Here is a 230,686-nt window from a genome sequence, read left to right as displayed (position 1 = left end):
CGGCGGCGAGCACGTCGTCTGCTGTGTGCATGCGGCGGGTGATGCGTTGATACTGCGCGTTATCGAGGGTGTCCAAGCTGATGTTGACGCTGTCGAGACCGGCTTGGCACAGCTCGTCCAGCAAAGGCGGGAGCAGGAGGCCGTTGGTGGTCAGCGTTACCTGACGCACGCCGGAAACTGCCTTCAGCGCGCGGATAAAATCCGTACAGCCCCGGCGGACAAGCGGTTCGCCGCCTGTGACCTTGAACCGGTCAATGCCCAGCGCCGCCGCCGCACGTGCGACGCGCAGCAGCTCCTCATACCGAAGCAGAGCGCTGTGCGCGGAAAGCGGGATGCCTCCGGCTGGCATACAGTAGCGGCAGCGCAGGTTGCACCGGTCGGTAATGGATAAGCGCAGGTAGTTAATCTCGCGGCCGAGCGCGTCACGCATGGCTGTTGTCCGCAAAGCGGAAATCTCCGCTCTTGCCGCCCTGCTTTTTCAGCAGATGGATGTCCGAGATCACCATGCGCTTGTCGATCGCCTTACACATATCGTAAATGGTGAGCAGCGCGGTGGAAGCGCCGGTCAGGGCTTCCATTTCCACACCGGTCGGGCCGGCGCAACGCACGGTGCAGACAGCCTGGATGCTCCGTTCTTCTTCCAAAAACGTAAATGCGATTTCGCATTTGGTAAGGTTCAGCCGGTGGCACAGCGGAATAAGGTCGGCGGTGTGTTTAGCAGCCATGATGCCCGCCACCTGTGCTACGCCAAGCACATTGCCTTTTTGGGATGTGCCGCTTTGAACAGCTGAAAAGCATTCCGCGCTCATGCGGATGCGTCCAGAGGCGGAAGCCGTGCGCACAGAGGACTGCTTCGCGCTTACATCCACCATCACGGCATTGCCGTTTGCATCAATATGGGTAAAAGCCATAACGTCCTCCTGTTTCCCACGATGAAGCCGATGCGTCATATGCCCTTGCCGAAGCCGCAGTTCGGGAAATGGCAGTCCGCACAGTTCAGGCACAGCCCACCATGCCCCAGACCGGCGAGCCAGTCTGCAGTGACAGGCATGTCTGCCAGCAGACGAGGCAGGACCAGATCGAAGATGGTACGCTTTGCGTACATCACGCACCCCGGCAGGCCGCAGACCGGATGCCCGTCCGGCAGATAGGAAACAAGGAACATCGCGCCCGGCAGCACGGGTGCGCCGTAGCTGATCACTTTCGCGCCCGCATTCCGTATGGCAAGCGGAGTGCGGTCGTCCGGATCGACGCTCATGCCGCCGGTACAGAGAATCAGCTCCACGCCGCTGGCCGCCATCTGACAGATTGCGTCCGTGATCTGTCCCGCGTTGTCGCTGCAAACCGTATGTGCGGTCATTTTACAGCCGTATTCGGCCATTTTCCGCACGAGCACCGGCGTGAATGCATCCTGAATCAGGCCATGATATACCTCGTTTCCAGTTGTGACCACGCCGAAAGAACGGGGACGGAATGGAAGCAGTCGGAGGAGCGGTTCGTCTCCGGTTGTTCGTGCAGCCCGCTCCATTTTTTCTTTTTCGATCACAAGAGGGATCACACGCATGCCGCACAGCTTGTCGCCCGCCTTGACGGGAAAGCCCGAGGCGCGCGTGGCGATTATCATTTCGCCCAGCGCATTGACCGCGCGCAGGCGCTCGATATCGACCAGCAGCAGGCCGTCGGCTTCAGCGATCAGCTCGATTTTCCCCTCTTTAGGAGGGGTGGCGCGCATATGCGCGTTTTGACAGATTGCACGCAGGATATCCGCTGCATCGTTTTCGTGCAGCATGGTTTCGTTATTTTCCCAAATATAGATATGCTCCTTGCCGACGCTGAGGAGGATAGGGATATCCTCCTCGCGGATGATATGACCCTTGCGGAACACCGCGTCCTTTGTGATGCCAGGGATAATCTGGGTGATATCATGGCAGAGCACCTGCCCGACCGCGTCCTGCGTGCGTATCAATTTCATAGGGAAAGCCTCCTGCGGTAAGCTGCGGACTGCTCACAAAAGCGTCCAGCGGCATTTGTATAACACGATTATACCATACTGCAATCTATTTCGGCAACAAATAAGGAATAGAAAAGCGCAGGGCGTTTTTGTCGCACCTTTCGTTATATTAATTAATATATAACGAAAGGTATGCAAAACGGGTGGGCCGTTGCGTTTGAACAGGGGACATGCTATAATGATGGCATATTGGCGGATGGAGGAAAACCTAATGGCGGAGCGGATTCGGGTGAAAGCAAGCCTGCGCCTTGTGCGGGAGGGAAAGCTTTTCGGGCCGGGCGCGGCGCAGTTGCTCGAGGGCGTCGCGGAACTGGGATCCCTGCGGCGCAGCGCCGCACGCATGGAGATGAGCTACAACAAGGCATGGAGCGTGGTACATGCTTGCGAGGAGCAGCTTGGCTTTGCGCTGTTGGAGCGCCGCATCGGCGGAGCGGGGGGCGGCGGCGCGTCGCTGACTGAAAAAGGACGCGCGCTTCTGGCGCGGTACCGTGCGTTCGACAGACAGGCACATGAGATGCTCGACCAGATGGCGCAGGAATATTTTACGGATCTGTTGGGGCAGGAGTGAACTGGAATGTTAAAGCGTGAAGTGCGGCCGTGGGTGCTGGTGCGGGGAGCAGGAGATCTGGCAACCGGAGTGATCGTTCGCCTGTACCGCTGCGGCTTCAGGGTGATCACGACTGAATGTGCGGACCCTTCCGCGATTCGGCGCAAGGCGGCGCTGTGCGAGGCTGTTTGGCGGGGGACATCCAAGGTGGAGGGCGTGCGCTGCCGCTGCGTTTCTGATGTGGCGCAGGCGGCAGCGGTATCCCGCACGGGCGAAGTGCCGCTGCTGGTGGATGAACGCGCGGCTTGCATCGGGGTGCTGCGGCCCGCCGCAGTGGTGGATGCCATTTTGGCCAAACACAATTTGGGTACCGACCGGAGCCTGGCTCAAATCACGATTGGCATTGGCCCAGGCTTTACTGCGGGCGAGGATGTGGACGCAGTGGTGGAGACCATGCGGGGACACCATCTGGGGCGTGTGATTCGGCAGGGTGCGGCAATACCAGATACGGGTGTGCCGGGGGCGATTGCGGGTTATACGGTGGAACGGGTCATTCACGCGCCGGCGGCAGGGCGGATGCGCTTTGTTAAGGATGAAACTGGTGCGGCAGTGGATATCGGCGCGATTGTCCGCGCGGGGCAGACCATCGCCCGTATTGGAGAAACGCCGGTTTCCGCGACGATAAACGGCGTTCTGCGCGGCCTGATTCGGGAGGGCTATCCGGTATCGGCGGGGCTGAAGATCGCGGATATCGACCCACGGCCGGAACAGGCGGCCTATTGCGATACCATATCGGATAAGGCGCGTGCAATCGGCGGCGGCGTGGTGGAAGCGCTTCTCGAGCTATCCGGAGAAAAGGGGATCGAGTTACTGTAAGCAACGACAAAAACGGGCTGGTATCAGCCCGTTTTTTAGGTCAAGGGAAGCAGCCAGTCGATGAAGTGGGCAGGGGTGTCGTGTAGACTTCCCATGCGGCAGTCCAGGCCGTCAGAGGAAAGCGCCTGCAAAATTTCCTTCGCCTGCGGCCGAACACCGGTAAGATCCGACTGATTTAGGAAGACGCGCAGCTTGTCAGGGGGAAGTCCGACCGCGGCGACGGTTTCCCGAATGCAGGATATCATGGTCTGCGGACCGATCCGCTGGCTGGGAGCCTGCGCCCAGACGGGGTGGAGCTGGTAACGGTGTACCGCTGCCCCGACCGGTCGCCCAAGCGCGGACAGGCCGGCAACAATCAGGCAAAGGCTGGTTTGCGGCGGGAGTACCGGTTCATCCGGACGGTGCAGCTTGAGCGGTAAGCCGTGCGCGCCGTCCGCTTCGCAAAGCGTAATATCGGAAGCGCGGATGGATTGCTGCAGCAAGGCAGCGGGAAGCGCCCCCATTTTCCCGTCTGTAGAACGCGTACCCGCACAGGTAACTCCGGTCCGGCGAAGCTGTTCCTGAAGCTGGATGGGGGGGGGATCGAGCAGCAGGCTGCGGCACAGCGGCGGACGGACTGGAAACATATGGGTCGTGGTGGTCAGCAGGACAGCACGGTGGGAGAGGGCGCGTGCCAGATGAAGCAGGGCGGTCGTTTTCCCGCCGGCCCCTACGGCGGCAATTACGAAAGGCGACATGGGTGTCACTCCTTTCAGGTTTCGCTGCGCCAAAGCAGAATATAACCAGTGGTTCCCGCAAGGTAAATTGCCTCGGTATCCGTATCCAGCAGCGCGCGGCAGTCAGTTTCGGCGGAAAACTGGACGCAGGTGCCGCAGGACGAACTGAGCGTGCGCGGGACTGGCAGCATCCGGACGGGAATATCCGCGTTTTGCAGGGCTTGGAAGCTTAAAAGAGCGCTCAGGTGGGTGTAGAACGTCGCAATATATCGATTCATGGCAGTTTAGTCAGCAGAAGAGAGAATTCATCATCCGCAACCTCGCGAATCTCTACCGCATAACCGCTGTGACCGGCAAAGCGGGAAATATTTTCGACCGCGCAGCGGTCGTCCACCAGCACCTCAAGTTGGTCGGGCGCGCTCCGGCTGACTTCCTTCTGCACCATGACCACCGGCATGGGGCAGGAATATCCTCTTGCATCAACCATTGTTTTTTTCCTCCTTGTGCAGATTCACGACGGATATGATAAACAGCAGGATCAGGCCGATCAGTATCCCGATCTGTCCGGGCGTTCCCACACCTCCAGCGACAAAGGCGCCGCCCGTCATGGCATCCGCGTTGCCGGCCATGCCGAAATTGTGGGAGAGCGCCGCGCCGGTCAGCATGCCGAATACGGTAACCGCGCTGTCCCCGTTGCCTTCTCCGGCCAAAATGAGCTGGCGGAGCGGGCATCCGCCCAGAAGAACAGCGCCCCAGCCGACCGCTGCCATCCCGAGCAGGTTCCACAGATAATCATGATGGGCAATCGGCTGCACGGCAAGCGTGGGATGGAATCCGCCCAGCAGCAGGTTGCCGATCAGCACGGTGGCGAAGATCGCCGCAAAGCCGCTCACTAAATGGAAGTCGCGGAACAGGAATATGTCGCGGATGCCGCCTGCCATACACAGCCGGCTTTTCTGCGCCAGCCCGCCGACGATCAGCCCGCCGGCGAGGGAAACCAGCCAGTAGGCATGGCTCGCGCCCGGCCCTTCCTCGGAGAAGCGCAGCACAGAAGGTACGGCAAGCAGAAGGACAAGAAGGGCGGCCATAAAACAGGGCAGGACGAAGCCGTTAGACCGCTTTACTTTATAGGCGCGGCCCAGGGAAAATCCTTTTTTCAGGCACAACACACCGATGCCGATGCCGAGCGCGAAGCCGGCAAAGCCGGAAACGGCGGTAAGGTCGCCCCCGGCCAGCCGAAGCACCATGCGGAGCGGGCAGCCGAGGAAAGCGAGCGCTCCGACCATGACAATCATACCCAGTACAAAGCGCAGCGCGGGCGCGGAACCGGCGCGCGCCTCGAATTCACGGCCGGCCGTGGCGGACAGGAGCGCGCCCAGTACGAGCCCGATTATTTCCGGGCGTATGTATTGGACCTTTGCGGCGCTGTGCATACCAAGCCCGCCCGCGATATCACGCAGGAAGCAGGCGATGCAGAAGCCCATATTGGCGGGATTGCCTGCTGCGGTAAGCCCCAGCGCAGCGAGGCCGGTGATAAAACCGGCCAGAAGGATGAGACGGTGGTGTTTGCTCATAGGGAATCTCCTTTAATAAAATGAGGTCGAAATTTTACTTTTGCTGCAGGCTGTGCTACACTGGTCAAAACAGAGCCCTGTACAGAGAGGGCAATGGAGGGATGCCGATGAGAACCATATATCTGGATCATGCCGCGACGTCGTTCCCCAAACCGCCGGCGGTAGGGAAACGGATGCAGGAATATGTGGAAACCGTGGGCGCGACGGTCAACCGGTCGTCCTATGGCGCCGCGCAGGAGGCGGGTATGGTCGCGCTGCGCCTGCGGCAAAGGCTGGGTGCGCTGTTCTCTTTTCCCGACCCTGCGCATGTGGTGCTGACGCCCGGCAATACTTGGGGGCTGAATATGCTGCTGCACGGCGCGCTGCGCCCGGGCGATCACTGTCTGGTTTCCGCGATGGAGCACAACGCGGTCATGCGTCCGCTACAGCAGATGTCGCAGCACGGCGTGCGGTTTGAGCGCGTGCCGTGCGACGCGGAGGGATGCCTTGACCTGCGGGCGCTGGAGCGGATGCTGCGGCCGGATACGAGGCTGGTGCTGCTTTGCCACGCCTCCAACGTTTCCGGCACGGTGCAGGACGCCGAAAGGGCGGGACAGGTCTGCGCTGCGCATGGTGTTCCGTTTGCGCTGGATGCCGCGCAGACGGCCGGACACCTGCCGATTGATTTCGGCAGGCTGGGGCTTGCGGCGCTATCCGTTCCCGGGCATAAGGGCCTGATGGGGCCGCAGGGCATCGGGGCGCTGATTCTGCGGCCGGATTTCGCGGCGGCTCTGGAACCATTTGTTTCCGGTGGGACGGGAAGCGCGTCAGACAGCGAGGAACAGCCAAGTTATATGCCCGACCGGTTTGAGTCGGGAACACCGAATGTGCCGGGGATTTACGGCTGGGAAGCGGCGCTGGAATACCTGCAGGGCGTTACGGTGGAGACGGTCGCCGCACATGACAGGGTGCTGGCCGAACAGTTCCTGGACGGCTTGCAGAGAGTGCCGGGCGTCGTGCTGTACGGCCCCCGAACCGCCGCGGGGCGGGTAGGGGTATTCAGCCTAGATTTCCCTGGAAAAGATAATGCGGAAGCGGCGTACCGGCTGGAGTGCGAATATGGAATTTTGACACGCTGCGGTTTGCACTGTGCGCCGTCCGCTCATAAAACGCTTGGCACGTTCCCAAGAGGAAGCGTGCGGCTGTCTTTCGGTTGGTTCACGACCGAAGAAGAGGTCGGGCGTGCGCTGGAAGCCATTGCCGCGGTCAGCGCAGGATGATTCTTGCGCCTCCGGTATAGTCGGCCGCTTTGCCGATACGCTGCGCGCTGGGTACGGATGGCCGCAACTCGTCCCAAAGCGCGTCCGCGTCCGCCGGATCGACGGCGATCAGCAGCCCGCCGGAGGTCTGCGGGTCATACAGCAGGTCCTGTACAGCCAGCTCGGTCTGTCCCGCATCGACAAAGGGCTGGGCAAAGGTGCGGTTGCGATACATCCCTTCCGGCAGGATGCCGGTGCGCGCCAGCGCGAGGGCTTCGGGCAGCAGGTCGAACCCTTTTGCGTCAAGCGTCAGCGCAACCCCGCTTGCCTGCGCCATTTCAACCGCATGGCCGAGAAGGCCGAAGCCGGTTACATCCGTGCAGGCATGGACGCGATACCGCACCATGATATCGCGCGCGGCTTTGTTCAGGGTTGCCATCAGGCGATAGGCCTGCGCGAGCGCGGCAGGGGGACAAAGCTCCGCTTTGGCGGCGGTAGTGAGGACGCCGGTTCCGAGGGGCTTGGTCAGAAACATAATATCCCCCGGCCTTGCCCCTGCGTTTGTCAGCAGCCGCTCGGGATGGACAAAGCCAGTGACGGACAGGCCGTATTTTGGCTCCTCATCCAAAATACTGTGTCCGCCGGTGATGAGCGCGCCGGCTTCATATACCTTGCCATAGCCGCCCCTGAGAAGCGCATGGACCGCGCTCTGGGGCATCTTCTCCGGTATACAGAGCAGGTTAAGCGCGAGCTTTGGTTCGCCGCCCATGGCGTAAATGTCAGACAGGGCGTTGGCGGCCGCAATCTGGCCAAACAGAAACGGATCGTCCGCAATGGGTGGAAAAAAGTCCACGGTCTGCACCAGCGCAAGCTCGTCCGACAGCCGGTAAACCGAGGCGTCATCGCTTTTGTCAAAGCCCACCAGCAGATCAGGATCGCGGTGGACCTCTATGCCGTCGAGCAACTGTGCCAAAATACCGGCGCCGACCTTGGCGCCGCAGCCTGCGCAACGAGTAAGTTTGGTCCATTTAATATTTTCTTCCATAGCGGCAGCTCCTTGCTTTGCAGAAAAAAAGCGATTGAAAGCGTGCTTCAATCGCGGTGCCTGCGTGCGTTATCCTAATCAAAAGATAACATGGATGGGGGAAAAGGTCAAGAAAAGAAATGTCTGGACCGTTCCCGAAACGGGTTTTCTGCCGCCTTTCAAGGCGTCGACGTTTTACGGTATATGCCTTTTCAGAAAAGCGGTTTCATGGTATACTGGAAACAAATGATGGAATGATGAGGAATGTTTTATGGTTTCATATGCGCTTACCTGCTGTTCGACAGCAGATCTGCCCGCCGAATTCTTTCGGATGAGGCAGGTACCCTTCGCCAGCTTTCATTTTCAGTTGGAGGGGGAAGATTACCTGGACGATCTCGGCAAAACCATACCCTATGAGGAGTATTTTGCAAAAATAGCCGCGGGGGCGCAGCCCACCACGGCGCAGGTAAATGTGGAGGAATACAAGCGGCTGTTCGAACCGCTGCTGCAGGAGGGGAAAGACATCCTGCATCTGTCATTTTCTAGCGGACTGTCAGGCTCCTGCGCGTCCGCCTGTATTGCGGCCGAAGAAATGCGGGAGAAATATCCGGAACGGAAGATTTATGTGGTGGATACGCTGGCGGCATCCTCCGGCTATGGGCTGCTGGTGGATGCGGCCTGCGATAAGCGCGACGCGGGTATGTCGCTTGATGAATTGCACACATGGGTGGAACAGAACAAGCTCCGGCTCCACCACTGGTTTTTTGCGACCGACCTGACCAGCTTTAAGCGCGGTGGCCGAATTTCGCCCGCTGCAGCAACCTTTGGCACGCTGCTGGGGATTTGTCCGCTGCTCAACGTGGATTTTGAGGGCCGTCTGGTTCCTCGGAAGAAAATACGGGGCAAAAAAGCGGTCGTTTCCGAAATTGTTAAAATGATGGAGCAGCATGCGGAAAATGGACTGGATTACAGCGGAAAATGCTTTATTTCGCAGTCCGCATGCATGGAAGATGCGCGCGCGGTAGCGGATATGGTAGAGGCGCGATTCCCGCATCTGAACGGCAGGGTCTCCATAAACAGTATCGGCACAGTAATCGGTGCGCATACCGGCCCAGGGACGGTTGCGCTGTTTTTCTGGGGAGATGAGCGGGACGACTGAAATGGAAAAAGCAGGGAGGATGGTAGCACCATCTCCCTGCTTTTTTAATCTCTGCGGCCGGACGGCGTTCTGGTAGGGGCAAGCACATAAACATGCGTCGCGCCCATTTCGCGCAGCAGCTTGACCGCCGCGGCAGCCGTCGAACCGGTTGTGATAATATCGTCTACAAGGACAACGGATTTACCGGAAAGGTCGATGCCGGCGCGTATCCACAGAGCGCGTTTCGCGTTCTTCTCCCGCGCCGCCGCGTCCTTTCGGCCAGACTGCTTGGGGGTAAACGGCCGCTTCCACAGCGTGGCGGCACAGGAAAGCGAAAACGGGGCGGCGATCCGCTGCGCGAGCAGCTCCGCCTGGTTATAGCCGCGCTGGTACCAGTGGAGCACACCGATGGGGATAAATGTGACAAGATCAGGCATCCAGGTGTCCAGTCGCTCCGCTAAGACCGGCAGGGTCTGCGCGGCGAACCAGTCTGCATAGTGCTGGCGGTGCTTGAATTTGAAACGCTTGACCGCGTCCGCGACCGCACCGGTGTAAAGAAGCGGTGCGGCGGCATCATCGGCTCCGTCGATCTGGAACCGCTCGGTGCATCGGTACTGCTCCCGCACGGCCTTTGCGCAGGCAGGACAAAGCATGGCGGCTTTCCCAGCGTCAGCATCCAAGGTTTTGCAGCAAAGTACACAGGTTTTTGTAAAAATAAGACCCATAACACCCCTCCGATCAAAGGATAAAGGACTGACTCCGAAGAGACAGCCCTTTTTATCTTATCCAAGCAGCTTTTTCAGGCGCTCTGCCGCCTCAACCGTTCGCTGCTGGTCGCCGAACGCGGTCAGGCGGAAGAAACCGTCGCCGTTCTTGCCAAAGCCGGCGCCGGGCGTGCCGACCACATGGGCGTGTTCCAGCAGGTAGTCAAAGAACGTCCAGCTATCCATGCTATTCGGGCATTTCAGCCAGAGATATGGGCTGTTTTTACCGCCCGTGTACCAGATGCCGAGCGAATCGAGCGTTTCGCTGAGCACTTTGGCATTCTGCTTATAATAGCCGAGCGTTTCCCGAATCTGCTGCATGCCCGCTTCGGTAAAGCAGGCCGCCGCACCTTTCTGTACGATATAGGGTACGCCGTTGAATTTTGTGGTCTGGCGGCGCAGCCACATTTTGTTGAGTTTTCCATCAGCCAAAGCCTTAGGGACGATCGTCCAGCCACAGCGCGTTCCGGTGAAGCCGGCCATTTTGGAGAACGAACAGAACTCGACCGCACAGGTTTTGGCACCCTCGATCTCATAAATGGAGCGGGGGAGACCGGTGTCTTCGATAAAGCATTCGTAAGCCGCATCATATAGGATAACAGCATGCTGCGCGTTGGCGTACTCCACCCATGCCTGAAGTCCGGCACGGTCATATGCGGCGCCGGTCGGGTTGTTCGGGGAGCAGATATAGATGATATCACACGCTGTGCCGGCATCCGGCAGCGGGAGGAAGCCGTTTCCCGCGTTGGCGTCCGCAAAAATCACCTTGCGGCCGGCCATGACATTGGTATCGACATAGACGGGATAGACCGGATCGGGAACCAGGACGGTATTATCTGCGCTGAACAGGTCGAGGATATTGCCGAGATCACTTTTTGCGCCGTCCGAAATAAAGATTTCATCGGTATCAAGCGAAACGCCATGCGTCCGGTAATAGCCGGCCAGCGCTTCGTGCAGAAAGCTGTAGCCCTGCTCGTCGCCATAGCCGTGGAAGGTTTCCTGCCGGGCCTGATCCTCGACCGCCGCGTGCAGCGCGTCGATCACAGCAGGAACCAGGGGACGGGTTACATCTCCGATGGACAGCTTGATCACATCCGCTTCCGGATGGGCGGCCTGAAATTCGCGCTGCTTTTTGGCTACGGTGGAAAACAGATAGCTCTGCGCGATATTGTCAAAATTTTGATTAATCTGCATGTTTTTTGCTCCTTTCCAGCGATGCTGCAACAAACGCCTTGAACAGCGGATGCGCGCGGTTGGGGCGGGACTTGAATTCGGGGTGGAACTGTACGCCGATATAGAACGGATGGTTTGGGATCTCGACTGTTTCAACCAGCTCGCCGGTGGGCGAGGTGCCTGTAATCAGCATACCCTGTTTTTCGATCTGCTCACGGAAATTATTATTGAATTCATAACGGTGGCGGTGGCGCTCGGAAATCATTTCCGTGCCATAGGCCGCAGACATGATGGTGTCCGGACGAATTTTACATGGATAAGCGCCCAGACGCATCGTACCGCCTTTTTTGGAAACGCCCTGCTGACTTTCCATCAGGTCGATGACCGGATGCGTGGAATCCGGATCAAACTCGCTCGAATTAGCGTCTTCAAAGCCCAGCACGTTGCGCGCATAGCTCATGACCGCAATCTGCATGCCCAGACAGATGCCGAAATAGGGGATGCCCTGTGTGCGCGCATAATTGGCGGCGCAGATCATGCCCTCAATGCCGCGCGGGCCGAAGCCGCCGGGGAGGATGACGCCGTCGACCTCGCCGAGCAGCTTGTCCACGGTCGAGTCGTTGATCTCCTCCGAATCCACCCATTCAATATCGACAAAGCATTCATTTTCATAGCCACCGTGCTGCAGGGCTTCCGCAACGGACAGGTATGCGTCGTGCAGCTTAACGTATTTGCCGACCAGCGCGATCCGGACATGCGCCTTGCGCGCTGCGATGCGCTCGAGCATGGCGACCCACTCGCTCATGTCGCCCTTGGGCGCGCCGATGGCCAGCTCGCGGCAGACGATATCGGACAGGTGGCTTTCCTCCAGCATCATGGGCGCCTGATACAGTACGGGAAGCGTACGGTTTTCAATTACGCAGTCCTCCGGCACGGTGCAGAACATGGAGATCTTCCTTTTGATGTCGTCATCCATAGGCTGATCGACGCGCGCTACGATAATATCCGGGGAAATGCCGAGGCCGCGCAGCTCCTTGACCGAATGCTGGGTGGGCTTGCTTTTCGGCTCGTTCGAGCCGGAGATGTAGGGGACGAGCGTTACATGGATAAACAGGCAGTTGCGGCGGCCGACCTCGGTCGCGACTTGGCGGATCGCCTCAAGGAACGGCTGGGATTCGATATCGCCGGTTGTACCTCCGATCTCGGTGATGACAACGTCGGCCGAGGTCTTCTTGCCGACCGAATAAATGAAAGACTTGATCTCATTGGTAATATGGGGGATGACCTGCACGGTTTCGCCCAGGTATTCCCCGGCGCGCTCCTTGTTGAGCACGTTCCAGTAGACCTTGCCGGTGGTCAGGTTGGAGAATTTGTTCAAGTCCTCGTCGATAAAGCGTTCATAGTGGCCGAGGTCGAGATCGGTTTCCGCACCATCGTCCGTTACATAGACCTCGCCATGCTGGAACGGGCTCATCGTACCCGGGTCGACGTTGATGTAGGGGTCGAGCTTCTGCGCGGCCACCTTGAGGCCGCGGCTTTTCAGCAGGCGTCCCAGCGACGCGGCCGTGATGCCCTTGCCCAGACCAGAAACAACGCCGCCGGTTACGAAGATGTACTTTGTCATATCTCGATTTCCCCCTCAAAAATTGTGGTTGCCGCGCCCGTCATGAACACGGTTTCGTCGGTATATTGAATGTTCAGATCACCGCCGCGCAGGCGGACGGTGATATCGCTGCCTTTTTCCGCGCGCCCTGTAAGGCAGGCCGCGACGCCCACGGCGCACGCGCCGGTGCCGCAGGCCCAAGTTTCGCCCGAGCCGCGCTCCCACACGCGCATTTTCAGGCTGCCATCGGATTGGATATTGACAAATTCCGTGTTGATGCGCGCAGGGAAGAGCGGGTGATGCTCGAATTTGGGTCCGGTCCGCGCGAGGTCGAGACTATCGATATCCTCGGACAGGAAGATTACGCAGTGCGGATTGCCCATGGAGACACAGGTGACGTGATAAACCCTTTCATCCACCACAAGCGGCGCGCCGACGACGGAATCGCCTTCGAAATCGGCCGGTATATCGCGCGGCAGGAGAATGGCGGCGCCCATATCCACGCGGACAGACTGAACCCTGCCGTCCCGAACGTCGAGTTCGAGCCTTTTGACACCGGAAAGCGTATCAACCGTGACCGCTGTCCGTCCGTTTACCATGCCGTTGTCATACAGGTATTTGCCGACGCAGCGGATGCCGTTTCCGCACATCCGGCCCTCCGAACCGTCCGCGTTGAAAATCCGCATCTGCGCGTCTGCCCGGTCGGATGGAGATATCAGGATGATACCATCGCCACCGATGCCGAAATGCGGCTCGCTCAGCCGGATGGAAAGCGCCTCCGGATCGGGTACAGCCTGGTCGAAGCAGTTGAAATAAATATAATGATTGCCGCAGCCGTGCATTTTGGTAAAAGACAGCTTCACGCGGTTTCCCCTCCTTGAAGATCATTTTTCGAGGCGTGCATACGCGTTTCACGCACCGCAACCCATATGTAATTTAGTATAGCATAATTCCTTTCCGATTTCTCTACCCAATTGAAAAAAACCGGAAAAATTTTGTCGTATCCCGAAGGCTGGTTTTGGGTGGTATCATACAAAAAATGAAGAAATCGGACAATGCGACGGAAAGGGAAGAAGCGGGCGCTTTGCGGATTCTGAAAAATACGGACCGCCCGCGCGTAAGATACCTGTACAGATTAAACAAAGAGGAAAAAGACGAGGAGGAGGCCTTGACAAGCCGGAAGCATGCGGATTATAATTCTTTTGTAAACAGCAGAACGCGCTGTGGGAAACCATCCCCGCAGCGCTTGTTTTATATGGTTATATGGGCAGCAAATAACAGGCTGATTATTTATTGTTATCACGAAAAATCTATATCAGAGTAGTAAGGAGCGATATGTGTATGAACACGGCAAGGAACGTCCCCGAGCTTTTTGGCAGCATGGTCTTTAACGAGACCGTGATGAAGGAGCGTCTTCCGAAGGATGTTTACCGCAAGCTCAAAAAGACCATGCGGGAAGGGACTGCGATCGATGCGGACGTTGCCGCCGTTGTGGCGACAGCGATGAAAGACTGGGCGCTCTCCAAGGGCGCAACGCACTATACCCACTGGTTCCAGCCGCTCAACGGCATTTCGGCCGAAAAGCATGATTCCTTTATCTCTCCGACGGACGACGGCGGCGTGATGATGGAGTTTTCCGGCAAGGAACTGATCAAGGGCGAGCCGGACGCGTCTTCGTTCCCCTCTGGCGGCCTGCGCGCGACCTTCGAGGCGCGTGGCTACACGGCCTGGGATCCGACGAGCTACGCCTTTGTCAAGGATGGCTCGCTGTATATCCCGACTGCGTTCTGTTCGTATACGGGTGAGATACTCGATAAAAAGACGCCGCTGCTGCGCTCGATGGAAGCGATCAGCGCACAGGCCTGCCGCGTGCTGAAGCTGTTCGGCAAGGAGGTCCGCCACGTCACAACGACGGTCGGGCCGGAGCAGGAATACTTTTTGATCGATAAACGGGACTACGCCAAGCGCAAGGACCTGATTTTCACCGGCCGCACGCTGTTCGGGGCAAAGCCGCCGAAGGGACAGGAGATGGAGGACCACTACTTCGGCTCCATCCGCCCGCGTGTGGCGGCGTTCATGCAGGAACTGGACGAAGAACTGTGGAAGCTCGGCATCTTTTCCAAGACCAAGCATAACGAGGTCGCGCCCTGCCAGCACGAGATGGCGCCGGTGTTTACCACAGCCAATATTGCGACCGACCATAACCAACTCACCATGGAGGTCATGAAGCGGGTCGCGCAGAAGCATAATTTTATCTGCCTGCTGCATGAAAAACCGTTCGAGGGCGTCAACGGCTCGGGCAAGCACAACAACTGGTCGCTTTCCACGGATACGGGCGAAAACCTGCTCGAGCCCGGCAGGACGCCGAGCGAAAACGCGCAGTTCCTGCTGTTCCTGACTGCGGTTATCAAGGCTGTGGACGAATATCAGGACCTGCTGCGCATCTCGGTTGCGTCCGCGGGCAACGACCACCGCTTGGGCGCGAACGAAGCGCCTCCCGCCATCGTTTCCATGTTCATTGGCGACGAACTGCAGGCAATCCTGGATGCGATTGAGTCGGATGCGGACTATACGGATATGACCAAGACCAAGATGGATCTCGGCGTATCCGCGCTGCCGGACATTCCGAAGGATACAACCGACCGCAACCGCACCTCCCCGTTCGCCTTTACCGGAAACAAGTTTGAATTCCGCATGCTGGGCTCGGCGATCAACATTGCCTGCCCCAATATCATGATTAATACTGCGGTCGCGGAGGAGCTGCGCCTGTTTGCGGATGAGCTTGAAAGCGCCGCCGACTTTGAGAGCGCGCTACATGAGCTGATTAAGCGCGAGATCAAGGCTCACAAGCGAATTATTTTCAACGGCAACGGCTATGACGACGCTTGGATTACAGAAGCGGAAAAGCGCGGCCTGCTCAACCTGAAGTCGACTGCCGAGGCGCTGCCGCACTACACGGATGAGAAAAACATCCGCCTGTTTGCAACGCATGGCGTTTATACCCGCATCGAGATGGAATCCCGCGAAGAGGCGCTGCTGGAGGAATATTATAAGACGCTGCATATCGAAGCGCTGACAATGGCCGATATGGCGCGGGAAGAGATACTCCCCGCCTGCACGACGTTCCAGAATGAGTTGGCGCAAACGGCAAGGAACAAAAAAGAGGTCGGCGTATCCAATACGATGGAGGTTGACCTGCTGCGCAAGGTCTGTGGGTTGACAGAGGAGTTGTACAGAAAATGCGGCGAATTGAGCGACGCCATTGCACAGGCGCCGCAGGCCGATGCCAAGCGCCTGTCGAATTACTATCATGATATGGTCATCCCGATCATGAACGCAGTGCGTCAGCCTGCGGACGATCTGGAGCTGCTGGTTGGCAAGAAATACTGGCCGTTCCCGACGTATTCCGATATCCTGTTTTACGTCTAAAGTTACAACAAAACAGTACGCATTGCCGGCCGGCGGTGCGTACTGTTTTACTTTGGAGAGCGGCGCGCTTGTGTTTTTTTCACGATTGTATTATAATGATACATATTTTGCATGCGGGAGAATGGTATTGCGATGAAACGGATAGCTGCGCTGCTTGCGGCGCTTTTGTGCCTGTCAGGGTGCTCCGGCAGCGGAAACGTCTGCAGCACGGATTTTTTTGCCATGGACACGTTTATGTCCATAGCGGTATGCGGGGAAGGCGCGGGGGATTCCGAAGCGGCGCAGGAACTGGCAACGGAGCTGGAACAGCGTGTAAACGTACTGGAACCGGCGCTTTCCCGCACAAGAGAGGACAGCGACCTTTACCGTTTGAACCACGCGGAGGGGGCGGTCTGCACGGTGGCTGAGGATACCTATGCGGCAATCGCTGATGCGGTGGAGTACGCGAAGCTGACCGGCGGCGCGTTTGACCCAACGATGGCTGCGCTGACCGATCTGTGGGGTATCAATACGGAGGACGCCAGGGTACCGTCCCAGAATGAGATCGAGCAGGCGCTGTCCGGCGTAGGCTATGAGAATATCGAGCTTCTAGGAGACGGACGAGTGCGCCTGCTGAACGGTGCGCAGCTTGACCTTGGCGGCATTGGCAAAGGGTTTGCAACGGACGAGGTTAAGGCGGCTTGGGAACAACGGGACCGTTCGGGGACATGGAGCGTGCTGGCCCGTCTCGGTGGCAATGTTGGGGCGTTCGGCGAGAATCCCGACCGCGACGGAGGGAACTGGGTTGTCGGTATTGCAGATCCGGATAACAGCGCGGATTATTTGGCAACGGTCGCGGTAAAAGACCTGTCGGTTGTCACCTCGGGCGACTATGAGCGCTATTTTGAGCAGGATGGGAAACGGTACCACCATATTTTTGACCCCGCTACTGGTTATCCGGCGGAAAGCGGCCTGCGCAGCGTGACCGTGATCGACGAAAGCTCTACCCGTGCGGATGCGCTGACGACCGCGCTGTTTGTCATGGGGCTTGAGGAGGGAATGATGTTTTGCGCCGAAAATCAGATCGCTGCTGTTTTCATCACAGCGGACCGGCAGGTTTACACGACGCAGCAGGTCGGCGAGCTCTGTACCTTTTCGTTTTTAGGTGAGGAAAAAGGGTATACCTATGCGCAGTAGAATGAAGTGGGGAGACGCCGTGATTATCGGCGCGGTGCTGCTGGTGGCGGCCGCGCTGGCCGCTGTGCTGGCAATGCAGGCGGTGGGCGACCGGCTTTATGCGGAGGTCTGGAAAGACGGCAGTCTGGTGGAGCGGGTCGCACTGGAGGAACAGACCGACCGGACGATTGAGCTTGATGGACATAATACAGTGGTATTGCTTGGCAAAACGGCAAAAATGCAGTATGCGGATTGCCGCGACCAGGTCTGCGTCAGGACCGGAACATTAACGCGTGCCGGCCAGGTGGCGGTCTGTCTCCCGAACCGCGTTGTGCTGAAAATCACAGGCGGGCAGAGCGATATTGACGCGATCGTAAGTTAGAGGGGAGTGTGCGGAAGGATGAAAGCGAAAAAGGTATCGTTCTGCGGCCTGCTGACCGCGCTCGCGATCGTACTGTCGCTGGCCGAGCGGCTGTTTCCACTGGATGCGGTCGTGCCGGTACCCGGCGTCAAGCTCGGCCTTGCAAACGTGGTGACCCTGTTTGCGCTGACAAGACTTTCGGTGCGGGACGCGTTTTTTATTTTGGTATGCCGCGTGACGATTTCCTCGGTACTGATGGGGAGCGTGACCGCGTTTCTGTTTTCCCTGCTTGGGGGGCTGCTTTCCTTGGTTGCCATGTACCTGCTGCTGCGGCTGGAAGGGCGGTTCTGCTCTCTGCTGGGTGTCAGTGTGGCCGGGGCGGCGGCACATAATATCGGGCAGGTGCTTGCGGCAATATTCTGGATGCAGACAGCGGCAGTTGCGGCGTATCTGCCTTTCCTGCTGGTGATGAGCGTCCCGCTTGGGCTTGTGACCGGCCTGACTTGTTCCGTTGTGCTTGCGCATATGAAAAAAATCGAGTTTCATGTATAAATTTTTTTGCATCCTCCTATACTATGAGCAAATATAAAGGAGGAAATGCAATGAAAAAGCTTGTTGCGTTACTGGCCATGATGACAATGCTGATTGGCTGCGGCTGCTCCAATACGTCCGACGACCAAAATAAAGACGATGCGGATAATACGGTTACGGACAGCCAGAATGATCAAAACGACACGATGGATAACAGCATTGGAAATGATGCGGATAGAGTCGGAGACGACATAGTCGATGGCGTGGACGACGCGGGCAACGCCATCAAAGACGGCGCCGAGGATGTCGGCGATGCACTGACCGGAAACGATAACAATAACAACAACGGCGCGGCTGTGGATAATGGGACCGGCGTAACGACCTCCCCCAATCCGTAATCGCAAATAAATAAAGCTGCAGACTCAATGTCTGCAGCTTTATTTATTTCTCCTTTAAATCTGTGAGGTGAAAACCTGATAGCCCTGCCTGCTCAAGTCGTCAAGCAGACGCTTGGCGTGCTCAACGCCGCCGACCTCGCAGACGACTTGGATGATCGCTTCGCCGATATCCAGATCAGCCTGCACTCGGTCATGCTGGAACAGAATGATGTTGGCGTTCTGCTCGGCCACCAGATGTGCAAAACGTTCGAGCGCGCCGGGTACGTCTGGCATCAGCACCGAGAATTTCAACTGGCGGCAGCGAGTGACAAGCCCCTTTTCCACGATCTTATGGATGAAAGACACATCAATATTGCCGCCGGAAAGCACGCAGACGACCTTTTTGCCCTTGACATCCACCTTGTTGTTGAGTACGGCCGCCAGGGGCGCCGCGCCGGAGGTTTCCACGACCTGCTTGCAGCGTTCAAGCAGCAGGAGTACGGTGGAAGCAATCTCCTCATCGGAGACCGTGACAACACGGTCGACATATTGCTGAATATACCGGAACGTGTTTTCACCGGGACACTTGACCGCGATACCGTCCGCGATGGTCCGGACCGTATCCGATGGCTGGAGCGTACCCGCGCGGAAAGAATTGGCGATGGCCGGCGCGCCCTCTGCTTGTACACCGACAATCTGGATGCGCGGATTGATCTGCTTGGCGCAGGCCGCGATACCGGAGATCAGCCCGCCGCCGCCCGCAGGGACAAAAATGATATCGACGAACGGAAGATCGCGCAGAATCTCGAGTGCGATCGTACCCTGACCGGCCATAACATCCTCGTCGTCAAACGGATGGATGAACTCGGCTCCGGTTTCCTCGCAGATCTCACAGGCCTTGGCATAGGCTTCGTCATAGATATTGCCGGCAAGCACAACTTCAGCGCCGTAGCCCTGCGTCGCGGACACCTTTGCAATCGGTGTGGAACGGGGCATGACGATGGTAGACTTTACGCCGACCGAACTGGCTGCGAACGCGACGCCCTGCGCGTGATTGCCTGCGGACGAGGCGACGACCGCATGGAGGTCGCCCTCGGCGTAGCGCTTCATAATCTTGTTGTATGCGCCGCGCACCTTGAATGAACCGGTTTTCTGCTGGTTCTCGTACTTCAGATAGACTTCCGCGCCGCTCATGGCAGAAAAGGTGCCGGAAGTGGACAGCGGGATGTTATGGATCACATTCTTCAGGCGGTCGGCCGCCGCTTCGAAATCTTTCAGCTCTAACATAATATCTTTCTCCGATTTAGCGTGATGAACTTATCATAGCACTTTTGCTTCGGGATTGCAAGCGGAAATCCGAGGATGCGCGTCTGTTTTGCCCGATAAAATGGGGAAGAACGAGGGGGGGATGATCTTTTTATTGCCAGAAAGGTCCGGCTTTGCTATACTTAAAGAAGATCGTATAGTGGAGGATAATGTCATGGATGAGCAGAGCAAGGGGTTCCGCGGCGTCGTTTTCGGTGGGTTTAAGCGGGAAGACGTGCTGCGATACATAGAGGAAACAGATACCAGGTACTTTTCGGAAACCGAGGAGCTTCGCCGGCAGCTGGCGGAGGCGCAGGCCGCGATGGGGGAGTTGCGCGGGCAAAATGAAAAGCTGACGGAGAAAAACGCGGAGCTGCTGGAACGGCTAGGGCAGATGACGCTGGATACCGATAAAATCAGAGCGAAGCTCGATGAGATCGAAAAGGGCTTTACCCTGCAGACGACCGAAATCGAAGCACAGAACGCGCGGGCGGAATCGCTTGCGGCGGAAAATGACCGCCTGACTGCGGAAAATACCAAGCTGGCGCAGAAATGCGGGGAGTACGATGCCTCCAAGGAGAAAATCGCAGAGATGGAGCTTTCGGCTTACCGGCGGGCGAAGCAGATCGAGGAGGATGCCAAAAGCGAGCTGCAAAAGCTGCGCCGCCAGTCGCTTGAGATGATCGAGCAGGTCAAACGCCAGCTCGATACGGCGAAAGAGAACTATCGGACGGTTTTGGCGCGCAGTCAGCAGGAATCGGCGGAAATGGCGCGCAAAGCGGGGGAAGTGCTGGGAGAGATCGACCGCATTACGGCCGCGCTTGGAAAGAGCGAAGCGGACAAAAGCAAATCCGGCCTGCGCGATGTACTGAGTAATCTGCGGATCAAGACGGAGGAATGAGCAATGGCGCACTATGACCTGAAAACAGAGGAGCTAAAGCAGATGGCTTCCAAGCTCCGTGCCGGCGATACGGTCTCCCTAACCGGAACAGTGTATACCGCCCGTGATGCGGCGCACAAAAAAATCGTCGCGGCTATGGATGCGGGAGAAGCGCTCCCGTTTGCGTTAGAGGGAGCGGCAATCTACTACGCGGGGCCAACGCCGGCCAAGCCGGGGCAGGTGATCGGTTCGGTCGGACCGACAACATCGGGCCGTATGGATCCCTTTGCGCCGCGACTTCTGGATGCGGGCCTTTCCTGCATGATCGGCAAGGGCATACGCTGCCAAGCAGTGCAGGATGCGATGGCGCGCAACGGAGCGGTGTATATGGTCGCGATCGGCGGCGCGGGCGCGGCCAAGGCGGCGTCTATCAAAAGGGTGGAAGTGATCGCCTATGAGGAACTGGGCTGCGAATCGGTCAAGCGGCTGACGGTGGAAAACTTCAGCGCGATTGTTTCACAGGACTGCGTCGGCGGTAACCTCTATACGGAAGGCGTTGCAAAATATAAAAAATAGCGCGTGGCGCGGAGCGCTGCGGATTCATAAAATCCCCCCGGCGGGCATACGCTGTGCTGAGAAGCATGGAAGCGGTCCGAGGGGGGATTTTTTTTGAAGCTGGGCTTTCGTCACACAGCATTTCAGGCGGTGTGTACGGTTATCGTGCTTTGCTTTGCGCTGGTGTTGCTGCAGCGCGGCGACACAAACGCGGTGTTTGGGGAGCAGAACGGCGTCAGGCTGCCGATCCTGATGTACCATAGCATTTTAAAAGACAGCGCCCGTCAGGGGAAATATGTCGTTTCGCCATCCGTGCTGGCAGAGGACCTGGATGCGTTACAAAAACGGGGCTACGAGACAGTTACGGTTTCCGACCTGCTCGCCTATGTACATAAAGGTGAGCCACTGCCGGAAAAGCCTGTGATGATCACGTTTGACGACGGGTATTATAACAATTATGTTTACGCATATCCGCTGCTGCAGCAGCGGAACATGCGGGCGGTCGTTTCGATCATAGGCTGCCAGACCGACCAGTATACGGAAAGCGGCGTGGAAAACGCCTACTGGTCGCATTTGACGATCGACAGGCTGCGCGAAATGCAGGATGTTTTTGAGGTGCAGAACCATTCCTGGAACCTGCACGAATACGGGGAGCGCCGCGGCTGCCTGCGCAGGCGGGGGGAGGACCAGACCACCTATGAAAGCCTGCTGCGGGAGGATACCGGTCAGACACAGGAACTGTTATCCGAGAATGGGCTGCCGGAGCCGCAGTGCTATACCTATCCGTTTGGCGCATGCTCGGATGAAAGCGAGCAGGTGCTGCGCGAAATGGGGTTTCTATGTACGCTCGGATGTGAGGAACGGATGAATTTGGTTACAGGCGATCCATCATGCCTGTATGAAATGGGGCGGTATAATCGTGCGTCAGGGGAAAGCACAGAAAGCTATCTCAAAAGGGCGTTGGGAGAGTGAAGGGATGGGAGCGATGCGTTTTTCCGAGCTGCATTGCAGGGAAGTGATCAACCTGTGCGATGGAGCGCGTTTGGGGGAAGTATGCGATCTAGTGTTCGATCCGGTCTGCGGACAGATCACGGCGATCGTTGTCCCAGGGCAAGGCGGCATCATGAGCCTGTTTTCGCGCGACGACTGTGTGATCCCCTGGAACTGCATCGAAACGCTGGGAGAGGATTATATCCTGGTCCGCTGGAAAAAATAAGCGGGAGCGCATGGAAAGATGCGTGGGGATAAGCGTATAGACCGTATTGCTTTTGGAAAAAATAAGCGAAAATCAGTAAATAATGTTTGACATTGGATGCGTACAGCGCTATACTATTAGAGCATGAATTCGCACATCCTGTGATGAAAGCGGCCGGTGACGGGCCGAACGGCCTGTTGCCGCTGTCAGATGATCAGGGATGGAGGAAACAACCAAGGAGGAAAATGAAAATGGCAGTAATCTCTATGAAGCAGCTTTTGGAGGCCGGTGTACACTTCGGCCACCAGACCCGCCGCTGGAACCCGAAGATGGCGACCTACATCTTCACCGAGCGCAATGGTATCTATATCATTGACCTGCAGAAAACTGTAAAGAAACTTGAGGAAGCATACTTCTTCGTGCGCGATATGGCCGCTGCGGGCGAGTCTATCCTGTTTGTCGGCACCAAGAAGCAGGCGCAGGACGCGATCAAGGAAGAGGCGGAGCGTTGCGGCCAGTTCTATGTCAATGCGCGCTGGCTGGGCGGCATGCTGACCAACTTCAAGACTATGCGTACCCGTATCGCGCGTCTGAACCAGTTGCAGAAGATGCAGGCGGACGGCACGTTCGACCTGTTGCCGAAGAAGGAAGTCATCAAGCTCCAGCTCGAAATCGCCAAGCTCGAAAAGTACCTGGGCGGCGTTAAGGAAATGAAGAAGCTGCCGGGCGCGCTGTTCGTGGTCGACTCCCGCAAGGAGAAGAACGCGATTGCCGAGGCTCGCAAGCTGGGTATCCCGATCGTTGCGATCGTTGACACCAACTGCGATCCGGACGAGATCGACTATGTCATCCCAGGCAACGACGACGCCATCCGCGCGATCAAGCTGATCTCCCAGACCATGGCGAACGCCGTTTTGGAAGGCAAGCAGGGCGAGCAGCTTGAGGTTGAAGCAAAGGCGGAAGAGACTGAAGCGGCTTCCGCGCAGGCATAAGCATAACTGCATAGAAATTAGTGAGTTGTTCGTAGGGCGCGACGACCCGGCGCGCCGAGGTCGTCGCGCCCTACGGTTTTGTTTTGAAATAGAATGATGGAGGAATATAAAAATGGCTTTTACTGCTGCTGACGTAAAAAAGCTCCGCGAAATGACCAACGTGGGTATGATGGACTGCAAGAAGGCGCTGACCGAGTCTGACGGCGATTTTGACAAGGCGATCGAGCTCCTGCGCGAAAAGGGCTTGGCCAAGGCTGCCAAGAAGGCGGACCGCATCGCGGCCGAGGGTGTTGTCTGCGCGACCGTATGCGATAAGTACGGCGTGGGCGCGATTATCGAGGTAAACTCGGAAACCGACTTTGTTGCCAAGAACGCGGACTTCCAGCAGTTCGTTGCTGATCTGGCTGGCGTTGTGACCAGGGAGGCGCCCGCTGATGTGGAAGCGCTGAAGACCTGCAAGATGGGCGACCTGACCGTTCAGGAAGCCCTGCAGGAGAAGGTACTGACGATTGGTGAGAACATCCAGATCCGCCGCTTTGAGCGCTTTGACGAATCCACGGTCAACGTAGCCTATAACCATATGGGCGGCGTGATCGGCGTGCTGGTCGGCCTACAGGTTTCGGACAATCTGAAAGATAATGCGACTGTTAAGGAGCTGGGTAAGGACATCGGCATGCAGGCGGCTGCGATGAACCCGTCCTTTATGGATAAGTCCCAGGTGGACGAGGCGACTCTGGCCAAGGAGAAAGAAATCCTGTTGGCGCAGGCGCTTGAAGAGAATAAGACCGCTGCCAAGCCGAAGCCGGAGCAGATTATTCACAAGATGGTCGAGGGCCGTATCGGCAAGTACTATGAGGAGAACTGCCTCCTGCAGCAGGCATTTGTCAAGGAGAACAAGGTTTCTGTAGAACAGCATATCGCGGCTGTGGCCAAGGAGCTCGGCGGCGAGATCAAGCTGGCCAAGTGCGTGCGCTTTGAAAAGGGCGAGGGTATTGAAAAGAAGCAGGACGACTTCGCGGCGGAAGTCGCTTCCATGGCCAAGTAAGCTATAATGCGAAAAAAGGACGCAGGGTAAGCACCCTGTGTCCTTTTTATTGCAATGCCTGCTTTTTCTTCCGATACAGCAGTTCGCCGACCAGTGCGGCCAGACAAAGCCCGCCAAAGGAGAGCAATAGGACCAATGCGCCGGTCCTTGCCCAGAAAGCTTCCGGCAGGATGAGGATGATTTCATCCAGGCGCGCGTCGAATACCCAGTTGGTCTTGCCGGGAAAAAAGACCTGGTGGAAAACAGTAAACATGCTGTTGAAATCGCAGAACGCCCAAATCGCAGTGATAAGGTAAACAACGCCCATGGCGGCAGCCGACCAAAATGCAGGCCCGCGCCCGCGGAACCGGTAAAACCGGAGCCCGCAGCGGTGGCCAAGCAGCGCAAGCAAAACCAACGCGGCGGCTGAGCCGCCCAGCAGGACAAAGTCCTGCTGGAACAATATCTTACAGTCCGCAAAATGTGCTTGGCCATCCTCCGACCAGGCGAGGTCGCCCGTGCCGAATGGGGCGTCGAACACCAGATAATCCATGACCTCATCATAAGCCTCACGGATCGTCTGCTCGCTCCAGCCAGTCCGCTCGGTGAGCTGAAGCAAGTGGATTTGCTGATAATAGAACGGGCGGCACAGGATAGGGAAAGCGATTGCGGCAGACAGAAAGAATACCGCCAATACAACTGACAGCAGGATAGACAGGGATTTTGATGGTTTCATTGTTTTGTTGCTCCTTGTGGATAGGATGAAAGGGCGATACAGACCTGTGAAGGCAAATAAAAGAGCCACATGCCAAAATGCGTGCAGGACGGGAAGATCCCCAGATTCCATGCGCCGACGCAGAGGTCGCAGCAGACAAACAAAAGCAGCCCGCAGGCAAACAGACGATGCTTCCGGCCGCAGGACCGCAGAAGCACACCTTCCCATGCGTTGACAGCCAGGTTGGAAAAATAGAAGACCGAAAGCGCGGAAAGCGTATCGATACCGAAAAAGAACGCCGACAAAGGCAGTATGCGGAATGGAAGCGATGCAAAGCACAGCCTGCCCCGCAGTCGGTACAGGCGAATACTGTAGATAAACTGCACGATGCAGAAAAGCGATACGCCGAACAGATAATTCCGGTTTTGGACCAATAAAAACCAATCGGCGGCGGCGGTAAATAGCAGGGCGAGTACGACAAGCCTCCCATCCTGACAGGAATGGTTGAGCAGGGCGGCGGAAAAGCAGAGCAGTATGGAAACGTATTTGATCCAAGTGCTGTCGGCCAACGCCGTAAGGTCAAGAACCAGAAAGCAGGCGTACAGCAGGCAGACGAGCGGCAGGAATATGCGAGGGAAAACGCGCTTCATGGAACATCTCCTTTCCGGAAATAATACTATGCCAATATTCTGCGTCTGTCAAGCGAGCAGACATACAGACTGCGGAGAAAAGGCCGCCGCTTTTACTTGCATTTGGCGTAGATATTCGGTACAATAAGAGCAGAATGTAAAAGGAGCCCGCTTTATGGAACTTCATTATGATATCACCAAGCAGGACTATATCGACTTCAATTTGAATTACTATACCAATAACGCAGTCGTACAGCGCAGTATCCTGACGACGCGGATCGCTTCCGCAGTGATCGTCGCGCTGGGCGGCACGGCGCTGATGTATTGGCTCAAGGTGCTGAGCGTGGTATCCGTTGTCGGATATTTGGCGCTTGCGGCGGTCTGTTTTTTCGGCACGCCGTGGTATATGAAGCGGAAGGTTGTAAAAAATGTGGAGCGCATCCTGCAAAGGGCCAACAACAAGCAGCTTTGCGGACCCAAAACATTGACCCTGCGGGAAAATGAATTCGAGCTTGCGGGGGAAAACGAGGATACGACCTATCAATATGAAGCGGTCCAGCGCACAGCGTCGGATGCTGCCCATTACTATATTTTCGTAGATGAATTTTCCGCGGTCATCGTGCCTTTTTCTGCTTTTACGGACGAGGGACAGAAACGGGATTTTTATGAGCGGATCACGGCTCATATCACTGACGAGGCGCTCAAATGTTAAACAAGCTCCCTATATAGGGAGCTTTGACATTAAATATGGGAACTACTTGGAAGAGGCGGTCGTCTAACCAGTAAACTGAAAGAATGGGAGGGATTTCAAGTGAAAAAACGGATAATGGCCTGGGTGCTTGCGTTGTGCATGGGGGTGCCAGTATGCGCCGGTGCAGCGCAGGAGCAGGAGGTGTACGGCTACCCGACAGAGGATGCTCTGCGGAAACTGCCAAAAACGGTCACGCGCGGCGACTTTCTGGAAGCGCTTGCGTCGGCGTCCGGCGAGGACGTGTCAGACAGCGCGTGGATCGACATGGAGGAATACTTCACCGACGGCGTGGAAGCATCCGACGAGGTCAAGTGGACGTTTGCAAAATGGATCCTGAACGGAGCGGCGCAGGACGGGGAAAAAGCGGTGCTGCGCTTGGACGACCTGATCACGCGGCAGGAAGCGGCGGCGCTGCTCGGACGGTATTTGGATTATCGATACACCGCGCTCCCCGCGGGCTGCGGCACCGGTTCGCCCGACCCGTATAATATTGCGGAATGGGCGCAGAACGGTGTGAGCAAGTGCTGGATGTACGGTGTGATCGATATGTCGGATGAAAGTAATGTCAGCTATCCGGATGGCACGACATCCAGCGCATTGGATTTCCGGCCGAATGATCTGGTTGCCGGCAGCGAGGCGGCGCAGTGGATTGCAAACGCAAATGCGCTTGATATGAGCGCGGTCGCCGCACCGGAGAAGCCGGGTTTCGCTGACGCCCTTATCCGTGCGGTGGATGCGGAGGGCAACTGGTCGCTGTCGCCTTATTCCATCCGGATGTGCCTGGCCATGCTGGCGAATGGTACGAAGGGGGAAACGCAGCGGGAGCTGCTCGATGCCTTGCAGATCGAGGATCTGGAGGCGTTTAACCAGACTGTGAAAGAGCAGCTTGCGACCTATGACGGCTACGCGCGCATTATGTCGCTCGAAACCGCCAATTCCCTTTGGATCAATCAAAGCTGGTTTGACGGGGCGGGCGAGTTCCTGCCGGACTATGCGCGCGAAATGGACGAATATTTCCGCGCCGTGGTGGAGGAGGTCACAAATGCGGACTCGGTCGAACGGGTCAACGCCTGGGCGGACGAGAAAACGCATGGCAAGATCCCGACCATCCTGACCGAGGACAACCGCGAGTTTGTCACCGCGCTGATCAACGCGGTGTACTTCAAGGCCGCTTGGGAAAAAGAGTTTTCCCCCGCACATACGGAAAAGGCGGACTTTACGAATGCGGATGGTACGGCCGGCACGGTAGACATGATGCACCAGACCGATGTCTTCGGCTATTATTCCACCCCGGGTGTGGAAGCGCTCAGGATGGATTACCGCAAATACGCGGTGGACAATTGGGAGGGCGACAACTGGAAATACTTCCGCGACGCGGATTTCAGCATGTACCTGATTAAAGCGGACGATGAGCTGGACGTGCAGAACCTGCTGGATAACGCGGAATTTACCTATAGTGACGTACGGGCCTCCATACCCAGATTCAAGGTGGAGTACGGCGCACCGTTGGACGAAGCGCTGCAGGCGCTCGGTGTGCGGACAGCGTATGAGCCGGAAAAAGCGGATCTGACCGCGATGCTCGACCCCTCCGAACTGCCGGCCAGGCAGCATTTCCTGGACACGGTGGTACACAAAACATACGTCGCAGTGGATGAAAAAGGCACGGAAGCCGCGGCGGTGACCGCCGCGATGGATGGTGCGGGCGCGGCGCTGCCGTCCCGCCCCGAACTGGTGCGCACGTTCACCGCGGATGAGCCGTTCTGGTTTGTTATCCGTGATAACGCAAATGGCGAGATTTTGTTTGTCGGCCGCTACGAAACGGCGAATTAACGGTTGACAAAGCAAGGCTTGGGGTATAATATAAATGTATTCATAAGCAAAAGCGATGACGGAAATCCCGTAAGTATCTAACAAGCGTCTGGCAGAGAGCGGACGACGCGGCTGAAAGCGTCCGCAGGCGCGGAGAAAGCGGCACCGATTCCCGAGCCCCGCGGCGGAAAAGCGCAGTATGCCGCGGCGTGTCGTCCTCGTTACGGACTCCAGAGCGGTAAGCCCGAAAACGGGCTTGCAAGCAGGGTGGAACCGTGGGTTTATGCTCACCCCTGATTTTATGTCGGGGGTGGGCTTTTTCGTTCTCCCCCCAAAATACAAAAGGAGGAACACTGTTATGTCCGAAGAAAACAAGTACACGTTTGAAAATCCGGAATACCGCGACACCTACCGTCATACGGTATCCCATATCCTTGCGCAGGCGGTCAAGCGCCTGTATCCCGAGGTCAAGCTTGCCATCGGCCCGTCGATCGAAAACGGCTTCTACTACGATTTCGACGCACCGTTCTCCTTTACGCAGGAGAATTTGGACGCGCTCGAGGCCGAGATGAAGAAGATCTGCAAGGAGAAGCTGCCGCTCGAACGCTTCGAGCTGCCGCGCGCCGAGGCGCGCAAGCTGATGGAGGAAAAGGACGAGCCATATAAGGTGCAGCTCATCGACGACCTACCTGAGGACGCGACCATCTCGTTCTACAAACAGGGTGAGTTCACCGACCTGTGTGCCGGCCCGCATCTGGATACCACCGGCCGCGTCAAGGGAAACGGCATTAAGCTGATGAGCGTCACCGGCGCATACTGGCGCGGCGACAGCAAAAATAAGATGCTTCAGCGTATCTACGGCACAGCTTTCCCCAAGAAGGACGAACTGGATGCCTACCTGAACATGCTGGAGGAGGCCAAGAAGCGCGATCACCGCCGTCTGGGCAAGGAACTTGGCCTGTTCATGCTGACTGAGGAAGGCCCGGGCTTCCCGTTCTTCCTGCCGGGCGGCATGACGCTCAAGAATACCCTGATCGACTACTGGCGCGAGGTACACAAGAAGTACGGCTATGTCGAGGTTTCCACGCCGGTCATCCTCAGCCGCAAGCTTTGGGAGCGTTCGGGCCACTGGGAGCACTACAAGAACAATATGTACACCACGGTCATTGACGACGAGGACTTTGCCATCAAGCCCATGAACTGCCCGGGCGGTATGCTGGTCTACAAGTCCCAGCCGCACTCCTACCGCGAACTACCGTTGCGCGTGGGCGAGCTTGGCCTTGTCCATCGCCACGAGCTGTCCGGTGCGCTGCACGGCCTGTTCCGCGTACGCTGCTTCACGCAGGACGATGCGCATATCTTCATGACGCCAGACCAGATGAAGGATGAGATTAAAAACACAGTCAAGCTGTTCGACGAGGTGTACTCGGTGTTCGGCCTGAGCTATAAGATCGAGCTGTCCACCATGCCGGAGGACCACATCGGCACGGTCGAACAGTGGGAACACAACCAGGATATCCTCAAGGAAGCCATCACCGAGATGGGCAAGGACTATGTGGTCAACGAGGGCGACGGCGCGTTCTACGGCCCCAAGCTGGACTTCCATCTGGCCGACTCGCTCGGCCGCACTTGGCAGTGTGGCACGATTCAGCTGGACTCCCAGCTTCCCGAGCGGTTTGAGCTGGAGTATATCGGCGCGGACGGCGAAAAGCACCGCCCGATTATGATCCACCGCGTGGTGCTTGGCTCGATCGAGCGCTTCATCGGCGTCATCACCGAGCACTTTGCAGGCGCGTTCCCCACCTGGCTCGCTCCGGAGCAGGTGCGCGTCATGCCCATGACCGACCGCAATATCCCCTGCGCGCAGGAGGTCGTGGGGCAGCTCACCGAAGCGGGCTTCCGCGTGAGCATGGATGACCGCAACGAGAAGATCGGCTACAAGATCCGCGAGGCGCAGGTGCATAAGGTGCCGTATATGGTCGTTATCGGTGACAAGGACGAGGAGAAAGGCATCATTTCAGTGCGCGAGCGCAAAACCGGCGAGACCACGCCGATGGAGCTGGTGGAGTTCATCGAAAAGCTGTCCTATGAGGTGAAAGAAAAGCTGCGGTAATCCACTGAAAGGGGATAGGGCTATGAAAAAGCTGGCTGCCACTTGTTTTGCAGTATTGTTGATGACGTTTGCCGCAGGGGCGGCAAACGTCGGCACGATCGACAACGCCTATCCGGGCGACACGGAAGCGCAGGCGCAGATGCTGTACGACCTCGGCCTGTTTCGAGGGACGGAAAAGGGGTTTGAGCTGGAACAGCCCATGACGCGCGCAGAGGCGGCTGTGATGCTGACGCGCTTCCTCGGCGCAGAGCAGACCGCGCTGGAAGGAGCGTGGACGCACCCCTTTACCGATGTACCCGAATGGGCGGCCCCCTATATTGCCTGGCTGTATCAAAGCGGTCTGACGCGCGGCGTATCCGCAACCAGATACGGAGCGGAGGAAAGCGTGACCTATGGGCAGTACTGCACATTTCTTGCGCGCGCCTCAACGGATGAGGAAAACTATGACTTTCTGGGGCTTTACGGCATAGATGAGGAGGGCAACTGCGACAGGGCGGGGTTTGTCCGCGGGGACGCGGTATCGTTGTCCGCACGCCTGCTGGGAGAATACTATCTCAAATGCGAGGACACAAACGGCATTACAGTCGCGCAGAAGCTGATCGACCGCAGCGTATTCTCCTTGGAGCAGTTCAAGAAGGCGGCGTGGGACGTTTTGCCGCGCGCATACATGCAGGATACATTACACGGATTCAATGATATGGATTACCGCCTGTCCTGTGTGATTGCGGGCGTGCCGGTGGTGCGTTGTGCGGATGCTGAAATCGATGTAATTTATTATTACGAATCCTCCTTGAATCAACTGTATGGCGAGAAAGCGTCGGAAGGGCAGAACTATGTATGCTTCCGTCTCGATGAGGAGACGCTGGAAGCGGAAGAGCTGCTGCGCGGTCCGGAGGGCAGCACGGCGAAAATCATGGGATACGCGGGAGAGACAGACTACCTCCTGTTCCGCGAGCCGGAGGGGGATACGGTCTATGCGGTCCGCGGCGCGGAGACTGAAGCGGTGCTTTCTCTGACAAAGGAAGAAGGGAGCGACGCATTGCTGTCCTGCCTGCAGGGGGATGATGGCTGTGTGTTCCAGGCCGGTGAGCATAAATTCTACCGTTTGGACGAAAACGGCGCCAGCGCCTTGCCGCTTGCAGCAGGGGATCGGCTGTCCGTTGTCCTGAGCAGCGGCCTGCTGCTGACGGAAAATATCACGGCCGAACACACGGTGATCTCGGGCTGGAGCTGGGACGGTGAGCCGGCCGGAAGCTACACGGTAGAAAACCTATATCCCCTGCCGAAAGATGCGGCACAGAGGACAGAGGAAGAATTGGCTTACTGGCAGGGCGAGAATGCGCCGAAGCTCTTGTCAGATAACGGCTCCTGCGCCTGGGGTACGGCGGGGCTGTATCGGGCAGAGGATGGCAAGCTGCTGCAGATCACAGACAAGCCGGTATATGACTGTGAGATCGACCCCGCAGACGGCAGCTATGTGCTGTTGGCCTCGCCGGCAGACGAACGCCCAGGGTATTATGGTGCAGGTGTTTTTACGCTGGCGGGTACCGAAGCGATACGCATTGCGGCGGACGGTACGGAAACCGTGCTGCTGGCGAACCAGCCCGCGCATGGACTGACCTTTGACCGGATCACCTGTGCGGAGGCGGGTGTGGTGCGTGTACAGTACACCTATGTGATGGGGATGGCGGATTACCACTCCTACGAATATGCGATTGAGAACGGCCGGCTGCGCGCGCTGGTCAACACGCCGGGCATGGGATTTTCCGGCTATACGGAAGAGGAATGCGCGGTCGAGCAGGCACGGCTGGACGCGCTCGGCGTCGGGGTCAACTCATAGTCTGGCGCATCGGGGGTAAAGGATGAAAAAGTTTTTTGTACGCGATACGCTTCTTGGGGGGCGGCGGTAGGGCTTAGTTCCCCTGTTCCAGAGCGCGGATCGCGTCGGAACGCTTGAAAACTTTCACGTGGTAAAGCTGGCCGGCTTCCAGCGGGCCGAAGGTGAAGCGGCCGAGCTCGTCGGTATACAGTGCGCTCACAGGCGTGGCGGGCGCGTCTGCGCGGTAAAAGGTTACAAGCGCTTCCTCAACCGGTTTCCCGTTCTGATCCACTACTGTCCCGACAACCGCGGGACGCTGATCCAGATATAGGGATACTGTGGTATCGACGACCTCATGAGCCGCAGGCTTGACATAAAAGGACTGAGAAAGGTTCATAGTGATTACCCCTTTGTTTGATACATAAGAATCTATTGTTATTTTATGAAATCTATTTGGAAAAGGTGAGGGAATACAATTATGGCAGAACAGAAGAAGCTGGTCAGCGAGATCACATCCATGGATGTGGATTTTGCGCAGTGGTACACCGATATCGTGAAAAAAGCGGAGATGATCGACTATTCCTCGGTCAAGGGCTGCGTTATTATGCGCCCGTACGCGCAGGCGCTGTGGGAAAACATCCAGCAGGCGCTGGACGGTATGTTCAAAGAGACCGGACATGAAAATGTCGCGATGCCGATTTTTATACCGGAAAGCCTGCTGCAGAAGGAAAAAGACCATGTTGAAGGCTTTGCGCCCGAGGTGGCTTGGGTCACGCATGGCGGCTCGGAAAAGCTGGAAGAGCGTCTTTGCGTCCGTCCGACGTCGGAAACGCTGTTCTGCGAGCATTACGCGAAAATCGTTCGCTCCTGGCGCGACCTGCCAAAGCTGTATAACCAGTGGTGCAGCGTGGTCCGGTGGGAAAAAACCACCCGTCCGTTCCTGCGCAGCCGGGAATTCTGGTGGCAGGAAGGGCATACTGTCCATGCAACGGCGGAAGAAGCGATGGAGGAGACCCTCCGTATGCTGAATATTTACGCCAGGTTTGCGGAGGAATGGCTCGCTATTCCGGTCATCAAGGGGGAGAAAACTGAAAAGGAACGCTTTGCGGGCGCAGAGAAAACCTACACCATCGAGGCCATGATGCATGACTGCAAGGCGCTGCAGTCCGGCACCTCGCACTACTTCGGCGACGGATTTGCGCGCGCGTTCGGAATGCAGTACACGGATAAGAACAATACACTCCAATATATGTACCAGACCTCATGGGGCATGTCTACGCGCATGATCGGCGCGATTATTATGACACATGGCGACAACGAAGGTCTCGTACTGCCGCCCCGTATTGCGCCGACACAGCTTGTTGTCATTCCGGTGGCAAGCCATAAGCCGGGCGTGACCGAAAAGGCGCAGGAGATTTATGAAATGGTAAAAGCAGCTGGTGTGCGCGCAAAGATCGACCTGTCCGAAAACAGCCCCGGTTGGAAGTTCGCCGAGTACGAGATGAAGGGCGTGCCGCTCCGGCTGGAGGTCGGACCGCGCGATATCGCAAACGGGCAGTGTGTTTTGGTACGCCGTGACAACCGTGAAAAGACCGTTGTGAAATTTGAAAAGCTGACGGAAAAAATTCCGGCGCTGCTGCAGGAAATTCAGGATGCCCTGTTCCAGAAGGCGCTGAAAAACCGTGAGGAGCACACCTATACCGCGAAGACGCTTGACGAGATGAAGTCGATCCTCACCGAGCATACGGGCTTTATCAAATCCATGTGGTGCGGCGACCTAGCCTGCGAGGAAAAGATCAAGGAGGAAACCGGTATGCCGAGCCGCTGCATGCCGTTCGAGCAGGAGCATATCGCGGACGTATGTCCGGTATGCGGGAAACCGGCGCATAAAATGGTCGTTTGGGGTATTGCGTACTAAAGATTCGGTGGAAGGAGGGATGCTTGGGTGAGCTGGCAGGAAAACTTGATAGAGAACGGCTTGCCCAGCATCGCGCTGACCGCACTGTTTATCGCGGCCACAAGTATTGTGACGCTGGTCTGCGTGCGGGTGGTTAACCGGATTATGCTCCGGCTGATCGACCGGCAGAAGCAGGTCAGCAGCGGCAACGCGACGATATTGGCGTTCTGCCGGTATCTTGCGATCGCAGCCTTATATTTCACAGGTTTTGCGGTGATCGTTTCCAACATACCGGCGCTCAGCGCGGGTATGAACAAGCTGATGGCCGCGGGCGGCGTGCTCGCGGTGGTCGGCGGTCTGGCATCGCAGGAGGCGCTGGGCAGCATAGTCAGCGGGATGATGATTCTGGCGTTCAAACCGTTTGTGATTGGAGACGTGGTGCGCTGTGTGGATAACGACATTTCCGGTGTGGTCGAGGAGATCACCCTGCACCACACCGCTATCCGCACCTACGAAAACAAGCGCGTGATCGTGCCGAACAGCGTGATGAACAATTCGATTATCGAAAATGCGGACTATGGCGACAGCCGCGTCTGCGCATTCCTCGAAATCGGTGTAACCTATGAATCCGATATCGCCCGCGCAAAGGAGCTGCTCGCGCAGGAGATCGCCCGCCAGCCGGACTTCCTTGATGTGCGTACGCCCGAACAGGTTGCGGCCGGCGTGTCGCTGGTACAGGTGGTCGTTTTGACGCTGGCGGAATCCGCAGTCACGCTGCGCGCGTCGCTTTGGGCCAAGGACAACGGTACTGCGTTCAGTCTGAAATGCACGGTGCAGGAAAATATCAAGAAAATCTACGAGCAGGAAGGAATCGAAATCGCCTATCCTCATGTGGTCGTCGTGCAGAAAGGAAAAGGCAGTCCGTAAAAATTCACGCAGTACAAGCAGCAAAATAGCAGAAAGGGGGCATATCGCTATGATGTGGCCCTTTTTATTTTGTTGCAATGCGACTTCCATTTCTTTTTGAATAAAAAATGAATTTTGGAGGGAGGGCTTGATTTTTCCTTTCCATGGTATTATCATTACAGTGTTGGCACTCGAAGTGTTAGAGTGCTAACATCATTTCATCAATAGAGGTGCATCGATCATGGCAAAGAAACAATTTAAGGCGGAGTCCAAGCGCCTGTTGGACTTAATGATCAATTCGATTTATACACATAAAGAAATTTTCCTGCGGGAGCTGATTTCCAACGCTTCGGATGCAACGGATAAGCTTTACTATAACGCAATGAAAGATGGCAAGACCGGCATCACGCGCGACAGCTTACCGATCGAGCTGACGCTTGACAAGGAAAACCGTCGCTTTGTGATTGAAGACCACGGTTGCGGCATGACAGCGGAGGAGCTGGAAAGCAACCTGGGTACGATCGCCCGTTCCGGCTCGCTTGCTTTTAAGAAAGAGAACCAGGATCAGGCGGATATTGATATTATCGGCCAGTTCGGCGTTGGCTTCTATGCGGCATTTATGGTCGCAAGCCATGTTGAGGTTGTATCCCGTGCGATCGGCAGCGACCAGGCAAACCGTTGGGAATCCGACGGCACGGCTGGCTATACCGTAACGCCGTGTGAAAAAGAGGAAAACGGCACCCGTATTACGCTTACAATCAAGGAAAATACGGAAAACGAAACCTATGACGAATTCCTGGAACCATACAGGATACAAGCATTGGTAAAGAAGTATTCGGATTATATTCGGTATCCGATCAAGATGGACATGATACGCTCCCGTATGAAGGAAAAGCCGGCGGATGCAGGGGAGGATTACCAGCCGGAATGGGAGGAATACACGGAAAACACAACCCTTAACTCCATGGTCCCGATTTGGAAAAAGTCCAAAAAGGATTTGACGGAGGAGGAATACAATTCGTTTTATACTTCCAAATTTTACGATTACCAGCCCCCGCTCTGCCATATCCATTCCAGCGTGGAGGGAGCGGTGACCTATACGGCGATGCTGTTCATCCCTGCGCACGCGCCGATGGATTACTATACCAAGGACTATGAGAAAGGGCTGCAGCTTTATTCCAATGGCGTTCTGATCATGGATAAGTGCGCCGACCTGCTGCCCGACCATTTCAGCTTTGTGCGCGGTATGGTGGATACAGCGGATCTTTCGCTCAATATTTCCCGTGAGATGCTGCAGCACGACCGTCACCTGAAAGCGATTGCGCAGAGCATTGAGAAGAAAATCAAGAGCGAGCTGCTCAAAATGCAGAAAGACCAACGCGAGGAATATGAAAAGTTCTGGAAGGCATTTGGACGCCAGATTAAATATGGTGCATATGTGGACTACGGCGCGCATAAGGACTTACTGCAGGATCTTCTGATTTACCATTCCTCCACCGAAGATAAGCTGGTCACGTTGGAGGAATATGTTTCCCGCATGAAAGAGGAACAGAAATATATCTACTATGCCTGCGGGGAAACGATCGATAAGATCAAACTGCTGCCGGCGATGGAGACGCTGCGCGACAAGGGCTATGAGGTTCTGTGCCTGGATGATAACATCGATGAGTTCTGCATAAAAATGCTGGCAAGCTATCAGGAGAAAGAATTCAAGTCGATCGCTGACGCGGATCTCGGACTGGAGAGCGAAGATGAAAAGGCGGAAATCAAAAAGCTGACCGAGGAGAATGAGACGCTTTTGGCTGCGTTGGGAACAGCACTGGAGGGTAAGGTAAAGAAAGTGGAATTAACCGGCCGCCTGAAAAGTCATCCGTGCTGCCTGCGCGCGGAAGGGCCTGTGACCTTGGAGATGGAAAAGGTACTCAACCAGCAGGCGCTCGACGATAGCCAGCGCGTACACGCGGAGCGCATTTTGGAGCTGAACGCGGAGCATCCGGTTTTCAAAAAGCTTTGCGAGCTGCAGCAGCAAAACTCGGATAAAGTTGCGGTCTACGCGGAAATACTCTATACGCAGGCGCTTCTGATCGAGGGCCTGCCGGTTGATGATCCGGTGTCCTATGCCAACGCGGTGTGCGGTTTAATTTCATAAATTAGAGGAGAGGGTATGCCTGGATGAAAAAGCTGCTTTGGATCGTCAACCCGCATGCGGGACGCGGCGCGATCGCTGGCAAGGTCGTCGATTGCGTGAGTACGTTCCAGAAAGCGGGCTATGACGTTACCCTCTATGCCACGCAGGGGACGAAAGATGCAACCCGCGTTGCGCGGGAAAGGGCGGCGGAGTTTGACCGCATTGTCTGTGCGGGCGGGGATGGAACGCTCAACGAAGTGGTCACCGGCCTGATGGAAGCGCAGACCCGCCCGCCGCTTGGTTATATCCCTGCGGGTACGACAAACGATTTTGCACTCAGTCTGGGCATACCCAAATCTCCGGTGGAGGCGGCGGCTGTCGCAGCCAGCGACAATTTGCAAGCGCTCGATATCGGGATGTTCAACGAACGGTATTTCAACTATATCGCGGCGTTCGGCGTGTTTACCGAGGTATCCTACGCAACGCCGCAGCAGACTAAAAACGTCTTTGGCCGCGCAGCGTATATCATAGAAGGTGTCAAATCACTGACCAGCATCAGGGAACACCATATGTGTGTGAACAGCGCGGAAATGACGGTAGAGGACGATTTTATTTTCGGCATGGTGTCCAATACCGTCTCCGTCGGGGGCTTCAAAACAATTTCAACGGATGATGTGGCGCTGGACGATGGCTTGTATGAGGTGCTTTTGGTCTATCCGGTAGAAAACCCCATGGAGCTTCAGTGGCTTGCCAATGACCTGCTGACGGGAAATGTGGACTCCAGCCGCTTTGTGTATTTCCGGACGTCGCAGATCACGTTTGATGCGAAGAACGATGTCCTGTGGACGCTGGACGGGGAGTTTGGCGGCGCGGTAAAGCACGCGGACATTACAAACTTCAGTCGGGCGATCACATTTATCGCCGGCGATACAAAAAATCTTGAAAACGCAGAGGAAGCCTGATATAATAACAAAAGGGAATGAAGTTCTCCCTTGGCGCATACTGCCTGAACCGCTTGAAAAAGCTGATGACTTCTGCACGAAAAAACGTGCGGGGCATCAGCTTTTTTTATGCTCCGCCAAAAATGGAGGTAAAAGTTAATGTTAACAAGTTTGGCGTATGTGTTCCTGTTGGGGATGCTGCTCGGATGGGTGTTTAGCCGGATCGGCCTGCCAAGCCTGCTCGGTATGCTGGTTACAGGCATCCTGCTCGGCCCCTGTGTACTCAACCTATTAGACCCTGCGCTGCTGGGAATCAGCGCCGACCTGCGGCAGCTCGCGCTGATCATCATCCTGACAAGGGCTGGACTGTCGCTGAATATCGCGGATTTGAAACGCGTGGGGCGGCCGGCCGTGCTTATGTGCTTTGTGCCGGCCTGCTTTGAGATATGTGGCATGGTGCTGCTGGCGCCGAAGATGCTGGGGATTACTGCTCTGGAAGCAGCGGTCATGGGAGCGGTAATTGCGGCGGTATCGCCCGCGGTTATTGTACCTAAAATGCTCCGGCTGATGGAGGAAGGCTATGGGACAGCCAAAAGCATACCGCAGATGATTCTCGCGGGTGCATCGGTGGACGATGTCTTTGTCATTGTGCTATTTACCGCTTTCACAGGCATTTCCCAAGGAGATACGGTTGCCGTGATGGATTTCTTACAGGTCCCGCTGTCGATCCTGCTCGGCATAGCGTGCGGCGCAGCGCTGGGGCACCTGCTTGCATTGCTTTTTCGAAAAAAGCATATGCGCGATACGGCAAAGGTGCTGATAATCCTGAGCGCCGCATTCCTGCTGGTGGCATTGGAAAACCGTGTGAAAGGCATTGTTCCGTTTTCCGGCCTGATCGCTGTTATGTGCCTTGGCATCTTGCTGCAGCGTAACAGGCCTGAAGTCGCGGTGCGTCTGTCGGCCAAGTTTTCCAGGCTATGGGTCGCGGCAGAGGTGCTTTTGTTTGTGCTGGTGGGTGCCGCTGTCGATATCCGCTATGCAGCGCAGGCTGGCCCTGCCGTTGTATTACTGCTATGTTGTGTGCTTTTATTCCGGATGGCCGGCGTATTCTGCTGTATGCTGGGAACTGTGCTGAACGCAAAGGAGAGGCTGTTCTGTATGATAGCTTATATGCCGAAGGCAACGGTGCAGGCCGCGATCGGCGCCGTGCCGCTTTCTATGGGCCTGGCGTGCGGACAGATTGTTTTGACCGTCGCGGTGCTGTCGATCCTGATAACCGCCCCGCTCGGCGCATTTGGCGTTGAGCGCACATATAAGGTTTTGCTGCGAAAAAAATAAATGGAAAGGAGCGGGCACCAGTCGGCATCCGCTCCTTTCCATCGGGAAATCGAGATCAGCAGCACTTTCTCTGGAAAGATTTGCAGTCAGTACACTGATCGACCGTCGGGTTGGCCTCATGCGTGCCTACGGTGATGCAGTCCAGCGCGCAATACTCTGCACCGTCACTGTGATTGGCGCACTGATTGACAGTGCAGCGGATTGCCTTGTTGCAGTTTGAACGATCCATAAGAAAGACCTCCTTTTTTGATTTCCCCATTAGTCTCTCCGATCACGGGCGAAATATACATTGACAAAATCGAGCAAACTGGGGTATACTTTTTTCAAGGACTTCCTTTCCCGAAAGCATGCGCTGCCGGGCGAGCGTCTGCATAAAATCAGTGTCTGCTGTCAAAGATTCGATCTGCGATGAAAGAGCGAAAAACCATAAAACGGGCGTTCTGTGTCGTGTGGATGCAGGACGTTTTTTGTTGCAGGAGGAATAAAATGGAAAACCGTATTGCGATTTTGGGCATTATTGTCGAGGACCGCGAATCCAGCGGCGAAGTCAACGCCCTGCTTCACGAATATGGTGCCTCGATCATTGGGCGCATGGGGCTTCCGCATTATCGTGAAAGCTGTTCGATTATTACGATCGTGATGGACAGCACGATCGATACGATCAACGCACTGTGCGGCAAGCTGGGCCGGCTGAAGCATGTTCAGGTCAAATCCATGATGGCAAAATAAGGAGAGAATGGAAATGAAACGTATTTTATCCGGTTTAGTGGCGTCAGTGATGGCGTTATCCCTGCTTGCGGGCTGTGGACAGGGCGATACGGCGCTGCAGGAGCCTGAGCAGCAGCAAACAGCGACGGTGGAAGCTGGTTACGAAGACGGGGTAAGTATCCGCGTCGCCGCCTTGAAAGGACCTACAGCCATGGGGCTGGTTCAGATGATGAAGGATAACGAGGGGGACGAGACACATTACCAGTTCGATCTCTATACCTCTGCGGACGAGATCGTCCCGTTGATCGGTAAAGACGAGGTGGACATCGCGCTTATCCCGACCAATCTGGCGGCAACCCTGTACCAGAGGACCGAGGGCGGCGTGCAGGTGTTGGACGTCAACGCCGGAAACGTATTATACGCGGTTTCTCACGACGAAGCCCTGAATACGCTTGAGGGCTTAGCGGGCAGGACCATTTATATGACCGGCAAGGGGACTACGCCGGAGTGGACGCTGCGTTACCTGCTTGACAAAAGCGGTATCGAGGAAAGCGATTTGACGATTGCATTCAAAAGCGAGGCGACCGAGGTGGTATCCGCACTGTCGCAGGATGCAGAAGCGGTCGGCATCCTGCCGCAGCCTTTCGCAACCGTTGCATTGATGCAGGATCAGGAACTATCAATTAATTTCCCGCTGGAAGACGCATGGAAAACGTACAGCCCGAATGGGCAGGGGATCGCGACCGGCGTCACGGTCGTCCGCAAGGCGTTTGCGGATGAGCATCCTGCGGCGGTGGCGCAGTTCGTGCAGGATCATCAGCAGTCTGTTGAAACGGTTGTTTCCGATCCGGAGGCAGGCGCGCAGTTGATCGAAGCATACGGTATCGTCAAGGCGCCAGTAGCACAGCTCGTGTTGACCAATTTCAACCCTGTGGCGGCAGCGTCGGGACAGGAGATGAAGGGCTGGGTTTCGGATTATCTGGAAATGCTTTACGGGATCGCGCCGGACGCGGTAGGGGGAACGCTGCCCGATGAAGGTTTCTACTATTTGGGCTAAGCGCTGGTTTCGCATCGGTGTGACCGCGCTTTTCTGGCTGGCTGTTTGGCAGGCGGCGGCTGTGCTTTTGCCCAAGCTGTTATTTGCAGGTCCCGTACCGACGGTGCGGAGCCTGCTTTCCCTATTGCGGAACAGTGAATTCTGGTTTTCGATCGCGCATTCGTTGGGGAAAATCGCGTCGGGTTTTTTGCTGGCCTTTAGCACAGGCTGTCTGCTTGCCATCGCCTGCCGCCGGATGCCGGTTCTCCGTATGCTGCTCGGGCCGCTGATACAGGTGATGAAAAGCCTTCCGGTGGCGTGTTTCATCGTGGTGGCGCTGATTTGGGTTCGTTCGGAATGGATTTCCGTCTTAACCGCATTTTTTGTTGTTTTTCCCGCTGTATACATCAATTTGGGCGAGGGTCTGCAGCAGACCGATCAGGGGATGCTGGAAATGGCGCAGCTTTTTCATTTGACGCCAGCCAAACGCCTGCGGGCCGTGTGGCTGCCCGCCTGTCTGCCGTATTTGCTGTCCGCCTGCCGTGTATCCGTCGGTATGGCGCTGAAGGCTGGCGTTGCGGGTGAAATCATCGGGCTTCCGCGCTGGTCGATTGGGGAGCAGCTTTATTTATCCAAGCTCTATCTAAATACGGCGGATTTGTTTGCGTGGTCGCTGGTGATCATCCTGCTCAGCCTGGCGCTGGAGCGGCTGCTGGTTTTCGCGCTTGCCACTGTGCAAAGGAAATGGGGGATCGCCGCATGATGCTGCGGATAGAGCATATTGATAAGGCGTTTGACGGAAACGCGGTGCTTCATGACCTGTGCTGGACGCTCGGGCCAGGGGAGTGCTGGCAGGTAACCGGCGCTTCCGGCATTGGAAAAACAACGCTTCTGCGGCTGATGATGGGGCTGGAGCAACCCGATAGCGGAAAGCGGATCATACCAGCTGCGGTTCGCTTTTGCCCAGTGTTTCAGGAGGACCGTCTGGTCGAAAATTGGAGTGCTTTGCAGAACGTAGCGCTGGTCTGCGACGACAGTCCATCCGCGTTCCGCATTCTGAACACGCTGCTTCCCGACAGTGCTCTGGAACAGCCGGTCTGTACGCTTTCCGGCGGGATGCGTCGACGGGTCGCGCTGGCACGGGCGCTTGCGGCGCAGGGAGATATCCTGGTGCTTGATGAACCGTTTGCCGGTCTGGACGCGCAGACCCTCTGGCATGCGGCAGAAGCGTTGCGCCGGTACCGGAGGGGGCGCGCGGTTGTTCTGGTTTCCCACGAGACCGAAAAGCTGTTTCCAGATTGGCACACATTGTCGTTGTGAAACGGTTTTCAGCGTGGCAAAAACCAGCGTGATATGTTATATTAAAACAATGGAAAACACCGCCGGCCAGGGCGGGCAAGAGGTGCGAATAGTATGCAAAAAGGCGATCAGGCCAAGCTGAAGCTGTTATTGACCGGTATTGCGGCGCGGCTGACAAAAAACAGGGATTACTTTGTGCGGGCAGACTGCATATTCCTATCTGGGAAAAAGAAATTTGACGCCAGCCTGGCACGGGCGGAGACAGGCTATACGCTCCGCTTCCAAGGGACGGAGACGGCGGTCGACTCCGTGGCTTTCTGTGCTTTTTTCTCCCAGCAGGCGGAGAAATTCGACGAAGCACGTTTGTCCTACACCGAACGCGGTACCGTCGTGTCGCTGACGGTAGACGCGCGCGGCGTACAGATGAAGCAGGCGGAGCGGGAAGCGACAACCGAAGAGCAGGCGACTGCGGCGAATCCCCTGCTGGACAGCGGTCGGCAGTATTTGATCCGCGTTGACCATGCAGCGCCGCTTTTACGGGAAATAGGCATCCTCACAGCAGACGGAAAGCTCAAAAACGATATGATCCGTAAATATAACCAGATAGACCACTATGTTGAACTGGTTGCCCCCATGTTCGAAAAAGACGACGGGGAGGAAATCGTCCTTCTGGACTGCGCCTGCGGAAAATCTTATCTCAGCTTTGTGATGAATTATTACCTGCACAATGTGCTGCGGCGGCGGTGCCGCGTGATCGGCGTTGACATTAATGAGCATGTTATTGAAGAAAGCAGGGCAATGGCAAAGCGGCTCGGTTATCATAATATGGTATTCCAGTGCGCGGATCTGAGAGCCTACCAGCCGCCGAAGAATGTAACGGCGGTGATTTCACTGCATGCGTGCGATATCGCGACCGACCTTGCATTGGCGACCGCGATACGCGCGCGGGCAAGATATATTGCCTGTGTGCCGTGCTGCCACAAGGAATTGCTGGATCAGTACCGTCTGCCCGACCTCGCCCCCCTGACCAAACACGGGGTATTCAAAGCACGATTCAACGATGTTTTGACCGATAGTATGCGCGCGCTCAAACTGGAGGCGGAGGGCTACCGCGTTTCTGTGGTTGAATATATTTCGCCGCTCGATACGCCGAAAAACCTGCTGATACGCGCGGTACGCACAGGGAAAGAGAATCCCAGGGCAAGGCAGGAATATGACGCTGTGCGGCGGCGGCTTGGCACGACCTCCGAGCTGGACCGCCGCTGCATGGATATGGATCAGGAGTTCTTTGTCACAGACGAGGATTTGGTGCAGTAACACACGGCGTACCTTTGAATAGACTGGTATTGAAGTCTCTTCAATCACTATTTGGAGGTAATATACATGGCTGATAAAGTCTGCTGCCCCGGCCCGATCTGCGGCAATGGTAATAATAACGTTGCCGGCGGTATCCGTGAGGCGGTTTGTGTTCACACCAGTAAAGTTTATGATTCCTGCCGCAGCAAGGAATGCCTGCGCGATATTCGGGTATATCTGTGCCGCGATGCGCAGGAACTGCTTAATTCCGGCGGCATCGTATCGGTGAAGCCGCGTTCCGCAGAGCTGCTTTGCGTCAAGATCGATGTGGAGAAGGTGCAGTTCAACCGCGGGTTCTACACGATTGATATTCGATTCTTCTATAAGATCGAGTGCGAAGTCAGCTGCCTGGTCGGACGCCCCCGCATCATCGATGGTCTGTCCGTCTTTGATAAGCGCGTTGTTCTGTTCGGCGGCGAGGGCGGCGCACGCATTTTCTCGTCCCGTTTTGTAGAGGATGGCATGGATGTCCAGCTCTGTCCGGACAGCAACAAACCGACCGCGGTGGTGGAGGTTGTTGACCCGATCCTGCTGGACGCCCGCGTCGTAGCGCCGGAGGTTTCCTGCAACTGCTGCTGCTGTGCATTGAACGAAGTGCCGCGCGCGATCGGCGGCTGCTTCCAGGGCGACGATCTTGTTCTGGGTACCGATGGCTACCAGCTGTTCATTACGCTGGGCCAGTTCTCGATCATTCGTCTGGAACGTGATATCCAACTGCTGATGCCGGCTTACGATATCTGCCTGCCGCGCCGCGATTGCTCGAACAGCGGTGCTGGTGAAGCGCAGGATCCGTGTGCGATCTTTGCGAACTTTGAGTTCCCGATCGATGAATTCTTCCCGCCCAAGCAGGAGTTTTCGGACTGCATGACCGGCAATGTCGGCGGCGGCAACGCCTGCGGAAGCTGCGGCTGCGGGAATAAGAATTCCTCTAAGTGCTGCAACTGAGTAAAATGGAAAAACCTGCTGGGATGCTCCCAGCAGGTTTTTTTCATATGCTGCGGTGTATATGCATATAATTCGGTAACGACAGAATGAAAAGAGGCGGGAACACCTTATGGATGAGGAACGCAGTTTCGTATATACGCTGATATTGGGTGTCTGCATGCTGCTGTGCCTGCTGATGATCGGCAGGATGCTGCTTGGTCACCCTGCCGATCAAATAGAGACAAAGGAGCCGGAAAATCCGGCTCCGGCGCCGCAAACAGAAGAAGAGGAGGATCTCCAGATGAAAATGCAGCTCAGCGAGGATGACCTGTGTACGATGATCGTGCAGGCGCTTCCGTTTTCACCGGACGGCATCACTGCAAAAATCAGCAAGGATGGAATCGTATCCCTGGGGGCGTCCGTGCAGAAGCAGAGCCTGGTGGACAGCGGGCTTGCAACAGGGGGGATGAGAACGGCGGTATTGTTTCTGCCAGACCCCTGCAAGGTGTATAGCGTTTGGAATATATCCGCGGAATCAGGCAGTATAAAGCTGGACTGCGCCACGATGGAAATTGCCGGGATTGTTTTACCAGAGGAAACCGCAGCAAAGATATCCGAGCAAATAGCGGACAGCCTGAACCGTCAGCTCATGACATGGGGGATAGAACCGAAAGCAATCCGTTTTGCGGATGGAGCCATTTCCCTGGAGGCATAGAAAAAGCCTTTCGCTGTATACAGCGAAAGGCTTTTGATCAATCGAAAATCACTCGTCCGCCGCCCTGGAAACGGGACGCATAGTTACCGGAGAGAGATTCATACTTTACCACATCGCCTGTGTGGGGGGAGTGGATAAACGTATCGTCTCCCACATAGATGCCGACATGGCTGATGGAAGAAGCGCTGCTCCCAAAGAACACCAGATCGCCGGGCAACAGCTCCTCACGGGAAACATGCGTTGTGGCGTTAAACTGGGACTGCGCCACCCGGGGGATGGATCCTACCGTATTGTTAAATACATAGGAGGTAAAGCCGGAGCAGTCAAAACCGCTGGGAGAACTTCCGCCGTAAACATAGGGCGTCCCGAGGAACTGGGCTGCGTATTCCAGAACCTCAGCCCGCGCTTCACTTGTTCCGGTATAGGAAACAACGTTGGAATCTGGGGTGACCGGAGCCTTGTTCTCTGCCGGAGCCGGCGTCTGCACTGCGGCAAACGTTATGTAATCCGGATGGACGTATCCGTTTTTGCCATTACAGGACACCTTATACCATCCCTGGTATACGCCAGTCACAGAAACGGCGGTACTGTTGGACAGGGAGGCAAGAACCGAGGAGGAGGTGTTGGGCTGTTCGCGGAGGTTGACGGTCGTATCGCAGACGATATGGCCGGTCCCTAAATTAAAGTCGCTGGTCAGCGTACCGGTCAGGTATTCGCCACTGACATAACCCTCGCGGCCATTTACAACGACCTTGAACCAACTGTTGCTGTTGTTGACCACGGCAAGCACCGTATCCTGCGGCAGGGTTGCAATAATGTTTCCCTCAGGGGCCTCACGGAGATACAGGGCGTCCGCCTTGACCTTTGCGGGATACAATGCGAAAGCGTTCGGCAGAAGCATTGAAGCCGCTAAAGCGGCCGAGACAGCGATCCGAATCAGTTTTTTTGGTGAATTCATGGATAAGCTCCTTCGTTTTACCATGCTTCGGCTTTTACTTGCTGTTGAGCGCACGTCCGAGCCAAATCGAGGCGATATCCATCGCCGCCCACAGGCTATCTTTTTCGGTTTTTTTCACAATACGCTCTTTCATGCGGACATTGGGGTTTGTCTGCTGGAGCTGTACGGAAACGCGCTTTGCGACAGGAAGCCCTTTGACCTCGCCGGCATCCAAGATCTGCATCATAATGATGTGAGAGTCGCTCATGGAACCATAGTAAATGATATTCTCCTTGCGCATCAGCGGATGGCCTTTATATTCCAGAAGATCGTTCTTCTTGGCGGTGGTAGGCATAGATATGCACTCCTTAATAGTTACAAAGTGATTACAGTCTCAGGTTACATTACGGAAACAGTATATCATGTATGCCTGGATTTGTCAAATTAAATTTAAGTTTCCTTGGAAAAGTGACCGATTTTATGCTATAATACAGAAAAAATATACCAATTTACCCAGTAGGAGTGCTGTATGAAATTTGCTTTTTTTACGTTGGGCTGCAAAGTAAATCTGTTTGAGACGCAAGCGTTACAGCAGCTTGCACAAGAACGTGGGCATGAAATTGTGGAAAATGGTGCTGACGCTGTCATTGTTAACACCTGCACGGTCACCTCGGTATCGGACCACAAAAATATCCGTGCTTTTCATAAGCTGCGCAAGGAAAATCCGCATGCCGTGATTGCCGCGTGCGGCTGTTTTGCGCAGATCGATCCGGAGCGCATCCGAAAAACAGAGGAGGTCGATATCATATGCGGCACGCGCGACCGAGCCGCGGTGATCGGCCTGTGTGAAAATGCGGTTCTCCATTTGCCGCCGGCAGGAGAGGAACGGGACGGACAGGGCTGCTTTGAATATCTGCCTGCCGGTGTGCCGGATGGGCGCACACGGGCCTTGCTGAAGATCGAAGACGGCTGCGACAATTTCTGCGCCTACTGCATTATTCCCTATGCTCGCGGCAGGGTACGCTCCATGGTGCCGGAGCAGGCTCTGCAGGAAGCCGCCCGCCTTTTGCGGGAGGGCGTGCATGAAATCGTCCTGACAGGGATCGAGATCGCCTCTTATGGCCGCGACCTGGTTCCGCCGGTGTCCCTGACCGATCTGCTGTGCCGGCTTCTGGCCGCCAATCCCGCGATGCGTTTCCGCTTGGGTTCTCTCGACCCACGCATTGTTGACAGGGAGTTTTGCGAGCGGTCAGCAGGATTTTCCAACCTTGCACGCCATTTTCACTTGTCCCTGCAAAGCGGGTGCGACAGTGTACTGCAGCGTATGGGAAGGAAATACACAACGGAAGCGTATTATGATAAAGTACAACTGCTGAAAAAATATTTTCCGGACTGCTCGGTGACTACCGACCTGATCGTTGGTTTTCCCAGGGAGACCGAAGAGGAGTTCGCACAAACGCTTGCGTTTTTGGAAAAATGCGCGTTTTCCGCAGTACATGTGTTCCCGTTTTCGATCCGCGAAAAGACGCGCGCCGCCCGAATGGACGGGCAGCTGCCGAAAGCGGTGAAGGCGGAACGAGCCGCGCGTGCTAAAAAGGCTGCGGCTGCGCTCACAGAGAAATACCTTGGACGGTTTGTGGGGAAAACGCTGGAGGTCCTGCCGGAACACTGTGTGGGCGGACGCTGGATGTCGCATGGACAATATGGCTTTCCTATCTATATAGAGGGGGGAGGGATTTGCAAGAATACGCCGGTAGCCGTAGAGGTGCGGGGGCTGTTTCGGGACGGACTGCTGGGAAAAATTTCTGACGCCGTGTAACCAACGCGCTGCTTCCTCCATAGTATGAAGTGAAATCTTTGATAGGAGGAAATAACTTATGTGTTCTTCTAATTCTCTTTGGGGCGAAAACAACTGGTGGTGGATCATTATCGTGGTCATCCTGATCTGGATCTGCTGCTGCCAGAACAATAATGGATACAGCGATATGAACAACTGCGGAAACAACTGCGGTTGCTGCTGCTGAACCTGCCACGACATATAAGGGAATAGGGCCTGCGCGGCGCCGTTTCATAAACGGCGCCGTTTGCCTGTTTTGTGGGGTGAAAAAAATTTTAATAAAAATTGAAAAATCCTCTTGCCAAAACGGGAAAATTGGGGTAATATAAATAAGCGCTGTTCGTGAGGACAGCAAAACGAGGATTTTTTCTTTGGAGGAATACCGATTATGACCGCAGGCGAATTTCGTAATGGCGTTACTTTTGAAATGGACGGTCAGGTGCAGCAGGTTATCGAGTTCCAGCATGTAAAGCCGGGCAAGGGTGCTGCTTTTGTTCGCGTCAAGATGAAGAACGTGATCACCGGCGCTGTCACCGAGCGTTCTTTCAATCCGACTGATAAATATGAAACCGCATATGTAGAGCGCCGCGATATGCAGTATCTCTATAACGAGGGCGACCTTTACTACTTCATGGATAATGAAACCTACGAGCAGATCCCGATTGGTAAGGACACGCTCGGTGATGATTTTCGTTTTGTCAAGGAAAATGAAAATGTCAAGGTTTGCTCTTATAAAGGCAGCGTGTTTGCGGTAGAAGCCCCGCTGTTCGTCGAGTTAGAGATCACCGAAACCGATCCGGGCTTCAAGGGAAACACGGCAACCAATACGCTCAAGCCCGCAGTGGTTGAAACCGGCGCTACGGTGCAGGTTCCGCTGTTCATCGAACAGGGCGAACGCATCAAGATTGATACCCGTACAGGCGAGTATCTCGAGCGCTGCAAGAACTGATTGCACAAGCGAATACGGACGGTACGCTTACCGTCCTTTCTATGGACATTTAGCTCAGCTGGAAGAGCATCCGCTTGACGTGCGGAAGGTCGGCGGTTCGAACCCGTCAATGTCCACCATAAAAGCCGTTTCTTCAGAAACGGCTTTTCTTTGTAAATAAGGGAAAAGGAAGCGCGGCGTGCCGCGCTTCCTTTTTATGTTGTTTTGATATCTCTTTTTTTCAGCCAAAGCAGGCTGGCAGTAAGACCCAGGAGCAGGTAAAAGCACGAGCTGATAAGGAATGCCGCCGCACTGCAGTCCATTGGCTCGGTCGGATGGTGGGAACACATCCCAAGACTGAGCAGAGAAAAAGGAAAGTACACGCCGAAGCCTTTGACCAGCGCGGGTAATCCGCAAAATCCACCAAGGATGCCTGCGGCAACGGGAACGGCAAACGACCGGATGACCAGCGCAACGCAAAGCAGCAGCGCCGCCTGCACCGTGAGCGCCCACCAGCCGCGGAATACCCAGTAGACAAGCGCAAATGGAACAGGGGCGGTCAGCCCTGCAAGCTTACCGCTAATCAGGAACAGTATACCGATGAAAAGTTGCGTGAGCAGCGTCAAAAAGGATACGACGGAAAGCTTGGAAACCAGCATGACGCTGATAGGGATCGGCTGGGTCATCACGGTGTTCCAGTTGCGGTTGAGGTGTTCCAGACGGCAGACGTAAGCGCAGTAGACGCCGGTCAGGGCAGGAGCGAACAGCGCGCAGTAAAACAGGGCGTGCTGTGTCCAGAGCGAATACCATTGGTCCGTGAGCAGACCCAGGTTATTCAAATAATTCGCCGTACCCAATCCTGCGGACACGATGGGGAGAATGATAAGCGCGAGCCAGATAAACGAGTGATGCAGCTTGCAAAATTCTGCATAGATTGTGCGTAACAGCATGGTTTAGACCTCCTTCCGGATAAAAAGCACGCGGCCAACCCCATAAATCACCAGAAAATATGCGATCAGGCAAAGAAAGCCGCTGAGATTGAAATCGATGAAGTAATAGTCTGAGATACGGGTCGATGCGTCCCACGCCATGCCGGTGTTATACAGGAGCGCGTAATACGCCCATACGAAAGCCTTTTGAAAGCTGGGCGGGAAAAACAGGGAGAACAGTCCGATAAACGAGCCGATCAGCCCGACGATCATGCCGATCATCTGATTTTGGATCTGCAAAGACAGGACAAGCTGTAAGAGCAGGATCGCCAGGGTTGTGACCAAACTGGAGAAAAAATATTCCGTCAGCTTTGTCACCGGTGGGTTTCCGGCAAAACCGCTGCAGATGCCGAACAGCAGGACGACCGCCATTTGCACGGCGAGAAAACCGGTCATGTATGCAGCACCGCAGATCAGCTTCGCGTCGAACAGCGAACCGGTTGGCTGCACGGTTTCAAGCAGCTTGAGGGTTTGCCCCTTATGCTCAATATCAGCCAGACGGGAGGCAACCACGGCCGCGATTACAGGCGTCATCATTGCGTTGAGCATGGGGAAATTATATAGGATCATCGCCCAGCCCTGCTGCAGCTCCCGCTCCGACAGCGCGCGGAGGCTGTACAGCCCCCAGGCGAGCTGCGCCGCCAGCATAACCAGCAGAGGGAGCCATATCCGGCGGCGCCTGCATTTGAAAAACTCCATTTTGAGCGCTTTCATAAGCTTGCCGCCCCCTCCGTCAGTTCCAGGAAAATATCCTCCAGGTTTTTGCGGCGTTCTTCAATACGGAGCACGCCAATCCCGCTGTCAGTCAGCAGGGCGACGCAGTGCGCGACTTCTTCGTTTTCCAGCGGCGGCAGAATAATCTCGTCGGCGTCCAAGTCATTAATTACGCCGTCATGGGTCAGGATCGCCTGCGCCAGCGGGTTGTTAAGCGTACGAAGCGCCAGATGATGTTCGCTTTTCTCGTGGAGACGGTCGATCGTATTTTGGTAGACTAGGGCGCCATCCGCAATTACACCCACATGGGTCGCCATCTGATCGATCTCGCTGAGCAGGTGGCTGGATACCAGCACGGTCATGCCAAAGCGGCGCGGCAGGTCGCAGATCAGCTCACGCATTTCCTGAATCCCCGCAGGATCCAGACCGTTGGTTGGCTCGTCGAGTATCAGCAGGCGGGGATGCGCAAGCAGTGCGGCGGCCAATCCGAGCCGCTGCTTCATACCGAGGGAGTAATGTGCGACCTGCTTGTCCTTTTGGCTGGTCAGGCGAACGATTTCGAGCGCCTCGCGAATATTCTGTTCCGGAACCTTCCGCAGCGTCTGCAGGATCTTCAGATTTTCCTCGCCGGTCAAATGGCCATAATAAGAAGGGGATTCGATCAGGGAACCAATATCCTTTAAGATATCCAGTCGGTTTTTCGCATTCATCCGTTTGCCGAATACGTCTATTTCGCCGCCGGTAGGATGCGCCAGGCCGAGGATCATTTTCAAGGTGGTGGACTTTCCGGCGCCGTTGGGGCCGAGAAAGCCGTATATCGCGCCCTCTGGCACCTGCATGTGCAGGTCCTTGACGCGCAGCGCACCGCCATAGCTCTTACAAAGCCCTTTTGTTTCAACCAGATTTTGCGTCATAGGGGAACACTCCATTTCTCTTTTTGTTATATTACAATGATACGATGAGAAGATTACAATTAGATGAAGCCTACCTTACAATTACCTTACTTTTTTACAAATAGACCGAAATATGTGTTATCATAGCTGGGGTGATGCAATATGCGGGATATTTATAGCTGCAAAATATTAATTGTGGATGACGAGGCGGCGCTCTGCAATATGATAAAGGAGATTTTAATGCAGGCGGGCTTCCTCGCGGTATATACCGCGCAAAGCTGTACGGAGGCGCGGCGGGCGGTGGGCGATATCAGGCCGGAGGCGATCCTGCTGGATGTGATGCTGCCGGACGGCGATGGCTTTTCGCTGCTGCAGGAGCTGCGGCAGGAAAGAGATATCCCTATTCTGTTCCTTTCCGCACGCGATGCGGATGCGGATCGTCTGCACGGACTCGGTTTAGGGGCGGATGATTATATCGCCAAGCCTTTTCTTCCGCAGGAACTGGTGCTGCGGCTGACCGCGGTGCTCCGGCGTTCCTATGCCGCAAATCTGCAAAATGCGGGGGAGTGTCTATCGCTGGGGGAAACGGTTGTGGATTGGGGCAGCGGGCTGGTGCTTCGTGACGCGAACTCCACGCCGCTGACCGCAAAGGAATACGCGCTGTTGCGCAAGCTCGCGGATAATCGGGGCAATATTGTTACCATAGACGCGCTGTGCCGCGCCGTGTGGGACGAGGAAAATTTTGGATACGAAAATACGCTTATGGTGCATATCCGCCGGCTGCGGGAAAAAATTGAAGATAATCCCTCCAAGCCGCGCTGGCTGCTGACGGTGCGCGGCCTTGGGTACAAGCTCACACGGGAGGATAGGCAATGAAGGGTCTTGGCAGGATACTCGGACGGTATGTAGGCGCGGCAATCGGCGTGGGGCTGTTTTTGTTGATCTTGAATCTAGGTGTGATGCTGGGCTTCATTTTGCATTGTTCGGATGAGAAACCCAGACCGGAGGACCGCGTCGAGGTCATCGCTGACGGGATTGAGCGTCAGACGGACGGATGCTTTGCTGTTTCCGCAGAAGCGCGTCGGGCAATGGAGGAGCGTTATGCTTGGGCAATGCAACTTGACGACAGTGGCGCTGTTGTTTGGAGCGACCGCATGCCGGAAAACCTGCCCCGGCAGTATACGGCGGGAGAGATTGCCTCCTTTTCCCGCTGGTACCTGAAGGATTATCCGGTTTATGTTTGGTCGGATGAGGATGGATTGCTGGTACTTGCCAGTGAGCCGGGCAGCGAGTGGAAATACCTGATGCGGGCCTCCGCCTATACGATCGAGCAATTGTCGGTATGGGCGCCCAGCGTACTGGCGCTGAACCTGCTGGTCGCGCTAGCGCTTGCGTTGCTGCTTGGTTGGCGCATGTACCGCGCCGCCGCGCCGCTTGCGGAGGGCATCGGCGCGCTGGCAAAGGGGGAGGGAACGCAGCTTGCTGAACGAGGTGTGCTGGGACAGCTTTCCGCCGACTTGAATCGGGTCTCCCGCCAGCTTTCCACGCAGCGGACGATGCTGCAGAAGCGCGACCGGACACGTACCGAGTGGATCGCAGGCGTTTCGCACGATATCCGCACCCCGTTGTCCCTGGTACAGGGGAATGCGGCGCAGTTGGAAAGCAGCGGAGTGCTGCCGGAGGAGGCGCGGCGCAAAGCGCGCATCATCCGTGAACAGAGCCAGCGGATTGGTCGCCTGGTGAGCGATCTGAACCTGGCCTCCAAACTGGAATACGAGCTGCAACCACTGCACCAGGGAAGTTTTCGGCCAGCGGCGATGCTACGCGCAGCGGCGGCCGAACTGCTCAATATGCTGTCAGACGATCGGGTATCGCTGGAGGTGGATATCCCATCCGAGGCCGGCGCCTTGACGGTGACAGGAGACGAAACGCTGCTCCGGCGTGCGGTGGATAATTTATTGCGCAACAGCGTCTTTCACAACACTGGAAGCGTTCATATCAAGCTGTCCCTTTCCGTTTCTGCGCAGTCCTGGTCGGTCTCGGTTGCCGATAACGGTGCCGGTCTTCCGCAGGCGGCACTGGCGCAGATGCGGCGCCCCGCTGGGGAGCAGCTGCCGCAGCACGGCCTTGGGATTGTGCTGGTGCGCCAGATCACCCGCGCACACGGAGGCAAGGCGCGGTTTGTCAATACCCAGCCGGGGCTGTTGGCGACGCTCAGCTTTCCGCGGAAAGGGTGACCTGAACCATGACAAAAACCGTCAAATTCAGCCGGCTGTTTTTGTGGAATATTTTTGGCTGTGTACCTCTTTTCCTACTATATATGGTATGCTATAATTATTTTTGCTACTAAATAATATGAGTGAGGAAAAATGATGGTACGCGTTATCAAAAAGGATCACACCAAAGAAGCATTCAATATACAAAAGGTTGTTATTGCCGTTAATAAATCGGCAAACCGTGTGCTGTATACCTTCACGGAGGATGAGCTCAAAGCGATCTGCGGCCATGTGGAAGGATACATCCGAGATCACGGCATGACAGAGGTGCAGATTTGGCAGATGCACAATATTGTGGAGGCTGCGCTGGAGGCCGTGCGGCCGGAAGTCGCCAAAAGCTATCGCGATTACCGCAACTACAAGCAGGACTTTGTCGGCATGCTGGATAGTGTGTATCAGAAGAGCCAGTCCATCATGTATATCGGGGACAAGGAGAACTCCAATACGGATTCCGCGCTGGTCTCCACCAAGCGCAGCCTGATTTTCAACCAGCTCAATAAGGAGCTGTACCAGAAGTTTTTCATGAATACGGAGGAGCTGCAGGCCTGCCGAGACGGTTATATTTATATTCACGATATGTCCGCGCGCCGCGATACGATGAACTGCTGCCTGTTTGACGTAGAACATGTACTCAAAGGCGGCTTTGAAATGGGAAACCTGTGGTATAACGAACCGAAAACGCTCAACGTGGCGTTCGATGTGATCGGGGACATCGTGCTGTCCGCTGCCAGTCAGCAATATGGCGGCTTTACCGTACCCTCGGTCGATCTTTTGCTGGAACCGTACGCGGAACGCAGCTACAACCTGCTGACTGAAAAATACAGCCGCTTGGGGCTGGCTGCGGATGCAGTCGAAAAAGAGGTCATGGCGGATATACTGAATGATTTCGAACAGGGGTTCCAGGGCTGGGAGTACAAATTCAACACGGTGGCCTCCAGTCGCGGCGACTATCCGTTCATCACGATGACCATGGGTACCGGTACGGGCCGGTTTGCTAAGCTCGCTTCGATCACAATGCTGCATGTCCGCCGGAAAGGGCAGGGAAAAAAGGGGCAGAAAAAGCCGGTGCTGTTCCCTAAAATCGTTTTTCTTTACGATGAGGAGCTGCACGGCCCCGACAAACCGCTGGAGGATGTGTTTGAGGCGGGGATATTATGCTCCTCCAAGGCCATGTATCCGGACTGGCTCTCGCTTTCGGGGGAAGGGTATGTTCCCAGCATGTATCAAAAATACGGCGCAATCGTCAGCCCGATGGGGTGCCGCGCTTTCCTTTCCCCGTGGTATGAGCGCGGCGGCATGAAGCCGGCGGATGAAGAGGATAAGCCGGTATTCATCGGCCGTTGGAATATCGGCGCGGTATCACTGCATTTGCCGATGATTTACGCCAGAGCGCAGCAGGAGAATCGCCCATTCCATGAGGTGCTGGACTACTATCTCGAACTGATCCGTAAGCTGCATATCCGCACATATGCGTACCTGGGGGAGATGCGCGCCTCCACCAACCCGCTGGCCTACTGCGAGGGCGGCTTTTATGGCGGCCATCTCAAGCCGTCGGACAAGATCAAGCCCATCATGAAAACCGCGACTGCCTCGTTCGGTATCACCGCGCTCAATGAGCTGCAGGAGCTGTATAACGGAAAATCCCTAGTGGAGGACGGCGCTTTTGCGCTCGAAACCCTGGAATACATCAACCGGAGGGTCAATCAGTTCAAGGAGGAGGACGGAAACCTCTACGCGATTTACGGAACGCCCGCCGAAAGCCTTTGCGGACTTCAGGTAGAGCAATTTCGGAAAAAGTATGGTATAATCGAAGGGGTGTCCGATCGGCCTTATGTGTCCAACAGCTTCCACTGCCATGTGACCGAAGAACTGACCCCGATCGAAAAACAGGACTTGGAGGGACGCTTCTGGAACCTGTGCAACGGCGGCAAGATCCAGTATGTAAAATACCCGATCGATTATAATCTGGAGGCTATCCGCACACTGGTGCGCCGCGCGATGCGTCTGGGATATTATGAAGGCGTCAACCTGTCCCTGTCCTACTGCGACGACTGCGGACACGAGGAGCTGGCGATGGATGTATGCCCCAAGTGCGGCAGCCGCAACCTGACCAAGATCGACCGTATGAACGGATATCTTTCCTATTCACGCGTCAAGGGCGACACCCGCCTGAACGACGCAAAAATGGCGGAGATCGCGGAAAGGAAAAGCATGTAATGCGCTACCACAACATCACAAAGGACGATATGCTCAATGGAGAGGGCCTGCGCGTCGTGCTGTGGGTCGCTGGCTGCGGCCATGCATGCCCCGGCTGCCATAATCCGGTGACGTGGGACGCGCAGGGAGGCATTCCGTTCGATCAGGCGGCAAAAAACGAGCTGTTTGCCGAGTTGGAAAAGGATTATGTTTCGGGCGCCACTTTTTCGGGCGGCGATCCGCTTTTTCCGGTGAACCGTGATACGGTGGGGGCGCTGTGCCGCGAGATCCGGCGGCGTTTTCCGAAAAAAACCATCTGGCTGTATACGGGCTATCAGTGGGAGGAAATCGAGAACCTGCCATTTTTGGACGCGGTAGATGTTGTCGTGGACGGACGCTTTGTGCAGGAGCGGGCGGATCCGCAGCTCCATTGGCGAGGAAGCGCCAATCAGCGGTTGATCGATGTACGGCGGTCGCTGACGCAGCGTGTTCCCGCTTTGCTGAAAGAAAACACATAGAGAGGAAGAACGAGCAGATATGCAGAAAATCGCGAAATTTCACAAGGTATCGGAGAAACAATTTATCGATGACTGGTGCGCAGAAACCGGCTGTTCGGTATCCGAGGCAAGAATGGTCTACCAGAAAATCCGTCTGCCGCGCCGCGCGACCGTAGGCTCTGCGGGGTATGATTTCTTTGCGCCCGAAGCCTTTTCGCTCGTGCCGCATGAAACCATAAAAATCCCCACCGGTATCCGCGCGGAAATCGCGGAAGGATGGGTCCTGCAAATCTATCCCCGTTCGGGCCTGGGGTTCAAATACCGCCTGCAGATGGATAATACGGTGGGAATCATTGACAGCGATTACTTCACGGCAAAAAATGAAGGACATATCTTTATCAAAATGACCAATTCCAACCGACAGGGGAAGACGCTCTCCATCGTGGGGGGAGAAGGGTTCGCACAGGGGATTTTCCTGCCTTTCGGCATAACCGAAGACGATGACGCGGACGGAGAACGCACCGGAGGCTTTGGCAGCACAACAAAATAACAGAGGGACCGCCGGCTGGCGGTCCCTTTTTTGTCACCATCTCCGGATACGCTGCTTATACTGATGACAGGAGCGTGATGTGCAATGTTCTGCCGTGGGCAAGCGATCGGTTTGGCGTTGATCAGTTTGGGACTTGGCCTGCTTGTCGGCAGCATATGTCCGTCCGGCCTGCTGCTGTGGCTGCTGGCGCTCGCATTGATCGCGGCAGGCGTGTTTTTGTTTCAATGCTGATAACTGGGGAGGTGGAGGCATGAAAGTGGTCATTTGGAAAAGCCCGAAATATCTGCGCGGTATTCTTTGCAAGCTGTTCCATATTACATGAGGGAAAAGCAGAGGCAGAAAAGCCTCTGCTTTTTTCATATTCAGCAAAAAGGGAACATATCGTTAAACAGGAGCAGCAGTGAAACAAAGGAGGCAGCATCAATGGAACTGAATCAAACAAGCATCTGCTACTATGACAAAAGGCTTGCAGGGATTTCCTCCTGCACCGAGTCTTCCGACTCGATCGTTCCGGATACCTTTCCGGACATCGGAAGGGTCATTTGCGCGTATGGAACGGCAGCGGTCAAGGACCGCACACCGCAGAACGGACGTCTGCTGATTTCCGGTGCCGTGCAGACGACCATATTGTACCAGCCGGAAAACGCGGAAGGGCTGCGCAGGCTGTCCGTTCCCATCAGCTTTGCCTATATAGAGGAGTGTGACGGGCTGGATGCGGATGCCGTCTGTTATGTATCGTGCCGTGTTGCGGCGGTGGACGCAGTGCCGGTCAACAGCCGGAAACTGAACGTCAGCGCTCAGCTCTGCTTTGAGGTGGAATGCTATTGCAAGGCTGATTGTCAGGTTACAGAGGGCGTTGAGCTGCCGCAGATACAGATGCTGCGCACGCCCCATACAGTTACCGTTGTACAGCAGGCGCATAGCTGCCCGATTACGATTTTGGAAGACGTGACGCTGCAGGATGCGAACGACCTACAGCTCCTGCATACGGCCTGCACGCTGAAAAGCACGGAATGCCGCGCGATGCGTGGGAAAGTTGTGCTGAAAGGCGAGGCAGTCCTGCAATGCCTTGCGCTGCAGGAGGATGATGCGGTTCGCGTGCTTTCAAACAGCACGCCGTTTACGCAGATATTGGAGATCCCAGACCTGGAAGAGAGCGATCCGGTATCGGTCCGTTTGGCGGCGCACGAGGTCGACTGCCGTTTGGAGTCGGATGGGCTGCTTTCGTATACGATATCGGCGGAGGCCGCTTTCACGGTGCGCGGCACCAAAAGCATCCAGCAGATCGACGACATGTATATCCCTGGGAAAACGTTGCAGATCCAAGAGGAAAAGGCGGCGCTCCATTCTATGCCGCCGCTGACGCCGTTTGCCGCGGAGGTGAATGAAACACTGCAGACCGCGCAGCATGTGTCCCATATCATACACGCCGGCGCTGTCTGCTGCGGGGCGAAGAGAAATACCACGACCAATACGCTGCAGCTCACGGTGGCGGTGCAGGTTTTATATCTGAACGATGAACAGCAGCTTTCTGCGTTGCAGCGCACGCTGCCCTTGACCGCCTCCTGTACCGCTATGGGCGAGCTGTCCCAGATCGAACTGAATGCCCGCGCCGCAGCAGCAGGCGAAACCGGACTGCTTCTATCAGTGGCGGTATCCGGTATGGCAGCGCTGGAGGAGCGCTGCGTGTTCCGCAATATCACCGCATTAGAGGAAAGTGAAGCCCCAAAAAACAACGATGGTGTTACATTGGTGCTGCGTTACATCGATCAGGAGCAGGCGCTTTGGGAAGTAGCCAAAAGCTGCGGCACGACCATGGAAGCAATCCGACGGGCAAATGATTTACCGCCGGATGCGGTCAGCGCGTCGAAAACCATGCTCCTGATTCCGATACAGGCTTGAAAGGCAGGGATATTATGGAAAATCAAATTTATAATCAAATCAGCGCCCGCACCGGCGGCGATATTTATATCGGCGTGGTCGGACCGGTACGCACCGGCAAATCGACGCTGATTAAGCGTTTTATGGAGACCATGGTCCTGCCGGGCATGGATAACGTCTATAAACGCGAACGCGCGCGCGATGAACTGCCGCAATCGGGTACCGGACGGACGATCATGACCGCGGAACCGAAATTCGTTCCGGAGGAGGCGGCGGAGATCGCCCTTCCGGACGGAGGCTCCTGTCGGGTCCGCCTGGTAGACTGCGTCGGTTATCTGGTCGATGGCGCGCTGGGCAGCATGGAGGACGACGCGCCGCGCATGGTATCCACACCGTGGCGGGAGGAAGCGATGACGCTGGCTGAGGCGGCCGAGGTCGGCACGCATAAGGTGATCGGAGAGCATTCGACGATCGGCCTTGTCGTTACGACCGACGGAAGCTTTACAGAGATACCGAGGGAAAGCTATGAACCGGCTGAGCGGCGGGTGATCGAGGAGCTGACCCAGATGGGCAAGCCGTTTGTCGTTTTGGTGAATTCCGCTGACCCGCGCGGTGAAACAGCGCAGACAGTCTGCAGTACGCTCAGGGAGCGGTACCAGGTTGAACCGGTCGCAGTCAACTGCATGGAACTGGACGACAAGGGGATCGCGGATATCCTGCAGCAGGTGCTGTATGAATTTCCGGTGAAAGAGATCGGATTTGTTCTGCCGAGATATATCGGCGCCCTGCCTGACGGACACCCCGTACAATCCAGCGTTTACCGCTCCATCCGCTCCTCGGCGCGTGCAGGACAGAGGATGCGCGATGTCCGCGCCATGTGCGGGGCGATTGCGGAAAATGATTATATCGGAAGGGTGGATATCGACCAGCTCGCGTTGGGTACCGGCGCGGCGCGCCTTAAGGTGGATATTCCGGAAAGCGTGTTCTACAGTATCGTTGGGGAACAGACCGGTATCCATATTGGGGATGCGGCCGACCTGATTTCCGTACTCGATGATTTCTCCAAGGTCAAGCAGCAGTATGAGCGTCTGCGAGGTGCGCTGGATCAGGTATATCAGACCGGCTATGGAATTGTCATGCCGTCGGTTGACGAGCTTTCCCTGGAGGCACCGGAGATCGTCCGGCAGGGAGGGCGGTACGGCGTCCGTCTGCGTGCGTCCGCCCCCTCGATCCATCTGATGCGCGCCAATATCAAAGCCGAGGTCAACCCAATCGTAGGAACGGAGAAACAGTCCGAAGAATTGGTGCATTATCTGCTCAGTGAATTTGAAGAGCAGCCGGAAAAAATCTGGGACACCAATATTTTCGGGAAATCCCTCAACGAGCTGGTGCGGGAGGAATTATCGCATAAGCTCAGCCGCATGCCGGATGATGCACGCGGGAAAATACGGGAAACGCTGGAAAAAATCATTAACGAAAGCGCAGGCGGTTTGATCTGCATTATCCTGTAAGTCATGTTGGAAAAAGCGCGCCCTCAGGAGAGGGCGCGCTTTTTCTGTCAAACCCCTTATAAGGCAGGGCAGAAGCCTTGCCAATCGCTATATATTGTGTTATGATAAATCCGTATGAATATCGACACCTTGGAGGGAGTTTGTTGGACAAGCATGTTTTTGTCATCAATGGCAGCGGAGGCGTTGGGAAAGACACTGTCTGCGTGGCGGCGGCCCGATTTTGGAAAGCGGAAAACATCTCGTCAATCACTCCGATCCTGGATGTCGCGTACGCGGCCGGATGGGACGGACGGAAAACGCCGGAAGCGCGCCGCTTCCTGTCCCGCTTAAAAGAGGTATGCACGGAATTCAACGATCTGCCGTTCTCCTATTGTATGGAGCGGTACCACCGCTTTCTGCAGGGAGACGCCCAAATCCTGTTTGTCCATATTCGGGAGCCGGAGGAAATCGACCGATTCCGGTCGGCTGTTGGGGAAAGCTGCTCCACAATTCTGGTGCGGCGCCCTGCCTTGGAGCAGGCGCGCGGCGCTTTGGGAAACCGTTCGGATGACGGCGTACTGGAATATTCCTACGATGGTGTTTTCCAGAATGACGGCGACTTGGACGGCCTGCCTGAAAAGGTGCATGTTTTTTTTCGTGCCTTTTTCGGGAGATAAGCGCGCATTTTTATTACAGTTTGGTTGAATCGGTTGACAATCCCGTGCGGGACACGGTATAGTGAAGCGTACCAATAACCGGCCTGGTACGGTTAATGCCCATCAGGATAGAGAACAGAAAGGAATACGAGTATGAGCGAAGAAAAAAAGCAGCAGAACATGCCGGTCCAGAAAGGCGGCGCACACGTCGCCAAAAGCGGCTCCAACGTATCCACGGTTTCCGCGCAGGGGGGAAGCGCGGGGGCTGACAGCGAGGCGTCGGGCATGCCGAAACGCAACAAATATGCCGATAAAATGAATCAGAAAAAGAGCAGGCTCAACAAAGGCATGCGCATTGGCATCGGCGTTGCGGTGGTGGTGCTTCTGATCGCACTGGGCATCTTCCTTGTTCTGAAGTCCCGCAATGCGGGGACGGAGGAAACGGTTACGCAAACAGCGACCGCCAGCCGGGGCATGCTGGAAACCTACATAGAGGGAAGCGGTAGCACCGCCGCCAAAAAGCGCGAGGAGCTTGGCAGAGATTTGAAGGGAACGGTCAGCGAGGTTCTGGTAGAGGTAGGGGATGAGGTCAAAAAAGGGGACAAGCTTGTTGTCGTCAACCCGACCGAAACCCGCAAGGAGCTGGAAACTGCAGAGGATGAGCTGGCAGACGCACGCCGTGGTGTCACTGATGCGCAGGCCGAGGTGACCAAGGCGCAGAACGCGGTCAGCACGGCCCAGAAGCGGATCGGCAAGCTGGCAATCACCGCGCCGTTTACCGGAAAGATTATTCCGGTCACTGACTCGGAGGGTAAAAGCACGACCTACCATGTCGGGCAGCAGCTCAGCGAAGGGGAGATCGTCGGCTATATGGTCGACGACAGCAAAATGAAGCTTTCGCTGTATTTCAGCGCGGCGTATGCGAACGATATCAAAAGCGGACAGACTGCGACGGTTTCTGTTCCGTCCGCGATGAGTTCGGTCTCGGGTACGGTTTCCGCGGTCGAAAGCGCGCAGAAGGTTTCTGCAGAAGGCGTCAAGCTGTTCCGTGTCGTCATTTCCATGGATAATCCCGGAACGCTCACCAAGGACATGATGGCGACCGCGACGATATCCACCAGCTCCGCGGGAGAGGTTTATCCGGCCGAATCCGGAACGCTGGAATACAGCCGCGAGGAAGCGGTGACCGTGCAGACCGGCGGTGAGATCAAAACGCTCAATGGTCTGGATTACTACAGCTACAGCAGCGGCGCCACGATTATGACCTTGACGAGCGACAGCGCACAGGACGAACTGAAAAATGCGCAGAATACCGTGGTGACCGCACGCAACGGCGTGACAAACGCGCAGAAGCAGGTCCAGGCAAAGCAGGAGCGGATCACGGAGCTGAAAAAGCTGATCGCGGATTCCACCATCAAATCGCCGATCGACGGCGTGGTCGTCAGCCTGAACGCGTATACGGAGCAGGATGTCGGCGGCACCGAGCCGCTCGTCGTGGTCGCGGACCTGAACGATATCATTGTAAACGCGGATATCATGTCCACCGACGTTTCCGCCGTACAGCCCGGCCAGCCCGCGGTGATGACCATGTATACAAACGACGGCACGCTGACGCTGACCGGTACCGTGGAGTCGATCGCGCTGGAACCGACTCAGAACAACAATGGCGGCCAGGGCAGCATGGCGACGTTCCCCGCTGTAATTGCCATTGATCCGATTGAGGGACAGTCCATTTCCATCGGCATGGGCGTGGAATATCAGATCACGACCGCATCCTCCTCAGATTGTCTGATGGTCCCATCCTCCGCGATCGTATACGCCGAAGAAGGCGCAGCGGTTTTTGCCAAGCCGCTGGTTGATGAAAACGGCGAGGAGATTCCGTTCAGCGAAACGCTGCCTATTCCGGAGGGGACGGAGGGCATCCCGCCCGAATTCCAGCTCGTTCCGGTTGAAACGGGTATTTCCGATTCCTCCAATACCGAGATCCTGTGGGGGATCGAGGAAGGGACGACGGTGTATCTGTCCGGCCCGCAGGACCTGTACGCTGAAATGGGTATGGGCGTAGCCGTAGGCTAAAGGAGGGCGCGATGTTTGGAAAGAACAAACCGCCCATTGCCGAGCAGCAGACGGATTATTCTTCCGACCTGCTGATCGATGTGCGGCAGATGAGCAAGATTTATAATGAAGGCAAGGAGAACGAAGTACGTGCGCTTGATAATATATCCCTGACCGTGCCGTGGGGGGAGTTCCTTTGCATCCTTGGGCAGTCCGGCTCGGGAAAATCCACGCTGATGAATATTCTGGGCTGCCTGGATATTCCGACCTATGGGACCTATTACCTGAACGGCCAGGCGGTCAGCGACATGAAGCCCTCTGTACTTTCCGGTATCCGCAACCGTGAGATCGGATTCATTTTCCAGGGCTTCAACCTGATTCCCGCGTTGACAGCGCTGGAAAACGTGGAGCTGCCGCTGATCTACCGCGGCCTTGGACGGGAGGAGCGACACCAGCTCGCGGTGGATGCGCTGACATCGGTAGGGCTGGAAAAACGCATGTCACACCGTCCGGGGGAAATGTCCGGCGGCCAGCAGCAGCGTGTTGCGATTGCGCGGGCTGTTGCGGCAAAGCCGCCGATCATCATGGCGGACGAGCCAACCGGCAATCTGGATTCCGCCTCCGGTCTGGATATCATGCAGAAGCTTACCGCGCTCAACGAGCAGGGTACGTCCATTATCCTTATCACGCACGATAACCATTTGGCGCAGATGGCGCGGCGGATCGTAACGATTCAGGACGGCCGCATCATTTCCGACGAAGCGGGAAGGGGAGGGCTTGACGAATGAACTGGCTCCAAACCGTACGCATGGCGTTCAAGTCCATCCTGAACAATAAGGTCCGCTCTATCCTGACCATGCTGGGCATCATTATCGGCGTGGCCTCGGTCATCGCAATCGTGTCCTCCATTCAGGGTACGAGTAAGTTGCAGCGCCTGCAATACGAAGCAATGGGTGTCAACCGTATCGATGTATTCGGTTACGGCGGACGCAGCAAGGACTGGAAGGATTTCGAGGAATATCTGGATACCGAGCTGGCGGACAAGGTTTCCGCCTGGTCGCCGCAGATCCAATACTATGACTGGCAGAGCGACGGCGTCCAATACCGGACGAAAAAGCTTTCCAACGATTCCGATAACAACGGCTGGACTAATATGTATTTCGGCAACGAGCATTACGGAGAGGTGAGTAACCTCACAATTTCAGCCGGACGCGACCTGTCCAAAGCGGATTGCGATAACCGCGCAAAGGTCTGCGTTATTGGCGAAACGCTACGCAAATACTTTTTCGGTGCTATGAGTCCGATTGGTCAGGAACTGCGTATCGGTGGCAAAAGCTTTGAAATCGTCGGTGTGTACAAGGGGAAATTCAGCGGCAAGCTCAATACGCAGGATCAGATGCTGGTTATGCCATATACCCTGCAAAGCTCCATGATGAGTACAAGCTATTTCGACAGCAAAAATTATATTATCAAAGCAGCCGCCACCGAGGATATCGCAGAGCTTACCGAAACGCTGCTTCCGGAGTATATGCAGAGCCGGTGCGAATCCTTTTCCGCCTACTCAGACAGCCAGTATCAGGAGCAGCAGGAGGCGTCTTCCAACCTGCTCGCGCTGCTTGGCGGCGGTGTGGCGGGCATTTCGCTTCTGGTCGGCGGCATCGGCATTATGAATATCATGCTGGTTTCTGTTACGGAGCGCACGCGCGAAATCGGTATTCGTATGGCGATCGGTGCGCGGAAACGCGATATTATCGGTCAGTTTCTGGTGGAGGCGGCTGTCGTATCCTGTTGCGGCGGCGTGATCGGTATTATCGTCGGCTGTTTCCTGTCGGCCATATTGGGCAATTTCATGGTCGCGCGGCAGATGGCGCAGAACACCTATCTACCATCGATCGAGCACTTTACGGTACTGCCGTCGATTGGTCTGATTCTGGGGGCGTTCCTGTTCTCTGCATTGCTCGGCATTATATTCGGCCTGTATCCGGCCAACAAGGCATCCAACCTGCAGCCGGTTGACGCGCTGCGCACCCAGTAAAGAAAGGAAAAGGTAGGAATGAAAAAAAGATTACTCAGCCTGTGTCTGGCATTTCTTTTTGCGATCACCCCTGCTTCGGCATCGTTTACCGACATCACGGACAGCAAGCTTTCGCAGACCGTCTCCGTCTTGGACGCGTTAGGGATCATGCAGGGGGTGGGGGGAAACCGGTTTGATCCAAACAGCGCGCTGACAAGAGCGCAGTTCTGTAAGCTGGCGGTGACCGCGCTGGGCGTTTCCGATGTAAGCGCCTATGGCAGCTATACGATCTTTCCGGACGTTAAAAGCTCACATTGGGCCGCGCAATATATCAATGCCGCAGTGCGCCATCCTGATCTGAAAGAATACTCCATTATCCGCGGCTATGCGGACGGCACCTTTGGTCCGGACAAGACTGTTAACTTCGGAGAAGTCTGCACCATGCTGCTGCGTATGCTGGGCTATACGGAGGCCGACATCGGCCCGTTTTGGCCGGCGGACTATATCGCCCGCGCGCAGTCCCTCGGCCTGACGGAAAACGTATCGCTTACCAACGCCACAGCGGCCGTGAAGCGCGGCGATGCGGCGACCCTGCTACTCAATACGCTGGGGACAGAACTGAAAGGCGATAACTCCGGCATGCTGCTGAATAAGATATCCTCTTCCACCATTGAAAACTGTATTTTGCTGGCGACCAGCGAAACGGATTCCTCGCTGGCACCCAATGAAGCGATTTTCTATGAAAACGGCTCTCTGAATGAGTCCCCGCGCAAGACCGCGGGTACGCTGGACAAAAGCCTGATCGGCGTTTACGGAACGATCGTGATCGGCAAGGAAGGGGATAAGGTCGCGGTAGGCGTCGTTCCCAACAATAATAAGATCGAGAGCTACACTGTAACGAGCGCGGCGGCCGACAGTATCTCGACCAGCACGCAGACCCTCCGCCCCAACCGAGACACTGATCTCTATGTTGCACGGGAGAAAAAGCTGGATAAGTTTTCAAATATGTGGGCGGGGATTCAGCATGGCGACACCCTGACGCTCTACTACGACGAGTATGGCGCGCTGCAGCTGATGGCGGTCCTGCCGTCCGCGACCTCGTCCAGCGACACCTCTTTCGTTTACGGCCTTGCGACCTCCGTCAATATTCCGGAGGGATATCAGATCATCAAGAACGGCGCGGTGATCGACCGCTCCAGGATTAAAAAATACGATGTGGTTACGCTCGATCCCGCAAATCGCCAGGCGGTCGTTTCGGATGCCAAGATCAGCGGATGCTACACTAAGGGCGAGCCGTCTTTCGCCTATCCACAGACGGTAGAGCTGTTCGGCGGGCAGTCCTATTCGATCTCCGACCGCGCGGCTGCCTCGTTCGAGGATATCAAGCTCAAGGATTATATCACGCTGCTGTTCAGCGAAGCGGGCGATGTCATCGCCGCCTATCCGAAAAACATGGTCAGCGCGGACATGCAGGGGATCGTTACCGCAGTAGATGGGAAAAAGGTGACGGTCGTACTGACCAATGGGTTGACCCTGCATATCCAGGCCGAAGCGGAGAGCCTGGACGAACTGATGGGCCGCTTGGTTTCGGTCGGACAGTCCTCTAACGGTTCGGCGTATCTGACAAAAAGAGCGCTTACCGGCAGGGTATCCGGAAACTGGTCGATTGCAGATGGCAAGATCGGAAATTCCGTGGTATCGCCCAAGGTTCGGATTTATGAAGAGGTTGCGCCGGGCGCGCCCTTGTCAGCAATCGCCCAGTCGGATATCGATCTGGCTTCGGTGTCGTCCAGTCAGATCCGTTATACGGTGATCGACAACGCGGGTACTGTAACCAACATTATTTTAGGCGACGTAACCGGCGATAGCTGGATTTATGGTATCGGCTCCGGCTCCAGCCGCGGCGAGGATGACAACAAGGAATACTATGCCGGTATCAAGTATTGGGACGGCTCAAAAACCGTATCCGAGGAATATCGGGTAGACACTCTGCCGGGCGGCTTGAACGGGAGTGCGATCGGCATACCAAAGGGGTATAAAAACGGGAGCAGCGCTGTGAACCGCTCGTTCTCAACGCTTCCGCTCAAACTGGTCGATACGGTATCGATTTCCGCGTTTGACGGGGCTACCGGCGTTCGGACCAGGGACGGGTATTACAATCTGACGGATGATATCGGTGTTTATGTATCTGACCGCAGGGAATTTATTTCCCTGCAAAATGCAAAAGCCAATTATACGAATTTCCGCCTGTACGCAAATAAAAATGCGGAGGATGGCGGGAAAATCCGCATGATTATCGCATCTTAAGGGAAAAGGCTAAAGGTCATCACTTTATAGCCGGTTAGCATCCCGTTTCAAAGCTGGATAAAAAGGCTCCGCCACATTGGCGGAGCCTTTTCCGATAGACGGTTATTTTTTACGATTGTACAGTTCTGCCACAATTCCAATAATAATGGATAGCAGATAGATACCGCCCCAAATCGCCCAGCCGTAATGGCCGTGTCCATACGGCGCTCCCGCAGGATTAGGGCCAAACACAATGCCGGCGAGCAAACCAAGTGCAAAGGCAATCAGCGTGACAAATGAAAACCGATGCTTGCCGAAAAGAGAAGGGACAGCAGAAATTGCCATTGCAATCCAGAACAGATTGCTGCTGAGCAGCCAGCCATAAAGGTAACTATTGCTTCCGGATAGTTTTGCAGATACCAGCCAACCAAGCAGGCTGACATTGGACCGGTCGCACCAGATTAAACGGCCAATCAGATAGACCGTGAGATACGCGCAGACAACGATCAAGGCCGAAACCAGGTTCTCTTTCCGTCTCTTCCTTTTGTCTGCTCGTTTCCTCTCGTCTTCCATCCTGAAAAGAGTATAAAACTGTTCAACAGCAGATGAATTGGCAGCATTTCCTGTATCGAGCAGCATATCGACTGTTGTGCCGAATAGCTCTGCTAATTTGAACAGGTTCTCTGTGTTAGGGGCTGACTGGTCTGCTTCCCATTTGGTGACGGCCTGACGGCTTACGCCGATCAGATCAGCGACCTTCTCCTGTGACATTCCCGTATTTTGCCTGCAGGTTTTGATCCTTTCTCCCACTGTCATAGAAAACACCTCTTTTCAATCAAGAGTATACCGGAAATTATTGTTTTTGGCTACAACTATATGGCAACTGGCGGTTGCATCGCAAATTTTTTGGGGGAGTGTTGTTGCTTTAATAAATGCCCCTATAGGTCGTCAGCTTTGGCGGTTTTTGTTGACATTAGGCTGGGAAAGCGGTATAATATACGCGATAGAAAATGCGATGACGAAACGAGTTTTCCAACGGAGTGATCCAAAGAGAGAGGGATCTGGTGCAACCCCTTGTTCAGTCCGGAAAACGGCCACTTCCGAGCAGCCTGTAAAAAACAGGCCGGTCAGGTTCCCGATATCGAACCGCTGAGATGCGTTTTACAGCGCAGATCAGGGTGGTACCGTGGAAGCATGCTTTCGCCCCTGACAGGATTGGGCGGAGGCTTTTTTTATTTGTCATATTAAATTTTGGAGGATAAATGTTATGCAGTACAGAGGCTTGAACGAGCTGCGCGAAATGTATCTGAAGTTTTTTGAAACCAAGGGACATCTGCGCTTGCCGAGCTTTTCGCTCATTCCGCAGAACGACCCGTCGCTTCTGCTGATCAATTCCGGTATGGCGCCGATGAAGCCCTTTTTCACCGGCGAGCAGGAGCCGCCGCGCCATCGTGTGACGACCTGCCAGAAGTGCATTCGAACAGGCGATATTGAGAACGTCGGCAAGACTGCGCGGCACGGCACGTTTTTTGAAATGTTAGGCAATTTCTCTTTTGGCGATTATTTCAAAAAAGAAGCGATTTCCTGGAGCTGGGAATTCCTGACCAGTCCGGAGTGGGTCGGCATTGATCCGGAGCTTTTGTATCCGTCCATCTATGTGGATGATGACGAGGCGTTTGAAATCTGGAACAAGGATATCGGCATTCCGGCGGAGCGGATTTTCCGCTTCGGCAAGGAAGACAATTTCTGGGAGCATGGCTCCGGCCCGTGCGGTCCCTGCTCGGAAATCTACTACGACCGCGGACCAGAGTTCGGCTGCGGCAAGCCCGGCTGCACGGTCGGCTGTGACTGCGACCGGTATATGGAGGTTTGGAACAATGTATTTTCCCAGTTCGATAATGACGGACAGGGGAATTACACCGAATTAAAGCAGAAGAATATCGATACCGGCATGGGGCTGGAACGCCTGGCTTGCGTGGTGCAGGGGGTAGGTTCCCTGTTTGACGTGGATACCGTGCGGAATATCACCAATAAGGTATCCGAGATCGCTGGGAAGCATTATGGGGAAAGCGAGAAAACTGATATTTCCCTCCGTGTGGTCACCGACCATATTCGCTCGACCGTTATGATGATCTGCGACGGTGTTATCCCCTCCAACGAGGGGCGCGGCTATGTGCTGCGGCGCCTGTTGCGGCGGGCAGCGCGCCATGGCAAGCTGCTCGGTATCGACCGGCCGTTCCTGTCCGAGGTGGCGACCACTGTTATTGAGGAATCCGGCGGCGCTTATTCGGAGTTGGTCGAAAAACAGAAATATATCCACAAGGTAATTGAAAACGAGGAGGCAAGCTTCAACAAAACCATTGACAGCGGCCTGTCTATTCTGAACGAACGCATTGCGGCGGCAAACAGCAAGGAATTGCCCGCAGCGGACGCATTCCAGCTTTATGACACCTATGGCTTCCCGATCGATCTGACGCTTGAGATTCTGGAAGAACAGGGGATGACCACCGACCGCGCGGAATTTGACCGCCTGATGAACGAGCAGCGCGAGCGCGCCCGCGAGGACCGAAAAAAAATGGGCGACCTTGGCTGGCAGAGCGAGGATCTTGGCTTGGACAAGGCGATCAAAACCCGTTTTGACGGTTATGAAACACTGGGAGAAAGCGCCAAGGTGCTGGCGATCGTCAATGAGGGCGAACCGTCCGGAGCGGCGGCAAAGGGCGAAAAGATTACGGCCGTGCTCGATCATACGCCGTTTTATGCGGAAATGGGCGGTCAGATCGGCGACCACGGCGTACTAATCGGCAAAAACGGCGTGATGACCGTGTCTGACGTGCAGAAGACCAAAGACGGCAAGTATATGCACATCGGTACAGTTACCGAGGGCGCGCTCTCCGTGGACGACGAGGTGGAGGCCAAGGTGGACGCGGAATACCGTCAGGCGATCTGCCGTGCGCATACCTCGACTCATCTGCTCCAAAAAGCGCTTCGCAAGGTGCTGGGCGATCATGTGGAGCAGGCAGGCTCCTACACTGCAAACGATCACCTGCGTTTTGATTTTACGCATTTCGCGGCATTGACAGCGGACGAACTGCAGCAGGTGGAGACGCTGGTCAATGACGCGATCCTTGCCGGCTATCCGGTGGTCACGGAAGAAATGTCCATTGACGAGGCGAAGAAAAAGGGCGCGATGGCGCTGTTCGGTGAAAAGTATGGCGCGGTTGTGCGTGTTGTTCAGGCCGGCGATTCGATTGAGCTTTGCGGCGGTACGCATTTGGATAACACAGCTAAGGCGGGTATGTTCAAAATTATTGGAGAAGCTTCCGTTGCGGCCGGTGTACGCCGCATTGAAGCCGTGACCGGCAGAGCGGTGCTGGATTTCCTCAATGAGCGCCAGCATATATTGAACGAAACCGCAGCCGCGCTCAAAACTTCCCCGAACGAGTTGGCGGCCAAGGTAGAACAGACCATGGCTGACCTGCGCACGATGGCCAAAAAGCTGGAAAAGCTCAACGGAAAGCTTGCCTCGATGCAGATGGTCGACCTGTTCAACGTATCGCGTGATGTCAAGGGCGTCAACGTGGTCGCAACCAAGCTGGAAGACGCTTCAGCGGATGTGCTGCGTACGATGGGCGACGGTATTAAGGAAAAAGCGCCGAACATGGTCGCTGTACTGTCCTCGGTCAACGACGGCAAGGTAAGCTTGCTGTGCGTCTGCGGCGCGGAAGCGGTCAAAAAGGGAGCGCATGCGGGTAAGATTGTCAAGGAAGTCGCCAAGATCGTTGGCGGCGGCGGCGGCGGGCGTCCGGACAGTGCAACTGCGGGCGGAAAGCAGCCAGAAAAACTGGAGGAAGCGCTCGAAGCGGTCAATAACATTGTTGACGCGCTGTTGTAAAGTCGGTATACTGGTATCAGAAAGGAGAGGTCGTCATGAGCGATTGTCTGTTCTGTAAAATTATTTCCGGGGATATCCCTTCCAAAAAGGTCTATGAGGACGAGCTGTGCTATGCCTTTTATGATATCGATCCCCAGGCGCCGACGCATTTCCTCGTGATTCCCAAGCAGCATATCCGCTCCGCTGCGGAGGTGGATGATTCCAACAGCGCGGTAGTTGCCCACTGTTTTGAGGTGATCGCAAAAGTCGCGAAGGAACAGGGCATGGAAAGCTTCCGCATCGTATCCAATATCGGAGAACAGGCAGGGCAAAGCGTGTTCCACCTGCACTTCCATGTGCTTTCCGGCCGCGATATGACTTGGCCGCCGGGCTGATACAGCAGTTGCAAAGAAGTGGCACGACCGTGCCACTTCTTTTTTGAAACAGAAAAGCCGGAAGGGGATTTTTATGCTGGAGCGTCCGCTGATTTATTTGGTGCCGGCAATTGCGGCGGCTCTTTTCTGCGCGGTTTGCCTTGACTGGGCTCCCAGTCCGATGGTTTCGCTGCTTTTGCTAGCCGTGTTTTTGCTGCTCGCCGGTATATTCATCTACCGGAACAAGGCGTTTGCGCTGTTTGGCATGCTGGCCGCAGCGCATCTGGCTTTCTGCGGCTTCTCGATTTATAACCTGTATATTGTCGAGCCAATCCGGCATCTGAATGGACAAAGCCTGGATATCCAGGCTGTTTTGTTGGAAGATCCAGACGTTTATGAGGACAGCCAGCGTGCTCTGCTTTCCGTCACCCATAACGGAGAGGTGGAGCAGACGTTCCGTACCTTTTGCTACCTTCCGCTGACCGATACCCCGCTCTATGCAGGGGATCATATTGTGGTCAACGTTGGATTTTATTTGCCGGGCACTGCCGAGGGATTTGACCGTGCGGTATATCAGGCATCTAACCGCTGTTTTATTGCGTCCTCTTATAACCAAACGGAGGAAGACACGCCCGTCCGGTTTGAGATGACCGGTACCGAACGGGACACGCCGCGCTTTCTGCCGCAGCGGATTGCCCGCTACTGCAAGCAGGCGATTGCGGGCGCACTTCCGGAGCGGCCGGCGGGCCTGCTCACAGCACTTTTATTGGGCGACAAATCTGGGATCAGCGATGCGGATGCTCTGGCACTCCGCATCGCTGGACTGAGCCATCTTGTCGCGGTTTCCGGTCTGCATATCGGTTTTTTGGTGGCGTTTTGCTCGTTGTTAGGCCGCAGGATCGGTACGCTGGTTTCGATTCCGTTCATCCTTTTATTTGTGCCGATCGCCGGAGCGAGCCCGTCCGTAATCCGTGCAGCGGTCATGTATTTGGTCACGGCCGGCGCTTTTCTGCTGCGCAAAGAAGCAAGCAGTCTGAATTCCCTGTTTTTAGCACTCGCGCTTTTGCTCATCCTCAATCCTTACGCAATCGCAAGTCTCAGTTTGCAGCTTTCATTTAGCGCCACACTGGGGCTGATCCTGTTGGCCGGCAAAATGCAGCGGCGGATGATGAAGCCGTTCCGGCCTTTTCCGAAAATGGTGTACCGCATCCTGTCCGTAGTTGTCGGATCGGTCTCTTGCACGGTATGTGCGACGATTTTTACCACACCGATTATCCTCAGCGCTTTCGGTTATGTCTCCGTTCTGTCGCTACTCAGCAATCTTTTGGTCGTCGGCGTGACTGCCGTATGTTTTATCGGCGGTTTTCTGGTTTGCCTGACATCGGTGTTCTTCCCATTTTTAGCAACGCTGTTCGCAAAAGCGATCACTCCATTGCTGACCTATATCCTCGATATCTGCAACTGGATTGCAGGCCTGCCGTTCGGCCTGATTAACTGGGCGGACAGCTTTGGTATTGCCGCGCTTGTTTTGTCCTTAGCTGGAATTTTAGCCTGGCTGCTTGCAGGCGCTCATATCAAATGGCGCTATGTTTTGCCTGTTTTCTGCCTTGTGCTGTTTGGCATCACGGCTTCGGGCGCATATTATAACCGGCAGCACTACTCCGTGACTTATCTTCCGTGTGGTAGCGGGCAGGCAATCATTGTATCCGACGCTGTTGACAACATGACGCTTATCGATTGCGCGGGGGACGGAGGATATCGTAATGCTGCGGCATCCGTGCGGGAATGGATGCAGTGGAACGGCTTCCGGCAGGTTGACACACTGGTTTTGACTGCGGTGGATAAGGGGCATGCCCGCGATCTACCTGAACTGCTGCAGCATACGTCGGTCGAACAAATCTTGATTCCGAACGGCTGCAAAGAGACGCAGCACAACAAAGAGTTATTGCAATTGGTTGCGGAGGCGGATGCGGAGATCGTAGAGGATACGGTGCAGTTGGACGCCGCCGCGCCGGTCACGGTTTTTCCTGTCTGTGACGGTAAGCTTGGCGTGCAGATTGGCGGTTATGTTTTAGTGCTGCACAGTCCTACGCAAAAACAGCTTGCGGCATTCTTTGAAACCGAGTCGTATTCCGCACCGGATATTGTACTCTCACAACGGAATATGGAGGATACCGTGCTGCTGCGTCAGCTTATATCAGATACAAACGCGCAGCGGATCATTTTGCAGTCCAGCACAGGGGACGTGCTGCATAAATTTGAGGGAACGCCGATTGAAAGCCCATATTTCACCGGCGAACTGCAGGAACGCTACAAAAAGGAGGGATAGCGCATGGCTGCACCCAGAAAGAACGCGAATAACGGCAAGGCAAAGCTGATCCACGATCTGAAAGAGTGTTCCTTTGCGCCTTTATACATCATAACGGGTGACGAGGACTATATGAAAGCGCATTACCTGCGCCAACTCAAGGAAAAGGTAGTGGATGCTGCCTTTGCAGATTTTAATCTGCTGGAATATGAGGGGAAAGGCCTGACTCCGGAGCAGCTTACCGAGGCGATCGACAGTTATCCGGCCATGTCGGAGAAAAAGTTGATTATTATTACCGACTTTGACCTTTCCAAGCCGCCGGCCGGATTTGGTGATTTACTGCCCGAGATGCTCAGCGATCTGCCGGACTATGTATGCTTGGTGTTTTATTATGACATTTTGGAGGGCAAGCTCGATAAACGGACAAAGCTCTATAAAACGCTTGAGAAAACCGCCTGCATCGCGGAATGCAGCCGTTTGGAGGAGAATGAGCTGGTTGCATGGATTGAGCGGCGGGTCCGGTCGCTTGGCTGCACGATTACCTCGGATAACGCTTCATACCTGATATTCCTGTGCGGAAATTCGATGACCAATCTGGCCGGCGAAATCGATAAGGCGGCCGCGCATACGACAACAGGGGAGATCCGCAAATATAATATCGACGCGGTATGCTCGCCGGTTCTGGACGCGGTTATTTTCGATCTGACGGATGCGATCACGGCGGGTAAATTCGACAGGGCGGTTTCTCTGGTAGGCGAGCTGATTGCGCAAAAAAACAATGAGGTTATGATTTTCACGACCATTACGCGCCACATTCAGCGTCTATACGGCGCTAAGCTGTGTGAGAGCGCAAGGGGAGGGGAGCGGCTGCTGATGGAGCTGATCGGCTCCAAATCGCCGTACTATGCCCGACAGATACAGAATGCCGCGCGCCGCGTTTCACTCGACTGGCTGCGACAGGCGGCGTCTCTTTGCGCGCAGACGGATACCGCGCTGAAAGGGAGCGCTGTCGACCGGCAGAAGCAGATCGAGCTGACCCTGCTTGCGCTTGCATCCGCGCAGAAGGGGGAGCGTGCATGATCCGTATTCGGGAAGCGATCCTTGTAGAGGGACGATATGATATCAATACGCTCAAACAGGTGGTGGATACCGTTGTATTAGAGACCGGCGGCTTCCGTATCTTCCATGACAAGGACCGGCTGAAGCTGCTGCGGCGTATCGCGCAGGCACGCGGGTTGATTGTCCTGACGGATAGCGATGGAGCGGGCTTTGTGATCCGGAATTATCTGAAAGGCGTACTGCCTCGGGATCGCATCAAGCAGGCGTATGTACCGGATGTTTGGGGAAAGGAAAAACGCAAGCGGCACGCTTCCAAAGAGGGCAAACTCGGCGTCGAAGGAATGCGGCCGGATATTCTGTGCGACGCGCTGCGCAGGGCTGGTGCGACCTTTCTGGATGGGGAGGCGCAAAAAGGGAGGGATACCTCCGATAGCCCGATCACGAAAGCGGATTTCTATACATGGGGACTGACCGGTCGGACTGACAGTGCAGCGCGGCGGCAGCGGCTCCTGCAGGAGCTGGCGCTGCCCGCGCATATGACGGCCAACGCACTGCTGGAATTTATCAATGCAGTCGGAACACGGCAGGAAATTGAGGCTATCCTGCAGCATTTTTCTGAAAACCATTGACAAAACCATCCTAATTGACCTATAATAAAAGCGTAAATTAAATCAGTTCTGTTTCAGGGCGGAGTGAAAGTCTCCACCGGCAGTATACAGGGCGTTGTTCCTGATAGTCTGCGAGCCGCAAGGCATGATGGGTGTGAATCCCAACCGACGGTTATAGTCCGGATGAAAGAAACAGGTGTATCTCGGTACGTCTGCAAGCCCTTGGAGATTTCCAAGGGCTTTTTATTTACCCAACCAAACAGAACTCCTTACAAAGGAGACAGAACCATGACAAAAGCAAGCAAGATCACCTATACCGCCGTATTTGCGGCAATCGCTACCGTTCTTATGTATTTTGAATTCCCGATCCCGTTTATGCCGCCGTTTCTCAAAGTGGACCTTTCCGGAGCGGTGGTCCTGATCGGCGCGTTTATTTTTGGAATTGGCCCGGCGATTACCATGATCGGTATCAAGGATCTGATTCATTTAACACAGAGCCAAACGGCCGGTTCGGGAGAATTGGCGGATTTCCTGATGCTTTCCACCCTGGTGATTGTTGCTGTGTTGCTTTATCGCATGCACAAAAGCCGTAAATTTGCGGTTATCGGCTGCGCCGTCGGCGCGGTGGCCATGGCCTGCATGGGGATGCTGACCAACTATTTTCTCATTATTCCGTTTTATGTGAACGGAATGGGGTGGAATCTGGATGCGATATTCCAGATGTGCGCTGCGGTCAATCCTGCGATTGATGGGATGAGTGCATACTTGTTGTTTGGCATATTGCCGTTCAATCTGATTAAGGGGGTAATTTTGACGGTGATTACGATGCTGGCTTACAAAAAGCTTAGCGTATTTATTAAATCCAAACAGATTGACCTGCATCATAAAAGCCAGCAGGTGGGCTGAACCAAAAAGCGCGGAGGGGAGAGGACCTGCCGCGCTTTTTTAATAAATAAAGAAAAAAGGAGTCCCAGTAATGAAAAGAAAACGGATATTGTCCGCTGTCCTGATGTGCGCGGTCGGCGTGGGGATATGCGGCCTATATTGCGGATTGATGCCACGTCGCTATACGGTGTCAACGCCCAAACTCAACGCAGAGGAAAGGCTGCGAATCGTCATGCTTTCCGACCTGCACAGCTATGTTTACGGAAATGACCAGACACCGCTTCTTCGCAGGGTGAAGGAGCTGCAGCCGGATATTATCGCACTATGCGGCGATATTGTTGACGATAAACAACCGCAGGACGGCGCAAAGCTGCTGCTAAAACAGATTACAGAAATCGCGCCATGCTATTATGTATCCGGCAATCATGAATATTGGAGCAGTGAGCCGGAGCAGATATTCCGGATGATAGAGTCCTATGGAATACACGTCTTACATAATGAACGGGAGCGTATAACAGTGGACGGCCGAGAATATGTGATCTGCGGTGTGGATGATCCGGCAGCCTATGGCGACCGCGTGCCAAGCTCATATGGGAATGCAGCGTCCTACCGGAAAGCGCTGCAAAGTTTTGACGACCTGTTCAAGGATGATGCGTTTCATATCCTGCTGGCGCACCGTCCGGAATATATAGAGGAATACGCTGCGCATCCGTTTGATTTAACGCTTTGCGGTCATGCACACGGCGGCCAATGGAGAATCCCGTATATCATGAATGGTCTGATTGCGCCCAATCAAGGCTTTTTTCCGGAATACGCCGGTGGCCAGTATCAAATTGGTGCTATGACGGAAATTGTGGGACGCGGCCTGGTATTGGATTGGAAGCCCCGTGTTTTTAATCCGCCGGAGATTGTCGTCGTTGATATCGCTCCCCAATAGAGAGGGTGCTTTCTAAAAAGAAGATACATACAATTATACAAAAGAAAAGTTTTGTATAATTGAGGGAGGGTGAAAAGAAGCGCATCATGAATAATGCGCTTCCAAATATTCGACTACTGCGGCGACCGCATCCAGGTCATTCTCTCGGACATGGACGTCTGCCGCCTGTAATATCCCATCGTCCGCATTTGCTGGTGCAAAACCCAGATATGCTGCGTGGATCATATCCTCATCATTATAGCTGTCTCCAACGGCGAATATCCGGTCGTGCGGTATTCCGCAGTTTTGTGCGATCGTTTCCAGGGCGGTTCCTTTGTTGACGCCCTGCGCCGTAACCTCCCAAAATGAAGGCATACTTGATGCCATGCAAAACCGATCCTGATATGGCTTCAAAAACGCCTTTACCTGATTCATAAGCGCGGGATCGCCTGTAAAATTGATTTTGCACCAATTTGTAGTATCCGGAAGACGGTTCGAAGAAACCGTCTCGAAATCCAAATGCAGGGTGCGCATATGCTGTTCGGTTACTTCACTTGACTGGCATACCAGGATACGGTCGCCAATAAAAATTTCGCAACCTATTTGTGAAAATTCTAACAAAGTTGTCTGAATCAATTCCTTTGTTTCCACCGGCATGCCGGCGCAGCGCATTACCTGATGCTGTTCGTTTAAAATCAACGACCCGTTGAGAAGGCTGTACGGTGCATTAAACGGAAGCTGCGGCAGGTAGCTGCGGATTGCCCCGGGCGCGCGCCCAGTGGCTAAGGAAAAGCGTCCTCCCTCCTCCGTAAAATACCGCAGTGCGCGTTCATTCCGTTCTGATATCCGTCGGCTGCTGTCAAGTAAGGTGCCATCCATATCACAGGCCAGCAGCATTCCCTCAAATTTATTCATTCCATCTTCTCCAGTTTTGCAATAATATCCGTAAAATAGTCAGGGAGCGGTGCGGAAAAGCACATGACTTCCTCTGTTCGCGGATGCTGTAAGGTAAGGCGCGCGGCATGCAGGCATTGTCCGCCGATATGAGCGAAACGGTCTTTGGCAAGGCCGTACAGCGGATCGCCGATAATCGGATGCCCGACCGATGCCATATGCACGCGGATCTGATGCGTCCGTCCGGTTTCGAGCTGAAAGGCCATATGGGCATAACTGCGGAAACGATGCAACACCTTATAATGGGTCACGGCGTTCCGTCCGCCTTCCATCACAGCCATTTTTTTGCGATCGGTTTTATGGCGTGCAATCGGCTTATCGATGGTCCCGCTGTCCAGTTTAGGGGATCCGATGACGATTGCTTCGTACCCACGAAACGCGGTATGCGCCGCAATCTGTGCCGCGAGGCTTTGATGTGCGGTGTCGTTTTTGGCCACAACCAGCAACCCGCTGGTATCCTTATCGATCCGGTGTACAATGCCGGGACGCAGTTCGCCATTGATACCCGACAGGCTGGTCCCGCAATGGAACATCAGTGCGTTTACCAGAGTGCCGGACCAGTTTCCGGCAGCGGGATGAACGACCATCCCGCGCGGTTTGTTGACGACAATGATGTCTGAATCCTCATATATAATATCCAGCGGGATATCCTCGGGACTCAGGTCTACCTCCCGCACTTCCGGAAGCTGGACCAGGATATCCTCTCCACCCGACAGCTTATAATTCTTTTTTACAGCCTTGCCCGCAATGGTGACAGCCTGTTCCGCAAGCAGGTTCTGCACTGTAGAGCGGGTCAAGCCTGGAATCTGTTCCGCCAAATAGCTGTCGATCCGCTGACCGGATTCCGTATCCGGTACGGATAACCGAAAGTTATTCTTCATGCGCCTGCTCCGAAATTGTCTGTTCGTCCTCTTCTGTGAGCTTTGCAGCTTCTTTCGGCGGCTGTTCTTCTTTCTCTTTGTGCTGGAACATGACATACAGGACGAAAAGCACGCCGCCCGTGCAAATAAAGATGTCCGCGACATTGAATACTGGAAAATGGATCAGACGAAAATCGAATAAATCCACGACAAAACCGTGTATCACACGGTCGATCGCATTACCCACCGCACCTGCGGCAATCAGGACCAGGGACCATTGTCCAAGCTGCGTCTGCATTACTTTTTTTTGCAGCAGAACCAGAATGACCACGGTGATAACGCAAGCCAGCGCAACAAAGATCCATCGGGAATCAAACTGGGAGAACAGGCTGAATGCGGCGCCTCGATTCTCTACATAGGTCAGATGGAATACGTCGCCAATAATCGGTAGGGTGCGCAGATCTTTCAGTTCATTCAGCGCCCAAGATTTAACAAGCTGGTCAATTTCGACCATAATCAGTGCCGCGAAGACAAATAATGGCATACATATTGACTCCTATCATAAAAAGGGAACAGAAAATTCTGTTCCCCTTTCGCTTTCATTTAGCCGACAACCTCGGCGCAGCGCGCGCACAAGGCGGGATGCTTCGCGTTGGCCCCGACTGACTGGGACTGCTTCCAGCAACGCAGGCACTTCTCACCCGCAGCGCGGCCGACTGCAATCTTCAGTCCAGGGAGGTATTCGCTCACCATGCCGCTTCCCTCACCCGCGACAACAGCAAGCTCGGAAACAATGCACAGATCAGCCAAATCCTGGCCGCAGCCAATGAGGAAGGCCGCCGTATCCTGGTTTGCATACACAGTGACATTGGCCTCCAGCGGCTTGCCAATGACTTTTTCATTCCGAGCGCCTTCGAGCGCCTTGTTGACATCATCGCGGAATGCGGTTAGCTTGTTCCACTTTTCACAATCCTCCTCGCTGAACGCCAAGGAATCGTCTACAGCAGGCATTTCATTGTACGCTACGTTGCGGATGTCGTCCTCCTCTGTGTGCGGCATAGCCTGCCAGATTTCGTCCGCAGTGAAGCACAGGATCGGGGAAAGCATGCGCACCAGCGCGCTGAGGATATTATACATTGCGGTCTGGGCCGAACGGCGGCTCAGGCCCGTCGTATCATCACAATACAGGCGGTCCTTGATCACGTCCAGATAGAAATTGGACATATCAACAACGCAGAACTTATGGATTGTATGGAATACCGTGTGGAACTCATAGGAATCGTATCCCTCGCGAACCTTGGCAACCAGTTCGTTCAGTTTCATCAACGCCCACTTGTCAAGCTCCGGCAATTCCGTATACGCAATCTTATCAGTCTGGGGATTAAAGTCAAACAGATTGCCCAAGATATAACGCGCTGTATTGCGAATCTTCAGGTAATTCTGTGACAAATGCCCCAGCATGTCCTTGGAAATACGCATATCCTGCCGGTAATCCGAGGATGCAACCCACAGGCGCATTACATCCGCGCCGTACTGTGCCAGAATATCATCCGGCGAAATGCCGTTGCCGCGCGATTTGGACATTTTCTGCCGTTCCTCGTCCACGATCATACCGTGGGTGATAACCGTCCTATAGGGAGCTTTGCCCTGCGTGGCAATCGACGTCAGCATGGAAGACTGGAACCAGCCGCGGTACTGGTCGTTGCCCTCCAGATATACATCCACCGGTGTCGCCTGATGCTCGCGGTTTTCAATGACTGCGCGCCAGGATGAGCCGGAGTCAAACCAGACATCCATAGTATCGGTTTCTTTTTCAAAATCGCTGCAGCCGCACTCGCATTTGATATTCGATGGAAGAATTTCAGATGCCTGCATATCGAACCAGGCGTTCGATCCCTTGTCACGGAACAGGTCCGCAACAAGCTGAATCGTCCGCTCGTTCACCAGCGGCTTGCCACATTTTTTGCAGGTGAAGATCGGGATCGGCACGCCCCATACGCGCTGGCGGGAAATACACCAATCCGAACGTTCGCGGATCATGGAAGTCATGCGCTCTTCGCCCCAGGCCGGAATCCATTTGATCTGCTCGCATGCCTTGACAGCATCATCCTTGAGTGCATCCACTGAACAGAACCACTGCTCGGTCGTACGGAAAATGATCGGGTTCTTGCAGCGCCAGCAGTGCGGATAGCTGTGTACGATCTCTTCGATTGCCAGCAGCGCGCCGCAGGACTTGAGATCTTCCAAGATGACTGGCGTGGACTTTTCATAATACAGATTTGCGTATTTGCCCGCGTCGGCGGTCGTCATCCCCTTGCCATCAACCGGTACGATGATCGGAATATCGTACTTCTGGCAGACAATGAAGTCATCCGCGCCGAAGCCGGGCGCGGTATGAACGCAGCCAGTACCGGCGTCCAGTGTAACATGGTTACCGCAAATCACAAGACTCTCGCGATCCATGATCGGGTGCTTGGTGTGCATCAGCTCCAAATCGGAGCCCAGCAGCGTACCCAGCACTTCCCAGGAATCAATCCTGGCTGCTTTCATAACGGCTTCGACCAGTTCCTTGGCGAGCACATAAATATCGCCTGACGGAACCTTGACCAGATCATATTCAAACACCGGATTGACCGAGATCGCAAGGTTGCCCGGCAACGTCCAGGTGGTTGTGGTCCAGATCACAAAATAGACATTTTCCAGCCCGCCGGTAATGGAGGCGATTTTGCCGCCCTTGTCATCCGTTACATGAAACTTGACATAAATCGAGGAACAGGGCTCATCCTGATATTCGATTTCCGCTTCAGCCAGCGCAGTTTCATCGTGCGGACACCAGTAGACCGGCTTCATGCCCTTGTAGATGTACCCGCGCTTTGCCATCTCGCCGAAAATCTCAATCTGGGCGGCTTCGTAATCATGTGTCAGCGTCAGGTATGGACGCTCCCAGTCGCCGATTACGCCCAGACGCTTGAACTGCGTCCGCTGCGTGTTCACATGGTTATGCGCAAATTCCTCGCATTTGGAACGGAATTCCGCAGTGGAAACCTTATCACGGTCCATGCCGTATGCCTTGATTGCCTGTCGCTCGATCGGAAGACCGTGCGTATCCCAGCCCGGGATATACGGCGCCTGATACCCCATCATATTGCGGGAGCGCACAATAAAATCCTTTAAGATCTTATTGAGCGCATGGCCCATATGCAAATTGCCATTGGCATAAGGAGGGCCGTCGTGCAGCACAAAAAGCGGCTTGCCTTCGTTCTTTTTCATCATCTCATGATAGATGTCCTGCTTTTCCCAGCCCTCTAAAAAGCCAGGTTCGCGCTTCGGCAAGCCGGCGCGCATCGGGAAATCGGTTTTGGGAAGATTGATCGTCTTATTGTAATCCTGCTGCATGTTGCAGTGTCAGTCCTTTCGCTTTTACTTTACTTCTTTCGGATCGTAATCCGCGCCAAATTTCAGCTCGCCAAAGTCAAATTTGCGTGTCGCATCCGCGATCGGCGCATCAGCCTTTTCCAGCGGAGCCGCTTCCGCACTGGATGGCGCCGCAGCAGCCTGCGGTGCTTTTTCCGATGCCTGCTCGGCTGACGCCGGCTGCGGACGGACTAACTTCTCCCCCTTCGCCAGCTCTACAAGCGCCTTGGCCTGCGCCTGATAAACAGCGGAAACGCGCGCTATGAACTCGATGGTGTTCTTTTTTGCAGCCTCGAGCTTCTGCTCCTCAAGCTGTATCTCGTCCTGCGTGCTTTTCACCTTGTTTTCGGTTTCATTTTTGGCGACGGAAACGATTTCCTCCGCTTCCTTTTTCGCCTTGTCAATCGTATCCTGCGCTATGGTCTGCGCACTCATCAGCGCCCGGCGCATGCCGTCCTCCACACCGCGGTACTCCTCTATTTTATCGACGAGTACTTTCATTTTCGCTTTGAGTGCAGCGTTTTCCTTTTGCATGGAGGCGAATTCTTCGGCGACCCGCTCTAAGAACGTATCGACTGATTTCATGTCGTATCCGCCGAAAACCGCTTTTTCAAAACCAATTTCCTGAATTTCCTGCACCGTCATATAGTTTTCCTCCGTTATATTCTATATCCGCCGTTTTACGGGAAAATGGCCGGGCTTTGCCCGACCACTTCGCTTTCCCCATAAATTACAAGCTGTAAAGCAGCATCAAAACCAACTCAAGGGTAAAAAAAGCGAGCAAAAAAGCAATGTCAATCGGAACGTTTCGCAACGACCGGACCCCGTCCAGCAAATGGCGGAACGGTAATACCAGCGGTTCTGTGACCGTATAAAGGAATTCATATATCTTTGAATCCCTGCCCTGAGCGAACCAAGACATAATTGCCCGCGCGAAAAGCAAAAATTCCAAACATCGAACGATCGACGTGACAAAATTCAAAATAAAAAGATTTATCACAGCGGACCAACCTTAAAAATACATGCCGCTGCTTTCCAGCTCATCGATCAGGTCCCCCATAATATCGACGTTATAGGGCGTGATGATATATGTGCTGTTGGCAACTTTTTTTATTTTCCCCTCATTTGCGTATGCCACGCCGCTCAAAAAATCAACCAGACGACGGGCAACATCCTTATTGGTCTGCTCCAAATTGAGGACAACCGTGCGCTTATCTTTCAAATGGTCTGCGATCTCCGCCGCATTCTCAAAGCGGTCGGGCTTTACAAGAACAACAGCCAGTTGCGTTGTGGCGTTGATATTGACAACTTTATTGCTGCGGCGGGACGAAACCGTGTCGGAAGCGATACTGTCATAAGCGGAAGGCGAGCTGCCCATCACAGGCTCTTCGCTGCGCTTACGGGGCAGTTCCTCCTCGAACTCATCTTCGATTTCCTCGCCCTTTACCCAATCGATAAAGCCTTTGATCGAACCCATACCAAGTTCCTCCTTACGTTTTAAGGCGAGACGATCTGATAAGGCCGCGCGCCAAAGATCGCCGTGCCAATGCGAACCATGTTCGCACCGCACGCAATCGCCGTTTCGAAGTCATTTGTCATACCCATAGACAAATAATCCATATTTACATTATCGTATTTTTTCGTCAAAATGTCAACAAATACTTGGTGCATTTCGGTGAAATAGCTCAAGTTTTTTGATGTTTGGTCAGCGATCGGCGGAATCGCCATCAGGCCGCGGATGTGCAGCGACTTTTTTTCACACAATCTGGAAACCGCGTCATCCAGTTCTTCTAGTAGCAGGCCGCTTTTGGCAGCCTCTCTGCCAATATTGACCTCCAGAAGAATATCCTGTCGGATGCCGCGCTTTTCCGCTTCCCTGGCGATCGCCTCGCCAAGGCGCACCGACCCAACGGACTGGATCAGGGATACTTTGCCGATCAGGTATTTGACCTTATTGGTCTGCAGTGTACCGATAAACTGCAGGTCAGCCCCTGCATAGGCATTCTGCTCGTATTTATCGAGCAGCTCCTGCACCCGATTTTCCCCACAGACGCGGATGCCGCATGCGATAGCGGTGCGCACCCGTTCAGCGTCATTCATTTTGGACGCGGCAACCAAAATAATATCCTTCGGGTCGCGGCCGACTTTTTCCGCTGCGGTGTCGATCCTTTCCTGTACGGCCTGTATCCGGCTGTAAAGCTCGCTTTTTTCCTGTTCTGTCATGTTCTCACCACCATATTATTTTGCAGATTTTTACCGCGGACAATGATTTGATCCTTTGCAACCAGCGCGCCCGCATCCGTTGCGCTCTGCTCCACAACATAATAAGAATCTGTTTCGTACAATTTATGGATCGTTTTGAATTTTTCAACCGAGCCGCTTAAAATGTATACGCCGATTTCATTGCCATCCATGCGCACCGCCTGCTTGGGAACGCGCAGGCCAGTATAGGAGGCGATAATGATCTCTATCGGCTGGCTCCTCATAGAAACCATCTCATTGTCAAAGCTTGTCCCCTCCAGCACGACCAGAGCGGTTTCACTGTTATGCTCCTTGATGATGGAATATACCGATACCGGCGCTTCCATAGAGGCCTGTGTGAAGTTTATACGCAGGTTTTGCCCTTCTGTAAGCCGGTTCGCGTCTTCGGTGGAAACCTCTGAAACAAGATACCAGCTGAATCCCTGAATGATTTTCCCCATGGAAGAGGAATCCGCCTGTACCTTTCCCTGCTGCGTCAGCTCGTGGAATGTGTCGATTGTCAGCTCATCCAGCACTTCCGGCGTCAATATTTGTTCATACCCATCCACATTATCCGAAAAATAGCCGGAAAACGGTGCAGTAAGCTGGCTTGTCTTGCCGGAAAGCTGCGCGTTCAGGCTGTCCCGTTCGGCTGCCAGTGCATCCCGCTCCGCAGTAATTGCAGCGGTATCGATATGCCCTGATTCCCGCCGGAGTGAAAGGGTACGGAGGGAATCCGCAGAAGCGGACAGCGATATCCCCGAACCGCTGCGGACCTGGCCGGCCATCTGCTGCAGGGCAAGCGTAATCAACTGGTCAATCTTTGCCGAATCCGCTTCGTCGTTCGACGATTGCAGCGCGGCATCCAAAAGCTCAATTTTATTTTCCAGAGGCTCCAACTGCCGGCTGATGGCAAGCGCCGCTTCATCCGCATAGATGGTTGCGAGCGGCGCGTCCTTCTGGACGCGCTCCCCGCTGTAAACGATATGTTTGGCCGATTCCCCCGTCCGTCCCTCGATGGGCGCTTCATCGCGGAAAAACCAACCGACTGCGTTAAAGCTGTCGTTGACCGAAACCTGAACGGCCGGCTCGGTTTCCAGCCCGCCGAAATAAGCGGAAAAGATTTCAAAAAACACATAGGCAAAGATAACGGCGCCGGCGATGACAAAGGCGAGCCGGTTTCCATAATTGCGGCGTTTCTTCTTTTTTCGCTGGGGAATTCTTTCTTCTTCCATGCTGAGTCCTCATATGTATTATTCCGCCGGCAGGTGCTCCTCCCTCTGAGTAAACAGATCGACACGCCGCTGCGGAATGATCGTTGATATTGCATGCTTATAGATCATCTGCTGTTTCCCATCGGTTTCCAGTATGACAATAAAATTATCAAATCCACGGATGATTCCGCGCATCTGAAAACCGTTTGTCAGGAAAACCGTTATCGTTTGTCCCTGCTGGCGCAGCACGCTCAGCATCCTGTCCTGCAGATTGATTTCGTTTCGCACAATGATTCCTCCAATAATTTACATTTTCTGGTATCATTGTACACCGAGTTTTTGCAGATAATTTGTCGCATCCTGTAATACGGAAGCAAAGTCCTCGCTATTATTATAATAAATCCAGTGGATGTTGTCATCTCTTTTTAACCAGGTAAGCTGCCGTTTTGCATAATTTCGGCTGCGCTGCTTGAGGAGTGCAACGCATTCCTCGAGCGACTGTAGACCCTCCAGATATCCCAAAAGCTCTTTGTAGCCGATGGCCTGCGCGGCTGTTCCGGTCAGCGCGCCCTGCATCCAGAGGCGTCGTGTCTCCTCCAGCAGTCCGTCTATCAGCATTTGATCGACGCGGCTGTCGATCCGCTGATACAGCGTTTCCCGCCTTGCCGGACAGACGCCGATCTTGGCCGCCCGATACTTTGGCGCGGACCGTTTATGCAGGCGGTTCAATTGCTGGATCGTCATGCCGGTCTGTTCGTACACCTCAAGCGCGCGGATCACGCGCTTGAGGTTATTGGGATGAAGCTTGCCCGCGCTTTCCGGATCAACTGCGGACAGGCAGGCATGTACCGCCGCGTTCCCCTGCTCCCGCGCCATCCTCTGATATTTTTCCCGCACGGAAAGATCGGTTTCGTCGCCGGAAAAAGTGCTGCATTCTATCAGCGCGTCCATATACAGACCGGTTCCGCCCGCGACAATCGGTATCCTGCCGCGCGCCAGAATGTCCTGTGCCGCCGCATCCGCCAATTCCACATAGCGCGCAACGGAAAAAGGCTCGTCAGGCGCACAGATATCCAGCATGTGATGCGGAACGCCCTTCCGCTCCCCTGTGGTCGGCTTGGCTGTGCCGATGTCCATTCCCCTGTATATCTGCATGGAATCGGCTGATATGATCTCGGTATGCAGTTGTTCCGCCAGTGCAACAGAAAGCGCTGTTTTACCGCTCGCGGTAGGGCCGCAGATGCAGATCAGACGGTTTTCCATGGCTTTCTCCCTCATTGATTGACGCGCTTGAAGAGCTTATCCAATTCGTATTTCGTTAGCCGCACGGTGGTTGGGCGCCCGTGCGGGCAAGAGCGGATATTTTCGTCTGCCAGAACACGGTCGCAGAGGTCTTGCAATTCAATCTGCGTCGTTGCCCTGCCAGCCTTGATCGCCGCCTTGCAGGCGACCGTATGGATCAGGTCGTCCAGTTGGTCCGGCACGGTTGCGCGGCTGTTCATCGCCTTTTCAGCCAGCTCGCCGATCACGCTTTGCACGTCTCCGCTGTCCAGATAGGCCGGTACGCTGCGCACGGCAAAGCTGTTTTCACCGAACGGATCGATGGAAAACCCCGCTTTCCGAATATCGCCGAGCCGAGCCTGTATCGCCGCCGCTTCCTCTCCGGTCAACTCCACGATTACCGGCGCAAGCAGCTCCTGCTGCGGCATATCGGTTTCCGCGCGCATTTTATTGAACAGGATGCGTTCATGCGCGGCATGTTTATCGATCAGAATCAATCCATCCTTGTCCTCCGCGATCAGATAGGTCTGAAAGCATTCTCCGATCACACGCGCGCCAGTGTCAAGCGGTTCAAGGCGCGGCTCCTGCGGCGCAGGAGCGGTGGACTGCTGCTCCTGCGCTTCCGGACGCGATTCAGCGGCAGGCGCAGGCTCATGGACCGGATAGGGACGAAATGTGTGCTTCGGCGGGTCTCCCTCCCAGATGCGCGGCGCGGCAGCATAGCCGGTATAGGGGCGCGGCTTCTGCGCACGCGGCGGCACGGAAACCAAAAAGTCTTCCAGTTCAGGCGGTTCTTCGGCAGTGGCCTTGGATACGGGTGCAGTGGAAAAAGAGGGGGCCGGAACCGCGAACCGTTGCTGCTCCTGCGTCAAATGGTCCTCTCTTGGTCTGGCGGGAGCCTCCTTTTCCCTGTGTTCGAGCCGCGGCATATTGTCATTCGCCGAGATCGCGTTTTTGCAGGCAATATAAACTGCCTCAAACACCGGCTTTTCCTGTGAAAACTTTACCTCGGTCTTGGCGGGATGGACGTTTACGTCCACCGCTGCGAGCGGCAGCTCGAGAAACACCGCGCCGGAGGGATATTTGCCGGTGATGATAGCGTTGCGATAGGCTTCCTCCAGCGCGGCCTGCATCAAGCGGCTTTTGACATAACGCCCATTGACAAAGAAATGTTGCATCGATCGGTTGGGCCGTCCTGCGTGCGGCTTCACAATATAGCCGTATACGGTCATGCCGTTGCGTTCGGTTTTCGGCACTTCGATCATATTGGCGGTCATCTCCTTGCCGAATACAGAAAATACCGGCGCAAGAAGCTTACCTTTCCCGTCCGTGGAAAATACCTGTTTTCCGTCCCGAATCAGTGTAAAAGCGATTTCCGGATGGGAGAGCGCGGCATGCTGCACCACGCCAAGGATATAGCCTGCCTCGGTGAAATCCTTTTTGAGGAATTTCATGCGCGCGGGCGTGTTGTAAAACAGGTCGCGCACAACGATTGTTGTGCCTTCCGGACAGCCCGCTTCCTCGTTTGCCTGTATTTCCCCTGCTTCCAGATGCAGATGGAGGCCGGCGAGCGCGCCCCCCTGGCGGGTGAACAGGTCGATGCGCGTGACCGATGAGATCGCCGCGAGCGCCTCTCCGCGGAAGCCCAGCGTGCCGATTGCGGCCAAATCTTCCTCTGTTCGCAGCTTGCTGGTCGCATGTCGGCGGAATGCGATGGGGGCGTCCTCCGCCGACATGCCGCAGCCGTTATCCGCGATGCGCAGATAAGTGATGCCGCCGCTTTCGATTTCCACCGTGATGCGGGTCGAACCCGCGTCGATCGCGTTTTCGATCAGCTCTTTGGCGACGGAGGCCGGTCGTTCGACCACCTCGCCCGCCGCGATCAGGTCGGCCAGATGCGGGGATAATTCATGGATAATTGCCATCGTTACTTCCTTTCAGGATACAAGGTCAAGCATAATAAGACACCCTATCAAACCAGCTTTTTCAACTCATACAGCGCGTTCAGTGCCTCGATCGGGGTCATTGTATCCACCTGAAGCGCGCGCAGCCGTTCGGCGACCGCGTTTCCGGAAAGGCTGTCCATTGTCATTTGCGGCACTTCGTCCTCTTCCGCGACCGCGCGCAGCTCGATTTTGGGCATGGTCGCTTCCAGGTCCGATAGCACGGCCTTGGCGCGCTTGATGACCGCGTTCGGAACACCCGCGAGCTTGGCAACCTCGATGCCATAGCTGTCATCCGCGCCACCGCGCACAATTTTGCGCAGGAATGTGATGTCATCACCGCGCTTTTTGACCGCGATGTTATAATTTTTGACGCCCTTTACCAATTCTTCGAGAACGGTCAGCTCATGGTAATGTGTGGCAAACAGGGCGCGCGCGCCCACCTTTTTCTTGTCAGCGACATATTCGATCACCGCGCGGGCGATGCTCATGCCGTCATAGGTCGAGGTGCCGCGGCCAATCTCGTCCAGAATCAGCAGGCTGGATTTGGTTGCATGCTTCAGGATATCCGCGACCTCGCTCATCTCGACCATAAAGGTGGACTGGCCGCTGGCCAGGTCGTCGGATGCGCCGACGCGTGTGAACACCCGATCGGCCACGCCGATATGCGCGGAGGAGGCGGGCACAAACGAGCCGATCTGCGCCATAATTGTGATCAGCGCGACCTGGCGCATATAGGTCGATTTCCCCGCCATATTGGGGCCGGTGATGATGGCGACACGGTTTTCCCCGCTGTCCAGCACTGTATCATTGGGGATGAATAGGCTGTCCGCCAGCATTTTTTCCACCACCGGATGACGTCCATCCCTGATCTCGATGCGGTCGGTAAAATCCACGATCGGACAGGTGTAGTTGTTGTCGCAGGCTACCTCTGCCAGCGCGCACAGCACATCAAGCGCAGCGACCGCCTGCGCGGTTTTCTGAACGCGATGCACCTCGGCGGCGATCTGTTCGCGGATCGTTACGAAGACCTCGTATTCCAGCGTTGTCAGCCGCTCCTGCGCGCCCAGCACGGTGCTTTCGAGCTGCTTGAGTTCCTCAGTGATATAGCGTTCGCCGTTGGCGAGCGTCTGCTTGCGGATATAATCCTCCGGCACAGCGTCCGCGTTGGATTTGCTGACCTCTATGTAATAGCCGAATACGCGGTTATAGCCGATCTTGAGCTTGCTGATACCGGTCCTTTCACGCTCGCGCTGCTCGATCGCCGCGATCTTCCCCTTGCCGCCGGAGGCGAGGTCGCGCAGGTAATCGATTTCTTCATGGTAGCCAGCACGGATCAGGCCGCCCTCGCGCAGTAGGATGGGAGGCTCGTCCACAATGGAAGTCTCGACCAGCGCGCGGATATCCTCCAGCAGGTCGATGTTGGCCGTCAGCTCCTGCAGCATGGCCTGACCGAACAGCGCCGCCTGCTCCCTGATCGCAGGCAGGCACGCGATCGTGGACGAAAGTGCGCGCAGGTCGCGGCAGTTGGCCGTGCCATATGTCACGCGGCCGATCAGCCGCTCCATGTCGAACACCCTTTTAAGCGCGTCGCCCAGCGCCGTACGGGCGATCAAATCGTCGCACAGCGCCCCGACCGCCTGCTGGCGGCGCACGATTTGAAGCGGGTTGTACAGCGGCTTCTCCAGCCATTGGCGGATAAGGCGCGAGCCCATCGCGGTTCGTGTTTTATCAAGCACCCAGAGCAGCGTCCCTGTTTTTTCCTTGGTGCGCATGGTTTCACAAAGCTCCAGATTGCGGCGCGCGATCAGATCCAGTTCCATATACTGCCCCTGGTGGTATACCTCCAGATGATTGAGCGCGGCAAGGCTTGCCTGCTGGGTCTGCTCCAGATAGTCAAGCAGGCCGCCCAGACATTGTATGGCCCGAGGTAGGGCAGTCAGGCCCGCCGCATCGAAATCCTCTATGCGAAAATAATAGGAGATGCGCTCGGAAGCACGCTGCGCGCCAAAACAATCCTCCGGCATCGGCTCTACCAGCGCTTCCAGCCGTTCCTTCAAAAAAGAAAGCAGCGTTGCGTCAGCCACTGCCATGCCGCCGACCAGTACCTCACGCGGACCGAAGCGTCCCAGCTCGCTGAAAATATGCTGCCAGCTTTCCGAGCCGGTCGCATAGACCTCTCCGGTCGTGATATCCGCAAAGCATACGCCAATACCGCCCTGTTCCGCGTAGATGCAGCCAAGGAAGTTGTTGCGGCTTTCATCCAGCATTGATGCTTCGACGACCGTACCCGGCGTCACCCTGCGGATAATCTCGCGCTTGACCAGTCCTTTTGCCAGCTTGGGGTCCTCCATCTGTTCGCAAATGGCAATGCGGTACCCCTTTCGCACGAGCTTTGCGATATACCCCTCCGCGCTGTGGTACGGCACGCCGCACATGGGCGCGCGCTCCTCCAGGCCGCAGTCACGGCCGGTCAGCGTCAGCTCAAGTTCGCGGGAAACCAGTTTGGCGTCGTCGAAAAACATCTCGTAAAAATCACCCAGACGGTAAAAAAGGATGTAGTCCTTATTTTTGTTTTTGATTTCGAAATACTGCTTCATCATGGGCGTGAGTTCAGCCATTATCGTACCTCTTTCTACAATTTTCGCGCAAACAGGCAGCGAAGCGTTGTCTTTTCGATCTCAGCTTGGATAAATTCCCCAGTTTGGATACCGTCTCCGCATACGCAAACGAGCAGGTTCCCCTCCGTGCGCGCGGTATAGGGATAGTCGGGGCCTTTGGCCATACCGTCCACCAGCAGACGGAGCCGCTTCCCCTGATAGGCAGCCTGCCGTTCCGCGACGATCTCGTCCTGTACGCGGAGCAGCCGTTCAAAGCGCCGCTGTTTTTCCTCCGGCGTCACCGGATCCTCGTACGAGGCCGCCGGCGTGCCGCTTCTCGGGGAGTACAGGAAGGTAAAAAGCAGATCAAACCGCACCTCGTCGACCAGCGCAAGGGTCTGTGCAAAGTCCTGCTCGGTTTCACCCGGGAAGCCGACGATGATATCGCTCGAAAGGGTGATATCAGGCATCTTTTGCCGCGCGTCTTGGATCAGGGTACGATAGCTTTCCGCAGTGTAATGCCGGTTCATGCGGCGCAGAATCTCGTTACTTCCCGACTGGAACGGCAGATGCAACTGCTTTGCCACCTTTTCACAGTCCGCCATGGCGTCGAACAGCCTGGGGCTAGCATCCTTGGGATGGCTGGTCATGAACCGCAGCCAGAAATCGCCGGGTACGGCGTTCAGCCTTCGCAGCAGGCCGGCGAAATCGATATTTAGCCCCAGGTCCTTACCATAGGAGTTGACGTTCTGGCCGAGCAGCGTGATCTCCTTGTATCCCGCGGCGATCAGCTCGCGCAGTTCCCTTTCGATTTCCTCCGGCCGGCGGCTCCGTTCGCGGCCGCGGACATAAGGGACGATACAATAGGTGCAGAAATTATTGCACCCGTACATGATGGACAGCCACGCTTTCGCGCCGCGTGCGCGCAACACAGGCAGGCCCTCCGCGATATCGTCCTCCCCGCCGATATCGAACACGCGCTTTTTTTCCGTCAGCACGCGGTACAGCAGCGACGGGAACCGCCACAGTGCGTGCGTACCGAACAGCAGGCTAACCTGCGGATAGCTTTTTTTGATCTTTTCTACGTTTTTCTCCTGCTGCGCCATACAGCCGCACAGGGCGATGATAACCTCCGGCCGGCGCTTTTTCAGGTGGCTGAGCGCGCCGATATTGCCGAACGCGCGGTCCTCCGCATGCTCGCGTACCGCACAGGTGTTGAACAGGATAAAATCCGCCTCATCGGCATTGTTGGTCATCTCGTAGCCCATTTCGTGCAGCATGCCGCGGATGCGCTCGGTGTCCGCCTCGTTCTGCTGGCAGCCAAAGGTGTGCGTATAGGCGCGCGGGCGTTTGTCTCGGATCAGCCCCGCTACCGCATCGATATAGGTAAATTGTTTATCAAGCTGTTCTTTAGAAACAGTAACTGGAGCGGGCATTTTATGCCTCCTCTTATCGGAATGGGGTGCCGTCAGCCGTAAATACGTTCATGCGGTGATACGCGCTGAACGGGATATCGTACTGCGGCAGATACTGCCGGATCGCCCTTGTCAGGTATTCCGGACTCATGTTATTGTTGCCCGCGGCGGTGGTGACGACGGCGGTCACCTCGTCTCCGCTTTCGGAAACGGTTAAATCGCACATCAGGTCCTTCATATTGACCGTCTTTTCCCCGCGCTTGGAGCGCTTGATGATTTCGACCGACGGGCGACAGAACAGCGCGCGCACTGCGCCGGTAAAGCCTGCGGGAGCCGCATCCTCAAAGCCCCAGGTGATGCGGTACTGCGACCATGCAATCGCGCCGACCTTCATTCCCCCATCCTCGAGGGGGTAAATCTCAATCGCGCGCAATCCCGCGGGGAACACGTCGTTGAGCGCTTCCACCGCGTTTTCTGGAACCACTTCGGAGGTGATATTGAAATCCAGGAATTCACACTCGCCCGAATAACCGGTTGAGAGCGGCAGGGCGACCGACACATAGGCGTGCTGGTTGAAGCCCTCGGTAAACCACAGCGGCATCTGACAGCGCGCCATCGCTCGCTGCATAGTGTGCATCAGGTCGAGGTGGGAAATATACTTTGCCCGCCCCTCCTTGGCAAATTTCATTCTGGCCTTAAACACAGCACTTCCCTCCTTTCAGCAGGGCGTTCGCGCCGCAGCCCGCGCATTTGTGCATGCAGTCGGGCGTGACCGCCGCTTTGCGGGACAGCTCCCATTCGCGCTTGAGGTGCTCCTTGCGTGTGCCGCAGCCGATGTGGTCCCACGGGAACACCTCGTCCAGCGGGCGCTGGCGGGACGCGTAGAACGCAGGGTCAAGTCCGCAGTCGGCAAAGGCTTGCATCCATTTTTCATAGTCAAAGCACTGATCCCAGCTGTCCATCTTGCAGCCGCGCTGCCAAGCGAGGTAAATCGCCTTTCCCTGCCGCCGGTCGCCGCGGGCGATCACGCCCTCAAGCACTGAAGTCTCGGCGTCGTGCCAGTTGTAGGTGACGTTTTTGGTCTTCATGATGACCTTCATATGTGCCTGCTTCTCGCGGAACTGTTCGAGCGTATCCTGCGCGTCCCACTGGAACGGGGTCTGCGGTTTGGGTACAAAACAGGAGGCCGAGGCTGTGATGCGCACGCCGCGCGCACGGTTATTGGTATTCATGCGCCAGCAGTAGGCCACCTTTTTGCAGATTTCCGCGATACCGTCCAGATCCTCATAAGTCTCGGTCGGCAGGCCGATCATGAAGTATAATTTTACATTGTTCCAGCCGCCCTGAAACGCGATTTCACACGCGTGCAGCACGTCCTCCTCGCGGATGTTCTTGTTGATCACGTCGCGCAGGCGCTGGGTACCTGCCTCGCAGGCAAAGGTCAGGCCGCTTTTGCGCGTTTTCTGCACGCGCTGCATCAGTTCGGCGCTGAAGCTGTCCGCCCGCAGCGAGGGCAGCGACAGGCTGATGTGCCGCGGCTCACAGTAGTCGAGCATGCACTCGGTCAGGCCGGACAGGTCGCCGTAGTCGCTGGTGGACAGCGAGGAAAGCGAAATCTCCTCATAGCCCGAGTTTTTGAGCACGGCCTCCGCCTGCTTCAGCAGCACCTCCTTGGACTTGGTGCGCAGCGGCCGGTAGGTATGCCCTGCCTGGCAGAAGCGGCAGCCGCGCGGGCAGCCGCGGAACAGCTCGATCATCGCGCGGTCGAACACGATATCGGTCGAAGGAACAACAAAGGATTCCGGATAGTACATGGTGTCCAGATCACTGACGATGCGTTTTTGCACCAGCGCGGGCGCGCCATGCGTGGGCGTAACGCGGTCGATGGTGCCGTCCTCGTGGTAAGCGACCTCGTATAGCGAAGGAACGTACATGCCCTCGATCTGTGCCGCCTGAATCAGGAAGGTCTGCTTGGTCCAGCCCTCGCGCTTGGCCCTGCGGTACAGGTCGGTGAACTCGAGCATGATCTCCTCGCCGTCGCCGATCATGAACAGGTCGACAAAATCCGCGAGCGGTTCTGGATTGTAAGCACACGGCCCACCGCAGGCGACCATATGTTTCAGCTCCGTGCGGTTTTTCGCCAGCACCGGCACACCGCCGAGGTCGAGCATATTCAAAATATTGGTAAAGGAAAGCTCGTATTGCAGGGTGAACGCGATGATATCAAATTCATAAAGCGGATCGCCGCTTTCCAGACCGTAAAGCGGGATGTCCGCCTGCCGCATTTCCTCCTCCATGTCGATCCACGGCGCGCAGATGCGCTCGCACCAGATTCCTTTCTGGTCGTTGAGCAGGCCGTACAGAATGCGGGAACCCAAGTGAGACATGGCGACTTCATAGGTGTCCGGAAAACAGAAAGCGAACCTGAGGTCTACGTCCTTTTTATTTTTCATCACTGATCCCCATTCGCCGCCGACGTAGCGCGCCGGCTTCTGTACGCGGGACAGGATGGCTTCCATCTTTTTGTGCAAGTCGTTTTCCTCCAAAACAAGATACAGAATCAGTATAACATAAATCGAGCAAAAAGACCATACCATCTTGAATCTGGCATGGTCTTTTTCTTTATTTGATGCCTAAAATGCGGGCCGCGTTGAGTACGGTCAGGATAGTAAGCAGAACATCTGCCGCGATTGCCTGCCACATGCTTGTCACGCCCAGGATGGTGAGCAGGACCAGGATCACTTTGATCGCCAGCACCAGCACCATGTTTTGCAGCGCGATATTGTGCGTTCTGCGGCAGACCCGCATGGCGTCGGAAAGGCGAGTCAGGCTGTTGGTCATAATCAGCACATTGGCGGCGTCCGCGGATTCCTGTGATCCGGCTACACCCATCGCCACACCGACGTCCGCCAGCTTAAGCTCCTCGATATCGTTTACGCCGTCACCCACATAAGCCGCCGTACCGTCCGTTGGGATCGTGCGGAGCAGGAATTCCATTTTCGATGCCTTTTCCTCGGGCAGCAGGCCATAGTGGACCGTATCGATTCCGACTGCGTCCGCGGTCTGCTGGGTAGGCGATTCGGTATCGCCGGTCAAAATGACCGTGCGCAGGACCCCTTGGCTCTTGAGGCCGGAAACCGCCTCCGCCGCTTCCGGACGGACGGTATCCTCAAGCACGATCGCGCCGGCATAATCGCCTTCATAGGCGACATAAACGACCGTGCCGCGGATATCCGGCACGCCCTTTACGCCGCGCGATACCATCAGCCGGCGGTTGCCGACAAGCAGGTTCCGGTTGCCGATGCGCGCGCGCACGCCCCGTCCCGGGAACTCCTCAAATTCGCTGATCTTTTGCGGCACGCTCTGATAAGCGGAAACGACCGCGCGGGCGACCGGATGCTTGGAGAGCTGCTCCGCAGCGGCGGCCAGCGCAAGGATGCTTTCCTGATTAAAATCCTGTGTTCCGTGGATCTCCTTGATACGCAGGTTCCCTTCGGTCAAGGTTCCGGTTTTATCGAAAACAACCATACGCAACTCGGCCATTTTCTCTACCGCTTCACTGCCCTTGACATGGATGCCCTTTTGCGACAGGCGGCCGCTTCCTCCCATAAAACTGAGCGGGACCGAAATTACCAGCGCGGTCGGGCAGCATACCACAAGAATCGTCAGCGCGCGGTAGACCCAATTCTGCATCGGGGTACTGGAATTGAAAAGAGGCGGGATGACCGAAAGGAGTATCGCCAAAACGACAATGACCGGAATAAAGCGCGCCGCGCCATGCATCACACTGTCCTCCAGAGAGGCTTTCCGGCCCGCCCCCTCCTCCTGTACACGCATGATCTGGCTGACCGCGCAGTCCTCAAATTTTGCGGTCGCCCGCAGCAGCAGCAAAGAACCGGTATACAGGCTGCCGGCCAGTACCTTGGCGTTTTTAACCACCGGTGCCGGCTCGCTGTCGCCAGTCAAGACCGTATCATCCACTATGCCTTCGCCGCGCAATACAATGCCGTCAATCGGGATGCGCTCGCCCGTCCGGACCAGAACAAAGTCGTCCACACGGATCTCGGCGGGTGTGACCTGCCGTTCTTCTCCCTGCATATTGACGACCGACGCCCGTTCTGGGATGAAATCAACCTGCTGGGAAAGCGACTTGTGCGTGGAACTGAGCACCAGATCGCTGATCATTTTGCCTACGCCATGCAGGATCAGGACCACGCTCGCTTCCGCGTGCAGCCCAAGCAGGAACGCACCGAACGAAGAAACCAGAATCAGCAGGTATTCGTCAAAATATTTCCCGTGGGTAAAGTTGCGCGCCACATTCGCGGCGATCGGCAGAACCGTGATCAGATAGGCGATCAGATACAGAATGAACGCGACCGTGTCGCTGGTACGCTGCAAAAGCAGCCCTAGCAGCAGGAAAACCACCGCCACTGCCAAACGGACCGAAGTAAAGCGAACATCCATCATAGACATGGGCTGATAAGGCTCCGCGCCGCCGCGTCGCGCGTTTTCCCTGCGCAGGCGGGTCTGCTCCCGCCGCCGCATTCGGGCGTGATACCGCGCGCGTTCGATCAGAGACATGCCCTCTGTCTCATCTGGCTGCTCAGGTTCATTTTGCACCAGAGCAAGGCTTTCATCCAGCGGAGGAAGCGCTTCGGTATTCTCCTCTTCAGCCGTCTCCCTCTCGGGTTCGGGCAGTTCCTCCTCTTCCGCGGCTTCCGGCTGTCCCTCCTCAGGAACGTCCTCTTTCGCTTCCGGCTGCTCCTCGTCCTGCGGCAGTTCTTCCTGCGGCGCCGAATCTGTTTTTTCCTCTGCCTCCTGCGGAGGAGTCTGTGCAGGCGCGGAACCGGCAATCGGCGTCGCTGTCAGCGGCTCTACCGGAAGCTCTGGAAAATCAGAAGCGCTTTCTTCAAGATCGGACAAAATATTTTCCACAAAATCGTCGGGAAAAGCGATCGGCCCTGCGGAAACCTGCGCCAGAAGCTCTTCCGGCGCGCCCATATTCTGCGGCGTTTGCCCTTCTTCACGATTTCCAGCCGGCTGATCCTCCGACCGGTTTTTCTTTTCGTCCATCGTCTATCCCTCCTGTACATGCGCAATGCCCTGTGCCAAAATTGTCTGAATGTGGTCATCGCACAGCGCATAATACACGGTTTTTCCATCTTTCCGGCTCTTTACCAGACGCGCCTGCTTCAAAAAGCGGAGCTGGTGGGAAATCGCGGACTGGCTCATCCCCAACAGCGACGCAATATCACAAACGCATAATTCCTCTATTGCCAGAGCGGTCAGGATGCGCAGCCGTGTTTTATCGGAAAACGCCTTAAAAAAATCTGAAGCGGCCGATGTGATCTCATCTCCCGGCATCGTGCTGCGCGCCTGCCGTACAGCATCCGTATGGACGATATGCTCCTCGCAGCATTCCACCTCGGTTTGATTCTTTCTGACTGCCAACGAAACCCCTCCCGAGACACATAAGTACCTATTAAAGTATAGTATCATTCAAAAGCCAATCTGTCAAGAATACAGCAAAAAACCAGCCCGCCGGAGCATATCCGGCAGGCTGGCCGCCACGGCTTACTTTTCGGTTTTCGGATCAGTCATAACTTCCTTAAATGAAGTTGCCAATCCTGCAAGGCTCTGTATTTCGCTCGGAATAATGATTTTTGTCGCCTTGCCGTCCGCTGCGTTGCTGAACGCTTCCAGCGATTTCAGCTTGATGACCTGTTCGGTTGGAGCAGCGTTGTTTAGGAGGGAAATCGAATCAGCCAGCGCTTTTTGCACGGTCAGCAGGGCTTCCGCCTCGCCTTCCGCTTCCTTGATTTTTGCCAGGCGGTTGGCTTCTGCCGCCAGAACGGTCGCTTCCTTTTCGCCTTCCGCTACCAGAATAGCGGACTGCTTTTTGCCTTCTGCCACCAGGATGGATTCGCGGCGCTCGCGTTCGGCCTTCATCTGCTTTTCCATGGATTCCTGAATTGCCGCCGGCGGGATGATGTTCTTCAGCTCCACACGGTTGACCTTGATGCCCCACGCATCCGTAGCCTCGTCCAGAATCGCGCGCATTTTGGTATTGATGATGTCCCGGCTGGTCAGCGTCTGGTCCAGTTCCAAATCGCCGATAATATTGCGGAGCGTCGTTGCCGTCAGGTTTTCGATCGCTGCCATCGGGCTTTCGATACCGTATGTGAACATCTTCGGGTCCGTAATCTGGAAATAGACAACAGTATCGATCTGCATGGTTACGTTATCCTTCGTGATCACAGGCTGTGGCGGAAAATCGACGACCTGCTCCTTGAGCGTCACCTTGCGGGCGATCCGCTCAAAAAGCGGCACCTTAAAATGCAGGCCTGTGTTCCATGTGCCGCGGTATGTGCCAAGCCGCTCCACGATAAAGGCTTTCGCCTGCGGTACAATAACAATATTGCTGCCCAGAAAAACAATCAGCAGGATCGCCAAAACAATCCAAATCATCGGAACTAAATAAGGCATAGTGTTCTCCTTTACTTAACTGAATCTTTATCCAACCTTTTTACGATCACCTTGACGCCGCGGATTTCCAAAATTTCGACCATTGCGCCCTGCGGGACAAGGGAATCATCCGCGCTGCGTGCAGTCCATATATTTCCCGATATACGGACTGCGCCAGTTTCGCGGATATTGTCAATCCCCTCCGTTACGATAGCAGATTGACCAATGATGCGGTCTGCATTGGTCGCTTCCTTTTTGGTCTTGAGGAAGCGCCGGCAAAACGGACGGACCAGCAGAAGCAAAACCGCGGAGAACAAAACGAAGATGACCAACTGCGCGGACATCTCCAGCCCAATACTCGCGGCGATCAACGCTGCAACGCCGCCGACCGCAAACCAGATTGCCGACAGGTCCAGCGAAAAAGCTTCAACCGCAACGCCGATGATGATAACAGCCACCCAGATATAGAGACTGTCAACGCCAAAAATCATATTTACTATCCCCTCCTTTGCTCCAGTATATCATGACCGGCGGTAAAAGTACAGCAAAAACAAATGAGGGCTGTGTCCGTGCCTATGAAAAAAATACTCCGACTTTAATTGTCGGAGTATTTTTTCAACCGAACGGGAATTTGGATTAATACATGCCGCCCATATCCGGTGCAGCCGGAGCCGGAGCCACAGGTTCCTTCTTATCCGCAACCAGGCTCTCGGTGGTCAGCACCATGGAAGCCACGGACGCCGCGTTCTGCAGCGCGGAGCGGTTAACCTTGGTCGGGTCGACGATACCATTGGTGATCATATCGCCATATGTCTCGGTCGCCGCGTCAAAGCCATAGCCGACCTTGCCGGAATTCTTGACCTTATCGACAACGATTGCGCCTTCAATGCCCGCGTTGATCGCAATCTGTGCCATCGGCGCCTCAAGGCCGCGCGCAACGATCTGCATGCCGGTCTTTTCGTCGCCCTCGGCGGTCTCGGCCAGCGCCTCGACTGCTGCGATCGCATTGACATACGCAACGCCGCCGCCGGCTACGATACCTTCCTCAACAGCCGCGCGGGTCGCGTTGAGGGCGTCCTCGATGCGCAGCTTCTTCTCTTTCATCTCAGTCTCGGTAGCAGCGCCGACCTTGATGACCGCTACGCCGCCCGCCAGTTTCGCCAAGCGCTCCTGCAGCTTCTCACGGTCAAAGTCGGAAGTTGTGCGCTCGATCGCGCCGCGGATCTCGGCTACGCGGTTGGCGATATCCTGCTTGTCGCCCGCGCCATCCACAATCGTAGTGGTTTCCTTGGTGACCTTGATCTGACGCGCAGAACCCAGCATATCCATGGTGGCGTCCTTAAGCTCGATGCCGATCTCTTCGGAGATCACCGTGCCGCCGGTCAAGATCGCGATATCACGCAGCATATCCTTGCGGCGGTCGCCGAAGCCCGGCGCCTTGACCGCAACACAGGTGAACGTGCCGCGCAGGCGGTTAACGATCAGGGTGGACAGCGCCTCGCCCTCGATATCCTCGGCAATAAGCAGCAGCTTCTTGCCGGACTTAACAACCTGCTCCAGAATCGGCAGCAGCTCCTGGATGTTAGACAGCTTCTTGTCCGTAATCAGGACCAGCGCATCGTCCAGATTTGCTTCCATCTTCTCGGTATCCGTGCACATATAGGGGGTGACATAGCCGCGGTCAAACTGCATGCCCTCGACAACCTCGGAATAGGTTTCCGCAGTTTTGGACTCTTCCACCGTGATTACGCCGTCGGTCGAAACCTTTTCCATCGCCTCCGCGATCAGCTGGCCGATCTCGTCATCGCTGGAAGAGATCGCACCGACACGGGCGATATCATTGGAGCCGTCAACCGCCTTGGAATTCTTGGCGATCGCTTCTACCGCCGCATTGACCGCCTTGGAAATGCCGCGACGCATGACCATCGGGTTTGCGCCCGCAGCCACGTTTTTCAGACCCTCTCGCACGAACGCCTGCGCGAGCACGGTCGCGGTGGTGGTGCCGTCGCCCGCCACGTCGTTAGTCTTGGTCGCAACTTCCTTCACAAGCTGCGCGCCCATGTTCTCATAGGGATCGTCAAGCTCGATCTCCTTGGCGATGGTGACGCCGTCGTTGGTGATCAGCGGCGCGCCGTACTTCTTGTCCAGAACAACATTGCGGCCCTTCGGACCGATCGTAACTTTAACGGTATCGGCGAGCTGATCGATGCCGCGCTGCAGCGCCTTGCGCGCGTCCTCGCCGTAAATAAGCTGTTTCGCCATGATAAATTACCTCCTCAAATTACTCTACGATTGCAAGAATATCGCCCTGACGAACGATGATGTAGGTTTCGCCGTCCAGCTTGACCTCTGTGCCGGTGTACTTACTGGTAATGACCTTCTGGCCCTTCTGGACCTCCATTTTGATCTCCTTACCATCGACAACGCCGCCCGGGCCGACCTCGATGATTTCAGCGACCTGCGGCTTTTCCTGCGCAGACGCGGTGAGGATGATGCCGCTGGCAGTGGTCTCCTCCGCCTCGATCATCTTGATAACAACACGATCAGAAAGGGGCTTGAGTTTCATAACGGGTTCCTCCTATAAAAATTAAAGTTGACTGAATCAGGGTTTAGCACTCTTTCGTCCTGAGTGCTAACTCGATTATTATATTACATCAACTCTTTTCGTTGTGCAAGAGTTTTTTTGGAAAAACTGACATAAAATTTATGAATTTTTTGTGAATCACTTTGACCCGTTTTCTCGTTTTTTAGCAGACGAATGCATTGAGTGCTTATAGTACATATGAAGCTCGCATTTGATCATGCCGTTATACAGCTTCCGCCTTTTATCCGCTGGCCGGCTGTAACAGCGCTCAAACAGCGGGTCCGAGCTTAGAATATACTGCTTCATCGGTGATTTCCCTGTTGCGCGTCCGAACGCACGATAGAGCGCTTCCGCCTGCTGCACATCGAGCAGCCGTTCGCCATATGGGGGATTGGCAAACACCACCCCTTCCCCGCTGTAATCGTGCTGCACAGCATCTACCTGCTCAAAAAACACCGTACCCGCAACGCCCGCTTTCCGTGCGTTCTCCATGGAAAGCTGGACGCATGCTGGATCGATATCGCTTCCAACAATCGAAAACCGCGCGCCGCCATCCGTCAGGTCGATGGCCGCTTCGCGAGCCAGCCGCCAGGCGTCTGCGTCAAGGCAACCCCATTTCTCCGCCTCAAATGACCGAAGCAGCCCGGGCGCGCGCCGCTGGGCGATCATCGCCGCTTCAATCGCAATCGTTCCCGAACCGCAGAATGGATCCAGCAGCGGTTCTCGTCCACGCCAGCGTGCCAGCTTGACCATGGCTGCCGCGAGCGTCTCCCGCAACGGCGCGGCGTTGCTGTTTGCGCGATATCCGCGCTTATGCAGCCCCAGGCCGGAGGTATCCAGAAATACCTCCGCTGTATCGCGCATAATGGAAAACTGTATCTGGTATTTCGCGCCGGTTTCCTCGAACCAGGATAGACCATAGGCATGTCCCAAACGTTCCACCACCGCTTTTTTCACGATCCGCTGGCAGTCCGGTATGGAGTGGAGCGCCGAATCCAGGCTGTACCCCTTGACGGGGAAGGACCCGTCCCTCGGAATAAACTGCTCCCAAGGCAGCGCGCGCACACCCTCGAACAGAGCGTCGAAGCTTTTCGCGGAAAACACGCCGAGACGGATCAGGACGCGCTCCGCACAGCGCAGGTTCAGATTGGCCCATGCGAGCGTATTTTCATCTCCCGCAAATAAAACCCTGCCGTTCTCGGCATGCACTTCCTCCAGCTTTCCCCCGAACCGAAGTTCGTCCGCGACGATCCCTTCCAGCCCGAACAGAGTCGGGCAGCACATGGTCAGTTCCATTCGATTCCCTCTTTTCTTCCGAAAAAAAGCCCCTGCCGCTGCCGGGCAGGAGCCGTTCTGTTGTACTTAATCTTATCCGTTCAGGGGTATTTTGTCAAGACGGTCTACCACATACAGACGTTTGGCATCTGTGGCTTTTCGATTCTGCGGGACAGATATCGGATCAGACGTATGCCCAACAGCCGCAGCACAACGACGTATAGAAGCCCTGCGCCGCACACTGTCGCCCCCAGTGCAGCAATATCATTCATGAGGTACTCTTGCAGAACAGAGTAGAAAATCCGCGTCCAGCAAAAAAGGGTAGCGCCGCATAGTAGCGGAACGCCAAAGCGGCGCAGCGGCCGGACCGCGAAGCCGGTATGCCGCTGCAAAATGCAGAAATTGATTAGAAACGCACCCGCGCTGGTCAGCAGCATGGCGAGCAGATAACCGTAAATGCCGAGTGTCGGCCGTGCGCACCAGCGATACATCAGGCAGAGCTGGACCAGCTCCGCGCTGACTGCCGTGACCACATTCAAATGCTGCAGCCCGAGCGCGTTCAACAGGCTGCCGGACGACATCTGGTAGTAACTGACGATTGCGACCGCTCCCAGCAGGGCTACATAACCGGCCGTCAACGGCTGGCCAAAGAAGAACTCGCTCAACTGCGGCGCAAGCGGAATCAGCACCGCTGTAGCAGGCAGCGCAATCAGGCCGACGGTGGAAACCGATCTGCCGATTAACGCCTGCACGCGCTTGATATTCCCGACCGCCTGCGCTGCGGTGACTGCCGGAAGCAGAGCGGTGCAGACTGAGCTGACCAGCGCCACTGGAAGAAGAAGCAGAGGCATCGCCATACCGGAGATTACACCGAGTGCCGAGAGTGCCTGTTCATAGGTCAGTCCGGCCACCATCAGCCGCTGCGGAAGCAGGACCGAACCGGCCGAGCTGATGATATTGCCGACCAAAGCCGATGCGGAAAGCGGCAACGCGATAAAGAAAAACTGCTTGCTTGTCTCTGCGTCGAGTCTTCCGGCGCGCTGACCAGCCGCTATATTTTTCTGGAACAGACGTGTCAGGAACAAAGCGCTGAACACTTCGCTCACCACCATGCCAGCAAAAATCAGCATAGCGATCGTTCCGTAATCCTCTCCCTGGTATTCATATAACAGGATACCGACTGATAAAATCCGGATCAGTTGTTCTCCTACCTCGGAATAGGCGGTAAACTGCATTTGTTCCAGGCCGATAAACAGGGACTTGAAGATATTCTCCACACCGGTCAGCGTGAGGCATAATAGAACGAACGGGAACGCCTTGGCGCACCGGATATCTCCCAGCCATCCGGCCGCGATCCTGTTTCCGAAAAGCAGGATGACCGCCGCGCAGAATGTACATAGTGTAAAAAAAACTGTGAACGCCAGCCGGAGGATCGCACCGATTTTTCCGCGCTCTCCCCTTGCCTCGCTGGCCGCGCTCAGACGGGAGCAGGCCATGGTCACGCCGGAAAGGCAGCCGGCATTGAGTACCAGATAGGCGGAATTGACCAGGCGGTAAACGCCAAGCCCCTCCGCGCCGGCAAAGTGGCTGAGGATAACGCGATAAAGGAATCCCAGCGCCTGCAGCGCCAAATTGCCGCAGGCAAGGATTCCGGCCGCATATAGAATCGTTTTTTTCTGAATCCGCACGGCATGACCCCATTTCACTTTAAGGCTATGCCGAGTTATGCACGGATATGAAAGAAAAAGGCCTTCTCCACATAGGAGAAAGCCTGGTATACCCTTATATCCTTTTGCTCATTTTTTCGCTGTATTCCGCGCGGAACGCAGCAAATGTGCCCTGTTCGAGTGCATCACGGATCTCCTGCATCAAATGGTTATAGAACCACAGGTTATGCATGACCAACAGGCGCTGAGATAGCATTTCACCGCTTTTGAGCAGATGGCGGAGATAAGCACGGCTGAATCTCTGGCAGGTCGGGCACCCGCAGCCTTCCTCGATCGGCCGGTCATCCGTCTGATATTTTGCGTTCATAATGTTTAAAATACCATTATGCGTGAACAGGTGTCCATGCCTTGCGTTTCTGGTCGGCATGACGCAGTCAAAGAAATCAACGCCGCGCGCCACGCCTTCGATAATGTTGGACGGTGTGCCAACCCCCATCAAATAACGCGGCTTGTTTTCCGGCGCATGCGGCAGCACCACATCCAGGATGTGATACATGACCTCGGTGCTTTCGCCCACCGCGAGGCCGCCGATCGCATAGCCGGGCAGGTCAAGCTCTGCAATCGCCTGCATATGCTCGATGCGCAGGTCGTCATAGGTGCCGCCCTGATTGATGCCGAACAGCATCTGCTGCGGATTTACCGTATCCGGCAGGCTGTTGAGCCGCGTAAGCTCTGCCTTACAGCGCCGCAGCCAGCGGGTTGTCCGGTCGATCGAGTCTTTAACATATTCGCGCGGTGCCGGATTTTCAATGCATTCGTCAAACGCCATTGCAATATCCGAGCCGAGGTTCGACTGGATCCGCATGCTTTCCTCCGGCCCCATAAAAATCCTGCGCCCATCGACATGTGAATGGAACGTCACGCCCTCTTCCTTGATTTTGCGTAACGTAGCCAGAGAGAACACCTGAAAGCCGCCGGAATCGGTCAGCATGGGGCCGTCCCAACGCATAAAGCGGTGCAGCCCGCCCATTTGCCTGACGATCTGATCCCCCGGCCGCACATGCAGATGATAGGTGTTGGACAGTTCGATTTGACATCCGAGCGCTTTCAGGTCAAACGCATCAACCGCGCCCTTGATCGCGCCGGCCGTTCCGACATTTTGGAACACCGGTGTCTGCACAACGCCGTGGGCGGTGCAAAATTCCCCTCTTCTGGCGTATCCCTCTGTTTTGAGCAGATTAAAAGTTCCTATTTTCATAATTCCCTCGTTACTTTTCAAGCAGTGGGTCTATTTTACCACAAACCGCCAGCCGTTTCAATGTTGCACCGCAAATAATTCGTTTTTTCTCTCTGAAATGGCTGCTTTGCCGCCTCAAACGCGGCGCTTTGACAAAATTCTATCAGAATTGTATACTATAGCAATTCCCAGGATATTTGATTGGCATCTTTTTGTTAGGTATTGTTTGCGTTTTGACTTGTTTTTTTCATCCGCAGCCCATACAATTACAGTAACAGCAGTTACTGCAGGCTTACCAAAGGAGAATGCTTATGGATCGCTTTACAGGCTATGTCGGCACCTACCATTCCAGCCGCTCGCAGGGGATTTATCGTTTTTTTCTGGACGCCGAATCCGGTAAATTGGCAGGAGAGAACTGCGTTTTAGACGTGCCTGACTCCAAATACCTCGCCATACGCCAAGACGGTTTGCTGGCGTCGGTCGTAGGGCGTGCAGGTAAGGCCGGACTCTGTGTGGCGGATCTGCGCCAGTCTTCCCACCCCTTTCAGGTGGAAGCCCTCACCGAGGGAAGCGCAGGCTGCCATGCGGCGTTCTATCAGACGTATGGGTATACCGCCAATTTTCACGCCGGAACGGTTTCTTTTTACCGGATTGCTGATAAGACACCGGTTTTTCAGTACACAATACCCATAGCGCCCGGCGCGGGCTGCCATCAGGTCCTTTTTCACGCGGATACGCTGCTGGTCCCCTGCATGGAGCTGGACGAGATTCGCATGTTCCATATTCCCGATCACACCCCCTGCGGCACGATCCCCTTTCCGCAGGGCAGCGGCCCGCGGCACGCCGTTTTGGATGAGACATCCCAAGCCCTGTATGTAGCCGCCCAAAAGGATAATTCCCTTTACTGCTTCCATATCTGCGGAAACAGAGAATTCCGCCTATTTCAGCGTGTTCCGCTGCTGGTCTCCCCCGACCCCGCGCGAGACGAAGCCGCCGCGATCCGTCTTTCACCGGACCACCGGTTCCTGTATATCTCGGTGCGCGGCGCAGACCAGATCGTCGTTTTGGAGCGAAGGAACGGCAAACTGCAGGTCATTCAGCGCATTCCCTCCGGAGGCGAACATCCGCGTGATATCGCCCTCTCGCCGGACGGACGCTGGCTGCTCGCGGCAAACCGCTTTTCCGGCGATCTGGTCAGCTTCCCGCGCGACTCTGCCACCGGCCGCCTCGGCGCGGCCTGCGGCCATACAATCATCCACCAAGGCGTCAGTATTGTTTTTGATGCCCAAGAAAGAAAGGAACATGAAAAATGAAGCTTTGTGATATCGGCATTATCGGACTTTCCGTTATGGGCCGTAGCCTTGCGCTCAATATGGCTGACCACGGTTTTTGCGTTGCCGGCTATAACCGTAGCCGTTCGGTCACGGAAGCGGTGGTGCTGGAGCACCCGCATCCCAATCTTATGCCGTTTTATACACTGGAGTCGTTCGTCTCCGCCCTCAAGCGGCCGCGCCGCGTCATGCTGATGATCCAGGCGGGCGCACCGGTCGACGCTGTGATCGATCAGCTCCTCCCTCTGCTGGCCACAGGTGATATTCTTCTGGATGGGGGAAATTCCTTTTTTGAAGACACCCGACGGAGAAGCCGGATGCTTTCCGAAAAAGGCATCCAATACTTTGGCGTTGGCATTTCCGGCGGAGAGGAAGGCGCCCGCCGCGGCCCCTCCATCATGCCGGGCGGCGATGCGGACGCGTATCCCGCGGTGCAGCCTATTCTCGAATCCATCGCGGCGACCGCGGAGCAAATGCCATGCTGTGCCTATATCGGACCGGATGGTGCCGGACATTATGTGAAAATGGTCCACAACGGTATCGAATATGCCGATATGCAGCTTATCGCGGAAAGCTACCTGCTGCTCAAATATTGCGGTGGTTTTTCCAACGCTGCGCTTGCAGAGCTGTATGCGGACTGGAATCAGGGAGAGCTGAAAAGCTTTCTGGTCGGTATCACCGCAGACATTTTTCGGGAGAGGGACGACCTTGCGGACGGCGATCTGATCGACCACATTCTTGACAGCGCGGCTCAAAAAGGCACCGGACGCTGGACAAGTATGGAATCGCTTCGCCAGGGCGTGGATGTTTCCATGATCACAGCGGCGGCAGGCGCGCGCGTCATGTCCAATGCGCTGGAAACCCGCGAAAAGGCGGCTGGTCTGCTTGAGGTGGACGCAGTTCCTCCGGTGCAGGACCGAAAAGCATTTGCCGAACAGATCCGCCGCGCGCTTTATGCCGCGAAGATCGTCGCTTACGCCCAGGGCTTTTCGCTGCTGCGGGACGCTTCCGAACGCTATCACTGGTCACTTGACCTGGGAACGATCGCCGCTATTTTCCGCGCCGGCTGTATCATTCAGGCAGACTTTCTGAACGATATCACCGCCGCATTCCGGCGCGATCCGCTGCTCGGGAACCTCCTGCTCGACCGCTTTTTCCACGAAAAAATTGCCGCAAACCATCAAAGCCTGCGCAGCGCGGCCGCTTCGGGCATCCGGACAGGGCTGCCCCTGCCTGCCATGACAAACGCGCTCTCCTATCTGGATGCGTTCCGTTCCCCGCATACAGGCGCGAACCTCATCCAGGCACAGCGCGACTTCTTCGGCTCGCACACCTATGAGCGCACCGACCGTACCGGAGCATTTCATCACGAATGGAGGAAAACGGAATGAGCAAGGCCTTTACTATTTTTGGCGGCACTGGCGATCTGACCTTCCGCAAACTCCTGCCCGCGCTTTACAACGGAAGCATTTCCGGCGCGGAATCCGAGGATTATCAAATCATTATCATCGGGCGGCGGGAGTATACCACTGAGCAGTACTGTGCGCTTGCCCGTGAATGGGTGCAGAAGTTTGCGCGCCTGCCCTACTCGGATCGCGCGTTCGGGCGATTTGCCTCCCGCATCGCATACTACCGCATGGATTTCTCCGACCCTGCCGCCTATCAGGAGCTGAATGACTATTTCAGCGCGCACGGAATTGAGGAATTTATTTTTTACCTTGCAGTCGCGCCCCGCTTTTTCGGTCTGATCGCCGAAAATCTGGCGTCGGTATCAGGCGCCTCCCGCGGCAAGGTGATTCTGGAAAAGCCGTTCGGTGAAACGCTCGAAGCGGCAAAGGACTTAAACCGCCGGCTGGAAACGATTTTTTCTCCGGACCAGATCTACCGTATCGACCACTACCTCGGCAAGGAAATGGTCCGCAACATTGAAACAATCCGCTTCTCCAATCCGATTTTTACCAACCTGTGGGATGCGCGCTTCATTGAATCCGTGCAGATCTCCGCGCTGGAGGATGTTGGCGTCGAATCCCGCGGCGGCTATTATGACGAAGCCGGCGCCATGAAAGACATGGTGCAAAACCATTTGTTCCAAATTCTCTCTATCGTGGCGATGGAGAGGCCCAGCGATTATATCGGCTCGGATATGCACGCGGAACAGCTCAAGGTTTTGCATGCCCTGCGTCCGGTCGGCCAGGAGCCGATCAAGGATACGCTCGTCCTTGGCCAATATGAGGGCTACCGGCAGGAAAAGCTGGTGGGCGCCCATTCCCAGACAGATACCTACGCTGCTTTACGTCTGTTTATTGACAATGACCGTTGGCGCGGCGCACCCTTCTATATCCGCACAGGGAAAAAGCTGGGCGAGCGGGAGATGAACGTCGTCGTAACATTCCGGCGCCCCCGTCCGGATGTTGCGCATAACGTTCTTGTCATCCGCATACAGCCGACCGAGGGCGTCTATCTGCAGTTCAATATCCAAAAACCGGGCGATACCACTGATATCACCCAGGCAAAGATGGATTTTTGCCAAAGCTGCCTGCTGGAAAACCGCATCAACACACCGGAGGCATATGAACGGCTGATCGGCGCCTGCATCCGCGGCGAACACTTTTGGTTCTCCCAATGGGACCAGATCGAAACCGGCTGGGAATACGTCGAGCAGCTCCGCACCGCATACCGCGAAGCAGGGCTTCCTCTTGTCAGCTATCCTACGGGTTCCTCCGGACCCGTGCAGGCCGACCGGCTGCTCGAGCGGTTTGGCCACGCATGGTTCAAGACCTGATATAAAGAAACAGCGCCGGCAGATGCCGGCGCTGTTTCTTTTCCTTTACCCATTTTAATAGAGAAGCATGGAATCGCCAAACGAGAAAAATCGATATTCCTCGCCAATCGCCTGCCGGTATGCATTCATCACCATCTCCCGCGTGGCGAACGCGGAAATCAGCATCATCAGCGTGCTCTCCGGCAAATGGAAGTTTGTCACAAGGTGATCGACCGCCTTGAACTGGTAGCCCGGGTAAATAAAAATATCCGTCCAGCCCGACTGGGGCCGTACCTGCCCGCTTTCATCCGCGATTGTTTCCAGTGTCCGGCAGGCGGTCGTGCCGACGGCCCAGATCTTACCGCCCGCAGCCCGCGTACCGTTGATCAGGCCAGCGGTTTCCGCATCCATGATATAATATTCGGCGTGCATCACATGGTCGGTGATCTCCTCCTCCTTGACAGGCCGGAACGTCCCCAAGCCAACATGCAGCGTGACAAAGGCGAGCTTTACCCCCTTTTTCCGCAACGCCTCCAGCAGTTCCGGCGTAAAATGGAGGCCTGCCGTGGGCGCAGCGGCCGAGCCGGGCGTTTTGGAATAAACCGTTTGATACCGCTCCGGATCATCCAGCTGTTCCTTGATATACGGCGGCAGCGGCATCGTGCCGAGCTGATCCAGTATTTCCAGGAAAATCCCTTCATGGTGGAATCGGATCAGGCGGTTCCCGTCTGGTTGAACGGCCTCAACCGTGGCGGTGAGCATACCATCCCCAAAGGTCAGCTCCACGCCGGTGCGTGTCTTACGCCCCGGCCGCGTCAGGCACTCCCACAGCCCTTCGCCCTTATCCGTTAGCAGTAGTACCTCGATCGGTGTCGTATGCCCGACCGCATGCCCCATCAGCCGCGCCGGAATCACGCGGGAATTATTGAACACCATACAGTCCCCCGGCTCGACATAGGCCAGCAGGTCGCGAAAATGCCGGTGCGAGACCGACCCGTCCGTCCGATCCAGTACCAACAGACGGGACGCGTCACGCTGTTCCAGCGGATGCTGCGCGATCAACCGCTCTGGAAGATCAAAATAAAAATCGCTTTTTTTCATCATAAAAGCATGGACGCCCGCGCGGAGCGCCCATGCTGCTTTCCTCCTTTACTGTCTGTTCCGCGTTTATCCGGCAACGGAAACGCCGGTAAAATAGAATTTGAGTATTTCTTCATAGTCAAAGCCCTGCTTGGCCATCGCATAGGCGCCCCACTGGCTCATGCCTACGCTGTGGCCCCAGCCGGAGCCCTGAAACGTATAGCTCGCGGCATTCGTAACGGGAACCTGCTCTTCCGCGTCCTCCGTAGTGCGGATCAGAACCGTTTCGTTTTCAAAGCCCACCGAGAAGCCTAACGCCTCCCCTATGTCACGCACCTTATAATAGTTGTTCCCATTGACACGGTAGCCTGTCAGGGAAATCCCCTTCCCGTTCAGCAGGATCGTGGAATCCGAGGGCGTACAGCTTTCGACCGCAGTCGTACCCGGCGCAGCCATTTCACCGCCGACCGTTTGGTAGGCCGCACCTTTGGTCAGCTCGATGCGGTTGTTCCTGCCGTCCCATGCCACATTGAACTGGCTGTCCGTACCATTCAATATGTAGGCGATATCGCGCAGCTTATAGTAGTTGTTGTCATTGATATTATAGCCCTGCGGCTCGACCGGCTTGCCATCCGCGGTTACCTTATGCGTGGATGGGCTGATCTTCAAGCTTGCGCGCTGCGGCAGGACGGCCGCGGCGCCAGAGGTATTGGGCGTGATCGTATACCGGATGCTGTCCAGTCCGAATACTGTGCGCACCTCGTCTTTCTCAATGATCACCTGTTTGCCAGCCGTATCCGTCACAGTCACTTCATTGACGTTGTCCGTCGCGGTCCGCTTGGTGACTTCCACATTTGCCACGGTGCCGATCGTGTATCCGGCGCTTATCAGCTTTTTCTGCACTTCTGCCGCAGTGAGGGTCACGCTCCACGAGCTGTCGTATTCCTCGTAAGGATCGATCTTGCCTTTCAGGTAAGGATAGTCACCACCCCAGACGTTCGCGGCATCCTCGGTCGCGCCGCCATCCGATGAAAAGAAATACCCGATGACCGGCTCCCCCTCATAGGTCAGGTATTCCCCCTTTGTGGCGTCCACCGCCGCATCAGAAGCCGCGGTCGCTTTATTGGCGCCCAGATAGACCTGGCAGTTTGTGGTATTGCAAAGGTCGTACCCGTCGCTTGTATGCTTATGCGTTCCCAGCGCGAAAGACCGTGCGCATACCGCCTGTGCTTTCTGCGCTTCCTCCGGCCATTCCGGATCGATCTCGTACGGAAGAACGCCCTTCACATAATCTTCTAATCCAACATAATTTATAACAGTCAGGTTTCCGCTGGAAGAACGCCTGTACACAAAATCCCCGCGCCACTGATAGCCCCTGAACCAGGTCAGCTCGCTGTTCGGACGGATGGCCAAATGATCCGCGCCCGCCGCCGAGGTATACAGGACCTTACCGTTCGCCGTGTTCGACACCTGGAAAGCATCGTTCACCAGCTTCACGGTAAGCTGGGTATCCGATAAAGCCGTGCCGCCGGAAAATGTGGTGCCGTCCATCGTGCCGACCGTGTAGCCGGCCTCCTCGCCGGATACATTTTCCAGCTTTGGGTCAGCAAAGGCGTTTTCCCCACTGATGGTAAGCCCGACGCGCAGCGTTACATTGGTATCGGCCGCTGACGCGGGCAGGCCGGTGAAGCAGGCGGTCACCACTGTGACGCAAAGCAGCAAGGATAGGATTTTTTTCATACGGTTCATTTCATTAAAGTCCTCCTATTAATTTCTTCTGGCTTCTATTGACAAATAACAGACCATATTCTAAAATAAAGTCGATATGTATATTCCGTCACTACGATAGAGGCGCGGTTTTCATCAGTATCGTCTGGAAGGGGCCGTAACCCCGTTTGATCAGGCGAGAAAGGGTCTGCCGCCGAAGCCTTCTCCTTGTTACGGCAGGGCGGGCTGGACGTCGAGGAAAACATCCCTGCGTCTGTCATCAGCAGCAATGCCGGTGGAGAGCTATCCTTTTTAGAAGAATACGGATTGTCCGCTTTTTCTATTATAGTATAGATCATACCGGTTTTTCAACCGGTTTTTTTCTTTATTGCCGTGTTGGCGGAAATTATCCAACGATTTGTAATTTTGGGGAGGACAATGTGGAAATGAAGCATTACAAAGTTGGCATCGTCGGTGCGACCGGCATGGTCGGGCAGCGTTTTTCCCTGCTGCTGGAAAACCATCCTTGGTTTGAGGTCGCCGCGCTTGCGGCGTCCGGCCGAAACCGCGGCAAAACTTATGAGGAAGCCTGCGCGGGCCGCTGGAAGATGACCGCGCCGATGCCGGAAAAGTTCAAGGACATGGTGATGTACGACGCAACGGAAGACGCGGAGGAGATCGCCGCCAAGGTGGATTTTATTTTCTGCGCTGTGGACATGAAAAAGGATGAGATCCGTGCGCTGGAGGAAAAATACGCAAAGCTGGAGTGTCCGGTCTGCTCGAACAATTCGGCTCACCGCATGACGCCCGATGTGCCGATGATCATTCCGGAAATCAACGCGGCGCATGCGGCGATCATTCCGGCGCAGCGCAAGCGCTTGGGGACAAAGCGCGGCTTTATCGCAGTCAAGTCCAATTGTTCGATTCAGAGCTATGTACCCGCCCTTTCCGCTCTGCTGGATTTTGAGCCGACCGAGGTTGCCGTCTGCACCTATCAGGCAATTTCCGGCGCCGGCAAAACCTTCGAGAGCTGGCGCGAAATGGTTGATAACGTTATCCCCTACATCGGCGGCGAGGAAGAAAAAAGTGAAAAAGAGCCGATGAAGGTGTGGGGCCGCGTCGCAGGTGACCATATCGAGCCTGCCTCCTCCCCTGTTATCACCGCACAATGCCTGCGCGTGGCATGCTCGGACGGTCATATGGCGGCAGCGTTCGTCAAATTCAAAAACAAACCCGCCAAGGAAGAAATGATTGCGCGCTGGCGTGGCTATCAGGGCCGTGCGCAGGAGCTCGCGCTTCCCTCTGCCCCCGCGCATTTCCTGACCTATTTCGAAGAGGACGACCGGCCCCAGACCAGGCTCGACCGCGACCTGGAGAACGGCATGGGCGTTTCGATCGGCCGGCTGCGCGAGGACGCCCTGTACGACTATAAATTTGTGAGCCTGTCACATAATACCCTGCGCGGCGCAGCGGGCGGTGCCGTATTAATGGCCGAGTTATTGTGCGCCGAAGGCTATATGGACCGATAAGGAGGAGTATGACAATTATGAAAAAGCCTGTTTTTACCGGTGCCGGTGTTGCGATCATTACACCGTTCAAGGCGAATGGTGCGGTAAATTATGACGAATTCGGACGCATCATCGACTATCAGATCGCGCATGGCACGGACGCCATCATTGTCTGCGGCACAACGGGCGAATCATCCGCCCTGCACGACAAGGAGCATCGCGAGGTTCTCGCCTGGTGCTGCGAGTATGTCAACCACAGGGTTCCCGTTATTGCCGGCGTCGGTTCGAACCACACGGATTATGCAGTCGAACTGACCAGGTTTGCCAAGGAGTGTGGCGCCGAAGGCGGCCTTTCTGTTACCCCTTATTACAACAAGACGACGCAGCGGGGCCTTCTCGCCCACTACACTGCGATTGCTGACAGCTGCGACCTGCCGATCATTCTCTACAACGTTCCCAGCCGGACCGGCGTATGCTTTACGGCAGACACGCTGCTTGAGCTTTCCAAGCATCCAAACATTAACGGCATCAAAGCCGCATCCGGCAATTTCACGCTTCTTGCCGAAACCATGGCAAAATGCGGGGGTGACCTTAACGTCTGGTCGGGTAACGACGACCAAATTGTCCCCATGATGGCGCTGGGAGGCAAGGGCGTCATCTCGGTCCTTTCCAACGTTGCCCCGCAGGAAACGCATGACCTGACGCAGCTGTGCTTTGAAAACCGCTATCCGGAAGCCGCTGCCATGCAGCTCAAGTACCACAACCTGATCGACGCATTGTTCTGTGAAGTCAACCCGATCCCCGTCAAGAAGGCTATGGAGCTGTTGGGCTGGAATCCTGGTCCGCTGCGCCTTCCGCTTGTCGAGCCTAGTGAAGAGCACACCGCTTATATTCAGCGCGAGCTTGCGGCTGTGGGCTGCCGGATCGAGTTATAAATTAAAGGAGTTTTGAAAAGATGTTAAAAATCGCGCTTTCCGGCTGCAGCGGCCGGATGGGCCGTGTGATCGCCGATATTGTCGCCAGCCGTAATACGATGCAGATTGTTGCCGGTTTTGATGTCAATACGGCAAAATATGCGGATTTTCCGGTTTTTTCCGACCCCTTTGAGTGTACGCTTGACTGTGATGTAATCATCGATTTCTCCAATGCTTCCAGCACGGAACATCTGCTGGCGTATTGTGAAAAGCACCATCTTCCGGTTGTAATCTGCACCACCGGCCATACCGGAGAGCAACTCGACCGGATCCGCAGCGCGGCGGCTAAAATCCCCGTGTTCCGCTCCGGCAATATGTCGATCGGTATCAACCTGATGACCGCTCTCCTTCGCGAAGCCGCCTCTATTTTAGGCGATCAATATGATGTGGAGATCATCGAAAAGCATCATAACCAGAAGCTTGACGCGCCCTCCGGCACGGCTCTGATGCTTGCCGATGCCGTGGCAGGAGCGCTTCCCTATAACGCCACCTATGTGTACGACCGCCACCAACGCCGCGAAAAGCGTCCTGCGCATGAAATCGGTATATCTGCGATCCGCGGCGGTACGATTGTTGGCGAACATACCGTTTTGTTCTGCGGACGGGACGAAATCATCGAGATCAAGCATACCGCCCTCTCCCGCGAGGTTTTTGCGGTTGGCGCTGTTGATGCAGCCGCCTTTATGGTCGGTTGCCAAAAGCCTGGGATATACGATATGAACGATGTGATTGCAGCCCGCAATATTGAATTTCCCTAATTTCCCTGCAAAAGTAAAACAGAAAAGCCCAAAGGCACAATTCTGTCCTTTGGGCTTTTCTGTTTTTAAGAGAGAAAGTAAGAGGGTTTTTTTGTGGCAAAATTTTAGTAATTACGGTATTTTGCCGCATTTGGTACCGTGACCGCGTACTAATTTGGTTCGGTTACCGTGACAAACTATAAACGCAACAGACCGGAATGTCAATAGAATTTTCAAAACTTTTCGTCGCCGGTTTTGTTTTTGTGGGAATTGTATATTTTCCTTGAAATTCTTTCGTTTATTTCGTATAAAACCGTTCCCGAAGCCATATTGGACTGGTATGCGTCATTTTTTGTCTTTGTTTTTTGTGCAGACTGTCAAATTTACAATCCCCCGCTCTGGACATAATACCGAATTTCATTAAATTTTATTTTTTAGGATTGACTTTGCCATGGAATGTGGTATAGTGACCATGTAAAGCACAAAATGTTATTTCAGCGGCTGCCACTGCACCGAGCGCATTAGAGCAGCTTTTCTTTTTGCCGCGTCCGGCACCGTTCCCGCGAGCGATTTTGCGCTTACACACGCATGTACTGCAAATTTTATAGGAGGGATACCCCATGAAAGAATTCAAGATGTATGCCGACATCGTCTACCATGATTCCTTTCAGGAATTTATGGAAGGAGAAAATGTCGGTGCAGAGGATTTTATTTTAACAAATGAATTCCTGTACAACCAGTATGTCAAGCCGCTCAACCCCAACTGCGGCTCCCTTTTCATCGAGGCGTATGGCAAGGGCGAGCCGACCACCGAGATGGTTGATGAAATTAAAAAGGCAATTCCGGCTGGTGTCAAGCGCCTGATTGCGGTCGGCGGCGGCTCGGTCATCGATATTGCGAAGATGTGCTCCCTGCATGTTTCCTCCAACAAGACCGAGGATCTGTTCGACCTGAGTCCGGACGCAGAGAAGCCCACCCGCATCTATGAGGTATATGCAATCCCGACTACCTGTGGCACCGGTTCCGAAGTGACGAACGCCTGTGCCGTCGAGTTGTCCAGCCTGCACACCAAGCGCGGCCTGAACAGCCCTCTGATGTTCCCCGCAAAATCTGTGCTGATTCCGGAGCTGATTTCCGGCCTGCCGTATAAGTTCTTTGCTACTTCGTCGATCGATGCGCTTATCCATGCGACTGAGTCCTACCTCTCCCCCAAGGCCAGTCCGGTTTCCGAGCTGTTCTCCAAGGAAGCGATTCGCCTGATCTTCGAAGGCTATCAGTACATCGTGAAAAACGGCCTGGACAAGTGGACGGACCGTGCGCAGGAGTTTATCAACGCTTCCAACTTCGCAGGCCTTGCGTTCTGCTCGGCGGGCTGTGCCGCAGTGCATGCTTTGAGCTATCCGCTCGGCGGCGGCTATCACATCCCGCACGGCGAAGCCAACCAGCTTGTTTTCGCGGCAACGTTCCGCAAGTACAAGGAAAAGCAGCCGGTGGGCAAGATCAACGATCTCGAAAAGATGTGGGGCGACCTGCTCGGCGTTCCGGCTGATCAGGCGCTGGAGGCAGCGTTCCAGTTATTCGACCAGGTTCAGCCGCGCAAGCCGCTGAAGGAATTCGGCATTTCGGATGCGGAATTCCAGGGCTTTGCAGAGGGCGTCATGGCTGGCCAGACCCGTCTGCTGAATAACAACTATGTACCGCTCACCATTGAAGATATGGTTGAGATCTATAAGTCGGTATATTAATAACAAAGAAAGCGAAGTGAGGGCAAAATGAAAAAAAGTCTCAAAGAAATGAACATCTTCGCCGCTCAGATCCGCAAAGCTGCCCTGCGCGCGATGAACGCGTTCCACGGCGGCCATGTCGGCGGCTCGATGTCCATGTCCGATCTGATGGCGGCGCTGTATGGTGAAGTCATGAAGGTAGACCCGAAAAACCCCCAGTGGGAAGAGCGCGACTGGCTGGTCGTATCCAAAGGCCATTGCGGTCCCGCAGTTTACGGCACGCTGGCACTGATGGGCTATTTCCCCGAGGACGAGCTGGATACGCTGAATAAGGAAGGCACCCGCCTCCCCTCCCACTGCGACCGCAACCGCACGCCCGGTATTGATATGACGACCGGCTCGCTTGGCCAGGGCGTATCCGCCGCAGTCGGCATTGCCTGGGGCATGCAGTATCAGAAAAAGCCGAACTATGTTTATACCATACTCGGCGACGGCGAGTGCGACGAAGGCCAGGTTTGGGAGGCGGCGCTGTTCGCAGCGACCAAGAAGCTCGGCCACTTGATCGGCTTTGTTGATTACAACAAAAAGCAGCTTGATGGATATACCAAGGACATCTGCGATCTGGGCGACCTCCGTCAGAAGTTTGAGGACTTCGGCTGGCATTCCCAGGAGGTTGACGGCCACGATATCCCCGCTATCGTCGCCGCGATCGAGGAAGCAAAAAAGGTTGCTGACAAGCCCTCGATGATCGTTCTCAATACGATCAAGGGCAAGGATTGCTGCTTTGCCGATACTTTCTACAACCATTTCGTCCGTTTCCCGGAAGAGGATTACGAGGCTGCCATCAAGGAACTGGACGCTAAGATCGCAAAGCTGGAAAGTGAGGGTTAATCGCATGTACAAAGTTGTTAAAGAGATTCGTCCCGAAGAGGTCGAGATGAAAAAGACCTTTGCGGACACCATGGAAGAGATGGCCGCAAAGGACGATGCCGTCGTATACTTTGACTGCGACGTTATCAACTCCATTGGCATGGTCGGTTTCGGAGAAAAGTATCCGGACCGCTGCATTGACTGCGGCATCCAGGAAGCAAATATGATCGGCGTCGCCGCGGGCGCGTCTGCGGTCGGCCTCAAGCCGTTCACACATACTTTCGGTCCGTTCGCCGCACGCCGTGTCATTGACCAGGTTTACATCTCCGCTGCCTACGCAAAGCTCAATGTGCGCATGATCGGTTCGGACGCCGGCGTCACCGCTTCCTACAATGGCGGCACCCATATGCCGATTGAGGACATGGGCCTGATGCGCACAATTCCGGAGGTCACTCTGCTTGAGCCTACCGATTCGGTCATGCTGGCCGATTTGATGCGTCAGACTAAGGATATGTACGGCGTATTCTATATCCGCATCACCCGTAAGGTTGTGGACAAGGTTTTCGAGGATGGCTCTACCTTTGAAATTGGCAAGGCGGTCGAGCTGCGAGATGGCAGTGATGTCACGCTGATCACTTCCGGCTACTGCACCACGGATACCATCAAGGCTGCCGAGATCCTGGCAAAGGAAGGCATTTCCGCCAAGGTTCTGAATATGTTCACCTGGAAGCCGCTCGACGTTGAGGCGATTGTTGCCGCCGCACAGAAGACCGGCGCGATCGTGACAGTAGAGAACCATAATGTCATCAACGGCCTTGGTTCTGCTGTGGCTGAGGTGGTTGGCGAGCATTGCCCGGTTCCGATGAAGCGCATCGGCGTGCAGGACCGCTTTGGCGAAGTCGGTTCCATCGATTATTTGAAGGGGATTTTTGGCATGACGGTGGAGGATATCGTCGCAGCCGCCAAGGAGACCATCAAGCGCAAATAATTCCGTTGCCTATACAACAGGGAGGTATGCTTTCCGCATATCTCCCTGTTTTTTTGGTTCATTTTCCCGGTTTGTAGCTTGTCTTCTGTACACATAGGTTGCTTGGCCTATGCCGCAACAATGAAAGCGGCAGCCATGTCCAGATGGAGCGCCATTGCGCATGGCAACGAGGTCAACGAAACCATCCGCCATGACGACCTCCTATGCGATGCAAAGCATCCTGACTGATGTCGTGAGCGCCGGAACCGAAGCTCCTCTGGGATATGGACTCGGCTACAGTATTTTTTACTACTATTGCGCTTCCAATGCAGTTCTGGATACGGAGCAATACATCAAGCTGCTTTCTGGGGACGGTATCGCACCCACGGAAGAAACTATCGCGGATGGCAGCTACCCTCTGCCTATGTCGTCCTGCGCAAGGACACTCCGGCGGATATGCTTGCCCGACGGCTCGCTTCGTTCATGCTCTCCGAAAACGGCCAGCGCTGTGTTCGAAACGCCGGCTATGGCGCACTCCAATAAGAATAAAAGGGGAAGCACTATCCGGTGCTTCCCTCTTCCTTGTCTGTTTCCTGCTTTCGGCTTGGCTTTACCGAGGCAAGCGGATTTTTTGCCGCCGCTTCCCGCAGGCTGCTGTCCTCAATATGCGTATAGATCATTGTGGTATTGACGCTGGTATGGCCTAAGATATTCTGCAACGTACGGATATCCACCCCGTTTTGGTACATCAGCGTCGCCGCCGTATGGCGCAGCTTATGCGCCGAGTACTTCTGTGTATCCAGCCCCGCCTGCCCTAAATGCTTTTTAACCAGCCATTTAACGGTTTGCACATTGATACGGTTGCGGTTGCGGCTGATAAACAGCGCGTTTTTATCCTTTTCGTGCGGTGTGATACGCTTGGGCAGGTATTGTTCGAGCGCGGCCTTGCACGCCTGGTTGAGATATACCGTGCGCTCCTTGTTTCCTTTACCCAGCACACGCACTGTATCCCCCTGGAAGTCCGTCAGGTTCAGGCCCACCAGTTCTGAAACGCGCAGCCCGCAGTTTAGAAAAAATGTCAGGATGCAATAATCCCGTTCCGCATACTCACCCTGCACGGCTTCGAGCAGGCGGACGCTGTCATCCGTTGTCAGATAAACAGGCAATGTTTTCCGAATGGTTGGGGATTCCAGATTGCTGACCGGATTGCTGTCCAGTAAATGCCGCTTATCCGTCAGGTATCGGAAAAACGCGCGAATCGCCGAAACCTTACGCGCGCGGGAGGTGCCGCTCAGACCAAAATCCGTCGCGGTACTGTTTTGCTGCGTCGGCCGCTCCCCTGACATATATTCCAGATAATCATAGGCATCGGAAAGCGTAACATCCCGCAGGAAATCAATATCAATGTCCTCGATCGGGATCTGATCCAGCGGCAGGTCTTTCGGGACCAACCCTTTGTTGTGCTTTAACACCCTAAAAAAAAGCCGCAGATCGAGGTAGTATTCATGCGCGGTTTTCGATGATTTTCCCTGTATCGTCGAAATATAGGTGAGAAAATCTCGCAGCACGCGCGGCGCATCCGCAGCGTATTGCGACATGGGCTTTTCCATTGTTCCACTCTCCCTGCTGTGTCATTCTGTTATTATTATATCCTTTCGCATGCCTTGCGTCAAACTTGCAATTTGGTTCGGTTCGCCGTATAATATGTCCAATAAGACTCCCAGAAAGAAGGATTGCATATGAAACGCCTGCAAATCGTTCAGGGCGATATCACCAAATGCCAAACGGACGCGATCGTCAATGCGGCCAACACCGCCCTGCTTGGCGGCGGCGGTGTGGATGGCGCGATCCACCGTGCGGCCGGACCGGAGCTGCTCGCGGAATGCCGCACGCTCGGCGGCTGCAAAACCGGAGAGGCAAAGCCAACCAAGGCCTACCGCCTGCCCTGCCGCTATATCATCCATACCCCGGGGCCGATCTGGAATGGCGGAAAATCCGGAGAGGATGCGCTGCTTGCTTCCTGCTACCGCAATTCCTTGGCCGCCGCAGCCGGACTGGGCTGCAAGACTGTTGCCTTTCCCTCCATCAGCACCGGCGTCTATCATTTTCCGGTCGAACGCGCGGCCCGCATCGCAATCGCTGCTATTGGAGACTTCCTCGCCTCCCATCCGGAGATCGAACGCGTCACCATGGTCTGCTTTGACCGCGCGACGCTTGCCGTCTATCAGGACGCATTGGCAGAAGCGGGACAGGCAGATGGCTAAAAATCCAAATCAAAAGCTGAAGCTGCTGTATCTCTGTAAAATCTTGTTGCAAAAGACGGACGAGGGGCATAAGCTCAGCATGGATGAGCTTCTCTCCGCGCTTTCCCGCTGCGGGATTGAAGCGGAACGGAAAAGCATCTACTCCGATATTGCCGCCCTGCAGGACTTCGGTCTGGATGTCATGCTCCAACGCGGTCCCAACGGCGGGTACTATATTGCGTCCCGTGATTTTGAACTGCCCGAACTCAAGTTGCTGGTGGACGCGATCCAATGCTCCCGATTTATTACGGAAAAGAAATCCAATGAGCTGATCAAAAAAATAGAGGCTCTTGCCAGCGAACCGCAAGCCCGCGCGCTGCAGCGGCAGGTCTATGTTTCCGACCGTGTGAAAACCATGAACGAGAGCATCTATTACAATATTGACACCTTGCACACCGCAGTTTCCGCAGGGGTGCAGATTACGTTCCAATATTTTGAGTGGGCGCTTGACTTTTCCTCCACGCAGCGTATCCGCAAGCGCTATCGCAAGGATGGGGCGCTTTACCAGGTCAGCCCATGGGCATTGACTTGGGATGATGAAAATTATTATCTGGTGGCATACGATCACCTATCGGACTCTATCCGCCACTATCGCGTGGATAAAATGGAGCATATTTCTTTGACTGACAAGCTGCGCGAAGGGCGCCGTCTGTTTCAGGACCGCTTCAACATCGCCGCCTATTCGCGCAAAGTGTTCGGCATGTTTTCCGGCGAGGAAAAAACGGTGCGCCTGCGATGTGAAAACCGGTTTATCGGCGTGCTCCGCGACCGTTTCGGCGCAGAACTGATGGTACAAAAAGCGGATGAAGCGCATTTTTTCATCCGTGTGGATGTTGCGGTCAGTCCGCAGTTTTTTTCTTGGGTGTTTGGCCTAGGCGGTGCGGTACAGATCGTCGAGCCCGAGGAGGTACGCGCCGCTTTTCAACACCAATTACAAGCCATGCTTGAGTAAGTCCTGATTATCGGACTCTTTTCTTGGTACAATAAGTACAACAAAGAAAGGAGAACCGAATATGAGCTACTCGATCGAATATGTAAACGGACACATCGAGGTATACGACGATACCGGCGCGTTTCTGTTTTCCGCCGATACCAAGCAGGAAGCGCTGGAAGAGCTGGCAGGAGCCGCTTAACTACAATATACCCGAAAACAGGGCTGCGGAATATTTCCGCAGCCCTGTTTATCAGCTTTCAAAAATATGGTCGGCGTAATGCACGGTCGCCATTGCGTCACGCGCATAGCAGTCCGCGCCGATGGAATCCGCATATTCCTGTGTCAGCACCGCGCCGCCAACCACGATCCTTGCGTCGGGCTTGCGTTCGCGCAGCAGCCGGATTGTTTGCTCCATACTGACGACCGTGGTGGTCATCAACGCGCTCAAACCCACCAGCGGCACGTTTTCCCTGACCGCTGTGTCGGCAATCGTTTCCGGCGGCACATCTTTTCCAAGGTCGATGACCTGATAACCGTAGTTTTCGAGGAGTACCTTGACGATATTTTTCCCAATATCATGGATATCCCCTTTTACGGTCGCCAGGATGATTCTGCCTTTCACTTCCTGCGGTGCGCCGCGCATCGCGTCCTTGACGACCTCGAACGCGGCTTTTGCCGCCTCCGCACTCATCAGGAGCTGCGGGAGGAATACCGTCCCCTTTTCAAAGCCCTTTCCCACGCGGTCAAGCGCCGGAATCAGCTCGTTGTTCACCAACTCCAACGGCGGCACGGTCCGCAGCAGGTCCCGCGCCGCTTCCGCAGCGCGCTCACGAAGGCCGCGTTCCACACTCTCGCCCAGCGCCATGACCGCCCCGGCTGAAGCCGGCAAGGCCGCCTGCTGATTTCCATACGCTGTGATAAAGCCCGCGCACTGTTCGTCCTGCCCGCTCAAGGCAAGGAAAGACCGGTAGGAACACATCATCGATTCGGCGTTTGGATTGATGATCGCGCAAGATAACCCGTTCTGCAGCGCCATGGTAAAGAAATTAGCATTGATAATTTCCCGCTGCGGCAGTCCGAACGAGATATTGGACACACCAAGTATCGTATGCCCACCCAGTTCGTCGCGAATCCGGCGCAGCGTTTCCAATGTAACAAGCGCTGAGCCGCTGTCAGAGGAAATTGTCATCGCCAGACCGTCGATCACAATGTCTTCCTTTGCAATCCCGTAGAACGCGGCTGTCTCATATATCTTTTTGGCTATCTGCACGCGCCCTTCTGCGGTATAGGGAATGCCGTTTTCATCGAGCGCAAGACCGACCACCACGCCGCCGTATTTTTTCACCAGCGGAAACACTGCCTCCATGCTCTCCCGTTTTCCGCTGACCGAATTAATCATTGGCTTGCCGTTATACAGCCGCATGCCGCGCTCCATCGCCTCAACGCTTGAGGTATCGATCTGCAGCGGCAGCGCGATTACGCTCTGCAGTCGGGTCACCACCTGTGCCATCATAGCCGGCTCGTCGATCTCCGGCAGGCCGACGTTGACATCCAGAATATGCGCGCCTCTGTCCTCCTGCGCCATCCCTTCAGAAAGGATATATTCAATGTTATTTTCCCGCAGCGCTGCCTTGAATTTGCTTTTTCCGGTCGGGTTGATCCGCTCTCCGATAATGACCGGTTTACCGCCAATCTCGACCGCCTGGGAGAAGGAGGAAACGACTGTGCGGTGCTTCCTGACCGCGGGGGCAAAGCTTTTTGTCCTGCAGGCGGCGATCATTTTTCGGATATGCTCCGGCGTGGTGCCGCAGCAACCGCCGAGCAGGTGTACCCCCATCTCTGCGATTTCCCCCATCAGGCGGGCGAATTCATCCGCGTTGATGTCAAATACAGTCCTGCCGTTTTCGCTGCGCGGCAGGCCTGCATTGGGGTTGACAATAATGGGAAGTGAACTGACCTCGGTCAGCCGCTTTATAATCGGCTGCATTTGCTTTGGTCCAAGCCCGCAGTTAACGCCGAGCGCATCCACTCCCAGGCCCTCCAGCATGGCCGCTGTGGAATCCACCGTACCGCCGGTGAGCAGCTTGCCTTTCTCGTCAAAAATCATTGTTGCAAGCACTGGCAGCCGACAGTTTTCCTTTGCCGCAAGCACGGCGGCCTTGGCCTCATAGCTGTCGCTCATTGTTTCAATCAAAACAAGATCGGCGCCGGCGGCAGCGCCGATACGCACGACTTCCCCAAACAATTCAACTGCGCGCTCGAACGGCAGGTCGCCCATCGGCTGCAGTAGCCGGCCGGTTGGTCCGATATCAAGCGCGATATAGGCGTCCTCCCGTCCGGTGCGCCGCCTTGCTTCTTTGGCATGCGCTACTGCCGCCTGCACAATCCGACGCAGGTTATGCGGATATTTAAGAGCATTCGCACCGAAGGTATTGGTGTTGACGATATCGCTGCCCGCCTCGAAATAGCCGCAATGCAGCGATATGATTTCTTCCGGATGCGTCAGGTTCCAGGTTTCCGGTAGTTCCCCTGCCGCAAGGCCGCGTTCCTGGAGGATCGTGCCTGTGCCGCCGTCAAAAAACAACCATTCTTTCCCTAAGCGTTCTTTCAGTTCCATTATTCCTTATCTCCTAAAAGCGCAGTCTGTTTTTCCGCATTCCTCGCAACCCTTTCGGTGGCAGGGCTGCGGCGTGGCGGACAGCCCGATCACCGCGGTCACCGATTTGATCGGCGCTAGCAGGCAGCTTTCGGTTACCGTCAGCCCGATCTTTCGCGGCGTATCCAGCAGACGGCTCAAATCCCGCTGGTGACCGATGTCAAAATCGCCGTACCCGGGGCTGAAGCGCGGCCGGCAGTACAGGCCGTAGTTGCCGGCTTCCCGACGCAGCATATCGTTCACTTCCTCGCAATAAGCCTCAATCATCGCGGCGGCGACAGCTTGATAAATCACCGCGTCGCTCATGCGCACGGCAGATGCACGGGCAATCAGCCGGTCCGCCCCTATCCCCAGCGTTGCCGCCATCAGGTAAACGTCCGTGCAGTCTTTCAGGTTGCGCGCCAGGTGATTGCTGTGAATTGCAACGCCCGCCACATCCAGCATATTCTCAGCCGGATGGCGCAGCGGGAACCGCCGGAATACGGATTGGGGCTGGATGACGTCCTGCAATCCCTCCGCGCAGCGGACAAGGCTTTCCTCCACCGCCGCATCCGGTTCGGTTCCGCGGTAGCCCAAATATCGAAGCGCTTCGCTGCGGTCGAACGTAATCACTTGAGGATCTCCGACAGGCTTGCCTGGATCTCCGCAGCGATCTCTGGCTTGTTCATCGAGTAAACATGGATATGGTTTACTCCATTGGCGATCAGGTCAATGATTTGTTCGGTGGCATAAATCACACCCGCCTGCTTCATCGCCGCTGGATTGTCGCCAAAGCGGTCGACGATCGCCTTAAAGCGTTCGGGCAGATAAGTACCAGACATTGCGGTGATACGCTTGATCTGTTTTACATTCGTTACCGGCATGATGCCCGCGACCACCGGTACGGTGATCCCCTTTTCGCGGATCCGGTACAGGAAATTATACAGGATATTGTTATCAAAAAACATCTGGGTCGTCAAAAATTCGCAGCCCGCCTCCACCTTTTCCTTGAGTCGGAGAATATCCTCGGTTTTGTTGGACGCCTCGACATGCCCTTCCGGATAGCACGCGCCGCCCACGCAAAAATCTCCCTGCTCCTTGATATCGCACACCAGTTCGGCCGCGAAACGGTAATCGTTTGCAGGGGCGCCGCCTGCCGGAATATCGCCGCGCAGCGCAAGCACATTTTCAAGGCCATGCGCCTTGAACGCTTCCAGCATAGAGGATACATGCGCTTTCGTCGAGGATACGCAGGTCAGATGCGTCAATACGGTAACGCCGTATTTTTTATGCAAATCAGATGCGATATGTACTGTATGCTCGCTCGTACCGCCGCCCGCGCCATAGGTCACACTCATAAAGTCCGGCCGCAGTGCCGCGATCTCCTGCGTGGCCTGCGCAACCGATTCATAGCTGCTGCTGTTCTTTGGAGGAAACACTTCAAAGGACAGCGTCACCTTGTCCTGCTTTAAGATGTCAGATATTTTCATGTCGGTTATCTCCTACAGTTTTGCTTTTCATTTAGTATAGCATAAATCCCGTCTTTATTTCCAGACCAAAATACGCTATAATATACTTCATTGGAGGGGTAAATTTGACAGGTCTGCTCAAACACTGTACATTATGCCCGCGCGCCTGCGGTGCCGACCGGACACGCACACGCGGCCTGTGCGGCGCCGGCGCGCAGGTGGAGGCCTCCCGCGCTTCGCTGCACCTGTGGGAGGAACCGCCGATCTCCGGCACGCACGGCTCCGGCACGGTATTTTTTACCCATTGTTCCCTGGGCTGTGTGTTCTGCCAAAACCGCCAGATCAGCCGCCGCGCGGCGAGCGGCACGACCGTTTCTATAGCCGAGCTGGCAAAAACCTTTCTTTCGCTTCAGAACAAAGGCGCGCACAACATCAACCTGGTCACCGGCGCGCACTATGCGCCACAGGTCATCGAGGCGCTGGCACAGGCCAGGCTGCTGGGGCTGAATATCCCTATTGTTTACAATTCCAGCGGCTATGAAAGCGAGGATACGCTCGCCCTGCTCGACGGATGGATCGATATTTACTTGCCGGATTATAAATATTACAGCAGCTATTATGCTGCGCGCTATTCCCATGCAGAGGACTACCGTGAAACCGCTGTTGACGCGATTGCGGAAATGGTACGGCAGAGCGGGCCGCCCCAGTATGATGCCAACGGTCTGCTCCTTCGCGGAACAATTATCCGGCATTTGATGCTGCCGGGGCTTGCCGGCGATACCGCCCAGGTGCTTCGTGATATCGCGGTCCGATTCAGCGATACTGTGCTGGTGAGCCTGATGCGGCAGTATACGCCGTTTGACATGGAGTGTTGGCCCGAACTGAACCGCACGGTCACGGACCAAGAGTATGAGGATGCCTGCACGCTGTTCCGCTCGCTCGGGCTGAGCGGCTTTTTTCAGCAGGAGCAAGCAGTTGGAGAGAGCTTTATTCCTGCGTTTGACGGAAGTGGATTGGAGGAAGAAAAATGAAAACCGTACTCGCCATCGCCGGCACCGATCCCACCGGCGGCGCCGGTATCCAGACCGATTTGAAAACAATCGAGGCGTACGGCCTGTATGGTATGGCCGTTATCACGGTCGTGATCGCACAGAATACAACAGGCGTTTTTGATATGCAGCCTGTTTCCGCAGCGCTTGTCGCCAAACAGATCGACTGCGTTTTTGAGGATATCCGTCCGGACTCCGTAAAGCTGGGTATGTTGTATGATACCAATATCATCCGCACGGTGGCGGAGCGGCTGCGCGCCTACCATGCTGAAAACATCGTGCTCGACCCTGTGATGCTTTCTTCCAGCGGAAGCGCGCTGCTGCGCCCTGACGCCGCCAAAACGCTTTTGGACGAGTTGTTCCCCCTGTGCGCGCTCGTTACTCCCAATCTGCAGGAAGCGGCCGCGATATGCGGCCATACCATCCGCAGCCGTGCGGACATGGAACAGGCCGCGCAGGCGATCGCCCCCTTGACCCAAGGCTCTGTGATGGTCAAGGGCGGGCATCTGCGGGACTGTGCCGACGACCTTCTGTTTGCGGACGGCCAGCTCCACTGGCTGTCTGCGCCCCGCATCGATAATCCCAATACCCACGGCACCGGCTGCACGCTCTCCTCCGCAATTGCCTGCGGGCTGGCGCAGGGAATCCCCCTGGCCGACAGCGTTAAACGCGCCAAACGCTATCTGACCGCCTGTATCCGCTATGGCCTGGCGCTGGGGCATGGCTCCGGTCCACTGCAGCACAAGGTGGATTGGGACAAATAGAATAAGCCCTGACCCGTTCGGGTCAGGGCTTTTGATTTTACAGCAGCATCTCCAACGGCGCGTCGCAATAGGGACAACGGCTGCCGGGTGTACCTTCCAGCGGCAGGTATGGTTCGGTCTTGGTGATACATTTGTGGTTGGAGCAACGGACGCCGTGCGCGCCGATCTCCTGATGTCCTGCACGGATGAATGGCAATTTGGAAAGCGTCAGCAACAACGCCATACGGCCGAACATCCCAAACCTCGCCTGACGAAAATAAACCGCACGCGGATCCTCGTCCACGTCCTGCGCGATCTCGTCCACACGTGGCAGCGGGTGGAGCACCAGCATGTCCTTTTTGGCGCGCTTCATTTTTTCCGCAGTCAATTGGTAGCTGCCTTCCAGGTTTTTATATTCCTGCGCAGTCACAAAGCGCTCGCGCTGGATACGGGTCATATAAAGCACGTCGAGTTCCGGCAGGACTTCGTCAATACTGTTCACTTCACAATACGGCATGCTGTGATCGTTCAGGAAGCGAATCATATAGTCGGGCAGCTTAAGCGCTTCCGGTGCAATCAGATAAACCTGCACATTATGGTAGCGCTCCAGAAAATGCAGCAGCGAATGGACCGTGCGCCCATATTTCAGGTCCCCGCACAGGCCGATTTTCATATCATCCGCCGAGCCGCGCAGACGCAGGATCGTCACCATGTCGGTCAAAGTCTGTGTGGGATGCAGATGTCCCCCGTCGCCGGCATTGATCACGGGAACCGAAGAGTACATCGAAGCCGCTTTCGCCGCACCTTCGCGCGGGTTGCGCATGACAATCAGGTCCGCATAGCTGGATACCATGCTGATCGTGTCTTTCAGCGTCTCCCCCTTTGCCGTGGAGGAGGAGCCAGGATCGGAAAAGCCAACCACACTGCCGCCCAACCGCATCATCGCTGTTGAAAACGACAGGTTTGTCCGTGTCGACGGTTCGTAAAACAGGCTGCCCAGCACCTTGCCGCGGCAGGCATCCGTATAGCCTTCCGGACGATCGATTATATTTGTTGTCAGTTTATACAGATCAGCGAACTCTTTTTCTGTTAAATCGCTAAGATCAATGATATGGCGCATGGTTTTCAACCTTTCCTCATGTCTGTTTTCCCTATCCATTTTAACACAGGGGGATTTGAAAGGAAAGGCCTATTTCAGGATTGCGTCGATCGGGTCGAGCCGTGCCGCCCGAATGGCTGGCAGCAGGCCTGCCACCGCTCCGCAGACGAGGGAAAGGAGCAGGATCGCCGCAGACAGCATCCAGCCCGGCAGTAAAACAGTACCACCGAACAACAGCAGCAGGCAAACCGATCCCCAGCCGCAGACGCCGCCAAAAGCGCACAGCAGAGCGGATTGCAGCAAAAACAGACGCCGGATATCACGCGGCTGCGCCCCCAGCGCCAAAAACACACCGATCTCCCCTGTTTTTTCGTGCGTCGCGGCCAGCATGCTGCATAATACGCCGATCAATGCCACACATAATGTGATCCCACCCACAACAAGGAACAGCAGGATGCACAGGTTGGCCATTTGCTCCACCGCGTCCACCATGCCCGACATATTTTGTACCCGCACGGTCCCGTCCACCTTTCCCCGATCGGTCAGGTAGCCGGATATCCGGCTACTGACATGGGACAGGTCCGCTTCCGCAGCGCATTGGACAAACACTTGATCCGCATTCTCCTGTCGTGATGCCAGATACGCATAAGGAATGTAGATCAGGTGCGGCGCAAAGGAGGAAAGCGCGCCGCCCAGCGCGCTTGTCTGTGCCCGAACAACGCCGCAGACCGTAAAATATTGCTCCACTCCGTCCAAACGGACTCGCACGGTGCGCCCTACAATGTTGGCGCGCCCATAAAGCGCCTGCGCCAGATCGTCCCCAACGACTGCCACCGGCTGGCCGGACGCGGCCTGACGCTCCGTAAGCAAGCTGCCGAAAAGCACCTCCAGCCGCATCACATCCCCGAGGCGCTCATCCGCGCCGAGAAACACAGCGTTCTCGCTCACATATCCCGCGCGGATCGTTCCTGTTTTGGCCTTGATCGGCATTACCTGCTCAATCTCCTCCACCGCCTGTCCCATCTGATCGGCCAGCTCGGCGGACAGCGGATTGCCGGAACCGTGGTTGTCCAGATAAACGGTCAGCCCGCTCACGCCAAGCGTCTGTAGCGTCACATCTACCTGCGTTTTGCCAAACAGCCCGATCGAGGCGATCAGGAGCAAGGCGCCGGTGCCAACCGCAACCGATAAGGCGCATAGTCCGGTGCGCAAGGGGTTTTCCCGCAGATTTCCAAGGGCCAGCCGAAATAAATCGACAAGCCTCATGCCGCCACCTCGACCGGTGTACCGTCCGTCAGGTCGTCCGACGGCGAGAGGATCACAAGCTCTCCGGCCGTTAGCCCCTCGGTGATCTCCGTGACTTCCTCCAACAGATAACCTGTCGTGACCGCTTTTTGCACTGCCCTGCCATCCTGCACACAGAATACATATTCCTGTTTGCCGCGTTGGCATACCGCTTCATAGGGTACGGCAACCGCCTGTGGATGATAGTCGGTAAATATTTTAGCCGTAACGGAGTAGCCGGGCCGCAGTCCTTCGGTGCTTCCCCGCAACGGCAGCACCGCTTCCACCGTGGCCTCCCCGCTCTCTCCTGTCAAGCTAACCGTGCGGACCGCAACCGGTGATATTGAAGCGACCGATGCGCTGTACACCCGTTCCCCGGCAGCGGACGCTGTAATGTTCGCCATCTGGCCGCGCTGCAGATTGCCTGCATAGACCTCGGGGGTGCGCACCCGAACCTGCATATTGTTCAGGTCCGCGATCTGCACGCAGGGTACCTCCGACCACACCTGTTCATTCTCCATCGGAAGCGTAAGAACCGTCCCTGAAACAGGCGCCCGTATCGCATCCCGCTCCTCCGCGGCCACCGTCTGATCGGATGATTCGGAAAAAGATTTCCAAACGCTCTGGAGGCTTGATGCCTCCAGCTCCTTGCCTTCCCTCGGCACAAGCGAACAAAGGATGTCTCCAGCCTCTACGGAATCACCTACCGCAGCGTATACCGCTGTTATCACCGCGTTTTCATAGGGACATACCGCAACACTGTCGGCCGCTTCCACAATACCCTGTACGGTGATGCTGTTGTAAATATCCTGTGCGGAAGCGACCGCCGTCTGTACGGCTGCCGGCTTCGGCGCGCGGAAAAAGCAGGCCACCCCCAGCATTACCGATAGCACCACCGCAGTCATAGCTAAAACAATACGCGCTTGTTTTTCCATAAAATAACCGACCTCCCGCCGCAGACTACTGATAGTCTGCGGCAAAAAGGTCGGATTTACTCTCGTATTTTTTGTAGTAATTTGCAGTTTTATAATACCGCGCGAATCGCATCGGCGGCCGTGCGCACCCGCACGATATTCATTTTTTTCGTCAACGTCTCGTCGATGTCCTGCATCGGCATGATGCAGGTATGGAAGCCAAGCCGGTACGCTTCGTTGATCCGCTGCGCCGCGCCCGACACCGCGCGCAGCTCGCCGGTAAGCCCGATCTCCCCAAAGCCCATTACCCCTTCCGGCAGGGGCTTGTCCCGAAAGCTGGACGCAATCGCCAGAACCATGGGCAGGTCAACCGCAGGCTCGTCCAGGCGCATGCCGCCGACCACATTGACATATACATCCGAGGACGAAAGGAAAAAGCCGCAGCGCTTTTCTAGAATCGCCAGCAGCAGAACCATCCGGTTATAGTCCACCCCAGCCGCCGTGCGCCGCGGCACGCCGAACTGTGTTTTTGCCGCGAGCGCCTGCACCTCGGCAAGCAGAGGACGGCTGCCCTCCATCACACAGGCGATACAGTTACCGGAGGCACCCTGTGGGTGTCCGGCCAGCATGGCCGCCGAAGGATTGTTAACCTCCAGCAGGCCATGGTCGCTCATCTCAAATACACCGATTTCGTTGGTGGAGCCGTAACGGTTCTTTGCCGCGCGCAGACAGCGAAACGGCCCTGTCGTTTCTCCCTCAAAATACAGCACGCAGTCCACCATATGCTCTAAAATTTTTGGCCCCGCCAGTGTTCCCTCTTTGTTGACATGGCCGACGATAAAAATAGTCACATTTTTATTTTTGGCGTACTGCATCAGGCTCATCGCACATTCCTTGATCTGCGTTGTACCACCCGGCGCGGCGGTCAGATCCCGTTTATAAACGGTCTGGATCGAGTCCACGATCAGGATATCCGGTTCCATCTGCTCAGTTTCCTGGATGATCTGCTCCATATCCGTTTCGGACAGAATGTATAGCTCCGGCGAAGAAATCTGTAGTCGCGCCGCGCGCAGCTTGATCTGCCGAAGGGATTCCTCACCCGATACATACAACACCTTGGCGTTCCGGCACATCTCCTGGCACATCTGCAGCAAAAGCGTGGATTTGCCGATCCCCGGTTCGCCGCCGACCAAAACAAAGGAGCCATGTACCGCGCCGCCGCCCAAAACGCGGTCGAGCTCCCCGATACCGGAATGGAACCGCGCCTCATCCCCGCTTTCAATCTCGCTGAGCGGCACCGGCCGCGATGCGCCGCGCGGGAAGCTGTTGGTCCCGCGGGCCGCTGATTCCGGCTGTATTTTGAACTCGCTCATTGTGTTCCAGGCGCCGCACGAAGGGCATTTCCCGAACCATTTCGGGCTTTCATAGCCACAATCGCTGCACAAATAAACCGATTTTTGCTTCATAATTCCTCCGTCAGTCGCCATTTGCATATTGTAGGTATCCGCGCAATATGCAGGCGGCAAGTTTTTTATGGTAGTCCGGATCGTTCAGCTTCATTTCCTCTTCCGCATTGGATAAAAACCCGCATTCGACGATTACCGCCGGACAGGTGAGTTTTTTCATCAAATAGATCGAGCTTTCCGCCTGCTTGGCCTGACGCCGGTTTTCCGGATCGCAGCCATAAATCAGGCTATTCTGCAGATATTCCGCCAGAACGCGGCCGCCCGCATGGTTGGCGGAATAAAACACCTGCGCCCCATGGTATTGCGGGTCGCTGAACTTGTTCAGATGGATGCTGAGAAAGATCGGATTTGCCGCCTGCTGCACGATCTGCTCCCGCGCCTTGATATCCGAAATTTTATTTTCCCTCACCGGTCGGGAGGGGTCGTAATCCAAGGCGTTCGTATCCGGCCGTGTCATCACTGCCTGCACACCGAAAAAACCGGCCAAGCCATACAGCCGTTGCGCAATGCTTAAATTGATGTCCTGTTCGGCGGTGCCGTTCGACCCAACCGCACCGCCGTCAAAACCGCCGTGTCCCGCATCGATCACCAGTGTGCGGGAGGCGCGGCTTTCCGCTATTGTCTGCACAATACCGCTGCTGTGAACTGCGGTCAGGCCGGCCAGCAATCCAACCATTACGCAAAGCACCATTCTTTTTCCCATCTTGATCTGCATCGCGCGCACCTCCGTGCTCCAAACATATGCGCGACGTGCTTTTATTATAATCCACTTCATAGCACGGTGCAATAAAATCGTTGTTGCCGGCACAAAATCATGCTATGATAAAATTATAAAAATGGAGGGATATGGGTTATGAACAAGCTTCTTGCAGTGATCGATTATCAAAATGACTTTGTGACCGGCTCGCTCGGCTTTGACGGGGCCGCCGCGATCGATGGTGGGATCGCCCACCAGGCCCAGGCTTATCTGGCGCAGGGGGATCACGTCTTATTCACCTATGACACCCATGACGACCTGTATTTGGAGACGCGGGAAGGACGCGCGCTGCCCATTCCCCACTGCAATCCAAAAGAACAGGGCTGGCGCCTTTACGGGAAAACGCAGGAGTTATGCTGTGAGACCTGTGCCAATCATCAAATTCACAACATCTGCAAGCACACCTTTGGCATGCCGCCGGCAGAGCTTACCAAGCTGGGAAGTGAGCTTCCCGATTTGAAGGAGATCATGGTCGTAGGTGTTGTGACGAACATGTGCGTCATTTCCAATGCCGCGCTCCTGCAGGCGCAATGGCCGGAAGCCCAGATTATCGTGGACGCTTCCCTGTGCCGCAGCTTTGACCCTGTCCTGCATGAAAAGGCGCTCGATGTGATGCAGGGGCTGCAAATGACCGTAATCAACCGCTGAAAAGAGGGACCGTTTAGGCGGTCCCTCTTTTCCCTTTAATCGATCTCCCATACAGTGATACGGCCGTAGTCGTCCACAATTTCCAGTTCTACCGTCAGCGTCTCCAACGGTTCCCTGACCGTCCAGTCCGGCTTCGCATACAGGTAGATTTCATGTAGCATATGGAGCGCTAACTCCTCCTCCGTTGCGTTAACCATTACGCCCATGCGTTCGAGTTCCTCATCCCCTTTGCGCAGAACGAGCGCCGCGCTCTGGGGTGCAACACGCATGGACGGAGCAAGGGAATACACTTGAATTTCCAAATACCCCGACACATGTGTCCCGCCCCAATCGGATGCAATACCTCCGGTTTGCCATCTCGAACTGAATTGCAGCGTATATGCGTCCTCCACGCCTGTCAAATGATCCACCAAAATATTACGGACCATGCCGCTTTCTTCATCTGTTAGCACCAGATAAACCGAAAACGCATCCCGCATGGGGATTTCCGTATCGCCGGAATAAGCGTTGTCCTGGCCCAACAGCGCACTGCAGGTCCAGCTTGATGAACCGCTTTGGATGGAGAACTTCGCGGTTTCATTTTCCGGATGCAGTTCTTTCGGCCGGGCATAAATTGACACATGCAGCATCTCCGCTGTCTGTGCGTTCGGGTCATACTGCAAATCATAGGATACATCGAAATCTGCCAGCGCGCTTTCCTCCTGCGCGCCGGACTGCGGGATATAAACGGTATCCGTCCGTTCCGGTATGGCATTGACCTGCGCCTGCAGCGCCTCCACGCGCTCCTGCAGGCGTCCAATCCATATGAGGGACACAAGATTGCACAAAGCCCCTGCCAGAGCAAGCAGCACAGCCGCGATGGCAAACCACCTGATTTTCCCTGTCAGCACCGGCCGCTTCAGAGGGACGCCTGGGGATGCTGCGTTTTCCGGTTCTGCGGATTCACTTTCCGGCAGTCTGCTGTCCGGACGCAGAATCGCATCGACCGGCACGCCAAATATCCGCCCCAGCTCCACCAGATTATCCATACCCGGCACTGCCTGATCCGCTTCCCATTTGGATACCGCCTGGCGCGATATCCCCAGTTGGTCCGCCAGCGCCTCCTGGCTCATGCCTGCCTTCCGGCGCAGGGCTGCTATTTTTTCACCCGTAGTCATTTGATCACCGCCTTTTCTTTATTTCAGGCTACCGCTTTTCCTCTGAAAATGCCACCAACCGGTCGTTTCTTTTTGTCAACCAACGGTTGACATGCGCGAAAGGGACAAATAAAGCCCCGAAAGACGTCTCTTCCGGAGCTTTTTTCAGCCTTATGTAAACCGGTTTATTCTATGCCCTCATTTTCCCCTTCGGAGCGGTTGTTGAAAGCATATTCCGCGCACTTTTCTTTCGCTTCTTCCTCTGTCGCGTAAGGACAGGCACGGACGCGGCCCTCTGTTTCGGAAAACGCTACACAAAGCTTTTCCGTCCCCGTTGCAAAGCGGCGGCGGAACAGGCACCAAAGCTTCTTCATTTGTAATTCTCCCTTTCTTGTCGTCAAACTCTGGTTTAATTATAGCGTGCGTCCAACCGATTGTCAACGAGATTGACAAATAAATATCAATAGCGGTTATTCGCCAAAAAATTCCTCATGAATGGCTTTGACTGCCTTTTCGCTGTCTTCTTCGTTAATCAGGACGGATATCTTGATCTCCGAAGTGGAGATCATACGGATATTGATTCCAGCCATGGCCAGCGCTTCAAACATTTTGGAGGCCACGCCTGCGGAAGACGCCATGCCTGCGCCAACAATGGAAACCTTCGCCACTTTGGTGCTGATCGACACGTCCTCATATCCCAGCATTTCGGCATTGTCCCGCAGGATTTTTCCCACACGGTCCGCATCATCCTGCCGTATGGTAAACGAAATGGATTTTTTATTATCGCGACCGACGGACTGCAGGATAATATCGATATTTACATTATGCTTAGCCATCAGCGAAAACACCTTGAACGCGGTGCCGGGTGTATCGGAAACATTGATAATCGCAACACGGGCGCAGTTATTGTCACGGGCAACCCCCGAAACGTTCATTTTTTCCATGTGAGAACCCTCCTTGACTTTTGTACCCGGATTGCGGGTAAAACTCGAAATGACCTCCAGGTCGACGTTATACTTCTTTGCCATCTCAACGCTTCGGTTGTGCAGGACCTGCGCGCCGAGCGAGGCCAGCTCCAGCATCTCATCATAGGTGATCGCTTCCAGCTTGCGCGCGCCGGGTACGATACGCGGATCGGTCGTGTACACACCGTCCACATCCGTATAAATCTGGCACAGGTCCGCGCCCAGCGTCGCTGCGATCGCAACCGCAGTCGTATCCGATCCGCCGCGGCCGAGCGTTGTCAGGTCGCCCATTTTGTTCAAGCCCTGGAAGCCTGCAACGATGCAAATTTTCCCGTTATCCAATTCCGCCTTCAGCCGGTCGCCCGAAATGCGCTTGATGCGCGCGTCTGAATAATTGCTGTTGGTTTCCAGCCCGATCTGCCAGCCGGTCAGCGAAACCACGGAAAAACCGAGCTTCTGAATCGCCATCGCGAGCAGGGACATGGAAATCATTTCCCCTGTGTTGAGCAGCACATCCATCTCCCGTTTGGAGGGATGGTCGTTCAGCTCCGCCGCCTTTGCGATCAGGTCATCCGTTGTGTCGCCCTGCGCGGATACGACGACAACAACCTGGTTGCCCGCCTGTGCCGTTTTCGTCACAATGTCCGCCACGTTTTTCAGACGTTCGGTATTTGCTACCGAGGTTCCGCCAAATTTCTGCACAATAAGACTCATACTTGTTACGTTTCCTCCTTATATCGCCTACCGTCAAAAACGGTCCTGCTTCAAATACGCTTGACTGTCGCGCCGACCTCGTCACAGCGAAGCTGCATCGCATGCCAATGTGGATATTTTTCCGCACACAAGGCCTGCGCTCGCGCGGCGTAGTCACGGTCCCCCTTATAGACCATTGCGATAATAGACGGGCCGGCGCCCGAGATAAATGCGCCTAACGCCCCCAGTTCCTTTGCCTCCTGTATGATGTCCTCCCCGTTTTCGATCAGGCCGAACCGGTACGGCTGGTGCAGGCAGTCCCCTGTCGCAACATCCAGATTATCCAGCTTTCCGGTCGTCAGCGAGCCTGCAAGAAGGGCGGCACGCGCTAAATTATAGACCGCGTCATGATGCGCGATCGTCTTGGGCAGCGCGGCGCGCGCTTTTTCCGTTGACAGCTTAAAGTCAGGGATAAACACAATAAAGTCAATGGCGCTGTGTACCGGCACACGCACATGGTGTACATGCCCGTTTTCCAGCAGCGCGACGCAGAAGCCGCCGAGAATCGCCGGTGTGGAATTATCCGGATGCCCTTCGATCGTTGCGGCCAGATCGATCACAGCCTGCCGGTCAAGCGGCTCGCCCAGCATCTCATTCGCTCCCATAATCCCCGCCACTGTGCAGGCAGAGGAAGAACCGAGCCCTCTTGTCTGCGGGATCGCACAGTCTTCGACGATGCGCAGCCCGTTCAGGTTGTAGCCACATTCATCATACACCTTTTTCGCGCATTGGTAAATCAAATTCCGCGAATCCTTAGGAATTAACTGACCGTTTTTATCCGAAATATCAATGTGGTCGCATTCTTCCATCTCGATAATATTATAAAGCTCAAGCGCAATGCCGATGCTGTCATAGCCCGACCCCATATTCGCGCTTGTCGCGGGTACCGTTACCCTTACCATGTGTTTCCCCCCTTAGAGCATGCGCATCGCTGCGCAGACCTTGCCGCAGGCGTTGAGCTGCTGGATTTTTTTCTGCATATCGGCGGTCGCCAGCTTGCTGGTTTTCACAACAACCACGCCGTCAACCGGTTCTGTCACGCTTTCGACCGGCAAAACCGCCTCCATATCTTTCTGGCTGCCCTTGAACCGGACATACCATGCGCTTTGCAGCGTATCCAACGGCCGAAGCAAACAGCGCGAGCCATCCCCCCACATAATACGGCGGCGATGGTCACGGTGTTCCATGCAGTCCATCATATCCGCCACGACTGCGGAGGCTGTCGCCAGCTTGCCGGCTCCTTTTCCGTAGAACATAACCTCCCCCGTGGCATTGCCGTTAATCATGATTGCGTTGAACACATCCTCCACCGCAGCCAGCGGACTTTCTTTGTGGATCAGGTGCGGCGCAACATACGCATACGCGGTTCCATCCTCGCAGCGTACGGAACGGCCCAGCAGCTTGATCACACAGCCCAGCTTATCCGCGTTAGCCACATCCTCAAGCGTTATTTTCGTGATGCCCTCGCAGGAAACCGCATCCGGATCAAACTTATCTCCAAAAGCCAGGTCGGAAAGAATGCAGATCTTGCGGCAGGCGTCATGCCCTTCAATATCCGCTGTGGGGTCCTTTTCCGCGTAGCCGTTGAGCTGCGCCTGCTTCAACGCGTCCTCAAAAGTGACGCCGTTATGGATCATCTGGGTCAGGATATAATTTGTCGTTCCGTTGAGAATACCACAGATCTCGTCGAACTCATTTGCCGCGAGACACTGCAGCATGGGGCGGATGATTGGGATACCGCCGCCGACCGATGCCTCGAACATATAATTTACACCGTGCGCCTGCGCAATCCGGAGCAATTCCTCCCCTCGGGTCGCGACCAGCTCCTTGTTGGAGGTGCAAACGCTCTTGCCGGCCTGCAGACAACGCTTGGTGAACTCATACGCTGCGCCGACGCCACCCATGACCTCAGCTACGACCGAAATCTCCGGATCGTTTTCTATAACAGAAAAATCCGTTACAAATTTATTCCCATACGGCAATGCGGAAAAATCGCGCAGGTCGAGTACATATTTCACCTCAACCGGCACCCCCAGCACGCGGGTGATTTTTTCCGCGTTCATTTCAAATACCTCATATACGCCAGAGCCAACCGTGCCATGGCCCATGATAGCTGCTTTCACCATACGTCATTCTCTTCCTTTCGGCTGTTCTCTTATTCGGATGCTAAAATTTCCACCTTATTTACGCCCTCCAGCGCTTCTGCCCGATGCACCAGTTCTTCGACGGAATATTTCATTTCACCGGTGCGCGCGGCTATCGTGACCGAGGCCTGCCCCCGCATGGGGATGGATTGGTTCACCGTCAGCAGGTTGGCGCCGGACCGCGCCATAAGCCCCAGGATACTCGACAGCATCCCAGGCTGATCATGCAACATGAAATGGAATGTTACGATCCGGTCGGTCGTCGCCTCAAAAAATGGCCGGACGCCATCCTTATATTTGTAATAGGCGCTACGGGACAGTCCTGCTATTTTCGCCGCCTCGCTTGCGGTAGCCGCTTTTCCGGAGGCAATCGCTTCGTTTGCTTCGATCACGCGCTGAAACACCTCGGGCAGTAATGTCCGCTCGACCAGATAATATTTTGGCTTAATCATGCGTTGTCCTCCCTAAAAAGACAGATGTCTTTTTCACGCTTTCCTATCATACCATATGAACCCCTGCAAAGCAAGGGAATATGTGATAAAATTCTTGTTTTTCACAAAATCCTTTTGTATGATTCGACAAAGCTGTATCCGATTTATTGGCAAATCCAATATGGCTTAATTTCCTAAACTATGATATACTAAAAAAACATGTGAAATTAGAGACGGAGAATCGTACTATGAAACAAAAAAACGAAAATGGAACCTTTACCTCGAAAGTAGGCTTTGTTCTTGCCGCAGTCGGCTCCGCAGTCGGCATGGGAAACATCTGGATGTTTCCATACCGCACAGGGCAGTACGGCGGCGCGGCGTTCCTGATTCCTTACCTGCTGTTTGTCGCTCTGTTTGGATACGTCGGCCTGTCGGGCGAATTTGCGTTCGGCCGTCTGACCGGCACCGGACCGATCGGCTCATATGAGTACGCGATGAAAAGCCGCGGCAAAAAAGGCGGCGCTTTTCTCGGTGCGATCCCGTTGTTCGGGTCGCTCGGCATTGCGATCGGCTACGCCATTATTGTCGGTTGGGTGGTCCGCAGCGCGTTTGGCGCACTGACCGGCACCTTGATGCGCACGGAGCCGGAAGTATTCTTTTCCCAAATGAGCAGCGCGCATTTGTCCAGCGTCCCCTGGCACACGATCGTTGTACTGATGACGGTCGCCATACTGATTTACGGTGTGTCGGGCGGCATCGAAAAAATCAATAAAGTTATGATGCCCGCATTTTTTATCCTGTTTTTGATTATCGCGGTGCGCGTCGCTTTCCTGCCCGGCGCGTTGGATGGTTACCGGTATCTGTTTGTCCCCCAATGGGAGTTCCTTTTGAATCCCAAAACTTGGGTCATGGCGATGGGGCAGGCATTCTTTTCCCTTTCCGTCACGGGCTCCGGTATGATCATCTACGGCAGCTATCTGAGCAAAAAAGAGGATATCGTCCACTCCTCCACAATGACCGCGTTGCTCGATACCTGCGCAGCTATGCTCGCCGGCTTTGCCGTTATCCCATCGGTCTTTGCATTTGGGCTTGATCCTGCATCCGGTCCCAAACTGTTGTTTATCACTCTGCCCCGCGTCTTTCAGCAAATGCCGATGGGGCGGCTGTTTGCTTTCCTGTTTTTCCTTTCCGTCCTTTTTGCCGGCATCACGTCGCTTGCCAACATGCTCGAGGCGGTTTCCGAAGCGGCGCAGACCCGTCTCAAGCTCAAGAGGAAAACCGCTGTTGTGCTTTCCGGCGTTGCAACGCTTGCTGTCGGCCTTCTGATCGAGCAGGAGGCGCTTATGGGCAGATGGATGGATATTATTACGATCTATGTGGTCCCGATCGGCGCGATTCTCGGCGCGGTCATGATTTATTGGGTGCTGGGCGTCAAGGAAATCAAAAAAGAGCTTATGCTTGGTCGGGAAAAAACGCTCAGCCGTGTATTTGATCCTCTCGCAAAATATGTTTATGTTTTCCTGGCAGCGCTCGTCGTCGTATTCAGCTTCCTGATCCCCGGTGGCATTGGCTGACGTTTATTGCGGGGACCATATTGGACAATAAAAGAGCTTCCCCTTAAGGGGAAGCTCTTTTATTCTTCCAGGAAGAAAATACTTTCTACCGGCTGCTCCAATAAGCGGGCAACCTTCATCGCCAATTCCAGGGTCGGGTCATATTTGTTATTTTCCATTGCAACTACGGTCTGGCGCGAAACACCGAGCAGCTTTGCCATATCCTCCTGCCGCAGGCCGTGAGCTTTCCGCAGCGCTTTGATGCCGTTCTTCATATATTTTCACTTATATCATCATAATCCCAATAGCAAGCATCGCTCCCAGCGTACCGACTGCAAGGCTGAATACCAGCACAATCATCAGAGTCTTCCACAGCGGATAGGGCTTATATTCCTCGTCTCCCTCCGTATACCGATGCCGCAGCGCAAGTGTGGCGATCGATTGTGTCAGCACGCCCAGAAGCAGAACGCCGTTGGAAAGCGGTATGCTTTCATTTTTAACAAATACGCTGTAAAATGTACATCCCAGCAAACCAAACAGCATAACCGTGTATGCAATAGAGATTGCTTTGTATTGGATCAGCCGCTCCATCTCGTCCGCTCGCTGCATCCCGGGCTGCAAACCAAGCTTATTGGCCAATGCGGTGAAACGCAGCGGCCGCCTCCTCCCAATCCATATAAACAGCGCAAGAAAGCCAACCAGAAACACTATTGGCAGCGCCATCAAAATATAGCTCTTTGCACCCATATCAAGCTCTCCCTCCCCTTTGCATAGTGTCAAACTTATTTTACATTTTCAGCATACCTCACACTTTTAAAAATGTCAAGAGTTTTTGACTTTTCTCCACAAAAGAAATCCCACGGGTTCCCGTGGGATTTCTTTTTATTCTGTTTCCTGGCCGTCGTCTTTTTTCTGTGCCTGTTCATCCAGCTCCTTTTGAAGCTCAGGCATCAAATCCTCGCCGAGTACCTTGTCCGGAACGATCTCATTGTTATAGACCTTAAGGAAGGTTTCCCCGTCCATTGTTTCATTACGGATCAAATACTCCGCGACACGGGACATCTCCTCCATATGCTCGGTCAGGAGCTTCTCACAGGCGTGGTGCGCCTCCTCGATAATACGGTGGATCTCATCGTCGATCTCCGCTGCCTTGACCTCGGAGTAGCCCTTCCCTGCCGCAAAATCACGGCCCAGGAATATTTCGCCGTTGTCCGCGCCGTAATCAATCGGCCCGATCCTCTCGCTCATACCATAACTGGTCACCATCGCCCGCGCCATCTGCGTCGCCTGCTTTATATCGCCGTAGGCGCCGGTGGAGATATCCGGCATCGTAAGCTGTTCCGCGACACGGCCGCCCAAGCAAACGATGATATACTCCTCCATATACTTTCGGGTGCGGTACGCCTGATCCTCTTCCGGTAGCGGCATGGTAAAGCCGCCTGCACCGGAGGAACGCGGAATGATCGTTACATGATGCACCGGATCCTGCGTCGGCAGGACATGGAAACAAATGGCATGACCTGCTTCGTGATATGCTGTCAGGCGCTTATCCTGCTCGGTAATGATATGGCTCTTTTTTTCCACACCCATCACGACTTTGAGCAGGGACTCCTCGATCTCATCTTGGGAAATCAGCTTTTTATTGCGGCGCGCTGCCAGCAGTGCTGCCTCGTTGAGCAGATTCTCCAGATCCGCGCCGGTAAATCCGGCCGTGGTTTTAGCGATATCCGAGAACTTGACATCCGGATCGAACTGCTTGTTGCGGGCATGCACTTTCAGGATTGCCTCGCGCCCCTTAACGTCAGGTGCGCCAACATAGACCTGGCGGTCAAAACGGCCCGGGCGGAGCAATGCGTTGTCGAGGATATCCTTACGGTTGGTCGCCGCAATCACGATAACGCCCTCATTGGCGCCGAAACCGTCCATCTCTACAAGCAGTTGATTCAGCGTCTGCTCGCGCTCATCATGCCCGCCGCCGAGTCCAGCGCCGCGCTGGCGGCCTACCGCGTCGATCTCGTCGATGAACACGATCGCCGGTGCGTTCTTTTTCGCCTGCTCGAACAGATCGCGTACGCGCGAAGCGCCAACGCCGACATACAGCTCGACAAAATCCGAGCCGGAAATCGATAGGAACGGCACGCCGGCCTCGCCCGCAACCGCACGCGCGATCAATGTTTTACCAGTACCCGGAGGGCCTACCAGGAGTACGCCCTTGGGAATGCGCGCGCCGATCTGCACAAATTTCTGCGGGTTTTTCAGAAACTCCACGATCTCCTGTAACTCGGCCTTTTCCTCATCCGCACCGGCCACATCATTGAAAGTGACTTTCCTTTTATCGTCCTGCGCCAGCTTTGCACGTGCTTTGCCGAACTGCATCGGACCCGCGCCGCCGCCGGACTGCTTGTTCATCATAAAATACCAGAACGCGCCCAGCAGAACAATCAGGATGAGGTATGGCACCAAATTCGCCCACCACGGTATTTCCGTAGTGATATAATTTACCTCTGTCAGCGTGCCGTTCTGCTCCTGCTCCTGGATCGTTTCACCCAGTTCTTCGTAAAATACGCTGAAGTAATTCCCCAAGTCATAGCTGACAACGCGTCCGTCGTCCTTCAGATGCATGGTCAGCGTCCCGCCATCCACCTTGAACTGATCAACTTTCTCCTCCTGGAAGTATTTGTATACATCCAGATAGGTGATCGGCTCGGTGCGCGACGTCTGGCTCACAACATAGCTGACACCGGCCAGCAAAAACACCAGTATCAGAAGATAAAGGCCAAAGCCTTTCATTTTTCCTTTCAAATCGGTATGACACCTCTTCCTCGTTCGTGTATTTACTCGCCGCCGTAAACAGACGGTTTGAGAATGCCGATATACGGCAAATTACGGTATTTTTCAGCATAATCTAGGCCATAGCCGACCACAAATTCATCCGGTATTTCAAAGCCGAGATAATCGATCGGCACATGTACCTTATGCCGCGCAGGCTTGGACAGCAGCGTACACAGCCGAATCGAATTTGCTCCGCGCGCCATCAGCACCTGCATCAAATAATTCAACGTGACGCCTGAATCGAGGATATCCTCTACAATCAACAGGTCGCGCCCGTCGATCGGCTGCTCGATATCCTTGATGATCTGCACCTCGCCAGAGGTTTTGGTCCCCTTTCCATAACTGGATACCACCATGAAATCAATATTGCACGGCGTTTGGATCCTGCGGGTCAGATCTGCCATAAAAACATAGGATCCCTTGAGTACGCTGACGATCAGGGGATTCCTATCCCGATAATCCTCCGTAATACGCGCGCCCAACTCCGCCACTTTTTCCGCGAGTTGCTGTTCCGTGAAGTAAACTTCCTTGATGTCGTCTCGCATGTCAAATGCCATTTGTCAGTTACCTCTCTATCGTTATTTCTATCAGCGCGCCCCCTTTGGGAGTACGCGAAATATCCATCCCCAAATTCTGCACCGCGATCACGCCGTTTTTATCCGCCAGAACCGCTAACTCATCTCTTTGTAAGCGCGGGATTTTCCGGTCGATCATCAGCTTTTTCAGCGTGCGGCTGCCGCCCTTTTTCGATAGGCGCAGCCTGTCTCCCGGCATGCGGGCGCGGACACAGAACGTATCAAAACATATTGTACCACAATCCACGAGAAAAGTATTGAATGATTTGTAAAAAGATTGCTTTTTTTCTAAACGACGAACCGACAAATGCAGCGTGCCGCCCCAAACCAGCCTGTCAAACGGAACGGTAAGCAAAACCGGTTCCCGCCGAAGCGCTGGTGCGGCTGCGGCTGTTATATATACTGTATCATATTCCCGCCGCGCCGTAAACCCATGCGGCAGACTGAGCGCTGCGGATGGATCGTCTGTTTCCAGAAGGCGTTCCAGCGCTTGAATATGAGTTGCGGCGATATCCCGCATCGTCACGCCCGAATGCTTCACAAGCATTTTTACCGCCCGCGAACGCAGCGCCGGATGCGCCGACCGGAGCGTATCAACCTGCCATTTGCCGGAAGCGCGCCGCGCCGCGCAAAGAAGACGTTCGGCTTCCCCGTCCAGATACGCGTTGTCCTGCCGCAGAAGCCCGCTCAGACGCGTTACTGCATCCGGCAGCGCCGGATTGATCTCACGAAGCACCGGTATTACCGCATGCCGGATGCGGTTGCGCGTATATCGGTCATCCGCATTTGTGCTGTCGGTCACATAGTCCTGCCCTAACTGCCGCAAAAAGGCTTCCACATCCGCTCTTGTTGTTTCAATCAGCGGTCGCACAAGCTGGCCGCGTACCGGCGGTATCCCCGTCAGCCCCTCCGGTCCGGTACCCCGTGCCAAATGAAACAGCACGGTTTCCGCTGAGTCGTCCGCCGTATGGGCGGTCGCGATCCTATCCGCTCCCGCAGCGGCGAAAAGCCGCTCATACCGGATATGACGCGCCGCTGTTTCAATGCTTTCCCCGCGCTGGACGGACTCCGCGCGGATATCCGCGCGCGAAACGGTCAGCGGCACCTGCAGGCGCGCACACAGCGACCGGCAGAACGCTTCATCCCGTTCCGCTTCCGCTCCGCGCAGGCAATGATTCAGATGGAACGCCCGCACAGGGTATCCCAGAAGCAGCAGCGCCCGCAGAAGGGCTGTGGAATCCGCCCCGCCGGAAAGCGCCACCAGGACAGCTTCGCCGGGTGTCAGCATCTGGTGCGCCTCGATCGTGTGTTTTACGATTTCCAGCATGGCCTACTCCCCGTGGATTCTGTCTGGATTGGAAAACGTTGTATATTGACCGACCCATTGCAGCTCCACCGTGTTGGTGGCGCCGTGTCGGTTTTTGGCAATAATAATTTCCGCTATGTTCTTCTGCTCCGATTCGTCATCATAATAATCGTCACGATAAATAAACATGACGATATCCGCGTCCTGCTCGATCGCACCGGATTCGCGCAGATCGGACAGCATCGGCCGCTTATCCGCGCGCTGTTCGGACGCGCGTGACAACTGGGACAGACAGACGACCGGCACATTGAGCTCTTTCGCCATGATTTTGAGGGAACGCGAGATCTCTGCGACCTCCTGCACGCGGTTATCCGAATGCCGGCCGCCTGCGTGCATCAGTTGCAGGTAGTCGATCACGATAAGGCCCAACTCGTCCCCCAGCCGCCGGCATTTCGCCTTGATTTCAGCCGCAGTAATCGCCGGATTATCGTCCACATAGATATTCAGGCCAGCCAGCACGCCGGACGCGCGGGCGATCTTGACCCAATCGTCCCCATCCAGGTTACCAGTCTTGAGCTTTTGCGACTCGATCAACGCTTCGCTGGACAAAAAGCGGCTCGCAAGCTGTTCCTTGCCCATTTCCAACTGGAACACACACACGCCCGTCCCTTTTTTATAGCCCTTCGGCTTGCCCTTTACACTCGCCTTTGCCGCGTTGAGCGCAATGTTGAGCGCAAACGCGGTCTTACCCATGCCGGGACGCGCCGCAATCAGTATCAGGTCGGATTTGTTCAGGCCTGTCAACGCCGTGTCCAGCGCGTGAAATCCGGTTGACATGCCTGGGATATCGCTGTCCGACCTGGCACGCTCATCGAGTTCCGTATACAGGTCCGCGATGACCTCGCTCAGCTTGGACAGGCCTTTGATCTCCCGTCCCTGACGGATGCTATAGATGCGCTGCTCCGCCAACTCCGCGATGCTGGACGCTTCTCCATGCGCTTCCAGCGCATGCTGCTGAATTTCGGCGCCCGCGTCGGCAAGCTGCCGCAGCAGGCTCTTGTCGCGCACAATGCGGACATATTCCGAAACGTTGCGCGTTCCAGGCGTTACCTCCATCAACTGAAAGAGATATGCCCTGCCCCCTGCCTCATCGTAATAGCCGAGACGGGTCAGCATATCCAGCACGGTGACCGGATCGATCTTCTGCGCGCCGTTGAACATGGAATAGATGGTTTCAAAAATGCGTTTGTTCTCATCCGCATAGAAATCATCCGCGCGCACCTGCTCGATCACTTCCGGTATGCAGTTTGGATCGACAAGCATGGCGCCCAGCAAAGACTGCTCCGCAGTCAGGTCCTGCGGCACCTGCCGCATAAGAAGCTCATCCAAAGCTGCACACCGCCTTTCCAATAAAAATATACCGCTTCGCCAGGGCGGTTGCTTTCCGCCCTATTTGTCCCTTACCTGACTATGCTTCTACGACCTGCACCAGAATCTCTCCCGCGATATCCTGATACAGCTTGGCCTTCACCCGATGGACGCCAAAGGTCTTGATCGGCTCCTCCAGCACGATTTTCTGCTTCGGCACATTTAGGCCGTACTGCTTTTTCAACTCCTCCGCGATTTCTTTCGAGGTCACCGCGCCGAACAGGCGTCCGCCTGCCCCGCCTTTCGCCGGCACCTTGACCGGACTGACCTTCAGCTTTTCCGCCGCTTCCCGTGCGGCCTGCTGTTCCAGCGCCACCTTGCGGGCATGCGCCTCGTCCTGTGCTTTCTTCACGTTCAGATTATCCGCGGTGGCCGGCTCAGCCAGACCGCGCGGCAGCAGGAAATTGCGGCCATAGCCCTCGCTGACCTCGATCAGGTCGCCTTTCTTTCCTTTTCCTTTTACGTCTGCTGTAAGAATTACTTTCATGATATCTTTCTCCTTTTCAACGGGATACACTTACATTATCTGTCTACTGCGCTTCACTTTCCTGATCGGCAAAGTAGCCGTGAATCGCCTCGGTAATCATACGGTCCGCCTCCTCCGGCGTCGTATTCTTCAGCTGCGCCCCCGCGGCGGAATGGTTGCCGCCGCCTCCAAGACGCTCCATCAGCAATTGTACATTGACCTGTCCGGAGGCACGGGCGGAAACCGCCATATCCACCCCGCTGCGGAACGCGACAACGCTGGCCCTTGTCCCAATGATCGACAAAAGCTCGTCCGCCGCCTGTGCAGCCGCAATGCGGTCGATCTCCTGATCTGTGAGAGCGAAAATCACGCCTTGCCCACAATTGCGCGCGGAAGAGATGATTTTTTGCCGCTCCATATACTGATCAAAGCTTGACTGGAACAGGCGCTTGACATCGCTCACCTCCGCGCCCGCACGGCGCAGATAGGCTGCGGCCTCGAACGTGCGCACGCCGGTGCGAGTCGAATAACCCTTGGTATCCAGATAGATGCCCGCGAGCATCGCCTCCGCCTCGCCGGTGAGGATATCGTTGTTCGGCACCAGATATTGCAGCAGCTCGCTGACCAGCTCGGATGCGGAGGAAGCGTATGGCTCATGCAACGAAACGACCGCGTTCTCTATATAATCCGCAGCGCGGCGGTGATGGTCAATGACCGCCACTTTATTGATCGACTGAAGCAGCGCTTCGCTTTCTACATAGCCGGGACGGTTCACATCCACCACGATCAGAAGCGTATTAAAATCGCACATAATCATGGCGTCTTCTGCGCTGATAAAAACGTCCTTGTATTCGGGCAGGGACTCGAGTCGTTCGATCAGATCCGACGCCATGGTGTGCTGCTGGTCCACAACGATATGCACGGGCTTGCCCTTGACGCGCGCCGCGCATACCATGCCCGCCGCCGCTCCGATCGCATCCATATCGCTGTTCTTATGGCCCATGACCAGCACTTGCGAGGAGTCTCGGATGAGCTGACTCAGTGCGTTTGCCACAACGCGGCTTTTGACCTTGGTGCGCTTTTCCACTTCCTCGCTCAGGCCGCCGTAAAACTCAAAGGTGTACCGGTTTTTAATGACCGCCTGGTCACCGCCGCGTGACAGCGCCATGTCGATTGCCAGCCCAGCGTACTGATAGCTTTCCGCAAGCGTTTCCCCGTCCCTGCCGATACCGATCGACAGTGTAGCGAGGACGCCCTCGTGGTTGCGGATATCGCGCACCTCCTGCAGCACGGCGAATTTCCGCGCCGCAAGCTTGTCAAGCTCAGCGTTTTCGATGATAAAAATGTATTTATCGCGGTCGTATTTCCGCAGGACCGCGCTGCTGTCGCGCGTCCATTCGGACAGGCGGCGGTCAATATCAGCAAGGATCGCGGATTTTTCTGAGTCCGTCGCGTTCTTCATCAATTCTTCGTAGTTGTCGATCGCGATGATGGCAAGCGCCGGATGGCGCGTTTCCGCCGCGTCCCGCAGCCGGACGTATTCCGTACAGTCAATGAAATAGAGCATCATCATCTGTCCGGCGCCGCTTGGAATCATACTGCCGAATACATGGTATGCCCGACGCCCCATACGAAGCTCTCCCGGGAATTCTTCCTTCCCCTCGATCAGCCACCGTGTTTCAAACGTTGGCGCGAGTTCGGTCATTCGCATATGGCGGGCGCCGCTAAACTGGCCGCTGATTTCCGCAAACGCTTCGTTTGCCCAAACGATCTCGCCGGTCGTTGCCAGCGCAACAACCGTCGGCAGCGGAGAGTGGGTTACCGCGGGCTTTATTTCACCACCGCTGACCTCAATATTCTCCATCAGGTCCTGCACCTGACGTTTTCGCTCGGATTCCTGACGCAGCGAAGCAAGCCGGAGTATGCCGCAGACCGCTATGCCCGCGGCGCCATACCACAACGAAAAATATAATCCGCCCGCCGCAAACAGCAAAAACAGCAGGTAAAACCATGTTTGCCCAGGCTGCAGCGCTTTTTGAAATTTCTTTTTCAATTTCCGTCCCCCTTTCGGACGCAAATACGCATATTAATTATATCATCGCACGGCCGTAATGTAAACAAAAATCGTCTATGCCGATTGTGTTTTGCGGAAAAACGTGGTAAAGTAATCCCATACCCGAAAAGGAGGAAACCTTTATGCAATTTACGTTTGCACACAATAATTTCAATGTGCGTGATCTGGACCGGTCGCTCGCATTCTACCAAGAGGCGCTCGGCCTGTCCGAAGTCCGCCGCATCAGCCCTGACGATGGGAGCTTTATCATCGTCTATCTGAGCGATGGCAAAAGCGCCCACCAACTGGAGCTGACCTGGCTGCGGGATTGGGACCATGCCTATAACCTTGGCGATAACGAATTCCATCTTGCGTTTCAGGTGGACGACTTTGCAGCCGCTCATCACAAGCATGAGCAGATGGGCTGTATCTGCTTTGAAAACCCCGCGATGGGCATATACTTTATTTCCGATCCGGATGGATACTGGCTCGAGGTCATCCCCTCCCGTTGATTTACCGATCCGCAGGCTGTCAGCACAGATTCTGGCAGCCTTTTTTGTCCCCATTCGCAATTTTACGGATATTTTCCATCCATATCCATCAAAATATGATATACTGATACCGTATACGGAAAGGAGCTGGCTGTTTTTGAACCCTTATCTTGACCTGTTTCTCACCTTTGCCCGCATCGGTGTATGCACGTTTGGCGGTGGCTATGCCATGTTGCCCCTGCTCCAGCGGGAGATCGTTGAAAACCGCGGCTGGACTACTGAGGACGAGCTGATGGATTATTATGCCATCGGCCAATGCACGCCCGGTGTAATCGCAGTCAATACCTCCACCTTTGTCGGCTATAAGACCCACGGAGTGCCTGGCGCGATCTGCGCTACGGCCGGCATGGTCGCGCCGTCTCTGATAATCATTGTTATCATCGCTGCCTGTATCCAGCAGTTTGCGCATCTTGCCGTGGTGCAGCACGCTTTTTCCGGCATCCGCATCGCGGTCTGCGCGCTTGTGTTGCAGTCGGTTTTGAAAATGGCGAGGAAAGGTGTTGTTGACCTGCCTACCACCTTGATACTGCTTATTACATTTGCCGCCGTTGCATTTTTTGAGGTTTCTCCCGTAGTGATGGTGCTTCTGGCTGGCGCGGCAGGCATTGCGATCGGTTTCTTCCGGAGGCGGCGCACATGATCTATTTACAGCTAATCTGGGAATTTTTCAAAACCGGCCTTTTTTCGGTCGGCGGCGGTCTGGCGACGCTGCCCTTTCTCAAGGCCATTTCGCTCAAATACCCCTGGTTTACACCAAACGACCTGTTGGACATGATCGCGGTTTCCGAATCGACGCCTGGGCCGATCGGCATCAATACCGCGACCTACGCCGGTTTCCATGCCGCGGGGCTGGGGGGCTCTGTCATCGCAACCTGCTCGCTCGTTTTCCCTTCCGTGGTCATCATCATCCTGATCTCGCGCGCCCTGACCAGGTTTCGCGATTCCGCGCTTGTCAGGGATGCCTTTTACGGCCTGCGCCCTGCCTCCGCCGGATTGATTTTCGGCGCTATGCTGGAGGTATTTGCCGCCTCGCTTTTTCATACCGAGCTTTGGAAGGGCGTCGGCAACCTGCTTGCGTTATTAAATTTCCCTGCGATCGCCTTTTTCCTGGCGCTATCGCTGTGTATTTGGAAATTCCCCAGGCTCCATCCCATTCTATTCATTTTTGCAGGGGCCATCGGAGGCATCCTCTTTCAGTTTTAATAAAAAACGGCGGAAACCCTATCGTTTCCGCCGTTTTTTATTCGACCATCATCAAACCCGAAAGATAATCTTCCACAACATCTCGAAAATGTTCCGGTGCCACGCCATTATCTTGCAACAACGAAACCAGCCGCATGGTTTCTTCGAGCGTCAGCGCAACATCATCAATTTGGTCCACGCGCTTCCGCTCCGTTATGGCGGCTATACCATACTGCGTCCGTTCAGCACGGGCTTGTTCAGTAACAATATAGCGAACCACAGCTATCGCCCCCTTTGTTTGCAATTCATAACCCTCATTTTACGCCCCTGCACAGGTGCCGTCTGTCGAAAGCAGGCGAACGATAGCAAAAAAAGTTGCCGCAGATGGGTTGACATCTGCGGCAAATAGGCTATTTCAACAAATATTCTTCGATAAGTTGGCAAGCATCACTAATGCACCCTGGGCAGGACCGCCTTACCGTTCCATCCGGCACGCCTTTTAGCGTTCTGCAAAGGTAGGTGCCGTTCTTCTCCTCAAACGCGGCCGCTAGAGCTTTTGTCAACTTATAGGTCTGCGCCTTTGTTTCCCCCGGGTGGCTGCAGCCCTTGCTCTGCTTGCAGCCCGCCAGCATGAACGCGCCGGTCAGCGCGCCGCAAACCTCCATAAGCCCCATGCCCAGGCCAAAGCCCTCGGCCATTTTAAACGCCGTGTTTTCATCCAACCCAAACCGGTCGCAATAAGCACACACAACCGCCTGCGCGCAGTTATAGCCGCTGTCATGCAAACGTTGCGCCCGCTCTTCTCTTTCTGTCACGTTCAATCTCTCCTGTCCGTTAATATTCAACCTGCTCGAAATAGCGCATGATCGCATGGAACTGCGCCAGCGCTTCCGCCTGCCAATCCTCCTCGCTATCGATAAGCTTTTGATCCTCCTCGTTATCGATAAAGCAAAATTCACTGGTCAGGGCAGGAATACCCAGCGCGGATGCCACGCGATTCGTATAATAATAATCTCCGTTGCTTCCTTCTCGGAATACGACCTGCCGGATCGGGACGCCCAGCTTCTCATACTCCTCCAGCAGTGCCTCCGCCAGAATCCTGGTCGGCCCTCCGTCCTTATCCACGATTTGCGCCAGCGCTTCCGCACCGCGTGCCGTCGTATTGGCCGCATTATGATGGACACTGAAAAACAGATCAACCGTGTCCACATATTCTTCCATGATCTGACCGCGCAGGGAGAGCGAGCTCCCCTCCTCCAGTGTATCGCGTACCATGATCACCCGAACGCCCGCTTCCTCCAGATATTCTTCCAGATATTGCGAAACATACAAGTTGATATGCTTTTCATCCAGAGAACCGTCCTCGTTATGTGCGCCAACATCGCTGCCGCCATGGCCGGGGTCAACGATCACGGTCATTTTTCCATCAATATTCGAGGTGCGTTCCGGCCGCACCGGCTTGATAACCGGCTCCGGCTCTCCCTCGGACGTATCATAGTCCTTCACCCGTACAAGATAGTCCGCACTGCAATAGCGGTCGCTCCCGTCGTCTCCAACCATGATATGCGCCCAATTATCCGTTATCGAATCCACGACGATTTCTGTACCGTTTGTGAGCTTGCCGACCGCCGCATAAGTAAGCCCGGGACCCGTCCGTACCGAAAGGTAGTCGCTGACCTTAACCTGATAGACCCCTGTCACGAAAGGCTCTTCCGGTTCCGCAGGTTCCTGCGGCCCTTCCGGATCAGGCTCCGGCTGCATTTCCGGATCGGGCGCAGACGGCGTTTTGATCTGCACCGTCTGCGTCGCGCTTTCAAATGCCGCAGTAAACCCCATTGCAGTCGATACGTCCGCTATCTTATAATAATTGTTCCCATTGATATTATAGCCCTTGATGGATACGCCGCTGCCATCCAGCAGCAGCTTGGCGGTCGATTCCTGTACACGGAGCGTAGAGGAGGATGCAACGCTCATCTCCCCGCCCACCGCGGTGTAGACCGCGCCGGATATCAGGTCGATCGCGTTTTTCTCCCCATTCCACTGCACATCAAACGACGCCGTGGTGCCGCTGAGCAGAAACGCAATATCCCGTAGCTTAAAATAGTTGTATCCGTCAATATTATAGGCCTGCGGGCTGACGGCCTGCCCATTGACCGTGACCTTGTGCGTCGATGGAACCGTCTTGAGCGCCGCGCGTGCGGACGGCATTTGCGGGGCCGCGTTTTGCGAAACAGCGCGGCCCTCTTCTGCCGCCGGCACGCCGGCTTCCAGAACGATTTGCTGTTCGGTTTCCTCTTTTGTTATTTCACCCGCTGCGGCTGTGCCAGTTAAAATATACAGCGATGCGCACAGCAGGGCAATCATTCGTTTCAAACGCATGATAGACCTCCGGGTTGAACAAGCTGGTTTTCTCATAATACGGAACGTATTTTATCACGAAAAAGCCCGAATTTCAATGCTTTGAAGGGTAGAGCGGCGCATTTGTAATATTACAAATGCGCCGCTCTATATTACAGTTTTGCGTTAAAGCATCGCCGCGCCAATCAGCCCCGCGTCATTTCCCAGCGCGGCCGCAATGATCCTTGCATTGCATGACGCGCCCTGGAAGGTTTCCGCTTCTGTTAAGCGGCGCAGCGGCTCGATCAGTTTCTCCCCATAGCCCGCAAGGCCACCCCCGATGACAATGCACTCCGGCTGAAAAATATTGACCAGGTTCGCCAGCCCACAGGAGAGGTTGACGCAGTATTCCTCAAACAGCTCCCGCGCCAGGGTGTCACCCGCGTCTACGGCATCACATATCATTTTGGCGTTCAGCGCCCCCCGATTTTCTTCCAGAACGCTCTTTCTTCCTGCCTCCAAGGCACGCTCCGCAAAGCGGACAAAAGCCGAAGCGGAGGTATAGGCCTCCAGGCAGCCCTTTCGTCCACAGTTGCACGACTCGCCGCCCTGTCGTATCACGATGTGTCCCAATTCTCCCGCGATGCCGTTGCAGCCGGTATAAAGTTTTCCGTCTACCACAATCCCGCCTCCGACGCCGGTTCCCAGGGTAATCATCAGCATATTTCTGGTATCTTTTGCCGCGCCCGCAATCGCTTCTCCCAGCGCTGCGCAATTTGCGTCGTTATCCAGTTGGACCGCGCACTGGAATTCCGGCTCGAACGCTTGCGCGAAGCACACGTCGCTCATATCCAAATTGGTTCCGAACCGCAGCGTGCAGGTTTCCTTGTCGAACGAGCCAGGTACGCCGATACCTATACTCTGTACCTGCTCCGGCGTTATTGCCTCTTTTTCGCAAAGCGCGAGCGCGAGCGCTTTCATATCCGCCCGCAGCCCATCCGCGTCTCCCAAACGGGTGGGCGCGTTCATTTTATGCAGCAGCGTGCCATCCTCCCGACAAAGCGCCGCTTTTACCGTTGTTCCACCTAAATCAATACCGATCCGCATCATGTTTCCTCCTTTTCATCCGAACAGCGTCAAACCGCGTCCACGAAAATATTCATCCAGACGCTCCCCGCTACTGTTGACCACCAACTCCTCCGGAAACCCGATCTCTTCCAGCATCTCCAATGCGTTGTCTACACAGCCGACTGTATATTCAATATGCGAATCACTGTCCACAACGATCGGCACCTGATATTTTTTGCACAGGCGCGCGATTTCCGTGCAGTTCTCCCTGCTTCCTTTCCGGATGGCAAAGGAATTGCTGTTGATCTCCACCAACTTGCCGTACTGGTTGCACTGTGAAATAATATGCTCCATATCAAAATCAAATTTGGGGTTACCCGGATGCCCAAACGCCTGCACCCGTTTATCATGCAGCACTGCTTCGAGCGCCTCTGTATGCGCCGCCCGCGTGGAGGGGGCAAAGCAGCAGTCATGGAAAGAGGCCAGCGCAAACTCCACAGGCTCCAGGCTTTTTTCACTCATCCGGTCCAGCGCCCCGCCGGGACAGATATTGAATTCTATTCCCCGAATCACGGCCACGCCGTCTATCTCTCGCGGAATAATATTCAGGTTGGAAAAATGCCACTCATGCGGGCCGTCTGTCATATCCGGACCGTGGTCAGTAATGCCAATCGCGATCAGTCCCTTTGCTTTTGCGCCGCGAACCATCTCATATACCGTGGAGTACGCGTGTGTGCTGGCGATCGTGTGGGTATGCAGGTCTGCTACGATGTGCATAGAAAACAATTGCTCCTTTTTGTGGTGAAATCCATTTCGCGTAAAGTGTCTATCCAAACAGAAAACAGGCGTTTGACGCCTGTTTTCAAAAACGTCCGGCGCGCAGGCAAGTCATAGCGCTGCGAGGTGGCCGGCCGTACCTCTGCGCATCAGTTTCCGTACTGCTTGAGCATGCGCTCCTGCAGCTCGCGTGCCGCGTTAAAGCCCATCTTCTTTTGGCGGTCGTTCATGGCGGCGACTTCAATAATGACCGCAAGATTGCGGCCGGGCTTGACCGGAATCGTCAGCGACGGAACCGCGATATCCAGAATGCTGGTCGTCTGTCCATCCAGGCCTAGGCGGTCGTACTGCTTTCCATCCTCCCACGGCTCCAGGTTGATAACCAACTCGACCTTTTCAGTCATCTTGATCGCGCCGATGCCAAAGATCCGGCGCACATCGACAATGCCGATGCCGCGCAGCTCGATAAAATGCCGGATGACCTCGGGCGCCGTGCCGACCAGCGTCTTGTCCGACACGCGCTTGATCTCAACCGCGTCGTCCGCGATTAGCCGGTGGCCGCGCTTGACCAGCTCGATTGCAGTCTCGGATTTACCGACGCCGGAATCGCCCAGCAACAGGACGCCCTCACCGTAAATTTCGATAAGGACGCCGTGCAGCGTCACCCGCGGCGCGAGGTTGACCTTAAGGGAAGCGATCACCGCGCTCATGATCGTTGAGGTAAATTCGTTGGTGCGCAGGATCGGCACCTTATACATTTCCGCCGCCGCCCGGCACTCGGGGAACACATCGATATTCCGCGAGACAATCAATACCGGAATGCCGGTGGAAAACAGCCGCTCAAAGCATGCCAGCCGCGCTTCCGGCGTCATCTGCTCTACATAGCTTGATTCCACCTTGCCCACAATCTGAATACGATTGGGATCGAAATAATCAAAAAAACCGGCGAGCTGCAGTCCCGGGCGGTTGACATCATCTTTTGTGATCTCGATTTTCTCAAAGCCCTCCGGTCCGTAGACGACCTCAAAATCAAACTCCTGTATCAGATCGCCTAAGCTGACGCCAAATTCTTTTAACTGCATAAAAATACTCCCCTCCGCAGCGGCAGGTATGTCGATGCTTGTATTATACCCTGATTTTCCACCTTTTTCAACGTTTTCCCGCTCTTCTGCGGCAAAACTTGAAAAATAGGACTTTTTATGAAAAAACCGCTTGCATTTTTACAGGCATTATGGTATTATAATATCCGTTACGCAATGCACAAGAGAAGGAGGTGCAGGAAAATGGCAAAGTGCGATATTTGCGGCAAGGGCGTGACCTTTGGTATTCAGGTCTCTCACTCTCATCGTCGTTCCAACAGAACTTGGAAACCGAATGTTCGTCGTGTGAAGGCTCTGGTCGATGGTACTCCCCGCCATATCAACGTATGTACTCGGTGCCTCCGCTCCGGCAAGGTAACCCGCGCGATCTGAGTTTCCCGCGCGATACGTTGAAAGCATGTTGAGGCGCTCTGCTTGCAGGGCGCTTTTCTATTGCATATCCCTTTCCTCAGTACCCTTAACGGTAGGTGATTCCCATGAAAAAGGCGCTCCGCCCCGCGTTTACGGTCACAATCCCAGTGCTGTGCGGCTATCTTTTTATCGGTTTCGCATTTGGCGTGATGTTGCGCGATGCCGGCTTTACCGCTCCCTGGGCGTTTCTGTCCAGCCTGACGATCTACGCCGGATCCGGACAATATCTTCTGGTTTCGCTCCTTGCAGCAAACTCGTCCCTTGTCACCGTCGCGGTGATGACGCTTCTGCTCAACTGCCGCCATATCTTTTACGGTCTTTCTTTTCTCGATACCTTCTACCAGATGGGGCGCGCCAAGTGGTACATGATCTTTTCCCTGACCGATGAAACCTATTCCCTGCTCTGTTCGCTGAAAACGCCGGACGGTGTCGACCCTGCTGCGATGCGCTTTTTGATCTCCGTGCTTGACCAAAGCTACTGGATCATCGGCTCGGTTATTGGCGCAATCATCGGCGGCGTGCTGCCGTTCGATACCACAGGCATTGATTTCGCGATGACCGCGCTCTTTACTGTGATTTTTGTCGAGCAGTGGAAAAGCAGCAAATGCCATATCCCTGCCTTTCTCGGGCTTGGCGCGGCCGCTGTATCGCTTACCTTGCTCGGTCCGGATAACTTTATCCTGCCCGCCATGATGGCCATCTGCGTCATGCTGGTCGCGCTACGCGGGAAGCTTGCAGGGGAGGTGTCGGAATGACCCCGCAAAAAGCGTTTGCCATGATTGCCGTCGCCGCGCTCTGCACCTTTGCGACACGCGTCGCGCCGTTCCTGCTTTTTAATGGAAAAAAGCCCATCCCCCCGATCGTGCGCTATCTCGGCGAGACGCTCCCACCCGCTGTGATCGCTCTGTTGGTCATCTATTGCGTCAAAAGCGTGGACTGGCTTGCTGTGCCGCACGGTGCGCCGGAGCTGCTTTGTATCGCTGTCGTTGCGCTGCTGCACGTCTGGAAACGGAACAACCTGTTATCGATCGGCATCGGCACCATCCTGTATATGTTTTTGGTGCAGGGTATATTTGTCTGATGCCCTGTCTATCCCTGACCGCATTGGTTTTCCAATGCGGTTTTTTATTTCCCGACCAAGAATTTTGTGGTACAATAAAGCAAGCTGAAAAAGGAGTTATTTTATGCAGACTATTATTAATATGCTGGCGCATGAGCTGCGGCAGCCGGAATCATACGTTTCCAATGTCGTCAAACTGCTTGACGAGGGGAATACCGTCCCCTTTATCGCCCGCTACCGGAAAGAGCTGCACGGCGCGATGGACGACCAGATGATCCGCACGCTTGCTGACCGGCTCGGTTATCTGCGCAGCCTGGATGAAAAGCGTGCGGAAATCCGCGCATCGATCGAGTCGCAGGGCAAGCTGACCGAGACGCTTGACCACGCAATCGCAGAGGCACAGACCCTGGCCGCGCTCGACGACCTCTACCGCCCCTACCGCCCCAAGCGCCGCACCCGCGCCTCTGTTGCCCGCGAAAAGGGTCTGGAGCCTTTGGCTGCACAGCTTCTTGCCGCGCGCACGCCTTCCCCCGATCTGGACGCGCTTGCCGCGCCTTTCGTCGCTCCCGCCAAAGGCATCGAAACCGCTGTGGAAGCCTTGTCAGGCGCCTCGGACATCATTGCGGAGGATATCTCGGACGATGCGGATATCCGCGGCCGCCTGCGCCGCCTGATCCGCCAGACCGGTGTGATACAAACCGCCGGAACCGACGCGGAGGATACCGTCTATGCGATGTATCACGAATTTTCCGAGCCGGTCCGCCGGCTGCAAAGCCACCGTGTCCTTGCAATCAACCGCGGGGAAAAGGAGGGTAAGCTCAAGGTGGCCCTGACCGTGGACGACAGCCAGGCGCTGGTCGAGCTGAACCGCGCTGTCCTGCATCCCAAAAATCCGTTCTGCGCCATGCTGCGCACCACCTGTGAGGATAGCTGGAAACGGCTGCTGTTCCCCTCCTTGGAGCGCGAGCTGCGCAGCGAACTGACCGATACGGCAAACGAACAGGCGATCCATACCTTTGCGCTCAACCTGCGCCCCCTGCTTATGCAGCCGCCTGTGAAAAACCGTGTGACGCTCGGTTTCGACCCCGGCTACCGGAACGGCTGCAAGCTCGCCGTGGTGGATGGCACCGGCAAGGTGCTGGATACCGCTGTCATATACCCCACGCCGCCCTATCAAAAAGTGGACGAAGCGAAAAAAACGCTGCGCCGTTTGTGCGACGCGCACCATGTTACCTGCATCGCGATCGGCAACGGCACAGCCTCCAAGGAAAGCGAGCTATTGATTGCCGACTTTATTCGGGAATACGGCGGCGGCATCGAGTACATGGTCGTCTCTGAAGCCGGTGCCTCGGTTTATTCCGCGAGCAGGCTTGCGGCCGAGGAGTTTCCGGATTATGACGTCAACCTGCGTTCCGCCGTATCGATTGCCCGTCGTCTGCAGGATCCGCTGGCCGAACTGGTCAAAATCGACCCCAAAGCAATCGGTGTCGGGCAATACCAGCACGATATGCCGCAGGCACGCCTATCCGAGGCGCTGGATGGCGTGGTTGAGGACTGCGTCAACGCTGTCGGCGTGGATCTCAACACTGCTTCTTCCGCTTTGCTGTCGCGCGTTGCCGGCATTTCCGGTACCGTGGCGAAAAATATTACTGCCTATCGTGAGGAACACGGCTGTTTTGACAGCCGCAGGCAGCTATTGAAGGTAAAAGGGCTTGGCCCCAAGGCTTATGAGCAATGTGCGGGCTTTCTGCGCGTACCGGAAAGTGACAACCTGCTCGACCGGACCGCGGTCCATCCCGAATCCTACGCCGCGGCTGAAACGCTGCTTACCCTGTGCGGATACTCCGTTCAGGACGCTGCTTCCGGCAAGCTGGGAGAGCTTTCTGCACGCATAGAGAAACTGGGCCGAACCGATGCCGCACAGCGCTGCGGGGTTGGTGTGCCGACCCTGATGGATATTATTTCCGAGCTTCAGAAGCCCGGGCGCGATCCACGCGATGAGCTGCCGCCGCCGCTGCTCCGCGCGGATGTCCTCGATTTCAAGGACCTGAAGCCTGGTATGAAGCTCAAAGGAACGGTACGCAATGTGGCGGATTTCGGCGCGTTCGTGGATATCGGCGTCCATCAGGACGGTTTGGTGCATATCTCGCAAATCTGCAGCCGTTATATCAAGCACCCCTCCGAAGCGGTCACCGTCGGTGATATCGTGGATGTGGTCGTCCTGTCGGCTGATCCCAAAAGCCACCGCATCGCCCTTTCCATGAAGCAGGCCAAATAAACGGAAAACGGGGTACAGCAAAAGCTGTACCCCGTTTTTTATAATACCTTGGACAGGAAATCTTTCAGCCGAGGATGCTTCGGATTGGTGAAAAAAGCGTGCGGCTCGTTCTGCTCCACAATGTTTCCCCCATCCATAAACAGTACACGGGTGCCGACCTCGCGTGCGAATCCCATTTCGTGTGTAACCACAACCATGGTCATGCCATCGTCCGCAAGCTCTTTCATGATCTCCAGCACTTCACCGACCATTTCGGGATCCAGTGCGGAGGTAGGCTCGTCAAACAGCATCACATCCGGATTCATTGCCAGCGCGCGGGCGATTGCGATACGCTGCTGCTGCCCGCCGGACAGCTGAACCGGATAGCTGTCCGCCTTATCCGGCAGACCGACGCGCTCCAACAGTTGTATCGCACGCTTGTCCGCCTCATCCTCTGTCATGATCTTGAGCTTGACAGGTGCCAGCTTAATATTCTCACGCACGGTCAGATGAGGAAACAGGTTGAACTGCTGGAACACCATGCCCATCTTGCGGCGGATCAAATTGATATCGGTCACCTTGCTGGTGATATTCTGCCCTTCAAAAATGATATCGCCGCTGGTAGGCTCCTCCAGCAGGTTGAGGCAGCGCAGAAAAGTGGATTTGCCGGACCCCGACGGTCCGATAATAACGACCTTTTCTCCCTTTTCGATATGCTCGTTGACGCCCTTGAGCACCTGATGATCCCCAAAGGACTTGCACAGGTTTTTAACGTCGATCACTTGCACGCAGCCTCCTTTCCAAAATACCGAGCAGCTTGGTCAAAATCAGGACGATCACAAGATAAATGACCGCCAAGCTGACATACGGCACAAAGGGCTGATAAGTATTGGCAACGATATTCTGCGCCTGCTTGGTCACGTCGCGCAGCATAATGACCGAAACCAGCGAGGTATCCTTGAGCAGGGTAATCATCTCGTTGCCCAGCGCAGGCAGGATATTTTTAATGGCCTGCGGGATGATGATGTAGCGCATCGTTTTGCCGTAGTTCAGGCCAAGCGAGCGCCCCGCCTCCATTTGGCCGGCGCTGATCGACATCAGGCCGCTTCGCGCGATCTCCGCAACATAGGCGCCCGAGTTGATGCCCAGCGTCACAATACCGCATATCAGGCTGCCGAAGTCATCCTTCGGCACCATGATGACAAAACAACTGATTAAAAGTTGAACCATCATTGGAGTACCACGGATCACGGCCAGATATACCTTGCACAATACATTCAGCACGCCTAGCACCGGATTGTGCTTGCCCATCCGCTGGGAGTCGTGCGCCGTGCGGACCATGGCGACCAGCAGGCCGATGATGATACCCAAAATAAGCGCGCCGATCGTTACGATAAATGTGATACGCAGGCCTTGGGCAAACCAAGTCCAACGGTCTTGGTAAATAAAGGTCTGGTAGAGCTGGAACAGCAGCCTTTGCAGATTTTCCGGAAGCGAGAGAATCCAGTCAGGCGCGGTTTCCAGCCAGTTTGACAATGTGAGCGTTACCACAGCCTATCCCCTTTCTATTTCTCATAATCGAGCGAAAAGGGGCGGCGCGCGCCGTCCCCTTTCGTTCATAACCAAATCAATTACTCGCCATCTGCCGTGATGTATTTGTCGATGATGGACTGAAGCGTACCGTCGTCTTTCAGCTCCTGCATCGCCGCGTTTACCTGCTCCAGCAACTCTGTGTTGTCCTTGCTGATCGCCGCCGCGTAATCCTCGTTTGCGTATGCGGTATCCAAAATCTTGAGGCCCTCGTTAGCCGCTACATAATTCTTTGCCGGCTCCTGGTCAATAACCACACAGTCGATCTGGCCGTTGACCAAAGCGGCCACCGCAAGCGGACCGTTATCAAACTGCTTGACGTTCTCCTGACCATAATCATCGGTGCAGTACAGGTCGCCGGTCGTGCCGGTCTGCACGCCGATGGTCTTACCGGTCAGATCTACCGCAAGCGAGCCATCCTCCTGCTCTACCGGTGCGATATCCGAATTTTCCGGAACAATAACTACCTGTACGCCGGTTGCATAAGAATCAGTGAAGTTCACCTGATCCGCACGCTCCGGATCCACCGTCATACCAGCCAGAACAATATCAATCGTACCAGCCTGCAACGCCGGAATCAGCGATTCAAACGCCATATCGGTGATATCAAGCTCCATGCCGAGCTTCTCGGCAACCGCCGCAGCGATTTCCGCGTCAATGCCTGCAACCTCGCCGTTTTCATCGGTAAACTCATACGGCGGGAAGGTTGCGTTGGTACCCATGCGCAGCACGCCGCCATCCGCCGTATCCGTGCTGTCGGTCGCGGCCGCGTCCGTGTTGCTATCCTCATTCTGCTGGGTGTCGGTATTGCCGCCGCAGCCGCTCAACAGCAGAGAGCCGGCCAGCACCATGCTCAGCATTGCAATCGAAAATTTCTTCATTGCTTCTTTCTCCTCCTTATCTCGGCCGTTTGGGCGGCCGAACATTTCAGACAAGATATATTATACAGTGCCGCGTTTAAAAATGCAACACAAAAAACAGGGAAAACCGCCGAAAAACACCCGCTCTTTTTTATTATATCGTTCATGGTGACCAATCTCCGTACCGCGGCATAGTCTGACAGCGACAAAATCCTGTTTGGAGGTCCTAGTTATGCCGAGTATCTACTTATCTCCCTCAACCCAAGAATACAACCTTTATTATGATGGACATGGCAGCGAAGAGTATTATATGAACCAGATCGCGGATGCAATGGCACCCTACCTGACCGCTTCCGGCATTGAATTCACGCGCAACACTCCGGAAATGACAGCCGCCTCCTCCATCCGCGCGTCCAACGAGGGCAATTACGACGCGCATATCGCCCTACATTCCAACGCTGCGCCCGTCAATCTGTCTGGTCAGCTTCGCGGCACGGATGTTTATTATTATCCCGATTCCCTGCGCAGCGAAGAGATTGCTCAGACCATTGTTTCCGGCCTGAAAGCCCTCTATCCCAACCCCGACGATGTTACCGTCCGGCCGACCACCTCGCTCGGCGAGGTCACGCGCACCCGCGCCCCCTCCGTCCTGATCGAATTCGCCTACCACGACAATCCCATGGACGCGGAATGGATCCGCAATCATATCGATGAAATCGCCCGAAACGTCGTCCTTTCCCTGACAGAGTACTTTAAAATCCCCTTTGTCGAACCGCAACCGATCCAAACCGCCACTGTGGAGGTATCTTCCGGCAACCTGAACATCCGTTCCGCTCCCTCCCTTTCCGCGCCTGTTATCGGCAAGGCGCCCAACGGCGCGCAGGTTTTTGTGCTTGGGCAATATGACGGGTGGTACGTTGTGCGCTACGATCAATACGAAGGGTATGTATCCGGCGACTATATTGTACTCAATTATTGAATCGGATTGTATAATTTGGTCAAAACAACCGATTATGTGTCCTTATTTATACTTGCGTTCCCACCGCATAAACAGTATAATAATACTGTTCGATGCGATTTAACGCAAGGAGGTACTTAAAGAGTGTATCAGATCTTAGAAAAAAAGACGCTGAATGCCAACACAAAGCTGATGGTAATAGAAGCGCCTCATGTCGCGCGCAAGGCGGAACCTGGTCAGTTCATCATCCTGCGTGTGACTGAGGACGGAGAGAGGATCCCGCTGACAATCGCGGAATATGACCGCGAAAAGGGTACGATCACGATTATTTTCCAGGAGGTCGGCGCGACGACAATGGCACTCGGCCAGTTGAACGTGGGCGACTGCCTGCACGATTTCGTCGGTCCCCTGGGCAAAGCGAGCGAGCTTGAGGGCTTGAAAAAAGTCGCCGTTGTCGGCGGCGGTCTGGGCTGCGCCATTGCCTACCCGCAGGCGAAAAAGCTGCATGAGATGGGCTGCGAGGTCGACCTGATCGCCGGCTTCCGCAACAAGGATATCATTATCCTCGAGGACGAGATGAAAGCCGCATCCACCAACCTTTATGTTGTCACGGACGACGGCTCGAACGGCCGCAAGGCGCTTGTCACCGAAGTTTTGAAAGAGTTGATCGAGGCGGGCAACCAGTACGACGCGGTCATCGCCATCGGGCCGATGATCATGATGAAGTTCGTAGCGGAAACCACCCGCCCCTATGGCATCAAGACCATTGTTTCTATGAACACGATCATGGTGGACGGCACGGGCATGTGCGGCGGCTGCCGCCTGACGGTTGGCGGAGAGACCAAGTTCGCCTGCGTGGATGGACCGGATTTTGACGGGCATCTGGTTGACTTCGATGGTTCGATGCGCCGCAGCGCGATGTACAAGGCGCAGGAAAAGGCGTCTGTCGAGCGTCACGAGTGCAATCTGATGAAGCAGGAGGTCAAGTGAGATGCCGAACATGAATCCGAAAAAAATGCCCATGCCGGAGCAGGACCCCAACGTCCGCAACAAGAACTTTGATGAGGTCACACTCGGCTACACACCGGAAATGGCGGTCGAGGAAGCGCAGCGTTGCCTGAACTGCAAGCATAAGCCCTGTATCTCGGGCTGTCCAGTGCAGGTAAAGATCCCTGAATTTATCGCGCTTGTCGCCGAGAGCAAATTCCTCGAAGCTGCGGCCAAAATCAAGGAAACCTCTGCGCTGCCCGCTGTCTGCGGCCGCGTGTGCCCGCAGGAAACACAGTGCGAGCAGAAATGCGTACGCGGCATTAAGGGTGAGCCGGTCGCGATCGGCCGCCTGGAGCGCTTTGTCGCGGATTATGCGCGCGAGCACGGTGAAGAAAAACCCGTCCAGCCTGCGGCGAATGGCCACAAGTGTGCGATTGTGGGCGCCGGCCCTGCCGGTCTGACCTGCGCGGGTGATTTGGCGCGCATGGGCTACCAAGTAACTGTTTTTGAAGCGCTGCATACCGCCGGCGGCGTGCTGATGTACGGTATACCGGAATTCCGTCTCCCCAAGGCGATCGTCCAGAAGGAGATCGACACGCTGAAAGACCTTGGCGTCGAATTTGTACTTAATTTTGTCGTCGGCCGTTCGGAAACCATTGACGAACTGTTTGCGGACGGTTATGAGGCGATTTTCGTTGGCTCGGGTGCGGGCCTGCCAACCTTTATCGGCGTGCCGGGTGAAAACGCAAACGGCGTGTACTCGGCAAACGAATACCTGACCCGTATCAATCTGATGAAGGCCTACCGCGACGGTGCGGATACGCCGATTCTGCACGCGCACAAGGTAGCGGTTGTCGGCGGCGGAAACGTGGCGATGGACGCGGCGCGCTGCGCCAAGCGCATGGGCGCGGAGGAGGTCTACATTGTTTACCGCCGTTCGGAAAAGGAACTCCCCGCCCGTCTGGAGGAGATCCATCACGCCAAGGAAGAGGGCATTATCTTCAAGTTCCTGACCGCGCCGCTGGAAATCACCGCGGACGAGAATTACAATGTAACCGGCATGAAGTGCCAGCAGATGGAGTTGGGCGAGCCGGATGAATCCGGCCGGCGCCGTCCGGTGCCGGTGCCGGGCAGCGAATTCACCCTCGATCTGGACTGCGTGATTGCGGCAATCGGCACAAGCCCCAACCCGCTCATCCGTACGACCACCCCTGGACTGGACACAAACCGCAAGGGTTGCATCGTAGCGGATGAGGAACACGGCATCACCTCCAAGGACGGAGTTTTTGCTGGCGGCGATGCCGTCACCGGCGCAGCCACCGTTATCCTCGCTATGGGCGCGGGCAAGCGCGCCGCTGCTGCGATGGATGAATACATTAAAAACAAAAAATAACTGCCTATTGAAAAAGGACCTGCATACATGCAGGTCCTTTTGTTTTTCCTCACCGGTTTTCTCCACTGCTTCAGTTTGGCGCGGGCAACTGGTTATTTCTCACGATCCCCAGATGCAGTTCTCCCGCACGCAGAGTGACCGACTCGCCCAACAGGGAAAAGAATTCCGCAGGCGCCCAGCTAACGCCATCCACCTCGTAGGGCGCTGCGCCAAGCGCCATGGCCACGCCCATGCGGATATCCGCGGCATATTGGTCCTTTCCCAATACCAACAGCGTTTCCCGCTCCCCTTTTTTCAGAGATATGCTTTCGTTTTCGCCATTCCAGACCACCGTATAGCCTAACGCCTCTGCCGCCGTACGCACGGGTACCATCAAGATACCTTGCTCCACGCGCCCATCGAGTGGAAGTACCATGTCCCCTTCCACGACGATCGCAAAACGGCTACCCTGCTGCGCGGGGATGACAATACGCGTTGCAACCGCCTGCCCCGGCTCGGACAACGCCACCTGATCGTACCAAGCGAAAAACCGTGTCCCCATATGGATATCATCTGCTGAAGCGATATTTTTTGTGCCTAACGGCCGAATATCCGTATCTTTCTGCACGGTAAGCAGCAACTCTCCATTATCCGTCAGGATGGTAACGCTCCCATCCTCCTCCGCGGGATGCTGGATGGCTTCCGCAGTGAGCAGGCGCGCCGGCGCATGTCCATCCTCCAGGTTGACCAGAACCGCCGCCGCGTCGGTCTGCGGCGGTTCAGTTTCCATCACATAGTCCGCATAATAGACGAATACCTTGTCGCCCGCTGCGATATCGGTTTCCGAAACCGGAGTACCTGTTTGGGTGTCCATGAGCAAGGTGTTGGAAAAGCGCATCACCAACCGGTCATACATATCGGTTTTGACCGTCATGACCGACTCCATGCCGGATTTGACCTGCATTTCAAGAACGGTCGCATACTCTCCTGCCGGCGATTGCTGCAGCGCAGGCAGCTGCTTGTTTGGCACGCTCACCTCCTCCACACCCATAGCCCCTGCTGAAAACGAGCCGACATACAGCAGCGCGGCCGCCAGCATACTGGACAAAAACTTCCTTTTCATGCATATCCCTCCTTTTCTATTTGGACGACGCCCCGTTCTCTTTTGTTCCCTTTACACGGCCGCCCTGTTATTTTACCAAGGGGTATTGCTCCAAGTTTGCCGGCGCGGAAACCGTGACCTGATTGTCAACTCCCTGCAGCGTCATGCGACTCTCCACCTGGCCGGATATGCCGTCTGCCGCAAAGCCAAACCGGACCTCCTGCGCCTGAATCAAACCATCCGAGGCTTCCTGCACGACAGTAAACCCTTCGATTTCCAGATCGCCCAGCGCCCCCACTGCCGACTGCGCAGCTTCCAGCACACTGTCCAACCGCGCCAGCCCCGCCTGATTATATCCAATGGTATAACTTTGGCCGGATACCGAAACCGAATCGATCAATGCCACAGGGACGCGCGCATAACCTTCAAACGCGAGCTGCATCTGCCCATTGGTCAAAGCGCGCCGCGATTTTGTCCCGTCCTGCCGCAAATAGCGAAAGCCATTTGCCGTATAACTTTCGGCAGTAAATGTTTTTTCTCCGGCCTGCTCCGCAGACAGGGTGACTGTGCGGTCTGTAAGCATCGCCGGCGCGCCCAAATCGATCGCTGTCTGCTCCTCGCAGGTCATTACAAAGGTACCCGCATCCACGCGCAGCTCCTGACCGACGGACAACGCCGTCAATCCATCCATTTTACTGGTCGCATCCAGATAACGGTTATAGGCCTGGAATAATTCCTGATACGGCGCAGCAGCCGGCTCCTCTACCGCGCCGGCTGCTGCCAGCCGCGCCAGCAGCGTGTCATCCGTACCCTTCGGAGATATCGAAAGCGCCGTATAGCTTGCCGCCACAACATGGTCGCGCAGGAAATCCGCTTCATTTACAGTTGCCGGATCGTACAGCCCGATCCGACTGGCAAAGCGGGATGAATCCGCGTAAACAAAATCCCCATCTGCTTCTGTATAGCCCAGCGCGCGCAGCAAAAACGCCGCGTACATTTGCGCGGTACATTGTTCCTCTGGTTCGAATGTCGTTTCGGTCGCGCCGGTCGTCAGACCGTTTTCATACAGATACTGCACATAGGGCTTTTCCCACTCCTGCAGGTCGGTAAACGGCGCGTCATACGCCAGCCGGCCGGCTTCTTCCTCTTTCCCCAGCAGCCGAACCAGCATCGCGGCCGCTTCAGCGCGGGTCGGCGCGCGGTCCAGTTCATATCCCTGCTCGGTTCCTCTGAACAGGCCCATATCGTCCAAATGCTCCGCACATTCGGTAAAATCCGCGGCAAACGCCGAAACCGTCAGGGCTGCGGCCAACGCCGCGCCCGCGCAAAGCATACGCGTCCATTTATTCATTCGCATTGTCTCCCATCGTTTCAATATTCCAAATTTGTGATGATTTGTTTTTTAATTATAGCACAGCTTCGTATGTTTTCCAAGGGAAAGCGGGCATACTATGCGGGAAACGGAAAGGAAGTGCTCTTCAATGACTAGTATACAAAAATGTGGCGTGATCGGCGTCGGTTTTGTCGGTGCGACCAGCGCGTTTACATTGTCCACCTCCGGCCTTTTCTCTGAAGTCGTACTTGTCGATATGAACCGCAAAAAGGCGGAAGGCGAGGCTGCGGATATCAACCACGGCATTTCCTTTGCAAAGCCGTGCTTTGTCCGTGCCGGCGACTACGGCGACCTTGCGGAGTGCGGGCTTGTCGTCATCGCCGCGGGCGCAAACCAGAAGCCGGGCGAGACGCGTATCGAGCTGCTCGGCCGGAACCGTGTCATCATGTCCTCGATCATCGAACATCTGATGGCGGTCAACCAGTCCGCCGTACTGCTGATCGTGTCCAATCCGGTCGATGTGCTGACCTATATGGCACAGAAGATGTCCGGCCTGCCCGCCGGTCAGGTCATCGGTTCAGGAACCGTTCTTGATACCGCGCGGCTCAAATACCTGGTCGGCCAGCACCTCAATGTGGACAGCCGCAACGTCCATGCCTTTATCATCGGCGAGCACGGCGACAGCGAGCTTGCCGTTTGGTCAAGCGCAAATATCTCGGGCGTCGATCTCGCGGATTACTGCCGCATCACCGGAAAGGACGATTCATTCGGGGCGATGCAGCGCATCTACGAAAATGTACGTGACGCCGCCTATTCTATTATCGAGGGCAAGGGCGCGACTTACTACGGCATCGGTATGGCGGTCCGGCGCATCGCGGAGGCAATTGTACGAGACGAACACTCGGTTCTCCCTGTATCCTCCATGATTTCCGGCCATTACGGTGTGGATGGCATTTGCCTCGGCCTACCCGCCGTTGTGGGCAGGAACGGCGCAGAATCCGTGCTCGACATCCCGTTGTCGCAGGATGAACTGTTCCAGCTCCAGTCCTCCGCGCAAAAAATGAAAGAGCTGATCGACGAGCTGGGCGATTAAAAAAGCGGAACGGCAAAAGCCGTTCCGCCTTTTATTTCACACTGTTTCTGTTATGCAGCAGCCTCATCCGCGCCACCGATCAGGTCAGTGTAGCTGTCCAGATCGCTCGGAAGCGTGATCGTTACATTTCCAATCGAGTTGATGTCGCACTTCATGTTCATATCCATGGTCATGGTCTGACCCTCAACCGTCATGGTCATCTTCATGTTCATATCCATGCCGCTGATCTTACCATTGGAAACTGTCGCCTTGGAGATGACCTCGCCGATATCGATCGCTACGCCTTCTGCCGCAGTGTCAATATTCATGGAATCCAGAACAGAATTCACCAGGCCACTCATGCCAGCCGAAGAATAGGTCACCGTCATTGTGCTGCCGGACTTCGTGATCGACTCGATCAGGCAGATCGGCTCGCTGTTCTGAAGGTCCGTCAGATCGCCCATCTGGGACATCGCATCCTCCATGGACATCTCCATCTTAACCTTCTGATCGCCCATATTCATGTAGTAAACGCCATCCGTGTAGTAGTACTCCATCGGCATTTCAAACGATGTATCCGCACCCTCTTCCACTAGGGATTCATCGATTGTCACTTCTATCGTACCCGTAACGGCCATCTTGGACTGATCCAGGCTCTCCATATCCATGTCCGCCTTAATTTCCATCGGCATGGACAGGCTCATGACCTGCTGATCGCCCAGCGCAACGCTGGCGGAAACATCAGCGGAAACGTCCATCTTGGTCGCGTCGCCCATAGCGGCGGTCGCTTCCACATAGGCATCATAATTGTCAAAGAACGCCAGCAGGCTTTCCGCCTTGGCTTCGTCTACGGCGCCATCCGCCACCAGCTTCTCCAGCAGTTTGGTCTCGGTCTCGCCCTTCACGTCGGTGTTCAGCGCAGTCAGGCTCATCGCCGCCACATGGTCGCGCAGGAACGCGCTCTCATTGCAGTTGGCATAGTCGACCAGGCCGATGGTCTCGCCGAAATCAATCGCCGCGTCATAGGTGAAATCGCCCTCTGCCGCATCGCTGTAACCGAGCGCGCGGAGCAGGAACGTCGTGTACATCTGCGCGGAGCAGGCCTCTTCCGGCTCAAAGGTCGTTTCGGTCGCGCCATTGGTCAGCTTATTATCATACAGATACTGGACGTACGGCTTCTGCCAGTCATCCAGATCGGTAAACGGAGCCTCATAAGTAAGCTCTTTCGCTTCCGCTTCCTTACCGAGCAGACGTACCAGCATGGTTGCAGCCTCGCCGCGGGTCGGTGCGCGGTCAAGCTCATACCCGTCCTCCGTACCCTGAAACAGTCCCAAATCCTTGAGCTGATCAGCGCAATTATCATAGCTTGCAGCACCTGCGGTTACCGCAAGGCCCGCCGCTACCAGCACGGATGCCAGCACAATCCTTAATTTTGTTTTCATCTTTCTGCCTCCTTTTACTACAGCAGCTTGACTGCTGTTTGATTTATTTTACCATTACATTTAGATAATGTAAACAATTTTCTATTTCTTTTTTTCGCATTTACGCAATCTTAATATGTACCTCCTGCTTTTATGGAAAAGTTGCTTGACAGGGTTCATCTTCCATGCTATTTTGTATATATAATATATGTACAATATGGCACTTGACAAGGCAAATGCCTCATTGTACAATTGTATCATTTCAATAATATAGTTAGGAGAGGACCGCTTATGAAAGCAAAACAAATCCTTGCATCCGCCCTGGCAGCCGCCGCTCTGCTGGCCTCGCTTCCCGCCGCGCTCGCGGCAGACAGCGAGATTCCCGCTGCCCGTGGTGAAGTCTGCGCCGCGCTCATCGCCGCGGCGGACGACTACAACCCCGGCGTGACCGCTGCGGATGTGATGCACGGCGACCCAGACGGAAACCTGCGGGAAAACGCCCCCGTCACCCGCGCCGAGGCGCTCGTCATGCTGCAGCGCGCGTTCGGCGGCCTGCCCGCCCCGCAGGGCGACAACGCCCGCAAGGGTTATCCGGCGTCCAACTTCACCGACGTCCCCGCCTGGGCGAAGGAGGAGCTGGCGGACGTGTTCGCCGCCGGTATTGTTGCCGGCACCTCGTCCACAACCTTTTCGCCGGATGAGAACGTCACCATGGAACAACTCGACAAGTTCATCCACCGTACCTATACCCTGTTCGGCTCCAACCTGAAGGACGATTTCTATGCTTCGGTCAACAAGGATTGGCTGGACAGCTCGGTCATTCCGGCAGGCCAGTCCTCCACGGGCACGCTGTATGAAAAGATGTACGACACCGAGCCGCTCAACAATCTGATCGAGCGCACGGTTGCGAACCCCGTGGGCGAGGACGCGCAGCGCATCGCCGCGCTGTATACCAATATCCTCGATTGGAACGCGCGCAATATGGCGGGTATCGAGCCGATCCGTCCCTATCTGGAAGCAGCCGAAGCCGCGCAGAGCGTAGACGAGGTGATGGAGGTCAAAAAGCAGCTCGCAGAGGAGCTGGCGGGCAACGCGCTGGTCGGCTTCACGCTTTCGGCGGACGCGAAGGACTCCACCCGCTATACGGTCGGCTTTTCCGCCTTCTCCCCCTCGCTGAGCAAGGACACATATGCCAATGGTGGGAGCCAGAAGGACGCGTACCTGACCTATATCCAAACGCTGTTTGAAATCGGCGGCGCAGACGAAGCGAGCGCTGCGGCGGACGCGCAGCGCATTTGGGAAATGGAAAAGGAACTGTCCACACACGCGCTCGACCGGCAGGACTACGGCAATGTGGACAAGACCTACAACGTCTACACCATGGATGAACTGAAGTCGCTCTATCCCACGCTCGACCTAGACGATATCTACGCGCAATCCGGCCTGGCCCGCTCGGACGACCAGATCGTCGTTTCCGACATCGGCCTGCTTGAAGCCTCGCCCAAATATTTCACCGAGGAGCACCTGACCGACCTGAAAGCCTATCTGCGCCTGACCATCCTTGCAGGCTACGGCGGCATGCTCAGCCAGGATTTCCAGGATGCCTCCGACGCCTATCAGGAAGCTTTCCTCGGCATCTCCGGCACGCTGAGCGACGAAGCCCTGGCCACCCAGCTTGTCCAGCAGTATTTGTCCGACGAGCTGGGCCGCCTGTACGCTGCGGAATACTTCTCCGAGGAAGCCAAGGCCGATGTGGAGGATATGGTATACGACTTCATTGACATCTACGAGAGCCGCATCCGCTCGCTCGACTGGATGAGCGACGCGACCAAGGCGAAAGCAATCGAAAAGCTGGACGCGCTGGGCGTCAAGGTCGGCTATCCGGATGAAGGCAAGTGGAATGACTATTTCAAGGGCGTGACGCTCAAAACCGCGGACGAGGGCGGCAGCTACTTTGACAATATCATCACCCTGCTGAAAGCGCAGCAGCAGATGCTGATCAAGTGGCAGGGCCAGCCGGTCAACAAGGGCCTGTGGCCGATGGCGGCTTATACGGTCAACGCCTGCTATGTACCCTCCAGCAATGAAATCGTATTTCCTGCGGGCATCCTGCAAGCTCCGCTGTATGACGTGAACGCCTCGCGTGAGGAGAACCTCGGCGGCATCGGCTACATCATCGCGCACGAGATTACGCACGCCTTTGACAACAATGGAGCCAAGTACGACAAGAACGGCAACGCCGCCGACTGGTGGACGGCGGAGGACTACGCCGCTTTCCAACAGCTCTGCGATGAAGTGACCGCTTTCTATGACGGCGTGGAAGCCGCGCCCGGCATCACCTGTAACGGCGCGCTCACCCTTTCGGAGAACATCGCCGATCTCGGCGCGGCGCAGTGCATACTGGAAGCCGTCCAGCGCGAAACCAATCCCGATCTGAAAGCTATGTTCCGCGCCATGGCGAACACCTGGTGCTCTACCATGCCGCGCGAAACCGCTGCGTATTATACGACAGTCGACGTACACGCACCGGATAAGCTGCGCGCCAACCGCGTGCTGCAAACGCTTGACGCATTCTACACCACTTTCGGTATCACCGAGGGCGACGGTATGTGGATTGCGCCCGAGGACCGCGTGGCGATCTGGTAAAAAAAATCCCTACTAATTGTACAAAGAAATTCGAAAGGGTCCGTATCAAAGCGATACGGACCCTTTTTGACTCCTTTTCAACACTATTTGATTTTACCCTCCGCAATCCCGCGTTCCCTGATACGGGCGCGGACATCCGTCCGCAGCAGAGTATATATGACGGAGAATACCGGAATGGCAAACAAAATGCCCAGCACACCGCCCAGACTCGCGCCCAGCGTTACCGCCGCCAGCACCCAGATGGAGGGAAGGCCCACCGAGCTGCCCACCACACGGGGATAAATTACGTTCCCCTCGATCTGCTGCAGCACCAAAAACAGAACGATAAACCACAGCGCCTTTATCGGGCTGACAATCAAAATCAGAAAAGCGCCGACAATACAGCCAATAAACGCGCCGAAAATCGGAATTAACGCCGTAATGCCGATCAGGACCGCGATAACCAAAGCATAAGGCATCTGGAAAACCGACATGCTGACGAAAAACATCATTCCCAAGATGAAGGCTTCCAGGCACTGGCCGGACAGGAAGCTGTTAAAGGAAGATGAGGTCAGACCGCAGACCATGAGGAAACGGTCAACCTGTTTTTCTGGCAGGAACGCATAAAACAGGCGTCGGAACTGCCGCCCAAGATTTTCCTTCTGCAGCAAAATATATATGGCGAAAACAATGCCGATGATGGCGTTGGCAAAGCCGCTGACCACCGAGGTCGCAATGCTGACTGTATTGCTCAGGATATTCCCGTTCCGGAAAAATTCCATCAGCATGGAACCGATTGCCTTCCAGTCCACATTAAGGAAGCTGTCCTTAATTGAAGCAATTTCGCTTTCAAACATCGGCAAAAGCGCGGTTGCTTCGTCCAAAAGCTGCGGGATGCGCACGCGGGCATAGGACATTTCTCTGCCGATCGCAGAAAAGGACTGATACAGCTCCGGCACGATCAGGAACAGCATAATGGCAATCACGCCGCCAACCACAACAAGCGTAAGGATCAGGCTGAAAATGCGCTTCGCCTTGCCGGCCCTTTTCCCTTTCGCCGGTTTAAGGCGGGAAAACAGCTTGGTTTCAAAAAAGCGCATCGGCACATTCAGCACAAACGCAATACAGCCGCCGATCACAAACGGCGCCATAAGTCCGAACAGATAGCGCAACGCATCGGCAAACAGCTTTGTGTTCTGCAGTCCGGCATAGAGGAGCACCGTAAATAGGATCAGCCCCATGATTTTCAGGATATTGTCTCTATTCAAATTCAACGCCTTGAACCCCTCTTGCACAATATAAGTATCTCTATATAAGCACTATCCTTTGATGAAGTCAAGACTATTGCCGCAAAATTTACTTTATTTTAAGAGATTCCCGTCTTGGCGCCGATTCACAGCTTTCCCGGGAACAGTGTTCCCGAAACGCCTCCTCTGATGATTTCATAGATCGCGTCCGGATGCCTGCCATTGGCAATGATTGTATCGATCCCCTGGGAGACTGCCAGCTCCGCGGCCTTTAATTTGGTGCGCATCCCTCCTGTCCCCCGCCGCGAGCCTGCGCCGCCTGCTAGTGCATATTTGCTTTCGTCTATGCATTCTACCCGGCTGAGCAGCTTTGCGTTTGGATGGAGACGGGGATCGCTGTCGTACAATCCGTCGATATCCGAGAGGATAATCAGCTTTCCAGCCCGACATAGGACTGCGACAATGGCGGAAAGCATATCGTTGTCTCCGAACAGCTTTTCGTCCGACTCTATTTCCGTATAGCTGACCGAATCATTTTCATTGACGACCGGAATGATTCCCAGCTCAAGCAGGGTATCAAAGGTATGGATCAGGTTTTCCTTTTTCTCCTCCTGCTCCATATCGTCCGCATTCAGCAAAATCTGGGCAATCGTTTTATCGTAATCCCCAAAAAATTTATCGTACAGGAACATGATGCTGCACTGTCCTACCGCTGCGGCGGCCTGCTTGTGCCGCATGCTTTCTGCGGCCTGCAGGTTGAGCTTATTTTTCCCTACCGCAATCGCGCCGGAAGAAACCAGTATGACCTCATACCCCATATTCTGCACGCCGGAAAGCACGCAGGCCAGCCGGTCAAAGGATCGGAAGTCGCTTTTTCCCCATTCGTTCGTCAGCGTCGATGTCCCTACCTTTATAACAATCCGGTTCTGATATAATCCCATTTTCACACCTCGATCACGATTGCCGCATGGTTGACAAACGGAAGAAATTTTTTCATAATATCCGCTGTCTGTATTTTCATATAGCCCGTCGTAGTCCCATCACTGCACCCATACCATGCCGCATCCGCCACCTCCCGATCGAAGACGAGCTGCACATGGTTCTGCCGGTCCAGCAAAGCGCTGAATACCGTCGCAGCCCCGACCTTTGTCCCCAGCATCTCCAAAAGGCTCTCCGCAGGCGCAAACGAAACACGCGCAATCTCCAACGCTTTGCTGAAGGCTCCGGACCGGAACGCCTTATCCCCTTTCGTGACAAACAAATAAAACGACGTCTGCTGCCGGTTGCAGAGGAACAGGGTTTTCACCATATCCATTTGCAGCTTTCGGTTGATACTGGCACAATCCTCCATGGTGACCGCCTCATCCGTATCCACGCGCTCAAACGGAATCTGAAGCCACTCCAGCGTCTCATAAACAGATTTTTGAAGCGGTGTTTTGTACACCACAGGCGCTGTGGTTTGAATCTCGCTAACATAAAACATTTTTTGCCTCTTTCCCTTGCATCATCGACAAATATACTGTACCATATTTTTATAAATTACAAAAGCAAATGTTTTTCATATAAACCATGATAAAATCAGATGCAAAGGATGGGACATGGCATATGGATGGGAATATTCAAAAATATCTCGCATTGATCCGAACCGTGGAATGCGGAAGCTTTACCAAGGCTGCCGAGATGCTTTCCTATTCGCAGTCCGGTATCAGCCGCATGATCCGCGATCTGGAAAACGAGTGGCGCGTCTCCCTGCTTGAACGCGGGCGGGCTGGCGTTCGCCTCACGTCGGACGGTCTCACGCTCCTGCCGTATGCGAAGCGCGTCTGCGAGGAATACCGCAAGCTGCAAATGCAGGTGGAGGAATTGAACGGCCTGCAGTCCGGCCTGATCCGCATCGGCACGTTCTCCAGCGTGGCAACGCACTGGCTGCCCAACATCATCCGTGCGTTTCAAAAGGATTATCCCCATATAGATTATGAATTGCTGCTCGGCGATTACACGGAAATCGAAACCTGGATCATGGAAGGTAGGGTCGATTGCGGCTTTCTGCGCCTGCCGGCGCATCCCGATCTGGAAACCATCTTTTTAGAGCAGGACCCTTTGCTTGCCGTTCTCCCTGTGCAGCACCCTTTGGCGGACTGCAGCCGTTTCCCTGTTTCCGCTTTTGGCAGCGAACCGTTTCTGCTGCTTGAAAAAGGAGCAAATACGGAGGTTTCCGAAATTCTCAAGCGCTGTGACCTCCATCCCCCCATACACTTTACGACCTGGGACGATTATGCGATCATGTCCATGGTGGAAAGCGGCCTTGGCGTCAGCATCCTACCCCAACTCATTCTAAAGCGCATCCCCTACCGCATTGTCGCGAAAGAACTTGACGTTCCGGCTCACCGCAATATTGGCCTCGCGCTGCGGGATAATAAAACGGTTTCCCTAGCGGTCAAACGCTTTTTAGACTACCTGCCCTACCGGAATGCATAAAACAAGCCGCACAGCATCAGCTTTTACGCTGCACGCTGTGCGGTCATTTTTATTTCAAAATTCGATCGACGCCATGACTTCTGACACATCCGGCTTTTCCGAAATCAGGCCTTCGTCGTACATCCAGTTAATGTTCTCCTGCCAGCACGCCTCGGTCTGGCTGAGGAAAGGCGCATCCGCTGTCTCCATCAGCGGAAGAAGCGTTTCGCAGGACTGCTTCTCCACCTCTGGATCGAGCGCGAAATTCGCCTCGTCCTGATTGTCCAGCAGCACCTGCAGCACCTCGTCCGTATTGCTCTGGAAATCATCAAAGCCCTTTGCGCAGGCGCGCAGGAATCCTGCCAGCACTTCCGGCTCGTTTGCTATCATTTCATCGCTCGCCAAAAAAATCCCTTCGTAATATTTCGGCACGCCGAAATCATCCGGAAAGAAGTAGTTAACCGCAAAACCTTCCTTCTCCATCTGCGGCACCTCATGGTTGACTAGGCACCCAATCGTTGCATCCACGTTGCCGGTCGTCATGGACGCCATCAGTTCAAAGCCTACATCCACCATTGTTACATCCGAGGGATCAGCGCCGCTGTTTTTCATAACGCTGCGGATCAGCGCTTCCGACAGCTCGGTACCGGCATAGCCGACCGTTTTGCCGACCAGATCCTCCGGCTTTGTGATATTTTCATCCTTAAGCGAAAGAACAATGTTAAGCGGTGTCTGCACGACGGCAGCGATCGATTTGATCGGCACATCCTGCTGGACACGCGCCTGTATCACATCCTGCTGGTAGTACAGCCCGATATCCGCCTTGCCCGCCGCGACCATGCTCATCGCGTCATTGACACCGGCCGGCGGCTGGATATTGACCGTTAATCCTTCCTCCGCGAAATATCCCGCCTTTTCCGCCTGATAGAGGAACGCGTGCAGCGCGTTCGGGTACCAATCGAGTACGACCGTCAGTTCGCGCAGCCCGTCGCCGTTATCCGAAGCGTTTTCTGTCTGTCTGCCGGCGCAGCCGCCCAGCAGCATCGTCAAAGCCGCAATCGCGGCAAACACTCTTTTTTTCATCAATCAATTCCGTTCCTTTCCACTGTTACAGCAAATTCCTCCGCTCACAGGCTTCCGCGCCAGGTAATGACCCTTTTCTCTATCCAGGATACGGCTGCCACTGCAAGCATCGCCACCGCGCTGAGCAGCACGATGGGGGCAAACACGCCCGCCCCGTCAAGCTGCGTCATCATGCGCCGGCTGAAATACCCCAGCCCCGCCTGCGCGCCCAGCCACTCCCCGATCGCCGCGCCGATGATGGACAACGGGATCGCCATTTTGATGGCAGAAAAGAAATACGGCAGCGCGGCCGGTAACTTGAGCTTCAAAAATATCTCCCTTTGCCCCGCGCCGAACGTTTGCAGCATATCCATCATATCGGTCTTGACCGACCGAAAGCCGTCAAACACTGTGATCGCGATTGGGAAAAATGTGATCAGCACGGTGACCAGCACCTTGCTCCAGATCGTATATCCGAACCACAGGACAAACAGCGGCGCCAGCGCGGTCGTCGGGATGGTCTGCGAAGCCACAATCAGGGGATACAGCATTTTTTCCGCCACCGGACTTGCATCCATCAGTACTGCGAGCAACAGGCCGAGAACAACCGATATGGCCAGCCCAATGCCGGTACACAGCAGCGTCGCCGGCAGGTGCGCGGTCAGCAGCGGCTCTCGCAGCTCCCACATGCGGACCAGTATCTGTGTGGGGGACGGCAGGATATATGCGGCATCCATTCCCGTCGCGCCGAGCTGCCACACAAGCAGCAAAGCGAACAGGAGTACCAGCGCAGGCAGGTTCGCATTCCAGCGCTTCATACCGCCACCTCCCGCCGGAGCATGCCGATCAGGCGTTCCCGCAGGGCGAGCATTCTCGGCTCGGTCAGACAGGCGCGCGTGCGCGGATAAGGCGCAGGCACTTCGAACGAAGCAAGGCGGCAGATCGGCGTTTCCTCCACCACCAATACGCGGCCGGACAGAAAAATCGCCTCTTCCACGTCATGCGTGATAAACAGCACGGTCTTGTGGTCGTTTTCCCACTGACCGAGCAGCCATTCCTGCATGGTGATACGGGTCAGGAAATCCAGTGCGGAAAAGGGCTCGTCCAGCAATAGCAGCTCGGAACCGGTCAGCAGCGTGCGCGCGAATGCCGCGCGCTGGCGCATCCCGCCGGAAAGCTCGTCCGGCCGCTTATCGCCCCAGCCGGACAGACCGACATGCGCAAGCGTCTCTTCCGCGCGGCGGTCCATTTCCGCGCGGCTGACATCTCCGCGCACCTCCATCGGCAGGCACAGATTATCCCGCACGGTGCGCCATGGGAACAGCAGATCGCGCTGCGGCATATAGCCGCAGTAGCCGCGCCGCCCGTCGATGCGCTCTCCGCCGACCAGAATCTCCCCCGCCTTGCGTGTCAGAAGCTGACCCACCAGCCGGAAGATCGTGGACTTGCCGCAGCCGGACGGCCCGATCACCGAAACGAATTCTCCTTTTTCAATCTGAAACGACAAGCCGTTGATAATATTGAAATCCTCGCTGTCGTACTGGAAAACAACCTTTTGAAATTCCAGCATCGCTCACATCTCTCCGTTCCAAGCCATGTCCCAGAACATCGCCTCATAGCGCGAGCAGGCGACAAAGATGTCCGTCAGGCGCGCCTGGCGCTTTTCCGGATACCCTGCGGCAAGCTGTTCCATCAGCGCGGTCAACCGCTGGTTTTCCTCCGCGTAGCTTTTGCTCGCATAGCCCCGCACCCATTCGCCGTAAAAGCCGTGCTGCTCGGCGTCCGGATAATTCCGGACGATCCACTTCGCGATATATTCATAGCTGAGCGCGCAGGACAGCACGGCCGCCATGATCTCAGCTGGCCCCTCCTCCGCCGCGACAGCGCGCATATAAGCGGTATAGGAGAGATTGCTCAAGGTCGGCTTTTCGGTTTCGGCCCGCTCCTCGGTAATGCCCATGCGGCGCATGTAGCCCCGATGAATTTCCAGCTCGCCATTCAGGATGCTCGCCACATAGGAGGCGAACGTCCGCATCACCTCAGGCTCCTGTGATTTGACCACGCCCTGCGCAAACACCTTGGCATAGTCGAACAGGTACAGATAGTCCTGCAACAGATAAAAACGGAATTTTTCTACAGCAAGGCTGCCGTCCGCGATCCCCCGCACAAAGGGGTGGGATAAGTACCCCTCCCAGATCGGGCGGGATGCGTCGAGCATCCTTTCGGTTATTGAATTGTTTTTCAAGGTGGTACCCCCAATGAATTTTCCCGACTGACGGCGTTTGGCCGGCAGCACTTGTTGATTTTTCTTACAGAATTTGTACGCGGAGCTTTGCCGCAAGATCGCTTCCGGTCAGCATGCTGACCGCGTCAATCAGGCGTGTACGAAAGGAAGCGGTGCCCTCCATCTCTTCACATACACGCCGGTACGCCAATTCCCCGCAGGTTTTCATCACCCCCGATGCCGCGACCGCGGCTTCAAAAAGATTTTCCGGATTTGCGCCGCAGTATGCTGCGGTCAGCGAAGTCAGCATGCATCCCGCGCCCGTGATACGGCGCATCATCTCACTGCCGCCGCGCAGTACGGCGGTACACTTTCCGTCGGAAACAATATCCAGCGCCCCGCTCAGCAAAACAACCGCGCCGGTTTCCCTGCTGAACAGGCTCACACGCCGCGCGGATTCACTGAGGTTTTGCTCGGTCACCTGGTCAAGCGCGTTCACCTCCACGCCAAGCGTATGCTGCGCGCCTGTCATCAGCGCCCACACCTCGGACGCGTTGCCTCGCACCACAGAAACCAGCCCAGCCTCCAGCAGGCGGGCACACATTTCCCCCCGCAGTCGGCTCGCCCCCGCAGCCACGGGATCCAGGATGACCGGCCGTTTTCTGCGCTTTGCGGCATGCGCGGAAAGCAGCATCGCTTCCTGCGCCCGCAGCGCGCCCATATTCAAGGAAAGCGCGTCGCTGCGCGAGGTGATCTCAGCCACCTCGCGTTCATCCTGCGCCATGATCGCCGATCCGCCCGCGGCGAGTATGATATTCGCACAGTCATTGACCGTGACGTTATTGGTAATTGAATGAACCATCGGCCGTTTTTGCAGGGTACGCTCTACAATTTGCGCTACACACTCTGTCACCGTAGGGTACCCTCCAGTTGGCTGAAAACGTGCGTCCGTTTCAGAGCAGACAGAACAAGGACCGAAACCGCCGCGCCGACGACAGTGGAAGCAAGAAACGAGGGGACGAAGGTGAACAGGGCTGCGGTGGAATTGCCCATCAGCAAAGCGGCGACCGGATAGGACGCTATCGCGCCCAATACGCCCGTACCAAACACCTCGCCGGCATAGGCGGCGGAAAGCTTGGGAAAAATCCGGTAGGCAAGGCCGCTCAACAGCGCACCAATCATCGAACCGGGAAACGCCAGCAGGGTACCCAGACCCAGTAGGTTGCGGATAAGCGCCGCTGCAAAACCCATGCCCAGCGCATATCCCGGCCCCAGCAGGACCGCTGCGGTCACATTAACCATATGCTGCACCGGAGGGCATTTCGCACCGAATACCGGAATGACAAGCAGGCTTCCGATTACAGCAACCGCGACGAGCAGGCCGGCGAAGCAAAGCTTTCGGATAGATTTGTTATTCATGATCGTTCACTCCTCCGGAAATATACGGCAAAAGTGGTTCAGCGGACCACACCCATGCCCCAGGCCGGGCGCCCGGCGGATCGCATCCGTCACATAGGATTTCGCAAGCTCCACCGCTTCCGGAACTGGATGCCCCAGCGCCAGATTCGACGCGATCGCGGAGGAGAGGGTGCAGCCTGTTCCATGCGTGTTACTGGTATCAATCTGCCCAATCTCATAGCGCCGCGCACTCTCTCCGTCAAAAAGCACGTCTACCGCGCCGGCCATGTTCCTCCCACCCTTGATCAGCACGTTTTTGCAGCCCTTGGCGTAAATCAGGCGCGCCGCCTCCTCCATATCCTCCGGTGTGCTGATTTTCATGCCGGCAATATGCTGCGCTTCCGGAATATTCGGCGTCAGCAGATCCGCATACGGAAGCACATATTTTATCAATGTGCCGACGGAAGCAGGCTCCATAAGCGGGTCGCCGTTTTTGGCGAACATCACTGGATCGATCACCACATGCTGCGGCTGGTATTGTTCAAGCTTTCCGGCTACCGCTTTCATGCAGGCGGGTGAGGAAAGCATGCCGATCTTGACCGCGTCCGGCACGATGTCCTCGAACACAGCGTCGATCTGTTCCTCAATCATCTTTGGACTAATATCCTGAATATCGATCACACGCGCGGTGTTTTCCGCGACCACAGAAACGATCACGCTCATACCGTATACGCCGTGCGCCGCCATTGTTTTCAGATCAGCCTGGATGCCAGCTCCGCCCGAACAGTCCGAACCGGCAATCGTAAGTATTTTTTTTAACATAATATCCTCCTACACGAACTAATATCTCGCTAAAAACAAAAAGAACACCCCTCTTCAGGATGTTCTCATGTATTCGACACGTTTCACAGCATGTGACAACAGGCGTTTTCCTCTGCATCCCTACGTTGGCATTATCCAAATCAGGTAAGGTCGAGGGGGACCCCCTCCTCTCAGCCTCCAACGGAAGCTCCCTTGCAGTGCTATCGTATCATTCCACATTTTATTTGTCAAGAGATATACGGAAAATGTGTCCCTTTCCTCCCCTGCTTCCCTCATATAAAGAATCCGTGAAGAATTATTTATTCCATAGCAACCGGATTGACAGCGTCAGGAGCTTTATGTATAATGAACCCAACCTATTTTACAAAGGAGTATCCCTGCCATTATGGATAACGCGGACAGTAGCGACGCAGATGAAAACGTAATTTTTCAGGAAATCATATCAGCAGGCATAGCATTACGCCCTTTTTGCAGGGTGGATTTGCTGTGCCTGCTTTTGTAGCTGTCCGTTTCTGCGACCGGACAGTATTTCAGAAGAATCATCGAGGAGGATTACCTTGGAAAAGTCTATTGGATTGATGCTGTTACTTCAATTGGTTTTGATTGCGTTTAATGCGGTTTTTGCCTGCGCGGAAATTGCGGTCATTTCGATGAACGATAATAAACTCGCCAAACTGGCCGAGGCCGGCGATAAACGGGCAATTCGTCTCGCCCGCCTCACCAATCAGCCGGCGCGCTTTTTGGCAACAATACAGGTTGCCATCACGCTTTCCGGCTTTTTGGGCAGCGCGTTCGCTGCGGAAAACTTTTCGGATGTTTTGGTCGGCTGGGTGGTTTCCTTAGGCGTCCAGATACCGGCCGCCACGCTCGATACCATCGCCGTCATTGTGATTACGGTCATTCTTTCCTACGTCACCCTGATTTTCGGCGAGCTTGTCCCCAAACGTGTCGCCATGCGGAAAGCGGAAACGCTTGCCCTCGGCATGGCCTCCATGATGAGTGCGATCGCAAAGCTCTTTGCCCCCATCGTTTGGCTGCTGACCATTTCCACCAACGCAATCCTTCGGCTGCTGGGGATCGATCCGGAGGCAGACGATGAGGAGGTCAGCGAAGAGTCCATCCGCATTATGGTGGATGTCGGCAGTGAAAAAGGCGCAATCGACCACGAGGAAAAGGAATTTATCCAAAATGTATTCGAGTTTGATGACTTGACAGCAGGCGACATCGCAACTCACAGAACCGATGTGGTTTTTCTATGGCTGGAAGAAAGCATGGAAGAATGGAAGGCAACGATTTATGGCAGCCGCCATACCCGCTATCCGGTCTGCGGCGAGACGGCCGACGACGTGATCGGAATTTTGGATGCAAGGGATTATTTCCGGTTAGAGGATGAAAGTCGGGATTCTGTCCTAAAAAACGCGGTAAAGCCGGCATATTTTGTCCCTGATAGTGTAAAAGCGGACGTTTTATTCCGAAACATGCGTCAGAACCATCACAACTTCGCTGTTGTGTTGGACGAATACAGCGGCCTGGATGGTATCCTTACGCTTAATGATCTGATCGAACAGTTGGTTGGCGATCTAGGCGACGAGGAAACTGAAGCCCAGGTATCTCCTCCCATCGTCCAGCTTGATACATCCACCTGGCAGGTACAGGGCAGTGCTTCCCTCGAGGACTTGTCAGAAGCGTTGGGGATTCCCCTTGCGTATGAGGATCACGATACCTTCAACGGCTTGGTTTTTGGAACCCTTGGCACAGTTCCACAGGATGGCTCTCAATTTGATCTTGAAATCGGCTGTATGGTAGTCAAAGTAATCAGCATTCGGGAACACCAGGTGGAAAACGCTATTATTCATTTGAAAAGCACCGCCCCTGTTACTTGCGACGATGCCTCTGGTCAGACAGCCTGATCTACATAACGGATCGTGAAGCAAAAAACTGCAGCCTATCTCAATAGGCTGCAGTTTTATTATCAGCTTTTTGTTTGGATCTTTCCTGCCTGCAAAGTGGCTTTCCATTTTAACGACAGCGCACCAGGCACGCCGTCCTTCCCGACTATCGACGGCTCGGCTGGAGGTTGCTGTCCCTATACCAGCTTAAAAAAACTTTAAACCACTACATACCGGCTCACAATAAGAACTGTGTTAGGAGTAACCGTCGATTTTCTCCGTTTCACTTCCGCCTTTAAATTTCCTGGTTATAATGAATCCATTGAAAGCAAAACAAGCCCGACGAAATCACAAGATTTCGTCGGGCTTGTCGTATCATGTATCAGATCAGGAAAAAGTAGTGGACTACTTGCTATCCTTAAGCACTTTTTTTAAAAGCATGTAGGTACGTTGTACAGAAGATATGCTAAGACGTTCCCTAGATGTGTGGACATCTTCCATATCTGGGCCGATAGATACACAGTCCAAGTCCTCAATACTGTCTGCAAACAGGCCACATTCTATTCCAGCATGAACTGCATCGATTTTCGCATCCACACCAAACAAGGATCGATAAGCGTTTACAATGGTGTCTTTGACTACCGAACTTGGATTATAGGCCCACCCTGGATAATTTCCAGAGATATCAGTATCTCCACCAGCTAAAGTAACAGCTGCTTTCACGCGATCTAACACCCATTTTTTTTGTGTCGTCATAGAGCTACGTACGGAATGGGAAAGAAATAGCTCCTGCTCATGCAACTCCAACACTCCAAAATTGACAGAGGTCTGCACCAGACCAAGCATATCCATACTCATAGCCTGCACCCCATCTGGTAAAGCCAGCAACAACTGCACAACTCTTTTTGTGCATGGCACAGTGAGAATGAGAGCCTCCTTTTCAGGCCGAACCTCTGTAGCAACAGTTAAATCCGGCTCTGTCGACGCATATTCTTTCTTGAGTGATTCGCCTATGGAGGCCGCTATATGTAACACCATATCTATTTCGTTGGCCGGTACAAATAGGATTGCTTTACTTTTAGGCGCAATAGCAGTCTCTCTGGTTCCACCATTAAGCTCAGCTAACTGACAGGATGTTTTTTCTGCTATCGCGTTCAATACTCTTGCCATTAAGACATTAGCGTTAGCACGACCCTTGTCAATCTCCACACCAGAATGTCCACTTTTCAGCCCACTTATTTCCAATGTGATTTGAGGTAAGCTTTTGCTTTCTCGTTGGATAGGAACTATAGAATGGACATTAGCCCCGCCGGCGCAACTACACATCAACACCCCCTCGCGTTCGGAATCTAAATTGATGAGTTTATGTCCCGATAAATTGCGGCAGTCAAATGCAAATGCGCCAAGCATCCCAACCTCCTCATCTGAGGTAAACAGAACCTCCAAAGGCGGATGCTCCAACGAATTGTCTTCCAGTAATGCTAAACACATAGCAATCGCGATGCCATTGTCTCCACCCAATGTAGTTCCATTTGCGCGAATCCAGTCCCCGTCTACGAACGGGACAATACTATCTTTCTCAAAATCGAACTCCACGCCAGTATCTTTCTCACAAACCATGTCCGTGTGTCCTTGAAGGATTAGTACATCTGAATTTTCATATCCTATGCTACCAGACTTGCGGATTACCAGATTGTTCGATGAATCTCGAGTCCAAGATAGACCCTGTTCCTCTGCAAATTGGACACAATAGTCTACTAAAGCAGATACATTGCCAGAGCCATGGGGGATTCTACAGATCGATTCAAAAAATTGGAACACTCGTTGCGGCTGTAAACCCGTTAAACCGTTCATAATATCCTCTCCTTGTATAATGTATTTACGGTTTTGGATTGTGGTGGGAACCGCATAAAACCCACTTGTTGTTTCATCAGGCAGATGAGATAATAGGGCCAACAGACAGAGGGTACAGATCAGCTCATTGAAGAAGTGCTTCGGACGAAAGAATTGCGCCTCTGTCTTTGCGGGTAGACACGAATGAGCTGGATAGCGAGTATGCGGGGTATATCTGACGAGGCTGTGCCCTGCAAAGAAGCGTAAGGGAACTCTGTCTGAAATTTTGTAACAGGGGATTTCGCCATGTTCTACTGCGGGATCGACATCGCGAAATACAAGCACGAAGCAACCGTTTATAGATGAAAGTGGGAAAGCCCTACTGGACAGCATCTCATTCGCCAACAGCAAAGAGGGCACGTTTGGAAATTTTCTGCCGAGTTCCGATAAACTCTCCGTACTGTGTAACCCGTACATCCAACCCGGCAAAGGCAGCCAGCTTGTTGGGGGTGTCAAAGCGGTGGATGTCTCCAATTTCGCTCAAAATAATGACCCCAAGGATGTCCAAGATGCCAGAAATCTGGCTATCCCCTGACCGGTATCCCTACCGCCTCTGAATTTATTGAGATCATCGCTTCTTACATACTGCGTCCCTTTCAGCCGCAGACTGCTCCCCGGCACCTTATCATGCCCTGATCACTTCTCATCTTTCTTCCACCTTTTTCGTACTAACCTCTTGACCTTTTATAGCCGGTCTTGCCCATAAAATATAGAAATAGACTCAATGTCACTCTACGCCGGTACGGTTTCCACGATAGAATATTGGATACAGAATGAGATACAATATACAAGCAATGACAATGGCGTTGAGAGTAGGAATCAGGAGTTCTGGTAGCAATAATGCTATGGCAGAGCCAACAATCCAAGCAATAACACCAGCCCAATTGAAACCTGGCTTCTCTGCCCACGCGGCAGGATTACCTTTCTTTATGACAAAGTAGTCCACAGCGACGACACCTACGATGGGAGGTATGAATACAGCCAGGATATTCAAGAAACTGTTGAAATAATTAGTAATCCCAATCACTGCCAGCAGTGTGCCTATGATGCCGGCTCCTAATGTAAACCATGCGCGTTTGTTATCATGGGCGCCTGTCAAACTTAACAATGCAAACCCAGCGGAATAGGCATTACATACATTGGTTGTCCATGTCGCGAGAACCAGCACCAGCATCCCCAAGATGGGACTGCCGACACTGGAAAGCATAGTAACAATGCTTCCAGTGTCCATTCCAACAGCCCCTGAATGGATTGCCAGTATAGATCCGACCAGCATCGTACCAACGCCTACCGGAATGACACCAACTATACTGGAAATAACAACATCTTTTCGGCTTTTACAGTAGCGAGTTACATCACCGGATAAAACAGCGCCAGAAGCAAAACCGCCAATAGAAGTTCCTACAGCAGCAATCATCGACATTTGCGTAGTAGGGGTATGGTTGGTGATTTTAACAATGGATTCAGGGTCGCCAAATACTACAATCATGGCATATACTAAAATGAGAATAAGTGCGGGAACTGCGATGACATTCAGCTTTTCAATCCAGGAATATCCATAAACTGCAGTAATGCACATAATCATTCCCCAAATGATAGTGGAAAGCATGCTGGGGATAGGCACACCAATCCCCTGAAGAATGGATGCAAAGGCTTCACCGCAAACAACTGCTTGAAATCCAAACCAACAAGTGTAACAAAATGCTATGATCAGAGAAACCAATTTGCTTGCACCCGCTTTTCCAAAAGAACTGGAGATTGCAACGACAGCCGGCAACCCACGATCAGCAGAGAGGATACTCATAAGGATCATCATGATAACAGAGACGCTATATCCAATTATCATCGCTAAGGCAGCCAAGCCAAAAGGAAGGCCCATAGTGATGCCAGCGCCAACCATCAGCGCAGGAACACAGCAACAGGAACCAGCCCAAATAAATGCAACTCCAGGCCAGCTTTTCCGTTCTTCTATCGGGATAGCGTTTAGGCCGGCAGATTCCACTTGTGAATTTTTCGCCATATGTTCTCCTCCATTACTTTTTTATTTCCATAATCGTCAGGAGTGTCCAAATATTTGACAAACGGCGTGGGGGACTCCCCCACGCCAAGAGGTGCAAATATATAATCAATCAGTTCAAGGGGATAGCTTTGTCTGCCACAGAATAACCGATTAACTTCAAGATATGAGCCCAGCAACTATATCCAGACTCGTGATCCCACCAGCGCTGAGGAGCCCTGACACCCAGAAGCATTACATTTTGTCCTTCTTTTGTGTCAGCGTTGGTCAGAGGCTTCATTGTGTCAGTATCGAGAAGGATAATGAGTTCCGGGACTACCAGCAGAGCACTATCTTGCGCGTCTCGGATAATAAGATTTTCGTTCTTAAAGTCTATTTTATACAATTTACCATCGTCACCGGTAATTATTGTCTTACCGAAGTCAAATCCATTTTCCACGGAGACATCAATTTTACTGATTTTTCCGGCAGTAAACACCTTATGTTTTACACCAATTTCTTCAAGCTTTTGGGAAAGGTTATCCTTAGTGGTTGCATTATTCCGAAGGATAGCACCCACCTGCTGATCCCGACTAATTTGCCCAATGGCGGATGCCTTTTCATGATCGGCCTTGCTCATCATCCAAGTAGAGAAGCCTACACTCATACCATACGCCATACAGATAGAGCGGGCAATTGTCTCGCAGGCTACACTGTCCAGCGGATTTTTAGGATGGCCTACCACAAGATCACCATTGGAATTTGCCAAAACTAAAGGATCTATCGGGATATTATTGATTGGAGCTAAGCCGGTATTTAACTCGGGTACTGCTCTGCCATTGCCGTCCAGATCTAGCAACGGAAGTCCTGCGTGAAGGGCAGCATAAATGGGAACCATTGTATTAAACCCGCCCTGTTCCCCGGAATAAACGTAGGCAACTTTCTTTCCGGCATCCTCTGCTACTTTCATCATACCTTTAACCACACTGATAGCTTCAGGTCCAAAGCCTTTCTCTTTCATAGCTAACGGAGAACCCAAGCCGGCGGCCATAACCGAATACTCATCGTCCTCCATTTCGCTGAGAGGATAGACTTTTAACTCTACATCCTTAGGGAAGGTGTTCAAAAGGTCCATGCCATTGGAGATCGATCCACCGCCACCTGCACCAAAAAAAGTAGCACCATAAATGACATCCACCAGTTTGTCGTAATCATAGACATCGAACTTCTTCATATCATGCCGCCTCCTAAATTACATGTTTTGTGTGGTATAAGTGTAAAAATTGTTCTATAAAAATTATAGCTCTACACTGTTGATCTGTAATTGTCTTTTGGGACAAAAAAACAGCGGGCCTGCTTATTCGTTTTGAACAAGCAGGCCCGTCAACAAACATTATTCTCTAAGTAGGCGATTCAGGGATACGGCCATATAAAGCGGATATGCGTCAGGCATCTGGCTGGGAACATATCCGAGCAGGTCTTGAGCAATGTGAAGCCGATATTTGATTGTGTTTAAATGGACGAAAAGGAGCTTCGCTGTCTGTGCCATGTTAGATGGAGTATCCAGCAGATATGTCTCAAGCGTAGAAATCAGAACGGGATTGGCTGTTTGGAGTTGATTCAATATATCCAGATACTGTTGCAGTCTTTCACGGTCGCCCAACAACGCGCAACACTGCCTTGCAAACAAAATATCTGAGGAACGCATGACCAATTTCTCTGGATAAATCTTTCGCGCTGCATCAAGACATGCAACGCTATCCAAGTAGGCATTGCGCACGCTTTTCGTAGTCTGTAAGCAATCATAGCAAACAATATCGTAATTGGCGCAGGATTGAGCAAGTAGAGGGCAGATATTATCAAGCAACTCCTGCCTCTGGTCGTACCGGTCAGGGGCGCAAGTGAATACTACCAGGTTTTCTTCGTAATAACTGATTAACAACAAGCTATAATGAGATGAAAAATACTCGGTAATCTCCCGTACTATGCTTTCACTATACTGCTGGCTGTTGTCTTTAGGATGGAAAAGCCACATTTGATTTAGCTTGCTGACATCGATATTAAAAAGTTGTGATAAACGGGTCATTTGACCAACATCATCGTTAATAATAGCCCGAACGATTTCTGTGGTGACCATTTTCTGCGGATTCTTGCTCCAGATATTGATAAATAGTCGAATTAGTTCACTGGTTTGCCAAAGAACATCCTCCGATAAAGAGTCCTTATATTTTAGCAAATACACGCAACGTTCGCCGGGATCGCTAAAGAGAACAGGGCAACGCTGGAGATGGCCGATGCTATCCCCAAGGGAAATTTGCAACGAGTTGAGCCCTTCCATTTTCCTAAGCCACTTGCTTAAATTGTCTTGTATGGTATCAAGTAGGGCGCGCGGCCAGCAAACGCACAAATGGTCTTGCGAAAAGGGATCGGTCAAGATTACAGAAGCATGAAGATGATCGCTTAACATACGCATAAGCGCCTTTATGTTTCGCTGATGGGGAGGCAAATCGGATATACGCTGCAGTAGGTCACTAACGAAGTAGCTTTCCCTCTGACGAGATCGGAATACTTCGAACATAATCTCACCGATAATCTCGCTGTATCGTATATTTAGCCGTCCTTTTGGCATGCAAATCAAAGGAAATTCCAACTCATTACACAGGTCGATCAGTCGTTGATCAACTTCCGGCAGGAGAAATCCCACATAAAACAAGATGAAACCCACAGCACCAATGCTATGATACCGCCTAATATTTTCACACTGCGTTTCTATATCATTCCGGATGTTAGCAAAGGCGGTGATAATCAGTTCACTGCCCTCGTAATGGTTGGAACCGAAAAACTGTTCCAATTCATCGCTTATCTCGGCATATTCTAAAACATTTATAGATTCTACCGGCTGCAATAGTGAATTGTGTCCAGATAAGACTTCTGCACCAGCCATCGATGGCAACCGAAGTACATCAGCAAGGGTAATACTCATGAAAGCCGCCTCATATTAGAGTAGTATTGTGAAAAATTATAGCAAGCATAGTCGATTTTGTAAGAGGGAGTGTACTCATAGAGCGTTTAACTATTTACCTGCTAAATATTTATAAAACATTGATTTTGAGCGTTCAATAGAACTTTTTCAGAATACACTTCATATTTCCTCGCTTTGATTTTCACAACTTCCTATATCGTTTGTTCTTTTTAATGATGCAAAACGATGCCTATTCATGTTCCTCGGCCAGAATTATCCGTGTTTTGTCCTTGTTCCTGATTGTAAGCATTCAACGAATAATCAAAGCGGCCGGTCTGGCGATCAGCTTCCCGCCTATCGCATCGTCTACTATGCAGACGCCTGTCCGCAAAATTTTTCTGTATCTCCTGCTCCTTGTTGCACAGGGGGATACAATCTCGCTTCCTGACAGGTACTTTGTTCATCGCTGGCAGCTTCTACAAGTATACAGACTTCTGCTTTCCGTCTATAGCTACATATTTATAAAAATATCTTGCTTTACTCTGATTCTCCTCAGTCCGCTGTTCCAACATGGTATCGTTCTTTTCCGTCTGTTAGGGAAAGAGCCTTGATGCGATATATTGATTATATCATAATTACAATAAAATCACAGCCTTTCATTTTACTTTTTATGATATAAATTAATATGTATCCAGGCTCTTTTTCGTTAGATAACGTCCAGACTGTATCACCTTTTCTAATTGTTTGCGCTTGATCTGGATGCAGTTCCGTTCCAGATGTACCACGGCGCATCTGGCGCCTCTTTGCCAGCCACTGCAACTTGTTTTCCCCGATCAACGATCAATATGCTATTAGAATTTGATCGGATACATATGATCGATAAAATGATAGACAACCCCTTATCTAATCGGCCACCGTTTTTCTATTTTATTTCACCAACAGCAGGATTGATATCAAGCGTCAAAATATTTCCCATTAAACGCAGGGTGTAGAATCGGTCGCTCGCAGGCCATTTCCATGATTTTGCACCGGACTCTTCTGCGATGCCCTGATCCTGCATTTCCGTGCCTGTGAACGCTGTGACACGATCCTGCCAAATCTGCACAAGTTCATCCGCAACTTCCTGTCCGCCGTCGGTGATCCAGATGGAAACCGCGTCCACGGTCTTCTCACCACCGCACACGGCATGGATCGTTACCGACTCTCCATACAGCTCGGTCTGATACATCCGGCCGATATATGTCGATTTATCACTCGTCCAGTTCTCCTCTCCACCGCCGAAAACATCCGCAATATCTCTATCTGCCTTACCGATCAGCTCATCGGCATCCGCGATAGTGTATTGTATAGCCTCTGCCTGTTCGGTATCCGACTTTTTGCTGGTCCCAGCCCCCGCAATGCTACAGCCCATCAGCAGCAATGCGCAAACCAGACTGATCCCACCGGCAAACGTCTTTTTCTTCATAGGTCCTTCCTCCTCGTATAATAACAAAAAATAACAATAACAATCGAATAAAACAGAAATAGAACATTTCAAGGGAGGAAGTGTGCTACCTGGAAGCACGCTTCTGTCCAGAATAAGATTTCCATAGAATCTGTCGAAAATAGAGGTCTTATCTCATGAAACTGTACAAAATGTTAGCAAAAGAATTTCTTGCGGAATACACAGATACGCTTCAGAAGCTCTAAAACCTGACGCATGAGGAAATGGCGGAGCGGCTGCGCATTACCAGCCGGGCATACGGAGATTTAGAGCGTGAGCAATACCGCTTTTCTGCAATCGCTCGGCTTTTCCTTCTGCTCATGTTGAACGCTGATGAACTAAACGCCTTCCTGAAGGGATTCCGTAAAAGGAGTCCCCCTAAGAACACCCCCGATATTTCCGAAATTTTCACACTGTTATACCAACTCGGTCTTACGGCAAATTACACTGGCTTCTTTCACACCTCTTATGCAGTGTATCTGGCGACCCAGCAGCCAGACCGGCTGCTCTGGTGGCAAAATGGCTGTATCCAGAAGTAGCGAAACACTACGCGACTACCTAGAAGTGCGTAGAGCGTAATATTCGTACCGCCGTTAATGTCGTATGGGACCCCCACCCAGCACTGCTGGAAACATTAGCCCAGCATCCATTGCCCCAAAAGCCAAAAGCATCGAAGTTCCTTTCTATCTTGGCGCTACATCTTTCCTTTGGAACCAGTAGCGTAGCGAAAAGGCCGGCAGGCATTGAGATGCCCGTGATACAATAGCTGTAGGACAGCAGGGTCAAGTTTTGGTTCCTCCAGTTGAGCCACAAGGCTGCTCAAAGGAAGTCTGTTCCCCTGAGCCGGAAGTTAGCTGCAAACTCATTGGCTGTTCGTCGGAGGAAAGGCCGCTCTTTCAGCCGTGAGGGATATCGCATTGGTCTTCTCTGGAATGATTCTGATACACGAGGTTGCGGATGCTCCGGTTATCATGGGTATCTCAAAGCCTGCACTCCAGTTTTTCCATGCAGAATAACCTGAGTGGTGCTAAACGGTTGTCAGAGAGAATCGTGTCGGCGCTTGGTTCCATGTAGCTCAACGATGTAGTGATTGCCTCCATCTATGGTGACAGCCTTGTTTGCGCACTGCATGAGGATGTGGCAGCTTGAGCCGGTTTCAACGGAAGATCCATGTTCTCAACCCAAAGCAGGCGCATGATTTCAAGGAAGCCTATCCAGACCTGCCGAAAAACGACTGGGGGATGCCTTTGTGATTGCCGACCATCTCCATTTCGGCAGAATCAACAGGGAGGTCTATCTTACCGCTTGCCTGTTACCGTAAACAACTCCGTGAACCAAGCCATTGCCGTATCCACCGCTTCGATGTAGGCCTTGGAAAAGCGGGGCAAGATCTTGGACAAGGCATTGAACACCAGTTTGAGATCATTCGAAACACGCTGACATCCATCCCAGGCATTGGCAAAGTCTACTCAGCCGGTATCGTCGCTGAAATCGGCGATATTCACCGTTTTGATTCTCAAGCCTCTGTCGCCAAATATGCCGGTCTTGTCTGGTACAAGAACCGGTCTGGCAACTTCGAGGCCGAACACTCCAGAATGATCAAATCCGGCAACCGCTATCTCCGCTACTACCTGCTGGAAGCTGCCAACTTTGTGAGAAGATGCGACTCCGCGTTCTGGCGCTACTATGACCTCAAATCAACAAATACCAGCACAAACGCGCACTCGCTTTAACTGCCAGAAAACTGATTCGGTTGATCTTTCGACTGCTGAAGGACAACCGCCTGTATATCCCATTAGAGAGCTGGGCTTATTACTTGCCGCTCTGACGCCAAAGCCCTGTTTCTAAAATCATAGGGGGTAGGGCTTGGTTCGATGTTGCCTTTTTCCTGACTAAATAGCCGTTTCACTTCACTTTTCTTCAAAATTTTCATATATCATCTCCTTGACTTCATACCATTGGACTTTTTACAATGGCGGCTCTATTCAAACAGCAGACCGTGTCAGCCGCTGCACCCAATCCGTGTCCCACTCATACCGCGCAAGCTGTTCTGAGGGCACTCCAAAATAATTAAACCAATAGGCCGCACGACCGCGGTCGCTGGTCGCATCATAATACCGCCATACACCGTCCAGATAGGCGATATTCCACATGTGGTTTTCACCGCCCATCGTGCCGGTGACGGTATAGCACGGGATATCTGCCGCTTCAAATAAGCGCTGTACGGCCTGTGCATACCCGCCGCAGATGGCAAGCCCGTCGTGCAGCGCGCCATAAGCGGTCTGCGAATCGTACGGCATATTGTCTCGGTCCACGTAATACCGCTGGTCATATCGCACGTTTTCGGTCACATAGGTATACAGCGCTTCGGCCTTCTCGGCCCCAGTCATGTCCGCTGTGATGATTTCATCTACCACTTTACTGGTTAGGCGGTCAATCTCGGATAAACGTTCCAGCGCCTCCGTCCGGCCCAGATGATTTTGTGGCGTAAAGGTGATCGCTGTGCCGTCCTCGTTCAGCTGGCACAGGATATAGCTGCCGCCAGCCTGCTGAAGCGCCTTGTTCATATCGTCCACCGTCAGTTCCGGATCGGTGATGCGGATGGATACACTTTCTTTCGTTTTATTGTCCCATGCGATCCGGATAAGATCGTTCAGGCAGGCGGCCTTCACACCCTGAAAACCCGTTGGATAGTCCCCGCTTCGATAGGGCATGTAGGAGAACGTGCAGCGCAGCACGCTGTTGCTGACCGAGACCTGCATATCATAGGCGTATTTATACGCCGGATGCTCGGAAAGCAGGCTGTTATAGAGGTTCTGCACATCCATTTTAAGATCAGAGGTATCTTCCAGCGCAGCGATTACAAAGGCGGCAGGCTGCCGCACCGTCGCAATCGCATCGTTGAGTTCTGCCTTGATCTGTGCAGTATCTGTTACGCAGAGCACCTCCTCTCCGCTGTCTGGGTTTTCCGACTCAGTCGGCTCTTCCGGTTCCACCGGCTTCTGTGGCTGATCCAGGCTCATATTATCCCGGATTGCCTGCCGCAGCGTCACCATATCTGCATCCGCCCAGAACGCAAGCAGCTTCTGCTCGGCCACAGTATCGCCCTCAGGCTTGGCACCCAGCACGAACACCGCAAAGGTGTCCGCAATATCCTCATGGAAGTAATTTGCACCGTAGCGGCTGACATAGTGCGTCGGGTTTTGTTCGTAATCATTTACACCGGCACCGGTGTCGATCTGCTTCCAGAAGCGGTCATAAAACGTCTTGCGGAACGAGCCGGGTACAAAGCCCGCTGGGTCGTGCGTATCGCTGCCGACCAATAGGTCAACCTGTGTCTCATCTTCGAGCAGCACATGGCCGTACTCATGAAGGATGGTATAAGTCAGCTTGCTCCAGTCGCGCGAGTTACCGTTTTCATCATACACATCGTAGTAGTCGATGCTGATGGAAAAGCGGGTGTTATCCGTCCCGCCGTTTTCGTCCTCAACCGGCGAGGTATAGGCCAGAACATTGCTGTAGCCGTCGGTATACAGGTTAAACTCCGCAATTTTGACACGCGCCTCATCCGGCAGGATAGCGCATAGGAAGTCCCACACCTTTGCGTGCTGGGCATTGCCGATCTGCGCGCGGCCGTTCACGACCGGATATTCTGCGATCACGTTGGTGATGCCGAGCGAATAGTTTGACACTGTGACCATACAGCCCTCAGCCGTATCCGACAGAGTGATGTATTTGCTGTACACCTCGTCGGCCCAGCTTTCACTTCCCTGCACCGAAGCGGATGGCGCACCGTACATTGCAGTGATCAGGCTGCGCACCTGATCTGAGGTGTAGCCGGTTTCGGTGGGATGGATCTCAATATTCTGCAAAAAACCGTTGCGGTAGCGGTAGTAGGTGTTCATCGGCTGTTCTCCGTCGAACCACCGCATAGAGTACAGATAGGTGTCGTAAACATCGGTCCAGCCGTCGCCGTTTACCTCTTCCGTATCCACCAGCTCGCCGACAACGCCTATATAAGCCTCTGTGTCCGCGAGCGAGCTGTTGAAATAAATCACGTTCTGGCGGGTCTGGCGGTAGGTATAGCCCTCCGCCTGCGCATGCGCTATATCCCTATAGGACGGCGTATCCGCATCCGCGATTTCCTGCACTGCAGCGGTCACGGTCTGCGCCGCGCCTGCAAGGGTATACAGGTCAATCTGGCTGGCGACATCCGCCGCCGAGTGATAGAGGTAGCCGCGCCCGTTCTGCATCACCAGAACGCTCGGCACGCCCGCCAGTTGGAAAGAGGCGTGGTCGCTCGCGGTCTCCGCGCCCATCATAAAGGAGGCGTTTTTCTGCCCGATCAGGTCGCTCAGCCAGTTGGTTTCGCCGTCCATCGTACAGACCTTGCTGCCGCTCGAACCGAGTCCGCCCAGCATATCCAGTTGGATGTCGCCGATCATGCGGCTGCGCTCTGCTTCGGAGAGCTTCGAGGTGTAGTACCGCGAGCCGTTTTTTCCGTTTTCCTCATCCGTAAAGCTGATGAAGCGGATCTCGGTATCGGTCGCCGTGTCCTTCATCGCCTCCGCAACCGCGAGCAGCGCGGTCACGCCCGAAGCATTGTCATTCGCACCGTAGGCCGTCGGCACACTATCATGGTGGGCAGACACCAAAAGGATATCTGCATTTGCCGCTGCCGCCGGCTTGACCGCAATCACGTTAGCGCCGGTCTGCCCTGCATCATTCGTATAGTCTTGCGTGCTGACCAGATAGCCCATCTCTGTGAAACGGCTTTGCAGATACTGCACCGCCGCCTGCTCACCCACCGAGCCGATCGGGTGATGCTGCATGCTTAGGGTCTCAAGATCCTTCTGGAGCTGCGCGGTATCCGGCAGCTGTGCATCCCGCTGGAGGATCAGCACGGCCTCCGCCAAGATGATGGTATCCTCCGGTGCAAGGAGGTGGTTGGATCTGCCGTTAAGCAACCCGATCTTGCTACACCAGAGCACCGCGTCCCATGCCCAGTCTGCAACCGATGCCGCATCCGTGTAGGCGGAAAGCTCACTGCCGCTGACCGCTGGCCCACCTGCGCTGCGGTACAGCATAGCGGCAAATTCCTGCCGTGTCAATGGTCTTTCAGGCTGGTACTTTCCGTCACCAAGGCCTTCGACAAAGCCCTGCTCAGCGGCCCATGCAGTTGCATCGGCATAGGTTTCCGGCACGTCGGTAAATGGCGTGTCTGCCGGTGCATTCGGCCGCCCTGCCACCTCATATAGCAGTTGCACCGCCTGTCCGCGTGTAACAGCGGCCTCCGGTGCATCCAGAATATCTTCGCTTAACGCAAGCGATTGTGCCCAATCCCTTGCGTCCTGCGCCCATCCTGGCCATGCAGTGGCACCAGATGTACCTGCCAATATAGTGGAACACAATACAGCCGACACGATCGCCCTTTTCATATGTATCACCCCTGTCTGAGATCATAAAATAAACCGTTTGGTTTGTTTTATATTACAACAAACAGACCAAACAGTCAATTCCTGTATTGCTGTATCATAGAAATTTTGCTATACTGTAACCAAGAGGTGATGGATTATGAAGCAGGCAGAACGAAGCCGGCGCAGCCGCAGCATGATCCGCATGCACGCGTTTACCGAATTTGCCGAGCACGGATATGCCGGCAGCGGTATCAACCAGATTTGCACCAGAGGAAACATTTCCAAGGGACTGCTATATCATTATTATGAAAACAAGGATGCACTGTATCTTGACTGCATATCTCTTTTGTTTCAGGAAATGACGAATTTCCTGCGTGGGCAGCTTGATCTCTCCACACTGACGATCGACCAATACTTTGCCATGCGCATAGATTTTTTTCAGAAGCATCCGATGCATCGTCAGTTGTTTTACGATGTGCTGATATATCCGCAAAGCCATTTGGCCGAACAGATTGCAAAATGCCGACAGGAGTTTGACCAGTTTAACGATCATGCATTGCGCACCATCCTGCAAAAAGAAAATCTGGCCGATCGTCTGACGCTTGATCAAGCTATTGCGCAGTTTCGAGCGTTTGTAAATTTTCTGGGGGTCTATATCCGTGAGGATTCGGTACCCGATGCTGAGCAGAAAGCACATGAATTGCTGCACACAATGTTGTATGGATTGATCATGCGCTAGTATACTAGTTATATACAATGGAAAAGTCTTATCTGAAATGATCTTATGATGTAGTCAAAGATTTCAGATAAGGCTTTCCTCTATCTACGCCATTCACTTTTACAGTCGATTTATCTGTGAGCGGCAGCGGGCTTCGGGACACTTTGTCTCAAAGCAGGGGAGCTTGTCGGAACGGTGACAGAGAAAAAGAGGATGCAGGCCGAAAGAACAGCGGGAACGGGGGATGCTATGGGCTGCGGGAGAAACCAGCAAAATACGGGGGTATTCCAAAAACTTTTCCATAACCCGACATAACGAAAGCCCGCAAAGACCTGAACGGCCTTTGCGGGCTCTTTTGTGGGAGCTATACAGTTTTCAGATACTAACCCAAGGCCATAGCCATAGGCATCCCTCGTTCCGGTATTTTATGGTGGAAATTAAGTTTCTGCCGCATAGTGAATAAGCAACAGCTCCTTTTCTCTTTTTATGAGCTTCTCCGAACCCTCCGCCGAAGCGAAAGGCTCGGAGAAGCCGAGGCCGAAGCCCCCAACTTCGTATGGTTTACCCTTGTCTCCCGTCCTATCTGTCAGTTTGATACTTCGTCCAATCTGGGTCAGCGGTCAGCTTGGTCCAATGCTCATGCACATCTCCCTCGCGGTTGAAATCATGGCTGTTGGTAGCCTCCTGTACCGCCAGATAGTACCATGCGCCCGGCTGCCAAGGCAATCGTTGAGAAATCCCAATAACCATGACTGCACACAGCAAGCATGACAGTATTCGCTTTTTCGTGTAGTGAAGTCCTCCTGTTTTTCTTTTGTCATGGCTTGGGGACAAAGTGTCCCCAAGCTCGTCCCTCCCCTATTAAGAGAGGATGATGATTGGATCAGCCGCTCCCGTGCGGCCGCCGCCGTTTCTTCCGGTGGCTGCTGTGCCAGATATTGCAGCGCATTATTCCATTCTTCCAGAGAAGCGGCATCGGCTGGCAACTGCTCCAATATTCGGGCCAGCCGCACCCGCTGCCATTTGTCCAGATAGCGCAGATCAGATAAATACATGCAGTCCGCTTGAATAGAAAGAGCGTCCACAAGCGGTATTTCAAAGGTCATCGTTCCATCACCTCGCTTTCGTTCCATCCCACAGTCAAAGCCTCCGTTTCCAGTAGCCGGTCATAGGCTTGCTCGATCAGAAGTTCCAAACTGGCTCGGATGCCCTCTTGTGTGGCAACGCACAGTTTCCGCAGGCACCGGGGATTGCATTTTTCCGGCGATACCCGCGCGTCACGGGACAAGGACTGGAGACGGACATTGATATTCCCCCTGTCCATCAGTTTGCCATACCGGGTACAGAACACCGGGCCGCTCCCGATCCCCCGCTCCCCAGCATAGGCCAGCAGCTCCGCCCGCAGGCAGGGAGGGACGCGCAGCCGCTGTGGAGCAAATACCCAGCCCTCCCGCACGGCCTCCACGGTCACACTGGCCAAGGCATGAAGCGGCAGATCCATTGTGCCGAACATCAGCACCAGCAGATAGGTCTGGCGTTTGCCCAGCAGCTTTGCCGTCTGGAGCAGCCGGAGATATTCGTTCCGGGTCAGCTCCGGCAAAAGTGTTCCCTCGTTTAAGGGAAGCTGCCCCGCTTGTAGGTCCCGCCGCCCGGCAAACTCCAAAAGGCTGTTGACGGTGGCGGTGCAGCTATTCACGGTGCCGGGGGAATAACCCTGATCCAATAACTCGGACTGCCAGTTGGAAAGAAAGGTGGGGGTCAGATTGCTGTCCTCCGGCAGACTTTTCCGCAGCTTGGAGAGGTTGCGGCGGTAGACGCTGATGGTATCTTTTGCCCGCCCATGCTCCCGCAGGTTTTCCAGGAACCGCAGCTCCAGCTCGTCCGTCAGGCACAGGCCGGGCCTATGGTCGCGTTCTGTATTTTCGGAAAGGCCAGACCTTTCCTGTATCTTTTCCGCTGGCATACCCATTACCTCTCAGCAGTCAGAATTAACATTCCGCACACAGCTTTAGTGCTCATGTGTCCATTGGAAAGGCCAAACACAAAAAATAAGCGTCCCCTGCTCCCGTGAAAGGAGAGCGGGGGACGCACGAAACCAGGCCGCAAAAAAATCTTCTTTTTGCGGCTGGCTTTTTCACGCCCAAAAGTTAGGAACTTCCTTGCTTTTCAAGGACAGGAATGATATAATTATTTTGCATATGTAGTCCCGCAGGTAGAAAAATCGTTTTGTTTGGGGCGGAATGTTAACTCCGCCTACGACACCAGCCCCAAGCGGTCAAGCTGGCGCTGGTGCTCCGCGCCGGAGGTCAGGAGATAGATACGGGTCGTTTCAATGGAGCTGTGCCCCAGCACGTCCGCCAGCTTTGCAATATCCCGGTAGGCCCGGTAGTAGGCCGTGGCGAACAGATGCCGGAGATTATGGGGGAACACCCTGGACGGCTCCACCCCCGCCCTGACGCACAGCCGTTTCATTTCCGCCCATATCTGCCGCCTTGAAAGACTTTTGCCGTTTCCCGTGAGAAAAATCTCGCCGGAAGCGGTTTTGTTTTTCTTGGCGTATTTCAAGAGCTTCCGTGCCAGCTTGGTGGGAATGAGGATCACCCGGACTTTCCCTTTCAGGGAGATTTCCGCCCGGCCCCGCTGAACGGCTTCCACGGTGAGATAGCGAACCTCGGACACCCGGACGCCGGTAGCGCAGATCGTCTCCATCACCAGCGCCAGCCGTTCCTTGCCCAGCTCCCGCGCCGTGGCGATTAGCCGCTCATAGTCTGGGCGGGTGAGTTCGCGGGCCGGGTCACGGAACAGCCGCCGCTGTACCTTGACGAACCGCGCCCGGCAGCCCTCCCAGCCGAGAAAACGGAACAGGCCGTTGAGCGCGGACAAGGCCGCGTTCACCGTGGAGGGAGCGCGGCGCTCCGCCAGCAGCCGATCCTTCCAGCCGGTCACGGCCTCCCTGGTAACGGCCTCCCCATCCAGCCAGAGTGAGAAAGCCCGCACATCCCGCAGATATTTTTCCAGCGTGGCCGGGGTCCGTTCCTCCTGCTTCAAATAGCGGCCATAGGCCGCGATCCGCTCCGCCGTCAATTTGAAATATTCCATTTCGTAGCCTCCTGTCTGCAAAGTATGAAATTATTTTACCTTGCAGGCTGGCCGCTATGCGGACAAACTTCCAGGAAGCGCAAACCCTTGATTTTCAAGGCTTTTTCAGGGGTGCGCACTACCGGCAAGCAATGCAAGTGTGAATACACACTCACATTTCCTGCCGTCTGCTTGTTGAGGGCAGCGCCCCCAAGCCCCTTCTGAACACAGAATTTCATTCTGTGGCTGCGCGTTCTGCGAACGCTTTTTTTATCTGTACCCGGTGCCCCGTTTCGGAGCATAGGGTGTCGTGAAACGCGACATCCTATGGTACTTTTAGGGTGTCCTAAAATGGGGCACCTTCCTGGAAGATGGGGTGGTAAAATACCACCCCAGTTTTTTCGTTCCGCGACGGTGGCGACGATCGCAACGGTGCTGGGAGTACCCCTCAAAACACCGTCGCGACCGTTGCGAGCGTCGCGCTTTGCTCGATTACTTCAAACGCGGGTGCTTCCACCACCATGTAGGTCAGCCGGATACGCCGTCCGGCGTGCTTGGTTTTGTTCTCGTACTTCACCTGATGCTCTTCCAGCAACCGTCTGGCATTCACATTCAGATGTTTGATGAGCCGGTTTATCGCCATATCCGTTTGAATCGCCTAGGCCAGCTCGGTGGGACTGCCTTCCTCCATTCGCGGTTCGCGGAGGATACAATCTTCGCCACGGCTTCCAGCACAGGGTCAGGAGACTGCTTCCAAAGCTCATTCTCTGCATGGTCGGAGACCCCAAACCAGGCGCTCTTGGTCTTTGCTCAGATACAGCCGCTGATCCGGCTGGTCTCTGCCCACCACCTCAAGAGTAGCCTTGCTATCTGTCCGCTTTTCCTTCTGCATCAAGAGTGCCCCATCCGCACAGCCCAGCAAGCCGGTTGTACCAGAAATCATCTCAAAGCTGTCTCCAGCAGGCTGCTTTCTGGTGCGGTGGACAATCAGGACACAGACGCCATATCGGTCGGCAAATTGTTTCAGCTTGCCGATTACCTCATAGTCGCTGGAGTAGCTGTAACTGTCGCTCACCGCTTCCCTGACTTTTTGCAGGGTATCCACGATAATCAGCTTGGTATCGCTGTGTTCCAGAGCGAACTTTTCCAGCTGTTCATCCAGGCCACCGCCAATCATTTTAGCGGGTGGCGAAGTGGAGGGAGCTTGTCCCCTCTACGCCGAACATACGAAACATCCGGCGTTGCAAGCGGCTCTCGTCATCTTCCAGAGCAAGATAGAGGACAGTTCCCTGATGGGGCTTGTAGCCCACAAGTTCTGTCCAGTGCTGACATAGTAGGCGATTTGGGCCACCAGGAAGGACTTGCCGATTTTGGGTGCTTCGGCAAGGATATATGCTCCAGTATAGAGCAGGTTTTCAATCACTGCGGACTTTATCTCAAACACATTGTCCATCAGCTCATCCAGGGTTACAGTGTGCAGGTAAGCTGGGTCGCTCATACGGCGCATCTTCCGATAAAGTTCCTCCAAATCTCTTTCGGAAGAATTGCTTTTTTCCTCTGGGTCTGGTATAGTGAACTTAGAATTTGTAGAGATTGACTGACCACATCATCTGCGCCAACAGATGAGCCATGGGCAGTCATTTTCTTTTTTCATCGGTCATAGGCAAAGTCCTCCTGCATTCCGTTCATAATAGTTGCGATCATCTGGATAGTGTCCAGCAGATCATCATTCACGCCCTCCCCGGCCTCGATCCGGCGCAGCTCGTCCAACACAGCGGCCAGCTGATCCCGCAGCGCTTTATAGACCCTGGGGTTACCCTAGACCACCACATTCCGGCAAAGCAGTCGTCGGATGATGTAATCCTGTTTAGTCAAGCCGGTGAGCTTCACCAGTGCTTCCAGATGGAGGTCTTCCTCCGCTGATACCCTGAACACCACTGTCTTGTTTCTCCAGCGGTTGTGGTTGTCATAGTTCTTCTTGGACATTTTCTTACGCTCCTTTCTCGTTTTTTAGTGAATCCAGCTTGTCGGCCATTTCTACCTGACGGGTGGGGAAAAGATGGGCGTAGTGGTAGATGATGTCGATACTCTCATGCCCCACACGCTCCGCGATGGCCAGGGTGGTAAAGCCCATGTCAATCAACAAACTGATGTAGCTATGTCTCAAATCGTGGATGCGAATGCGTTTTACTCCGGTTTGCTTACAACCACAATCCATTTCCCGGTGGAGATAGCTTTTGCTGATGGGAAACATCCGGCTCCACGCCGTAGAACTGCTTGAGGTAGTCCTGCAACTCGTCACAGAGGAACTGGGGCATCTGGATCACCCGGTTGCTCTTGGGCGTCTTGGGAGTGGTGATGACATCCTGCTTGTTGATCCGCTGGTACGACTTGTTGATGGTGAGGGTGCGCTTCTCAAAGTCGAAATCCGCCGGGGGTAAGGCCAACAGTTCTCCCTCCCAGACACCGCACCAGTACAGAACTTCAAAGGCGTAAAAGGACAGCGGCTTATCCATCATGGCCTCGGAAAACTTAGTGTACTCCTCCCGGGTCCAGAACAGCATCTCCTTTCGTTCTTCTGCCCCATGTTGTCCGCCTGCCGGGCCGGGTTGATATTCAAGCCGTAAAACCGTGCAGCATGATTGAAAATGGCGCTGAGCTGATTGTGAACGGTCTTAAGGTAGGTTTTGGACAGAGGTTTGCGTGACAGTCCCGCATTTCCCGAATCTCGTTCTGCCAGCGCATAATGTCCTTGGCAGTGATCTCCGACAGCTTCCGCTTGGCAAAGTAGGGCAGAATCTTCTTTTTGATGATACTCTCCTTGGTGAGCCAGGTGTTGAGCTTCAGCTTGGGCTTAATATCCCTTTCATAGAGAGCAACGAAGCTCTCAAAGGTCATGTTCACATCGGCCTGCTTTTCCATCAGGAACTCCCGTTCCCATTCCAGCGCCTCCCGCTTGGTGACAAAGCCCCTTTTGAGATTCTGCTGGCGCTCACTCTTCCAGTCGGTGTAGCGGAACTGTACATACCAGGTTCCGTTGTCCTTGTTCTTAAACGCTGCCATAATTACTCCCCCTTTCTCGCCGTCTCGGTTCTCGTGCCGTAAAACTTCTCGTGGAAGAGTTTGCGGTCGATCCGCCCGGAAATCGTGATGCAGCCGTTTTTCGCCAGTTCCTCATTCATCTGCCGGATAAGCTTTTAGGCGTATGGAACGGATACCCCCAGTTCCTCGGCCACTTCATTGACGCGCATAAAAATCTGGTTTACCATAATAAATACCTTCCTTTCCTTAGTGTTGGTGACTGCTGTCTGCGGTTATTGCGTTCCATAAATGCCTCCTTGCCAATGTCCGCCTCTTTTCTCTGATTTGAAACTAGAAATCTGGCGGGTCATTTAATATGCTATGGTATCTAAGCGTATTCGCTTAGTGCTCTTATGGCACTATACATATACGCTTAGTTCAAGCCTTTTTGAGAAAGTATTATTAAATAAATTTGCTTAGATTATCTTGACAACGCTAAGCAAATATGCTATGTTTCTTATAAGAATAACCATAGATGTGAGCTAAATATATGGCGATTGGTGAACGAATTCACTTTTTCCGTCTCCTGCGGGGGATGACACAGAAATATCTCGGTATGGCGCTAAGCTTCCCGGAGAAGTCTGCCGATGTGCGCCTTGCACAGTACGAAACAGGATCAAGAACCCCAAAGGCAGACCTGACCGCTGCCCTGGCTGAGGTACTGGATATCTCACCCCATGCGCTTTCTGTCCCTGACATAGACTCCTATGTAGGGCTGATGCACACGCTGTTTACCCTGGAGGACAACTATGGACTCAAGATCAGCGAGATGGATGGAGAAATCTGCCTGAAAGTCGATGTGCGAAAGAACAAGGACGCCGCCCGGCTGCACGAAATGCTCTGTTCTTGGCAGCAGGCCGCTGCCATGTTGGAGGCAGGTGAGATCTCCAAAGAGGATTACGACAAGTGGCGCTACCACTACCCGGAGTTTGACAAGGCTCAGACCTATGTGAAGGTGCCGCCCCAGGATCTCGCTTGACCATCTCACTTATAGGCCATGAGAGGGGCCGTTTGTTGCACAGGACAATAATAAAAAGAAAGCTAACTGACTAATCAAAATCAGTTAGCTCTCTTTTTATGAATAATGAAAAAATGTTGCCAAATCGTTGCCACAGAGGGCATCACGCCTTAGAAAACCCAGTCATTCCGGGCTTTTTCAGACCTCTGAAATCATTCCCACTCAATCGTTGCTGGAGGCTTGGACGTAATATCATACACAATCCGGTTGATATGGCCGACCTCGTTTACAATCCGCACACTCACACGGTCGAGTACCTCATACGGAATCCGCGCCCAATCGGCTGTCATAAAGTCGGTGGTAGTCACCGAGCGCAGCGCGACCGTATAATCATACGTCCGTCCGTCGCCCATCACGCCGACCGAACGCATATTGGTCAATACTGCAAAATACTGGTTCATCGTATGCTCCAAACCAGCCTTTGCAACCTCATCGCGAAAAATAAAGTCTGCCTCACGCAGAATATCCAGTTTCTCCCTGGTGATCTCACCAATGACGCGAATCGCAAGGCCCGGGCCTGGGAACGGCTGGCGCATGACCAAGTATTCCGGCAAATCAAGCTCGCGGCCAAGCTGGCGCACTTCATCCTTAAACAGCAGGCGCAGCGGCTCTATGATCTCCTTGAAGTCCACGAAATCCGGCAGGCCGCCGACGTTGTGGTGGCTCTTGATGACCGCCGCGTCACCCGCACCGGATTCAATCACGTCTGGGTAAATCGTTCCTTGGACCAGATAATCGACCTTGCCGATTTTTTTGCCTTCCTCCTCGAAAACGCGGATAAATTCCTCACCGATGATCTTGCGCTTTGTTTCCGGATCGGAAATACCGGCCAGCTTGTCCAGGAAACGCTTCTCCGCATCCACACGGATAAAGTTGATGTCCCATTTCGCAAACGCGGCCTCGACTTCGTCTCCTTCATCCTTACGCATAAGGCCATGGTCGACAAAAACACATGTCAACTGATTTCCGACCGCTTCGGCCAGCAAAGCTGCCGCAACGGAGGAATCCACGCCGCCGGACAGCGCCAGCAGGACCTTGCCATCGCCGACCTTTTCCCGAATCGACTTGATCGACGAATTCTTATAGTCCTCCATCGTCCAGTCGCCTTTGGCGCCGCACACCTCATAAAGGAAATTTTTCAGCATCAACGTACCGTTTTCTGTGTGATTGACCTCCGGATGGTACTGCACGCCGTAAAAGCCGCGCGCCTCATCCGCGATCGCTGCTGTCGGACACATTTCGGTATGTGCGACAAGCGAAAAGCCCTCCGGTACTTTCGCCATGTAGTCGCCGTGGCTCATCCAGGATATTCCCTGCTCCGGAAGCCCCTTGAACAGCTTGCAGCCCGTATTATAAAATGTATCCGTTTTTCCATATTCGCGCGCTGTATCCTCCTGCGCGGCAGTTACCTCGCCCCCCAGCGTATGCGCCATAAGCTGGCAACCGTAGCAAATCCCTAAAACCGGAATGCCCAACTCAAAAAGCGCCGGATCGCACTTCGGAGATTTTTCATCATAAACGCTGTTCGGTCCACCGGTAAATATGATGCCGATTGGATGCATCGCCCTGATCTCCTCAAGCGGGGTTTTGTAGGGCTTGACCTCACAATATACATGATGTTCACGCACGCGCCGCGCGATCAACTGGTTATACTGCCCGCCGAAGTCCAGCACCAGAACAAGCTGATGGTTTTCCATTCTCATTCTCCTTTCCCTGTTCCTGTATTCCTTATATAAAAATTATGCCACAAAGCACGAATTTCGGCAAGCATTTTCCCCCTATTTCCTGCCTTTCGGCAAGATTATGGTTTCGCTTGCAAATATTCCGGAAAATTTATGCATAAAGCCCTTCAAAGCGGTGCATACTGCGGGATGCAGAACATTCTGGAAAGGGTGTATGATTTTATGGATCGAAAATTATTGATCGCTGTACTGCTGCTGCCCGCCACAGTACTCTTTTCCGGCGTGGCGCTTGCAGCCGGCCTGACATCGGAAACGCCGGCTGCGGGCGTCCCTGCAGCCTATGCCGTCGAGGCAGAGACTTGCGTAGAGATACCGATTGAGGTAGAGCTGACCGCTGCGGATTCTGATAATGATATTGTTCTGTACCAGCTTACCGAACAGCCTCGTCTCGGCACTGCATCGATCGAAGGAAATATTCTATCTTATTCCCCTGCGAAAAAAGCGGGCAAGGATAAATTTTCCTATACGGTTGTCGATGCCAATGGGAATACGGCGGAGCCTGCCGACGTTACGATCACAGTGAAAAAGAACCGCGCTGGACTCACCTATTCCGACATGACGGGAAATCCCGCGCATTATGCCGCAATCTGCCTGTCGGAAAATGGTATTATGACCGGCGAAAATATTGGCGGCTGTTCCTTCTTCCGTCCTGCCCAGACCGTGACGCGCAGCGAATTCATCACTATGGCAACCGCGGTCGCCAAGCTTCCGGTTGAACCGACCCAGCAGACCGACTTTGCCGACGACCGTGGCCTCTCTCTATGGGCAAAGCCCTTTGTGAGTACAGCCGCCGCAAATGGGCTGGTCAGCGGATACCAGACCGCCGGCGGCCTGGCCGAGATACGGGGACAGAACCCCATCACATTGGCGGAAGCAAGCGTTGTGATTCGAAATCTTCTGGGAGAGGCGCTCGACGGCGCGGAATATGTTATCGCCCCCGAGCATACCGCAGAAATGGACTGGGCGCAAAGCGCGGTCAGCAGCATGTCTCGGTTGGACGTGCTCTCCCCTCTTGCTTCGATGCTGGACAGCGGCGAACCGATTACCCGGCAGGTCGCCTGTGAAATGTTATACCGCGCAATGTTGCTGATGGAAAATTAAAGGAGGGGCGCTATGCGCCCCTCCTTTCAGGTATCACTTTTTTCAAAGTCGCGGTACAGCAGGCTCGGCTGAATCCCCGTATTGTTCTGATATTTTCCACTGGTATACGGATCATACTCTCCATCGATATCGTGATAATAAATCTGACAGATCTCCACATTAGGATAAATCCGAATCGGCTGCACGCAGAATATCTCCAATGTCCAGTAACCCGCAAACCCCACGTCTCCAAAACCAGCGGTAACATGGATGAACAGACCCAAGCGTCCGGTCGACGACCGTCCCTCCAGCATGGGGATATACCGGTCTGTCACCGTATATTCGTTTGTGCGCCCCAGGTACAGGCGGTTGGGCTGTAAGAGCAGGCCTTCCTCCGGTATCTCGATACGGTGCGCCGTATTCGGGGTTTTCATGTCAAGTACATCGTTATCATAAACAAGCAGCTCGTTCGCCAGCGACAGGTTATAGCTGTTCGGATTGACCCGCTTTGGATCGAATGGCTCGATAATAATTTCCTTGCCGATATGCTTTACAATCTCCTTACCGGACAGAATCATATACTTCCCTCTTTCCGCATTCACAATATACCTTAGCCGATATCTCAAATGAAGGTACGGCAATCCATATAGGATCTTATCAAACCACATCCTGCTTCTCCATTTTTACTCGATGCGGAGTCTTTCCACCGCCGCCTCATCCGGCGTGACGTAGGCTGTTTGGTACACATGATAGATCACCATACCCGGCTTGGCCCCCGCCGGCTTTTTGACCTGCCGTACCGGCGTGTAATCTACTGGCACAAGCGAGGACTGCCGCGCTTTGGAATGGTACGCCGCGATCATGGCCGCTTCCGTCATAGCCCGATCGGTTGGTTCGCGCCCATCGGCCACCAGAATCACATGCGAGCCGTGAATCTTCTGTGTGTGGAACCAGATATCGCTTTTAAACGCAGTCTTCAGCGTCAACAGATCGTTTTGCAGGTTGTTTTTTCCCGCGAAGATATCAAAACCGTCGCTCGAGCGATAATGGAACGGCTTTGCGGCCACCGGCTTCACGCGTTGCTTTTTGTTGCGCGCCTGCTTGCTGGACAGGACGCCCGCCTGTGTCAGCTCCTCCCGCAGCTGAGCAAGGTCCCGTTCACTCTCCGCCTCACCCAGCGCGACCAGCACGCTTTCCAGATAATCCAGATCTGCACGGCCCTGTGCGAGCTGCTGCGTCAGCACTTCCTCCGCAGTCTTGGCTTTGTTGTACAGCTTGAAATACTTCTGCGCGTTTTGCTGCGGCGTCAATCGGACATCCAAAGCGACCTCCACCTCGGGACAGGCCTCGTCGTAATAGTCCACGACCACCGCCTTGTTCATCCCCTTTTCAAGCTGGTACAGGTTTGCCGTGATTAGGTCGCCCAGCCGTTTATACTGTTCGCGGTTTTGCGTCGCGTCCAGCTCCTTTTGCTGCGCAGCCAGCTTTCTTGCCAAGCGGTCGCGCGCGTTGACGACGGCCTTATGCAAATCGGCCGAGCGCCGCGCCATGCGCTCCGCTTTCCCTTTTTTCTCAAAAAACGCGGCCAGCAGGTCCGAGAAGCTTTGCTCCTGCGATACTGTCATCAGGCCTTCATATTGCGTGATTGGCAGAAAGGAAAAGTCAAAAACCGCATGATCCTCTGTCTTCGTAAGCAAGAACGGCTTCCACCGTTTTTCTGTGAGATAGCTTTTCAAGTCCTCAAACACCTGCGCCAGACGAAGCTGCTCCTCTGCGGTCAGTTTGCCGACCGGCTTCGCGGTGTCTCCCGTCGCCCGATAGGATAGCTCGCGGCACAGCAGCGGCGAAAATCCAAGCAGTTGGCTGAGCAGATACCGGTCAAGCCCCATCTCTCCATCCGCGGATTGCAGGGAGGCCGACAGCCCCACTCCCGACAGAGCAAAGGGGTCATGCTTCTCCTGCGCCGGCGGCAACCTGTAAAACAGGCCGGGCAATACCTGCCGCTTACCGGAAAGGTCTCCGTCCACGCGGCGCATCGCGTCAATGATACGGTTATCCTCCCCGCACAGGATGACGTTGGAGTGCTTCCCCATCAACTCGCAGATCAGATGTTTTTTGCAGGCCACCCCCATTTCGTCTGTCGTATCCAGTTCGATAGTCAGCATCCGTTCCACAGCCGGCTGTACGACTGCCGCAATTTTTGCCCCCTGCACATGCTTGCGCAGGAGCATGCAGAACATGGGCGGCGCCGCCGGATTCTCCCGCGCGACGTCAATAAAATGCACCCGCGGCGCGCCGGCGGCGGTCGACACCAGCAAGCGCCTTGCGCCGCCCTGGCCTCTCGTCTGCAGCACGATCTCATCCCGATCGGGCTGGTACACCTTTTCCACACGGCAGCCCGCGAGCACATGATTCAATTCTTCCGTTACTGCCCCAAGGCAGATAGCATCTAATGGCATGATCGATCTTCCTTATACAAATTGGATGCAGTCCGCGTGCCGCTCGGAAACGCTGACGCGCAACGCGGGGAACGCCCCGCCTATCTGCTCCGCGAACGCCGCTGTCACCGGATTTTCGGTTGAGAAATGACCCGCGTCCGCAAGCGTCAGCCCAAGCGTCTGCGCGCGCTGCATCAGGTCGTAGCTGCAGTCTCCGATCACGAATGCGTCCGCCCCCTTTGCGATTGCAAAATCCATCATTTTGCCACAGGCTCCGCCGCCGACCGCCACCCGACGGATCGGCCGGCCGCCATCACAAAAGCGAACGCCGCACGCACGCAGACACTCTTTGACATAAAGCGCGAACTCCCGCGGCCCCATTTCCTTTGGCAGGTCGCCAACACGTCCCAGCATCCCGTTTTCCCCCGCTTCCAGATTCCCCACGTTGGTGAGGAACAGCGCAGCGGCCAGGGCGTCGTTAACGCCTCCCTGCGCACAGTCCGCGTTGGTGTGCATACAAACGAGGGCAATCTCATGCCGGATCGCGGCACGCAGGATACGTCCAGTCGCATCGTCCTCGGTTATCCGACTGATCGAGGTAAAGATCACCGGATGATGCGCGACGATCATCTGTGCGCCGCGTTCCGTCGCCTCCGCAACGACCTGTTCGGTAATATCGAGAGAGCAAAGCACATTGGTCACTTCGCGCGCCCGATCCCCACAAAGCAGCCCCACATTATCCCAGCTTTCCGCCAGCGCGGGCGGCGCCAGCCCTTCCAGCAGCGTTACAATATCCTGAACCGTAATCATGCCAATTCCTCCCATGCCTGTTTGATCACGCGAACGATTTCACGCTGTCCGTCAAGGACGGCGCGGTCAACCGAGCTTCCGCTTTGCATACCCTCCAGCGCGCGTATTTCCCGCTGAAGCAGCTTTTCCAGATAGTCGCGCGCACCCGCCGCCTGCAGCAGCGCCGGAGAAAACGCGCAGCTGGAAAGCGGGACCACGCGCACTGGTCCACCGCCGCGCACGGAAAGCACAACATAATACCGGCGTTCCTCCCGACAGACCGTTTCACACTCGATCATATAGCCATGCGCCCAAAGCCACTGCCGAAGCTCATAGACCATCGTCATTGGCTGTAAAAGCAGCAGATGCTCGCCATCTCCCGTCCACGGCGCGGCCGCCAGGATATCTGCAATCGTCTGGCCTCCCATGCCGGCGATGCTGACCGTGTCGCACTCCTCCGGCCGCACGGCCTCCAGCCCCGCCGCAAGGCGCAGCGGCAGCGCCACACCATGCTCCGCGGCATTACGGGCCGCATGATCCAGCGGCCCCTGCCGGATATCCGACCCGATCGCGGCGGCGACACGTCCGGAAAGCAGCAGAGAAACCGGCAGTTTTCCATGATCCGTTCCGATATCTGCCAGCCGCGCCCCACGAGGGATCAGCGCTGCGATGCAGGCCAAGCGGGGCGTTAAAATCATCCGTTCCATTTCTCACCTAAAAAATGGGCCGGCATGCTTTGCCGGCCCTTGTCTTTCATCCTTATTCGCCCAGGAATGCGTTGAGCTTGGCAACCAGTTCGTCCGCATTGGTGCCATGCACCATGCAGGCCTCCTCAATGCTTTCGCCCTGCGATGCCGGGCAGCCCAAGCAATGCATACCGATTTCCATAAAGAACTTTGCCGTTTCCAGATTGCGGTTCAGCACCTCGCCAATCGTGGTCTTTTTCGTGATAGCCGCCATGATGGACCTCCTGTTTGTTTTTTGTTGTCTTTAGTATACCGCAAAAATATACAAATTTCAATCACCTTATCGCGTTTTATCAGAAATCAACAAAAAAATACGCGCCCTTTTTACCATAAACGCCCCCTGCCGACCGCGCGGCCGTTTTCTCCTTTCCAACCATCCGTCACCGCAGCGGCCCGTCCCCTGAGCTGCTCTTCGTAAAACCAAAAAATGTCCGGCGTTAGCCGGACATTTTCCGTTCACTTATCAGCCCTGCTCGCGCATTTTGGCGAAGCATTCGCTGCAATATACCGGACGGTCGGACTTGGGTTCGAACGGAACACGAGCCTCTCCGCCGCAAGCAGCACAGGTAGCGGTGAAATATTCGCGCGGGCCACGAGCCGCGTTCTTTCGGGCGTCACGGCAGGCCTTGCAGCGCTGCGGCTCGTTCTGGAAACCGCGCTCTGCATAGAATTCCTGCTCGCCGGCAGTAAACACAAATTCCTGACCGCATTCCTTGCATACTAAAGTCTTGTCTTCGTACATGGTTTTTACCTCTCTTTGATACCGTTCCCTCGGGAACCTGAAATTTATGCGTACAGGCCGCATGCCTGCAATCGCCTATTGGGGTTTGATATTTGCCGATTTCCGCTTGATGCGCTGGATGGCATTATCCACAGACTTGATCGGTTTACGCAGCGTTTTGGACATTTCCTCAAACGACAGGCCATCCAAAAACAATGTTAAAACCTTTGCCTCGAATTCAGACAGAAGCGAGTAGAGCCGACGGACCAGTTCTTCCCTCTCCTCATTGCCGATCACCAGCGATTCAGGGTCACCAATCGGTGCCGTAACCCGGGTGTGCGATTCCGCAAGGTCTTCAAACAGAGGTCGATCGATTGACATGGAACGATTGAGCGGGTCGTGCTTCATTGCGGCGGCAGACCGCACCGCGGAAAAAATTTTCCGCATAACGCAGATCTTCGCAAACGCGCTGAACGGCACGCCTTTTCCTTCATCATATTCGCGGATCGCTTTCATCAAACCGAGCATCCCCTCCTGAAGCAGATCCTCTTCATCCGCACCCACTAAAAAATACGGGCGCGCACAGGTCTTTACCAGTCTGGAATACCTTTTTACCAAAGCTTCCGCCGCATCGCCGCCGCCCTGCTGCGCCAGCCGGCACAACGCTTCATCGGATAACGGCTGCAATGGAATATTTTCTATACCGTGTCTCATGTCAAGATTTATTATATGCGAAAAAAAAGATAATGTCAAGGAATTTTTGTGAAAACTACTGTTTTGATGGCAAAAACAGATTTATTTTTTTGTGCCGATTGAACAATAAACAATATTTTTCATTATTCGACAGTCACCGACTTGGCGAGATTGCGCGGTTTATCCACGTCGCAGTTGCGCTCCACCGCAATATAGTATGCCAAAAGCTGCATGGGAATAATCGAAAGAGACGCGGAAAATTCATAAAGACATTTCGGCAGCCGGATAATATGCTGACAGACCGATTCATCCCCTGTGAAGTCGTCCGTGGTGACTAATACGACGACCGCGCCGCGGGAAACTACCTCTCGGATGTTGGAGACGGTTTTTTCAAACAGCGCAGGCTGCGTTGCCAACGCCACCACCAGTGTCCCCTCCTCGATCAGCGAGATCGTACCGTGTTTGAGCTCTCCCGCCGCATATGCCTCGGAATGGATATACGATATTTCCTTGAGCTTGAGCGAGGCCTCGAGCGCCGCAGCATAGTCCAGGCCGCGCCCCAGGAAAAACACGCTCGGCCGGTTGGCGTACCGCGTGGAGATGCGCTGCATATCCTGCTGGCTTTCCAACGCTTTCTCAATGCAGGCCGGCAAGCGCTGCAGCTCGGCGCAAAGCGCGCGCTCATCCCCGATCGAGATCAGGCCCCTCGTGCGTGCGATTTTCACGGAGATCAGGTACAGGGCGGAAAGCTGTGAGGAATATGCTTTTGTGGTCGCAACCGATATCTCCGGCCCCGCCCAGGTATACAGCACTCCGTCCGCCTCGCGCGCGATGGTCGAGGATACCACATTGACGATCGCGACCGTGAACGCGCCCGCCTGCTTGGCCAGCCGCATCGCCGCCAGCGTATCGGCGGTTTCGCCCGACTGGCTGATTACGATGCAGAGATCCTTTTTCCCGATGATCGGGTTTTCATACCGGAACTCACTGGCTACCTCCGCCGTACAGTGGATGCGGCACATTGCCTCGATCACACGTTTGCCGACCATGCCCGCGTGCAAGGCGGAACCGCAGCCTACGATATGAATATTTTCGATTTCGCGCAGCCGTTCATCGGTCAGGCCGTTTTCCTCAAATACAACAGCATTGTTCTGAATTCGCGGGTTGACTGTATCCGCGACCGCTTTCGGCTGCTCCATGATCTCTTTCAGCATGAAATGCTGGTAGCCGCCCTTTTCCGCGGCCGACATATCCCAAGTGACAGTTTGGACCGCTTTCTCCACTACGTCGCCGAACTCGTTCATCACAGCCACGCTGTCCGGCCGGATAATCGCCACCTCATTGTCGTCCAGAATGATGTAATCGCGGGTCCGGCCGATAATCGCCGTGAGATCCGAGGCAATCATATTTTCCCCTTGGCCGAGCCCGATAATCAGCGGGTTATCCCGCCGCGCGGCGACGATCTCCTCCGGATTGTCCATAGAAACCACGCCCAGTGCGTAGGAGCCGCGGATGCGCTGTACTGCGGCGAGCACGGTCTTCGCCAAGTCCTCCTGCTTGCCGGTATGCAGGTAGTCGACCAGGTGCGCGACGGTCTCCGTATCCGTCTCGGAACAGAACGTGTACCCATGCGCCTCCAGTCGCTCCCGCAGTTCCTTATAGTTTTCTATGATCCCGTTATGGACGACCGCGACCTTGCCCTGACCGTCCCGACCGCCCAGATGGGGATGGGAATTGCGGTCGGACGGCTCCCCATGCGTCGCCCAGCGGGTATGGCCGATGCCGCAGGTGCAGGACAAGCCGCCCTCGGACTGGATTTTCTCTTCCAGGCTCGCGATGCGGCCCTGTGTTTTCACAACACGCAGGCCGTCCCGCGTAAAGGCGGCGATGCCGGCGGAATCATACCCACGGTACTCGAGGCTGTATAATCCCTTAATCAGAATGGGCAGCGCGTTTTCGCGGCCCGTAAATCCAACGATTCCACACATAAGAATAAATTCCTCCAATAGAAAGGATGGCAGTTTTTTAATTTTGGGTATAAAAATAGTGCGTTATGCAGAATCTGCTCTGTCCGCGCAGTCGCCCGCGCGATTTAACAGTCTGCTCACGACCAACCCACTCATGGCCGAAGGGCATCCGCCGAAAACTTCGATTAACCCTTCCCTCGTCAACTGCGATACCGGCTGCATCGCAGTTCTGGCGCTTGACTTGCTATTCTGTTGTACCGCTGCTTTTCACCCCTCTCTTTCACAAAACAAGGTGGATGCGAAAACCACATCCACCTTATGTTGGCTCTTTCTTATTATACGACAGACTCTATCACTTTGGCAACCCTTTTTGCCAAAGTATCGACCTGATTGCTGTCCTTTCCTTCGACCATAACGCGCACCAAAGCCTCTGTACCGGAGGGACGTACCAAAATCCGGCCGTTTTCCCCCAGAGCCGCGCCCGCCTCGTCGATCGAAGCCTTGACCTCCGGCAGCTCCTGCAGGGCGGCCTTTTTATCATTCGGCACCTTGACGTTAATCATGACCTGCGGCCACGGCACGACCTCCGCGGCGATCTCCGAGCATTTTTTGCCACTGCTTTTCAGAATGGACATGAACTGCAGCGCGGTCAGCTCCCCATCTCCGGTTGAGGCATATTCCAGGAAGATAACATGGCCGGACTGCTCGCCGCCAAGGATATATCCCTTGTTCAACATCATTTCCAGCACATACCGGTCTCCCACATTGGAGCATTCGATCCGCATGTCGTTTTTTTGAGCATAGGCGTGCAGACCCATGTTGGACAGCACGGTGGCGACAAACGCCCCACCGCGCAGCTTGCCTTCCTTTTTCATATGGGCGGCGCATACGGCCATGATGCGGTCCCCGTCCAGCTCCTCGCCAGTTTCGTCCACGATCAGGCAGCGGTCCGCGTCGCCATCGAACGCGACGCCCAAATCAAAGCTGCCTTTCCGGACGCGCTCCTTGAGCTGTTCCAGATGAGTCGAGCCGCAGCCCGCGTTGATATTGATTCCATCCGGCTCGTAAAACCGTATCTCCGCCCTGCACTCGACCAAACGCATCAACCGCTCGACCGTGGTAGAGGATGCGCCGTTTGCGCAGTCCACCGCGACGTGCAGGCCGGACAAGTCGCCCTTGATCGTTTCCGCAAGGTGGTCGGTGTACTCCACCACCGGATCGATCGCACTTTTCAGCACGCGGCCCAGCTTTTCATGGGTCATTTTGGGGATGGATTCAAAGTCGTCGATCAGGTCTTCGATTTTGGCCTCAGTTTCGTCCGGCAGCTTGTAGCCGTTGCCCGCAAATATCTTGATGCCGTTATATTCAAACGAGTTATGGCTTGCCGAGATCACGATGCCGGCATCCGCTTTATGCTTGATCGTCAAAAAAGCTACTGCCGGTGTTGGGATAACGCCCAGCAGCTCCACATCCGCGCCGACTGAGCAGATGCCCGCCACCAGCGCGTTTTCCAGCATATCCGAGGAGATGCGCGTATCCTTGCCGATCAGCAGCTTGGCTTTTCCGCTGTGGGTCGCTTCCTGCGTCAGCACAAACGCCGCCGCCGCGCCGATTTTGAATGCAAGCAGCGCGTCCAGTTCGGAATTTGCCACACCGCGGACACCGTCCGTCCCAAAATATCTACCCAATATCAAACACCTAACTTTCTTATTGATAACAGCGCCGTCACAGCATTTGCTGCCCGTCCGCCGGTTCCATATTCATGTGCCGATAAGCCTGCATCGTTACACACCGCCCGCGCGGCGTGCGGCTGAGAAAGCCGATCTGCATCAGATACGGCTCGTATACATCCTCCAATGTAATGGCTTCTTCACCAATGGTCGCGGCCAGCGTTTCCAGTCCGACCGGACCGCCGCCGTAATTGAGCATGATGCTTTTGAGCATGCGCCGGTCAACCGCGTCCAGCCCCAACTCATCGATCTCCTGCGCGCGCAGCGCCATGTCCGCGCTGGCCTTGTCGATCGTGCCCGTGCCGCGCACCTGCGCGAAATCGCGCACACGGCGCAGCAGGCGGTTGGCAATACGCGGCGTGCCGCGGCTGCGGCGCGCGATTTCCAAAGCGCCCTCGTGCTCGCACGGCACATTCAGTATGCTTGCCGAGCGTTCCACGATATGACAAAGCTCCTCCGCGGAATAAAGTTCCAAACGGAGCATCACGCCGAAGCGGTCACGCAGCGGGCTGGTCATCTGTCCGGCGCGCGTCGTCGCCCCGATCAGGGTGAAACGCGGCAGGTCGAGCCGGATTGAACGCGCGGAAGGCCCCTTGCCAATAATGATATCGAGCGCGTAGTCCTCCATCGCCGGGTAGAGGATCTCTTCGACCGCACGGTCTAAACGGTGGATCTCATCGATAAACAAAATATCATTTTCCGAAAGGTTTGTCAATAAAGCCGCCAAATCTCCTGCTTTTTCGATCGCAGGGCCGCTGGTGACGCGGATATTGACCCCCATCTCATTTGCAATAATGCCGGCCAGCGTGGTTTTTCCCAAGCCCGGCGGGCCGTACAGCAGGGTATGGTCCAGCGCCTCTCCCCGCTGCTTTGCAGCTTCGATGTAAACACCGAGGTTTTCCTTTACCTTTGCCTGGCCGACATAATCCGCCATGGATTTCGGCCGCAGGGAATTTTCGGTTTCATCCTCCGCCAACTGCCTGGTGGAAATAATGCGTTCATCGTCGGCCATGCCGCCGGAAAATTCAATGCTCAAAGCGACACCCCTTTACTGTTTGACCAGCTTTTTCAGGCATTGGCGGATGATCTCCTCCGCTTCCATCTGCGCGGCGTCCATCCCCTCCATCGCCTGAAGCGCTTCCGTTTGGCTGTACCCAAGCACCATGAGCGCCGCAACAGCCTCCTGCGTATGGTTGACCCCGCCGGACGCCGCGGCCATGGCAACAGGCGATACGCTGGACGCAGTCTCCAACTGTTCCTTGCTCATCTTGTCCCGCAGCTCCAAAACAATGCGCTGCGCGATTTTTTTGCCGATGCCTGGCGCCTGCATCAGCATTTTTTCATCCCCTGTGATGATGGACAGCGCAAGCCGGTCCGGCGGCGCGACCGACAGAATGGAAAGAGCGGCTTTCGGCCCCACGCCGGATACGCCGATCATCATTTCGAAGCAGGACTGCTCCTCCTCGTCAATAAACCCGTATAATTCAAAAATATCCTCGCGGACATTCAGATATGTCAACAAACGCGCGCGGGCGCCGATTTTCAGCTTGCCGATCGTGTTCTGCGAAGCGTGACATGCATATCCCACACCGCCGCAGTCGATTACGGCAAGCCCTTGCTTGAGCAGCGCGACCGTACCCTCTACATAATAAAACATCAAATACCCTCATACCGTATTGCATTTCTGGAATGGCCGTGGCAGATCGCAAGCGCGAGCGCATCCGCCGCGTCATCCGGCCGCGGAAGCTTTGTCAGATGCAGGATGCTTTTCGTCATTTCCATCATCTGCTTTTTTTCTGCGTTGCCATAGCCGACCACCGCCATTTTGACCTGGTTCGGCGTATACGAAACCGGATGCAGGCCCTTTTGGGCGAGCGCAAGCAGGATCACGCCTCTTGCCTGCGCGACCTGGATGCCGGTCGTAATGTTTTTGGAGAAAAACAGCTCTTCAATCGCAACCTCGTCCGGATGAAACGTATCGACCAACGTGCTGATATCCTCATAAATCTCACACAGACGCAGATGCATCGGCATGCCGGCCTTTGTTGTTGCCGCGCCGTACTGCACGGGCGTGAACTTGAAGTTTTCAAACCGCACGACCCCATAGCCGATCGTACCGTAGCCAGGGTCGATACCAAGAATCGTCATAGCTGCAAACCTCTGCCCTCTCAACCCAAATATTGTACCACGAAACCGCTTTTCGCGCAACCATACCCGTGAAAAAAGAGCGGTCCCGCCGCTCTTCCTCCACTTTCACGATTTGGCATTGCTGATACGCTCAGCCGCGAGCAAAATACCGGCTTTGCCTGAAGCGTAGGTCAGGCCGCCCTGTAAATAGCACACATACGGCTCCCGCATCGGAGCATCCGCCGACAATTCAATGGAAGCGCCCTGCACGAAAGCGCCCGCCGCCATGATGACCGGATCGTCATAGCCCGGCATGGCCCACGGCTCCGGTGTCACAAAGGAATCGACCGGCGCGCCCGCCTGAATCCCTTCGCAGAACCGGCGCAGCGGCTCCGGCGCGCCGAACGCAATCGTCTGGATGATGTCATACCGCGTCTCTTCCGCTTTCGGGCTGACCTCGTATCCCATCAGCTCCATGACCTTGGCGCAGAAAATGGCCGTTTTCAGCGCTTGCGCCGTGATATGCGGCGCCATGAACAGCCCCTGATACAGCAAACGGTTCTGTCCTATGGTGCAGCCGCACTCCCCGCCGATACCGGGCGCGGTCAGCTTATAGGAGGCATTCTCCACCAGATCCGAGCGGCCTGCGATGTAACCGCCGGTGGGCGCAAGACCCCCGCCCGGGTTTTTAATCAGCGAACCCGCAATCAGATCCGCGCCAACCTGGGTCGGCTCAGTCTCCTCCACAAATTCGCCGTAGCAGTTATCCACCATAATCGCGGCTTCGGAGCCTGCGGCACGCACCGTCCGGCAGATTTCTCCGATCTCCTCGCAGGACAGCGTTTTACGTACGGCATAGCCGCGGCTGCGCTGGATGAACACTAGTTTGACCGCTTGGTCTCGCACGGCTGCGGCAATCGCTGGCAGATCGGGCGCGCCGTCCTTGAGGTCCACCTGCTTGTAACCGATACCATAGTGCTTCATGCTGCCGCAGTAATCCCCGGTGATTGTGTTTTGCAGCGTGTCATACGCCGGACCGGTGACTGAAAGCACCGTGTCCCCTGTTTTGACTGCGGAAAACATCGCGCAGGAAAGCGCGTGCGTGCCGTTGACAAAGCCGATGCGCACCAGCGCGGCCTCCGTCCCGAAGATATCGGCATAAATGCGGTCCAGGGTGTCACGCCCGTGATCGTCATATCCATAGCCGGTCGTGCCGGCAAAAAGGTTATCCGACACGCGGTTTTTCGTAAACGCCGCCAGCACCTTTTCCGTATTCCGGTCGCAGATCTCTTCGATACGAGAAAAGCACGGCATGATTTCGCGCTCAGCCTGACGGCCGAGCGCGCGTATTTCTTCCGATATTGGTAAATATTCAGACATTTTCAGTGATTCTCTCCCAACGCCGAGCGCCCATCCGGCAAATCAAAAACCTGGTCCTCCGGCGCTTCGGTTTTCAGTTCGCTGACCGTCACCTGACGGACCAGCGTATCGCCGCTGTAAAACGACGCTGCTTTCAGCAGGCCGGAGGCTGCTGATATGTAATATACACAGCGGTAGCCTCCCTGCTCAAATTCCACACGGATACACGGCTCATAGTCCATGTCCTGCCGCCCCGCGTCCAAAAGCCGCACCTCTTCCCCCAATACGTCCTCGTAGGTGGGCAGCATGGCAGCCGCGTCGTCCGTAAAATCGCCCCAGTTTCCCTCATAAGCGCTGGAAGCACCGTTCTCCCAGGCATAAACCGTATCGCCCCTGCGCAGCAGGGTACTTTCCACGCTCCCCGACGCCTGCAGGGTATCAGTCCGCACCACGCCATCCTTGACATATTGGCGGCAGGACAGCGTGGACGAACCGCCCGCATAGTACAGCGTATTTTGTATGCTGCAGCTATAGGCGGTCGGACGTACCAAGGACGCAACGACCTTTTGCGCATTCACAGGGCCGATCTCGATATCCGCGACGCTCTGCGCAGTCAGCATCTGGCTTCCCGAGCTGACGACCGGCGCGTTTTGCGTACCATCGGACAACACGATGCCGGTATCCCGTTCATGCAGCAGGCCGGAAGCAAACAGATATGCCAGCGCCAGCAGAGCGACAAATACGCCGGCGCCAATGGCCGCAATCAGAGGGGCGGACAGCTTTTTCTTCATTTTCACGGTGTAAACGGCGCGGGGCCGCCTTCCCGCAGGCCGAAATAATGCTCAATCGCCTGTACGATGCGTTCAGAGGTCTGGCCGTCGCCATATGGGTTGACCGCATGCGCCATTGCTCCATAAGCCTGCGCGTCGTCCAGCAGCTCGCGCGCCAGACGGACGATGTTCTCCTGCTCCACCCCAGCCAGCTTGACTGTGCCGGCCTCGATAGCCTCGGGCCGCTCGGTTTCGCGGCGCAGCACCAGCACCGGCTTGCCAAGACTGGGGGCCTCTTCCTGCAGGCCTCCGGAATCCGTCATAATTAGATAGCAGCGTGCCATCAGGTTGTGCATCTCATCCACCGCGAGCGGATGGATCAGATGGACGCGGCCGTTCCCACCCAGAAACTTCTCCGCCGTTTCACGCACATACGGACTGAGGTGAACCGGATACACGAAATGCACATCCGGATAGGCCTCCGACAGCGCGGCGATCGCGCGACAGATATTTTCCATCGGCTCGCCATAATTCTCCCGCCGGTGCGCGGTGACCAGCACCACGCGGTTATTCTGAAAATCAAGCGTTTTCAGCTGCTCGTCGCGGAAAGCAAAATCCGGCCGGACCGTCATGTGGATCGCATCGACGACAGTATTGCCGACCACCGAAACCCCATCCGTGATGCTTTCGCGCGCCAGATTATCCCGATTGCGCGGGGTCGGCGCAAAATGCAGCGTCGCGATCTGGCCGGTCAGCTTGCGGTTCATCTCCTCCGGGAACGGAGAGTACTTGTCATAGGTGCGCAGGCCGGCCTCTACATGCCCGACCGGTATTTTATGATAAAACGCGGCAAGCGCGCCTGCGAACGTCGTCGAGGTGTCTCCATGCACCAGCACCATATCGGGCTGCGCCTGCTCGAACACATCATCCAACCCATGCAGGCTTTTCTCTGTAATCAGTGCCAGCGTCTGCCGCGGCTGCATGATGTTAAGGTCATAATCCGGCTTGATCTGAAAAATATCCAGCACCTGATCCAGCATCTCGCGGTGCTGCGCGGTGACGCAGACGATCGGCTCGGTATGGGCATTCTTTTTCAGTGCATGCACCAGCGGCGCCATTTTGATCGCCTCCGGCCGCGTGCCGAACACAGTCATCACTTTAATTTTGTTCATCGTCTGTTTTCTCCTTTTGTGCGTCCCCATCATCCCTGTCTTCTGCCTCTGGGGTTCCATCGTGCGGATGCCTGCCCCAGTGTTCCGCGCCGTAGATGACGCATGCGCCGACGATAATTGCGACCAATACCGCCAGCAGCAGGATAATGGCCTTTACTTCCCCCGACGAGGTCAATACGACCGCTGTCAGGCCAAGGGTCGCGCTGATCGCGTACAGGATCGCGACCGCCTGCTTCTGGTTAAAGCCCATATCGATCAGCTTGTGATGGACATGGCCGCGGTCCGGACTCATCGGGCTGCGCCCCGCCGCCACGCGGCGGATGATCGCATTGGCCGTGTCAAAAATCGGCAGCCCCAGTATCAGGAACGGAACAGCGAACGAAATGACCGCATAAAATTTGAACAGGCCCATGATGGATACCGTTGCCAGCATATAACCAAGGAAGGTCGAGCCAGTATCCCCCATAAATATCTTTGCGGGGTTCAGGTTATACGGCATAAAGCCGACGCATGCGCCTGCGAGCGCCGCCATTGTGACAGCGATCATCATGTTCTCCGTCAGCAACGCGACCGCCAGCATGGTGATCGCAGCAATGGATGAAACGCCGACCGCCAGTCCGTCCAGGCCGTCGATCAGGTTCACGGCGTTGGTAATGCCTACAATCCAGAGGATCGTCACCGGAATTGCAAAAATCCCCAAGTGGAAGTACGCTTCGTCGGAAAACGGGTTCAAATTGGTGAACAGCTTGATCTGCAGATCCCCTACGCATACAGGTATCGCCGCCGCGACAATCTGCACAACGAATTTGAGCTTTGCGCCAAGCGCCAGGACATCGTCAAAAATGCCCAGCGAAACAATGATGATCGCTCCCAGCAGTACGCACAGCATGGTTTTGTCCAGTTGTCCGAAAATCAGAATCGAGCAGAGGAAGCCGCCGAAAATGGCCAACCCGCCCAGCCGCGGTATGGGTTCCTTGTGCATGCGGCGGTTATCCTTGGGAACGTCGATCGCGCCGACCTTGTGCGCGAACTTTTTGACCGGCGGCGTAAAGAAATACGACAGCACGCCCGCCGCGGCAAACGCGGCGACAACCATACCGATCACGATATATTCAGGCATTTTTTGTTCCTCTCAAAAGCAGATGTTCAGCGCTTGACAAACCCCAGCTTCCGGTAAACCTTGTCCAGCGTTTTCCGCGCCAGGTAGGACGCTTTCTGCGCGCCCTCGGTATATACCTGCTGCAGGTAATCCTTGTTGCGCAGCAGATCCTCCGTCTTTTCGCGGATTGGGCGCAGCAACTCGACGACCACCTCGCCCACCGCCGGCTTGAACTCCCCATAGCCCTTGCCCGCAAATTCCGCTTCCGCCTCGGCAACCGTCTTGCCAGTCGCAAGCGCGTAAATCTGCAGCAGGTTGGAAATGCCGGGCTTGCCCTGCGGGTCCATGACGATGCGGGCGTCCGAATCGGTCACCGCGCGCTTGAACTTGCGCATGATCACATCCGGCTGATCCATCAGCAGGATATACCCGTTTTCATTTTCATCCGACTTGCTCATTTTCTTTTCCGGATCGGACAGGCTCATGATCTTCGCGCCCTCGCCCGCCTTCGGATAGCGTCCCTCCGGAATCGTGAAAGTATCCGGAAAAACCCCGTTAAAGCGGTTTGCAATATCGCGGCAGATCTCGATATGCTGACTCTGGTCCACGCCGACCGGCACAATATTGGTCTGGTACAGCAGGATGTCCGCCGCCATCAAAACCGGATAGGTAAACAGGCCGACATTCACATTATCCGAATGCTTGGCGGACTTATCTTTGAACTGCGTCATGCGGGAAGCCTCTCCAAACATGGTAAAGCAGTTGAGCACCCAAGCCAGCTCAGCGTGCGCCGGCACATGGCTCTGGATAAACAGGACGCTCTTTTCCGGATCAAGGCCACAGGCGATATACTGCGCAAGCACCTCCAACGTCTGGCGCCGCAGCGCTGCCGGATCCTGACGCACCGTGATCGCATGCATGTCAACCACGCAGTAGATGCAGTTATAATCCTCCTGCAGCAGCGGAAAGTTGCGGATCGCGCCCAGGTAATTGCCCAGCGTCAGTTTGCCGGACGGCTGGACACCAGAAAAAATGGTTTGCTTCTGATTTTCGCTCATATAGAAAACTTCCCTTACAAATTAGAATTTACTTTGTGACAGGTTTGTGCTAAAAGGCTATACTCGATTGTAATAATATCATATTTTGCCCACTTTTGCAATGTGTTTTCGCGCATTTGCGGAATATTGACAGCAGCAGGGGCCGCGGGGTATGATAATAGCAGGAAAAAGAGAGGCGGCGATCCAATGGCAAACTATGTATTGGCACTCGATCAGGGGACAACCAGCTCGCGCGCAATTTTATTCGACAACGAACAAAACATCCTTTCCATCCGGCAGCACGAACTGTCACAGCACTATCCCCGCGAGGGCTGGGTCGAGGAGGACCCCATGGAAATCTGGTCAACGCAATACGCCGCTATGCTGGAGGCTCTCGCTGCGGCAGACGTTTCTCCCGCTGATGTTGCCGCGATCGGCATCACCAATCAGCGCGAAACAACGATCCTGTGGGACAAGGCCACCGGCCGTCCTGTCTATAACGCAATTGTATGGCAGTGCCGGCGTACCGCCGATATTGTGGACAGCCTCGTGCGGCAGGGGCTGACCGATCACATACGCAATACAACCGGACTCGTGCTGGACGCTTATTTTTCCGGAACAAAAATCAAGTGGATTCTGGACCATGTCGAAGGCGCGCGGGAAAAAGCCGCGCGCGGCGAGATTCTGTTCGGCACGGTGGATTCCTGGCTGGTATGGAAGCTGACCGGCGGGAAAGCGCATATCACTGACATGACCAACGCCGCCCGCACCATGATCTTTGATATCCATAAGCTGGACTGGGACGACACCCTGCTCCGCGCACTCGACATCCCGCGCGCCATGCTGCCGCGCGTGTGCTCCTCCAGCGAAATTTACGGCTATGTCTCCCTTCCCGGCGGCGACGTGCCGATCGCCGGCATTGCAGGCGACCAGCAGGCTGCGCTGTTTGGCCAGACCTGCTTTGACGCGGGGGATGCGAAAAACACTTACGGGACAGGCTGCTTTCTGCTGATGAATACAGGGGAACAGGTTTGCGAAAGCAAAAACGGCCTGCTAACCACAATCGGCATCCATATTGCGGGAAAAACCCAGTATGCTCTGGAGGGCAGCGTATTTATCGGCGGCGCGGTGATCCAATGGCTGCGCGATGAAATGCGCTTTTTCTCCGAAAGCCGCGATGCGGAATACTACGCCAAGAAGGTGCCGGATACCGGCGGCGTATACCTTGTTCCCGCGTTCACCGGCCTCGGCGCGCCGCATTGGGACATGTACGCGCGTGGCTGCCTGATCGGCCTGACGCGCGGCACCAGCCGTGAGCATATTATCCGCGCCGCGCAGGAATCCATCGCTTATCAGGTTAACGACCTGCTTGACGCAATGGCGCGCGATACCGGCGTCCCTCTCGCCTCCCTTTCTGTTGACGGCGGCGCGAGCAGGGACAGTTTCCTGATGCAGTTCCAGGCGGATATCTCGAACTGTACCATCCGGCGGCCGGTCATCCGTGAAACGACCGCGCTCGGCGCATGCTATCTGGCTGGGCTTGCTACCGGTGTTTGGAAAGACCGGCAGGAACTGAAACGGCTCTGGCGCTGTGACACGCTGTATGCCCCCCATATGGAGACGCAGGAGCGCGTCCGGTTGCTGGACGGCTGGAATAAAGCGGTGAGCCGGAGTCTGGACTGGGCGCCGCACAACTGAATCGAGACAAACGAAAAGGAACGGCCTAATTCGGCCGTTCCTTTTTCTTTCTGAGAATCGCGTATTCACTCACTGGGAATGGGAACGCAAACTGCACTTTCATCTGTGGGACATTGAAAAGCGCCAGCGCTTCCCCCTCTTCATTTACCGCGTTTTCCGCGCGGAACACATGCGGTTCCCTGCCGGGCTGCAGCAGCTCCAGCTCCTCCCCTCGGAAAAAGCGGTTTTTCAGCGCAAACACCGCCTGTCCGTCCGCACCGCAGCAGACTGGCATCCCTACGACCTCGTAATCGCGGATATACTGGCTGTCGCCATAATGCTGGCCGTTCTCCCCACTTCCGAAGTAAAAGCCGGTGTAATATTCCCGATGGCTTACTTTATTGACCTCCTCCGTGCAGAACTCCGGCAGCACGAATGTCTCCGGAGAGGCGCGGTACGCGTCGATCGCCGCGCGGTAAGCCCCGGTCACGCAGGCGGCGTAGTAAGCCGTTTTGTTGCGTCCCTCGATCTTAAATGAATCCACCCCCGCGCGGATCAGCTCTGGAATATGCCCGATCATGCACATATCCTTGGAGTTATACAGATAGGTGCCGCGCGCGTCCTCCTCGACCGGAAAATATTCCCCCGGCCGTTTTTCCTCCATCAGCGCGTAATTCCACCGGCACGGCTGCGCGCACGCGCCGCGGTTGGCGTCCCGCCCTGTCATATATTGCGAAATCAGGCAGCGGCCCGAATAGGATATACACATCGCGCCATGGACAAACGCTTCGATTTCCAGCGTTTTAGGGGTCTTTTCCCGTATTTCCGCGATCTCGTCCAAGGAAAGCTCACGCGCCAGCACAATCCGCTCTGCCCCAAGATCCGCCCAGAAATTCGCCGCCTCATGGTTCAGGATGCTGGTCTGGGTGCTGATATGCAGCGGCACATGAGGCGCGTATTTCCGTGCCAGCCGAAGCACGCCCACGTCCGCCACGATCAGCGCGTCCGCTCCCGCATCCTCCAACAGCTCCAGATAGGATGGAAGGGCGAGCAGGTCGCGGTTGGAGGGCATGATATTAACCGTTACATAGCACTTGACGTGCCTCCCATGCGCATAAGCGATGCCGGAACGAAGCGCTTCTTCGTCAAAATTGGCGGCAGCGGCCCGCATGCCGAATTGCTGTCCGGCGCAATACACGGC

General features: G+C 54.9%; 218 protein-coding genes, 1 tRNA gene, 3 pseudogenes and 4 riboswitches (2 of these 226 cut by a window edge). Of the genes and pseudogenes, 91 read left to right on the top strand and 131 right to left on the bottom strand.

Annotated features, from left to right (window positions below):
• The 3 genes in view from moaA to H8S45_RS01675 are tightly spaced (at most 35 nt apart) and all read right to left on the bottom strand, a layout consistent with a single transcriptional unit that may run on beyond the window.
• A protein-coding gene (gene moaA, locus H8S45_RS01685) for a GTP 3',8-cyclase MoaA (RefSeq protein ID WP_242977797.1) crosses the window boundary here: on the bottom strand, positions 1-445 show its start. 536 nt of this gene lie to the left of the window's left edge; the window shows 445 of its 981 coding nt (coding positions 1-445); the start codon lies at positions 443-445; the stop codon falls past the left edge of the window.
• Positions 423-911, bottom strand: coding sequence for a cyclic pyranopterin monophosphate synthase MoaC (gene moaC / locus H8S45_RS01680; RefSeq protein ID WP_082396680.1), 489 nt, complete (start codon positions 909-911; stop codon positions 423-425). The genes moaA and moaC overlap by 23 nt, the downstream gene beginning before the upstream one ends.
• Before the next feature lie 35 nt (positions 912-946).
• A complete protein-coding gene (locus tag H8S45_RS01675; RefSeq protein ID WP_054326020.1) occupies positions 947-1,972 on the bottom strand; it encodes a molybdopterin-binding protein in 1,026 nt (341 codons plus the stop codon).
• A 217-nt stretch (positions 1,973-2,189) separates the two neighbouring features.
• Between H8S45_RS01675 and H8S45_RS16130 the strand changes: the two genes are divergently transcribed.
• Both H8S45_RS16130 and yqeB read left to right on the top strand, forming a co-directional pair.
• Complete coding sequence (locus H8S45_RS16130) at positions 2,190-2,579, top strand: winged helix-turn-helix domain-containing protein (RefSeq protein WP_242977796.1); 390 nt, start codon at positions 2,190-2,192, stop codon at positions 2,577-2,579.
• Between the two features lie 6 nt (positions 2,580-2,585).
• On the top strand, positions 2,586-3,434 hold the full coding sequence (gene yqeB / locus H8S45_RS01670; RefSeq protein ID WP_054326018.1) for a selenium-dependent molybdenum cofactor biosynthesis protein YqeB: 849 nt from the start codon (positions 2,586-2,588) through the stop codon (positions 3,432-3,434).
• Between the two features lie 35 nt (positions 3,435-3,469).
• Here yqeB and yqeC read toward each other — a convergent pair whose 3' ends face one another.
• Genes yqeC through yedE form a run of 4 tightly spaced genes read right to left on the bottom strand, consistent with a single transcriptional unit; the run spans position 3,470 to position 5,724 of the window.
• Entirely contained in the window at positions 3,470-4,171 is a 702-nt protein-coding gene (gene yqeC / locus H8S45_RS01665) for a selenium cofactor biosynthesis protein YqeC (RefSeq protein WP_147573705.1), read from the bottom strand.
• Between the two features lie 14 nt (positions 4,172-4,185).
• A complete protein-coding gene (locus H8S45_RS01660) occupies positions 4,186-4,428 on the bottom strand; it encodes a DUF3343 domain-containing protein (RefSeq protein ID WP_054326016.1) in 243 nt (80 codons plus the stop codon).
• The gene (locus tag H8S45_RS01655; protein ID WP_054326015.1) at positions 4,425-4,637 is read right to left on the bottom strand and encodes a sulfurtransferase TusA family protein; all 213 of its coding nucleotides are present in this window, start codon (positions 4,635-4,637) and stop codon (positions 4,425-4,427) included. The genes H8S45_RS01660 and H8S45_RS01655 overlap by 4 nt, the downstream gene beginning before the upstream one ends.
• Entirely contained in the window at positions 4,630-5,724 is a 1,095-nt protein-coding gene (gene yedE, locus H8S45_RS01650) for a YedE family putative selenium transporter (protein ID WP_054326014.1), read from the bottom strand. Before yedE ends, H8S45_RS01655 begins: the two co-directional genes overlap by 8 nt.
• A gap of 107 nt (positions 5,725-5,831) precedes the next feature.
• Here yedE and H8S45_RS01645 point away from each other — a divergent pair, with 107 nt between their 5' ends.
• The gene (locus H8S45_RS01645) at positions 5,832-6,983 is read left to right on the top strand and encodes an aminotransferase class V-fold PLP-dependent enzyme (RefSeq protein WP_147573704.1); all 1,152 of its coding nucleotides are present in this window, start codon (positions 5,832-5,834) and stop codon (positions 6,981-6,983) included.
• Here the strand turns inward: H8S45_RS01645 and selD are convergent.
• Complete coding sequence (gene selD / locus H8S45_RS01640) at positions 6,970-8,007, bottom strand: selenide, water dikinase SelD (protein WP_054326013.1); 1,038 nt, start codon at positions 8,005-8,007, stop codon at positions 6,970-6,972. The two genes, H8S45_RS01645 and selD, sit on opposite strands and share 14 nt — an antisense overlap.
• A 250-nt stretch (positions 8,008-8,257) precedes the next feature.
• Here selD and H8S45_RS01635 point away from each other — a divergent pair, with 250 nt between their 5' ends.
• Complete coding sequence (locus tag H8S45_RS01635; RefSeq protein ID WP_054326012.1) at positions 8,258-9,145, top strand: DegV family protein; 888 nt, start codon at positions 8,258-8,260, stop codon at positions 9,143-9,145.
• Between the two features lie 44 nt (positions 9,146-9,189).
• Here the strand turns inward: H8S45_RS01635 and H8S45_RS16830 are convergent, their stop codons facing one another.
• The 4 genes from H8S45_RS16830 to dapF form a co-directional block, all read right to left on the bottom strand.
• Complete coding sequence (locus tag H8S45_RS16830; protein ID WP_390126339.1) at positions 9,190-9,561, bottom strand: ComF family protein; 372 nt, start codon at positions 9,559-9,561, stop codon at positions 9,190-9,192.
• A gap of 345 nt (positions 9,562-9,906) precedes the next feature.
• Positions 9,907-11,082, bottom strand: coding sequence for an LL-diaminopimelate aminotransferase (locus H8S45_RS01625; protein ID WP_054326010.1), 1,176 nt, complete (start codon positions 11,080-11,082; stop codon positions 9,907-9,909).
• On the bottom strand, positions 11,072-12,685 hold the full coding sequence (locus tag H8S45_RS01620; RefSeq protein WP_147573703.1) for a CTP synthase: 1,614 nt from the start codon (positions 12,683-12,685) through the stop codon (positions 11,072-11,074). The genes H8S45_RS01625 and H8S45_RS01620 overlap by 11 nt, the downstream gene beginning before the upstream one ends.
• On the bottom strand, positions 12,682-13,527 hold the full coding sequence (dapF, locus tag H8S45_RS01615; RefSeq protein ID WP_186949458.1) for a diaminopimelate epimerase: 846 nt from the start codon (positions 13,525-13,527) through the stop codon (positions 12,682-12,684). The genes H8S45_RS01620 and dapF overlap by 4 nt, the downstream gene beginning before the upstream one ends.
• A 478-nt stretch (positions 13,528-14,005) precedes the next feature.
• On the opposite strand from dapF, the gene H8S45_RS01610 reads away from it, so the two are divergent.
• The 5 genes from H8S45_RS01610 to H8S45_RS01590 all read left to right on the top strand — a co-directional run bounded on the left by H8S45_RS01610 (position 14,006) and on the right by H8S45_RS01590 (position 18,538).
• Complete coding sequence (locus tag H8S45_RS01610; protein ID WP_054326008.1) at positions 14,006-16,093, top strand: glutamine synthetase III family protein; 2,088 nt, start codon at positions 14,006-14,008, stop codon at positions 16,091-16,093.
• 132 nt (positions 16,094-16,225) lie between these two features.
• Positions 16,226-17,269 (top strand): FAD:protein FMN transferase, encoded by a 1,044-nt coding sequence (locus H8S45_RS01605; RefSeq protein WP_186949456.1) that lies wholly within the window; start codon positions 16,226-16,228, stop codon positions 17,267-17,269.
• Positions 17,259-17,630, top strand: coding sequence for a NusG domain II-containing protein (locus H8S45_RS01600; RefSeq protein ID WP_107630543.1), 372 nt, complete (start codon positions 17,259-17,261; stop codon positions 17,628-17,630). The genes H8S45_RS01605 and H8S45_RS01600 overlap by 11 nt, the downstream gene beginning before the upstream one ends.
• Before the next feature lie 18 nt (positions 17,631-17,648).
• The gene (locus tag H8S45_RS01595) at positions 17,649-18,161 is read left to right on the top strand and encodes a Gx transporter family protein (protein WP_107630542.1); all 513 of its coding nucleotides are present in this window, start codon (positions 17,649-17,651) and stop codon (positions 18,159-18,161) included.
• Between the two features lie 50 nt (positions 18,162-18,211).
• On the top strand, positions 18,212-18,538 hold the full coding sequence (locus H8S45_RS01590; RefSeq protein ID WP_107630541.1) for a hypothetical protein: 327 nt from the start codon (positions 18,212-18,214) through the stop codon (positions 18,536-18,538).
• A 54-nt stretch (positions 18,539-18,592) separates the two neighbouring features.
• Here the strand turns inward: H8S45_RS01590 and ilvA are convergent, their stop codons facing one another.
• Entirely contained in the window at positions 18,593-19,804 is a 1,212-nt protein-coding gene (ilvA, locus tag H8S45_RS01585; RefSeq protein WP_054326005.1) for a threonine ammonia-lyase, read from the bottom strand.
• Between the two features lie 193 nt (positions 19,805-19,997).
• On the opposite strand from ilvA, the gene H8S45_RS01580 reads away from it, so the two are divergent.
• The 6 genes from H8S45_RS01580 to tsf all read left to right on the top strand — a co-directional run bounded on the left by H8S45_RS01580 (position 19,998) and on the right by tsf (position 24,489).
• Positions 19,998-20,723 (top strand): coiled-coil domain-containing protein, encoded by a 726-nt coding sequence (locus H8S45_RS01580; RefSeq protein ID WP_054326004.1) that lies wholly within the window; start codon positions 19,998-20,000, stop codon positions 20,721-20,723.
• Positions 20,724-20,726: 3 nt separating this feature from the next.
• Entirely contained in the window at positions 20,727-21,278 is a 552-nt protein-coding gene (locus tag H8S45_RS01575; RefSeq protein ID WP_107630540.1) for a FumA C-terminus/TtdB family hydratase beta subunit, read from the top strand.
• Positions 21,279-21,371: 93 nt separating this feature from the next.
• Positions 21,372-22,229, top strand: coding sequence for a polysaccharide deacetylase family protein (locus tag H8S45_RS01570; RefSeq protein WP_054326003.1), 858 nt, complete (start codon positions 21,372-21,374; stop codon positions 22,227-22,229).
• A gap of 4 nt (positions 22,230-22,233) precedes the next feature.
• Positions 22,234-22,473, top strand: coding sequence for a YlmC/YmxH family sporulation protein (locus tag H8S45_RS01565; RefSeq protein WP_242977794.1), 240 nt, complete (start codon positions 22,234-22,236; stop codon positions 22,471-22,473).
• Positions 22,474-22,703: 230 nt separating this feature from the next.
• Positions 22,704-23,444: a 30S ribosomal protein S2 gene (gene rpsB, locus H8S45_RS01560; RefSeq protein ID WP_054326002.1), complete on the top strand. Its 741-nt coding sequence runs from the start codon at positions 22,704-22,706 to the stop codon at positions 23,442-23,444.
• A gap of 112 nt (positions 23,445-23,556) precedes the next feature.
• Positions 23,557-24,489: a translation elongation factor Ts gene (gene tsf / locus H8S45_RS01555; protein ID WP_054326001.1), complete on the top strand. Its 933-nt coding sequence runs from the start codon at positions 23,557-23,559 to the stop codon at positions 24,487-24,489.
• Between the two features lie 46 nt (positions 24,490-24,535).
• Here tsf and H8S45_RS01550 read toward each other — a convergent pair whose 3' ends face one another.
• Positions 24,536-25,204 (bottom strand): TIGR01906 family membrane protein, encoded by a 669-nt coding sequence (locus H8S45_RS01550; protein ID WP_054326000.1) that lies wholly within the window; start codon positions 25,202-25,204, stop codon positions 24,536-24,538.
• Positions 25,201-25,833 (bottom strand): lysoplasmalogenase family protein, encoded by a 633-nt coding sequence (locus H8S45_RS01545; protein ID WP_107630537.1) that lies wholly within the window; start codon positions 25,831-25,833, stop codon positions 25,201-25,203. Before H8S45_RS01545 ends, H8S45_RS01550 begins: the two co-directional genes overlap by 4 nt.
• Before the next feature lie 154 nt (positions 25,834-25,987).
• Here H8S45_RS01545 and H8S45_RS01540 point away from each other — a divergent pair, with 154 nt between their 5' ends.
• The 4 genes from H8S45_RS01540 (at position 25,988) to H8S45_RS01525 (ending at position 32,325) form a co-directional block, all read left to right on the top strand.
• Positions 25,988-26,524, top strand: coding sequence for a YcxB family protein (locus H8S45_RS01540; RefSeq protein ID WP_186949454.1), 537 nt, complete (start codon positions 25,988-25,990; stop codon positions 26,522-26,524).
• A gap of 99 nt (positions 26,525-26,623) precedes the next feature.
• Complete coding sequence (locus tag H8S45_RS16125) at positions 26,624-28,393, top strand: serpin family protein (RefSeq protein WP_186949452.1); 1,770 nt, start codon at positions 26,624-26,626, stop codon at positions 28,391-28,393.
• A 337-nt stretch (positions 28,394-28,730) separates the two neighbouring features.
• Positions 28,731-30,485 (top strand): threonine--tRNA ligase, encoded by a 1,755-nt coding sequence (thrS, locus tag H8S45_RS01530; RefSeq protein ID WP_054325995.1) that lies wholly within the window; start codon positions 28,731-28,733, stop codon positions 30,483-30,485.
• Positions 30,486-30,507: 22 nt separating this feature from the next.
• Entirely contained in the window at positions 30,508-32,325 is a 1,818-nt protein-coding gene (locus tag H8S45_RS01525) for an S-layer homology domain-containing protein (RefSeq protein WP_147573701.1), read from the top strand.
• A gap of 73 nt (positions 32,326-32,398) precedes the next feature.
• Here the strand turns inward: H8S45_RS01525 and H8S45_RS01520 are convergent, their stop codons facing one another.
• Complete coding sequence (locus H8S45_RS01520; protein WP_054325992.1) at positions 32,399-32,701, bottom strand: carboxypeptidase-like regulatory domain-containing protein; 303 nt, start codon at positions 32,699-32,701, stop codon at positions 32,399-32,401.
• A gap of 81 nt (positions 32,702-32,782) precedes the next feature.
• Between H8S45_RS01520 and proS the strand changes: the two genes are divergently transcribed.
• The 5 genes from proS to H8S45_RS01495 all read left to right on the top strand — a co-directional run bounded on the left by proS (position 32,783) and on the right by H8S45_RS01495 (position 39,514).
• A complete protein-coding gene (gene proS / locus H8S45_RS01515) occupies positions 32,783-34,222 on the top strand; it encodes a proline--tRNA ligase (RefSeq protein WP_147573700.1) in 1,440 nt (479 codons plus the stop codon).
• A gap of 27 nt (positions 34,223-34,249) precedes the next feature.
• Complete coding sequence (locus tag H8S45_RS01510; protein ID WP_054325991.1) at positions 34,250-35,128, top strand: mechanosensitive ion channel family protein; 879 nt, start codon at positions 34,250-34,252, stop codon at positions 35,126-35,128.
• A gap of 220 nt (positions 35,129-35,348) precedes the next feature.
• Positions 35,349-37,256, top strand: coding sequence for a molecular chaperone HtpG (htpG, locus tag H8S45_RS01505; RefSeq protein WP_054325990.1), 1,908 nt, complete (start codon positions 35,349-35,351; stop codon positions 37,254-37,256).
• Positions 37,257-37,279: 23 nt separating this feature from the next.
• Positions 37,280-38,197, top strand: coding sequence for a diacylglycerol/lipid kinase family protein (locus H8S45_RS01500; protein ID WP_107630530.1), 918 nt, complete (start codon positions 37,280-37,282; stop codon positions 38,195-38,197).
• A gap of 4 nt (positions 38,198-38,201) precedes the next feature.
• Positions 38,202-38,279, top strand: a riboswitch (Fluoride riboswitch).
• Positions 38,280-38,335: 56 nt separating this feature from the next.
• Positions 38,336-39,514, top strand: a complete 1,179-nt coding sequence (locus H8S45_RS01495) for a cation:proton antiporter (protein ID WP_107630529.1) — start codon at positions 38,336-38,338, stop codon at positions 39,512-39,514.
• 55 nt (positions 39,515-39,569) lie between these two features.
• On the opposite strand, the gene H8S45_RS01490 is transcribed toward H8S45_RS01495, so the two are convergent.
• A complete protein-coding gene (locus tag H8S45_RS01490) occupies positions 39,570-39,743 on the bottom strand; it encodes a DUF1540 domain-containing protein (protein WP_082396669.1) in 174 nt (57 codons plus the stop codon).
• A gap of 257 nt (positions 39,744-40,000) precedes the next feature.
• Here H8S45_RS01490 and H8S45_RS01485 point away from each other — a divergent pair, with 257 nt between their 5' ends.
• From H8S45_RS01485 to H8S45_RS01455, 7 genes are all read left to right on the top strand, one after another.
• Positions 40,001-40,243: a TM1266 family iron-only hydrogenase system putative regulator gene (locus tag H8S45_RS01485; protein ID WP_054325989.1), complete on the top strand. Its 243-nt coding sequence runs from the start codon at positions 40,001-40,003 to the stop codon at positions 40,241-40,243.
• A 13-nt stretch (positions 40,244-40,256) separates the two neighbouring features.
• Complete coding sequence (locus H8S45_RS01480; RefSeq protein ID WP_159068021.1) at positions 40,257-41,279, top strand: ABC transporter substrate-binding protein; 1,023 nt, start codon at positions 40,257-40,259, stop codon at positions 41,277-41,279.
• A complete protein-coding gene (locus H8S45_RS01475; RefSeq protein WP_107630527.1) occupies positions 41,254-42,021 on the top strand; it encodes an ABC transporter permease in 768 nt (255 codons plus the stop codon). The genes H8S45_RS01480 and H8S45_RS01475 overlap by 26 nt, the downstream gene beginning before the upstream one ends.
• Positions 42,018-42,578 (top strand): ABC transporter ATP-binding protein, encoded by a 561-nt coding sequence (locus H8S45_RS01470; protein WP_054325986.1) that lies wholly within the window; start codon positions 42,018-42,020, stop codon positions 42,576-42,578. The genes H8S45_RS01475 and H8S45_RS01470 overlap by 4 nt, the downstream gene beginning before the upstream one ends.
• Positions 42,579-42,671: 93 nt before the next feature.
• Positions 42,672-43,874 carry a class I SAM-dependent methyltransferase gene (locus H8S45_RS01465; protein WP_054325985.1) on the top strand — a complete coding sequence of 401 codons (1,203 nt, stop codon included), beginning with the start codon at positions 42,672-42,674 and terminating at the stop codon, positions 43,872-43,874.
• A 66-nt stretch (positions 43,875-43,940) separates the two neighbouring features.
• Complete coding sequence (locus H8S45_RS01460) at positions 43,941-44,858, top strand: hypothetical protein (RefSeq protein WP_174887839.1); 918 nt, start codon at positions 43,941-43,943, stop codon at positions 44,856-44,858.
• A 109-nt stretch (positions 44,859-44,967) separates the two neighbouring features.
• Positions 44,968-45,552: a hypothetical protein gene (locus H8S45_RS01455; protein ID WP_054325984.1), complete on the top strand. Its 585-nt coding sequence runs from the start codon at positions 44,968-44,970 to the stop codon at positions 45,550-45,552.
• Positions 45,553-45,589: 37 nt separating this feature from the next.
• Here H8S45_RS01455 and H8S45_RS01450 read toward each other — a convergent pair whose 3' ends face one another.
• Both H8S45_RS01450 and H8S45_RS01445 read right to left on the bottom strand, forming a co-directional pair.
• Complete coding sequence (locus H8S45_RS01450; protein WP_159068019.1) at positions 45,590-46,510, bottom strand: C40 family peptidase; 921 nt, start codon at positions 46,508-46,510, stop codon at positions 45,590-45,592.
• A gap of 34 nt (positions 46,511-46,544) precedes the next feature.
• Positions 46,545-46,844 (bottom strand): hypothetical protein, encoded by a 300-nt coding sequence (locus tag H8S45_RS01445; RefSeq protein ID WP_054325982.1) that lies wholly within the window; start codon positions 46,842-46,844, stop codon positions 46,545-46,547.
• A gap of 174 nt (positions 46,845-47,018) precedes the next feature.
• On the opposite strand from H8S45_RS01445, the gene mtaB reads away from it, so the two are divergent.
• From mtaB to H8S45_RS01425, 4 genes are all read left to right on the top strand, one after another.
• Positions 47,019-48,308 (top strand): tRNA (N(6)-L-threonylcarbamoyladenosine(37)-C(2))-methylthiotransferase MtaB, encoded by a 1,290-nt coding sequence (gene mtaB, locus H8S45_RS01440; RefSeq protein ID WP_147573698.1) that lies wholly within the window; start codon positions 47,019-47,021, stop codon positions 48,306-48,308.
• 58 nt (positions 48,309-48,366) lie between these two features.
• Positions 48,367-48,513: a hypothetical protein gene (locus tag H8S45_RS01435; RefSeq protein WP_162838358.1), complete on the top strand. Its 147-nt coding sequence runs from the start codon at positions 48,367-48,369 to the stop codon at positions 48,511-48,513.
• Between the two features lie 198 nt (positions 48,514-48,711).
• Positions 48,712-49,275: an elongation factor P gene (gene efp / locus H8S45_RS01430; protein ID WP_054325979.1), complete on the top strand. Its 564-nt coding sequence runs from the start codon at positions 48,712-48,714 to the stop codon at positions 49,273-49,275.
• Positions 49,276-49,318: 43 nt separating this feature from the next.
• A tRNA-Val gene (locus H8S45_RS01425) sits at positions 49,319-49,394 on the top strand.
• A gap of 75 nt (positions 49,395-49,469) precedes the next feature.
• Here H8S45_RS01425 and H8S45_RS01420 read toward each other — a convergent pair.
• The 3 genes from H8S45_RS01420 to H8S45_RS01410 are packed head-to-tail and all read right to left on the bottom strand — an operon-like array spanning position 49,470 to position 51,871.
• Positions 49,470-50,204 (bottom strand): ABC transporter permease, encoded by a 735-nt coding sequence (locus tag H8S45_RS01420; protein WP_147573697.1) that lies wholly within the window; start codon positions 50,202-50,204, stop codon positions 49,470-49,472.
• A 3-nt stretch (positions 50,205-50,207) separates the two neighbouring features.
• The gene (locus tag H8S45_RS01415; RefSeq protein WP_054325978.1) at positions 50,208-50,957 is read right to left on the bottom strand and encodes an ABC transporter permease; all 750 of its coding nucleotides are present in this window, start codon (positions 50,955-50,957) and stop codon (positions 50,208-50,210) included.
• Positions 50,954-51,871 carry an ATP-binding cassette domain-containing protein gene (locus H8S45_RS01410; RefSeq protein WP_054325977.1) on the bottom strand — a complete coding sequence of 306 codons (918 nt, stop codon included), beginning with the start codon at positions 51,869-51,871 and terminating at the stop codon, positions 50,954-50,956. Before H8S45_RS01410 ends, H8S45_RS01415 begins: the two co-directional genes overlap by 4 nt.
• A gap of 141 nt (positions 51,872-52,012) precedes the next feature.
• Between H8S45_RS01410 and H8S45_RS01405 the strand changes: the two genes are divergently transcribed.
• The 13 genes from H8S45_RS01405 to H8S45_RS01345 all read left to right on the top strand — a co-directional run bounded on the left by H8S45_RS01405 (position 52,013) and on the right by H8S45_RS01345 (position 67,772).
• Entirely contained in the window at positions 52,013-52,726 is a 714-nt protein-coding gene (locus tag H8S45_RS01405; RefSeq protein ID WP_054325976.1) for a response regulator transcription factor, read from the top strand.
• Positions 52,723-54,087 carry a sensor histidine kinase gene (locus H8S45_RS01400; RefSeq protein WP_054325975.1) on the top strand — a complete coding sequence of 455 codons (1,365 nt, stop codon included), beginning with the start codon at positions 52,723-52,725 and terminating at the stop codon, positions 54,085-54,087. Before H8S45_RS01405 ends, H8S45_RS01400 begins: the two co-directional genes overlap by 4 nt.
• 132 nt (positions 54,088-54,219) lie before the next feature.
• Positions 54,220-56,343, top strand: coding sequence for an anaerobic ribonucleoside-triphosphate reductase (nrdD, locus tag H8S45_RS01395; RefSeq protein ID WP_054325974.1), 2,124 nt, complete (start codon positions 54,220-54,222; stop codon positions 56,341-56,343).
• The gene (nrdG, locus tag H8S45_RS01390; protein WP_147573696.1) at positions 56,343-56,840 is read left to right on the top strand and encodes an anaerobic ribonucleoside-triphosphate reductase activating protein; all 498 of its coding nucleotides are present in this window, start codon (positions 56,343-56,345) and stop codon (positions 56,838-56,840) included. Before nrdD ends, nrdG begins: the two co-directional genes overlap by 1 nt.
• A gap of 19 nt (positions 56,841-56,859) precedes the next feature.
• Positions 56,860-57,369, top strand: coding sequence for a dCTP deaminase/dUTPase family protein (locus H8S45_RS01385; RefSeq protein ID WP_054325973.1), 510 nt, complete (start codon positions 56,860-56,862; stop codon positions 57,367-57,369).
• An 84-nt stretch (positions 57,370-57,453) separates the two neighbouring features.
• A complete protein-coding gene (locus H8S45_RS01380) occupies positions 57,454-57,600 on the top strand; it encodes a hypothetical protein (RefSeq protein WP_162838357.1) in 147 nt (48 codons plus the stop codon).
• Positions 57,601-57,792: 192 nt separating this feature from the next.
• A complete protein-coding gene (locus tag H8S45_RS01375) occupies positions 57,793-59,271 on the top strand; it encodes a DUF3794 domain-containing protein (protein ID WP_054325972.1) in 1,479 nt (492 codons plus the stop codon).
• Between the two features lie 14 nt (positions 59,272-59,285).
• Positions 59,286-60,761: a stage IV sporulation protein A gene (spoIVA, locus tag H8S45_RS01370; protein WP_147573694.1), complete on the top strand. Its 1,476-nt coding sequence runs from the start codon at positions 59,286-59,288 to the stop codon at positions 60,759-60,761.
• 143 nt (positions 60,762-60,904) lie between these two features.
• Entirely contained in the window at positions 60,905-61,417 is a 513-nt protein-coding gene (locus tag H8S45_RS01365) for a hypothetical protein (RefSeq protein ID WP_147573693.1), read from the top strand.
• Between the two features lie 132 nt (positions 61,418-61,549).
• Entirely contained in the window at positions 61,550-63,472 is a 1,923-nt protein-coding gene (locus tag H8S45_RS01360; protein WP_147573692.1) for an HlyD family efflux transporter periplasmic adaptor subunit, read from the top strand.
• Positions 63,473-63,483: 11 nt separating this feature from the next.
• Positions 63,484-64,239, top strand: coding sequence for an ABC transporter ATP-binding protein (locus H8S45_RS01355; protein ID WP_054325969.1), 756 nt, complete (start codon positions 63,484-63,486; stop codon positions 64,237-64,239).
• On the top strand, positions 64,236-65,486 hold the full coding sequence (locus H8S45_RS01350; protein ID WP_054325968.1) for an ABC transporter permease: 1,251 nt from the start codon (positions 64,236-64,238) through the stop codon (positions 65,484-65,486). Before H8S45_RS01355 ends, H8S45_RS01350 begins: the two co-directional genes overlap by 4 nt.
• An 18-nt stretch (positions 65,487-65,504) precedes the next feature.
• Positions 65,505-67,772, top strand: coding sequence for an S-layer homology domain-containing protein (locus H8S45_RS01345; protein ID WP_186949450.1), 2,268 nt, complete (start codon positions 65,505-65,507; stop codon positions 67,770-67,772).
• Positions 67,773-67,874: 102 nt separating this feature from the next.
• On the opposite strand, the gene H8S45_RS01340 is transcribed toward H8S45_RS01345, so the two are convergent.
• A complete protein-coding gene (locus H8S45_RS01340) occupies positions 67,875-68,567 on the bottom strand; it encodes a helix-turn-helix domain-containing protein (protein ID WP_054325966.1) in 693 nt (230 codons plus the stop codon).
• 451 nt (positions 68,568-69,018) lie between these two features.
• On the opposite strand from H8S45_RS01340, the gene alaS reads away from it, so the two are divergent.
• From alaS to H8S45_RS01305, 7 genes are all read left to right on the top strand, one after another.
• The gene (gene alaS / locus H8S45_RS01335; RefSeq protein WP_186949448.1) at positions 69,019-71,646 is read left to right on the top strand and encodes an alanine--tRNA ligase; all 2,628 of its coding nucleotides are present in this window, start codon (positions 69,019-69,021) and stop codon (positions 71,644-71,646) included.
• A 35-nt stretch (positions 71,647-71,681) separates the two neighbouring features.
• A complete protein-coding gene (locus tag H8S45_RS01330; RefSeq protein WP_054325965.1) occupies positions 71,682-72,020 on the top strand; it encodes a histidine triad nucleotide-binding protein in 339 nt (112 codons plus the stop codon).
• A gap of 73 nt (positions 72,021-72,093) precedes the next feature.
• On the top strand, positions 72,094-74,328 hold the full coding sequence (locus tag H8S45_RS01325; protein ID WP_186949447.1) for a ComEC/Rec2 family competence protein: 2,235 nt from the start codon (positions 72,094-72,096) through the stop codon (positions 74,326-74,328).
• 3 nt (positions 74,329-74,331) lie between these two features.
• Positions 74,332-75,387 carry a DNA polymerase III subunit delta gene (gene holA / locus H8S45_RS01320; RefSeq protein ID WP_147573689.1) on the top strand — a complete coding sequence of 352 codons (1,056 nt, stop codon included), beginning with the start codon at positions 74,332-74,334 and terminating at the stop codon, positions 75,385-75,387.
• The gene (locus H8S45_RS01315; protein WP_107630506.1) at positions 75,384-75,995 is read left to right on the top strand and encodes a toprim domain-containing protein; all 612 of its coding nucleotides are present in this window, start codon (positions 75,384-75,386) and stop codon (positions 75,993-75,995) included. Before holA ends, H8S45_RS01315 begins: the two co-directional genes overlap by 4 nt.
• A 45-nt stretch (positions 75,996-76,040) precedes the next feature.
• A riboswitch (FMN riboswitch) is annotated at positions 76,041-76,173 on the top strand.
• Positions 76,174-76,262: 89 nt separating this feature from the next.
• Entirely contained in the window at positions 76,263-76,880 is a 618-nt protein-coding gene (locus H8S45_RS01310; RefSeq protein ID WP_054325960.1) for an ECF transporter S component, read from the top strand.
• Positions 76,881-76,950: 70 nt separating this feature from the next.
• On the top strand, positions 76,951-77,796 hold the full coding sequence (locus H8S45_RS01305; protein ID WP_054325959.1) for a metallophosphoesterase: 846 nt from the start codon (positions 76,951-76,953) through the stop codon (positions 77,794-77,796).
• An 84-nt stretch (positions 77,797-77,880) separates the two neighbouring features.
• Here the strand turns inward: H8S45_RS01305 and H8S45_RS01300 are convergent, their stop codons facing one another.
• The 25 genes from H8S45_RS01300 to tgt form a co-directional block, all read right to left on the bottom strand.
• A complete protein-coding gene (locus H8S45_RS01300) occupies positions 77,881-78,672 on the bottom strand; it encodes an HAD family hydrolase (protein WP_186949444.1) in 792 nt (263 codons plus the stop codon).
• Between the two features lie 14 nt (positions 78,673-78,686).
• Positions 78,687-79,610: an RluA family pseudouridine synthase gene (locus H8S45_RS01295; RefSeq protein WP_147573686.1), complete on the bottom strand. Its 924-nt coding sequence runs from the start codon at positions 79,608-79,610 to the stop codon at positions 78,687-78,689.
• Positions 79,600-80,133 (bottom strand): signal peptidase II, encoded by a 534-nt coding sequence (gene lspA, locus H8S45_RS01290; RefSeq protein WP_107630502.1) that lies wholly within the window; start codon positions 80,131-80,133, stop codon positions 79,600-79,602. The genes H8S45_RS01295 and lspA overlap by 11 nt, the downstream gene beginning before the upstream one ends.
• A gap of 59 nt (positions 80,134-80,192) precedes the next feature.
• The gene (gene ileS, locus H8S45_RS01285) at positions 80,193-82,985 is read right to left on the bottom strand and encodes an isoleucine--tRNA ligase (RefSeq protein WP_147573685.1); all 2,793 of its coding nucleotides are present in this window, start codon (positions 82,983-82,985) and stop codon (positions 80,193-80,195) included.
• Between the two features lie 24 nt (positions 82,986-83,009).
• Positions 83,010-83,648 (bottom strand): DivIVA domain-containing protein, encoded by a 639-nt coding sequence (locus H8S45_RS01280; RefSeq protein WP_054325953.1) that lies wholly within the window; start codon positions 83,646-83,648, stop codon positions 83,010-83,012.
• 85 nt (positions 83,649-83,733) lie between these two features.
• On the bottom strand, positions 83,734-84,003 hold the full coding sequence (locus H8S45_RS16825; protein ID WP_082396650.1) for a YggT family protein: 270 nt from the start codon (positions 84,001-84,003) through the stop codon (positions 83,734-83,736).
• Positions 84,004-84,015: 12 nt separating this feature from the next.
• Positions 84,016-84,480: a cell division protein SepF gene (locus H8S45_RS01270; RefSeq protein ID WP_054325952.1), complete on the bottom strand. Its 465-nt coding sequence runs from the start codon at positions 84,478-84,480 to the stop codon at positions 84,016-84,018.
• A gap of 20 nt (positions 84,481-84,500) precedes the next feature.
• Positions 84,501-85,226: a YggS family pyridoxal phosphate-dependent enzyme gene (locus tag H8S45_RS01265; protein ID WP_107630499.1), complete on the bottom strand. Its 726-nt coding sequence runs from the start codon at positions 85,224-85,226 to the stop codon at positions 84,501-84,503.
• Positions 85,223-86,479 carry an HlyD family efflux transporter periplasmic adaptor subunit gene (locus H8S45_RS01260; protein WP_054325950.1) on the bottom strand — a complete coding sequence of 419 codons (1,257 nt, stop codon included), beginning with the start codon at positions 86,477-86,479 and terminating at the stop codon, positions 85,223-85,225. Before H8S45_RS01260 ends, H8S45_RS01265 begins: the two co-directional genes overlap by 4 nt.
• Positions 86,480-86,497: 18 nt before the next feature.
• Positions 86,498-86,749 (bottom strand): RNA chaperone Hfq, encoded by a 252-nt coding sequence (gene hfq / locus H8S45_RS01255; RefSeq protein WP_199855207.1) that lies wholly within the window; start codon positions 86,747-86,749, stop codon positions 86,498-86,500.
• A gap of 30 nt (positions 86,750-86,779) precedes the next feature.
• Positions 86,780-87,721: a tRNA (adenosine(37)-N6)-dimethylallyltransferase MiaA gene (miaA, locus tag H8S45_RS01250; RefSeq protein WP_054325948.1), complete on the bottom strand. Its 942-nt coding sequence runs from the start codon at positions 87,719-87,721 to the stop codon at positions 86,780-86,782.
• A gap of 11 nt (positions 87,722-87,732) precedes the next feature.
• Positions 87,733-89,664 carry a DNA mismatch repair endonuclease MutL gene (gene mutL / locus H8S45_RS01245; protein ID WP_147573683.1) on the bottom strand — a complete coding sequence of 644 codons (1,932 nt, stop codon included), beginning with the start codon at positions 89,662-89,664 and terminating at the stop codon, positions 87,733-87,735.
• Between the two features lie 47 nt (positions 89,665-89,711).
• Positions 89,712-92,303, bottom strand: coding sequence for a DNA mismatch repair protein MutS (mutS, locus tag H8S45_RS01240; protein WP_147573682.1), 2,592 nt, complete (start codon positions 92,301-92,303; stop codon positions 89,712-89,714).
• 14 nt (positions 92,304-92,317) lie between these two features.
• Complete coding sequence (gene miaB / locus H8S45_RS01235; RefSeq protein ID WP_107630494.1) at positions 92,318-93,718, bottom strand: tRNA (N6-isopentenyl adenosine(37)-C2)-methylthiotransferase MiaB; 1,401 nt, start codon at positions 93,716-93,718, stop codon at positions 92,318-92,320.
• Positions 93,719-93,731: 13 nt separating this feature from the next.
• Positions 93,732-94,400, bottom strand: coding sequence for a TIGR03936 family radical SAM-associated protein (locus tag H8S45_RS01230; RefSeq protein WP_054325945.1), 669 nt, complete (start codon positions 94,398-94,400; stop codon positions 93,732-93,734).
• Complete coding sequence (locus H8S45_RS01225; RefSeq protein WP_186949474.1) at positions 94,393-96,216, bottom strand: TIGR03960 family B12-binding radical SAM protein; 1,824 nt, start codon at positions 96,214-96,216, stop codon at positions 94,393-94,395. Before H8S45_RS01225 ends, H8S45_RS01230 begins: the two co-directional genes overlap by 8 nt.
• Positions 96,217-96,319: 103 nt before the next feature.
• Positions 96,320-98,770 carry a heavy metal translocating P-type ATPase gene (locus H8S45_RS01220; RefSeq protein WP_054325944.1) on the bottom strand — a complete coding sequence of 817 codons (2,451 nt, stop codon included), beginning with the start codon at positions 98,768-98,770 and terminating at the stop codon, positions 96,320-96,322.
• A gap of 3 nt (positions 98,771-98,773) precedes the next feature.
• The gene (locus H8S45_RS01215) at positions 98,774-99,148 is read right to left on the bottom strand and encodes an ArsR/SmtB family transcription factor (protein WP_242977793.1); all 375 of its coding nucleotides are present in this window, start codon (positions 99,146-99,148) and stop codon (positions 98,774-98,776) included.
• Between the two features lie 123 nt (positions 99,149-99,271).
• Positions 99,272-100,165 carry an SPFH domain-containing protein gene (locus tag H8S45_RS01210; protein ID WP_054325942.1) on the bottom strand — a complete coding sequence of 298 codons (894 nt, stop codon included), beginning with the start codon at positions 100,163-100,165 and terminating at the stop codon, positions 99,272-99,274.
• 29 nt (positions 100,166-100,194) lie between these two features.
• Complete coding sequence (locus tag H8S45_RS01205) at positions 100,195-100,653, bottom strand: NfeD family protein (RefSeq protein ID WP_054325941.1); 459 nt, start codon at positions 100,651-100,653, stop codon at positions 100,195-100,197.
• Between the two features lie 145 nt (positions 100,654-100,798).
• On the bottom strand, positions 100,799-102,424 hold the full coding sequence (gene groL, locus H8S45_RS01200; protein ID WP_054325940.1) for a chaperonin GroEL: 1,626 nt from the start codon (positions 102,422-102,424) through the stop codon (positions 100,799-100,801).
• Between the two features lie 19 nt (positions 102,425-102,443).
• Entirely contained in the window at positions 102,444-102,728 is a 285-nt protein-coding gene (locus tag H8S45_RS01195; protein WP_054325939.1) for a co-chaperone GroES, read from the bottom strand.
• Positions 102,729-102,884: 156 nt separating this feature from the next.
• Positions 102,885-104,042, bottom strand: coding sequence for a THUMP domain-containing class I SAM-dependent RNA methyltransferase (locus H8S45_RS01190; protein WP_147573681.1), 1,158 nt, complete (start codon positions 104,040-104,042; stop codon positions 102,885-102,887).
• Between the two features lie 104 nt (positions 104,043-104,146).
• Positions 104,147-105,709: an oligosaccharide flippase family protein gene (locus H8S45_RS16700; RefSeq protein WP_147573680.1), complete on the bottom strand. Its 1,563-nt coding sequence runs from the start codon at positions 105,707-105,709 to the stop codon at positions 104,147-104,149.
• A 94-nt stretch (positions 105,710-105,803) separates the two neighbouring features.
• Positions 105,804-106,946, bottom strand: a complete 1,143-nt coding sequence (gene tgt, locus H8S45_RS01180) for a tRNA guanosine(34) transglycosylase Tgt (RefSeq protein ID WP_107630488.1) — start codon at positions 106,944-106,946, stop codon at positions 105,804-105,806.
• A 290-nt stretch (positions 106,947-107,236) separates the two neighbouring features.
• Here tgt and H8S45_RS01175 point away from each other — a divergent pair, with 290 nt between their 5' ends.
• From H8S45_RS01175 to zwf, 3 genes are read left to right on the top strand one after another with little or no spacing between them, the layout of a single operon-like run.
• Complete coding sequence (locus H8S45_RS01175; protein WP_186949442.1) at positions 107,237-108,238, top strand: lactonase family protein; 1,002 nt, start codon at positions 107,237-107,239, stop codon at positions 108,236-108,238.
• Positions 108,235-109,647 carry an NADP-dependent phosphogluconate dehydrogenase gene (gndA, locus tag H8S45_RS01170; protein WP_054325935.1) on the top strand — a complete coding sequence of 471 codons (1,413 nt, stop codon included), beginning with the start codon at positions 108,235-108,237 and terminating at the stop codon, positions 109,645-109,647. Before H8S45_RS01175 ends, gndA begins: the two co-directional genes overlap by 4 nt.
• Positions 109,644-111,038 carry a glucose-6-phosphate dehydrogenase gene (gene zwf / locus H8S45_RS01165; RefSeq protein ID WP_147573678.1) on the top strand — a complete coding sequence of 465 codons (1,395 nt, stop codon included), beginning with the start codon at positions 109,644-109,646 and terminating at the stop codon, positions 111,036-111,038. The genes gndA and zwf overlap by 4 nt, the downstream gene beginning before the upstream one ends.
• A gap of 54 nt (positions 111,039-111,092) precedes the next feature.
• On the opposite strand, the gene queA is transcribed toward zwf, so the two are convergent.
• Complete coding sequence (gene queA, locus H8S45_RS01160; protein WP_107632107.1) at positions 111,093-112,118, bottom strand: tRNA preQ1(34) S-adenosylmethionine ribosyltransferase-isomerase QueA; 1,026 nt, start codon at positions 112,116-112,118, stop codon at positions 111,093-111,095.
• A 66-nt stretch (positions 112,119-112,184) separates the two neighbouring features.
• A complete protein-coding gene (locus H8S45_RS01155) occupies positions 112,185-113,846 on the bottom strand; it encodes a SpoIID/LytB domain-containing protein (RefSeq protein WP_054325934.1) in 1,662 nt (553 codons plus the stop codon).
• Between the two features lie 89 nt (positions 113,847-113,935).
• Positions 113,936-114,118: riboswitch (Lysine riboswitch) on the top strand.
• 132 nt (positions 114,119-114,250) lie between these two features.
• On the opposite strand from H8S45_RS01155, the gene asd reads away from it, so the two are divergent.
• From asd to H8S45_RS01125, 6 genes are all read left to right on the top strand, one after another.
• Positions 114,251-115,333 carry an aspartate-semialdehyde dehydrogenase gene (gene asd / locus H8S45_RS01150; protein WP_107630484.1) on the top strand — a complete coding sequence of 361 codons (1,083 nt, stop codon included), beginning with the start codon at positions 114,251-114,253 and terminating at the stop codon, positions 115,331-115,333.
• A 17-nt stretch (positions 115,334-115,350) separates the two neighbouring features.
• The gene (gene dapA, locus H8S45_RS01145; RefSeq protein WP_054325933.1) at positions 115,351-116,247 is read left to right on the top strand and encodes a 4-hydroxy-tetrahydrodipicolinate synthase; all 897 of its coding nucleotides are present in this window, start codon (positions 115,351-115,353) and stop codon (positions 116,245-116,247) included.
• Positions 116,248-116,267: 20 nt separating this feature from the next.
• The gene (dapB, locus tag H8S45_RS01140) at positions 116,268-117,044 is read left to right on the top strand and encodes a 4-hydroxy-tetrahydrodipicolinate reductase (protein WP_054325932.1); all 777 of its coding nucleotides are present in this window, start codon (positions 116,268-116,270) and stop codon (positions 117,042-117,044) included.
• Positions 117,045-117,643: 599 nt separating this feature from the next.
• The gene (locus tag H8S45_RS01135; protein ID WP_054325931.1) at positions 117,644-118,768 is read left to right on the top strand and encodes an iron-containing alcohol dehydrogenase; all 1,125 of its coding nucleotides are present in this window, start codon (positions 117,644-117,646) and stop codon (positions 118,766-118,768) included.
• Between the two features lie 27 nt (positions 118,769-118,795).
• Positions 118,796-119,638, top strand: coding sequence for a transketolase (locus H8S45_RS01130; protein ID WP_107630481.1), 843 nt, complete (start codon positions 118,796-118,798; stop codon positions 119,636-119,638).
• A 4-nt stretch (positions 119,639-119,642) separates the two neighbouring features.
• On the top strand, positions 119,643-120,605 hold the full coding sequence (locus H8S45_RS01125; protein ID WP_054325930.1) for a transketolase family protein: 963 nt from the start codon (positions 119,643-119,645) through the stop codon (positions 120,603-120,605).
• Between the two features lie 539 nt (positions 120,606-121,144).
• Here H8S45_RS01125 and H8S45_RS01120 read toward each other — a convergent pair.
• The gene (locus H8S45_RS01120; RefSeq protein WP_147573677.1) at positions 121,145-122,194 is read right to left on the bottom strand and encodes a tyrosine recombinase XerC; all 1,050 of its coding nucleotides are present in this window, start codon (positions 122,192-122,194) and stop codon (positions 121,145-121,147) included.
• A 129-nt stretch (positions 122,195-122,323) separates the two neighbouring features.
• On the opposite strand from H8S45_RS01120, the gene H8S45_RS01115 reads away from it, so the two are divergent.
• Positions 122,324-122,848, top strand: coding sequence for an O-acetyl-ADP-ribose deacetylase (locus tag H8S45_RS01115; protein ID WP_054325929.1), 525 nt, complete (start codon positions 122,324-122,326; stop codon positions 122,846-122,848).
• Complete coding sequence (locus tag H8S45_RS01110; protein ID WP_147573676.1) at positions 122,841-123,839, top strand: helix-turn-helix transcriptional regulator; 999 nt, start codon at positions 122,841-122,843, stop codon at positions 123,837-123,839. The genes H8S45_RS01115 and H8S45_RS01110 overlap by 8 nt, the downstream gene beginning before the upstream one ends.
• Positions 123,840-124,071: 232 nt before the next feature.
• On the opposite strand, the gene H8S45_RS01105 is transcribed toward H8S45_RS01110, so the two are convergent.
• From H8S45_RS01105 to metF, 3 genes are read right to left on the bottom strand one after another with little or no spacing between them, the layout of a single operon-like run.
• A complete protein-coding gene (locus H8S45_RS01105; protein ID WP_054325928.1) occupies positions 124,072-126,438 on the bottom strand; it encodes a homocysteine S-methyltransferase family protein in 2,367 nt (788 codons plus the stop codon).
• Positions 126,439-126,444: 6 nt separating this feature from the next.
• Positions 126,445-127,089, bottom strand: a complete 645-nt coding sequence (locus H8S45_RS16695) for a vitamin B12 dependent-methionine synthase activation domain-containing protein (protein ID WP_054325927.1) — start codon at positions 127,087-127,089, stop codon at positions 126,445-126,447.
• Positions 127,086-127,946: a methylenetetrahydrofolate reductase [NAD(P)H] gene (gene metF, locus H8S45_RS01095; protein ID WP_186949440.1), complete on the bottom strand. Its 861-nt coding sequence runs from the start codon at positions 127,944-127,946 to the stop codon at positions 127,086-127,088. The genes H8S45_RS16695 and metF overlap by 4 nt, the downstream gene beginning before the upstream one ends.
• 104 nt (positions 127,947-128,050) lie before the next feature.
• On the opposite strand from metF, the gene H8S45_RS01090 reads away from it, so the two are divergent.
• Complete coding sequence (locus H8S45_RS01090) at positions 128,051-128,956, top strand: radical SAM protein (protein WP_054325925.1); 906 nt, start codon at positions 128,051-128,053, stop codon at positions 128,954-128,956.
• Complete coding sequence (thiD, locus tag H8S45_RS01085; protein ID WP_054325924.1) at positions 128,953-129,738, top strand: bifunctional hydroxymethylpyrimidine kinase/phosphomethylpyrimidine kinase; 786 nt, start codon at positions 128,953-128,955, stop codon at positions 129,736-129,738. The genes H8S45_RS01090 and thiD (H8S45_RS01085) overlap by 4 nt, the downstream gene beginning before the upstream one ends.
• A 37-nt stretch (positions 129,739-129,775) precedes the next feature.
• Here thiD (H8S45_RS01085) and pyrB read toward each other — a convergent pair whose 3' ends face one another.
• The 5 genes from pyrB to H8S45_RS01060 all read right to left on the bottom strand — a co-directional run bounded on the left by pyrB (position 129,776) and on the right by H8S45_RS01060 (position 135,195).
• A complete protein-coding gene (gene pyrB / locus H8S45_RS01080) occupies positions 129,776-130,837 on the bottom strand; it encodes an aspartate carbamoyltransferase (protein ID WP_054325923.1) in 1,062 nt (353 codons plus the stop codon).
• Between the two features lie 69 nt (positions 130,838-130,906).
• Positions 130,907-132,082: an ABC transporter permease gene (locus H8S45_RS01075; protein ID WP_147573675.1), complete on the bottom strand. Its 1,176-nt coding sequence runs from the start codon at positions 132,080-132,082 to the stop codon at positions 130,907-130,909.
• Positions 132,079-133,035, bottom strand: coding sequence for an efflux RND transporter periplasmic adaptor subunit (locus tag H8S45_RS01070; protein WP_107630474.1), 957 nt, complete (start codon positions 133,033-133,035; stop codon positions 132,079-132,081). Before H8S45_RS01070 ends, H8S45_RS01075 begins: the two co-directional genes overlap by 4 nt.
• A gap of 89 nt (positions 133,036-133,124) precedes the next feature.
• A complete protein-coding gene (gene radA / locus H8S45_RS01065; protein WP_107630473.1) occupies positions 133,125-134,480 on the bottom strand; it encodes a DNA repair protein RadA in 1,356 nt (451 codons plus the stop codon).
• A 10-nt stretch (positions 134,481-134,490) separates the two neighbouring features.
• Positions 134,491-135,195, bottom strand: a complete 705-nt coding sequence (locus tag H8S45_RS01060) for an N-acetylmuramoyl-L-alanine amidase (protein ID WP_159068016.1) — start codon at positions 135,193-135,195, stop codon at positions 134,491-134,493.
• A gap of 138 nt (positions 135,196-135,333) precedes the next feature.
• On the opposite strand from H8S45_RS01060, the gene H8S45_RS01055 reads away from it, so the two are divergent.
• Positions 135,334-135,885, top strand: a complete 552-nt coding sequence (locus H8S45_RS01055; RefSeq protein WP_054325918.1) for a cysteine hydrolase family protein — start codon at positions 135,334-135,336, stop codon at positions 135,883-135,885.
• Between the two features lie 35 nt (positions 135,886-135,920).
• On the opposite strand, the gene H8S45_RS01050 is transcribed toward H8S45_RS01055, so the two are convergent.
• The 6 genes from H8S45_RS01050 to H8S45_RS01025 form a co-directional block, all read right to left on the bottom strand.
• Positions 135,921-137,042 carry a helix-turn-helix domain-containing protein gene (locus H8S45_RS01050; RefSeq protein ID WP_054325917.1) on the bottom strand — a complete coding sequence of 374 codons (1,122 nt, stop codon included), beginning with the start codon at positions 137,040-137,042 and terminating at the stop codon, positions 135,921-135,923.
• A 164-nt stretch (positions 137,043-137,206) separates the two neighbouring features.
• Complete coding sequence (locus H8S45_RS01045; protein ID WP_107630470.1) at positions 137,207-137,395, bottom strand: hypothetical protein; 189 nt, start codon at positions 137,393-137,395, stop codon at positions 137,207-137,209.
• 96 nt (positions 137,396-137,491) lie between these two features.
• Positions 137,492-138,700: an aspartate kinase gene (locus tag H8S45_RS01040; RefSeq protein ID WP_054325916.1), complete on the bottom strand. Its 1,209-nt coding sequence runs from the start codon at positions 138,698-138,700 to the stop codon at positions 137,492-137,494.
• A gap of 50 nt (positions 138,701-138,750) precedes the next feature.
• Entirely contained in the window at positions 138,751-139,641 is an 891-nt protein-coding gene (thrB, locus tag H8S45_RS01035) for a homoserine kinase (RefSeq protein ID WP_054325915.1), read from the bottom strand.
• A 12-nt stretch (positions 139,642-139,653) separates the two neighbouring features.
• Positions 139,654-140,865: a homoserine dehydrogenase gene (locus H8S45_RS01030; protein ID WP_107630468.1), complete on the bottom strand. Its 1,212-nt coding sequence runs from the start codon at positions 140,863-140,865 to the stop codon at positions 139,654-139,656.
• Positions 140,866-140,894: 29 nt separating this feature from the next.
• Entirely contained in the window at positions 140,895-141,335 is a 441-nt protein-coding gene (locus H8S45_RS01025) for an ACT domain-containing protein (RefSeq protein WP_107630467.1), read from the bottom strand.
• 227 nt (positions 141,336-141,562) lie between these two features.
• Here H8S45_RS01025 and H8S45_RS01020 point away from each other — a divergent pair, with 227 nt between their 5' ends.
• Positions 141,563-142,888, top strand: a complete 1,326-nt coding sequence (locus tag H8S45_RS01020; protein WP_054325914.1) for a sodium-dependent transporter — start codon at positions 141,563-141,565, stop codon at positions 142,886-142,888.
• A 59-nt stretch (positions 142,889-142,947) separates the two neighbouring features.
• Here H8S45_RS01020 and H8S45_RS01015 read toward each other — a convergent pair whose 3' ends face one another.
• The 8 genes from H8S45_RS01015 to H8S45_RS00980 form a co-directional block, all read right to left on the bottom strand.
• Positions 142,948-143,142: a helix-turn-helix transcriptional regulator gene (locus H8S45_RS01015; protein WP_054325913.1), complete on the bottom strand. Its 195-nt coding sequence runs from the start codon at positions 143,140-143,142 to the stop codon at positions 142,948-142,950.
• 10 nt (positions 143,143-143,152) lie between these two features.
• Positions 143,153-143,614: a hypothetical protein gene (locus H8S45_RS01010; RefSeq protein ID WP_107630465.1), complete on the bottom strand. Its 462-nt coding sequence runs from the start codon at positions 143,612-143,614 to the stop codon at positions 143,153-143,155.
• A 135-nt stretch (positions 143,615-143,749) separates the two neighbouring features.
• Complete coding sequence (ftsH, locus tag H8S45_RS01005) at positions 143,750-145,657, bottom strand: ATP-dependent zinc metalloprotease FtsH (RefSeq protein ID WP_054325911.1); 1,908 nt, start codon at positions 145,655-145,657, stop codon at positions 143,750-143,752.
• Positions 145,658-145,701: 44 nt separating this feature from the next.
• Positions 145,702-146,256 (bottom strand): hypoxanthine phosphoribosyltransferase, encoded by a 555-nt coding sequence (gene hpt, locus H8S45_RS01000; protein ID WP_242977792.1) that lies wholly within the window; start codon positions 146,254-146,256, stop codon positions 145,702-145,704.
• A gap of 7 nt (positions 146,257-146,263) precedes the next feature.
• Positions 146,264-147,601, bottom strand: coding sequence for a tRNA lysidine(34) synthetase TilS (tilS, locus tag H8S45_RS00995; protein WP_186949437.1), 1,338 nt, complete (start codon positions 147,599-147,601; stop codon positions 146,264-146,266).
• A 3-nt stretch (positions 147,602-147,604) separates the two neighbouring features.
• Positions 147,605-148,969 (bottom strand): replicative DNA helicase, encoded by a 1,365-nt coding sequence (gene dnaB / locus H8S45_RS00990; RefSeq protein ID WP_054325909.1) that lies wholly within the window; start codon positions 148,967-148,969, stop codon positions 147,605-147,607.
• Between the two features lie 79 nt (positions 148,970-149,048).
• Entirely contained in the window at positions 149,049-149,495 is a 447-nt protein-coding gene (gene rplI, locus H8S45_RS00985) for a 50S ribosomal protein L9 (RefSeq protein ID WP_054326073.1), read from the bottom strand.
• A 43-nt stretch (positions 149,496-149,538) separates the two neighbouring features.
• The gene (locus H8S45_RS00980) at positions 149,539-151,527 is read right to left on the bottom strand and encodes a DHH family phosphoesterase (RefSeq protein ID WP_107630462.1); all 1,989 of its coding nucleotides are present in this window, start codon (positions 151,525-151,527) and stop codon (positions 149,539-149,541) included.
• A gap of 143 nt (positions 151,528-151,670) precedes the next feature.
• Here H8S45_RS00980 and H8S45_RS00975 point away from each other — a divergent pair, with 143 nt between their 5' ends.
• From H8S45_RS00975 to H8S45_RS00965, 3 genes are all read left to right on the top strand, one after another.
• Positions 151,671-152,039 (top strand): VOC family protein, encoded by a 369-nt coding sequence (locus tag H8S45_RS00975; protein ID WP_054325906.1) that lies wholly within the window; start codon positions 151,671-151,673, stop codon positions 152,037-152,039.
• A gap of 136 nt (positions 152,040-152,175) precedes the next feature.
• Positions 152,176-152,718 (top strand): chromate transporter, encoded by a 543-nt coding sequence (locus H8S45_RS00970; RefSeq protein WP_054325905.1) that lies wholly within the window; start codon positions 152,176-152,178, stop codon positions 152,716-152,718.
• The gene (locus H8S45_RS00965; RefSeq protein ID WP_147573673.1) at positions 152,715-153,281 is read left to right on the top strand and encodes a chromate transporter; all 567 of its coding nucleotides are present in this window, start codon (positions 152,715-152,717) and stop codon (positions 153,279-153,281) included. Before H8S45_RS00970 ends, H8S45_RS00965 begins: the two co-directional genes overlap by 4 nt.
• 37 nt (positions 153,282-153,318) lie before the next feature.
• Here H8S45_RS00965 and H8S45_RS00960 read toward each other — a convergent pair whose 3' ends face one another.
• From H8S45_RS00960 to hprK, 6 genes are all read right to left on the bottom strand, one after another.
• Complete coding sequence (locus H8S45_RS00960) at positions 153,319-153,540, bottom strand: DUF6514 family protein (protein ID WP_147573672.1); 222 nt, start codon at positions 153,538-153,540, stop codon at positions 153,319-153,321.
• Between the two features lie 130 nt (positions 153,541-153,670).
• A complete protein-coding gene (locus tag H8S45_RS00955; protein WP_262563557.1) occupies positions 153,671-154,075 on the bottom strand; it encodes a C-GCAxxG-C-C family protein in 405 nt (134 codons plus the stop codon).
• Between the two features lie 19 nt (positions 154,076-154,094).
• Entirely contained in the window at positions 154,095-155,639 is a 1,545-nt protein-coding gene (locus H8S45_RS00950) for an N-acetylmuramoyl-L-alanine amidase (protein ID WP_161804668.1), read from the bottom strand.
• A gap of 144 nt (positions 155,640-155,783) precedes the next feature.
• On the bottom strand, positions 155,784-156,707 hold the full coding sequence (locus tag H8S45_RS00945) for an ROK family protein (RefSeq protein ID WP_054325901.1): 924 nt from the start codon (positions 156,705-156,707) through the stop codon (positions 155,784-155,786).
• A gap of 12 nt (positions 156,708-156,719) precedes the next feature.
• Positions 156,720-157,442, bottom strand: a complete 723-nt coding sequence (locus tag H8S45_RS00940) for a phosphatase (RefSeq protein WP_054325900.1) — start codon at positions 157,440-157,442, stop codon at positions 156,720-156,722.
• Positions 157,443-157,591: 149 nt separating this feature from the next.
• Positions 157,592-158,524, bottom strand: a complete 933-nt coding sequence (gene hprK, locus H8S45_RS00935; RefSeq protein WP_107630457.1) for an HPr(Ser) kinase/phosphatase — start codon at positions 158,522-158,524, stop codon at positions 157,592-157,594.
• Between the two features lie 201 nt (positions 158,525-158,725).
• On the opposite strand from hprK, the gene rpmB reads away from it, so the two are divergent.
• The 4 genes from rpmB (at position 158,726) to H8S45_RS00915 (ending at position 162,291) form a co-directional block, all read left to right on the top strand.
• Positions 158,726-158,914: a 50S ribosomal protein L28 gene (gene rpmB / locus H8S45_RS00930; RefSeq protein ID WP_078096872.1), complete on the top strand. Its 189-nt coding sequence runs from the start codon at positions 158,726-158,728 to the stop codon at positions 158,912-158,914.
• 104 nt (positions 158,915-159,018) lie between these two features.
• Positions 159,019-159,708: an AzlC family ABC transporter permease gene (locus H8S45_RS00925; protein ID WP_054325899.1), complete on the top strand. Its 690-nt coding sequence runs from the start codon at positions 159,019-159,021 to the stop codon at positions 159,706-159,708.
• Complete coding sequence (locus H8S45_RS00920; RefSeq protein WP_054325898.1) at positions 159,705-160,034, top strand: branched-chain amino acid transporter permease; 330 nt, start codon at positions 159,705-159,707, stop codon at positions 160,032-160,034. Before H8S45_RS00925 ends, H8S45_RS00920 begins: the two co-directional genes overlap by 4 nt.
• Positions 160,035-160,137: 103 nt before the next feature.
• Positions 160,138-162,291 carry a Tex family protein gene (locus H8S45_RS00915; protein ID WP_054325897.1) on the top strand — a complete coding sequence of 718 codons (2,154 nt, stop codon included), beginning with the start codon at positions 160,138-160,140 and terminating at the stop codon, positions 162,289-162,291.
• Positions 162,292-162,329: 38 nt separating this feature from the next.
• On the opposite strand, the gene H8S45_RS00910 is transcribed toward H8S45_RS00915, so the two are convergent.
• The 3 genes from H8S45_RS00910 to H8S45_RS00900 form a co-directional block, all read right to left on the bottom strand.
• Positions 162,330-163,052 (bottom strand): amino acid ABC transporter ATP-binding protein, encoded by a 723-nt coding sequence (locus H8S45_RS00910; protein ID WP_107630453.1) that lies wholly within the window; start codon positions 163,050-163,052, stop codon positions 162,330-162,332.
• Positions 163,039-163,821, bottom strand: coding sequence for an amino acid ABC transporter permease (locus H8S45_RS00905; protein WP_107630452.1), 783 nt, complete (start codon positions 163,819-163,821; stop codon positions 163,039-163,041). Before H8S45_RS00905 ends, H8S45_RS00910 begins: the two co-directional genes overlap by 14 nt.
• Before the next feature lie 80 nt (positions 163,822-163,901).
• The gene (locus H8S45_RS00900; protein ID WP_054325896.1) at positions 163,902-164,741 is read right to left on the bottom strand and encodes a basic amino acid ABC transporter substrate-binding protein; all 840 of its coding nucleotides are present in this window, start codon (positions 164,739-164,741) and stop codon (positions 163,902-163,904) included.
• Between the two features lie 211 nt (positions 164,742-164,952).
• On the opposite strand from H8S45_RS00900, the gene H8S45_RS00895 reads away from it, so the two are divergent.
• The 3 genes from H8S45_RS00895 to gltA all read left to right on the top strand — a co-directional run bounded on the left by H8S45_RS00895 (position 164,953) and on the right by gltA (position 168,061).
• Positions 164,953-165,699 carry an SH3 domain-containing protein gene (locus H8S45_RS00895; RefSeq protein WP_054325895.1) on the top strand — a complete coding sequence of 249 codons (747 nt, stop codon included), beginning with the start codon at positions 164,953-164,955 and terminating at the stop codon, positions 165,697-165,699.
• Between the two features lie 123 nt (positions 165,700-165,822).
• Entirely contained in the window at positions 165,823-166,668 is an 846-nt protein-coding gene (locus tag H8S45_RS00890) for a sulfide/dihydroorotate dehydrogenase-like FAD/NAD-binding protein (RefSeq protein WP_107630451.1), read from the top strand.
• A 1-nt stretch (position 166,669) separates the two neighbouring features.
• Positions 166,670-168,061, top strand: a complete 1,392-nt coding sequence (gene gltA / locus H8S45_RS00885; protein WP_107630450.1) for an NADPH-dependent glutamate synthase — start codon at positions 166,670-166,672, stop codon at positions 168,059-168,061.
• Positions 168,062-168,131: 70 nt separating this feature from the next.
• On the opposite strand, the gene H8S45_RS00880 is transcribed toward gltA, so the two are convergent.
• Both H8S45_RS00880 and H8S45_RS00875 read right to left on the bottom strand, forming a co-directional pair.
• A complete protein-coding gene (locus tag H8S45_RS00880; protein ID WP_147573670.1) occupies positions 168,132-169,163 on the bottom strand; it encodes a copper amine oxidase N-terminal domain-containing protein in 1,032 nt (343 codons plus the stop codon).
• Positions 169,164-169,230: 67 nt separating this feature from the next.
• On the bottom strand, positions 169,231-170,493 hold the full coding sequence (locus H8S45_RS00875) for an S-layer homology domain-containing protein (protein WP_107630448.1): 1,263 nt from the start codon (positions 170,491-170,493) through the stop codon (positions 169,231-169,233).
• Positions 170,494-170,623: 130 nt separating this feature from the next.
• Here H8S45_RS00875 and H8S45_RS00870 point away from each other — a divergent pair, with 130 nt between their 5' ends.
• Entirely contained in the window at positions 170,624-171,568 is a 945-nt protein-coding gene (locus H8S45_RS00870) for an L-lactate dehydrogenase (protein ID WP_107630447.1), read from the top strand.
• A 50-nt stretch (positions 171,569-171,618) separates the two neighbouring features.
• Here the strand turns inward: H8S45_RS00870 and H8S45_RS00865 are convergent, their stop codons facing one another.
• Positions 171,619-172,989 (bottom strand): S-layer homology domain-containing protein, encoded by a 1,371-nt coding sequence (locus H8S45_RS00865; RefSeq protein ID WP_054325890.1) that lies wholly within the window; start codon positions 172,987-172,989, stop codon positions 171,619-171,621.
• Positions 172,990-173,259: 270 nt separating this feature from the next.
• Here H8S45_RS00865 and H8S45_RS00860 point away from each other — a divergent pair, with 270 nt between their 5' ends.
• Positions 173,260-175,614, top strand: a complete 2,355-nt coding sequence (locus H8S45_RS00860) for a M13-type metalloendopeptidase (RefSeq protein ID WP_147573668.1) — start codon at positions 173,260-173,262, stop codon at positions 175,612-175,614.
• An 83-nt stretch (positions 175,615-175,697) separates the two neighbouring features.
• On the opposite strand, the gene H8S45_RS00855 is transcribed toward H8S45_RS00860, so the two are convergent.
• The 3 genes from H8S45_RS00855 to H8S45_RS00845 form a co-directional block, all read right to left on the bottom strand.
• Positions 175,698-176,867, bottom strand: coding sequence for an AI-2E family transporter (locus tag H8S45_RS00855; RefSeq protein ID WP_186949435.1), 1,170 nt, complete (start codon positions 176,865-176,867; stop codon positions 175,698-175,700).
• A 119-nt stretch (positions 176,868-176,986) separates the two neighbouring features.
• Complete coding sequence (gene proB, locus H8S45_RS00850; protein ID WP_054325885.1) at positions 176,987-177,781, bottom strand: glutamate 5-kinase; 795 nt, start codon at positions 177,779-177,781, stop codon at positions 176,987-176,989.
• A 2-nt stretch (positions 177,782-177,783) separates the two neighbouring features.
• A complete protein-coding gene (locus H8S45_RS00845) occupies positions 177,784-178,323 on the bottom strand; it encodes a prolyl-tRNA synthetase associated domain-containing protein (RefSeq protein WP_107630442.1) in 540 nt (179 codons plus the stop codon).
• 122 nt (positions 178,324-178,445) lie between these two features.
• Here H8S45_RS00845 and H8S45_RS00840 point away from each other — a divergent pair, with 122 nt between their 5' ends.
• Positions 178,446-179,318, top strand: coding sequence for a LysR family transcriptional regulator (locus H8S45_RS00840; RefSeq protein ID WP_107630441.1), 873 nt, complete (start codon positions 178,446-178,448; stop codon positions 179,316-179,318).
• Between the two features lie 54 nt (positions 179,319-179,372).
• Here H8S45_RS00840 and H8S45_RS00835 read toward each other — a convergent pair whose 3' ends face one another.
• From H8S45_RS00835 to thiD (H8S45_RS00805), 7 genes are all read right to left on the bottom strand, one after another.
• The gene (locus H8S45_RS00835; RefSeq protein ID WP_147573665.1) at positions 179,373-180,380 is read right to left on the bottom strand and encodes an ABC transporter substrate-binding protein; all 1,008 of its coding nucleotides are present in this window, start codon (positions 180,378-180,380) and stop codon (positions 179,373-179,375) included.
• Positions 180,381-180,424: 44 nt separating this feature from the next.
• Positions 180,425-181,177 (bottom strand): ABC transporter permease, encoded by a 753-nt coding sequence (locus H8S45_RS00830; protein WP_054325883.1) that lies wholly within the window; start codon positions 181,175-181,177, stop codon positions 180,425-180,427.
• Positions 181,174-181,929 carry an ABC transporter ATP-binding protein gene (locus H8S45_RS00825; RefSeq protein ID WP_054325882.1) on the bottom strand — a complete coding sequence of 252 codons (756 nt, stop codon included), beginning with the start codon at positions 181,927-181,929 and terminating at the stop codon, positions 181,174-181,176. The genes H8S45_RS00830 and H8S45_RS00825 overlap by 4 nt, the downstream gene beginning before the upstream one ends.
• Positions 181,930-181,932: 3 nt before the next feature.
• Positions 181,933-182,604, bottom strand: coding sequence for a thiaminase II (tenA, locus tag H8S45_RS00820; protein WP_243182338.1), 672 nt, complete (start codon positions 182,602-182,604; stop codon positions 181,933-181,935).
• Positions 182,605-182,668: 64 nt separating this feature from the next.
• Positions 182,669-183,496, bottom strand: coding sequence for a hydroxyethylthiazole kinase (gene thiM, locus H8S45_RS00815; RefSeq protein WP_242977789.1), 828 nt, complete (start codon positions 183,494-183,496; stop codon positions 182,669-182,671).
• Positions 183,493-184,002 (bottom strand): energy coupling factor transporter S component ThiW, encoded by a 510-nt coding sequence (thiW, locus tag H8S45_RS00810; protein ID WP_186949433.1) that lies wholly within the window; start codon positions 184,000-184,002, stop codon positions 183,493-183,495. The genes thiM and thiW overlap by 4 nt, the downstream gene beginning before the upstream one ends.
• A gap of 6 nt (positions 184,003-184,008) precedes the next feature.
• On the bottom strand, positions 184,009-184,803 hold the full coding sequence (gene thiD / locus H8S45_RS00805) for a bifunctional hydroxymethylpyrimidine kinase/phosphomethylpyrimidine kinase (protein WP_107630438.1): 795 nt from the start codon (positions 184,801-184,803) through the stop codon (positions 184,009-184,011).
• Between the two features lie 99 nt (positions 184,804-184,902).
• A riboswitch (TPP riboswitch) is annotated at positions 184,903-185,007 on the bottom strand.
• A 353-nt stretch (positions 185,008-185,360) separates the two neighbouring features.
• On the opposite strand from thiD (H8S45_RS00805), the gene H8S45_RS00800 reads away from it, so the two are divergent.
• Positions 185,361-186,713, top strand: a complete 1,353-nt coding sequence (locus H8S45_RS00800) for a hemolysin family protein (RefSeq protein ID WP_242977788.1) — start codon at positions 185,361-185,363, stop codon at positions 186,711-186,713.
• Between the two features lie 384 nt (positions 186,714-187,097).
• Here H8S45_RS00800 and H8S45_RS00795 read toward each other — a convergent pair whose 3' ends face one another.
• From H8S45_RS00795 to H8S45_RS00765, 7 genes are all read right to left on the bottom strand, one after another.
• Positions 187,098-188,546 carry an aminoacyl-histidine dipeptidase gene (locus tag H8S45_RS00795; protein ID WP_159068014.1) on the bottom strand — a complete coding sequence of 483 codons (1,449 nt, stop codon included), beginning with the start codon at positions 188,544-188,546 and terminating at the stop codon, positions 187,098-187,100.
• Between the two features lie 373 nt (positions 188,547-188,919).
• Positions 188,920-189,096 (bottom strand): transposase, encoded by a 177-nt coding sequence (locus H8S45_RS16115; protein WP_407925827.1) that lies wholly within the window; start codon positions 189,094-189,096, stop codon positions 188,920-188,922.
• Positions 189,097-189,312: 216 nt separating this feature from the next.
• Entirely contained in the window at positions 189,313-190,605 is a 1,293-nt protein-coding gene (locus H8S45_RS00785) for a purine-cytosine permease family protein (RefSeq protein ID WP_054325879.1), read from the bottom strand.
• 109 nt (positions 190,606-190,714) lie between these two features.
• Positions 190,715-191,815 (bottom strand): DUF917 domain-containing protein, encoded by a 1,101-nt coding sequence (locus tag H8S45_RS00780; protein WP_054325878.1) that lies wholly within the window; start codon positions 191,813-191,815, stop codon positions 190,715-190,717.
• Positions 191,816-191,974: 159 nt separating this feature from the next.
• Positions 191,975-193,564, bottom strand: a complete 1,590-nt coding sequence (locus H8S45_RS00775; RefSeq protein WP_054325877.1) for a PucR family transcriptional regulator — start codon at positions 193,562-193,564, stop codon at positions 191,975-191,977.
• A gap of 603 nt (positions 193,565-194,167) precedes the next feature.
• The gene (locus H8S45_RS00770) at positions 194,168-194,362 is read right to left on the bottom strand and encodes a hypothetical protein (RefSeq protein ID WP_147573662.1); all 195 of its coding nucleotides are present in this window, start codon (positions 194,360-194,362) and stop codon (positions 194,168-194,170) included.
• A gap of 103 nt (positions 194,363-194,465) precedes the next feature.
• Positions 194,466-195,008, bottom strand: a complete 543-nt coding sequence (locus tag H8S45_RS00765) for a hypothetical protein (RefSeq protein ID WP_054325875.1) — start codon at positions 195,006-195,008, stop codon at positions 194,466-194,468.
• A 242-nt stretch (positions 195,009-195,250) separates the two neighbouring features.
• On the opposite strand from H8S45_RS00765, the gene H8S45_RS16110 reads away from it, so the two are divergent.
• From H8S45_RS16110 to H8S45_RS16100, 3 genes and pseudogenes are all read left to right on the top strand, one after another.
• Positions 195,251-195,565, top strand: coding sequence for a hypothetical protein (locus H8S45_RS16110; protein WP_054325874.1), 315 nt, complete (start codon positions 195,251-195,253; stop codon positions 195,563-195,565).
• 35 nt (positions 195,566-195,600) lie between these two features.
• Positions 195,601-195,792: pseudogene (locus H8S45_RS16105) on the top strand (hypothetical protein); the annotation flags it as partial.
• Positions 195,793-196,279: 487 nt separating this feature from the next.
• A complete protein-coding gene (locus H8S45_RS16100) occupies positions 196,280-196,759 on the top strand; it encodes an IS110 family transposase (RefSeq protein ID WP_243182337.1) in 480 nt (159 codons plus the stop codon).
• A 62-nt stretch (positions 196,760-196,821) separates the two neighbouring features.
• Here the strand turns inward: H8S45_RS16100 and H8S45_RS00750 are convergent, their stop codons facing one another.
• Complete coding sequence (locus H8S45_RS00750) at positions 196,822-196,959, bottom strand: hypothetical protein (protein WP_162531768.1); 138 nt, start codon at positions 196,957-196,959, stop codon at positions 196,822-196,824.
• 52 nt (positions 196,960-197,011) lie between these two features.
• Complete coding sequence (locus H8S45_RS00745; protein ID WP_147573661.1) at positions 197,012-200,464, bottom strand: M28 family peptidase; 3,453 nt, start codon at positions 200,462-200,464, stop codon at positions 197,012-197,014.
• 136 nt (positions 200,465-200,600) lie between these two features.
• On the opposite strand from H8S45_RS00745, the gene H8S45_RS00740 reads away from it, so the two are divergent.
• Complete coding sequence (locus H8S45_RS00740) at positions 200,601-201,182, top strand: TetR/AcrR family transcriptional regulator (RefSeq protein ID WP_107630430.1); 582 nt, start codon at positions 200,601-200,603, stop codon at positions 201,180-201,182.
• 599 nt (positions 201,183-201,781) lie between these two features.
• On the opposite strand, the gene H8S45_RS00735 is transcribed toward H8S45_RS00740, so the two are convergent.
• The 8 genes and pseudogenes from H8S45_RS00735 to H8S45_RS00710 form a co-directional block, all read right to left on the bottom strand.
• Entirely contained in the window at positions 201,782-202,267 is a 486-nt protein-coding gene (locus H8S45_RS00735) for a hypothetical protein (protein ID WP_174887835.1), read from the bottom strand.
• Positions 202,264-203,124 carry a site-specific integrase gene (locus tag H8S45_RS00730; protein ID WP_054325868.1) on the bottom strand — a complete coding sequence of 287 codons (861 nt, stop codon included), beginning with the start codon at positions 203,122-203,124 and terminating at the stop codon, positions 202,264-202,266. Before H8S45_RS00730 ends, H8S45_RS00735 begins: the two co-directional genes overlap by 4 nt.
• Before the next feature lie 290 nt (positions 203,125-203,414).
• Positions 203,415-204,260, bottom strand: coding sequence for a tyrosine-type recombinase/integrase (locus H8S45_RS00725; protein WP_054325867.1), 846 nt, complete (start codon positions 204,258-204,260; stop codon positions 203,415-203,417).
• A 427-nt stretch (positions 204,261-204,687) separates the two neighbouring features.
• On the bottom strand, positions 204,688-204,882 hold the full coding sequence (locus H8S45_RS16820; protein ID WP_390124049.1) for a hypothetical protein: 195 nt from the start codon (positions 204,880-204,882) through the stop codon (positions 204,688-204,690).
• Positions 204,883-204,999: 117 nt separating this feature from the next.
• Complete coding sequence (locus H8S45_RS16815) at positions 205,000-205,416, bottom strand: AAA family ATPase (RefSeq protein WP_390124052.1); 417 nt, start codon at positions 205,414-205,416, stop codon at positions 205,000-205,002.
• A 36-nt stretch (positions 205,417-205,452) separates the two neighbouring features.
• The gene (locus H8S45_RS16810; RefSeq protein ID WP_390124055.1) at positions 205,453-205,737 is read right to left on the bottom strand and encodes a hypothetical protein; all 285 of its coding nucleotides are present in this window, start codon (positions 205,735-205,737) and stop codon (positions 205,453-205,455) included.
• A 152-nt stretch (positions 205,738-205,889) separates the two neighbouring features.
• Positions 205,890-206,225: pseudogene (locus H8S45_RS00715) on the bottom strand (plasmid mobilization protein).
• A gap of 4 nt (positions 206,226-206,229) precedes the next feature.
• Positions 206,230-207,302: pseudogene (locus H8S45_RS00710) on the bottom strand (site-specific integrase).
• Positions 207,303-207,810: 508 nt separating this feature from the next.
• On the opposite strand from H8S45_RS00710, the gene H8S45_RS00705 reads away from it, so the two are divergent.
• Complete coding sequence (locus H8S45_RS00705; RefSeq protein ID WP_054325866.1) at positions 207,811-208,299, top strand: helix-turn-helix domain-containing protein; 489 nt, start codon at positions 207,811-207,813, stop codon at positions 208,297-208,299.
• Between the two features lie 191 nt (positions 208,300-208,490).
• Here the strand turns inward: H8S45_RS00705 and guaA are convergent, their stop codons facing one another.
• Positions 208,491-210,035, bottom strand: a complete 1,545-nt coding sequence (gene guaA, locus H8S45_RS00700; RefSeq protein ID WP_054325865.1) for a glutamine-hydrolyzing GMP synthase — start codon at positions 210,033-210,035, stop codon at positions 208,491-208,493.
• Positions 210,036-210,242: 207 nt separating this feature from the next.
• Here guaA and H8S45_RS00695 point away from each other — a divergent pair, with 207 nt between their 5' ends.
• Positions 210,243-211,181, top strand: coding sequence for an Ig-like domain-containing protein (locus tag H8S45_RS00695; protein WP_159068006.1), 939 nt, complete (start codon positions 210,243-210,245; stop codon positions 211,179-211,181).
• A 26-nt stretch (positions 211,182-211,207) separates the two neighbouring features.
• Here H8S45_RS00695 and dcd read toward each other — a convergent pair whose 3' ends face one another.
• From dcd to trpS, 17 genes are all read right to left on the bottom strand, one after another.
• Positions 211,208-211,738 carry a dCTP deaminase gene (gene dcd / locus H8S45_RS00690; RefSeq protein WP_054325863.1) on the bottom strand — a complete coding sequence of 177 codons (531 nt, stop codon included), beginning with the start codon at positions 211,736-211,738 and terminating at the stop codon, positions 211,208-211,210.
• Between the two features lie 105 nt (positions 211,739-211,843).
• Positions 211,844-213,619 carry an Rqc2 family fibronectin-binding protein gene (locus H8S45_RS00685; protein WP_147573659.1) on the bottom strand — a complete coding sequence of 592 codons (1,776 nt, stop codon included), beginning with the start codon at positions 213,617-213,619 and terminating at the stop codon, positions 211,844-211,846.
• A 12-nt stretch (positions 213,620-213,631) separates the two neighbouring features.
• A complete protein-coding gene (locus H8S45_RS00680) occupies positions 213,632-214,408 on the bottom strand; it encodes a Nif3-like dinuclear metal center hexameric protein (RefSeq protein WP_054325862.1) in 777 nt (258 codons plus the stop codon).
• Entirely contained in the window at positions 214,405-215,085 is a 681-nt protein-coding gene (locus H8S45_RS00675; RefSeq protein ID WP_207724419.1) for a tRNA (adenine(22)-N(1))-methyltransferase, read from the bottom strand. The genes H8S45_RS00680 and H8S45_RS00675 overlap by 4 nt, the downstream gene beginning before the upstream one ends.
• A gap of 61 nt (positions 215,086-215,146) precedes the next feature.
• Complete coding sequence (locus tag H8S45_RS00670; RefSeq protein WP_054325860.1) at positions 215,147-215,347, bottom strand: DUF1858 domain-containing protein; 201 nt, start codon at positions 215,345-215,347, stop codon at positions 215,147-215,149.
• Positions 215,348-215,596: 249 nt separating this feature from the next.
• Entirely contained in the window at positions 215,597-215,875 is a 279-nt protein-coding gene (locus tag H8S45_RS00665; RefSeq protein ID WP_054325859.1) for a zinc-ribbon domain containing protein, read from the bottom strand.
• Between the two features lie 75 nt (positions 215,876-215,950).
• Positions 215,951-216,517, bottom strand: a complete 567-nt coding sequence (locus H8S45_RS00660) for a sigma-70 family RNA polymerase sigma factor (protein WP_243182336.1) — start codon at positions 216,515-216,517, stop codon at positions 215,951-215,953.
• A gap of 173 nt (positions 216,518-216,690) precedes the next feature.
• On the bottom strand, positions 216,691-218,535 hold the full coding sequence (gene glmS, locus H8S45_RS00655) for a glutamine--fructose-6-phosphate transaminase (isomerizing) (RefSeq protein ID WP_054325857.1): 1,845 nt from the start codon (positions 218,533-218,535) through the stop codon (positions 216,691-216,693).
• 314 nt (positions 218,536-218,849) lie between these two features.
• Complete coding sequence (gene glmM, locus H8S45_RS00650) at positions 218,850-220,202, bottom strand: phosphoglucosamine mutase (RefSeq protein WP_054326068.1); 1,353 nt, start codon at positions 220,200-220,202, stop codon at positions 218,850-218,852.
• Between the two features lie 37 nt (positions 220,203-220,239).
• Positions 220,240-221,280, bottom strand: a complete 1,041-nt coding sequence (ruvB, locus tag H8S45_RS00645; RefSeq protein ID WP_054325856.1) for a Holliday junction branch migration DNA helicase RuvB — start codon at positions 221,278-221,280, stop codon at positions 220,240-220,242.
• Between the two features lie 12 nt (positions 221,281-221,292).
• Positions 221,293-221,901 carry a Holliday junction branch migration protein RuvA gene (gene ruvA, locus H8S45_RS00640; RefSeq protein ID WP_054325855.1) on the bottom strand — a complete coding sequence of 203 codons (609 nt, stop codon included), beginning with the start codon at positions 221,899-221,901 and terminating at the stop codon, positions 221,293-221,295.
• A complete protein-coding gene (ruvC, locus tag H8S45_RS00635; RefSeq protein WP_107630420.1) occupies positions 221,901-222,392 on the bottom strand; it encodes a crossover junction endodeoxyribonuclease RuvC in 492 nt (163 codons plus the stop codon). The genes ruvA and ruvC overlap by 1 nt, the downstream gene beginning before the upstream one ends.
• Positions 222,393-222,497: 105 nt before the next feature.
• Positions 222,498-223,751 carry a methionine gamma-lyase family protein gene (locus H8S45_RS00630; protein ID WP_147573657.1) on the bottom strand — a complete coding sequence of 418 codons (1,254 nt, stop codon included), beginning with the start codon at positions 223,749-223,751 and terminating at the stop codon, positions 222,498-222,500.
• Between the two features lie 2 nt (positions 223,752-223,753).
• Complete coding sequence (locus tag H8S45_RS00625) at positions 223,754-224,527, bottom strand: hypothetical protein (protein ID WP_147573656.1); 774 nt, start codon at positions 224,525-224,527, stop codon at positions 223,754-223,756.
• The gene (wecB, locus tag H8S45_RS00620) at positions 224,524-225,672 is read right to left on the bottom strand and encodes a non-hydrolyzing UDP-N-acetylglucosamine 2-epimerase (protein ID WP_186949427.1); all 1,149 of its coding nucleotides are present in this window, start codon (positions 225,670-225,672) and stop codon (positions 224,524-224,526) included. The genes H8S45_RS00625 and wecB overlap by 4 nt, the downstream gene beginning before the upstream one ends.
• A complete protein-coding gene (locus H8S45_RS00615) occupies positions 225,659-226,792 on the bottom strand; it encodes an MraY family glycosyltransferase (protein ID WP_054325852.1) in 1,134 nt (377 codons plus the stop codon). The genes wecB and H8S45_RS00615 overlap by 14 nt, the downstream gene beginning before the upstream one ends.
• A gap of 26 nt (positions 226,793-226,818) precedes the next feature.
• A complete protein-coding gene (gene trpS / locus H8S45_RS00610; RefSeq protein ID WP_107630415.1) occupies positions 226,819-227,829 on the bottom strand; it encodes a tryptophan--tRNA ligase in 1,011 nt (336 codons plus the stop codon).
• A gap of 186 nt (positions 227,830-228,015) precedes the next feature.
• Here trpS and glpK point away from each other — a divergent pair, with 186 nt between their 5' ends.
• Positions 228,016-229,506 carry a glycerol kinase GlpK gene (glpK, locus tag H8S45_RS00605; protein ID WP_107630414.1) on the top strand — a complete coding sequence of 497 codons (1,491 nt, stop codon included), beginning with the start codon at positions 228,016-228,018 and terminating at the stop codon, positions 229,504-229,506.
• 25 nt (positions 229,507-229,531) lie between these two features.
• Here the strand turns inward: glpK and H8S45_RS00600 are convergent, their stop codons facing one another.
• A protein-coding gene (locus tag H8S45_RS00600; protein ID WP_242977783.1) for a peptidase U32 family protein crosses the window boundary here: on the bottom strand, positions 229,532-230,686 show its 3' portion. Its footprint extends 78 nt past the window's final position; only the last 1,155 of its 1,233 coding nucleotides appear in the window; its start codon lies off the right edge, out of view; the stop codon is at positions 229,532-229,534.

Origin of the sequence: Agathobaculum faecis, from assembly GCF_014287995.1 — a bacterium.
In the GTDB taxonomy this organism is placed as follows: domain Bacteria; phylum Bacillota; class Clostridia; order Oscillospirales; family Butyricicoccaceae; genus Agathobaculum; species Agathobaculum ammoniilyticum.
The sequence above is the reverse complement of the archived record's forward strand: the minus strand, read 5'-3'. Positions and strand labels throughout refer to the sequence as shown.

Coding starts and splice junctions, on each gene's coding strand:
- moaC (WP_082396680.1), bottom strand. CDS start 911: ATGGCTTTTACCCATATTGATGCAAACGGCAATGCCGTGATGGTGGAT.
- H8S45_RS01675 (WP_054326020.1), bottom strand. CDS start 1,972: ATGAAATTGATACGCACGCAGGACGCGGTCGGGCAGGTGCTCTGCCAT.
- H8S45_RS16130 (WP_242977796.1), top strand. CDS start 2,190: ATGATGGCATATTGGCGGATGGAGGAAAACCTAATGGCGGAGCGGATT.
- yqeB (WP_054326018.1), top strand. CDS start 2,586: ATGTTAAAGCGTGAAGTGCGGCCGTGGGTGCTGGTGCGGGGAGCAGGA.
- yqeC (WP_147573705.1), bottom strand. CDS start 4,171: ATGTCGCCTTTCGTAATTGCCGCCGTAGGGGCCGGCGGGAAAACGACC.
- H8S45_RS01660 (WP_054326016.1), bottom strand. CDS start 4,428: ATGAATCGATATATTGCGACGTTCTACACCCACCTGAGCGCTCTTTTA.
- H8S45_RS01655 (WP_054326015.1), bottom strand. CDS start 4,637: ATGGTTGATGCAAGAGGATATTCCTGCCCCATGCCGGTGGTCATGGTG.
- yedE (WP_054326014.1), bottom strand. CDS start 5,724: ATGAGCAAACACCACCGTCTCATCCTTCTGGCCGGTTTTATCACCGGC.
- H8S45_RS01645 (WP_147573704.1), top strand. CDS start 5,832: ATGAGAACCATATATCTGGATCATGCCGCGACGTCGTTCCCCAAACCG.
- selD (WP_054326013.1), bottom strand. CDS start 8,007: ATGGAAGAAAATATTAAATGGACCAAACTTACTCGTTGCGCAGGCTGC.
- H8S45_RS01635 (WP_054326012.1), top strand. CDS start 8,258: ATGGTTTCATATGCGCTTACCTGCTGTTCGACAGCAGATCTGCCCGCC.
- H8S45_RS16830 (WP_390126339.1), bottom strand. CDS start 9,561: ATGCCTGATCTTGTCACATTTATCCCCATCGGTGTGCTCCACTGGTAC.
- H8S45_RS01625 (WP_054326010.1), bottom strand. CDS start 11,082: ATGCAGATTAATCAAAATTTTGACAATATCGCGCAGAGCTATCTGTTT.
- H8S45_RS01620 (WP_147573703.1), bottom strand. CDS start 12,685: ATGACAAAGTACATCTTCGTAACCGGCGGCGTTGTTTCTGGTCTGGGC.
- H8S45_RS01610 (WP_054326008.1), top strand. CDS start 14,006: ATGAACACGGCAAGGAACGTCCCCGAGCTTTTTGGCAGCATGGTCTTT.
- H8S45_RS01605 (WP_186949456.1), top strand. CDS start 16,226: ATGAAACGGATAGCTGCGCTGCTTGCGGCGCTTTTGTGCCTGTCAGGG.
- H8S45_RS01600 (WP_107630543.1), top strand. CDS start 17,259: ATGCGCAGTAGAATGAAGTGGGGAGACGCCGTGATTATCGGCGCGGTG.
- H8S45_RS01595 (WP_107630542.1), top strand. CDS start 17,649: ATGAAAGCGAAAAAGGTATCGTTCTGCGGCCTGCTGACCGCGCTCGCG.
- H8S45_RS01590 (WP_107630541.1), top strand. CDS start 18,212: ATGAAAAAGCTTGTTGCGTTACTGGCCATGATGACAATGCTGATTGGC.
- ilvA (WP_054326005.1), bottom strand. CDS start 19,804: ATGTTAGAGCTGAAAGATTTCGAAGCGGCGGCCGACCGCCTGAAGAAT.
- H8S45_RS01580 (WP_054326004.1), top strand. CDS start 19,998: ATGGATGAGCAGAGCAAGGGGTTCCGCGGCGTCGTTTTCGGTGGGTTT.
- H8S45_RS01575 (WP_107630540.1), top strand. CDS start 20,727: ATGGCGCACTATGACCTGAAAACAGAGGAGCTAAAGCAGATGGCTTCC.
- H8S45_RS01565 (WP_242977794.1), top strand. CDS start 22,234: ATGGGAGCGATGCGTTTTTCCGAGCTGCATTGCAGGGAAGTGATCAAC.
- rpsB (WP_054326002.1), top strand. CDS start 22,704: ATGGCAGTAATCTCTATGAAGCAGCTTTTGGAGGCCGGTGTACACTTC.
- tsf (WP_054326001.1), top strand. CDS start 23,557: ATGGCTTTTACTGCTGCTGACGTAAAAAAGCTCCGCGAAATGACCAAC.
- H8S45_RS01550 (WP_054326000.1), bottom strand. CDS start 25,204: ATGAAACCATCAAAATCCCTGTCTATCCTGCTGTCAGTTGTATTGGCG.
- H8S45_RS01545 (WP_107630537.1), bottom strand. CDS start 25,833: ATGAAGCGCGTTTTCCCTCGCATATTCCTGCCGCTCGTCTGCCTGCTG.
- H8S45_RS01540 (WP_186949454.1), top strand. CDS start 25,988: ATGGAACTTCATTATGATATCACCAAGCAGGACTATATCGACTTCAAT.
- thrS (WP_054325995.1), top strand. CDS start 28,731: ATGTCCGAAGAAAACAAGTACACGTTTGAAAATCCGGAATACCGCGAC.
- H8S45_RS01525 (WP_147573701.1), top strand. CDS start 30,508: ATGAAAAAGCTGGCTGCCACTTGTTTTGCAGTATTGTTGATGACGTTT.
- H8S45_RS01520 (WP_054325992.1), bottom strand. CDS start 32,701: ATGAACCTTTCTCAGTCCTTTTATGTCAAGCCTGCGGCTCATGAGGTC.
- proS (WP_147573700.1), top strand. CDS start 32,783: ATGGCAGAACAGAAGAAGCTGGTCAGCGAGATCACATCCATGGATGTG.
- htpG (WP_054325990.1), top strand. CDS start 35,349: ATGGCAAAGAAACAATTTAAGGCGGAGTCCAAGCGCCTGTTGGACTTA.
- H8S45_RS01500 (WP_107630530.1), top strand. CDS start 37,280: ATGAAAAAGCTGCTTTGGATCGTCAACCCGCATGCGGGACGCGGCGCG.
- H8S45_RS01495 (WP_107630529.1), top strand. CDS start 38,336: ATGTTAACAAGTTTGGCGTATGTGTTCCTGTTGGGGATGCTGCTCGGA.
- H8S45_RS01490 (WP_082396669.1), bottom strand. CDS start 39,743: ATGGATCGTTCAAACTGCAACAAGGCAATCCGCTGCACTGTCAATCAG.
- H8S45_RS01485 (WP_054325989.1), top strand. CDS start 40,001: ATGGAAAACCGTATTGCGATTTTGGGCATTATTGTCGAGGACCGCGAA.
- H8S45_RS01480 (WP_159068021.1), top strand. CDS start 40,257: ATGAAACGTATTTTATCCGGTTTAGTGGCGTCAGTGATGGCGTTATCC.
- H8S45_RS01475 (WP_107630527.1), top strand. CDS start 41,254: ATGAAGGTTTCTACTATTTGGGCTAAGCGCTGGTTTCGCATCGGTGTG.
- H8S45_RS01470 (WP_054325986.1), top strand. CDS start 42,018: ATGATGCTGCGGATAGAGCATATTGATAAGGCGTTTGACGGAAACGCG.
- H8S45_RS01465 (WP_054325985.1), top strand. CDS start 42,672: ATGCAAAAAGGCGATCAGGCCAAGCTGAAGCTGTTATTGACCGGTATT.
- H8S45_RS01460 (WP_174887839.1), top strand. CDS start 43,941: ATGGCTGATAAAGTCTGCTGCCCCGGCCCGATCTGCGGCAATGGTAAT.
- H8S45_RS01455 (WP_054325984.1), top strand. CDS start 44,968: ATGGATGAGGAACGCAGTTTCGTATATACGCTGATATTGGGTGTCTGC.
- H8S45_RS01450 (WP_159068019.1), bottom strand. CDS start 46,510: ATGAATTCACCAAAAAAACTGATTCGGATCGCTGTCTCGGCCGCTTTA.
- H8S45_RS01445 (WP_054325982.1), bottom strand. CDS start 46,844: ATGCCTACCACCGCCAAGAAGAACGATCTTCTGGAATATAAAGGCCAT.
- mtaB (WP_147573698.1), top strand. CDS start 47,019: ATGAAATTTGCTTTTTTTACGTTGGGCTGCAAAGTAAATCTGTTTGAG.
- H8S45_RS01435 (WP_162838358.1), top strand. CDS start 48,367: ATGTGTTCTTCTAATTCTCTTTGGGGCGAAAACAACTGGTGGTGGATC.
- H8S45_RS01420 (WP_147573697.1), bottom strand. CDS start 50,204: ATGCTGTTACGCACAATCTATGCAGAATTTTGCAAGCTGCATCACTCG.
- H8S45_RS01415 (WP_054325978.1), bottom strand. CDS start 50,957: ATGAAAGCGCTCAAAATGGAGTTTTTCAAATGCAGGCGCCGCCGGATA.
- H8S45_RS01410 (WP_054325977.1), bottom strand. CDS start 51,871: ATGACGCAAAATCTGGTTGAAACAAAAGGGCTTTGTAAGAGCTATGGC.
- H8S45_RS01405 (WP_054325976.1), top strand. CDS start 52,013: ATGCGGGATATTTATAGCTGCAAAATATTAATTGTGGATGACGAGGCG.
- H8S45_RS01400 (WP_054325975.1), top strand. CDS start 52,723: ATGAAGGGTCTTGGCAGGATACTCGGACGGTATGTAGGCGCGGCAATC.
- nrdD (WP_054325974.1), top strand. CDS start 54,220: ATGATGGTACGCGTTATCAAAAAGGATCACACCAAAGAAGCATTCAAT.
- nrdG (WP_147573696.1), top strand. CDS start 56,343: ATGCGCTACCACAACATCACAAAGGACGATATGCTCAATGGAGAGGGC.
- H8S45_RS01385 (WP_054325973.1), top strand. CDS start 56,860: ATGCAGAAAATCGCGAAATTTCACAAGGTATCGGAGAAACAATTTATC.
- H8S45_RS01380 (WP_162838357.1), top strand. CDS start 57,454: ATGTTCTGCCGTGGGCAAGCGATCGGTTTGGCGTTGATCAGTTTGGGA.
- H8S45_RS01375 (WP_054325972.1), top strand. CDS start 57,793: ATGGAACTGAATCAAACAAGCATCTGCTACTATGACAAAAGGCTTGCA.
- spoIVA (WP_147573694.1), top strand. CDS start 59,286: ATGGAAAATCAAATTTATAATCAAATCAGCGCCCGCACCGGCGGCGAT.
- H8S45_RS01360 (WP_147573692.1), top strand. CDS start 61,550: ATGAGCGAAGAAAAAAAGCAGCAGAACATGCCGGTCCAGAAAGGCGGC.
- H8S45_RS01355 (WP_054325969.1), top strand. CDS start 63,484: ATGTTTGGAAAGAACAAACCGCCCATTGCCGAGCAGCAGACGGATTAT.
- H8S45_RS01350 (WP_054325968.1), top strand. CDS start 64,236: ATGAACTGGCTCCAAACCGTACGCATGGCGTTCAAGTCCATCCTGAAC.
- H8S45_RS01345 (WP_186949450.1), top strand. CDS start 65,505: ATGAAAAAAAGATTACTCAGCCTGTGTCTGGCATTTCTTTTTGCGATC.
- H8S45_RS01340 (WP_054325966.1), bottom strand. CDS start 68,567: ATGACAGTGGGAGAAAGGATCAAAACCTGCAGGCAAAATACGGGAATG.
- alaS (WP_186949448.1), top strand. CDS start 69,019: ATGCAGTACAGAGGCTTGAACGAGCTGCGCGAAATGTATCTGAAGTTT.
- H8S45_RS01330 (WP_054325965.1), top strand. CDS start 71,682: ATGAGCGATTGTCTGTTCTGTAAAATTATTTCCGGGGATATCCCTTCC.
- H8S45_RS01325 (WP_186949447.1), top strand. CDS start 72,094: ATGCTGGAGCGTCCGCTGATTTATTTGGTGCCGGCAATTGCGGCGGCT.
- holA (WP_147573689.1), top strand. CDS start 74,332: ATGGCTGCACCCAGAAAGAACGCGAATAACGGCAAGGCAAAGCTGATC.
- H8S45_RS01315 (WP_107630506.1), top strand. CDS start 75,384: ATGATCCGTATTCGGGAAGCGATCCTTGTAGAGGGACGATATGATATC.
- H8S45_RS01310 (WP_054325960.1), top strand. CDS start 76,263: ATGACAAAAGCAAGCAAGATCACCTATACCGCCGTATTTGCGGCAATC.
- H8S45_RS01305 (WP_054325959.1), top strand. CDS start 76,951: ATGAAAAGAAAACGGATATTGTCCGCTGTCCTGATGTGCGCGGTCGGC.
- H8S45_RS01300 (WP_186949444.1), bottom strand. CDS start 78,672: ATGCTGCTGGCCTGTGATATGGATGGCACCTTACTTGACAGCAGCCGA.
- H8S45_RS01295 (WP_147573686.1), bottom strand. CDS start 79,610: ATGAAGAATAACTTTCGGTTATCCGTACCGGATACGGAATCCGGTCAG.
- lspA (WP_107630502.1), bottom strand. CDS start 80,133: ATGCCATTATTTGTCTTCGCGGCACTGATTATGGTCGAAATTGACCAG.
- ileS (WP_147573685.1), bottom strand. CDS start 82,985: ATGCAGCAGGATTACAATAAGACGATCAATCTTCCCAAAACCGATTTC.
- H8S45_RS01280 (WP_054325953.1), bottom strand. CDS start 83,648: ATGACGGTGCAGGAAATTCAGGAAATTGGTTTTGAAAAAGCGGTTTTC.
- H8S45_RS01270 (WP_054325952.1), bottom strand. CDS start 84,480: ATGGGTTCGATCAAAGGCTTTATCGATTGGGTAAAGGGCGAGGAAATC.
- H8S45_RS01265 (WP_107630499.1), bottom strand. CDS start 85,226: ATGACAGAACAGGAAAAAAGCGAGCTTTACAGCCGGATACAGGCCGTA.
- H8S45_RS01260 (WP_054325950.1), bottom strand. CDS start 86,479: ATGGAAGAAGAAAGAATTCCCCAGCGAAAAAAGAAGAAACGCCGCAAT.
- miaA (WP_054325948.1), bottom strand. CDS start 87,721: ATGGAAAACCGTCTGATCTGCATCTGCGGCCCTACCGCGAGCGGTAAA.
- mutL (WP_147573683.1), bottom strand. CDS start 89,664: ATGGCAATTATCCATGAATTATCCCCGCATCTGGCCGACCTGATCGCG.
- mutS (WP_147573682.1), bottom strand. CDS start 92,303: ATGGCTGAACTCACGCCCATGATGAAGCAGTATTTCGAAATCAAAAAC.
- miaB (WP_107630494.1), bottom strand. CDS start 93,718: ATGCCCGCTCCAGTTACTGTTTCTAAAGAACAGCTTGATAAACAATTT.
- H8S45_RS01225 (WP_186949474.1), bottom strand. CDS start 96,216: ATGGAAGCCATCCTGTCCCGCGTACAGAAGCCGGCGCGCTACGTCGGC.
- H8S45_RS01220 (WP_054325944.1), bottom strand. CDS start 98,770: ATGGACGAAAAGAAAAACCGGTCGGAGGATCAGCCGGCTGGAAATCGT.
- H8S45_RS01210 (WP_054325942.1), bottom strand. CDS start 100,165: ATGATTTGGATTGTTTTGGCGATCCTGCTGATTGTTTTTCTGGGCAGC.
- H8S45_RS01205 (WP_054325941.1), bottom strand. CDS start 100,653: ATGATTTTTGGCGTTGACAGTCTCTATATCTGGGTGGCTGTTATCATC.
- groL (WP_054325940.1), bottom strand. CDS start 102,424: ATGGCGAAACAGCTTATTTACGGCGAGGACGCGCGCAAGGCGCTGCAG.
- H8S45_RS01195 (WP_054325939.1), bottom strand. CDS start 102,728: ATGAAACTCAAGCCCCTTTCTGATCGTGTTGTTATCAAGATGATCGAG.
- H8S45_RS01190 (WP_147573681.1), bottom strand. CDS start 104,042: ATGGAACTGACCATGTGCTGCCCGACTCTGTTCGGGCTGGAAGGGATC.
- tgt (WP_107630488.1), bottom strand. CDS start 106,946: ATGAAAATAGGAACTTTTAATCTGCTCAAAACAGAGGGATACGCCAGA.
- H8S45_RS01175 (WP_186949442.1), top strand. CDS start 107,237: ATGGATCGCTTTACAGGCTATGTCGGCACCTACCATTCCAGCCGCTCG.
- gndA (WP_054325935.1), top strand. CDS start 108,235: ATGAAGCTTTGTGATATCGGCATTATCGGACTTTCCGTTATGGGCCGT.
- zwf (WP_147573678.1), top strand. CDS start 109,644: ATGAGCAAGGCCTTTACTATTTTTGGCGGCACTGGCGATCTGACCTTC.
- queA (WP_107632107.1), bottom strand. CDS start 112,118: ATGAAAAAAAGCGATTTTTATTTTGATCTTCCAGAGCGGTTGATCGCG.
- H8S45_RS01155 (WP_054325934.1), bottom strand. CDS start 113,846: ATGAACCGTATGAAAAAAATCCTATCCTTGCTGCTTTGCGTCACAGTG.
- asd (WP_107630484.1), top strand. CDS start 114,251: ATGAAGCATTACAAAGTTGGCATCGTCGGTGCGACCGGCATGGTCGGG.
- dapA (WP_054325933.1), top strand. CDS start 115,351: ATGAAAAAGCCTGTTTTTACCGGTGCCGGTGTTGCGATCATTACACCG.
- dapB (WP_054325932.1), top strand. CDS start 116,268: ATGTTAAAAATCGCGCTTTCCGGCTGCAGCGGCCGGATGGGCCGTGTG.
- H8S45_RS01135 (WP_054325931.1), top strand. CDS start 117,644: ATGAAAGAATTCAAGATGTATGCCGACATCGTCTACCATGATTCCTTT.
- H8S45_RS01130 (WP_107630481.1), top strand. CDS start 118,796: ATGAAAAAAAGTCTCAAAGAAATGAACATCTTCGCCGCTCAGATCCGC.
- H8S45_RS01125 (WP_054325930.1), top strand. CDS start 119,643: ATGTACAAAGTTGTTAAAGAGATTCGTCCCGAAGAGGTCGAGATGAAA.
- H8S45_RS01120 (WP_147573677.1), bottom strand. CDS start 122,194: ATGGAAAAGCCCATGTCGCAATACGCTGCGGATGCGCCGCGCGTGCTG.
- H8S45_RS01115 (WP_054325929.1), top strand. CDS start 122,324: ATGAAACGCCTGCAAATCGTTCAGGGCGATATCACCAAATGCCAAACG.
- H8S45_RS01110 (WP_147573676.1), top strand. CDS start 122,841: ATGGCTAAAAATCCAAATCAAAAGCTGAAGCTGCTGTATCTCTGTAAA.
- H8S45_RS01105 (WP_054325928.1), bottom strand. CDS start 126,438: ATGGAACTGAAAGAACGCTTAGGGAAAGAATGGTTGTTTTTTGACGGC.
- metF (WP_186949440.1), bottom strand. CDS start 127,946: ATGAAAATATCTGACATCTTAAAGCAGGACAAGGTGACGCTGTCCTTT.
- thiD (WP_054325924.1), top strand. CDS start 128,953: ATGAAAACCGTACTCGCCATCGCCGGCACCGATCCCACCGGCGGCGCC.
- pyrB (WP_054325923.1), bottom strand. CDS start 130,837: ATGCGCCATATCATTGATCTTAGCGATTTAACAGAAAAAGAGTTCGCT.
- H8S45_RS01075 (WP_147573675.1), bottom strand. CDS start 132,082: ATGAGGCTTGTCGATTTATTTCGGCTGGCCCTTGGAAATCTGCGGGAA.
- H8S45_RS01070 (WP_107630474.1), bottom strand. CDS start 133,035: ATGGAAAAACAAGCGCGTATTGTTTTAGCTATGACTGCGGTGGTGCTA.
- radA (WP_107630473.1), bottom strand. CDS start 134,480: ATGAAGCAAAAATCGGTTTATTTGTGCAGCGATTGTGGCTATGAAAGC.
- H8S45_RS01060 (WP_159068016.1), bottom strand. CDS start 135,195: ATGCAGATCAAGATGGGAAAAAGAATGGTGCTTTGCGTAATGGTTGGA.
- H8S45_RS01055 (WP_054325918.1), top strand. CDS start 135,334: ATGAACAAGCTTCTTGCAGTGATCGATTATCAAAATGACTTTGTGACC.
- H8S45_RS01050 (WP_054325917.1), bottom strand. CDS start 137,042: ATGACTACGGGTGAAAAAATAGCAGCCCTGCGCCGGAAGGCAGGCATG.
- H8S45_RS01045 (WP_107630470.1), bottom strand. CDS start 137,395: ATGAAGAAGCTTTGGTGCCTGTTCCGCCGCCGCTTTGCAACGGGGACG.
- H8S45_RS01040 (WP_054325916.1), bottom strand. CDS start 138,700: ATGAGTCTTATTGTGCAGAAATTTGGCGGAACCTCGGTAGCAAATACC.
- thrB (WP_054325915.1), bottom strand. CDS start 139,641: ATGGTAAGGGTAACGGTACCCGCGACAAGCGCGAATATGGGGTCGGGC.
- H8S45_RS01030 (WP_107630468.1), bottom strand. CDS start 140,865: ATGGTGAAAGCAGCTATCATGGGCCATGGCACGGTTGGCTCTGGCGTA.
- H8S45_RS01025 (WP_107630467.1), bottom strand. CDS start 141,335: ATGATTAAGCCAAAATATTATCTGGTCGAGCGGACATTACTGCCCGAG.
- H8S45_RS01020 (WP_054325914.1), top strand. CDS start 141,563: ATGAAACAAAAAAACGAAAATGGAACCTTTACCTCGAAAGTAGGCTTT.
- H8S45_RS01015 (WP_054325913.1), bottom strand. CDS start 143,142: ATGAAGAACGGCATCAAAGCGCTGCGGAAAGCTCACGGCCTGCGGCAG.
- H8S45_RS01010 (WP_107630465.1), bottom strand. CDS start 143,614: ATGGGTGCAAAGAGCTATATTTTGATGGCGCTGCCAATAGTGTTTCTG.
- ftsH (WP_054325911.1), bottom strand. CDS start 145,657: ATGAAAGGCTTTGGCCTTTATCTTCTGATACTGGTGTTTTTGCTGGCC.
- hpt (WP_242977792.1), bottom strand. CDS start 146,256: ATGGCATTTGACATGCGAGACGACATCAAGGAAGTTTACTTCACGGAA.
- tilS (WP_186949437.1), bottom strand. CDS start 147,601: ATGCTGGAAATCGTAAAACACACGATCGAGGCGCACCAGATGCTGACA.
- rplI (WP_054326073.1), bottom strand. CDS start 149,495: ATGAAAGTAATTCTTACAGCAGACGTAAAAGGAAAAGGAAAGAAAGGC.
- H8S45_RS00975 (WP_054325906.1), top strand. CDS start 151,671: ATGCAATTTACGTTTGCACACAATAATTTCAATGTGCGTGATCTGGAC.
- H8S45_RS00965 (WP_147573673.1), top strand. CDS start 152,715: ATGATCTATTTACAGCTAATCTGGGAATTTTTCAAAACCGGCCTTTTT.
- H8S45_RS00950 (WP_161804668.1), bottom strand. CDS start 155,639: ATGCGTTTGAAACGAATGATTGCCCTGCTGTGCGCATCGCTGTATATT.
- H8S45_RS00945 (WP_054325901.1), bottom strand. CDS start 156,707: ATGATGCGGATCGGTATTGATTTAGGTGGAACAACGGTAAAAGCGGCG.
- H8S45_RS00940 (WP_054325900.1), bottom strand. CDS start 157,442: ATGCACATCGTAGCAGACCTGCATACCCACACGATCGCCAGCACACAC.
- hprK (WP_107630457.1), bottom strand. CDS start 158,524: ATGCAGTTAAAAGAATTTGGCGTCAGCTTAGGCGATCTGATACAGGAG.
- rpmB (WP_078096872.1), top strand. CDS start 158,726: ATGGCAAAGTGCGATATTTGCGGCAAGGGCGTGACCTTTGGTATTCAG.
- H8S45_RS00925 (WP_054325899.1), top strand. CDS start 159,019: ATGAAAAAGGCGCTCCGCCCCGCGTTTACGGTCACAATCCCAGTGCTG.
- H8S45_RS00920 (WP_054325898.1), top strand. CDS start 159,705: ATGACCCCGCAAAAAGCGTTTGCCATGATTGCCGTCGCCGCGCTCTGC.
- H8S45_RS00915 (WP_054325897.1), top strand. CDS start 160,138: ATGCAGACTATTATTAATATGCTGGCGCATGAGCTGCGGCAGCCGGAA.
- H8S45_RS00900 (WP_054325896.1), bottom strand. CDS start 164,741: ATGAAGAAATTTTCGATTGCAATGCTGAGCATGGTGCTGGCCGGCTCT.
- H8S45_RS00895 (WP_054325895.1), top strand. CDS start 164,953: ATGCCGAGTATCTACTTATCTCCCTCAACCCAAGAATACAACCTTTAT.
- gltA (WP_107630450.1), top strand. CDS start 166,670: ATGCCGAACATGAATCCGAAAAAAATGCCCATGCCGGAGCAGGACCCC.
- H8S45_RS00880 (WP_147573670.1), bottom strand. CDS start 169,163: ATGAAAAGGAAGTTTTTGTCCAGTATGCTGGCGGCCGCGCTGCTGTAT.
- H8S45_RS00875 (WP_107630448.1), bottom strand. CDS start 170,493: ATGAATAAATGGACGCGTATGCTTTGCGCGGGCGCGGCGTTGGCCGCA.
- H8S45_RS00870 (WP_107630447.1), top strand. CDS start 170,624: ATGACTAGTATACAAAAATGTGGCGTGATCGGCGTCGGTTTTGTCGGT.
- H8S45_RS00865 (WP_054325890.1), bottom strand. CDS start 172,989: ATGAAAACAAAATTAAGGATTGTGCTGGCATCCGTGCTGGTAGCGGCG.
- H8S45_RS00860 (WP_147573668.1), top strand. CDS start 173,260: ATGAAAGCAAAACAAATCCTTGCATCCGCCCTGGCAGCCGCCGCTCTG.
- proB (WP_054325885.1), bottom strand. CDS start 177,781: ATGGGATTATATCAGAACCGGATTGTTATAAAGGTAGGGACATCGACG.
- H8S45_RS00845 (WP_107630442.1), bottom strand. CDS start 178,323: ATGTTTTATGTTAGCGAGATTCAAACCACAGCGCCTGTGGTGTACAAA.
- H8S45_RS00840 (WP_107630441.1), top strand. CDS start 178,446: ATGGATGGGAATATTCAAAAATATCTCGCATTGATCCGAACCGTGGAA.
- H8S45_RS00835 (WP_147573665.1), bottom strand. CDS start 180,380: ATGAAAAAAAGAGTGTTTGCCGCGATTGCGGCTTTGACGATGCTGCTG.
- H8S45_RS00830 (WP_054325883.1), bottom strand. CDS start 181,177: ATGAAGCGCTGGAATGCGAACCTGCCTGCGCTGGTACTCCTGTTCGCT.
- H8S45_RS00825 (WP_054325882.1), bottom strand. CDS start 181,929: ATGCTGGAATTTCAAAAGGTTGTTTTCCAGTACGACAGCGAGGATTTC.
- thiW (WP_186949433.1), bottom strand. CDS start 184,002: ATGAATAACAAATCTATCCGAAAGCTTTGCTTCGCCGGCCTGCTCGTC.
- thiD (WP_107630438.1), bottom strand. CDS start 184,803: ATGTTAAAAAAAATACTTACGATTGCCGGTTCGGACTGTTCGGGCGGA.
- H8S45_RS00795 (WP_159068014.1), bottom strand. CDS start 188,546: ATGAACGGTTTAACGGGTTTACAGCCGCAACGAGTGTTCCAATTTTTT.
- H8S45_RS00785 (WP_054325879.1), bottom strand. CDS start 190,605: ATGGCGAAAAATTCACAAGTGGAATCTGCCGGCCTAAACGCTATCCCG.
- H8S45_RS00780 (WP_054325878.1), bottom strand. CDS start 191,815: ATGAAGAAGTTCGATGTCTATGATTACGACAAACTGGTGGATGTCATT.
- H8S45_RS00775 (WP_054325877.1), bottom strand. CDS start 193,564: ATGAGTATTACCCTTGCTGATGTACTTCGGTTGCCATCGATGGCTGGT.
- H8S45_RS00765 (WP_054325875.1), bottom strand. CDS start 195,008: ATGAAGAAAAAGACGTTTGCCGGTGGGATCAGTCTGGTTTGCGCATTG.
- H8S45_RS16110 (WP_054325874.1), top strand. CDS start 195,251: ATGGCGGAGCGGCTGCGCATTACCAGCCGGGCATACGGAGATTTAGAG.
- H8S45_RS00750 (WP_162531768.1), bottom strand. CDS start 196,959: ATGAAAATTTTGAAGAAAAGTGAAGTGAAACGGCTATTTAGTCAGGAA.
- H8S45_RS00745 (WP_147573661.1), bottom strand. CDS start 200,464: ATGAAAAGGGCGATCGTGTCGGCTGTATTGTGTTCCACTATATTGGCA.
- H8S45_RS00740 (WP_107630430.1), top strand. CDS start 200,601: ATGAAGCAGGCAGAACGAAGCCGGCGCAGCCGCAGCATGATCCGCATG.
- H8S45_RS00735 (WP_174887835.1), bottom strand. CDS start 202,267: ATGACCTTTGAAATACCGCTTGTGGACGCTCTTTCTATTCAAGCGGAC.
- H8S45_RS00730 (WP_054325868.1), bottom strand. CDS start 203,124: ATGCCAGCGGAAAAGATACAGGAAAGGTCTGGCCTTTCCGAAAATACA.
- H8S45_RS00725 (WP_054325867.1), bottom strand. CDS start 204,260: ATGGAATATTTCAAATTGACGGCGGAGCGGATCGCGGCCTATGGCCGC.
- H8S45_RS16820 (WP_390124049.1), bottom strand. CDS start 204,882: ATGGCGATAAACCGGCTCATCAAACATCTGAATGTGAATGCCAGACGG.
- H8S45_RS16815 (WP_390124052.1), bottom strand. CDS start 205,416: ATGATTGGCGGTGGCCTGGATGAACAGCTGGAAAAGTTCGCTCTGGAA.
- H8S45_RS16810 (WP_390124055.1), bottom strand. CDS start 205,737: ATGAGCGACCCAGCTTACCTGCACACTGTAACCCTGGATGAGCTGATG.
- H8S45_RS00705 (WP_054325866.1), top strand. CDS start 207,811: ATGGCGATTGGTGAACGAATTCACTTTTTCCGTCTCCTGCGGGGGATG.
- guaA (WP_054325865.1), bottom strand. CDS start 210,035: ATGGAAAACCATCAGCTTGTTCTGGTGCTGGACTTCGGCGGGCAGTAT.
- H8S45_RS00695 (WP_159068006.1), top strand. CDS start 210,243: ATGGATCGAAAATTATTGATCGCTGTACTGCTGCTGCCCGCCACAGTA.
- dcd (WP_054325863.1), bottom strand. CDS start 211,738: ATGATTCTGTCCGGTAAGGAGATTGTAAAGCATATCGGCAAGGAAATT.
- H8S45_RS00685 (WP_147573659.1), bottom strand. CDS start 213,619: ATGCCATTAGATGCTATCTGCCTTGGGGCAGTAACGGAAGAATTGAAT.
- H8S45_RS00680 (WP_054325862.1), bottom strand. CDS start 214,408: ATGATTACGGTTCAGGATATTGTAACGCTGCTGGAAGGGCTGGCGCCG.
- H8S45_RS00675 (WP_207724419.1), bottom strand. CDS start 215,085: ATGATTTTAACGCCCCGCTTGGCCTGCATCGCAGCGCTGATCCCTCGT.
- H8S45_RS00670 (WP_054325860.1), bottom strand. CDS start 215,347: ATGGCGGCTATCACGAAAAAGACCACGATTGGCGAGGTGCTGAACCGC.
- H8S45_RS00665 (WP_054325859.1), bottom strand. CDS start 215,875: ATGTACGAAGACAAGACTTTAGTATGCAAGGAATGCGGTCAGGAATTT.
- glmS (WP_054325857.1), bottom strand. CDS start 218,535: ATGTGTGGAATCGTTGGATTTACGGGCCGCGAAAACGCGCTGCCCATT.
- ruvA (WP_054325855.1), bottom strand. CDS start 221,901: ATGTTTTATTATGTAGAGGGTACGGTCGCGCTGCTCAAGCAAGGGCTT.
- ruvC (WP_107630420.1), bottom strand. CDS start 222,392: ATGACGATTCTTGGTATCGACCCTGGCTACGGTACGATCGGCTATGGG.
- H8S45_RS00630 (WP_147573657.1), bottom strand. CDS start 223,751: ATGTCTGAATATTTACCAATATCGGAAGAAATACGCGCGCTCGGCCGT.
- wecB (WP_186949427.1), bottom strand. CDS start 225,672: ATGAACAAAATTAAAGTGATGACTGTGTTCGGCACGCGGCCGGAGGCG.
- H8S45_RS00615 (WP_054325852.1), bottom strand. CDS start 226,792: ATGCCTGAATATATCGTGATCGGTATGGTTGTCGCCGCGTTTGCCGCG.
- trpS (WP_107630415.1), bottom strand. CDS start 227,829: ATGAGCGAAAATCAGAAGCAAACCATTTTTTCTGGTGTCCAGCCGTCC.
- glpK (WP_107630414.1), top strand. CDS start 228,016: ATGGCAAACTATGTATTGGCACTCGATCAGGGGACAACCAGCTCGCGC.